This is a genomic window from Glycomyces luteolus (assembly GCF_027622875.1).
In the GTDB taxonomy this organism is placed as follows: Bacteria; Actinomycetota; Actinomycetes; order Mycobacteriales; family Micromonosporaceae; genus Glycomyces; species Glycomyces luteolus.
Window position 1 is genome coordinate 1 of record NZ_JAPZVP010000013.1, and the last position, 175,254, is coordinate 175,254.

At 70.0% G+C, this 175,254-nt stretch carries 154 protein-coding genes, 5 tRNA genes and 3 pseudogenes; 79 read left to right on the top strand and 83 right to left on the bottom strand.

The annotated features are described in order from the left end of the window. Nucleotides 1-146: 146 nt before the first annotated feature. From O1R50_RS16340 to O1R50_RS16355, 4 genes are all read right to left on the bottom strand, one after another. Nucleotides 147-635 carry a GNAT family N-acetyltransferase gene (locus tag O1R50_RS16340; protein WP_270111179.1) on the bottom strand — a complete coding sequence of 163 codons (489 nt, stop codon included), beginning with the start codon at nucleotides 633-635 and terminating at the stop codon, nucleotides 147-149. A 95-nt stretch (nucleotides 636-730) separates the two neighbouring features. Further along, nucleotides 731-907, bottom strand: coding sequence for a hypothetical protein (locus tag O1R50_RS16345; RefSeq protein WP_270111180.1), 177 nt, complete (start codon nucleotides 905-907; stop codon nucleotides 731-733). A 143-nt stretch (nucleotides 908-1,050) separates the two neighbouring features. Then, entirely contained in the window at nucleotides 1,051-1,533 is a 483-nt protein-coding gene (locus O1R50_RS16350) for an NUDIX domain-containing protein (protein WP_270111181.1), read from the bottom strand. Nucleotides 1,534-1,580: 47 nt separating this feature from the next. After that, complete coding sequence (locus O1R50_RS16355; RefSeq protein ID WP_270111183.1) at nucleotides 1,581-2,282, bottom strand: transposase family protein; 702 nt, start codon at nucleotides 2,280-2,282, stop codon at nucleotides 1,581-1,583. 624 nt (nucleotides 2,283-2,906) lie between these two features. Here O1R50_RS16355 and O1R50_RS16360 point away from each other — a divergent pair. Next, nucleotides 2,907-4,157, top strand: a complete 1,251-nt coding sequence (locus O1R50_RS16360) for a chromosomal replication initiator protein DnaA (protein WP_270111184.1) — start codon at nucleotides 2,907-2,909, stop codon at nucleotides 4,155-4,157. Continuing rightward, the gene (locus tag O1R50_RS16365; RefSeq protein WP_270111185.1) at nucleotides 4,157-4,531 is read left to right on the top strand and encodes a hypothetical protein; all 375 of its coding nucleotides are present in this window, start codon (nucleotides 4,157-4,159) and stop codon (nucleotides 4,529-4,531) included. The genes O1R50_RS16360 and O1R50_RS16365 overlap by 1 nt, the downstream gene beginning before the upstream one ends. 5 nt (nucleotides 4,532-4,536) lie before the next feature. Here O1R50_RS16365 and O1R50_RS16370 read toward each other — a convergent pair whose 3' ends face one another. After that, entirely contained in the window at nucleotides 4,537-5,097 is a 561-nt protein-coding gene (locus O1R50_RS16370; RefSeq protein WP_270111186.1) for a hypothetical protein, read from the bottom strand. A 9-nt stretch (nucleotides 5,098-5,106) separates the two neighbouring features. Beyond that, on the bottom strand, nucleotides 5,107-5,553 hold the full coding sequence (locus O1R50_RS16375; protein ID WP_270111187.1) for a GNAT family N-acetyltransferase: 447 nt from the start codon (nucleotides 5,551-5,553) through the stop codon (nucleotides 5,107-5,109). Between the two features lie 239 nt (nucleotides 5,554-5,792). On the opposite strand from O1R50_RS16375, the gene O1R50_RS16380 reads away from it, so the two are divergent. Beyond that, entirely contained in the window at nucleotides 5,793-6,794 is a 1,002-nt protein-coding gene (locus tag O1R50_RS16380) for a heavy-metal-associated domain-containing protein (RefSeq protein WP_270111188.1), read from the top strand. Between the two features lie 27 nt (nucleotides 6,795-6,821). Continuing rightward, a complete protein-coding gene (locus O1R50_RS16385) occupies nucleotides 6,822-9,089 on the top strand; it encodes a heavy metal translocating P-type ATPase (RefSeq protein WP_270111189.1) in 2,268 nt (755 codons plus the stop codon). Nucleotides 9,090-9,287: 198 nt separating this feature from the next. Here O1R50_RS16385 and O1R50_RS16390 read toward each other — a convergent pair whose 3' ends face one another. Both O1R50_RS16390 and O1R50_RS16395 read right to left on the bottom strand, forming a co-directional pair. Next, a complete protein-coding gene (locus tag O1R50_RS16390) occupies nucleotides 9,288-10,892 on the bottom strand; it encodes an MMPL family transporter (protein ID WP_333490269.1) in 1,605 nt (534 codons plus the stop codon). A gap of 16 nt (nucleotides 10,893-10,908) precedes the next feature. Further along, the gene (locus O1R50_RS16395) at nucleotides 10,909-11,601 is read right to left on the bottom strand and encodes a haloacid dehalogenase type II (RefSeq protein ID WP_270111190.1); all 693 of its coding nucleotides are present in this window, start codon (nucleotides 11,599-11,601) and stop codon (nucleotides 10,909-10,911) included. 167 nt (nucleotides 11,602-11,768) lie between these two features. Between O1R50_RS16395 and O1R50_RS16400 the strand changes: the two genes are divergently transcribed. Further along, nucleotides 11,769-12,167 (top strand): nuclear transport factor 2 family protein, encoded by a 399-nt coding sequence (locus O1R50_RS16400; protein WP_270111192.1) that lies wholly within the window; start codon nucleotides 11,769-11,771, stop codon nucleotides 12,165-12,167. Nucleotides 12,168-12,203: 36 nt separating this feature from the next. Here O1R50_RS16400 and cutA read toward each other — a convergent pair whose 3' ends face one another. After that, on the bottom strand, nucleotides 12,204-12,539 hold the full coding sequence (cutA, locus tag O1R50_RS16405) for a divalent-cation tolerance protein CutA (protein WP_270111194.1): 336 nt from the start codon (nucleotides 12,537-12,539) through the stop codon (nucleotides 12,204-12,206). Between the two features lie 74 nt (nucleotides 12,540-12,613). Between cutA and O1R50_RS16410 the strand changes: the two are divergent. Continuing rightward, a pseudogene (locus O1R50_RS16410) lies at nucleotides 12,614-13,915 on the top strand (replication-associated recombination protein A); the annotation flags it as partial. Between the two features lie 3 nt (nucleotides 13,916-13,918). Here O1R50_RS16410 and O1R50_RS26390 read toward each other — a convergent pair. Next, on the bottom strand, nucleotides 13,919-14,311 hold the full coding sequence (locus O1R50_RS26390) for a GNAT family N-acetyltransferase (protein WP_408612723.1): 393 nt from the start codon (nucleotides 14,309-14,311) through the stop codon (nucleotides 13,919-13,921). A gap of 17 nt (nucleotides 14,312-14,328) precedes the next feature. After that, on the bottom strand, nucleotides 14,329-15,591 hold the full coding sequence (locus O1R50_RS16415) for a glycoside hydrolase (protein ID WP_270111196.1): 1,263 nt from the start codon (nucleotides 15,589-15,591) through the stop codon (nucleotides 14,329-14,331). Between the two features lie 207 nt (nucleotides 15,592-15,798). On the opposite strand from O1R50_RS16415, the gene O1R50_RS16420 reads away from it, so the two are divergent. Both O1R50_RS16420 and O1R50_RS16425 read left to right on the top strand, forming a co-directional pair. Beyond that, entirely contained in the window at nucleotides 15,799-16,572 is a 774-nt protein-coding gene (locus O1R50_RS16420; protein WP_270111197.1) for an NAD(P)-binding domain-containing protein, read from the top strand. Nucleotides 16,573-16,701: 129 nt separating this feature from the next. Further along, on the top strand, nucleotides 16,702-17,541 hold the full coding sequence (locus O1R50_RS16425; protein ID WP_270111198.1) for a DUF4097 family beta strand repeat-containing protein: 840 nt from the start codon (nucleotides 16,702-16,704) through the stop codon (nucleotides 17,539-17,541). Nucleotides 17,542-17,556: 15 nt separating this feature from the next. Here O1R50_RS16425 and O1R50_RS16430 read toward each other — a convergent pair whose 3' ends face one another. Beyond that, nucleotides 17,557-20,670 carry a BTAD domain-containing putative transcriptional regulator gene (locus O1R50_RS16430; RefSeq protein ID WP_270111200.1) on the bottom strand — a complete coding sequence of 1,038 codons (3,114 nt, stop codon included), beginning with the start codon at nucleotides 20,668-20,670 and terminating at the stop codon, nucleotides 17,557-17,559. 237 nt (nucleotides 20,671-20,907) lie between these two features. On the opposite strand from O1R50_RS16430, the gene O1R50_RS16435 reads away from it, so the two are divergent. Both O1R50_RS16435 and O1R50_RS16440 read left to right on the top strand, forming a co-directional pair. Further along, nucleotides 20,908-21,459 carry an RNA polymerase sigma factor gene (locus O1R50_RS16435; protein WP_270111201.1) on the top strand — a complete coding sequence of 184 codons (552 nt, stop codon included), beginning with the start codon at nucleotides 20,908-20,910 and terminating at the stop codon, nucleotides 21,457-21,459. Continuing rightward, on the top strand, nucleotides 21,449-21,700 hold the full coding sequence (locus tag O1R50_RS16440; protein ID WP_270111202.1) for a hypothetical protein: 252 nt from the start codon (nucleotides 21,449-21,451) through the stop codon (nucleotides 21,698-21,700). The genes O1R50_RS16435 and O1R50_RS16440 overlap by 11 nt, the downstream gene beginning before the upstream one ends. Nucleotides 21,701-21,750: 50 nt before the next feature. Here the strand turns inward: O1R50_RS16440 and O1R50_RS16445 are convergent. The 14 genes from O1R50_RS16445 to dnaA all read right to left on the bottom strand — a co-directional run bounded on the left by O1R50_RS16445 (nucleotide 21,751) and on the right by dnaA (nucleotide 36,519). After that, nucleotides 21,751-21,823: transfer RNA gene (locus O1R50_RS16445), tRNA-Ala, on the bottom strand. A gap of 114 nt (nucleotides 21,824-21,937) precedes the next feature. Further along, a complete protein-coding gene (locus tag O1R50_RS16450) occupies nucleotides 21,938-22,069 on the bottom strand; it encodes a DLW-39 family protein (RefSeq protein ID WP_218125197.1) in 132 nt (43 codons plus the stop codon). A 114-nt stretch (nucleotides 22,070-22,183) separates the two neighbouring features. After that, nucleotides 22,184-22,774 carry a flavodoxin family protein gene (locus O1R50_RS16455; RefSeq protein WP_270111204.1) on the bottom strand — a complete coding sequence of 197 codons (591 nt, stop codon included), beginning with the start codon at nucleotides 22,772-22,774 and terminating at the stop codon, nucleotides 22,184-22,186. 403 nt (nucleotides 22,775-23,177) lie between these two features. Continuing rightward, complete coding sequence (locus O1R50_RS16460; RefSeq protein ID WP_270111205.1) at nucleotides 23,178-24,065, bottom strand: S66 peptidase family protein; 888 nt, start codon at nucleotides 24,063-24,065, stop codon at nucleotides 23,178-23,180. Nucleotides 24,066-24,079: 14 nt separating this feature from the next. Continuing rightward, complete coding sequence (locus O1R50_RS16465; RefSeq protein WP_270111206.1) at nucleotides 24,080-24,487, bottom strand: hypothetical protein; 408 nt, start codon at nucleotides 24,485-24,487, stop codon at nucleotides 24,080-24,082. A gap of 346 nt (nucleotides 24,488-24,833) precedes the next feature. Continuing rightward, nucleotides 24,834-24,910: transfer RNA gene (locus O1R50_RS16470), tRNA-Ile, on the bottom strand. A 160-nt stretch (nucleotides 24,911-25,070) separates the two neighbouring features. Beyond that, entirely contained in the window at nucleotides 25,071-25,775 is a 705-nt protein-coding gene (locus tag O1R50_RS16475) for a DUF3566 domain-containing protein (protein WP_270111208.1), read from the bottom strand. Beyond that, nucleotides 25,776-28,202: a DNA gyrase subunit A gene (gyrA, locus tag O1R50_RS16480; RefSeq protein WP_408612724.1), complete on the bottom strand. Its 2,427-nt coding sequence runs from the start codon at nucleotides 28,200-28,202 to the stop codon at nucleotides 25,776-25,778. A gap of 120 nt (nucleotides 28,203-28,322) precedes the next feature. Continuing rightward, nucleotides 28,323-30,281: a DNA topoisomerase (ATP-hydrolyzing) subunit B gene (gene gyrB, locus O1R50_RS16485; protein WP_408612718.1), complete on the bottom strand. Its 1,959-nt coding sequence runs from the start codon at nucleotides 30,279-30,281 to the stop codon at nucleotides 28,323-28,325. A 286-nt stretch (nucleotides 30,282-30,567) separates the two neighbouring features. Further along, on the bottom strand, nucleotides 30,568-31,038 hold the full coding sequence (locus O1R50_RS16490) for a DciA family protein (protein WP_270111211.1): 471 nt from the start codon (nucleotides 31,036-31,038) through the stop codon (nucleotides 30,568-30,570). Continuing rightward, nucleotides 31,028-32,164: a DNA replication/repair protein RecF gene (gene recF, locus O1R50_RS16495; RefSeq protein WP_270111212.1), complete on the bottom strand. Its 1,137-nt coding sequence runs from the start codon at nucleotides 32,162-32,164 to the stop codon at nucleotides 31,028-31,030. The genes O1R50_RS16490 and recF overlap by 11 nt, the downstream gene beginning before the upstream one ends. 22 nt (nucleotides 32,165-32,186) lie before the next feature. Continuing rightward, nucleotides 32,187-33,062 (bottom strand): phosphogluconate dehydrogenase (NAD(+)-dependent, decarboxylating), encoded by an 876-nt coding sequence (gene gnd, locus O1R50_RS16500; RefSeq protein WP_270111213.1) that lies wholly within the window; start codon nucleotides 33,060-33,062, stop codon nucleotides 32,187-32,189. A gap of 83 nt (nucleotides 33,063-33,145) precedes the next feature. After that, nucleotides 33,146-34,294 carry a DNA polymerase III subunit beta gene (gene dnaN / locus O1R50_RS16505; RefSeq protein ID WP_270111214.1) on the bottom strand — a complete coding sequence of 383 codons (1,149 nt, stop codon included), beginning with the start codon at nucleotides 34,292-34,294 and terminating at the stop codon, nucleotides 33,146-33,148. A gap of 392 nt (nucleotides 34,295-34,686) precedes the next feature. Further along, complete coding sequence (dnaA, locus tag O1R50_RS16510; RefSeq protein WP_408612719.1) at nucleotides 34,687-36,519, bottom strand: chromosomal replication initiator protein DnaA; 1,833 nt, start codon at nucleotides 36,517-36,519, stop codon at nucleotides 34,687-34,689. A gap of 609 nt (nucleotides 36,520-37,128) precedes the next feature. Between dnaA and rpmH the strand changes: the two genes are divergently transcribed. The 8 genes from rpmH to O1R50_RS16550 all read left to right on the top strand — a co-directional run bounded on the left by rpmH (nucleotide 37,129) and on the right by O1R50_RS16550 (nucleotide 43,055). Then, the gene (rpmH, locus tag O1R50_RS16515; RefSeq protein WP_091053947.1) at nucleotides 37,129-37,266 is read left to right on the top strand and encodes a 50S ribosomal protein L34; all 138 of its coding nucleotides are present in this window, start codon (nucleotides 37,129-37,131) and stop codon (nucleotides 37,264-37,266) included. Between the two features lie 57 nt (nucleotides 37,267-37,323). Then, nucleotides 37,324-37,749, top strand: a complete 426-nt coding sequence (rnpA, locus tag O1R50_RS16520) for a ribonuclease P protein component (protein WP_408612725.1) — start codon at nucleotides 37,324-37,326, stop codon at nucleotides 37,747-37,749. Further along, nucleotides 37,746-38,084, top strand: a complete 339-nt coding sequence (yidD, locus tag O1R50_RS16525; protein ID WP_270111219.1) for a membrane protein insertion efficiency factor YidD — start codon at nucleotides 37,746-37,748, stop codon at nucleotides 38,082-38,084. The genes rnpA and yidD overlap by 4 nt, the downstream gene beginning before the upstream one ends. Next, nucleotides 38,081-39,184 carry a membrane protein insertase YidC gene (gene yidC, locus O1R50_RS16530; protein ID WP_408612720.1) on the top strand — a complete coding sequence of 368 codons (1,104 nt, stop codon included), beginning with the start codon at nucleotides 38,081-38,083 and terminating at the stop codon, nucleotides 39,182-39,184. Before yidD ends, yidC begins: the two co-directional genes overlap by 4 nt. Nucleotides 39,185-39,276: 92 nt before the next feature. Next, entirely contained in the window at nucleotides 39,277-39,771 is a 495-nt protein-coding gene (locus tag O1R50_RS16535) for a Jag family protein (RefSeq protein WP_408612721.1), read from the top strand. A 6-nt stretch (nucleotides 39,772-39,777) separates the two neighbouring features. Further along, on the top strand, nucleotides 39,778-40,479 hold the full coding sequence (gene rsmG / locus O1R50_RS16540) for a 16S rRNA (guanine(527)-N(7))-methyltransferase RsmG (RefSeq protein ID WP_270111221.1): 702 nt from the start codon (nucleotides 39,778-39,780) through the stop codon (nucleotides 40,477-40,479). 494 nt (nucleotides 40,480-40,973) lie between these two features. Then, complete coding sequence (locus O1R50_RS16545; protein WP_408612722.1) at nucleotides 40,974-41,984, top strand: ParA family protein; 1,011 nt, start codon at nucleotides 40,974-40,976, stop codon at nucleotides 41,982-41,984. A 3-nt stretch (nucleotides 41,985-41,987) separates the two neighbouring features. Then, a complete protein-coding gene (locus tag O1R50_RS16550) occupies nucleotides 41,988-43,055 on the top strand; it encodes a ParB/RepB/Spo0J family partition protein (protein WP_270111223.1) in 1,068 nt (355 codons plus the stop codon). A 200-nt stretch (nucleotides 43,056-43,255) separates the two neighbouring features. On the opposite strand, the gene O1R50_RS16555 is transcribed toward O1R50_RS16550, so the two are convergent. Beyond that, nucleotides 43,256-43,804, bottom strand: a complete 549-nt coding sequence (locus O1R50_RS16555) for a GNAT family N-acetyltransferase (protein ID WP_270111224.1) — start codon at nucleotides 43,802-43,804, stop codon at nucleotides 43,256-43,258. A gap of 263 nt (nucleotides 43,805-44,067) precedes the next feature. Here O1R50_RS16555 and O1R50_RS16560 point away from each other — a divergent pair, with 263 nt between their 5' ends. Beyond that, nucleotides 44,068-44,682 (top strand): hypothetical protein, encoded by a 615-nt coding sequence (locus O1R50_RS16560; RefSeq protein ID WP_270111225.1) that lies wholly within the window; start codon nucleotides 44,068-44,070, stop codon nucleotides 44,680-44,682. Between the two features lie 76 nt (nucleotides 44,683-44,758). Here the strand turns inward: O1R50_RS16560 and O1R50_RS16565 are convergent, their stop codons facing one another. Further along, on the bottom strand, nucleotides 44,759-45,670 hold the full coding sequence (locus O1R50_RS16565) for a D-alanine--D-alanine ligase family protein (RefSeq protein ID WP_408612726.1): 912 nt from the start codon (nucleotides 45,668-45,670) through the stop codon (nucleotides 44,759-44,761). Nucleotides 45,671-45,720: 50 nt separating this feature from the next. Beyond that, entirely contained in the window at nucleotides 45,721-46,968 is a 1,248-nt protein-coding gene (locus tag O1R50_RS16570; protein ID WP_270111227.1) for an aminotransferase-like domain-containing protein, read from the bottom strand. Between the two features lie 324 nt (nucleotides 46,969-47,292). On the opposite strand from O1R50_RS16570, the gene O1R50_RS16575 reads away from it, so the two are divergent. After that, nucleotides 47,293-47,994 (top strand): GNAT family N-acetyltransferase, encoded by a 702-nt coding sequence (locus O1R50_RS16575; RefSeq protein WP_408612727.1) that lies wholly within the window; start codon nucleotides 47,293-47,295, stop codon nucleotides 47,992-47,994. A 142-nt stretch (nucleotides 47,995-48,136) separates the two neighbouring features. Here O1R50_RS16575 and trxA read toward each other — a convergent pair whose 3' ends face one another. From trxA to murJ, 6 genes are all read right to left on the bottom strand, one after another. Then, nucleotides 48,137-48,454, bottom strand: coding sequence for a thioredoxin (trxA, locus tag O1R50_RS16580; RefSeq protein ID WP_270111229.1), 318 nt, complete (start codon nucleotides 48,452-48,454; stop codon nucleotides 48,137-48,139). 35 nt (nucleotides 48,455-48,489) lie between these two features. Beyond that, complete coding sequence (gene trxB / locus O1R50_RS16585; RefSeq protein WP_270111230.1) at nucleotides 48,490-49,440, bottom strand: thioredoxin-disulfide reductase; 951 nt, start codon at nucleotides 49,438-49,440, stop codon at nucleotides 48,490-48,492. A gap of 188 nt (nucleotides 49,441-49,628) precedes the next feature. Further along, complete coding sequence (locus O1R50_RS16590; protein ID WP_270111231.1) at nucleotides 49,629-50,417, bottom strand: hypothetical protein; 789 nt, start codon at nucleotides 50,415-50,417, stop codon at nucleotides 49,629-49,631. Further along, on the bottom strand, nucleotides 50,414-51,205 hold the full coding sequence (gene sigM / locus O1R50_RS16595) for an RNA polymerase sigma factor SigM (RefSeq protein ID WP_270111233.1): 792 nt from the start codon (nucleotides 51,203-51,205) through the stop codon (nucleotides 50,414-50,416). Before sigM ends, O1R50_RS16590 begins: the two co-directional genes overlap by 4 nt. Nucleotides 51,206-51,215: 10 nt before the next feature. Further along, entirely contained in the window at nucleotides 51,216-52,733 is a 1,518-nt protein-coding gene (locus O1R50_RS16600) for a protein kinase family protein (protein ID WP_270111234.1), read from the bottom strand. Nucleotides 52,734-52,869: 136 nt separating this feature from the next. Continuing rightward, complete coding sequence (murJ, locus tag O1R50_RS16605) at nucleotides 52,870-54,672, bottom strand: murein biosynthesis integral membrane protein MurJ (protein WP_270111235.1); 1,803 nt, start codon at nucleotides 54,670-54,672, stop codon at nucleotides 52,870-52,872. Nucleotides 54,673-54,702: 30 nt separating this feature from the next. Between murJ and O1R50_RS16610 the strand changes: the two genes are divergently transcribed. Next, on the top strand, nucleotides 54,703-56,127 hold the full coding sequence (locus O1R50_RS16610) for a CCA tRNA nucleotidyltransferase (protein ID WP_270111236.1): 1,425 nt from the start codon (nucleotides 54,703-54,705) through the stop codon (nucleotides 56,125-56,127). On the opposite strand, the gene O1R50_RS16615 is transcribed toward O1R50_RS16610, so the two are convergent. Further along, nucleotides 56,018-57,550 (bottom strand): glycosyltransferase family 87 protein, encoded by a 1,533-nt coding sequence (locus tag O1R50_RS16615; RefSeq protein ID WP_270111237.1) that lies wholly within the window; start codon nucleotides 57,548-57,550, stop codon nucleotides 56,018-56,020. The two genes, O1R50_RS16610 and O1R50_RS16615, sit on opposite strands and share 110 nt — an antisense overlap. A 64-nt stretch (nucleotides 57,551-57,614) precedes the next feature. Then, nucleotides 57,615-60,890: a transglycosylase domain-containing protein gene (locus tag O1R50_RS16620; protein ID WP_270111238.1), complete on the bottom strand. Its 3,276-nt coding sequence runs from the start codon at nucleotides 60,888-60,890 to the stop codon at nucleotides 57,615-57,617. A 341-nt stretch (nucleotides 60,891-61,231) separates the two neighbouring features. Here O1R50_RS16620 and O1R50_RS16625 point away from each other — a divergent pair, with 341 nt between their 5' ends. The 4 genes from O1R50_RS16625 (at nucleotide 61,232) to O1R50_RS16640 (ending at nucleotide 65,337) form a co-directional block, all read left to right on the top strand. Next, nucleotides 61,232-61,915 carry a PadR family transcriptional regulator gene (locus O1R50_RS16625; protein ID WP_270111239.1) on the top strand — a complete coding sequence of 228 codons (684 nt, stop codon included), beginning with the start codon at nucleotides 61,232-61,234 and terminating at the stop codon, nucleotides 61,913-61,915. Further along, the gene (locus O1R50_RS16630; RefSeq protein WP_270111240.1) at nucleotides 61,908-62,978 is read left to right on the top strand and encodes an inositol-3-phosphate synthase; all 1,071 of its coding nucleotides are present in this window, start codon (nucleotides 61,908-61,910) and stop codon (nucleotides 62,976-62,978) included. The genes O1R50_RS16625 and O1R50_RS16630 overlap by 8 nt, the downstream gene beginning before the upstream one ends. Before the next feature lie 77 nt (nucleotides 62,979-63,055). Further along, nucleotides 63,056-64,405: an MFS transporter gene (locus tag O1R50_RS16635; protein WP_270111241.1), complete on the top strand. Its 1,350-nt coding sequence runs from the start codon at nucleotides 63,056-63,058 to the stop codon at nucleotides 64,403-64,405. After that, nucleotides 64,360-65,337, top strand: coding sequence for a peptidylprolyl isomerase (locus O1R50_RS16640; protein ID WP_270111242.1), 978 nt, complete (start codon nucleotides 64,360-64,362; stop codon nucleotides 65,335-65,337). The genes O1R50_RS16635 and O1R50_RS16640 overlap by 46 nt, the downstream gene beginning before the upstream one ends. A gap of 10 nt (nucleotides 65,338-65,347) precedes the next feature. Here the strand turns inward: O1R50_RS16640 and O1R50_RS16645 are convergent, their stop codons facing one another. From O1R50_RS16645 to O1R50_RS16670, 6 genes are all read right to left on the bottom strand, one after another. Beyond that, a complete protein-coding gene (locus O1R50_RS16645) occupies nucleotides 65,348-66,088 on the bottom strand; it encodes a lysophospholipid acyltransferase family protein (protein WP_270111243.1) in 741 nt (246 codons plus the stop codon). Between the two features lie 145 nt (nucleotides 66,089-66,233). Then, nucleotides 66,234-66,851 carry a bacterial proteasome activator family protein gene (locus O1R50_RS16650; RefSeq protein WP_270111244.1) on the bottom strand — a complete coding sequence of 206 codons (618 nt, stop codon included), beginning with the start codon at nucleotides 66,849-66,851 and terminating at the stop codon, nucleotides 66,234-66,236. 143 nt (nucleotides 66,852-66,994) lie between these two features. Further along, nucleotides 66,995-67,077: transfer RNA gene (locus O1R50_RS16655), tRNA-Leu, on the bottom strand. Between the two features lie 87 nt (nucleotides 67,078-67,164). After that, a complete protein-coding gene (locus tag O1R50_RS16660; protein ID WP_270111245.1) occupies nucleotides 67,165-68,142 on the bottom strand; it encodes an asparaginase in 978 nt (325 codons plus the stop codon). Nucleotides 68,143-68,163: 21 nt separating this feature from the next. Continuing rightward, the gene (ygfZ, locus tag O1R50_RS16665) at nucleotides 68,164-69,234 is read right to left on the bottom strand and encodes a CAF17-like 4Fe-4S cluster assembly/insertion protein YgfZ (protein ID WP_270111246.1); all 1,071 of its coding nucleotides are present in this window, start codon (nucleotides 69,232-69,234) and stop codon (nucleotides 68,164-68,166) included. Continuing rightward, nucleotides 69,231-69,671: a Fur family transcriptional regulator gene (locus tag O1R50_RS16670; RefSeq protein ID WP_270111248.1), complete on the bottom strand. Its 441-nt coding sequence runs from the start codon at nucleotides 69,669-69,671 to the stop codon at nucleotides 69,231-69,233. Before O1R50_RS16670 ends, ygfZ begins: the two co-directional genes overlap by 4 nt. Nucleotides 69,672-69,909: 238 nt before the next feature. Here O1R50_RS16670 and O1R50_RS16675 point away from each other — a divergent pair, with 238 nt between their 5' ends. Then, on the top strand, nucleotides 69,910-70,764 hold the full coding sequence (locus O1R50_RS16675) for an aminotransferase class IV (RefSeq protein WP_270111249.1): 855 nt from the start codon (nucleotides 69,910-69,912) through the stop codon (nucleotides 70,762-70,764). 320 nt (nucleotides 70,765-71,084) lie between these two features. Here the strand turns inward: O1R50_RS16675 and O1R50_RS16680 are convergent, their stop codons facing one another. From O1R50_RS16680 to O1R50_RS16690, 3 genes are all read right to left on the bottom strand, one after another. After that, nucleotides 71,085-72,446, bottom strand: a complete 1,362-nt coding sequence (locus tag O1R50_RS16680; RefSeq protein WP_270111250.1) for an FAD-binding oxidoreductase — start codon at nucleotides 72,444-72,446, stop codon at nucleotides 71,085-71,087. 337 nt (nucleotides 72,447-72,783) lie between these two features. Then, nucleotides 72,784-73,755, bottom strand: a complete 972-nt coding sequence (locus tag O1R50_RS16685) for a serine hydrolase (protein WP_270111251.1) — start codon at nucleotides 73,753-73,755, stop codon at nucleotides 72,784-72,786. A gap of 537 nt (nucleotides 73,756-74,292) precedes the next feature. Beyond that, the gene (locus O1R50_RS16690; protein ID WP_270111252.1) at nucleotides 74,293-75,219 is read right to left on the bottom strand and encodes an ICP22 family protein; all 927 of its coding nucleotides are present in this window, start codon (nucleotides 75,217-75,219) and stop codon (nucleotides 74,293-74,295) included. A 219-nt stretch (nucleotides 75,220-75,438) separates the two neighbouring features. On the opposite strand from O1R50_RS16690, the gene O1R50_RS16695 reads away from it, so the two are divergent. Further along, nucleotides 75,439-77,343 (top strand): hypothetical protein, encoded by a 1,905-nt coding sequence (locus O1R50_RS16695; RefSeq protein WP_270111253.1) that lies wholly within the window; start codon nucleotides 75,439-75,441, stop codon nucleotides 77,341-77,343. A gap of 4 nt (nucleotides 77,344-77,347) precedes the next feature. Here the strand turns inward: O1R50_RS16695 and O1R50_RS16700 are convergent, their stop codons facing one another. After that, complete coding sequence (locus O1R50_RS16700; protein WP_270111254.1) at nucleotides 77,348-77,809, bottom strand: hypothetical protein; 462 nt, start codon at nucleotides 77,807-77,809, stop codon at nucleotides 77,348-77,350. Between the two features lie 92 nt (nucleotides 77,810-77,901). On the opposite strand from O1R50_RS16700, the gene O1R50_RS16705 reads away from it, so the two are divergent. After that, nucleotides 77,902-79,125: an arginine deiminase gene (locus O1R50_RS16705; RefSeq protein WP_270111255.1), complete on the top strand. Its 1,224-nt coding sequence runs from the start codon at nucleotides 77,902-77,904 to the stop codon at nucleotides 79,123-79,125. 92 nt (nucleotides 79,126-79,217) lie between these two features. Here the strand turns inward: O1R50_RS16705 and purD are convergent, their stop codons facing one another. Beyond that, complete coding sequence (purD, locus tag O1R50_RS16710; RefSeq protein ID WP_270111256.1) at nucleotides 79,218-80,438, bottom strand: phosphoribosylamine--glycine ligase; 1,221 nt, start codon at nucleotides 80,436-80,438, stop codon at nucleotides 79,218-79,220. A gap of 340 nt (nucleotides 80,439-80,778) precedes the next feature. On the opposite strand from purD, the gene purB reads away from it, so the two are divergent. The 4 genes from purB to purL all read left to right on the top strand — a co-directional run bounded on the left by purB (nucleotide 80,779) and on the right by purL (nucleotide 85,518). Next, nucleotides 80,779-82,197 (top strand): adenylosuccinate lyase, encoded by a 1,419-nt coding sequence (gene purB / locus O1R50_RS16715; RefSeq protein ID WP_270111257.1) that lies wholly within the window; start codon nucleotides 80,779-80,781, stop codon nucleotides 82,195-82,197. Between the two features lie 107 nt (nucleotides 82,198-82,304). Then, nucleotides 82,305-82,550, top strand: a complete 246-nt coding sequence (purS, locus tag O1R50_RS16720; protein WP_205324642.1) for a phosphoribosylformylglycinamidine synthase subunit PurS — start codon at nucleotides 82,305-82,307, stop codon at nucleotides 82,548-82,550. Continuing rightward, nucleotides 82,547-83,245, top strand: coding sequence for a phosphoribosylformylglycinamidine synthase subunit PurQ (gene purQ / locus O1R50_RS16725; RefSeq protein WP_270111258.1), 699 nt, complete (start codon nucleotides 82,547-82,549; stop codon nucleotides 83,243-83,245). The genes purS and purQ overlap by 4 nt, the downstream gene beginning before the upstream one ends. Continuing rightward, the gene (gene purL, locus O1R50_RS16730; protein ID WP_270111259.1) at nucleotides 83,242-85,518 is read left to right on the top strand and encodes a phosphoribosylformylglycinamidine synthase subunit PurL; all 2,277 of its coding nucleotides are present in this window, start codon (nucleotides 83,242-83,244) and stop codon (nucleotides 85,516-85,518) included. The genes purQ and purL overlap by 4 nt, the downstream gene beginning before the upstream one ends. Before the next feature lie 200 nt (nucleotides 85,519-85,718). Here the strand turns inward: purL and O1R50_RS16735 are convergent, their stop codons facing one another. Next, a complete protein-coding gene (locus O1R50_RS16735; RefSeq protein WP_270111260.1) occupies nucleotides 85,719-86,060 on the bottom strand; it encodes a sterol carrier family protein in 342 nt (113 codons plus the stop codon). 286 nt (nucleotides 86,061-86,346) lie between these two features. Between O1R50_RS16735 and O1R50_RS16740 the strand changes: the two genes are divergently transcribed. From O1R50_RS16740 to purM, 3 genes are all read left to right on the top strand, one after another. Beyond that, nucleotides 86,347-88,386, top strand: coding sequence for a carboxypeptidase regulatory-like domain-containing protein (locus tag O1R50_RS16740; protein ID WP_270111261.1), 2,040 nt, complete (start codon nucleotides 86,347-86,349; stop codon nucleotides 88,384-88,386). Nucleotides 88,387-89,066: 680 nt separating this feature from the next. Beyond that, nucleotides 89,067-90,584, top strand: coding sequence for an amidophosphoribosyltransferase (gene purF, locus O1R50_RS16745; protein ID WP_270111262.1), 1,518 nt, complete (start codon nucleotides 89,067-89,069; stop codon nucleotides 90,582-90,584). Beyond that, nucleotides 90,539-91,660, top strand: a complete 1,122-nt coding sequence (purM, locus tag O1R50_RS16750; RefSeq protein WP_408612729.1) for a phosphoribosylformylglycinamidine cyclo-ligase — start codon at nucleotides 90,539-90,541, stop codon at nucleotides 91,658-91,660. The genes purF and purM overlap by 46 nt, the downstream gene beginning before the upstream one ends. Here the strand turns inward: purM and O1R50_RS16755 are convergent. Next, nucleotides 91,626-92,681 carry a phosphatase PAP2 family protein gene (locus O1R50_RS16755; protein ID WP_270111264.1) on the bottom strand — a complete coding sequence of 352 codons (1,056 nt, stop codon included), beginning with the start codon at nucleotides 92,679-92,681 and terminating at the stop codon, nucleotides 91,626-91,628. The two genes, purM and O1R50_RS16755, sit on opposite strands and share 35 nt — an antisense overlap. Before the next feature lie 474 nt (nucleotides 92,682-93,155). On the opposite strand from O1R50_RS16755, the gene O1R50_RS16760 reads away from it, so the two are divergent. Further along, a complete protein-coding gene (locus O1R50_RS16760; RefSeq protein ID WP_270111265.1) occupies nucleotides 93,156-93,335 on the top strand; it encodes a hypothetical protein in 180 nt (59 codons plus the stop codon). Between the two features lie 78 nt (nucleotides 93,336-93,413). Here the strand turns inward: O1R50_RS16760 and O1R50_RS16765 are convergent, their stop codons facing one another. After that, entirely contained in the window at nucleotides 93,414-94,550 is a 1,137-nt protein-coding gene (locus tag O1R50_RS16765; RefSeq protein WP_270111267.1) for an alkene reductase, read from the bottom strand. A gap of 56 nt (nucleotides 94,551-94,606) precedes the next feature. On the opposite strand from O1R50_RS16765, the gene O1R50_RS16770 reads away from it, so the two are divergent. After that, nucleotides 94,607-94,972, top strand: coding sequence for a MerR family transcriptional regulator (locus tag O1R50_RS16770; RefSeq protein ID WP_270111268.1), 366 nt, complete (start codon nucleotides 94,607-94,609; stop codon nucleotides 94,970-94,972). Nucleotides 94,973-95,220: 248 nt separating this feature from the next. On the opposite strand, the gene O1R50_RS16775 is transcribed toward O1R50_RS16770, so the two are convergent. Then, nucleotides 95,221-95,931 carry a maleylpyruvate isomerase family mycothiol-dependent enzyme gene (locus O1R50_RS16775; RefSeq protein WP_270111269.1) on the bottom strand — a complete coding sequence of 237 codons (711 nt, stop codon included), beginning with the start codon at nucleotides 95,929-95,931 and terminating at the stop codon, nucleotides 95,221-95,223. Between the two features lie 200 nt (nucleotides 95,932-96,131). Beyond that, complete coding sequence (locus O1R50_RS16780) at nucleotides 96,132-96,593, bottom strand: nuclear transport factor 2 family protein (RefSeq protein ID WP_270111271.1); 462 nt, start codon at nucleotides 96,591-96,593, stop codon at nucleotides 96,132-96,134. 103 nt (nucleotides 96,594-96,696) lie between these two features. On the opposite strand from O1R50_RS16780, the pseudogene O1R50_RS26395 reads away from it, so the two are divergent. Next, nucleotides 96,697-97,194: pseudogene (locus tag O1R50_RS26395) on the top strand (hypothetical protein); the annotation flags it as partial. A gap of 1 nt (nucleotide 97,195) precedes the next feature. Continuing rightward, nucleotides 97,196-97,333 (top strand): annotated as a pseudogene (locus O1R50_RS26400) (AraC family transcriptional regulator); the annotation flags it as partial. Between the two features lie 65 nt (nucleotides 97,334-97,398). On the opposite strand, the gene O1R50_RS16785 reads toward O1R50_RS26400, so the two are convergent. The 6 genes from O1R50_RS16785 to O1R50_RS16810 all read right to left on the bottom strand — a co-directional run bounded on the left by O1R50_RS16785 (nucleotide 97,399) and on the right by O1R50_RS16810 (nucleotide 102,792). After that, a complete protein-coding gene (locus O1R50_RS16785; RefSeq protein ID WP_270111272.1) occupies nucleotides 97,399-97,848 on the bottom strand; it encodes a peptidase inhibitor family I36 protein in 450 nt (149 codons plus the stop codon). A 232-nt stretch (nucleotides 97,849-98,080) separates the two neighbouring features. After that, entirely contained in the window at nucleotides 98,081-98,827 is a 747-nt protein-coding gene (locus O1R50_RS16790; protein ID WP_270111273.1) for an SDR family NAD(P)-dependent oxidoreductase, read from the bottom strand. Beyond that, nucleotides 98,827-100,116, bottom strand: coding sequence for an enolase C-terminal domain-like protein (locus O1R50_RS16795; RefSeq protein WP_270111274.1), 1,290 nt, complete (start codon nucleotides 100,114-100,116; stop codon nucleotides 98,827-98,829). The genes O1R50_RS16790 and O1R50_RS16795 overlap by 1 nt, the downstream gene beginning before the upstream one ends. After that, the gene (locus O1R50_RS16800; protein WP_270111275.1) at nucleotides 100,113-100,958 is read right to left on the bottom strand and encodes a fumarylacetoacetate hydrolase family protein; all 846 of its coding nucleotides are present in this window, start codon (nucleotides 100,956-100,958) and stop codon (nucleotides 100,113-100,115) included. The genes O1R50_RS16795 and O1R50_RS16800 overlap by 4 nt, the downstream gene beginning before the upstream one ends. Beyond that, complete coding sequence (locus O1R50_RS16805; RefSeq protein WP_270111276.1) at nucleotides 100,955-101,806, bottom strand: amidohydrolase family protein; 852 nt, start codon at nucleotides 101,804-101,806, stop codon at nucleotides 100,955-100,957. The genes O1R50_RS16800 and O1R50_RS16805 overlap by 4 nt, the downstream gene beginning before the upstream one ends. Further along, nucleotides 101,803-102,792 carry an aldo/keto reductase gene (locus O1R50_RS16810; protein WP_270111277.1) on the bottom strand — a complete coding sequence of 330 codons (990 nt, stop codon included), beginning with the start codon at nucleotides 102,790-102,792 and terminating at the stop codon, nucleotides 101,803-101,805. The genes O1R50_RS16805 and O1R50_RS16810 overlap by 4 nt, the downstream gene beginning before the upstream one ends. 90 nt (nucleotides 102,793-102,882) lie before the next feature. Here O1R50_RS16810 and O1R50_RS16815 point away from each other — a divergent pair, with 90 nt between their 5' ends. From O1R50_RS16815 to O1R50_RS16835, 5 genes are all read left to right on the top strand, one after another. Continuing rightward, nucleotides 102,883-103,596: a GntR family transcriptional regulator gene (locus O1R50_RS16815; RefSeq protein ID WP_270111278.1), complete on the top strand. Its 714-nt coding sequence runs from the start codon at nucleotides 102,883-102,885 to the stop codon at nucleotides 103,594-103,596. A gap of 109 nt (nucleotides 103,597-103,705) precedes the next feature. Further along, nucleotides 103,706-104,401: a (Fe-S)-binding protein gene (locus O1R50_RS16820; RefSeq protein ID WP_270111279.1), complete on the top strand. Its 696-nt coding sequence runs from the start codon at nucleotides 103,706-103,708 to the stop codon at nucleotides 104,399-104,401. Next, nucleotides 104,398-105,819: a LutB/LldF family L-lactate oxidation iron-sulfur protein gene (locus tag O1R50_RS16825; protein ID WP_270111280.1), complete on the top strand. Its 1,422-nt coding sequence runs from the start codon at nucleotides 104,398-104,400 to the stop codon at nucleotides 105,817-105,819. The genes O1R50_RS16820 and O1R50_RS16825 overlap by 4 nt, the downstream gene beginning before the upstream one ends. After that, nucleotides 105,816-106,421, top strand: a complete 606-nt coding sequence (locus O1R50_RS16830; protein ID WP_270111281.1) for a LutC/YkgG family protein — start codon at nucleotides 105,816-105,818, stop codon at nucleotides 106,419-106,421. Before O1R50_RS16825 ends, O1R50_RS16830 begins: the two co-directional genes overlap by 4 nt. A gap of 1,481 nt (nucleotides 106,422-107,902) precedes the next feature. Next, nucleotides 107,903-109,474, top strand: a complete 1,572-nt coding sequence (locus tag O1R50_RS16835) for a serine/threonine-protein kinase (RefSeq protein WP_270111282.1) — start codon at nucleotides 107,903-107,905, stop codon at nucleotides 109,472-109,474. 12 nt (nucleotides 109,475-109,486) lie between these two features. Here the strand turns inward: O1R50_RS16835 and O1R50_RS16840 are convergent, their stop codons facing one another. Continuing rightward, nucleotides 109,487-110,182 (bottom strand): glycosyltransferase family 2 protein, encoded by a 696-nt coding sequence (locus O1R50_RS16840; protein WP_270111283.1) that lies wholly within the window; start codon nucleotides 110,180-110,182, stop codon nucleotides 109,487-109,489. 96 nt (nucleotides 110,183-110,278) lie between these two features. On the opposite strand from O1R50_RS16840, the gene O1R50_RS16845 reads away from it, so the two are divergent. The 5 genes from O1R50_RS16845 (at nucleotide 110,279) to O1R50_RS16865 (ending at nucleotide 116,048) form a co-directional block, all read left to right on the top strand. Beyond that, nucleotides 110,279-112,432: a hypothetical protein gene (locus tag O1R50_RS16845; RefSeq protein ID WP_270111284.1), complete on the top strand. Its 2,154-nt coding sequence runs from the start codon at nucleotides 110,279-110,281 to the stop codon at nucleotides 112,430-112,432. A gap of 62 nt (nucleotides 112,433-112,494) precedes the next feature. Continuing rightward, nucleotides 112,495-113,070, top strand: a complete 576-nt coding sequence (gene dcd, locus O1R50_RS16850) for a dCTP deaminase (protein WP_270111285.1) — start codon at nucleotides 112,495-112,497, stop codon at nucleotides 113,068-113,070. Nucleotides 113,071-113,169: 99 nt separating this feature from the next. Next, the gene (locus O1R50_RS16855) at nucleotides 113,170-114,015 is read left to right on the top strand and encodes a mechanosensitive ion channel family protein (RefSeq protein ID WP_270111286.1); all 846 of its coding nucleotides are present in this window, start codon (nucleotides 113,170-113,172) and stop codon (nucleotides 114,013-114,015) included. 281 nt (nucleotides 114,016-114,296) lie between these two features. Then, complete coding sequence (locus O1R50_RS16860) at nucleotides 114,297-114,884, top strand: TetR/AcrR family transcriptional regulator (protein WP_270111349.1); 588 nt, start codon at nucleotides 114,297-114,299, stop codon at nucleotides 114,882-114,884. A gap of 258 nt (nucleotides 114,885-115,142) precedes the next feature. After that, on the top strand, nucleotides 115,143-116,048 hold the full coding sequence (locus O1R50_RS16865; protein ID WP_270111287.1) for a hydroxymethylglutaryl-CoA lyase: 906 nt from the start codon (nucleotides 115,143-115,145) through the stop codon (nucleotides 116,046-116,048). A 249-nt stretch (nucleotides 116,049-116,297) separates the two neighbouring features. Here the strand turns inward: O1R50_RS16865 and O1R50_RS16870 are convergent, their stop codons facing one another. Then, a complete protein-coding gene (locus O1R50_RS16870) occupies nucleotides 116,298-116,906 on the bottom strand; it encodes a hypothetical protein (RefSeq protein ID WP_270111288.1) in 609 nt (202 codons plus the stop codon). Nucleotides 116,907-117,107: 201 nt separating this feature from the next. On the opposite strand from O1R50_RS16870, the gene O1R50_RS16875 reads away from it, so the two are divergent. After that, nucleotides 117,108-119,909, top strand: a complete 2,802-nt coding sequence (locus tag O1R50_RS16875) for a helix-turn-helix transcriptional regulator (RefSeq protein WP_270111289.1) — start codon at nucleotides 117,108-117,110, stop codon at nucleotides 119,907-119,909. A gap of 207 nt (nucleotides 119,910-120,116) precedes the next feature. Here O1R50_RS16875 and O1R50_RS16880 read toward each other — a convergent pair whose 3' ends face one another. Next, nucleotides 120,117-121,499 (bottom strand): MFS transporter, encoded by a 1,383-nt coding sequence (locus O1R50_RS16880; RefSeq protein ID WP_270111290.1) that lies wholly within the window; start codon nucleotides 121,497-121,499, stop codon nucleotides 120,117-120,119. A gap of 209 nt (nucleotides 121,500-121,708) precedes the next feature. Here O1R50_RS16880 and O1R50_RS16885 point away from each other — a divergent pair, with 209 nt between their 5' ends. Beyond that, nucleotides 121,709-122,311, top strand: coding sequence for an NADPH-dependent FMN reductase (locus O1R50_RS16885; protein WP_270111291.1), 603 nt, complete (start codon nucleotides 121,709-121,711; stop codon nucleotides 122,309-122,311). Nucleotides 122,312-122,579: 268 nt separating this feature from the next. Then, nucleotides 122,580-125,309 carry a helix-turn-helix transcriptional regulator gene (locus O1R50_RS16890; RefSeq protein ID WP_270111292.1) on the top strand — a complete coding sequence of 910 codons (2,730 nt, stop codon included), beginning with the start codon at nucleotides 122,580-122,582 and terminating at the stop codon, nucleotides 125,307-125,309. Between the two features lie 251 nt (nucleotides 125,310-125,560). Here O1R50_RS16890 and O1R50_RS16895 read toward each other — a convergent pair whose 3' ends face one another. Next, nucleotides 125,561-126,328, bottom strand: a complete 768-nt coding sequence (locus tag O1R50_RS16895) for an alpha/beta fold hydrolase (RefSeq protein ID WP_270111293.1) — start codon at nucleotides 126,326-126,328, stop codon at nucleotides 125,561-125,563. A 60-nt stretch (nucleotides 126,329-126,388) separates the two neighbouring features. Between O1R50_RS16895 and O1R50_RS16900 the strand changes: the two genes are divergently transcribed. Beyond that, the gene (locus tag O1R50_RS16900) at nucleotides 126,389-126,766 is read left to right on the top strand and encodes a MerR family transcriptional regulator (protein ID WP_270111294.1); all 378 of its coding nucleotides are present in this window, start codon (nucleotides 126,389-126,391) and stop codon (nucleotides 126,764-126,766) included. Between the two features lie 24 nt (nucleotides 126,767-126,790). On the opposite strand, the gene O1R50_RS16905 is transcribed toward O1R50_RS16900, so the two are convergent. Next, complete coding sequence (locus O1R50_RS16905; protein WP_408612730.1) at nucleotides 126,791-127,252, bottom strand: GNAT family N-acetyltransferase; 462 nt, start codon at nucleotides 127,250-127,252, stop codon at nucleotides 126,791-126,793. A 213-nt stretch (nucleotides 127,253-127,465) separates the two neighbouring features. Beyond that, a complete protein-coding gene (radA, locus tag O1R50_RS16910) occupies nucleotides 127,466-128,875 on the bottom strand; it encodes a DNA repair protein RadA (protein ID WP_270111296.1) in 1,410 nt (469 codons plus the stop codon). Between the two features lie 340 nt (nucleotides 128,876-129,215). Here radA and O1R50_RS16915 point away from each other — a divergent pair, with 340 nt between their 5' ends. The 4 genes from O1R50_RS16915 (at nucleotide 129,216) to O1R50_RS16930 (ending at nucleotide 133,017) form a co-directional block, all read left to right on the top strand. Further along, the gene (locus O1R50_RS16915; protein ID WP_270111298.1) at nucleotides 129,216-130,082 is read left to right on the top strand and encodes an HAD family hydrolase; all 867 of its coding nucleotides are present in this window, start codon (nucleotides 129,216-129,218) and stop codon (nucleotides 130,080-130,082) included. Between the two features lie 34 nt (nucleotides 130,083-130,116). Next, the gene (locus O1R50_RS16920; RefSeq protein ID WP_270111299.1) at nucleotides 130,117-131,136 is read left to right on the top strand and encodes a LacI family DNA-binding transcriptional regulator; all 1,020 of its coding nucleotides are present in this window, start codon (nucleotides 130,117-130,119) and stop codon (nucleotides 131,134-131,136) included. Between the two features lie 529 nt (nucleotides 131,137-131,665). Beyond that, nucleotides 131,666-132,025 (top strand): ArsR/SmtB family transcription factor, encoded by a 360-nt coding sequence (locus tag O1R50_RS16925; RefSeq protein ID WP_208497819.1) that lies wholly within the window; start codon nucleotides 131,666-131,668, stop codon nucleotides 132,023-132,025. A 149-nt stretch (nucleotides 132,026-132,174) separates the two neighbouring features. Further along, complete coding sequence (locus tag O1R50_RS16930) at nucleotides 132,175-133,017, top strand: hypothetical protein (protein ID WP_270111301.1); 843 nt, start codon at nucleotides 132,175-132,177, stop codon at nucleotides 133,015-133,017. A gap of 4 nt (nucleotides 133,018-133,021) precedes the next feature. Here O1R50_RS16930 and O1R50_RS16935 read toward each other — a convergent pair whose 3' ends face one another. Then, the gene (locus O1R50_RS16935; protein WP_270111304.1) at nucleotides 133,022-134,179 is read right to left on the bottom strand and encodes a hypothetical protein; all 1,158 of its coding nucleotides are present in this window, start codon (nucleotides 134,177-134,179) and stop codon (nucleotides 133,022-133,024) included. A gap of 216 nt (nucleotides 134,180-134,395) precedes the next feature. On the opposite strand from O1R50_RS16935, the gene O1R50_RS16940 reads away from it, so the two are divergent. The 3 genes from O1R50_RS16940 (at nucleotide 134,396) to O1R50_RS16950 (ending at nucleotide 137,358) form a co-directional block, all read left to right on the top strand. Next, entirely contained in the window at nucleotides 134,396-135,145 is a 750-nt protein-coding gene (locus O1R50_RS16940) for a DedA family protein (RefSeq protein ID WP_270111305.1), read from the top strand. Between the two features lie 476 nt (nucleotides 135,146-135,621). Next, nucleotides 135,622-136,032, top strand: coding sequence for a hypothetical protein (locus tag O1R50_RS16945; RefSeq protein WP_270111306.1), 411 nt, complete (start codon nucleotides 135,622-135,624; stop codon nucleotides 136,030-136,032). A 351-nt stretch (nucleotides 136,033-136,383) separates the two neighbouring features. Then, nucleotides 136,384-137,358 carry a chaplin family protein gene (locus O1R50_RS16950; RefSeq protein ID WP_270111308.1) on the top strand — a complete coding sequence of 325 codons (975 nt, stop codon included), beginning with the start codon at nucleotides 136,384-136,386 and terminating at the stop codon, nucleotides 137,356-137,358. Nucleotides 137,359-137,555: 197 nt separating this feature from the next. Here O1R50_RS16950 and O1R50_RS16955 read toward each other — a convergent pair whose 3' ends face one another. Together O1R50_RS16955 and O1R50_RS16960 are read right to left on the bottom strand one after the other, a co-directional pair. Beyond that, on the bottom strand, nucleotides 137,556-138,065 hold the full coding sequence (locus O1R50_RS16955) for an SRPBCC domain-containing protein (protein ID WP_270111309.1): 510 nt from the start codon (nucleotides 138,063-138,065) through the stop codon (nucleotides 137,556-137,558). Further along, nucleotides 138,062-140,617 (bottom strand): Hsp70 family protein, encoded by a 2,556-nt coding sequence (locus O1R50_RS16960; protein ID WP_270111311.1) that lies wholly within the window; start codon nucleotides 140,615-140,617, stop codon nucleotides 138,062-138,064. The genes O1R50_RS16955 and O1R50_RS16960 overlap by 4 nt, the downstream gene beginning before the upstream one ends. A gap of 132 nt (nucleotides 140,618-140,749) precedes the next feature. Between O1R50_RS16960 and O1R50_RS16965 the strand changes: the two genes are divergently transcribed. After that, the gene (locus O1R50_RS16965; protein ID WP_270111313.1) at nucleotides 140,750-143,842 is read left to right on the top strand and encodes a glycoside hydrolase family 3 C-terminal domain-containing protein; all 3,093 of its coding nucleotides are present in this window, start codon (nucleotides 140,750-140,752) and stop codon (nucleotides 143,840-143,842) included. Nucleotides 143,843-144,052: 210 nt separating this feature from the next. On the opposite strand, the gene O1R50_RS16970 is transcribed toward O1R50_RS16965, so the two are convergent. Next, complete coding sequence (locus O1R50_RS16970) at nucleotides 144,053-144,406, bottom strand: hypothetical protein (protein ID WP_270111314.1); 354 nt, start codon at nucleotides 144,404-144,406, stop codon at nucleotides 144,053-144,055. Between the two features lie 377 nt (nucleotides 144,407-144,783). Between O1R50_RS16970 and O1R50_RS16975 the strand changes: the two genes are divergently transcribed. Both O1R50_RS16975 and O1R50_RS16980 read left to right on the top strand, forming a co-directional pair. After that, nucleotides 144,784-146,184, top strand: coding sequence for a hypothetical protein (locus tag O1R50_RS16975; protein WP_270111315.1), 1,401 nt, complete (start codon nucleotides 144,784-144,786; stop codon nucleotides 146,182-146,184). Further along, on the top strand, nucleotides 146,181-146,564 hold the full coding sequence (locus O1R50_RS16980; RefSeq protein ID WP_270111316.1) for a hypothetical protein: 384 nt from the start codon (nucleotides 146,181-146,183) through the stop codon (nucleotides 146,562-146,564). The genes O1R50_RS16975 and O1R50_RS16980 overlap by 4 nt, the downstream gene beginning before the upstream one ends. 1,296 nt (nucleotides 146,565-147,860) lie before the next feature. On the opposite strand, the gene O1R50_RS16985 is transcribed toward O1R50_RS16980, so the two are convergent. Continuing rightward, complete coding sequence (locus tag O1R50_RS16985) at nucleotides 147,861-148,742, bottom strand: NUDIX hydrolase (RefSeq protein WP_270111317.1); 882 nt, start codon at nucleotides 148,740-148,742, stop codon at nucleotides 147,861-147,863. Then, nucleotides 148,739-150,787 (bottom strand): RNA degradosome polyphosphate kinase, encoded by a 2,049-nt coding sequence (locus O1R50_RS16990; RefSeq protein ID WP_270111318.1) that lies wholly within the window; start codon nucleotides 150,785-150,787, stop codon nucleotides 148,739-148,741. Before O1R50_RS16990 ends, O1R50_RS16985 begins: the two co-directional genes overlap by 4 nt. 304 nt (nucleotides 150,788-151,091) lie before the next feature. On the opposite strand from O1R50_RS16990, the gene O1R50_RS16995 reads away from it, so the two are divergent. Then, nucleotides 151,092-151,418, top strand: coding sequence for a hypothetical protein (locus tag O1R50_RS16995; protein WP_270111320.1), 327 nt, complete (start codon nucleotides 151,092-151,094; stop codon nucleotides 151,416-151,418). A gap of 63 nt (nucleotides 151,419-151,481) precedes the next feature. Here the strand turns inward: O1R50_RS16995 and O1R50_RS17000 are convergent. Beyond that, a tRNA-Asp gene (locus tag O1R50_RS17000) sits at nucleotides 151,482-151,556 on the bottom strand. Between the two features lie 90 nt (nucleotides 151,557-151,646). Continuing rightward, nucleotides 151,647-151,719 (bottom strand) — tRNA-Glu (locus O1R50_RS17005). A 217-nt stretch (nucleotides 151,720-151,936) separates the two neighbouring features. Here O1R50_RS17005 and pheA point away from each other — a divergent pair. From pheA to O1R50_RS17040, 7 genes are all read left to right on the top strand, one after another. Beyond that, the gene (pheA, locus tag O1R50_RS17010) at nucleotides 151,937-152,854 is read left to right on the top strand and encodes a prephenate dehydratase (protein WP_270111321.1); all 918 of its coding nucleotides are present in this window, start codon (nucleotides 151,937-151,939) and stop codon (nucleotides 152,852-152,854) included. 36 nt (nucleotides 152,855-152,890) lie between these two features. After that, nucleotides 152,891-153,514, top strand: a complete 624-nt coding sequence (locus O1R50_RS17015) for a GOLPH3/VPS74 family protein (RefSeq protein WP_270111322.1) — start codon at nucleotides 152,891-152,893, stop codon at nucleotides 153,512-153,514. Between the two features lie 51 nt (nucleotides 153,515-153,565). Further along, nucleotides 153,566-154,261 carry an ArsR/SmtB family transcription factor gene (locus O1R50_RS17020; RefSeq protein WP_270111323.1) on the top strand — a complete coding sequence of 232 codons (696 nt, stop codon included), beginning with the start codon at nucleotides 153,566-153,568 and terminating at the stop codon, nucleotides 154,259-154,261. A gap of 119 nt (nucleotides 154,262-154,380) precedes the next feature. After that, on the top strand, nucleotides 154,381-155,646 hold the full coding sequence (locus O1R50_RS17025; protein ID WP_270111324.1) for an MFS transporter: 1,266 nt from the start codon (nucleotides 154,381-154,383) through the stop codon (nucleotides 155,644-155,646). Between the two features lie 194 nt (nucleotides 155,647-155,840). Continuing rightward, nucleotides 155,841-156,887, top strand: coding sequence for an ABC transporter substrate-binding protein (locus O1R50_RS17030; RefSeq protein WP_270111325.1), 1,047 nt, complete (start codon nucleotides 155,841-155,843; stop codon nucleotides 156,885-156,887). Next, nucleotides 156,884-157,939, top strand: a complete 1,056-nt coding sequence (locus O1R50_RS17035; protein ID WP_270111326.1) for a FecCD family ABC transporter permease — start codon at nucleotides 156,884-156,886, stop codon at nucleotides 157,937-157,939. The genes O1R50_RS17030 and O1R50_RS17035 overlap by 4 nt, the downstream gene beginning before the upstream one ends. Continuing rightward, nucleotides 157,936-158,697 carry an ABC transporter ATP-binding protein gene (locus O1R50_RS17040; RefSeq protein WP_270111328.1) on the top strand — a complete coding sequence of 254 codons (762 nt, stop codon included), beginning with the start codon at nucleotides 157,936-157,938 and terminating at the stop codon, nucleotides 158,695-158,697. Before O1R50_RS17035 ends, O1R50_RS17040 begins: the two co-directional genes overlap by 4 nt. Before the next feature lie 86 nt (nucleotides 158,698-158,783). Here the strand turns inward: O1R50_RS17040 and O1R50_RS17045 are convergent, their stop codons facing one another. The 5 genes from O1R50_RS17045 to O1R50_RS17065 all read right to left on the bottom strand — a co-directional run bounded on the left by O1R50_RS17045 (nucleotide 158,784) and on the right by O1R50_RS17065 (nucleotide 162,561). Next, nucleotides 158,784-160,121, bottom strand: a complete 1,338-nt coding sequence (locus O1R50_RS17045) for an ABC transporter ATP-binding protein (RefSeq protein WP_408612731.1) — start codon at nucleotides 160,119-160,121, stop codon at nucleotides 158,784-158,786. Beyond that, nucleotides 160,103-160,921 carry an ABC transporter permease gene (locus tag O1R50_RS17050; protein WP_270111329.1) on the bottom strand — a complete coding sequence of 273 codons (819 nt, stop codon included), beginning with the start codon at nucleotides 160,919-160,921 and terminating at the stop codon, nucleotides 160,103-160,105. The genes O1R50_RS17045 and O1R50_RS17050 overlap by 19 nt, the downstream gene beginning before the upstream one ends. Further along, nucleotides 160,918-161,664, bottom strand: coding sequence for a molybdate ABC transporter substrate-binding protein (gene modA, locus O1R50_RS17055; protein ID WP_270111330.1), 747 nt, complete (start codon nucleotides 161,662-161,664; stop codon nucleotides 160,918-160,920). The genes O1R50_RS17050 and modA overlap by 4 nt, the downstream gene beginning before the upstream one ends. Nucleotides 161,665-161,722: 58 nt before the next feature. Further along, complete coding sequence (locus O1R50_RS17060; RefSeq protein ID WP_270111332.1) at nucleotides 161,723-162,124, bottom strand: TOBE domain-containing protein; 402 nt, start codon at nucleotides 162,122-162,124, stop codon at nucleotides 161,723-161,725. Between the two features lie 95 nt (nucleotides 162,125-162,219). Further along, nucleotides 162,220-162,561, bottom strand: a complete 342-nt coding sequence (locus tag O1R50_RS17065; RefSeq protein WP_408612732.1) for a metallopeptidase family protein — start codon at nucleotides 162,559-162,561, stop codon at nucleotides 162,220-162,222. 65 nt (nucleotides 162,562-162,626) lie between these two features. On the opposite strand from O1R50_RS17065, the gene serS reads away from it, so the two are divergent. Then, nucleotides 162,627-163,886 carry a serine--tRNA ligase gene (serS, locus tag O1R50_RS17070; RefSeq protein ID WP_270111334.1) on the top strand — a complete coding sequence of 420 codons (1,260 nt, stop codon included), beginning with the start codon at nucleotides 162,627-162,629 and terminating at the stop codon, nucleotides 163,884-163,886. 249 nt (nucleotides 163,887-164,135) lie between these two features. Here the strand turns inward: serS and O1R50_RS17075 are convergent, their stop codons facing one another. Continuing rightward, nucleotides 164,136-164,501, bottom strand: a complete 366-nt coding sequence (locus O1R50_RS17075; RefSeq protein ID WP_270111335.1) for a DUF488 domain-containing protein — start codon at nucleotides 164,499-164,501, stop codon at nucleotides 164,136-164,138. 130 nt (nucleotides 164,502-164,631) lie between these two features. Here O1R50_RS17075 and O1R50_RS17080 point away from each other — a divergent pair, with 130 nt between their 5' ends. Both O1R50_RS17080 and O1R50_RS17085 read left to right on the top strand, forming a co-directional pair. After that, a complete protein-coding gene (locus O1R50_RS17080; protein WP_270111336.1) occupies nucleotides 164,632-165,516 on the top strand; it encodes an HAD family hydrolase in 885 nt (294 codons plus the stop codon). A 127-nt stretch (nucleotides 165,517-165,643) separates the two neighbouring features. Then, on the top strand, nucleotides 165,644-166,471 hold the full coding sequence (locus tag O1R50_RS17085) for an HAD family hydrolase (protein WP_270111337.1): 828 nt from the start codon (nucleotides 165,644-165,646) through the stop codon (nucleotides 166,469-166,471). A 530-nt stretch (nucleotides 166,472-167,001) separates the two neighbouring features. Here the strand turns inward: O1R50_RS17085 and O1R50_RS17090 are convergent. Beyond that, nucleotides 167,002-168,651 carry an ABC-F family ATP-binding cassette domain-containing protein gene (locus O1R50_RS17090; RefSeq protein WP_270111338.1) on the bottom strand — a complete coding sequence of 550 codons (1,650 nt, stop codon included), beginning with the start codon at nucleotides 168,649-168,651 and terminating at the stop codon, nucleotides 167,002-167,004. Nucleotides 168,652-168,736: 85 nt separating this feature from the next. Between O1R50_RS17090 and O1R50_RS17095 the strand changes: the two genes are divergently transcribed. Continuing rightward, nucleotides 168,737-168,892 carry a hypothetical protein gene (locus tag O1R50_RS17095; RefSeq protein WP_270111339.1) on the top strand — a complete coding sequence of 52 codons (156 nt, stop codon included), beginning with the start codon at nucleotides 168,737-168,739 and terminating at the stop codon, nucleotides 168,890-168,892. A gap of 12 nt (nucleotides 168,893-168,904) precedes the next feature. Here O1R50_RS17095 and O1R50_RS17100 read toward each other — a convergent pair whose 3' ends face one another. Next, complete coding sequence (locus tag O1R50_RS17100) at nucleotides 168,905-169,786, bottom strand: AraC family transcriptional regulator (RefSeq protein ID WP_270111340.1); 882 nt, start codon at nucleotides 169,784-169,786, stop codon at nucleotides 168,905-168,907. Between the two features lie 119 nt (nucleotides 169,787-169,905). On the opposite strand from O1R50_RS17100, the gene O1R50_RS17105 reads away from it, so the two are divergent. Together O1R50_RS17105 and O1R50_RS17110 are read left to right on the top strand one after the other, a co-directional pair. Continuing rightward, entirely contained in the window at nucleotides 169,906-170,517 is a 612-nt protein-coding gene (locus O1R50_RS17105; protein WP_270111341.1) for an NAD(P)H oxidoreductase, read from the top strand. An 89-nt stretch (nucleotides 170,518-170,606) separates the two neighbouring features. Then, complete coding sequence (locus O1R50_RS17110; RefSeq protein ID WP_270111342.1) at nucleotides 170,607-172,043, top strand: cytochrome P450; 1,437 nt, start codon at nucleotides 170,607-170,609, stop codon at nucleotides 172,041-172,043. Between the two features lie 47 nt (nucleotides 172,044-172,090). Here O1R50_RS17110 and O1R50_RS17115 read toward each other — a convergent pair whose 3' ends face one another. After that, the gene (locus O1R50_RS17115; protein WP_270111343.1) at nucleotides 172,091-172,738 is read right to left on the bottom strand and encodes an NAD(P)H oxidoreductase; all 648 of its coding nucleotides are present in this window, start codon (nucleotides 172,736-172,738) and stop codon (nucleotides 172,091-172,093) included. Nucleotides 172,739-172,845: 107 nt separating this feature from the next. On the opposite strand from O1R50_RS17115, the gene O1R50_RS17120 reads away from it, so the two are divergent. Then, the gene (locus tag O1R50_RS17120; RefSeq protein WP_270111344.1) at nucleotides 172,846-173,790 is read left to right on the top strand and encodes an AraC family transcriptional regulator; all 945 of its coding nucleotides are present in this window, start codon (nucleotides 172,846-172,848) and stop codon (nucleotides 173,788-173,790) included. A 12-nt stretch (nucleotides 173,791-173,802) separates the two neighbouring features. Here O1R50_RS17120 and O1R50_RS17125 read toward each other — a convergent pair whose 3' ends face one another. Continuing rightward, nucleotides 173,803-174,486 carry a serine hydrolase domain-containing protein gene (locus O1R50_RS17125; RefSeq protein WP_333490270.1) on the bottom strand — a complete coding sequence of 228 codons (684 nt, stop codon included), beginning with the start codon at nucleotides 174,484-174,486 and terminating at the stop codon, nucleotides 173,803-173,805. 224 nt (nucleotides 174,487-174,710) lie between these two features. On the opposite strand from O1R50_RS17125, the gene O1R50_RS17130 reads away from it, so the two are divergent. Continuing rightward, nucleotides 174,711-175,254 (top strand): PAS domain-containing protein (locus tag O1R50_RS17130; protein ID WP_270111345.1); only part of this gene is annotated, 544 nt, incomplete at its 3' end.

The following is a 175,254-nucleotide window of genomic DNA, read 5'->3' on the forward strand; positions in this document are numbered from 1 at the left end:
GGCTTGCCCCGGCTCAGCAGCGGAAGTAGTCGCAAACTCCTGTGGCACAACCAAGATGATGAACCATCCACCTCACGCTGCCTCCAAACACCCTGCAGCGCATACCAAGAAGGTTAAAACGCAAGCTAAGAACGTATTTCAAGTTGTCAGTCGTGGATGAGGTGTTGTTCCAGTAGCTCGTCGCTGACCGCATACCCGTGGCGCCGGTAGAGGGGATCGCTGCGTTCCGATGGCCAGACGATCATGGCGCATAGCGGTACTTTCCTGGCGTGGTCGTTGACCGCTTCCAGCAGACTGGCGCCAACGCCTCGACCGCGATGCTGTTGTACGACAAAGAAGTTGGTGACGTATCCGATCGGTGCATCGATACCGGTGGGTGACGGCATCCGTTCAACGACCGAAACGAAGACATGACCGATGATTTGGTCGGCCGTCTCGGCGACCCACGCCATCCAGGTATCGGCGAGCCGGGTGCGCAGCCATGCCTCGCAGTTGGAGAGGAACGCCTGCTGCGCTCCGGCCTCCGGTGCCACCGGCTCCTCTTCGAGTTTGAATTCCCACCGCAGCCGAGCCAGTTCGACCGCATCAGCGCCGGTAGCCGGGCGAATCGTGATCACGGGTGTCGTGTCCTCCATCGCCTGAATGTAGCAATCGGGAGGTGGGTCGGGCCAGGGAATTCCCGCTTGGAATCGTGTTAGCAGGTCCGAATGACGTTGTGCGCCAAGCGCCTTCAGCAGATCAGCGATGCCGCGCGCTTGGGGAAGCCCTCAAGCAGGTCCAGACAACGTTCCCATCGGACAGCGAGGCGCTTGAACTGGTGGAGGTGGGCAATGGCTTGTTCGACCACCCACCGGATGGTCAGGGCTTTCTCAAGTTCCTGAAGGGTGTGGTTGGTGGTGGATGTCAAGGATCGGGAGGGTTCGGAACGCGGTCATGGCCCGCATGGTTCAGACAACGCCCATCGCCCTCGCCTGCGAGGGCGGCTTCGCGGGCGAAGAAGGCGCGAGCCGAGCCTGGGTTCGAGGGCTCGCTGCAACTGTGCGATGCGGTCTAGCCTGACGTTGTGGCCCATGCTGCGATCACGTCGTCGAGCGCGGCGATCGCGAGTGCCGACTCGCTCAGCGGCTTCCTCCAGACGAATGCCTGTAGCTCCTCGCTGGCTTGTGCCTGCGGGTCGGCGACGCGCGTGAAGTAGACCGCCCCAAGCTCCTCACGTTGCGGTTTGGTCAGGGTGAACCTCGCATAGCCGACCAGATCGAGAGTCTCGACCCTGATTGCTGTTTCCTCTTCGAGTTCACGTTTCGCGGCTGCAAGGAACGATTCGCCGTCCTCGACAATGCCGCCGGGGAGTTCGTATTCTCGCCGCCAGCGATTCAGACCGAACAGTACTTCGTCGGTCGACATGTCGGTGAGGACGACGAGCGCGAGCGGGCAAGGCGTGTGCCTGGCGGCATCTTCGAGTTGTTCCCTGGTCGCGGAGGTCAAATCGATCAGTGCGTTGCCGTGAGAGTCAGTCGCCAGGGGAGAGGTCATGAGCAAACGCTATCAGGACTTGGTCAAGCCCCGCCCGAGCAGGGCAACTAGGGGAAGTTGCGCTCGATAAGCGCGATTTCCGTCGCACTGAGCTGCGTATTCTTTCGTAGCGCCCCCGCAATGTAGCTGATGCCCAGGATCGGTAGGGCTCGCTCGGGTTCCTCACCGATTGCCCTGGTGGTCTTGGCGATGTTGGTCGCGCCGAGGATCTTGAGGGCGCCGGTGGCGAGGTTGCGGAAAGCGGCCATGGCGCGCGGAGCCGTTCCGGCGTGGACGGTGGAGCTGTCCTCACCGAATGTGACATCGCGGATGTGGTGCGAGGAGTTTTCGATACCCCACTGGCCGCGGACGAAAGCGGCGAGGTGCTCGGGCGTGGCCTGGTGGGCGTCGCCCGGCGGCGGATCGGCGGTGTTGGTCGGCCAGGTAGGCGCCGATCGCGGTGTCGAGCGCGTCGCCGTCGAGGCGTTCGAGGACGCGGCCGATGGACGCGGTCGAGGCGAGCGGCGCCAGCGGAGCAGGTGACGTCGGATGCCGATCGCTTCGAGCAGGTCGGTCCGGGCGCGCTGTCCCCATTCGGCGAGTTCGTCGATGCTCTTGGCGCCCGAGACGACCGCGCAGGCGCAGATGAGCAGGATCGCGGTCAGGGAGTACCACTGGCCCCGCCGCGACCTGGGGTCGGGCACCGAGTCGAGGTAAGGGCGCAGGTCTGCGATCCGGTCGGCGTCGAGCGGACCCAGCCTGGTGAGCACGGCAGGGACCTGTGAGGATGTATCGGCAGGCACGGGATGCTTTCGAGATCATCGGGCGTAAGACACCACAATGATCGCCAGTTCCGTGCCTGTACTGCTATGCAGCCCAACCTGTCTCAACCCGACAGCTCACCCCAACCCCGGGACTTGAAACCACCCTGCCGGATGGCGCCAAGACCGATGATCTTCTTGCGACTCCGTTGCGGGATGATCGGCTCGATCCGAGGTCCGTGGCCTGGCGGTCCTGCCGCAGTCTCCCGTGCATGTTGGCTTTCGCGAGTTCATCGATCAATCGGGTTGAGCCTGCCACAGGCTGCCGCGCACTCTAAGGGCGACGACCGTCACAGTCCGGATCGTGTTGCGGGGCAAGCAAAGCGAAAAAATGAGGGCTCGCGTCTAGACGGTGTTGTTGACAATGCGCGCAGTCATCGCTCATCATGCAGTAACCGCAATTGGCGATCTGCCCAGTGCGACAAGGGTTTACGTCGTCACCCGAATGGGTTACGTCGCAGGCCGCATGCAACGCAACAAATCCATAGTGCAAGATTTCCATCAGTCGCCCGGTGGCTTCGTAGCTACCAACTCCTGACCACCGGGCGACCTAACACAGGAAAGAGAACTTTCGTGTCGTGGACGACGATACGCCATTCCGGCGTACCTGAAAACACCGAAACGGCTACCTGGCGGATCGGCGAGAAGCCGTACGACCCGCTCGACCCGGGCCCGTACGGCACGCCCGGCTGGCAGCCCGACCCGCGCCGGGGCCGCAGGCGCCGAGGCGAACTGCCGGACCCGCAGCCCGAAGAGCGGTGGAACGAGCGCGTGCCGTCCGAGTGGCGCAGCGATCCCTTCGATTCCCCACCCGTTGAGCGGCACAGTGCGCTCCTCAATTTCCCGCCCACGGAGCGGCGGAGCGAGCCGCCAGGACGCGGCTGGTTCGAGTCGCCGGATCGCGGCCGAACCCCTGCGCACGAGGGCGACCGAGCGCAGCCGCCGGGCGGCTCTTGGTTCCAGCCGCCTCGATCGCACCCTCAATCCGAAGAACCGCATGATTTCTCGCCTCTGCGCGAAGCCGCGTACCGCGACTTCCTCCGCGACTCCGAGGAGCTGCACCGCGCGCACCTCGAACCGCCGGAACCGAACCAGATCCTCGTCTACCTGCGCTGGTACCTCCAGATCGTGGTGGCGATCCTGTACTGGCGCGTCGTTCCGTTCCCGGAACCCCCGTCGCGCTGCCGACGCTCCCGCGCCGCTTGCGAACTGCGCCAATCAACTCGATACGTCGGTCGAGCGGCCGTGGTCACTCGACCGGTGGTCGATCCGATCGGGATGGCCCCGTTCACGGCCGATCCGAACCCGGTCGCGGAGACCGCAACGCAGCATCTGATCCTGGCGCAACCGGTCGAGCCGCCGATCCAGATCGAATGGCGCACCGCTGCACGCCCGCAAGTCCGACCCGCCCAGGAACGACGTGCTGATCCGCCACGTTCGCGACCACCGGTCCGCTCGCGTCAGGCGATCCGGCCGCATTCGGTCATGGCCCCGCGCAACGCCGCCCACAGCCGCCGCCGCGCCGACACGCGCCGGATCTTCCTCCACACCTACGGCATGACCCGCGACCAGAACCTCCGAAACCTCACGTGGCCAAGGGGAAGCTGGGAGGACTTCACTCCCTCCGACGCCTACACCAACCCGCGCCGAGGCGCGATCCAGCGACGCCGCAACCACCGGCCTCGCAGCCTCGCCCTCGCCCGCTCGTTCCCGAGCACGATCCCGGTCGTCCCGGTCGGCGCGACGAGCCGTCCGGCCCCGGTCGGTCCGACCACTCGTCTGGTCCCGGCCAGCGCGACCCCGTTCCCGGGCGGAGACCTCTGATGAGCCGGCTCCGCAACGCGCCCTTGGAAGTCCGCCGCGCCTACCAGCGCGCTCTTGCCGCACTCCCCGCGAAGTCCACAGTGGTGTTTCCGCCCAGGCTCGACGCGCTCACCACTGTGGGTGGGGTGATGATCGACGACCGAGCCCTCGTCTTCGGCGTACACGGCGGGCATCCGCGCCTGTGGATCACCACCGACTCGCCTGAAGGGCCCAACCTCCTCGGGCACTTCAGCGGACTCGTCAACGAAGCGCCCGACCTCTGGATCTGCGATCACGAGGCCTGGCCGTGGGTCCTGAGCGGCGACATCGCGGCGCAGATCGAAGTGGCGGCCGAGCGCGCCTGGCGCGACTGCATCCGCAACTGCGACGGCTGAAACGGCTAGACCTGAGCCTGCGCGGTCATTGCAAGATGACCGGCTAGAGGCGCGTCGTCCCAGATCTGCGCTTCGATGTAGCGCTCGGGGCCGCCGGCCCCGTCGGCGTTCCACTCCTGTGGCAGGCCGTGTTCCTCGATGACCGCACGGATCTCATCGAGGGTGTAGACCTGCCCCCAGTACGGCCGCTGACCGGCCAGGCGCATGGCGGGGAACAGGTCGCCGTAGGTGAAGCTGATCGCCGCCGGATCGAACCTGTCGAGGCCGATGGTCAGCTCCTGCCCTCGGCGGTACCAGTCCAAGAGCCACGGGCAGGCCCCGAGGGTCATGTAGTGCGGCCGCTCCCTGACCGGGCGGCCGCCCTTGTCGGCGAACAACGCTCGCGCGCGTTGCTCGAGTCCTCGCCGAATGCTCAGGTAATCGGGCGAACGCTGACTTGCGAAGACGTCGCCGCGTTCACGAAGTCGCTGCTGGACCGCCTCGGCCTCCGCTGCGGGCAGGTCGGACAGGTTCCGGAAGGGGCCCAGGTCACGCTCGTAGTAGTGATGCAGATCCAGCCGTCCCACCGCTTCTCCTCACGCCAGCCGCGACGGGATCGTAGCGGCGGGGACGGCCGGTTCGACCAGGCGGAACATCCCGGTCATGTCGCCCTGCGCGAATCCGTGCCGCCGGTACAGCGGGATGGCGCCGTCGGTCGCGAAGAGGCCGACGAAGGCCGTAGACGGCGCGGTGCTCGCCACATGGTCCAGCAGGCGTTGCACCAGCGCCGTCCCAATGCCCGCTCCCTGGTATTCGGGCAGGACGGCGAGGTCCTGGACATAGAAATACTTGACGCCGTCCCCGACCAGGCGGCCCATGCCCACGGCATGCCCGCCCTGCAGAGCGACCGCGCCCGCGAGGGACCGATCCAGGGATGCGGGCAGCGTGTCCCAGTCGAACGCCTCGGCCCATCCGACCGCTTCGGCGATTCGGCGGTGTTCTGCCGCGGTCGGCAGCCGGTCGAGGAGGAGCGCGTCGGTCACGCAACCGATTGTGGGACCTGAGTGGCAGATGGGTCAAGCGGGTTGCCCGCGTGAGCACGATGCGGCCTGGAAGGCGGCGTTTGCCGTGCACCGCAACCGGCGCACCGGTCGATGTCCTTCTGGGAGCCCTGTCTCGTATCTCACGTCTCGGTCACCGGCTTGACTCATATACCCCTAGGGGGTATAAATTCTAGTCATGCGGATACCCTAAGGGGGTATCATCTGATCGGGAGGGTCTTATGAACACCGGTACACGCCTCGGCCTCTACGGCGGCGGCCTCGCGGTGCTGTTCGCAGCCGCGTTCGGCACGGCCGCCGCCGTCATGCCCGACGACGCCGCCGACGACTGGAACGACCGGTCCGCAGACGGCGGCCACGACGGCGGCCACGACGGCGGTCACGGCAGCGGCGACGGCGAAGCCGTCCCCGTGCGAGGCCTCTCCATCGAGCAGGACGGCTACCTCCTCAGCGAGGTCAGCGCCCCGACCGCGATCGGCGCGGCGGGCGAGCTCGCATTCCAGATCACCGGCGCGGACGGCAAGCCGCTCACCGACTACACCGTCTCCCACGAGAAGGAACTCCACCTCATCGTGGTCCGCGCCGACGGCACCCACTTCCGCCACGTGCACCCCGAACTCGGCGCCGACGGCACCTGGTCGCTGCCCTGGACCTGGGACGCGGCCGGTTCGTACCGCGTCTACGCCGACTTCGTCCCCGAGGACGGCGAGGACCTCACCCTGACCCGCACGGTCGAGGTCGCGGGCGAATACGGTCCCGAGATCGCCACCGAGCCCTCGCTGGTCTCCGAGGTCGACGGGTTCACCGTGACGCTCGAGGGCGACCTGAGCGCCGGTGCCTCGTCCGAGGTCACGGCCTCAGTGACCCGCGACGGGCAGCCCGTCCACGAGCTGGAGCCCTACCTCGGCGCGTTCGGTCACCTTGTGGCCCTTCGCGAAGGCGACCTCGCCTACCTCCACGTCCACCCCGAGGGCGAAGAGCCGCAGGCGGGCGACCTGAGCGGACCCGACGTCACCTTCGCGATCGAGGTGCCGACCGATGGCCGGTACTTCCTGTACTTCGACTTCCAGGTCGCGGGCCAGGTGCACAGCGCCGCGTTCGTGGTCGACACCGCTGAAGGCACGACCGCCGACGAATCCGACCCCAGCGCCGGAACGACCGAAGCGCCGACCGAGGAACCGTCCGAATCCGCCGAGCACGGCACCGACGGCCACGGCCACTGATCCCGAACGAGAGAGGAAGGACGACCAATGAGCACTGCACTGCCCCCCGGGCCGGTCGACCGCATTGAACTCGAGATCGGCGGGATGACCTGCGCGTCTTGCGCGATGCGGATCGAGAAGAAGCTCAACAAGGTCGAAGGCGTCAGCGCCTCCGTCAACTACGCCACCGAGAAGGCCCGCATCGAAGCCCCCGCGGGCATCGACCCGGCCGAGCTCATCGCGGTCGTCGAGAAGACCGGCTACACCGCCGCGCTCCCGGCCCCGCCCGAGCCCGAGACCTCGGACGCCGACGAAGACGACAAGCCCGACCCCGAACTGACCGGCCTGCGCCAGCGGCTCATCGGATCGGTCGTGCTCTCGGTGCCCGTCATCGCGATGGCGATGGCCCCGGCGCTCCAGTTCGAGTACTGGCAGTGGGCGTCGCTCGCGCTCGCCTCCCCCGTGGTCCTGTGGGCGGCCTGGCCGTTCCACAAGGCGGCCTGGACGAACCTCCGCCACGGATCAGCCACTATGGACACGCTCGTGTCGGTCGGCACCCTCGCCGCCTACGTCTGGTCGCTGTACGCCCTGTTCCTCGGCACCGCCGGAACGCCGGGCATGACCCACCCGTTCACGTTCAGCGTCGCCCCCAGCGACGGCGCCGGGAACATCTACCTCGAGGTGGCCGCCGGCGTCACCATGTTCATCCTGGCCGGACGCTACTTCGAGAAGCGCTCGAAGCGGCAGGCGGGCGCGGCGCTGCGGGCGCTGCTCCACATGGGCGCCAAGGAAGTCGCGGTCTTGCGCGGCGGCGTCGAAACGCGGATTCCGATCGCGCAGCTGGCCGTGGGCGACGAGTTCGTGGTGCGACCCGGCGAGAAGATCGCGACCGACGGCGAGATCGTCACCGGCACTTCGGCCGTCGACGCCTCGATGCTCACGGGCGAATCCGTGCCCGTCGAAGTCGGTGTCGGCGACTCGGTCACGGGTGCCACGGTCAACGCCGGCGGGCGACTCGTCGTTCGGGCCACCGCGATCGGCAGCGACACGCAGCTCGCGCAGATGGCGAGACTGGTCGAGGACGCGCAGTCCGGCAAGGCCGAGGTGCAGCGGCTGGCCGACCGGGTGGCCGGGATCTTCGTCCCGATCGTCATCGCGATCGCGGTTGCGACCCTTGGGTTCTGGCTCGGTGCCGGGTTCCCGACCGCCGCCGCGTTCACGGCCGCCGTGGCGGTGCTCATCATCGCCTGCCCCTGCGCCCTCGGGCTCGCGACGCCGACCGCGCTGCTGGTCGGGACCGGGCGCGGCGCGCAGATGGGCGTGCTCATCAAGGGGCCGGAGATCCTGGAGTCCACCCGGCGCGTCGACACGATCGTGCTCGACAAGACCGGGACCGTGACCAGCGGCAAGATGACCCTCGTCGAGGTCGTGCCCGCGGACGGAGTGGAGCGCGAGGAGCTCCTGCGCCTCGCCGGCGCTCTGGAGCACGCATCGGAACACCCTGTGGCGCAGGCGATCGCGAAGGCCGCCGCCGCTGAAGGCGCGCTTCCTGAGGTCGAGGACTTCAAGAGCATCGAAGGCAAGGGCGTGCAAGGCGTCGTGGACGGCCACCTCGCGGTGGTCGGGCGCGAAACGCTCCTCGCGGACTGGACCCTCGAACTGAGTGCCGCACTGGCCGAAGCGAAAGCGGCCGCCGAGTCCGAAGGCAAGACCGCCGTCGCGGTCGGCTGGGACGGCGAGGCGCGCGGCGTGCTCATCGTGGCCGACACGGTGAAGCCCACCAGCGCCGAAGCCGTGGCGCAGTTCAAGGCCCTGGGCCTCACCCCGGTGCTGCTCACGGGCGACAACAAGGTCGTGGCCGAGCGGATCGCCGCCGAGGTCGGCATCGACGAGGTGATCGCCGAAGTCATGCCGCAGGACAAGGTCGAGCAGGTCGCTCGGCTGCAGGCCGAAGGCCGGGTCGTGGCGATGGTCGGCGACGGCGTGAACGACGCGGCCGCGCTCGCCAAGGCCGACCTCGGTCTCGCGATGGGTACGGGTACGGACGTGGCGATCGAAGCCGCCGATCTGACACTGGTGCGCGGCGACCTGCGGGCCGCTGCGGACGCGATCCGCTTGTCGCGCAGGACGCTCGGCACGATCAAGGGCAACCTGTTCTGGGCGTTCGCCTACAACGTGGCGGCGATCCCGCTCGCGGCGCTCGGGCTGCTGAACCCGATGCTGGCGGGCGCGGCGATGGCGTTCTCGAGCGTGTTCGTGGTCGGCAACAGCCTCCGGCTGCGCTCCTTCAAGAGCACCGCGAAGACGCCTGGGTAGCAGTAGGAACCGCGCGGGGCCCCCCCGCCCGGGGGGGGGGGGGGGGCCCGGGGGGGGCCGGGGGGGGGGGCCCCCCCCCGCGGCGGGGGGGGGGGGGGCCCCGGGGGGGGCCCCCCCCGGCGCGCCCCCGCCCCCGCCCCCCCCGCCCCCCCCCGCGGGCCCCCCCCCCCCCCCGCCCCGCGTTCTCCGATGGGCGGGCTACCGCCGCGCCGAGTCCAGGAGTTCGGCACCGGCGGGCGCCACCGCCGGGCCGTTCGCCTGCCAGCGCATCGGCCACCAGCCGCGGCGTTCGACCAGGCTCATGAGGGCGGGTAGGAGCATGATCCGCACGACCACGGCGTCCAGGAGCACGCCGAGAGCGAGGGCGAAGCCGAGCTGCTTCATCTCGATCCGGTCGGTGAAGATGAAGGCCACGAACACGGACATCATGATCACGGCTGCGCTGGTCACCACGCTCGCCGAGGAGATGATGCCCTCCCGGATCGCTGCTCGCGGCGTGAGGCCGCGCTTCGCCGCCTCCTTGATGCGGCTCATCACGAACAGCTGGTAGTCGAGCGAGAGTCCGTAGAGGATCGCGAAGACCATCAGCGGGGTGCGGGAGCCGAGGAACCCGGGCGATTCGAAGGCGAGCAGGCCTTCGGCCCAGGTGCCCTGGAAGACCAGGACCAGTGCGCCCCAGGCGGTGAGGCTCGAGAGCAGGTTCAGGATCGTGCTCAAGGCCGCCATGATCCAGGACTTGAAGGTGAGGAACATGATGAGCAAGGTCGCCAGGAGCACGAAACCGAGGACGACGAGCAGCCGCGAGGACTGCAGGTCCGAGAAGTCGGCGGCGTAGGCGGGCTCGCCGGAGACGGCGTAGGTGGCGCCGTCGATCTGTCCGACGGTGTCCGGGAGCAGTTCGTCGCGCAGCAGGTTCAGGGACTCCGCGGCGCGGGGGTCGCTGGTGGGGTAGTGGATCGGGAGTTCGAGCGCCACTGCCGAGCCGTCTGGCGACGCGCGGATCCGGGGGTGGTCGGTCTCGGCGAACAGGTCGCTGTCCCGGGTGCGCGCTTCCAGTTCGGTGACGGCGGCGGCGAGTTCGTCCGCTTGGGAGGGTTCGACCTCGGCGACCGCCATGTGGAAGACGCCTTCGGCGGGGAACGCCTCGGTCATCGCCTCGTAGGCGGCGATGGTCTGGAGCGAGTCGGGGAAGGTCTCCTTGCCTTCGACGCTGAGTTTCATGCCCAGGGCGGGCGCGGAGAGACCGATGAGGACTGTCAGGCCGATGATGGAGGTCGCGACCGGGTGTTTCATGGACGGGCGCAGCATCGCCGACCACACTCGGCTCTCGCTCCGAGGCTGCTTGCGGCGCATGAGCTTGCCGCCGTCGATGCGGCGGCCGATCTTCGCGAGCAGGGCAGGAAGCACCGTGAGGGAGCTGATCATGGCGATGGCGACCACGACGATGCAGGCGGTGGCGATGGAGGAGAAGACCACGTCGCCGACCAGGTAGAGCCCGGCGAGTGAGGCGATCACCGCGATGCCGGCGGTCAGGACGGTGCGCCCGGCGGTCGCGGCGGCGGCCTCGATGGAGGCGGCGACGCTCAGGGTTCCGCCGGTGCGCAGGCGTTCTTCGCGGATCCGCTTGAGGTAGAACAGCGAGTAGTCGACGCCGACGGCCATGCCGATCATCGTCAGGACGCTGACGACCGCGCCGCCGGCGTTGGGGAAGAAGTACGAGCTCAAGGCGTACACGCCCATCGAGGCGATGATCGAGGTGATCGCCAGCAGCAGCGGGTGCAGGCCCCACCAGGCGAGTGCGATCTCGCCGGTTCCCGGGTTACTGCGGGACGATCGCGGCGGTCAAGGCAGCTAGGCCGTCGAAGTGGCCGTCGAATGTATCCGTGTCCTTCGGCGGGTCGCCGACGGAGCGGCCGATGTAGGCCGTTCGCATCCCGACCGCTTGGGCCCCGCGGAGATCCCAAGCGTGGGCGGCCACCATCAGCACCCGTTCGGGCTCGCAAGCGGCCGCGTCGAGTGCCAGCCGGTAGACCTCCGGGGCGGGCTTGTAGGCCCCGGCCCACTCGGTCGACAGCGCCTGATGGAACCGCAGTCCCGCGAAGGCGTTGAGCCGCAAGAGGGCAGCGCGGCTCGCGTTCGACAGTCCGATCGTCGGGAAGTGCCACGAGAGCCGTTCGATACCGGCGACCGAGTCCTCCCAAGGCGCGAGGCGCTGACCGGCCGTCGCCAGTCTCGCGATGTCCGCCGGGTCGTCGATCCCCGCCCGTTCGGCCACGGCCCACGCCGCCTCGGCGTCGATGACCTCGGTGTTCGCGTACTCGCGCTCGCCCCGTGCGATGCGCGCCTGCTCGTCCTCGACGTGCCGCTGCCACAAGGCGACCAGCTCGTCGACCGCGATCGGCTCGGCCTCCGGCAGCGCCTCGCGGATCGCCGCGGCGATCCCGTCCGGTTCGTCGACCAACGTGCCGAGCACGTCGAAGACGACCACTTCGATATCGCGAATCTCGGTCATGACTCCCCCATCAGCGTCCGAGCTGCCGATCCTGCCATCGACCCCGCCGCCGGTCAATACCGCGCGCGGCCGCGGAAACGAGTTACAAATACCGGATTCGCCGGTGTCCCCGCGGGGGCGCCGGTGAGGATGGACGACTCGGCACCGCACATTCGAGGGAGCACACGATGACCGAATCCACCGCAGCCGTCGCCCAGCTGTACATCGACGCCATGGCCTCCGGCGAGCCCAGTGCGCTCGCCGCCCTGTTCGCCGACGACCTCGTCTGGCACCAGCCGGGCCGCAACCGGTTCTCCGGCGACAAGCACGGCGGCGGCGCCGTCGGCGAGATGATCGGGGCCATGATGGGCGTCAGCGGCGGCACCTTCGCGCTCGCGCCGAACGGCGCGCCGATGATCAACGGCGACCTCGCGGCACTCCCGATCCGCTTCTCCGGCAAGCGGGACGGCGCGGAAATGTCGATGGACGGCGTCGATCTGCTGCGGGTCGCGAACGGGAAGGTCGCCGAGGTGTGGCTGTTCTCGGCCGACCAGATCGCCGAGGACGTCTTCTGGGGCCAGGGCTAGCGAACTCGAAGGGTGCGGCCGATCGCGGTCGCGCCCTTACGCGTCCTCGTCCGGGTCCTTCGTCGATTCGACGACCCAGGCCCGGTAGTCCGGGTTGGCCTGCGTGATCAGGGTCGCGAGCACGCACGGCACGTCGTACGGGTGCTCCCTGCGCACGATCCGGATGATCTCGGGGACCAGCGACTGGCGCGTGTGCAGCATGACCCGGGCCTCCGGCTCATCGTGCATCCGCCCCTCCCACCGGTAGATCGAGCGGATCTCAGCGAGGTTCTGCCCGCAGGCGGCCAGCCGCTCCTCCACCAGCTTCCGTGTGAACTCGCGGAGCCAGCCCGCGTCGGGGCCGGTGATCACTACCTCGCAGATCGCGTGCACGCTGCGCCTCCTTCAAGCCCGTGCATCCTCTCACGTTCACCCGCGAAGTCGTACCCCGGCGATACGGTGGGGGCATGAACGAACCGGCGCCAGCGCTGCCACTGTTCGGCGACGAACCGCCCCGGCCGCTCGCCGACCGGTTGCGTCCGCGCACGCTCGCCGAGGTCGTCGGCCAGGACCACCTGCTGGCCCCCGGCGCGCCGCTCGGCCGCATGGTCGGGCGCGGCAAACCGGTCTCCACGATCCTGTGGGGCCCGCCCGGGTGCGGCAAGACCACGATCGCGCGGCTGCTCGCCGAGGAGACCGACCTCGCGTTCGAACCGCTCTCGGCCGTGTTCTCCGGCGTCGCCGATCTGCGGAAGGTCTTCGCGGCCGCCCGCCAGCGGCGCGAGATGGGGCAGGGCACGCTCCTGTTCGTCGACGAGATCCACCGGTTCAACCGCGCCCAGCAGGACGGCTTCCTGCCGTACGTCGAGGACGGCACGGTCATCCTCGTCGGCGCGACCACCGAGAACCCCAGTTTCGAGCTCAACGGCGCGCTGCTCTCGCGATGCCAGGTGTTCGTGCTCCACCGGCTCGACACCGCCGCGCTCGAGACGCTCCTCGTCCGCGCCGAGAAGGAAGTGCGGCCCGTGCCGCTCGACGACCAGGCGCGGGGCTCGCTCATCGCGATGGCCGACGGCGACGGCCGGTACCTGCTCAACATGGTCGAGCAGCTGCAGGACCTCCCCGAGGGCACACCGCCGCTCGACACCGCCCAGCTCGCCGAGCGGATCCAGAAGCGGGCGCCGCTCTACGACAAAACCCAGGAGAGCCACTACAACCTCATCTCGGCCCTGCACAAGTCGATGCGCGGCTCCGACCCGGACGCGGCCCTGTACTGGCTCGCGCGGATGCTCGACGGCGGCGAGGACCCGCTGTTCATCGCGCGCCGCATCGTGCGGTTCGCGAACGAGGACATAGGGATCGCCGATCCGCAGGCCGTGCAGCAGGCGCTCGCCGCGTGGGACGTGTACGAGCGGCTCGGTTCGCCCGAAGGGGAGCTGGCGATCGCCCAGGCCGTCGTCTACCTGGCGACCGCGCCGAAGTCGATCGCGGTGTACCGGGGTTTCGGGGAGGCGGTGCGCAGCGCGAAGCAGACCGGTTCGCTCGCTCCCCCGGCGCACATCCTCAACGCGCCCACCAGGTTGATGAAGGACATCGGCTACGGCAAGGGCTACCAGTACGACCCGGACACGGCCGAGGGCTTCTCCGGCGCGGACTACTTCCCGGAGGACATGGACCGCGAGCGCTTCTACCGGCCCACCAGGAACGGCTACGAAGCGCGCGTCGGCGAACGGCTCGAGCGCTGGGCCGAGCTGCGCGCCGAGCGGCAGGGGTTAGGTCTCCTCGCCCAGGTGGATCGCCTTCTCGTGCAGCATGTCGGCGTGCTCGGGGTGGCGCTCGATGAATCCGGCGATGAACGGGTCCGCGGGCTCGATCCGTTTGCCGGCCCGGCGTGCCGCCTCGAACGCGAACTTCGCCAGCTGCGTGCCGATGCCGTGGTTCTGGAGCTCGTCGGGGACCACGGTGCGGGCGAGCAGGGTCGTATCGTCGTGGTGGCGGTACTCGGTGTAGCCGACGAGTTCGCCGTCGATCCGCGCCTCGTAGCGGCTCCGTTCGGGCGCGTCGGTCACATGGACGGTGAGGCGCTGCTTGACGGCCATGGGTCCTCCTTCGGGTGGGCGGGCGCCCGCGGGGGCGCCCGCTTCGAGAAGGTGGAGTACCCGCATCGGCCGGGTTCTCAACGTCAGTTGATGACGAACGTCCGGATGCTGCGGGCGGGGAGTTGCGCGCCGAACGAGCCGTTCGTCATGGTGGGGGAGGAGTAGGCGGCGAGGGTGTTGCTCGCGTCGGTGAGCCAGGTCGAGACGGTGGCGTTGCCGCCGCCCTGCACGGTGAACGGGAAGTAGGCGGCGGCGGTGTTCTTGTTGATGGCGACGATGACGATGCGGGCGCCGCTCTTGAACGCGGTGATGTAGACGTTCGCCTGTGGGTTCGCGGTCGCGGTGATGCGCTGGTAGCCGGGTCGCACCCACTTGGAGAAGTGCGCCATGTTCGCGCCGCGCTTGGAGATCTGGCCGTCTTCGCGCATGGGGCCGTAGCTGCGGCGGATGTACCACCACACGTAGGTCTGGAAGCGGCCGTAGACGAGTGCGCGGTGGATGTGCTCGCCGGTGTCGAGGGCGCCGGGCCAGAGGTCGGCCGAGTCGGAGCTGTTGGGGTGGTAGACCTCGGTCATCCAGAGTTCCTTGCCGCCGCCCTTCTGCTGGAACAGCGGGTAGGGGAAGTCGGCGTTCTGGGTGCCGTAGAGGTGGGCGCCGATGATGTCGACGTTGCCGAGGGCCTGGGGGTCGTTGAGGATCGGGTCGGACATGTTCTTGCGGTACTGGAACGATTCGGGCGCGATGACGCGGGTGCCGATCGATCCGGCGTTCTCGCGGCAGAACCTGAGCATCTCCTGCGGGGTCCAGGCGGTCCAGTCGTGCGCGTAGTCGGGTTCGTTCTGGACGGAGATGCCGTAGAGGTCGACGCCGTTGCTCGCCATGAACTGGTCGAAGTCGTTGAGGTGCTGGACGTAGTCGTCGTACATGTCGTAGCGGAGGCGCTTGCCGCCCGAGAAGGTCTCGGTCATGTGCGCGGGCGGGTTCCAGGGGGAGGCGAAGACCTTGGCGCCCAGGGCGACAGCGCGCTGGGCGGTGGCGACTTCGCGGCTCCAGTTGGCGCGGTCCTCGTGGACGGGGATGCGGAGGATGGAGAAGCCGAGCTGGCCGCTGCCGTTGCCGAACGCGGTGTCGCGCTGGGCGGCGGTGAGGTCGGCGATCCAGACGCTGTGGTTCATGCCGCCGAACCCTTGGATGGTCTGCTGCACGGTCCCGGGTTCGACGGTGATGGTCGTCTGGGCGGCGGCCGGGGTGGCGGCGGCGAGTACCGGGAGCGCCGCGCCCGCGGTGATGAGGGACCGCCGTTTCAGCTTGGCCTTCGCGGTCGCGGGTTCGTTCGGATGACGCATCGTTGCTCCTCCTGATTGCGAGAATCTCCGAAACTTTCGGAGATACCGTTTGCCAATATCAGGATAATTTTGACAAGTCGTAGTGTCAATCCCTGCTCAAGCACTAATTTTCATTGACATACTTCAATGATGAGTGCCGAAAATTTCGGACCCTCGTCGTTCGCGCCCCGGTGCACTAGCCTCAAACCCGACGACAAGGAGCACCCAGTGGAACGCATCGGATTCATCGGCACAGGCGAGATCAGCAAGGCCATGGTGGAAGGACTCTGCGACGGCGCCGAGACCCCGCCGGGCATCGACCTCTCCCCGCGAGGAGCCGCCACCGCCGCCGAACTGGCCGCCGCATACCCGAACGTCACGGTCCGGACCGGCAACCAGGAGGTCGCCGACCACGCCGACATCGTGGTCCTCGCCGTCCGCCGCGCCGACCGCCGCGAAGCCCTCACCGGACTCCGCATCGGCGCCGACAAGACCGTCATCAACGTGATCCCCGGTGTGCCGCACGAGGAACTGCGCGAACTCCTCGACACCGACGCCGACCTCGTCTCGGCCATCCCCCTGCCCACCGTGCGCGAACGCAAATCCGTCACCGTCACCTACCCGGCCCACCCGGTGGCCGACGCGCTCTTCGACCGGCTCGGCGGCGCCCAGCCCGTCGCCGACCTCACCGCCTACAACGTGTGCTCCTCGCTCTCGAGCACCATCAGCACCCACTACGCCTACCTCGCCGCCCTCACCGACTGGGCCGCCCGCCACGGCCTCCCCACCGAAGCCGCCGACCGCTACCTCCGCAGCCTCTACCAGGGCGTCGGCCGATCCCTCGCCGACGAGACCCGCACCCTCCACCGCCTCGCCGCCGAACACGAGACCCCCGGCGGCAGCAACGAGCGCGTCCGCACCACCTGGTTCGACGAGACGAACACCGACGCCCTCGGCGCGACCCTCGACGGACTCCTCGCCGACCTCGAGAAACCGGAGTGAAAAAGGCGCAGCAACCAGGCGACTGACACGCGTCAGGGGCGACGACAGGCACAAGCAAGCCCGGTGACAGCACGGCGGCCCATTGTTACGGCATCAAGCCAGCAAGGCCACACCGAAAGAGGCACCGACATGCACACCTTCAACACCCCCGCGCCGATCACCGCCGCCGTCGACATCATCCTCGGCGACATCCGCTTCACCGCCGCCGACCGCACCGACACCGCCGTCCAGGTCGAACCGATCGACCCGACCCGCGAACTCGACATCGAAGCCGCCGACAAGGTCAACGTCGAATTCGAAGCCGGCAAACTCCGCGTCTGGCACCCCAAGCTCCGCACCGCCTTCACCCGCAAATTCGGCTCCGTCCGCATCACCGTGGCACTCCCCGCCGGATCCGACGTGCAAGGCGACACCGCCGACGGCGAATACGTCGTGCGCGGCCGGATCGGCTCCTGCAACCTCAAGAACGCCATCGGCGACATCAAGGTCGCCGACACCGCCGAGGTGAAGCTCAAGACCACCGGCGGCCGCGTCCACGTCGAACAGGTCCGCGGCAACGCCGAGGTCAGCGGCAGCGGCGACATCCGACTCCACCGCATCGGCGGCGACGCCGCCGTCAAGAACATCGGCGGCAACACCTGGATCGGCGAAGCCGAAGGCGACCTGCGCGTCAACGCCGCCAACGGCCCCATCACCATCGACACCGCCCGCGCCGCCGTCGAAGCCAAGACCTCCATCGGCGACATCACCATCGGCATGATCGGCACCGGCCCCGTCGAACTCACCACCGCCATCGGCAGACTGCAGGTCGGCGTCCCCCAGGACACCGCCGTCGAACTCGACGCCCGCAGCGCCACCGGCCGCGTCATCGACCACGTCGCCGTCCCCGGCACCCCCAAGGCCACCGTCAAAGTGCGCGTCCGCACCAGCGGCGGCGACATCACCGTCAAGGAGGCGCAGGCGAGCTAACGGCCTTGCGACCCTTCACGAACCGAGAACGGCCTCCACCAACTCATTCCAGTCCTGTTCCCTGCCGACGCCAGCCGCCTCGCCGAACGCCGCTTCGCCGAGGCGGTTCCGCGTGTCCTCCGCGATCCGCACCGCGTCGAACAGCGTCAGATCCACCGCCCCGCGCACCACGTCCGCCGCCGCCAGCAGCCGCACGGCCTCCACGTCCTTCCCCTGCCGCACCGCCAGATCCGCGATCCCGATCAGCGCCTGCGCGATCATCGGCGGATACGACAGGCCCACACCCGCCGCGAGCGCCTCCCGCCGCAGACCCCTCGCCCGGTCCAGGTCATCGGTGAGATAACCGCTGAAGTCCAGCACCGCGAACTGGATCCCGACCCCGTCATCGGCCGGGCGGGCCGCCACCGTCGACACCAGGTCGCGAGCCTCGTCCAGGTCCCCGCGCCAGCGCGCCAAGTGCGCCTTCGCGAACGTCAGCTCCGCGATCGTGCCCGGCCAGGAGATCCCGGCCGCGAGCGCTTCCGCCTGAGCGAGCGCCGATGCGCTGGCGCGCTCGTCGCCGTGCAGCCAGTACAGCTGGGCCTGGCGTGCCCGCGCGCTGATCACCTCTTCGGTGGAGCCGAGTTCGGCGAGCGCCGCGGCCGCTTCGTCGATCTGCTTGCAGGCCTTGGCGAACTCGCCGCGCGCGGCCGTCCGCTCGGCCAGGAAGCTGATGGCCGAGGAGACGCCCCAGCGGTCGCCGATGGCGCGGAACTCGGTGAGGGCCAGCTCCACATCACTGTCCACATCGGTCTCGTCGCTGCCGAGGACGAGCCGCAGGCGGCCGCGGGCGAGCCGCGCTTGCGCGCGCACCCAGGGGTCGGTGCCGGCCACGAGCGGGTCGAACGCGGCGAGGAAGTCCTTGGGGGCCTCCAGCATCCGCGCGAGCGGGGCGATGAAGGCGAGCATCTGGTGGCGGGAGCTGCTGCGCTCGGCCGCCGCGTTCGCGGTCTGGATCCACTCCTGCGCCTGGTACTGGTCGCCGCCGTACCCGGAGGTGAGGAACATGGCGACGATGGTGCCGCTCACGGCCCGGATGTCGTCAGGCACTTCGCCTTCGAGGGACCCGGCGGCGATGGCAAGCTCGGTGCCCTCGGCGCGGTGCCCGCTGAGGTACCAGTACCAGCCCGCGGCGCCGACGAGCCGCATCGCCTCGGCGGCCCAGCCGTCGCCGATCGCGGTGCGCAGCGCCGCGTTGATGTTGTCGTGCTCGGTTTCGAGCGCGGAGAGCCAGGTCAGCTGGTCGCTGCCGCGCAGGTGCGCGTCGGCGGCCTCGGTGAGTTCGGTGACGTAGGCGAGGTGCGCGCGGCGGGCGGCGGCCGGGTCGCCGTCCTCGGTGAGGCGCTGGGCCGCGTACTCGCGGATGGTGTTGAGCATCCGGTAGCGCGGCTCGCCATCGCCGTCGGCGCGCAGGAGCGATTTCTCGGTGAGGGCGGTCAGCAGGTCGAGGGCGTATTCGCCATCGGGGCAGACCCGTTCGGCCGCTTCAAGGCTCACACCGCCGGTGAAGACGGAGAGGCGGCGCAGGAGTTCGCGTTCGGTCTCGCTGAGGAGGTCCCAGCTCCAGTCGACGACCGCGCGGAGGGTGCGGTGATGGGCCATCGCGGTGCGGCTGCCGCCGGTGAGGAGCTGGAAGCGGTCGTCGATGCGGTCGGCAAGCTGGGCGACGGACATGGTGCGCAGGCGGGCCGCGGCGAGTTCGATCGCGAGCGGCATCCCGTCGAGCGCCCGGCAGATGCGAGCCATAGTGGACAATGTGGCCTCGTCGCCGCCGATGTTGCGGCGCACGGCCTCGGCACGGTCGCGGAGCAGCCGCACGGCGGGGGAGGCGGCGGCCTCCTGCGCGCTCGCGCCCTCGGCGGGCAGCGCGAGCGGCTCGACCTGCCACAGCGCCTCGCCGGTGATGCCGAGCGGCTCACGGCTGGTCGCGATGATGCGCAGGCTCCGGGATTCGCCGAGGAGCCGGTCGGTGAACGCCGAGACCTCCTCGATCACGTGCTCGCAGTTGTCGAGGACGAGCAGCATCACGCGGTCGCGGATCGCGGCCACGAGCCGCTCCGTCGCGTCCCCGCCCGCCGCGCCCTGCTGGTCGCGCAGGCCGATCGCGGTCAGGACCGCTTGCGCCAGTTCGCTTTCGGCGTCGAGCGTTGCCAGCTCGACGAGCCACGCCCCGTCCGGCAGGTCGCCGAGCATCGACCGCGCGGTCTCGACCGCGAGCCGGGTCTTGCCCGCGCCGCCTTCGCCGTGGAGCGTGACGAGGCGGTGCCGGGACGCCAGGTCGGCGACGGCGGCGACGTCGTCCTCCTTGCCCACGAACGCGGTCAGCTCCGCGCGCAGGTTGGTGCGGCGGTTCTCGGTGCGGCCGCCGATCTCGCCGCGCAGCAGCGCGATGTTCAGGGCCGAGAGCTCCGCCGAGGGGTCCACGCCGAGTTCCTCGCCCAGCCGCTCAGCGAGCTGCTGGTAGGCGGTCAGGGCCTCTGCGCCGCGCCCGGCCTCGGCGAGCGCCCGCATCAGGGCCGCCACGAAGCCCTCCCGCATCGGGTACTTCGCGACCAGGTCGGTCAGCTCGGTGACGAGGTCCGCGCCGCGCCCCAGGCGCACCTCCGCGTCCACCCGGTCGCCCAGCACCGAGACGTACCGCTCGTTCAGACCCACGACCACGGCGTCGAACGCCTTGCTGCCCAACAGGGAGATGCCCTCCATGGCGGTGCCGCGCCACAGGCCCAAGGCCTCGCGCAGCAGCTCGGCCTTCTCGGCGTCCTCCGCGTTGCGGGCCTTCGCGACCATGGCCTCGAAGCGGCTCACGTCCACCGCATCGGGCTCCACGGCGAGCAGGTACCCGCCGGCTTTCGACTCGACCGCGCCCTTCGGCAGGGCCTTGCGCAGGCGGGACACCAAGACCTGCAAGGCGTTCGCCTCATCGGAGGGCGGCTCCTCGCCCCAGATCCAGTCGACCAGCCGCGTCCGCGGCACGATCCGGCCCGGCTCCAGCGCCAGCGCCGCGAGCAGCGCCCGCGAGCGCGCACCGGGGACCTCGAGGGTCTCGTCGCCTACGTGCACATGGAACGCGCCGAGCAATCCGATTCTCACCGCCTCATCTTGCCGCACCCGCGCCCATTGATACAACGTCGCTACATTCGAACCGATCGCGAGAAAGACCGGCCCGGAGCGAATCCTTTGCGCCGATGCCCGCCTCTCTTATCCGTCCGGTCAGATGGGCCGGTCCAGAGATGGAGGTCGACATGGTCATCGGTATCGCAATCGGGGTCCTGGTGCTGCTCATGGGCATGTGCAGCATCGTGGTGCTGCGGAGGAGGGCGAGAGCGCGTGGCTGAGACGAGTTGGCCGGGCGAGGCGCTGATCGCCGCCGCGCAGGACGGGGACAGCCGGGCGATCACCGCGCTCGTCTCGGGCTCGCACCCGCACGTGCGGCGGTTCGCGCATTCGCTCTGCACCACACCGCAGGACGCGGAGGACGCGGCGCAGGAGGCGCTCATCATCCTGTACCGCAAGATCGGGATGCTGCGCGCCACCGGGGCGCTCGCGGCGTGGATGTTCCGCATCGTGCGCAACGAATGCGTGCGCCGCGCCCGGCTCGCCCTGCGCCACCGCGGCCCGCTCCCCGAGCGGGCCGCACCGTCGGCCGAGGAGGAGGCGCTGCAGCTCCTGGAGGCCGGGATCGTCGCCGACGTGATCGCCTCCCTGCCCTCCGAGCAGCGCCGGGTGCTCATCATGCGCGACGTCCAGGGCTGCAGCGGCCGCATGACCGCCGACGCCCTCGGTATCAGCACGGCCGCCATGAAGTCGCGGCTGCACCGCGCCCGCGCTGCGGTCCAGGAAGGCCTGCACCGCACCGAGGGGGACTGCCATGGCGGGTAGCGGGAGCTTCGCGAGCGAGTCCGTGCCGCGCCACCTCATCCGCGGCGTGCTCGGCTTCGGCGCCATGATCGCCGCGGTAGCGCTGCTGCCGGTGTTCGGCTGGCCGGCCCTGGCCCTCATCGCGGTCGGCATGCTCGCCCTGCGCGGCTGCCCGGTCTGCTGGATCCTCGGCCTGATCGAGACGGTCTCCCGGGGCCGCCTCCAACGCGAATGCGCCGACGGCGCCTGCCGACTGCGCTAGCCCCCGGGCACGAGAAAGGCGGCCATCGCATGATGGCCGCCTTCTTCATGTGGAGCCTAGGAGAATCGAACTCCTAACCCCCTGCTTGCAAAGCAGGTGCTCTGCCAATTGAGCTAAGGCCCCTCGGTCAGTCGCGCGGACTGAACCCTACGAGACTGGACCTCTCCAAGTATCGCCGTAGCGCTTACTGCCACAGCGAGGATACCCGGATCGCAGTGAACTGGCTAACGCGATTCGCTAGCGCACGTCTTCCGCGGAGGTGGTGGCCTCGTGCCACAGGGTGCGGTCGTCGTTGATCGACTTGACCTTCTTGGCCACGACGAACGCGACCGTTGCCACGCCGGCGACGATCAGGATCTTCTTCCACATGGACCCAGGCCCCCATATCAGAGATTGCCGCGTACAGCAACACCGTGATCGGTATTGCGCGATGCGCCTCAGCATAGCGAACCGCGCCCCGCCCGGCCGCCGGGCCGGTGCCTGTCAGTAGAGGATGTCCGGGGTCTCGGCGCGGGCGCCGTCGAAGAAGGTCTTGGCGGCCGCACGGGCGCTCTCGTCGCGGTCGACGTCGCCGGGGCGGGAGCCGTAGCCGAGGAGCACGCCCCGCCAGTCCATCTTCAGGTACTCGGCGGTCAGGCGCAGCGTACCGGCGAGCGGCACGGCCGCGGCCGGGTCGTGGTCGCCGCGGACGGTGACGCCCCACAGGCGCCGACCCGCCATGCGGGCCTTGAAGTCGAGGCCGGGGACGCGCAGCCAGCCCGACCAGTGGTCGAGGTAGTTCTTCACCGGCCCGCTCACCGAGTACCAGTACAGGGGCGAGGCGATCACGATGTCCGTGGCGGCGAGGGTCGCGTCCTGCACGATCTGCTCGGCGCCCTCGGCGAAGGGCGTGATGCCGTCCCCGGTGTGGCGGCGGTCCGTGAACGGCGGCAGGCCCAGCTCGCCCAGGTGGATCCAGCGCTGCGAGGTCCCCGGAGCGAGGTGCTCGGCGGCGGCGCGGGCGAGGGCCTCGGTGTTGCCGCCGGTGCGGGCGGAGCCGAGGAGGAACAGGAACGAGCGGGGCGCGGCGGTCATGGCGGGCTGCTTTCTCAGGGGGAACGCTGACAGGTCCAAGGCCGAGGGGCGGCCCGCCTATTCCGCGCCGCGATGCGGGCCACAGGCATGAAAAAACCCGCCGGTGAACGGCGGGTTGTTGGTGGGCGTGCCAAGACTCGAACTTGGGACCTTCGAGTTATCAGAACTCACTTCTTATACTCGTCTACCTGGCTATATGCCTCTTGAACTGGGCAACTACTTCGCAGGGCCGCTCATCACCGATCATCCGAAGACATGCGAGCACAGGCCAGTGCCTCAAATCTGCCCCAACAAATATCCACAAAGGATATAAATCCTGAGGCCGGATTCTTGAACGCCGTTCCGGGCGTACCAGGACGGCGAAGACCAGCGGGCCACCAGAACGGCGTCTGCTGGTCGGTGGTCAGCAGACTGCCGGTTCGACGGTGAGAGTTCCCGCGGCCGTGTCGAGGGTGGCCTGGGTGCCGAGCGGCATCGACGGGTAACGGCCGTGCCCGATCGGCAAACCGCCGAGGACGGGGACACCCAGGCGGGCCAGATGGTCACGCAGGACATCCGTGATCTCCCAACCACCCTGGGTCGGGTCACTTGCGATGTCCTCGAAGCCGAGGAACTGGCCCAGCGCGACCCAGCGCAGACCATCGAGCGATCCCGAACGCGCCAGTTGGGTGAGCGCCCGGTCGACTTCGCCCAGGCCGGTGCCCTTCTGGTGTTCGAGGAAGAGGATCGCCCCTTCAAGGCTCGGCAGGCCGGCCCCCGCTTCGGTGCGAACCGCGTCGAGATTGCCGCCGATCAGCACGCCAGTCGCGGTGCCCTCGACCGTGACTTCCGCCGTAGCCTCATCAGCGTCCTGGTGGAGGACGATCGGATCAGTGGTCATCAGCGCGCGTCGCAGCGACTCGGCCCAGACCGCCCCTTCGTCACTCGGGTTGGGGTATGGCCCGTGCAGGCCAGCCAGCCGGCATTGGTTCCAGAGCGCGAGGTGGAGGTGGGTGATGTCGCTGAATCCGACCACCGGCTTGGGGTCGTGCCGCGCCGCCTCGACGTCGAGACCGGCGACGATCCGGTAGGTGCCCTTACCGCCCATGGCGGCGAAGACGGCGCGCACACCGGGGTCGCGAAGCGCGGAGTTCAGATCGGCGGCACGGTCCGCGTCGCGTCCGGCCATGTAGCCCCACTGGTCGAAGACATGCTCGCCGAGCTCGACCTGAAGACCCCAGGAAGTGAGCACCTCAACGCCACGGGCGACGTGCTCACGGTCTGGTGTACAGGCCGGAGCGACGATCCGCACGCGGTCCCCGCTGTTCAGCCGCGGCGATCGGAGAGTCGCGCGTCGGCGGGGTCGGCGTCGGGGTACTGCTGCTCGACCAGATCCCAGTCTTTGCGGCGAAGCCGCCATCTGGCGATCTCGGTCTTCTCGATGGTTCCGTCAGGCAGCTGGATGCAGAGGCAGTTCTTAGCGATCACGAACCGTTGGCCCTGCCTCAGCCGCTTGAGCTCGTGGAAACGCCCGTTGCTCTGGCGACGCGCCAGACCGCGGGAGTCGATACGGGTGACCGAATGTGCAACGCCGAACGCGCCGATGGCAGCGCCGACCCCGAACGTGACCGCAGTCAAGCCGAGCATCCAGAAGTTGACCAGGCTTCCCTCGCCGAGGCGGATCACCGAGACCGCGGGGATGGCTCCGAAGATCGAGCCGACGATGAGGATCATGCGGTTGGAGTATTTGACTATCAACACTGAGGGCCTTTCATCTTTTGAACCCCATCTTGCCGCAAGCCTCGTGCCGGTGGAGGCCAGGCGTGAGCAGAGCTCAACGATGTCGGCGCGTGGGACGGAACCTCCGGGGCGGGCGTAGCCCCCGCCCGAAACCTCCCGCAATATGGGAGACATCGATGAATGTTGTGACCTTGGAGTTATTTTCCCTTGGGGCGCAAGAACACTCGTGACCTGCGGGTTTCCTCTAGGAGATGCCTCAAATCTGCCTCAAATCCAGGCCCACAAGATCCTGAATAGACAGAAATCCCAGCTCGGCACATGGCCTGAGCTGGGATTTTACTGGTGGGCGTACCAAGACTCGAACTTGGGACCTTCGAGTTATCAGCTCGACGCTCTAACCACCTGAGCTATACGCCCTTATAGGTTGCGGCCTTATCGGCAGCGCTGAGAAAGATTACCTCATCCCTGAACGATCCGCCGAACAGGCCCCCTGTCGTAAGGGACGGCCGTCACTAGGCGGAATCGGGACGGCGAATGCCCGCGACCGGGAGGCCGCGGGCATTCGCTTCGCTTGTCGCTAGTCGCGTTCGGCGAGCGTCACCTCGACGCCGCCGACGAGGTCGGCGCACACGTTGTAGATGAACGAGCCGAGCGTCGCCAGCGCCGTGAACAGGACCATGTTCACCACGCCGAGCAGGGCCGCTGCCCCGATGACGCCCTTCGCGGTGATCCGGAAGGGCGCCGTGCCGGCGGCCGTTTCTTCGGCGCTGGTGCCCATGAGCATCTGCAGCATGTCGTTGACGGTGTCGAAGACGCCCATCGCGTCGAGCGCGATGTACAGGACCGTGGTCGCCACGACCATCACGATGAACAGCACGATCGAGACGGCGAACGAGAACTTCATCACCGACCACGGGTCGATCCGCTTGAGCCGCAGGCGGGCCCGGCGCGGGCCGCGCGCGGCCGCCTGGCTCACCGCGGCGCGCGCGGCGCGGACGGCGTCCGCGACGCGGGCCGAGGAGGCCACGCCCGCGGCCTGGTTGGCCGCGGTGTTCCCCGTGGTCGACGGGATCGAATCCGGCGTGACCGGCGGCGGCGTCATGCCCGGCGGGCGGCGCAGCGTCAACGTCTGGTCCTGGGCCGGAGCTGAGGGCGGAGCGGAGACGGATGACACCGAGTCACCGGATGTCGTCTGCTCGGCCTGCTCGGACGCCTCGGAGCTGAACTCCGGGACGTCGTCTTCGCGCTCGGTCTCCGCAGCGGTGGCCTTCGCTTCGGTCATCTACTCGTCCTGCCCCTCATCGGGTTCCGGTTCCTCGGCGCTCTGGGTGATCGCGAGCAGCGAGACCTCTTCGGGCAGGTCGATCAGCTTGACGCCCATAGTGTTGCGGTCCGAAGTCTGACGGACCGGCTGCACCGGAGTCCTGATGACGCCTCCCTCCGAGGTGATCGCGAACAGCTCGTCGTCCGGCGTCACCGACAGCGCCCCCACCAGGTCGCCGCGCCGTTCCGTGATCTTCGCGGTCAGGACGCCCTTGCCACCGCGGCCCTGCTGCGGGTACGCGTCGACGGGAGTCCGCTTCGCGTAGCCGCGGCTGGTGGCCACGAGGATGTCCATATTATCGCGCAGAACGATCATGGTGAGCAGTTCGTCGTCCCCGACGAACCGCATCCCGATGACACCGCTGGTGGCGCGGCCCATGGGCCGCAGCGCCTCGTCGGTCGCCTGGAAGCGGATCGACTGGGCCTTGCGCGAGACCAGCAGCAGGTCGTCCTCCTGCTGGATGAGCGCCGCGCCGACGAGCTCGTCGCCGTCGCGCAGGTTGATGCCGACGATGCCGCCGGTGCGGGGCGAGTCGAAATCGGTGAGCTTCGACTTCTTGACCAGGCCGTTGCGGGTCGCGAGCACCAGGTACGGCGTGACCTCGTAGTGGGCCAGCTGGATGACCTGCGCGATGTGCTCGTCGGGCCCGAACGCCAGGATGTTCGCCACATGCTGCCCGCGGGCCGTGCGGCTCGCCTCCGGCAGCTCGTAGGCCTTCGCCCGGTAGACGCGGCCCTTATTGGTGAAGAACAGGATCCAGTCGTGCGTGGTGCACACGAAGAAGTGGCTGACGATGTCGTCCTGCTTGAGCTGCGCGCCCTGGACGCCCTTCCCGCCGCGCTTCTGCGAGCGGAACGAGTCGGTCTTGGTGCGCTTGACGTAGCCGCCGCGGGTGATCGTGACCACGATGTCCTCGCGGGCGATGAGGTCCTCCATGGACACTTCGCCGGCGTCGGGCATGATCACCGTGCGCCGCTCGTCGCCCCAGCGGGCCACGACCGCGCCGAGCTCCTCGCGGAGGATCAGGCGCTGCCGCTCGGGCTTGGCGAGGATGTCGGCCAGGTCGGCGATCTTGGTCTCGATGTCGGTGAGCTCGTCGACGATCCGCTGCCGCTCCAACGCCGCCAGGCGCCGCAGCTGCATGTCGAGGATCGCGACGGCCTGGATCTCGTCCACGTCGAGCAGGCTCATCAGGCCCTGCTTCGACTCCTCCGCCGAAGGCGAGCGGCGGATGAGCGCGATCGTCTCGTCGAGCAGGTCGAGGGCCTTGGCCAGACCGCGCAGGATGTGGGCGCGCTCCTCGGCCTTGCGCATCCGGTACTGGGTGCGCCGCACGATCACTTCGATCTGGTGCGCCACGTAGTAGCGGACCATCTGCGCGATGTTCAGCGTGCGCGGGACGCCGTCGACCAGCGAGAGCATGTTCGCGCCGAACGTGTCCTGCAGCTGCGTGTGCTTGTAGAGGTTGTTGAGCACCACCTTCGGGACCGCGTCGCGCTTGAGCACGATCACGATCCGCATGCCGGTGCGGCCCGAGGACTCGTCGCGGATGTCGGCGATGCCGCCGAGCTTGCCCTCCTTGACGAGGTCGGCGATGCGCTCGGCCAGGTTGTCGGGGTTCACCTGGTAGGGGAGCTCGGTGACGACCAGGCAGGCGCGGCCCTTCGAGTCCTCTTCGACCTCGATCACGGCGCGCATCTTGATCGAGCCGCGGCCCGTGCGGTACGCGTCCTCGATCGCCGCGCGGCCCAGGATCGTGGCGCCCGTGGGGAAGTCGGGCCCGGTGATGATCCCGAGGATCGCCTCGAGGGCCTCCTCCTCGGTGGCCTCCGGGTTGTCAAGGCACCAGTCGACCGCCGCCGCGACCTCGCGGAGGTTGTGCGGCGGGATCTTCGTGGCCATGCCGACCGCGATGCCCTCGGAGCCGTTCACCAGCAGGTTCGGGATCCGCGAGGGCAGGATCGTGGGCTCGGTGGTCTTGCCGTCGTAGTTCGGCTCGAAGTCCACCGACTCCTCGTCGATGTCCCGCAGCATCTCCATCGCGAGCGGCTCGAGGCGCGACTCGGTGTACCGGTGGGCGGCCGCCGGGTCGTTGCCGGGGGAGCCGAAGTTCCCCTGGCCGTCGATGAGCGGGTACCGCAGGCTCCACGGCTGCGCCATGCGCACCAGCGAGTCGTAGATCGCGGAGTCGCCGTGGGGGTGGAACTGGCCCATCACGTCGCCGATGACGCGCGAGCACTTCACGTACCCGCGGTCGGGGCGGTAGCCGCCGTCGTACATCGCGTACAGGATCTTGCGGTGGACGGGCTTGAGTCCGTCGCGCACGTCGGGCAGCGCGCGCCCGACGATCACGCTCATGGCGTAGTCGAGGTAGGAGCGCGACATCTCCACCTCGATGCCGACCGGCTCGATGCGGCCGTGGCCCTCCGGGATCTCAAGCTGGTCTTGGTTGTTCTCAGGCACCAGTGCTTCCTTGCTTGTCGTCGGAACGTGGTCGGCGGGCCGTTAGATATCCAGGAACCGGACGTCCTTGGCGTTCTCCTGGATGAAGCGGCGGCGGCTCTCCACGTCCTCACCCATCAGGACGCTGAAGAGCTCGTCGGCGGTTGCCGCGTCGTCGAGCTGAACCTGGAGCAGGTTGCGCTGCGCGGGGTCCATGGTCGTCTCCCACAGCTCGGTGTAGTTCATCTCACCGAGACCCTTGTAGCGCTGGACGCCGTCGGAGCGCCGCGGGTCGGCCTTGCCCGAGGCGACGCCCGCCTCGATGATCCGGTCGCGCTCGGCGTCCGAATAGGCGTAGTCGACCAGGTCGCCCTTCTTGTTCCACTTGATCTTGTACAGCGGCGGCTGGCTCATGTACACGTGGCCGAGCTCGATGAGCGGGCGCATGAAACGGAACAGCAGCGTCAGCAGCAGCGTGTTGATGTGGTGGCCGTCGACGTCGGCGTCCGACATCAGGATGACCTTGTGGTAGCGGAGCTTCTCGGCCTCGAACTCCTCGTGGATGCCGGTGCCGAGGGCGGTGATCATGCCCTGGACCTCGTTGTTCTTGAGGATCTTGTCGAGGCGGGCCTTCTCCACGTTCAGGATCTTGCCGCGGATGGGCATGATCGCCTGCGTGCGCGGGTTGCGGCCCTGCTTCGCCGAGCCGCCGGCCGAGTCGCCCTCGACCACGAAGATCTCGCACTCCTCCGGGTTCGTCGACTGGCAGTCGGCCAGCTTGCCCGGCATCGACGAGGTCTCGAGGAGGCTCTTGCGGCGGGCCAGCTTGCGGGCCTGCGCGGCGGCCTTGCGGGCGTTCGCCGCGCTCGAGGCCTTCTGGACGATGATCCGCGCTTCCTTCGGGTGGCGGTCGAGCCAGTCGGGGAGGTGCTCGTTGCAGACGCGCTGCACGAAGCCCTTGACCTCGGTGTTGCCGAGCTTGGTCTTCGTCTGGCCCTCGAACTGCGGCTCGCGCAGCTTCACCGAGATGATCGCGGCCAGGCCCTCGCGGATGTCGTCGCCGGAGAGGCGGTCCTTCTCGGACTTGATGATCTTCTTCTCGAGGCCGTACTTGTTGACCGCGTTGGTGAGCGCCGAGCGGAAGCCCTCTTCGTGGGAGCCGCCCTCGTGGGTGTTGATGCCGTTCGCGAACGTGTAGACCGACTCGCCGTACGACTCGTTCCACTGCATCGAGACCTCGAGGGACTGGCCGTCCTCTTCGGCGCCGAACGCGACCACCGTCGGGTGGATGGCGTTCTTGGAGGCGTTGAGGTGGCGCACGAAGTCGGCGATGCCCTCCTCGTACTTGAAGGTCACCTCCTTGACGCCGGTCTCCTCGTCGATGTGGTCCGGCCGCTCGTCGCGGAGGGTGATCGCGAGGCCGCCGTTGAGGAACGCCATCTCCTGGAGGCGGCGGTAGATCGTCTTGTAGTCGAAATCGAGGGTGACGAAGATGTCGCCGTCGGGCCAGAAGGTGAGCACCGTACCGGTCTTGTCGGTCGTCTCGCCCTTCTCCAGCGGGCCCGGCTGGGCGTGCTTGTAGTCCTGGCGCCACACGTAGCCGTCACGGCAGATCTCGATCGAGATCCGGGTCGACAGGGCGTTGACCACCGAGACGCCGACGCCGTGCAGACCACCGGAGACCGCATAGGACTCCGAGTCGAACTTGCCGCCCGCGTGGAGGACCGTGAGGGCCACCTCGACACCGGGCTTCTTCAGCTTCGGGTGGAGGTCGACCGGGAAACCGCGCCCGTTGTCCTCGACCCGGACGCCGCCGTCGTCCGTGAGCGTCACGAGGATGTCGGTGCAGTAGCCGGCCAGCGCCTCGTCCACCGAGTTGTCGACGACTTCCCAGATGAGGTGGTGCAGGCCGCGCTCGCCGGTCGAGCCGATGTACATGCCCGGCCGCTTCCTGACGGCCTCGAGGCCTTCGAGGACTGTAAGCGAACTGGCGCTGTACTCGTCCTGCTGCTTCGCCGCCACCGGCAACTCCTTCTGTCGTCGTTCACAGTCAGTAGTGAAAAGTTAGTCCATGGCTGTGACACTTTTCAGTCATCTGACCTCGGACCTGCCTGAATGTCTGGTCCTGAGGCGCCCGAGGGCGGGCCGACCATGGAGACGGCCGGGCGCTGCGAGCGCCGGCCGGACCGCATCCGTCAAGTCTACTTGGCCCGGACTTCTGTAACCGCTTCCGTGCGCCTCGTTGTCGTCACAGTCGCATCGAGGGGCGGGGACATGAACCCCCCTACGGACTTAGGGGTGCGCGGCTTCAGAACGTGTCACGGGAGCCATTAAACCGTACTCGCCTCGGGCCGAAGGAGCGAGTCGGCTGCTGCGGCCCGACGATCCGCAGGCGCTTCACGACGCTGGGCCCGAGCGCCGCGGCGAGCTTGCCATGGATCTGGCGGGAGAACAACCGCAGCTGGGTGGCCCAGGCGGTGGACTCGGCGACGACGAGGAGTTCGCCGTGCTCCAGGCTCTGGGGCCGGCAGTGGCTCGCGATGTCGGGTCCCACGATGGCCTCCCAGCGGCCGAACACCGAGGCGTCGGCCACTTTGCGGGTCCAGCCGTTCTTGCGTACGACCTGGGGGAGGAGGCTCCCGAGCGTCTCGGGGTCGCGCTTGTCGGGCCCGGGGCCGGACCACTCCTTGCGGAAGCGCGGGTCGTCGGACTTGCCGCGTCTGCGCGGACGCGGGCGGTAGTCGTAGCCGCCGTTCGAGGCCGAGCCGTTAAAGGACACGCTTGACTTCCCCTTCCCACACGTCGTAGCGGGCGCCGGTCAGCCGCTCGGGGACGTCCCCGGCGACGGCGCAGGTGATGAGCGTCTGCGGTGCGGCTTCAGCGTATTCCGCCAAGCGCTCGCGCCGCGTGGCGTCCAGCTCGGCGAACACGTCGTCGAGGATGAGGATCGGGGCGGTGCCGTCCGATCGCAGGAGTTCGAAGGCGCCCAAGCGGAGCGCGAGGGCCACCGACCAGGTCTCGCCGTGCGAGGCGTAGCCCTTCACGGGAAGCGAGCCGAGCCGCAGGTCGAGGTCGTCGCGGTGCGGGCCGACAAGGGTCGTCCCCCGCTCGACCTCCTTGGCGCGGGCCCCGGCGAGGGCGGCGCCGAGGCGGGCGGCGAGGACGTCCTGGTCGGCGTTGAGGTCGCCGCCGAGTTCCGATTCGTAGGCCAGGTGCACTTCGGCGCGGCCGTCCGCGATCTTGCTGTGGGCCTTGCCGATCGGCTCGGTCAGGTCTTCGAGGAGCGCGAGGCGCCCGGCCATGAGCTCGGCGCCGTGCCGCGCGAGGTGCGCGTCCCAGGCGTCGAGGGTGGCCATCTCGGCGCCGCCGGGGCCGCGGCCGCCGGTCTTCTTCGCCAGGTAGGCCGTGCGCAGGAGGGTGTTGCGCTGCTTGAGGACCCGCTCGTAGTCGGCGCGGACCCCGGCGTAGCGCGGGAAGCGCGCGCACAGCAGCTCGTCGAGGTAGCGGCGCCGCGCGGAGGGCTCGCCGCGCACGAGCGCCAGGTCCTCGGGGGCGAACGCGATGGCCTTGAGCGCCCCGATGAGCTCGCGCGGGCGCTTGAGGTCGGTGCGGTTGAGGCGCGCTTTGTTCGACTTGCCGGGGACGATCGCCAGCTCGGCGAGGAGGCGGCGGGACTCGTGGAGGATCTCGGCCCGGATGACGGCCTGCTCGCAGCCCTGCCGGACCAGGGGGGCGTCGGAGGAGACGCGGTGGGAGCGGAGGTTCGCCAGGTAGACCAGGGCCTCGACCAGGTTGGTCTTGCCGTGTCCGTTGGGGCCCACCAGGATCGAGGGCCCCTCGTCGAACAGGACTTGGGCGTGCGCGTAGGACCTGAAGTCCGTCAATTGCAGCTGTCGTACACGCACGCCTCTATGATGCCCGCTTGCTTTACTCGGTCTTCACCGCATGGCCGCCGAACTGGTTCCTGAGCGCTGCGACGGCCTTCATCGCCGGGGAGTCCTCTTGGCGGGAGGTGAAGCGCGCGAACAGCGACTCGGTGATCGCCGGGAGCGGGACGCGCAGGCGGATGCCCTCGTCAACGGTCCAGCGGCCCTCGCCGGAGTCCTCGACGTAGCCCTTGACGCGGTCGAGCTCGGGGTCGTCGGTGAGCGCCCGGTCCATGAGGTCGAGGAGCCAGGAGCGGATCACGGTGCCCGATCGCCAGGACTTGAAGATCTCGGGCACGTTGTCGACGTACTCGGAGGCCTCGAGCAGCTCGTAGCCCTCGGCGTAGGCCTGCATCATGGCGTACTCGATGCCGTTGTGCACCATCTTGGCGTAGTGGCCCGCGCCGACGCCGCCGGCGTGCACGAAGCCGAATTCGCCTTCGGGCTTGAGCGCCTTGAAGATCGGCATGAGGCGCTCCACGTCGCCCTCGGCGCCGCCGACCATGAGCGCGTAGCCCTCCGTGATGCCCCAGACGCCGCCGGAGACGCCCGCGTCGACGTAGCCGATGCCGCGCTCGGCCAGGAGCGCGGCGTTCACGGCGTCGTCGGTGAAGCGCGAGTTGCCGCCGTCGATGACGATGTCGCCCTCGGACAGCAGCGCGCCCAGTTCGGCCACGGTGGACCTGGTGGGCTCCCCGGCGGGGACCATGACCCAGACGGCCCGGGGGCCTTCGAGGGCGGCGACGAGGTCTGCCAAGGAGCCGACGTCGGCGACGTCGGGGTTGCGGTCGTAGCCGACGACCTGGTGTCCAGCCTTCTCGAGGCGCAACTTCATGTTGCCGCCCATCTTGCCGAGCCCGATCATGCCGAGTTGCATGTCGCGCCCCCCTTCAAAACTGAGTGCAGAAAAGTCCGCTCTTGAGCGAAGTTCGCGCCAGGGTCACTCACGTCGTTGTGCGGTCAGGCGTCCCATCGCAATGGTTGCAGCATGTACAGGTACACGTCGTGGTTTGTGTCGGAGTCCTCATCTTCGGGCGCGGGCTGCCCGGTCATCACGACGGGCTTGCCGAGTTCGTTCATCTTGAACGCCGTGTAGGGGGCGTCCACAGCCGAGAGGCCGTCGAGCAGGTAGGTCGGGTTGAACGCGATCTTGCCCGGCTCGCCGTCGAGCGTGCAGTCCATCGCCTCGGAGGCCTTCGCGTCCTCGGCGCCGCCGGCCTCGACCACGAGGCCGTCCTCGTCGAACGAGAGGCGGATGGGCGAGTTGCGGTCCCCCACGAGCGCGACGCGGCGGGCGACCTCGATGAGCTCGGAGGTCTTGACGCGCAAGGTGGTCGCGTACGAGGTGGCGAGGAGGCTGCGCAGCGGCGGCAGCTGGCCGTCGAGCACGCGGGAGGTGGTCTGGCGACCGCCCGCGATGAAGCCGATCATCCCGGGGGCGCCGTCGGTGCCGGTGGGCACGGCGATCGTCACGGGGCCGGAGAAGGACCCGAAGGTGCGGGCGGTGTCCGCCAGGGCCTTGGCGGGCACCAGGACGGTGACGGCCACGTCAGAGGCCCCGGGCTCCCAGGAGGAGTCGCGGATGGCCATGCGGTAGCGGTCGGTGGCGAGCATGCCGATGCCGCCGCCGGTCATCTCCACCTGGACGCCGGTCATCGTCGGCAGGGTCTCGTCCTTGCCGGCGGCGACGGCGGTCTGCGCGACGGCCTTCGCGAACTCGTCGGCGTCGATCGTGCCGATGGCCTCGGGCATCTGCGGCAGGCTGGGGTAGTCCTCCAGCGGCATCGTCGGCAGGGTGAAGCGCGCCGAGCCGCAGGTGAGTTCCGCGTGGGGGCCGTCGACGACGAAGTCGACGGGCTTGTTCGGGAGGGCCTTCACGATCTCCGACAAGAGCTTGCCCGAGACCAGGGCGGTCCCGGCGGACTCGCCGGTGACGTCGACGGTGACACGGGTGGAGATCTCGTAGTCGAAACCGGAGATCGTCAGCTTGCCCTCGTCAACGGAGAGGCGGGCGCCCGCGAGGACGGGAACCGACGGGCGGGCCGGGAGGCTCTTGGCGGTCCACGAGACAGCGTCGGCGAAGGTGTCTCGGTCAACTTGGAACTTCATGGTTCGCTCCTTCTAGCTGAAGCTCGGTTGTTCACAGCGCTATTACTAATGAACTCTCTATAGATATAACTGTCGTCGTAGTCGTCGGTGCTGTGGAAACTGTGGAAAACCCGCCTTTTCGCAGGTCCCTCCAGGTTCAGGGCTGTGGACGGACTGTGCATAACCTGTGGATGAATCAGGAGCTTATCCACAGCCCCCGACAATCGCCGAGTTTTCCACATCTCATCCACAGGTCTGTCCACAGCTTTTCCACAGGTTATGCACAGGGTTACCCACAGGAAAATCGCGAACCAGAATCGCACTCCCGCTTGTTTTCCACACTCTGTCCACAGGCTTTCCACAGAAATTCGCGGTTATCCACAGCTTTTCCACAGAGTTGTCCACAGGCCCGCTCATTCGCCGGTGTGTTTCAAACGGTTCGTCAATTCGGCGATCTGAGTGTAGAGCGCCCGCCGCTCGGCCATCTGCTTGCGGATCTTCTTGTTCGCGTGCATGACGGTGGTGTGGTCGCGCCCCCCGAACGCCTGCCCGATCCGCGGCAGCGACATGTCCGTGAGCTCCCGGCACAGGTACATCGCGACCTGGCGGGCGTTCACGAGCACCCGCGAGCGCGAGTTCCCCTTGAGGTCCGCCGCCTGCACCCCGAAGTAGTCGGCCGTGGCCTGCATGATCTGGTCGACCGTGACCTCGGTGTTCTTGCCGCTCTCCGGGATGATGTCGTGCAGGACCTCTTCGGCCAGGCCCAGGTCCACCGGCTTGCGGTTGAGGCTCGCGTACGCGGTGACGCGGATGAGCGCGCCCTCGAGCTCGCGGATCGAGTGGTGGATCTGAGTGGCGATGAACTCCACCGCGTCCGTGGGGATGTTGAGGTCGTCCTGCACCGCCTTCTTGCGCAGGATCGCGATCCTCGTCTCCAGGTCCGGCGGCTGGATGTCGGCCAGCAGGCCCCATTCGAAGCGGGTGCGCAGCCGGTCCTCGAGGGTTTGGAGCTGCTTCGGCGAGCGGTCCGAGGAGATCACCAGCTGCTTGTTCGCGTTGTGCAGCGCGTTGAAGGTGTGGAAGAACTCCTCCTGCGTGCGCTCGCGGTCCATGAGGAACTGGATGTCGTCGATGAGGAGGATGTCGACGTCCCGGTAGCGGCGCTGGAAGGCCTGCTGCCGCCTGTCGGAGAGCGAGTTGATGAAGTCGTTCGTGAACTCCTCCGTCGTCACGTACCGCACCGACTGGGCCGTGCCCAGGTCGTGGGCGTAGTGGCCGACCGCGTGGAGCAGGTGCGTCTTGCCCAGCCCCGAGCCGCCGTAGAGGAACAGCGGGTTGTACGCCTTCGCGGGCGCCTCGGCCACGGCGAACGCCGCCGCGTGCGCGAAGCGGTTGGAGGAGCCGATGACGAACGTGTCGAAGTTGTACCGCGGGTTGAGCCGCCCCACCCCGTCGATGGCCTTGACCGGCGCGGTGTCCTTGTGCGACTTGGTGATCCCGCCCCGGCGGGCCGGGTCCGGGTCGTCGGATGGCGGGGGCGCGACCGGCGGCATCGCACCGTGATCCTTGCCGCCCTGGCGCGCGGCCGACTCCGAGAGGACCCGTTCGAGCTCCTCACCGGGAGGCTCGGGGGTTCGCTCCTCCCATCGGTCGGCCTCGGCCGGGCGGACCGGCTGGTGCGGGATCGCGGCGGGCCGCTCGACCGGCTCCGCGGGGGACTCGACGGGCTCAGGCGCGCGCGTCGCCTCGGCGTCGCCGGGACGGAAAGCCGCGGTGTCGAAAAGGCTCGGCGGGTTCTGCGCCGAAAGCGGCTTGCGCGGCGCCGGCGGCTCGACCGGCTCCTCTACTACCGGTGCCGCAGGCGGCTCGTCGAAGGAGGGCCGCTCGAAGACGATCGTGGCGTCGGCGAACGAAGCACCGTTGACCGGCGGCTCGGGGGCCGCGGGCGGCTCCTCGCTCACCGGCGCGGGCTCGGCCTGCTTCTCCTGCAAGGTGACCGCGATCTGCGTCGGCTGGCCCAGATGCCGGGAGAGGGCCTCGCTGATCGGCACGCGCAGCTTCGACTCGAAGGCCGAGCGCGCGAACTTGTCGGGGGCGGCGACGATGAACGTGCCGGGCATCGACAGCACCGGCTGCGAGAGCCGCATCCACGCGGACTGCTGACGGGTGAGCGCCGACGCGTCAGCCAGCTCGGCGGACACCGCCGACCACACTGCCGACAGATCTTGGTCGGTCACCTTCGCCATCCCTCGCTTCTTCTGTCCATGTACGGGCTGTTTCACGAAGTTCAGAGGCCGCACCAGGTAGGCTCCGATACAGGCGATCCGCACCGCCGCACCCGGTCGTCCCCAGTGCGCTCCAGCAAGTTTTCCACAGGTTATCCACAGGCCTTCAGCTGCCCTGTGCACATGCGCCCCTTGTGACAATGTTTCCTGAATCACGGTCATGACCAGCGATTTCTTGTGGGCCTGCCGACGAAGCCGTTCGGGTGGCACCGAAGTCGTCCACGATCCGCGAAAAGTTATCCACAGGCAGCTCGCAAGCCTCGCGACGCTCCTGCACAGGCGCGGACCCGGCGCGTGCGGCGCCGCTTGAATGGACGGTCCGGAACGGGGACCGCGCCGCCGTGATCCGCCTCCGGAGCACCACCCCGCCGTGGCGACGGCCCGGACGCGGCGAGTAACATGAGCGAGTTGCCCTCTCGAACCAGAGGGGCATGCCACACCCGCCGTCCGCGGCGGGGGCCGCGCGTGAATGCCCTGCTAGGCTGTTCTCCGCGTCCCCGTAGCCCCGATCCGGGGCTGGGCCCGAGGCCCGGCGCAGCAGCAACTTATTCGTAATGGGAGACATCCGTCGTGAGCAAGCGCACCTACCAGCCGAACAACCGCCGTCGCAAGCGCACCCACGGCTTCCGGCTGCGCATGCGGACCCGTGCCGGCCGCGCCATCGTCAACGCGCGCCGCAACAAGGGTCGCAAGCAGCTGACCGTCTGAGCGCTTGCCTCCCGGTCCCTTGCAGGCTCTAGGGGCCTCGATGAGGACGTGATCCAAGTGCTTCCAGCCGACGCGCGCATTCGCAGCAGTCAGGACTTCGGTTCGGCGCTCAAGCGAGGCCGCCGCGCCGCCCGCGGCGGCGTCGTCGTGCACTGGGCACCTGCGACCGCATCGACCGAAGACCAAGCGGCACAGCCGCCGACACCGCCCGCCGCCGTTGCGAACCGCACGGCGCGGGCGGGTTTCGTCGTATCCAAGGCCGTCGGCAACGCCGTGGCCCGGAACAAGGTCAAGCGCCGCCTCCGGCACGCCGTCGCCGCCGAACTGCCGCACTGGCCGCCCGGGACCGACGTCGTCGTCCGCGCCACCCCTCGCGCCGCCGAACGCGACTTCGCCGAGCTGCAGCGGGACCTCGTCGAGGCCGTGCAGGCCGCCCGCGCCCGCAAGGGGCACCGCGCTCCCGATCGCCGGAGCACGCCATGACGCACGCCGCGGCCGAGCCGAACCCCACCCCGGTCCTGGCTGAAACCCCTTCTCGCGGCGGCGAAAGCCTCGCGGTGCGAGTGGTCGCGGCCCCGGTGATCGCGTACCGTCGGTGGATCAGCCCCGCGCTACCCGCCCGCTGCCGCTTCTACCCCAGTTGCAGCGCATATACCCTTGAGGCGCTGTCCCGGCACGGTGCCGCACGTGGCATATGGTTGAGCCTGCGACGGCTGGGACGGTGCCACCCCTTTCATCCTGGGGGTCATGACCCCGTACCCCCACGGCATGACCGCGATTTGATTTCGAAGACTGAGCAGACTGGAGTCCGCAAGTGATGGAGTGGGCCTACGACGGCGTGTCCTGGGTGCTGCTGAGATGGCATGACCTCTGGACGAATGTCTTCGGTAACAGCGGCAGCGGCGTTCTCGACACCGACTGGGCCTGGGTCCTCGCCATCGTCGGCGTCGTGATCACGCTGCGCGTCATCCTCTTCCCGCTCTTCGTGAAGCAGATCCAGTCGCAGCGCGCGATGCAGAAGCTCGCCCCCGAGATCAAAGCGCTCCAGGAGCGCTACAAGGGTGACCGCGAGACGCTCCAGAAAGAGATGATGGAGCTGTACCGCAAGGAGAAGGCCAACCCGCTCATGGGCTGCCTTCCCATTCTCATCCAGATGCCGGTGTTCCTGGCGCTGTTCCACATCCTGCGCCGCCCCGACCCGGACCAGACGGCGAACCACACGCTGTACGGGTGGACCGAGCAGGACTGGCAGTCCTACATCCACGCGGATCTCTTCGGCGCGCCGTTCTGGAGCACCTTCCTGACCGGGGGCGACCAGCTGGCGGCGGTCGACGCCGCTTCGCTCAACGTCAAGCTCGTCGCCGGCGTCCTCGGCGCGGCCATGATCCTCACGACCTTCCTGACCACGCGTCAGATGATCCTGAAGACCGGCTGGAACGAGGACCCGAACCAGCGGATGATCCAGAAGGTGATGCTCTACGGCATCCCCGTGATCATGATCTTCTCGGCCGGCGCCTTCCCGATCGGCGTGGTCATCTACTGGACCGTGAACAACCTGTTCTCGCTGGGGCAGCAGCAGTACGTGCTGCACAAGTACCCGCCGCCCGCGCAGAACGCCGCGACGAAGCCGCCGAAGCCCGGCTCGAAGGCCCACGAGAAGATGCTCGAGGAGCAGCGCGAGGCCGAGCAGCGCCGCAAGGAGCTCGCCCCGAAGCCGGGGTCGAAGCCGAAGCCGGGCGCGAAGGCCAAGCCGGGCGGGCAGAGCAAGACCGTCGCAGACGCTAACGGTTCGGAAGCGCCGCAGGCGGAAGTCAAGGGCGGCCCCGGTTCGGGCAAGAACCTCTCACGGGCGGAACGCATCGCACGGGCCAAGAAGGTCAGCGGCGCGCAGCAGGCCTCCAAGAAGAAAAAAGGCTAGGGGGACGGTCCCGCGGCTGCGCAGGCGCCGCAGGATCAGCCACAATGGTGCAAACTAGGCTTATAACGAGCGATAGAGACGAGTTGGCAAATATGGGAGCAACGGTGCGGGAGGACGAGGTGGCCTCCGAAGACGACCTGTTTGAGCAGAGTGAAGTGGCGGCCGACTATCTGGAAGGCCTGCTCGACATCCTCGACCTCGACGGGGACATCGACGAACTGGTGGTCGGCGACCGTCCTCAGGTCGAGATCGTCGGCGAAGACCTCGGCGGTCTCGTCGGCCCCAAGGGCCAGACCCTGGAGGCGCTGCAGGAGCTCGCCCGCCTCGCGGTGTACCGCAAGACCGGCGACCACTCGCGCCTGATGCTCGACATCGGGGGCTACCGCGCCGGGCGTCGCAAGAAGCTCGCGGAGCTGGCCGAGAAGACCGCCAAGAAGGTCATCGAGTCCGGCGAAGTGGTCAAGCTCGACCCGATGAGCGCCTTCGAACGCAAGTGCGTCCACGACGTCATCAACGCCACCGACGGCGTCCAGAGCGAGTCGGAGGGCGCCGAGCCGCGCCGCCGGGTCGTCGTGAAGCCCGAGTAGGACAACATGACTGAGGAGCCGACGGGCTCCGAATCCGCCGAGGCCAATGTTTCACGTGAAACATTGGCCTCTGTGTTCGGAGCCGGAGATCCTGAAAGTGCCGGCGAGCGGATCGCCCTGGCCGAGGCCTACGTGGGTCTGCTCTCGACCATCGGGATCGAGCGCGGCCTGATCGGCCCACGCGAGGTACCGCGGTTGTGGGGACGGCACGTGCTGAGCAGCGCCGTGGTCGAGGAGCTGATCCCCGAGAAGTCCGACGTGCTCGACGTCGGCTCCGGCGGCGGACTGCCGGGCATCCCGCTCGCTATCGCGCGGCCGGACCTGTGGGTCACGCTCGTGGAGCCGATGCAGCGCCGCGTGGACTTCCTGACCGAGGTCATCGAGGCTCTCGGCATCTCGAACGTGGAAGTGCTGCGCGCCCGCGCCGCCGAGGTGGACCCGAAGGGCCAGGCGGACATCGTGGTGTCCCGAGCGGTGGCCCCGCTGGCGAAGCTCGTCGGCTGGTGCCTGCCGCTGGCCCGTGTCGGCGGCGCGATGCTGGCCATCAAGGGACAGGGCGCCTCGCTCGAGGTGACCGAGAGCGGCGGGCTCATCAAGCGAGCCGGCGGTGGCAAGGCCTCGATTCTCACCTGCGGCGAGTCCAAGCTATCTGAGCAGGATGAGTTCACCATCCCCGCAACGGTAGTGAAGATCGAGCGGATCCGCTGAACCGCGCCCGCAACGACTCACCTCGAGGATAGTTTCGAATAGCGTTGTACTGCAACGGATGCCGCGATGAGACCATCATCGCGGCATCCGTTCTTGTGGTTTCCACGCTTTGCGCTCGGCGGACTGCGCAGCGTTCGGATAGTGTATGGCACGTAAGCTTCTCCGAGCAGGGTCATGTTTCACGTGAAACATCCGGCCCGTAGTCTGTGGCGGTGAACGTGCGCGACCCCCTTCCTTCTGAAGATCGTGAACTCCAGAACTCCCTTGGCGGCGATACCCCGGCCGAACGGCGCATCCGAAACCTCCTCGATGCGGCCGTGAGCGAAGAGGCGCCTCCGACTCGGCGGCACCGCTATCGAGAAACTTCACCGGCGCCGGGTGGCGCAGCCCCGGCCTTCGGCCAAGGTGGGCCAGAATCGGTGACGATGGAGTCCGGTGCGGACGGCGGCACATCGTCGGAGGCCCGGGCTGACAACGGGGGAGAGCGGGACGGGATGCCCAGAGGCACATCGCAGCGAGGTCGTTCGGGTCGGCATGTGGCACCGGACGAGGCAGCCAAGAACGGCAGAGTGAAGACTGAGGCGCCGGTGCCCGCGCAGCCCGACCCTCTTGATGACGACTTGCCGCTGGCGCGGGAAGCGCAGCGGGCCGTGCGGGTGCTCAATCCTTCAGGGAGCGTGACGATGCCGCGGCCGCCGCGCCGCCGAGTCATCGCGATCGCCAACCAGAAGGGCGGGGTCGGTAAGACCACCAGCACGGTGAACCTCGCGGTCGCCTTGGCGCTGCACGGGAACCGCGTGATGGTCATCGACCTCGACCCGCAGGGGAACGCCTCGACGGGCCTCGGCGTCGAGCACGGCGCGGGCACGCCGAGCGTGTACGAAGCCGTCGTGGAGGGCCAGTCGCTCGACGAGATCGCCACTCCGGTCGACGGCATTCCTTCACTGGTGTGCGTTCCGGCGACGATCGACCTGGCCGGTGCCGAGGTCGAACTCGTCAACGTCGTGGCCCGTGAAGGCCGCCTTGAGAAGAGCATCGCGACCTACAGCGGGGAACTCGACTACATCTTCATCGACTGCCCGCCCTCCCTCGGCCTGCTCACGGTCAACGCGCTCGTGGCCGCCGAGGAGGTGCTGATCCCGATCCAGTGCGAGTACTACGCGCTCGAAGGACTGGGCCAGCTCCTGCGGAACATCGAACTCATCAAGGCGCACCTGAACGCGCGGCTGCGGGTCTCCACGATCCTGCTCACCATGTACGACAAGCGGACCAAGCTCGCCGATCAGGTGGAGCAGGAAGTGCGCGGGCACTTCAGCGAGATCGTGCTCGACGCGGTCGTGCCGCGGAGTGTGCGCGTCTCCGAGGCACCCGGATACGGGCAGTCGATCATGACGTACGACCCCGGCTCCCGGGGTGCGACGAGCTATTTCGAAGCGGCCGAGGAGATCGCGCGCCGCGGCGCGAAGCTCTCCCGGCGGAGTAAGAACCAGAAGGGCGGGAACTAGTCGATGGCTGCGGCGAAACGCGGAGGGCTCGGTCGCGGACTGGGGGCGCTCATCCCCACCGGTCTGGCCGAGACCACGACGACCGAGGAGGAGCCGGAAGCGGCTCCCGCTCCGGTCGCGGCGCCCCGGCAGGCGGCCCCGAAGAAGCGCGATGTTTCACGTGAAACATCGACGCCGGCTCAGGCCGATGTTTCACGTGAAACATCGGAGGGACCGGAACTCGTGCCGGTCCCCGGGGCGAGCTTCCAGCTGATCCCGATCGGGGACATCGGCACGAACCCGAAGCAGCCGCGCCAGATCTTCGATGACGACCACCTCGCCGAACTTCAGACCTCCCTCACCGAGGTCGGGATGCTCCAGCCGATCGCGGTGCGCGAACGCACCCCCGAGGAGCCTCGCGAGGACGGTGCCCGCTTCGAGCTCGTCATGGGTGAGCGGCGACTCCGCGCCGCAACGGCGCTCGGCTGGGACGCGGTCCCGGCGATCGTGCGCCGCACCGCCGATGAGGAACTGCTCCGCGAAGCACTCCTCGAGAATATCCACCGTGTGCAGCTGAACCCGCTCGAAGAGGGCGCGGCCTATCAGCAACTGCTCGAAGAGTTCAACGTGACGCAGGAGGAGCTGTCGAAGAAGATCGGCCGCAGCCGCCCGCAGATCTCGAACATGATCCGACTCTTGGGCCTGCCGCCGACGGTGCAGACGAAGGTCGCCGCCGGTGTCCTCACCGCAGGCCACGCGCGGGCGCTGCTCGGCCTCGACAGCGCGGACTCGCAGGAGCACATCGCGGAGCGGATCATCAGCGAGGGGTTGTCGGTGCGGAGCACCGAGGAACTCGTGACGGCGAACCGCTTGGAGGAGAAGCCCGAGCTCGACGAGCCGCGCAGTGCCTCCGCGCGGAGCGCGAAAGACCGCATCAAGGCGCCCGGACTCGAGGAGTTGAAGGAGCGCCTCTCGGATCACTTCGAGACGCAGGTGGCGATCTCCTGGGGCCGCAAGAAGGGCAAGATCACCATCGAATTCGGCTCGCTCGCCGACCTCGACCGCATCGTCGAACAGATCGGCATCAAATAAGCGCCGAACCCCAAGGGCGAGAACATGAAACCGGATATTCCCGATTTATCCCTCCTAAGGGACCCCTGGAATCAAAAATACTCGGGGGGCCCGACAAGAATCGGGCGTGTCGCTTCACTCGTTCGAGTGACTACGAAAAGCGGCCGGGGCGATGTTTCACGTGAAACATCGCCCCGGCCTTCGTCGTTCGGGTGTCTCCGTCAGGAGAGCTCCCGCCACATGATGATGTCGTCCCGGTAGTCGTCGTCGGCCATGCGCACGGCGCGCGGCAGACGTCCGACCTCGGTGAAGCCGTGCCGCCTATAGAAGGCGTCGGCACCAGTGCCCGAGCGGACCTTGAGGCTGAGCGCATCGAGCTTCAGCTCTTCGCGCGCGACTTGATCGACTGCCGCCAGGAGTTTGCCACCGAGACCGCCACCCTGTCGGGAGGGATCGACCTGGACGTGGCGGATGGTCCGCCAGCCCTGTCGCGGCGGGCTGTCGTTTGATGTGAGAACACACCAAGCGACAATGGCGGCTCCTTCCTTTAGAGCGACCAGCGTGTCAGTCTGGTCGATCACTCGCGCGAGAATGGAAACGGTGTGAGGGCGAACCTCTTCGATGTTGACCGGCGGGACGAACCCGACGGAACCGCCGGCGTTCGTCACTCTCACCCAGAGATGGCTGAGTTCGTCAACGAGCGCGGCAGTCACCGGGGGGTCCACGAGCACGGCGATGTCGCCGCCCGAAACGGGCGACGCCTCCGGCATGGAGCTATCAGTAACTGTTGCTTGCACGCCCTCCAGCTTGCCCTACCGACCCGCCCGTCCGACAGTCCCTTCCCGCCATATGGGCGCACGTCACTATCGGCCCCGAAAACCGTATTCTGACGACGATTGCCCTGCTTCACGCACTAAATGTCAGTCCACTATCGGGTGTCGATCCTGCGACGCGCCGCGTAACCTCGTGGAAATCTGCCAAAAGGTCGATTCCGGCTGTTTCCAGTCTCGCATTCATGCGGTATTTTTCGATGGTGGCATCTGCGAGCACCCCCGGCCCGAATTCCAAGCCCGACCTGACGAACCAGAGCCGACACCCGAATCCGCCCGCGAACGGCGTGCGCCCGACCCTGCCCCCATTCGTCGACTGGCCCGCCTTTCCGTTCGAAGGCGAGCTTCGCATCAAACCCCTGCAGGAACCGGTGGACGCCGAGCCGCCGCGCCGCGGCGACCGCCAAGAGCAGTGCGCCGCCTGCCACACCCCCGACTCCGCCTACCTCTGGTCCAACGAGCGGTGGCGCCTCAAGAGCCCGCCAGCGCCCAGCGGCCTGCCCGTGGTGGTGATCCTGGAGCCGCGCGCCCACCTCGACCTAGGGGACCTCTCGACCATGCACGCGGCCGAGCTCGGTGTGCTGACGGTGCGGCTGGAGCGGGCGATCCGCTCGCTCGAGTCGGTCGCGCAGGTTCACGTGAACCGCTGGGGCGACGGCACCGCGCATCTCCAGCAGTGGTTCCTGGCCCGCCCGCACGGCTATCTCCAACTGCGGGGCCCGTTCATGACGATGTGGGATGAGATCCTGCCGCCGGTGGAAGAGCACGAGTGGCAGATGAACCTGGAGTACATCGCTGCTTGGCTCTCGGACGACTGACGCCCGAACGACTGAGGGTGTCGATGTTTCACGTGAAACATCGACACCCTCAGTCGTTCGGTAGGTGTGCGTTGCCCTATGAGCGGGCGATGGCCCGGCGGACCATGGTCGCGAGGGCCTCGCCGAAGTCGAGGCCCGCGGCCTTGATCGCCATGGGCAGCAGGGAAGTCTCGGTGGTGCCGGGGGCGACGTTCGCCTCCAGCACTTGGATGCCGCCAGCGTCGTCGACGATCATGTCGATGCGGGACATGTCGCCGAGGCCGAGCGTGCGGTGGACCTGGACGGCCAGTTCGGCGACGCGGGTCGCGACCGGCTCGCTCATGGCCGCCGGGACGGTCCAGCGCGTCGCGCCCGGGTTGTACCGGGCGGCGTAGTCGTAGTCGCCGTGCAGCGGTGCGATCTCCACCGGCGGGAGGGCCGTGGGGCCGTCGCCGAGGTCGACCACGCCGACCGCGATATCCCGGCCTTCGACGAAGGATTCGATGAGCGCTTCGTCGCTGTAGGAGAAGCAGCCCATCATCGCCGAGGGGAAGTCGTCCTCCTTGTGCACCGCGTGCACGCCGAGGCCCGAGCCGCCGGAGTTGGGCTTGACGACCAGCGGCAGGCCCATCTTCGCGGCGATCCGGTCCAGGAGCTTACGGGCCCCGAAGTCCGAGAACGCCTGGCGCGGCATCACGGTCCAGTCCGGCGTGGGGATCCCGGCCGTGCGGAGCAGGTCCTTGGCGGTGATCTTGTTCCACGCGCGGCGCGCGCCGACCGAGCCGGTGCCCACGATCGGGATGTCGGAGAGTTCGAGCACCGCTTGCAGGGAGCCGTCCTCGCCGGGGGAGCCGTGCACGAGCGGCAGCACCACGTCGGGCGGGAACTCCTGGAGGGCGGGCAGCAGCTCGCCGTCCAGGTCCCGGACGTCGCAGACCATGCCCTGGCGCTGCAGGGCGTCGGCGGCCCGGCGGCCGGACTTCAGCGAGACCTCGTGCTCGTAGGACATGCCTCCGGCGAGGATGAGGACGCGGATGTCCGAGGCTGCGGGACCCGCCTTCACGCTGCGCCTCCGGCGAAGGTGTCGCGCAGGTCGATGTCGCCGGCGACCACGCCCGCCAGGCGGCGCACGCCTTCGCGGATGGTCTCGGAGGTCTGGGTAGAGAAGTTCAAGCGCATCTCCCTGCGGCCATTGCCGTCAGCGTAGAAACCGGTGCCCGGGACGTAGGCCACGCGCTCTTGGAGCGCGCGCGGCAGCATCGCCTTCGAGTCGAGCCCTTCGGGAAGCGTGGCCCAGATGAACAGGCCGCCGCCCGGCATGGTCCAGGTCATGCCCTCGGGCATGTAGTCGCCGAGGGCGCCGAGCAGGGCGTCGCGCCGGTCCCGGTAGAGCGTGTTGAAGACCTTCACCTGCTGGCGCCACTCCATCTCGGTGAGGAAGCGGAGCGTGGCCTCCTGGGTGAGCCCGGACGGGCACAGGATCGAGGCCTCGATGGCCAGCAGCAGCTTGTCGCGCACGGCGGGCGGCGCGAGGACCCATCCGAGGCGCAGGCCCGCGGCGAAGATCTTGGAGACGGTGCCGAGGTAGATGACGCCGCGTTCGGCGCGGGCGCGCAGCGGGGCGGGCGGGGCGCCGTCGAAGTTGATCATCGAGTACGGGTCGTCCTCGATGATGAGGAGGCCGTGCCGTTCGGCGATCGCCAGGATCTCCTCGCGGCGCCCCTCGGTGAGGGTGACGCCGGCCGGGTTCTGGTACGTGGGAATCGTGTAGAGGAACTTCGCTTGGCGCCCTTCGCGTTCGAGCGCGGCGAGGCCCTCTTCGAGCCCGGCGGGGATGAGCCCGTCGTCGTCCATCGGCAGGTGCCGGACGTCGGCCTGCGCGGCCTGGAAGGCCCCGAGCGCGCCGACGTAGGTCGGGCCCTCGGCGAGCACGATGTCGCCGGGGTCGAGGAAGGTGCGGGCGAGCAGGTCGAGTCCCTGCTGCGCGCCGGTGGTGAGGACGAGGTCGTCGGCTGAGGCGCGGATGCCCGAGAGCTCCAGGACGCCGCACAGCGCTTCGCGGAGCGCGACGCTGCCCTGGCCGGGGCAGTAGCCGAGCGCTTCGGCGCCCACTTGGGAGAGGAGGCGGGTGAACATCTCGCCGAGCTCGTCCATGGGCAGTGCGGCGGTGTAGGGGTTCCCTCCGGCGAGGGAGACGACCTCGGGTCGCGATGCGACCGAGAACAGTGCGCGGATCTCCGACTGTGCCATCCCGTGAACCCGGGATGCGTAGCGACCGGTGTAATCGTCGAGTGTTGTACCGGACACGCGGAGACCTCCTCTGATGGTCCTCGTCGCCCGCGATCCGTGGTCGCGGGTCGGTGCGGCGGTGTCGCTCGACGCTTCGCTCGGGAGCTCGGGTCGTATACGGCGCCGCTCGCGCGGGATCTCGTATGGACACGTCCGGCCGCGGTCCGCGGTTGACCCGCGAGGGCCGAAACGGTGTTCCGACCAGCCTACGCGCTGAGGCGTTGCCGCCGCTCGAAAGATTCGCGGCGCGTGACGTGCGATCGGACAACTCTACTAGCACGAGGAGCGAAGGGGCCGCGTGTTTTCCGTCATGTGGACGCCGGATGGACGTACTCTGTACGGGTGCATCGGCGCATGGTCAACCTCACACTCGACTCCTTGGAAGACCTTCCGGGGCGTTGTCGGGCCTGCGTGTTCTGGGAGCTCTCACCCCTGTGCGCGGAGGCCGCCCGCGACGTTGGCGAGCCCGCCCTCGAGAAGGAGGCGTGGCTGTCGCACACCTTGCTCGAATGGGGAGGGTGCGGCCGGATCGCCTTTGAGGGCGATGAGGTCGCCGGGTACGTCACCTACGCTTCGCCGAAGTTCGTGCCGCGCTCGATGGAGTTCCCGTCGGGTCCGGTCTCGCCGGATGCGGCGCTGTTGATGACCGCCTACGTGAACCCGACCTACGCGGGTACGGGGCTGGGCCGCCAACTGGTGCAGACCGTGGCGGCCGATGTGGCGCGGCGGGGGATCTACGCGATCGAGACGTTCGGCGACGCCCGCGGCGAAGCGCGCGCGTGCCTGGTCCCGGCGGACTTCTACCGTTCGGTGGGTTTCAAGACGGTGCGGCAGGATCGGCGCTATCCGCGGTTGCGCCTGGAGCTGCGCTCTGCGCTCGACCGGAGCGTGGAGGCGGAGGAGCCGTCGGTGTTCAGCGACCCGGTGGAGTGGTTCAAACTCGACGACTTCGAACTGGAGCAGTTCCTCGGCGAGCCGACGACCGGCGGCCACGCCCGGATCGACCGCCCCGGCACGCAGCGCGGCGGCGAGCTCTTCGACTGAAGTCCGCGAAGGTGAAAGCGGATTTTCCGGAAATGTCCGCCCGGGGGACCCCTGAAGTTAACGCTATCGCGGGTGTATGACATGAATCGGAGGACGGAACCGCGGTTCCGTCCTCCGATCGATGAAAAGTCGCTCGCGTTGGTTACTGGCCCAGGAATTTGCGGATGGCGGCCTTGGGCTGGGCGCCGATGAGCTGCTGGGCGGGCTTGCCGTCCTTGAACAGGATCATCGTGGGGACGCTCATGACCTGGTACTCGCGGGTGATCTCGGGGTTCGCGTCCGTGTCGAGCTTGCGGATCACGAAGTCGTCGGTCTCCGCGGCGAGCTCCTCGAGCACCGGGGCGACCTTCTTGCAAGGCCCGCACCATTCGGCCCAGAAGTCGACGAGCACCGGCTTGTCGGACTCCAGCACCTCGGCCGTGAACTCGGCCTGGCCGTTAACTGCTTTGATGGCGCCCATGGGCATCCTCCTGTGTGTCGATGAGAGCGGGTGGGTCAGCTGATCTGCGCGGTGCGGTGTTCGAGGGCGGCGATGTAGCGCTCGGCGTCGAGCGCGGCCGTGCAGCCGGTGCCGGCGGCGGTGACCGCCTGCTGGTAGGTGTGGTCGACGAGGTCGCCGGCGGCGAACACGCCTTCGAGGTTCGTGCGGGTCGAGGGCGCGGCCACCTTCACATAGCCGGACTCGTCGAGCTCCACCTGCCCCTTGAACAGCTCCGAGCGCGGGTCGTGGCCGATCGCGATGAACAGGCCCGTGGCGGGCAGCTCGCGCTCCTCGCCGGTGACGGTGTCGACGAGCTCGACGCTCGAGACCTTGCCGTCGGTGCCCTTGATCTCCTTGACCGCGGAGTTCCAGGCGACCTCGATCTTCGGGTTCGCCAGGGCGCGCTCGGCCATGACCTTGGAGGCGCGGAACTCGTCGCGGCGGTGGACGATGGTGACCTTGGAGGCGAACTTGGTGAGGAACGTGGCCTCCTCCATCGCCGTGTCGCCGCCGCCGACCACCGCGATGTGCTGGTCGCGGAAGAAGAAGCCGTCGCAGGTGGCGCACGCGGAGACGCCGCGTCCCATGAGTTCGTTCTCGCCGGGCACGTTGAGCGGGCGGAACGCCGAGCCGGTCGCGAGGATCACGGTCTTGGCCTGGTATTCGCGGTCCTCGACCCAGACCTTCTTGATCGCTCCGGTGAGGTCGACGCGGGTGACGTCGTCCGAGACGAGCTCGGCGCCGAAGCGCTCGGCCTGCTTGCGCCACTGGTCCATGAGCTCGGGGCCCATGATGCCCTCGGGGAAGCCGGGGTAGTTCTCGACCTCGGTGGTCTGCATGAGCGCGCCGCCGAACTGGAAGCCCTCGAACACGAGCGGGCGCAGGTCGGCGCGGGCGGTGTACAGCGCGGCGGTGTAGCCGGCCGGGCCCGAGCCGATGATGATGACGTCGCGGATTTCGCTCACCGGGTTCGCTCCTGAGATGGTTCGGCGCTCCAGGGACGGCTCCCTGAACTGACTGCTTCAACGTCATCTTATTGACCCGAAATTCCGGGCCCTGCCGCTGTGGCGGGCTTGTGACAGGCGAATATCCCGATCGTGGGGAAGCTCACCCGTCCGCCGGCCGCGAACAGGCCGGATTCGGCGCTTCGGCGTCAGGCCTGCTCGGCGAGCGGTTCGATGACGCCGTCGGCGCAGGCGGGGGTGAGCGCCACGGCGATGTCGCCGTCGTCGCCGACCATGAGCGCCATGATCGCGGGCCGCGTCTCGAAGCGGGCGAAGTCGACCGCGACGAGCAGGCCTTCGTACCGCTCGGCGATGGCCTCCTCGCAGCGCTGCCAGAAGTCGCCGCCAGCGGCCAGGTCGGCCAGTTCGGGCGGGACCTCGCCGGAGGCGCTGTCCGCGCCGAGCTCGCGCAGGACCGCGACGAGGTCGGTGCCCTCGCCGTAGTCGCTGCCGGTGGCGAAGGTCTCGATCCCCGCGAGGCCGTCGACACCCGCCTCGTCCTCGCCGGATTCGTTCTGCGGCCCTTCGGACTCGGCGGGGCCCGGGTCCCCGGTCGCGCCCTCCGCCTCGCCTTCGCGGTCGGTCTGGTCCTCGGCGAGGACCTCGGAGGAGCTCGCGCCGCTGTCCGATTGGGACGCGCCGGTGGTCAGCTGGATCGCGGTCGCGACGCCGCCGACGGTGACCAGCACGGCCGCCGCGGCACTGGCGATCGCGTACCGGACCCGCTTGGGCCGCAGGCGCTCCGCGAACCGCTCGGCCCAGCTTTCGAACGCGTTCCCGCGGCCGCGCGCGTGCAACGTGTCCGCCGGCGGGAGGGTGTCGAGGACGCGGTCGAGGCGGTCCCCGACCTGCTCGGGAAGGTCGCCGTAGTCGCTGGAGGCCTGCCGCAGCATGCGGCTGACCTCGGCTTCGGCGTCATCCGGGCGTTGCGGGCTCATCGGTTCCCCTCCCCTCTGCCGTTGCCGTCTTCGAGCGTGCCGGTCTGGAACGTCGCTCCTGGTTCGACGCCCGGCTGCCGCGGCGGGTTCCCCGCCTCGGCGTCCGCGCCGCCTCTCAGCGGCGTGTCGCCGCCCACGCCGCCCAAGGGCAGGCCGACGGCCGGATCGCGGAACGCGCGGTCCTGCAAGGCCGGGTCGAATTCGGGCAGCCGCTCCGCGAGGCGCTTGCGCGCCCGCGAAGCCCGCGACTTCACCGTGCCGGGACGCACCTTCAGGATCGCGGCGACCTCCTCGACCGGGTAGCCGAGCATGTCGACGTAGACGAGCACCGCCCGCTGGTCGAACGGCAGCTCCGCGAGCGCCCGGTGCACGCTCAACCGGAGCGCGGCCTGCTGCGGGTCGAGCGCCGCGTCCACCGCGGGCAGCGACAGCGCGTCGTCGTCGGCGAGCGGCACGGTCGGTCGCCGCCCCGACGCGCGGATGCGGTCGAGGCAGGCGTTCACGACGATGCGGTGCAGCCAGGTGGTCACGGCGGAGCCGCCGCGGAATCCCCCGGCGCCCTGATAGGCCTTGATCATCGCGTCCTGCACCGCCTCGGCGGCGTCCTCCGGGTCGCCGAGCGTGCGCACCGCGACGGCCCACAGCCGCCCGCGGTGGCGCCGGAACAGCTCGCCGAAGGCCTCCCGCTCGCCGCCCACATGACGGCGCAGCAGCTCGGCGTCGGTGGCGCCGCTCAAGTCGGGACCAGGGCCGACGGGGCCCCGGCCGTGCGGGAGAGGGGCGGGCATGCGCGTCTCGCTACCGGGCGAAGACGTTGATATCGCTGATGGTGAGCTTGTAGCCGTCGGAGACCGTCGGCAGCTCGGTCACCCACACGACGATGTAGCGGACCGCCGCACCGTCGGACTTCAGCTCGATGTTGGTGTCCGCGTCCGGGACCTGGTCGGCCAGCACGGTGAACCCGTCCACGATCGCCTGGTCGCCCTCGCTGGAGTCCCCGGGGTCCTCGTCGCCGCCCAGCAGACCCACCGTGGCGCCGGCGCTGGTCATCTGGACCCGCACCGACGAGACCTCCCTGGCCTCGCCGAGGTCGATGAGGATGCCCATGCCCGGCTTCAGGTTCCCGAAGTTCGCGTCGCCGCGGTACGTGTTGGTGGTCCAGCCGGTGGAGGCGTTGTCGTCGATGACGTTCTCGACGCCCTCGCTCTGGTTGCGGTCCCCGGTCGGCGGGTCGACCACGCGGATCGAGTCGGCGGTGAGCGCCACCTCGGTCGGCGCGGTCGATTCGGTGGTCTCGCCGTCGCCGTCGCCTTCGGCGTCGGACGTGCCGGCCCCGGTGTCCTCGCCGGTGACCTGGTCCTCGGCTCCGGCGGGGTCGTCGCCGCCGCCGAAGACGACGGCGCTGGTGACCACGCCCGCGAAGATGACCGCGGCGACGATCGCGGCGACCACCGCGAGGCGCTTCATCCCGACGGGCGGCGCGTCGGCCGCGGTGCCGCCGCGGCGGCCCAGGCTGATCGCACCGAGCACGCTCGTGGGCGCTGCGATCGCGGCGGTCGGCTCGGCCCCGCCGGTCTCGGCGAGGCGGCGCAGGTCGACCGCGAGCTCGGCCGCGGAAGGCGGCGTCTGCGAATGGTCGAGCAGGTCGGCGGTGAGCTTGGCGAGGGCGGCGGGAAGGCCGGGGACGACCTTGTCCGCGTCGAGGACGCGGCCCCACTCGTCGGTGGCGGCGTCGGCGAGGCCGGTGTTCTCGGCGGGCACCACGCGCGGCCACGTGCTGGTCAGGCAGGCGTAGAGCGTCGCGCCGAGCGCGCGGACGTCCTCGACCTGGGTGTTGCCCGGCTCGTTGCGTGGCTCGGTGACCATGACCCGGTCGTCTTCGGAGAGGAGGATCGTGCCCGGGTGCAGGTCGGCGTGGGTGACGCCGCCTTCGTGGAGGGCGGCGACCGCGTCGGCGACAGAGGCGACCAGCTCGAGCGCGTGCGCGCTCTCGAGCCGCTGCCGCTCCAGCACGCCGCGCAGGGAGGAGCCGTTGACCCATTCGCGCACGACGTAGGCGAAGCGTCCTTCGTCGACCGCGTCGTACACGTCGACCATCGAGTCGACGTGCGCGCGGGAGGCGGCGACGGCGGCGGTCATGGTGGGGGCGGCGTCCTCGCCGCCGGGGGAGCGGAGCACGACCGCTACGGAGCGGTGCAGCAGGACGTCGACGCCCCGCCACAGCTGGCGGTAGCCGTTCGCGCCCCCGACGTGCTCTTCGAGGCGGTACCGCTCGGCGAGCAGGTCGCCCACGGACGGCACTTCGGCGGTGGTCATGATGCGGGGTCCTCCCCTCTCAACGCGACCCCGCGAGGGGGTCCCGGCCGGGGCCTTTGAGGGCCGGTTCGGTCATGGTGCGGTCCAAGTGGCTCTGCGGGATCCGGCCAGAGTGCACGTATGGATCGTACTTGCCTCATCGTCGCAGCTTTGCGCGCACCGTTGCCTGGAGCGACGCTGTTTCAGTGACGCGGAATACCAGGCAGGCCGCGAAGTACACGCCGAGCAGCACCAGACCCAGGACGATCGACGAGGCGAATTGCCCCAGTTTCGCCATGGCCCCGTCGACCGGGAGCTCGGGCCAGAGCACCCATCCCCCGTAGGCCGCCGCGCCCGCGATCACGGCCGCCGAGGTCGTCCTGATCAGGCCGTTCGCGGTCTTCTTCATGTCGAGCAGGCCGATCCGCTTGCGCAGCAAGCTCATCGAGAGCAGCAGGCTCACGAGGTAGGAGACGCCGTTGGAGGCGAACAGCCCCACCACGACCCACTGGGCCGGCAGGAACGCGAACGCGAGCAGGTACCCGCCGATGCGGAACGCGATCACCGGCAGGTTGAACATCGCCACAGTGCGCGTGTCCGTCTGCGCGTAGAACGCGTAGATCTGCAGCTGGCTGATCGAGAACGGCAGCAGCACGAGACCGGCCATGAGCAGCACCTGCCCGGTGGCGACGGCCTGCTCGGGCTCGTAGGCGCCCCACTGGAAGATCATCAGAGCGATCGGCTCGTGCAGCGCCACGAACGCCGCCGCGATCGGCACCAGCAGGAACGACGCCAGCCGGATGCCGGAAGAGAGGTGGTCGGCCAGTTCGGGCCAGCGCCGGTCGTCGGCGGCGCGGGTCATGCGCGGCATGAGCGCGGTGATGACGGAGACCGCGACGATGCCGTGCGCCATCATCATCATCAGATAGGCGTTGTTGTAGACCGTGACACCGGGGACGAACACGTCGCTGTCGGTGTCGGTGGCGAGGTTGGCGACCTTGATCACGGCCATGACCGCGATCTGGTTGGCGGCCACGAACAAGAGCGTCCAGGCGGCGAGGTGGCCGATGGTGCGCAGCGGGAGGCTGCGGAAGTCGAAGCGCAGCCGCCAGTGGAACCCGGCCCTGCGCAGGGCCGGGGCGAGGCACACCACTTGGATGACGACGCCCGCGGTGGTGCCCGCGCCGAGGAGCACGATCATGCCGTTCGTCACCTGGTCGGCGCTGTTGAAGATGTCGCCGTTGGCGTCGGGCACGGCGTCGCGCGTGAAGACCGTGTAGAAGACCGCGCCGACGGTGATGACGACGAGGTTGTTGATGATCGGCACCCACATGGGGGCGCCGAAGTGCTCGCGGGAGTTGAGGACGCCGGAGAGGATCGCGAAGAGCCCGTAGAGGAGCAGGGCCGGGAGCATGTAGTAGGAGAACTGGGTGACCAGGTCGCGCTGCGCCGGGTTCGCCATGAGCACGGAGATGAGCGGGGCGCACAGGGTGACGAGGATCGCGGCGGCGCCGAGGACGAGGGTGGCGAGGGTGAGGAGGCGCTGGGCGAAGGCGTCGCCGCCGTCGGGGTCGTTCTTGTGGGCCTTGACGAACAGCGGCATGATGATGCTCGCGAACACGCCGCCGAGGACGAGCTCGTAGATCATCTGCGGGAAGTACTGCGCGGTCGTGTACGAGTTGCCGAGGAGTCCGGCGCCGATGGCGGCGGAGATGACGACGGTGCGGCCGAAGCCGGTGACGCGGGAGACGAGGGAGCCCGCGCCCATGAGGAGGCTGGAGCGGACCACGTTCTTGCCCTGGGGCGGCGGCGTCGGGGGGACCGGGGCGCCGATGGGGGCGTAGCCGTTGCCGGTCTGGGGGTAGGAGGTCGGAGGGGTTCCGTAGGGGTTGCCCTGGGGGCCTCGGACGGGCCCAGACGGCGAGTGCCCGGAGCCCGGTCTCGCGCTAGGTTCGGCCATTCTCGCACTCTCCGCTAAGCTTGCCCGGCGATGTCTGACAACAGTAGCGGTAAGGAAATCACGGTCCCGCCCATAGCCGATGAACTGGGTCGGGTGTTCGCGGACGGCGGCTACGAGCTGCACCTGGTCGGCGGCCCGGTCCGGGACGCGGTCCTGCGCCGCACCGTGAGCGACCTCGATTTCACGACGGACGCGCGTCCGGAGTCGACGGAGGCGATCCTGCGGGCGCACTGTTCGACGGTGTGGACGACGGGTGCGGATTTCGGGACGATCGGGGGGCTGTTCCGGGGCGAGCAGGTCGAGGTGACCACGTTCCGGGCCGACGCGTACGACCGGGTGAGCCGCAATCCGATCGTCCAGTACGGGGACAACCTCGTCGACGACCTGGAGCGCCGCGACTTCACCGTGAACGCGATGGCGGTCTCGCTGCCGGGGCACGAGTTCGCGGACCCGTTCGGCGGTCTGGCGGACCTCGCGCGGCGGACGATCCGCACGCCGGCGTCGCCGGAGTCGTCGTTCGCCGACGACCCGCTGCGGATGCTGCGGGCGGCGCGGTTCGCGGCGCAGCTGGGGTTCGGCATCGACCCCGAGACGCTGGACGCGATGCGGCGCATGGCACCCGAGCTCGGCCGGATCACCGCCGAGCGGATCCGCGACGAGTTCACGAAGCTCATCATGGCGCCCGATCCGGTGGTGGGCCTGCGCATCCTGGTCGACACCGGCCTGGCGGAGCGGTTCCTGCCCGAGCTCCCGGCGCTGCGCATGGAGATCGACGAGCACGCCGAGCACAAGGACGTGTACGAGCATTCGCTGCAGGTGCTGCGCAACGCGATCGCGTTGGAGCAGGAGGGGCCGGACCTGCAGCTGCGGCTCGCGGCCCTGCTCCACGACATCGGCAAACCTGAGACGAAGGACGTGGTTGCCGGAGGCGGCGTCACGTTCCACCACCACGATGTGGCCGGGGCCCGCCTGGCGCGCAGGCGGATGCGCGAGCTCCGCTTCCCCAAGTCCGACGTGCAGGCCGTCTCGCTGCTCATCAGCCTCCACCTGCGCTTCTACGGCTACGGCGAGGCCGGCTGGACCGACTCGGCCGTGCGCCGCTACGTGACCGACGCGGGCGCGCAGCTCGAGCGGCTGCACCTGCTGGTGCGCTCGGACTGCACGACTCGCAACCGCCGCAAGGCCGAGCGCCTGCGCCGCGACTACGACGCGTTCGAGGACCGGATCGCGCGCATCCGCGCCGAGGAGGACCTCCGCGCGGTGCGCCCCGACCTCGACGGCAACGCGATCATGGAGCTGCTGGGCCTCCCGCCCGGCCCCGAGGTGGGCCGGGCGTGGGCGTTCCTCAAGGAGCTGCGGCTGGAGCGGGGCCCGATGCCCCGCGAGGAAGCGGAGTCGGAGCTGCGGGCTTGGGCCGCAAGGGAAGGCGTCGCACCGCGTCGAGACGCGGAATGAGGATCTCCTGCACCACGAGGGCGCACATCACGGCGACCATGATCCAGCGTGACGCGGCGGCTGTGAGGAACAGGAACTCGGGGATGCCCCGGCCCTCCTCCTCGGCGGAGACCTGCAGCATCTTGCCGTAGAACGAGAAGAAGTAGAACAGCTCGGCGGCCTGCCAGAGCAGGAACGCACCCCACTTCGGGCGGGCGAGGACGGCGAGCGGCAGGAGCCAAAGCACGTACTGCTGCGACCAGACCTTGCCGAAGAGCAAGAAAGCGGCCACGACGAGGAAGCACAGCTGCGCGAGGCGCGGCATGAGGTCGTCGGCGGTCGCGATGCCGCGCAGCCCGGGGACGCCGGACCGTCGGCCCGCGAAGCAGCCGAGCAGCGCGATCCCGATGCAGGACAAGGCGAACAGGACCAGGTAGAGGTCGTTGACGAACTCGGAGTCCCAGAGCCTCTCCCAACCGGTGACGCCGCGCAGGACGTACCACCCGGTGCCCCAGTCGACGGGGCGTTCGGAGTTGAGCTCGAAGAACCGCATCCACGAGTCGCGCCAGAAGTAGGCCACGGGCGCGTTGATCAAGGCCCACACGACGGCGGCGGCCGCGGTCGTCTGGAGCGCGGGCAGGAGTTTGCGCTGGCGGAGTGCGAGGACCAGGAGCGGGCCGATGAACAGGAGCGCGTAGAACTTCGCGGCCACGGCGAGGCCCAGGAACAGCCCGGCCATGATCGGGCGGCTGCGCTGCCAGTACAGGAAGAACGGCATCGACAGGGCGATGGCGAACAGGTCCCAGTTCACGGTGGCGGTGACGAGGACGACCGGCGCGGCGGCGAGCATCATCGCGTCCCACGGCCGCGAGGGCCGGGAGTGGACGAGCGCCGGGTCGGGGTTGGGGCCGGGGAGGTCGGTGCGGCGGTTGTCCTCGCGGATCTTGTGGAGGATCGCGATGGCGGCCGCGCCGCAGATGAAGAGCACGATCGCGTTGAGGTGGTAGAAGATCGGGCCGCCGTCGGTGCCGAAGACGTTGCCGGCGCGGAAGGCGATCTGCCCGAGGATCCCCATGAACCATCCGGTCAGTACCGGGTATTCGACCGGGTGGTCACGGTAGGGGACGGCGCCTTCGTTGAGCCGTTCGGCGCCCCAGAGCGCGCGGATGTCGGTGTAGCAGGCGTTCGTGTACTGGGACCAGTCGGTCCATCCGCCTGCCGCGCAGGGGTACTTCTGCAGCCAGTTGACCGCGAAGGCGATGAGTCCGGTGAGGAGGATGACTCGGACCGGGGTCCAGTAGCGGCGCCGCGGTGGATCGACGGCGTGGTCGCCGAGGGGTCCGCCGATGAGGCCGGAGGCGATGCGGGCGATGCGGTCGGTGAGGGTGGGAGCGACCGGGGGGCGCTCAGTCGAACGCGGCTGCTCAGTGAAAGACGGCGGCATGGGCCCTATTGTGGCCCATGCCGCCGTCCCGGCGCTATCGGCGGTTCGCCGCGTTAACCGCGGGTCAACCGTTGCCGTTGCCGTTGTCGCCTTCTTCCGGAGTGGTGGAAGCCCCCTCCTCCGGGGTGGTGGTCTCCTCGTCTTGGCAGTTCTGGAAGGGGAGGCAGGTTTCACCGGACTCGCTGTTCTCGTCGGTGGGATCGGTGGTCGTCGTCTCACCTTCGCCAGGCGTGGTCTCGCATTCCTGGTTGTTCCCGCCGCCGTTGTCGCCGTCCTCGCAGGCTTCCTCGTCCTCTTCTTCCTCCGGCGTACCGCAGGCGGTGTCCTCGGGGTTCGCGGCGCAGTACTCGCCCGCCGGGTTGATGCCGGCGTTCTCGATGTCCCAGGTCTGCGCGGAGCCGTTGAGCGCCTTGCCCTCCCAGTCGACCGGCTCCCAGGCTTCATCGCCGTCCTTGGCGTCGATGATGCGGTTCATCGCGTCCAGCCACACCGGATAGGCGGTGTTGCCGCCGAACACGCCGTCGAAGCTGCCGTCGGGACCGGCGATCGGGTCCGACTCCGAGGTGAGGTTGCCGACCCAGGAGGCGATCGCCAGCTGCTTGATCGCACCGACGTACCAGGCGTGGGCGTTCCAGCCGGATTCGTATTTGTTGCCGTCCTCGTCCTCGCCCGTGGCTTCCCAGGTACCGGTCTTGCCGAAGTAGTCGCGTTCGAGGTCCTCGCCGACCGTGCTCTCGCCCTTGATCTCCGAGCCGACCCACTGCAGGTCCTGGGCGGTCTTGGCGTCGATGGCCTGGCCCTCGTTGAGCTCCCGCTTCGGTTCGATCTTCTGGCCGTCGTTGTTGTAGACCGCCTCGACGTAGTGGGTTTCGTGGTAGTAGCCGTCGTTCGCGATGGTGGCGTACATGGCCGCCATGTCGCGGACGCTGGTCGGGTACTGGCCGAACGAGAGGTGGTAGTAGAACGGGTCGGTCTCGCCGTTCTGGCCGACCTCGCACGCGACCGGCTCCTCGGAGGTGCTCTCGATGAACTCGCCCTTGAGGTTGATCTCCGGGTTGCAGTTCTCGTCGACCTGGATGTCCGCCCAGTCGTTCCAGTTGCCCGAGGCGTTGACGACGGGGTTGCCCTCGGCGTCGACGGCCTTGCCGTGCAGCGAGTACATCGGCGTGTCGCCGCCGGTGATCGAGTAGTTGATCACGACGTCGTGGTATTCGCCGTTGTCGTCCGGGAGCGACCGGGTCTGGCTCATCTGGGTGAGCCCCATCTTGGCGGCGTACTGCAGGATCGAGTCGGCCCCGTACTCCTCGGCGATGGCGTACATCGGCGTGTTCTTGGAGTCGCGGACCGCGTCGGTGAGCTCGAGCTCGAGATCCGGGTCGGCCTGGCTGCCGTTGCGCAGCGTGCACTCCGGGTAGTCGCCGCCGCCGATGCACTCTTCGCTGTCGTCGAGCTTCAGCGACTCGAACTCCCGGGGCGAGCCGGCGTTGAACCACGACTCGATGGAGGTGCCGTTCTCGATGGCCGTCGCCGCGGTGATCATCTTCATGGTCGAGGACGGCGGGTGCGGGGACTCGGCGCCGGCCTTGTCGACGCCGAAGCCGTCGTCGCCGCCGTAGTAGCCGCGGACCGCGCCGGTCTCAGGATCGATGGCGACCATGGCCGACATCATGTACTCCTTGTATTCCTTCAGCGCGGCTTCATCGTTGGAGTTCTCGAACTGGGCGTAGCCGTCCTCGGTCAGTTCGGGCGCCGCCTGGTCGGCGGACTCGACGGGTTTGTCGTCGGCGTCGAGGTAGGTGCCGTCCTCGGCCTGCTTCAGCACGACGTCACCGCGTGAGCCGGTCGTCACGAGCGCGTCCTGGATCTGATTGTCGATGGTGAGCTCGACCTTGTAGCCGCCGTTCTCGCCGTCCTTGCCGCCCAGCTCGTCCTTGGTGATCCCGTAGCGCTCGTAGAGTTCGTCGAAGACGTACCCGTCCTGCTCGTTGATGAGGAAGCCGAGGGGGGTGTCGCCGCCCCACGAACCCGCCTTGAACTCGGGGGCGGGAGTCGGGTACTCGTAGCCGTCGCGCTTTTCCTGCGAGATCTGGCCGGTCTCCACGAGGGCGTCCATCGTGTAGCTCCAGCGGGCCTTGGAGGCCTCTTCGTCGAAGTACTCGGTGAAGTACGGGTCGTAGTAGCCGTTGGGGGACTTGACCTGCATGACGATGAAAGCGGCCTGGTCGTAGTCGAGTTCCTTGAGCGGGACGTTGAAGTAGTTCTTCGCCGCCGCCTCGATGCCGTACGCGCCGCGGCCGAAGTAAGCCGCGTTGAGGTAGGCGGTGATGATCTGCTTCTTGCTGTACTCGCTCTCCATCTTCATCGCCAGGGCCGCTTCGCGGGCCTTGCGGTCGTAGGAGATCTCGTCGCGCGCGTCGAGGTAGATGCCCGCGTACTGCTGGGTGATCGTCGAGGCGCCCTGCATGTCGCCGCCGGTGAGGTTGTTGACGAGCGCGCCCGCGGTGCGGACGTAGTCGACGCCGCCGTGCTCCCAGAACTTGCGGTCCTCCAGCGCCACCAGCGCGTCGGTGACCGTCACGGGGATGTCGCCCTCCTTGGCCTGCATGCGGAGGGTGTCGCCGTACGCGCCGACCTGGGTCTCACCGTCGACGAGATAGAAGGAGGAGGACTCGCCGTCGCGGGCGAGGCCGGTCAGCGTCGGCGTCGTCTGGAAGAAGTAGGCGCCCACGATGGTGATGGAGGCGACGCCGAGGATGCCGAGGGCGATCACCACGGCGAGCATCTTGCGGCCGAGGCGCTTGCGCTTCTTCTTGCCGCCTTCGAGGTCGCTCTTGCTCCCCGGGCCGGCGCGGCGGGTGCCGGTGACGCTGGCGCGGCCGGTGCGCTCGCCGGGACCCGCGGGGCTGACGGGCCGGACCGAGGCGGAACCGACCGATGCCGATCCCACTGAAGCGGAACCGACTGAAGCGGAGCCCACGGACGCGGAGCCGACGCTCGCGCGTCCCGTGCGGCCGGGGCCGCCGACCGAGGCGCTGCCGGTGGCGCCGCCGCCGACGGAGGCCGAACCGGTGGGGCGGCCGCCCACGGAAGCGGAGCCGCGCCCGGGCGGGACCGAGCCGCGGCCGACCGAGGCGCTGCCCGAGGCGGGCGTGCCGTACGGCTGCTGGCGCGGACGCGGGGCCTGGCCGTGGCCGCCCTGCTGCGAACCGCCCCAGCCGTAGTCGCCCTGGCGGTCCCCGGAACCGCCGCTGCCGTAGGCGCGGCCGTCCGGTCGTCCGCCTTGGCCCTGGGGCCTGCCGTCCTCGGGGGGCGGGGCGGGACGATAACCGTAGTCGCTCATGCTCAACCATCCACGTGCTGTGTAACCCAGCCATATTCCGGGTTCTGCCGGTCGGCCCGGTGCACCTGGCGCGCGGCGTCCCGAGGGGAACGCGCCCGGCGGACCGGCGGTCGCAAAGGTCTACTCCCGGCATGGGGTGGCCGGTCGTCTCGCAGTTTCGCACATCGAAATTGAGAGAACTCTGCTAGATCGCTTGGTGGGCCAGCCTATCGGATGACAAGCCCTCTGAACAGGGCGCGGACACGTGCCTTGACGTGATTTGCGCCTGCCGCTATGGTTAACGCTGATGTATCGGAGCGATACATCAACGCGTTAGATCGCCGTGTGAGAGGAGGGACGCGATGCTCGAGCTGGCCATCCTGGGACTCCTGCACGAGACCCCCATGCACGGCTACGAACTGCGCAAACGGCTGCTCGCCCTGCTCGGGGCGATCCGGGCCGCGTTCAGCTACGGCTCCCTCTACCCCACCCTCAAGCGCATGCGCATGCGCGGGCTCATCGCCGAAGAGGCCCCAGGAGAGGGTGCGCCAGAGACCCCGCTGCTCACCGGCCGCCGGGCCCGCAAGGTCTACCGGCTCACACCCGAAGGCAAGGAGCACTTCGCTCAGCTCATGGCCGAGGCCGGTCCCGAATCGGCCGACGAGGCGCTGTTCGGGGTCCACTTCGCGTTCTTCTCCCGCACCGACCCGGCCACGCGCCTGCGGATCCTCGAGGCCCGCCGCCGCCGCGTCGAGGAGCGCCGCGAGCGCATCCGCGAGGCCCTCGCCCGCACCGCCGAGCGGCTCGACGCCTACGGGCTCGAACTCCAGCGGCACGGGCTGGAGACCGCCGAGCGGGAGGTGCGGTGGCTCAACGAGCTCATCGCCTCCGAGGAGAGCCGCCGCCCCGAGCGGCACGACGACTTCGGCGAGCCCTTCGCCGAACCGGGACGGCCCCAGGCCGCCACGGAACAGGGAACACCCGATCCGGCTGCGAGCGCCGGAGACCCAAATAAACAAGGCAAAGGAGGCATGCGCGATGGGTAAGCTGCGCGTAGCCATTGTCGGCGTGGGCAACTGCGCCAATTCGCTGGTCCAAGGCGTCGAGTACTACCGCGACGCCAAGCCCGAGGACCGGGTGCCGGGCCTCATGCACGTCCAGTTCGGCGACTACCACGTGAACGACATCGAGTTCGTCGCCGCATTCGACGTCGACGCCAAGAAGGTCGGCCAGGACCTGGCAAGCGCGATCTTCGCGTCGGAGAACAACACCATCAAGTTCGCCGACGTGCCTCCGACCGGCGTCCCGGTGCTGCGGGGCCCGACCCACGACGGCTTGGGCGAGTACTACACCGAGATGGTCACCGAGTCCACCGACGAGCCGGTCGACGTCGTCGCCGCGCTCAAAGCGGCGAAGACGGACGTCGTGGTCTGCTACCTGCCCGTGGGCAGCGAGAAGGCCGCGAAGTTCTACGCGCAGGCCGCGATCGACGCGGGCGCCGCGTTCGTGAACGCCCTCCCCGTGTTCATCGCCTCCGACCCCGAATGGGCCCAGAAGTTCACCGACGCGGGCATCCCGATCGTCGGCGACGACATCAAGTCGCAGGTCGGCGCCACCATCGTGCACCGCGTGCTGGCGAAGCTGTTCGAAGACCGCGGCGTGCGCCTCGACCGCACGTACCAGCTGAACTTCGGCGGCAACATGGACTTCATGAACATGCTCGAGCGCAGCCGCCTCAAGAGCAAGAAGATCTCCAAGACCCAGGCCGTGACCTCGCAGATCCCGCACGAGATGCTCGGCGCCGACGTGCACATCGGCCCGTCGGACCACGTCCCGTGGCTGACCGACCGCAAGTGGGCGTACATCCGCCTGGAGGGCACCACCTTCGGCGACGTGCCCCTCAACGCGGAGCTCAAGCTCGAAGTGTGGGACTCGCCGAACTCCGCGGGCGTCATCATCGACGCCGTCCGCGCGGCGAAGATCGCCCTCGACCGCGGCCACGGCGGCCCGGTCGAATCGGCCTCCAGCTACTTCATGAAGTCGCCGGCCAAGCAGTTCTCCGACGAAGAAGCTCGCATCTCCGTCGAGAACTTCATCGCGGGCCTGTAAGCCCTACACACTCCCAAGGGGGACTCCGTATGCAAATCGGGGTCCCCCTTGGCATTCACCGGAGTTATCCTCGGACAATGCGCACCGACGGCCACGTTCGGAACCTCGCGAGCAACCGCCGATTCAGGCACCTGCTGGCGGTGCGGCTGACGTCCCAAGCGGCCGACGGCATGTTCCAGGCCTCCCTCGCGCTCTCCGTCTTCTTCAACCCCGCCCTCGGCGAAGCGAGCGACCCGTTCCGGTACGCCGCCGCCGTCGCGATCCTCCTCGGCCCGTACTCCCTGCTCGGACCCTACGTCGGCACCGTCCTCGACCGGTTCAGCCGCCGCAACCTCATCGGCGGCGCGAACCTCGCCCGGGCCGCGCTCATGATCGTCATCTGCCTGACCCTCCCCGGCGGCTTCAACTGGTCCTGGGTGCTGTGCGCCATGATCGTGCTCGCCGCCAACCGGTTCGTGCTCGCCGGACTCGGCGCCGCCCACCCCCAGGTCGTCCCCGCCAAAGACCTCGTCACCGCCAACTCCCTCGCCTCCACCCTCGGCGCGCTCGCCTACGGCCTCGGCCTGGCCACCACCGGCATCGCGAAACTCCTCGACTCCGGGGTGTCCTACTCGATGCTCGCGCTGGCCGCCGGGGTCGGGTACCTCGCCTCGGCGTGCATCGTGGGGGCCTCGTTCCGCCGCCCCGACCTCGGCCCGCCCGTGGACGAGGACGCGCCGACGGGCCTGTGGCGCGGTATCGCCCAGACCAGCTCGGGCATGTGGGAGGGGTTCAAGCACCTCGGCCGCCGCAGAGGACCCGCCCTCGCCATGGCCGTGCAGGGCCTGCACCGGTTCCTGTACGGGATCGTGTTCATCATCGCGATCGCCCTGTTCATGGGCTTCTTCTGGGACGTGGAGTCGGACCCGACCCGCACCACCACGATCTCGTGGCTGCTGGTCCTCGCCGTCCTCGGCAACGTCGGCGTCCTCGCGGCGGCGATCGCCACCCCGCGCGCGACCCGCGTCTGGGGGCCCAAGAACTGGATCGTCGTGCTCATGGCGCTGTGCGCGGTCGTCGCCGCCTCGCTCTCGGGCACGATGAAGCCGGTCATGTTCGCCGTCGCGGTCCTCCTGGTGAACGTCGCCTCCCAGGGCCTGAAGATCACTGTGGACACGAGCATCCAGCGCGGCGTCGAGGACGCCTACCGCGGGCGCGTCTTCAGCGTCAACGACACCGTCTACAACGTCGGCTATCTCGCCGGCCTCTTCGCGGCCGCGTTCGTCGTCCCCGAGAACGGCTACGCGCCCGGCACCCTCGTCGGCGTAGCGCTTTCCTACGGTCTGATCTGCGTCGGATACGCCTACCTCGCTCGAGACGAGGCACCGTACGATTCACAGACATGGACCCCCGCCGCGACCGAAGCGAGACCGAGCACGAACCCGTAGCGTCGAATCCCTACCGCGGTACGGCCCCGTGGCAGCGCGAGGGCACCGGCAGCTGGAAGCGCGGACTCGCCGGACTCGGCGCGGTCGTCCTCACCGCCGGCTCGATCGCCGCGGTCGCCTGGCTCGCCTTCCGCGACGGCGGCGGCGAGGCCGGGGAGACCGGCGAGGTCATCGCCGAGCAGTGCAGCGTCACCCAAGCCGACGACGCCGGGCAGGGCGCCGACCCGATGGAACCGGGCACCCCCGCCGAACGCTCCCTCGCCACCGTCCAGACCAACTACGGCGAGATCGTCGTGCTCCTCTGGGGCGACCTCGCCCCCTGCGGCGTCCAGGCCTTCACGCACCTCTCGCAGACCGCGTTCTACGCCTCGCACGAATGCGACCGGATCACCACGCAGACCGTCGCCCCGACCGCGATCCTCCGCTGCGGCAGCCCCGGCACCGATCCCGAGACCGAGGAGTCGCACGGACCGGGCTGGCGCTTCCAGGCCGAGACCGGCATGGCCGGCAACGACGTCTCCGACGTCCTCGCCCTCATCACCGACGAGCAGGGCCGGGCGGGCAGCTCCTTCGCGCTCATCCGCGGCGCGGCCGTCCCCACCCCCGGCGTCAGCGTCATCGGCGGCATCGTCGACGGCTACGAAGTGCTCGACCAGATCGCGGCCCTCACCGAGACCGTGGAATACGACGGCACGCCGCCCGTTCCCGTCGAGATCTGGGGCGTCACCATCAGCGACGTCGAAGGCCTCCCGACCGCTCCCGCGCCGACCGGCGAAACCCCCGGGCTCCCAACGGGAACCGCGACCCCGCCCCTCGGCGCGACCACCCCGCCCGGCGGCACCCCGAGCGGCACCCCCACGGGCACCGCGACACCAACAGGGTCCGCCACCGGCACCGCGACGCCCACCGGCACCGCCACCACCGGCGGCTGAGCCGCGGCCGTCAGTCCGAGGACTCGGCGCCCGAACCGTTCCGCTTGGCGTACTTGTCGACGTACTCCTGGCCCGTCAACCGGCGGATCGCGTCCATCACCTCGTCGGTGACGGCCCGGATCACCACCCGGTCGTTCTCCATGCCCTTGTACCGCGTGAAATCGAGCGGCTTGCCCACACGCACGCCCACCGGCGCCACCCGCGGCCGCGACTCGCCGATCGGCAGCACCTTCTCCGTCCCGATCAACCCCACCGGGATCACCGGCGCCCCCGACGTGAGCGCCAACCGCGCCACCCCCGGCTTGCCCCGGTACAGCCGCCCGTCAGGGGAGCGCGTGCCCTCAGGGAAGATCGCGAACACCCGGCCCTCCTCGAGCACCTCGAGCGACGGCTCCAGGGAAGCGGCGCTCTTGCGACCGCCCGAGCGGTCCACGGCCACCTGGCCCAGCGCCTTCACCGTCGACGAGATCAGCTTGCCCTTCAGGCCCGCACCCGTGAAGTACTCGATCTTCGCCATCGTCGCGATGTGCCGCTTGGTGGTCAGACCCAGGAAATAGTGGTCGGCCACGGAGAGGTGGTTGGACGCCAGGATGACCGGACCGTCCTCCGGGATGTTCTCTTTCCCGTCGATCCAAGGCCTGTAGATGAGCTTGATGGTCGGCGCGGCCGTCCATTGCAACGTCTTGTACAGCACCGTGTTCAGCTCTCCAGTGGTCTCACCCCGACCGCGGGAAACGTCGGGGCCGCGCAAATTAACGGCTCGCGGGCTTCGCCGTGGCTACCAATTATGGCTCGCGGAACGCACGGGGCGAAACCCTCGAACCACACTGGCCCCCGCCGCGGGCGCGGCCGGACCCGCCGGGAAGGCAGGCCCGAGTCTAAGGCATGAGGCAGCCCTACAGGTACTGACCAGGGTGGTGGTCGCGATCGTCACCGCGCGCCGCCCGCTCCGCCATCACGGCCCGGAGCTGCGGCGGAAGGTCCTCACCCGCGGGCAGGGCCTTCAACTCGCCCGAACGCATCTGGTCCAGCTGCAGGCGCGCCGCCATCTGCTGCGCCACCAGCGCGGCCTGGATGCCGTGGAACAGGCCCTCCAGCCAGCCCACGAGCTGGGCCTGCGCGATCCGCAGCTCGGCCTCGGTCGGGATCTCGTCGGCGCTGAACGGCAGCGACAGCCGCTCCAGCTCGTCGCGCAGCTCCGGCGCCAGCCCGGACTCGAGCTCGGCGATCGAGCGGGCGTGGATGTCGCGCAGGCGCTGGCGTCCCTTGGCGTCGAGGTCGGCGGCGCGGACCTCTTCGAGGAGCTGCTTGATCATCGAGCCGACGCGCATGACCTTGGCGGGTTCGGGAACGAGCTTGGTCGGGTCGGACTCGTAGCGGTCCTCGCCGTCCACGTCCGGGGCGTCGGCATCGGTCTTCACCGGGTTGCCGTCGGCGTCGACGATGAACGGCTGGTCCTCCGAATCGCGCTCCTCGTAGCCGCCCTGCTCCGGCTTGCTGTTCGCTTCACTCATGGTTCGGTGTGGCCCCAAACGTCTCGATGCTGATCCGGTACCTCTTCCCGAGCCTAACGCGGAAGGTTCGCGGGGTGTTCCCGCTCGCGCCGGCCTTGAAGGAAGCGAAAGGCCCGGAGGTCGAAACCTCCGGGCCCTGTCGGTGCGCGAGGGGGGACTTGAACCCCCACGTCCTTACGGACACTGGCACCTGAAGCCAGCGCGTCTGCCATTCCGCCACTCGCGCGAGTGTTGGTACTTGCAACGCGACGATACTACCGTGCCCGGACCTGGGTGTTCAACGGGGTATTGCCCCGGTTGAGTTGCAGGCCACTCACAGGAGGGTGCGCAGGCGCCCGACCGGTTGGTCGCCGCCGAACACTTCCGGCCACATGAGCGCGTCCACCTCGGGCTTGGCCTCTCGGGGGATCTCGAGCCCGGCGATGGCGGTGAGGGCGCGGAGGGCGACGGGCGTGGAGGCCCGGCCCGCGCCGTCGTCGATCTTGACGGCGACCGCGCCGACGCCGGGGGCGGCGAGCACGTGGACGCCTTCGGCGCCGCCCTTGGCGAGCAGGCCGGGGAGGGCGGTCATCATGCGGTGGTCGGGGCCGCGGGTGCCGTCGATGAGCTTCGGGTTGGCGCGCATGGCATCCGCGACGCGGCGTTCGTCGGTGCCGGCGGGGGCTCCGACGAGGCGGGAGAAGGCGCGCGCGATCCCGGCGAGGGAGACGGCGAGGACGGGCGCGCCGCAGCCGTCGACGCCGATCGACTCGACCGTGTCGCCGGTGAGCTCTTGGACGGTGGCGATCACGAGCCGCTGGAGCGGGTGCTCGGGGTCGCGGTAGGTGGCGAGGTCCCATTCGTTCGCGGCGCAGGCCGCGAGCATCCCGGCGTGCTTGCCGGAGCAGTTCATGTAGACGCGGCGGGTTTCCCCGCCTTCGGTGATGACCGCGTTGCGGGCGGTCGGGTCGCTCGGCAGGTCGGCCGGGCATTGGAGGTGGTCCTCGCCGAGTCCGGCGCCGCCGAGCACGGAGGCGACCTGGGCGAGGTGGAACGGCTCGCCGCGGTGGCTGGCGGAGGCGATGGCGAGGTCGGCCTCGGTGCCGGGGGCCCAGCCGGCGCGGAGCATGGCGAGGGCCTGCATCGGCTTGTTGGAGGAGCGGGGGAAGACCGCGGAACCGGTGTCGCCGATCGAGGCGAGGAGGTTCCCGGACGGGTCGGTGACGGCGACGCTGCCTCGGTGGAGGCTCTCGGCGAATCCGGACCGGACGATCTCGGCGACGGGTTCGCCGCCGCGGTAGGAAGCACTCATACCGCGAGGTTAACCGCAGTGTCACTGGCGCGCTGCCTGATCGCCCACGATGAGACGCGCGTCAGTGTCGTCGGCGACGTTCCGCTTGAGCATGGCGAGCGCGATCTGGCCGAGTTCGTAGTGCTGCACGGCGGTGCCGATGGTGCCGACCTGCTTGTCGCCCATGGTGATCGGGGTGCCGTGGGCGGGCGGGTGCTCGTCGGTGCCGTCGAGGTGGAGCATGACGAGGCGGCGGGGCGGCTGGCCGAGGTGGTGGACCTTGGCGACGGTCTCCTGGCCGCGGTAGCAGCCCTTGTCGAGGTGCACGGCGGCGGCGAGCCAGTGGTGCACCTCGTGCGGGACGGTCTTCTCGTCGGTGTCGATTCCGAAGGCGGGCAAGCCGGCCGCGACTCGGAGGGCGTCCCAGGCCCAGGTGCCGGCGTACTTGCCGGGATCGGCGTCCTTCGATTCGGCTTCGAACTGCTCGCGGCTGACGAGCACGTCGACGGTGTAGACGCCGAGGGCGTCGGTGCGGCGGCTCCATCCTGCGGTGTCGCCGTGCGCGCGGCCCGGGTAGACGGAGGTGGGGACCTTGAGAATGTCCTTCGACACGAACTTGGCGACCGGGATCGGCTGCACCACCGGGGTGTCGCCGTCCACGCTGTGGTCGGGGCCGGGGTGGGTGTAGGTGAACATGGCCCACTCGCCGGAGGCGTCCGCGACGTCGACCTCGGTGCGGAACTTCATGAGCTGCAGGTACTTCAGGAGCGCTTCGCCGCGGCCGGGCTCGGTGTCGAGCCAGGTGGTCTGGCCGTCGTCGTAGAGGTTCGCGTGGTGTTCGACGCGTCCTGTCGGCGAGAGGATGAGCGCCTCGGTGCCCTCGTGGGGATTGAGGTTGGTGAGCTGCTGGGTGCTGAGCGAATGGAGCCATTCGAGGCGCGCCGACCCGGTGACCGTGATGATGTCGCGGTCGGAGCGGTCGAAGATCGCGGCGGTCTCCATCGCCTTGCGCTGCTCGGTGAGCGGGCCGCCGTAGTGCCAGGCGGTGCGACCGCCGGCGTTGGCGACGGCGCCGGGAAGGCTGAGCAGCGGGGACGGGGTCGTCTCGGTCATCGTTCCTTCTCCAGGCATTCGGCGCAGGTCCCGAACACGGCGACGTGGCCGATGTCCATGACGAACCCGCTGGCGTCGGCGACTTCCTCGCGCGCGTTCGCGAACAGGGCAGGGTCGACTTCGGTGATCCGGCCGCAGCGGTGGCACACGAGGTGGGCGTGGCCGCGGTCGCCTGACAGATGGTACGTCGGGGCGCCGTGGGAGAGGTGGGTGTGCGAGACGAGCTGGAGCTCTTCGAGCAGGTCGAGGGTGCGGTAGACGGTGGTGATGTTCACACCTTCGACCTGGCCGCGGATGCGCTCGTGGATCTGCTCGGGGGTCGCGTGCCCGAGCGCGCGGACGGCTTCCAGGACGAGCTGGCGCTGAGCGGTCATGCGCAGCCCCTTGGCGCGCAGCACCGCGGCCAGTTCGGTCTCCGCCTCGGCTTCGGTGGGCATAAGTGCATCGTACTGCGCCCGCGCGGAAACACGTTCGGGTGACAAGGGCGCCGCGGGGGCCGGTTTTTGTCGGACCCGGGCGGGATGTTTGCGGCGGACCCTTCGTTCCCCTCCAGTGGTGGGTGGGGGTTTGTGGACGGGGATCCACCGACGGCCGAAGCGGCTGCGGAGTGGCGTCGCCGGGACCGACACGGCCTCGCGGCGGCGGCCCCGCCCCGCCGAGGAGCAGAATGAGCTCATGGCACTAGTGACCGCAGTACTGCACCGCGGCGTCGTCGACTCCGACGCGCCGCTCCTGTGCGCCGACGACCTCGGAGTCCTCCGGGGCGACGGCGTCTTCGAGACCATCAACGTCCGCGCCGGTCAGGCGTTCCTGCTTTCGGAGCACCTCGACCGGATGGCGAACTCGGCGCGCCGCATGGAGTTCGAGCTGCCCGCGAAGGCGGAGATGGCCGAGCTCGCCGAGCAGGCCCTGGAGGCCTGGCGCGAGCGGGCCGACGGCGAGGGCGCGCTGCGCCTGGTCGCCACCCGCGGCCGCGAGCACGGCGGCCCGCCCACTGTCTACGCGACGGTGGACCCCGTTCCGCGCGAGCGCATCCTGCCGCGCCGGGACGGCCTGAAGATCGCCACGGCGACCTTGGGGGTGAATGCCGATGCGCGGGGTGAAGCCCCGTGGCTTCTAGGCGGCGTCAAAGCCCTGTCGTACGCGTCGATGATGGCGGTGACCCGCTGGGCGAAGACCCAGGGAGCCGATGACGCCCTGTGGGTCTCGGCCGACGGCTTCGCCCTGGAGGGCCCGACCTCGTCGCTGCTGTGGCTCGAGGGCGACACGCTCTGCACGACGCCGACCTCGACGGGGATCCTGCCGGGCACGACGAGCGCGTATCTGCTGGAGCAGGCTCCGAAGGCGGGGCTGAAGACGGTCGAGAAGCTGATCTCGGTGGGGGACTTGAAGAATGCCGAGGCGGCGTGGCTGAGCTCCTCCGTACGAGGTGTGGCCTTCATCACCCAGATCGATGGCGAAGCTGTGGCTCAGCGCCCTGACATCACGGCTGAGCTGGACAAACTCGCGGGTTTCGAGGTCCCCGAGTAACGGTTTGACATCGTTTCCCAGGTTCTTCTCAGGCTCAACACAGGCCACGCCCAGAGACGGTCCTCATAGTAATGAGTGTTCCGGTCACGCCGACAAGCCAAACGGACGGACATGGGCAGTCTTCCGGGAGGCACGGAACAATCCGGGGGCACAAAACCAGTAAGGGCAATCGGGCACAGCCCTACTGGTGCCAATGAAAAGTGGAGCTCCTCCACTTTATCGGGGCCGCAGCGAATGGGCAAGCGCTGCGGCCCCATTAACGTGTAACAGGAACGACACGAAACCGTATCGGCTGCACGGGAAACGTGAGTCCGAGCCGCTCAACCTGCTAGGACTTTACCGGGGTTGAGGATGCCGAGCGGGTCGAGCGCGTTTTTGATCCGCCGCTGCACGGCGAGATTCACCGGGTCGAGTTCCTTTGCGAGCCAATCGCGTTTGAGCATTCCCACGCCGTGTTCACCGGTGATGGTGCCGCCCATGGCGAGTGCCATCTCGAGGATCTCGTCGAACGCGGCCCGCCCGGCTTCGAGCGAGGCTGGATCCTCGGGGTGGACGATGATGTTGGGGTGCAGGTTCCCGTCTCCCGCATGGGCGATGACGCCGATGACCACGCCGTGCCGTGACGCGGCGGCCTGCACGCCGTCGAGCGCTTCGGCCAGGCGCGAGCGCGGCACCGCGATGTCGTCGACCAGGACCGTGCCCAGCCGCTCCATCGCGTGATACGCGCTGCGCCGCGATTCGAGCAGGGCGTCCGCCTCTTCGGCATCGGTGGCCCGGTACACCTCGGAGGCACCGGATGCACTGCAGAGCAGCTCGATCGCGGCGAGCTCCTCGGTCGGGTTCGCGTCGGCGGCCACGAGCAGCATCGCCGCGGCATCGGTCGGCAAACCCATGGGGCGCAGGTCTTCCAGGGCCCGCAGGTGCACGTTGTCGATGAGTTCGAGCAGACTCGGCTGATGACCGGAGGCCATGATCGCGGTGACGGCGCGGCCGGCGTCGGCGGTGGTCGCGAAGACCGCCGCGAGGGTGAGCCGCCCGGCCGGGACGGGTGAGAGCTTCACCGTGGCCTCGGTGATGATCCCAAGGGTCCCTTCGGAACCGCAGAAGAGCCGCACCAGGTCGTACCCGGCGACGCCCTTGGCGGTCTCGCGGCCGCAGCGCATGACCTCGCCGGAGGCGAGTACGACTTCGAGGCCGAGCACGTACTCCGGGGTGGTCCCGTACTTGACGCAGCACATGCCGCCGGCGGCGGTGGCGATGTTCCCTCCGATCGTGGAGATCTGCCACGAGCCCGGGTCGGGGCTGTAGCGGAGACCGAATTCGCTTGCGGCGCCGGTGATCGCGGCGTTGAGGACGCCGGGCTGGCAGACCGCGAGGCGGTTCACGGGGTCGATCGAGAGGATGCGGTCCATCGGTGAGACGTCGAGGAGGATCGCGCCGTCGACGGCGGTGGCGGCGCCGGCGAGTCCGGTGCGGGCCCCCTGCGGCACCACGGGGGTGCCGAACTCGGCGGCGACGCGCAGCGCGGCGCTGACCTCCTCGGTCGACCGCGCCCGGATGAGCGCGACCGCCCGGCCGGGCGGCACGAGCGCCGCGTGGTCCACCGAATGCGAGGCGAGGACGTCGGCATCCGTGACGGGCTCGAGCCCGGCTCCGGTCAACGCGGAGATCAGATCGCTCATCCCGCGAGGGTAAGGCCCGCAGCACCCCGTCCACAAACCCCCACCCACCACTGGAGGGGAACGAAGGGTCCACCGCAAACATCCCGCCCGGGTCCGACAAGAACCGGGGCCCGCGGCGATGGTGTCACCCGAAAGCGTGAGTACCGGCCCGCGAACCGGCTTGCGGGCGATGGCGCCCTCTGGGCGCCGCGCCCGAGGTCGGGCTCGCTGCGAACCTCGCCTCCCGAGCGGCGGCCCCCGCAGGCCTGCATGCCAAGCCGGTGAGTCCGCCGGCGGGCCTGCGTGCCGAGCCTGTGAGCCCGCCCGCAGGCCTACGTGCGGAGGAGCCCGCGGGGGCCTACGCGCTCGGGTCGGTGTCGACGATCTCGCGGATGATCTTCGCGAGCTCCTCGACCCGCTCGATGCCCTCGCCGTCCGAGGCCGAGCCGCCGGTGAGGATCGCGATCTTGATGGGCTCCTCGGTCTCGCCGTTGATCACGCCGATCGAGTTCACCACCCACTCGCCGCCCATCGCGTCGCGCGTGTCCCAGCCGTTCTTCATCCACACCGTCTCGCCCTCGGCCGCCGCGGCCGAGACGCCCCACTGCTGCGACTCCGCCAGGTCGCCCATGAGCGAGCGCGCGTACTCGACCTGCTCGGCGTCGAGCACGTCCTCGTACAGCGCGAGCTCCAGCATCCGCAGCTGGTCGACGGCGGTGGTCTGGGTCTTGCCCCACTGCTCGGTCTCGTTCGGGTTCGTATTCTCGAGCCCGTAGTCGATGTGCGCCTGCCGGATCGCGTCGTGCCCGTCGCCGAACGTGCCGCCGTACAGCATGTCGTTCGTCGCGTCGTTGGACGAGTCCTTGATCATCGCCTCGGCGCTGTCGAGCAGCCAGTCCGGGACCTCGTCGAGCGTCCCGTACTCCTCCAGCACCATCGTGAGGATCTCGACCTTCACGATCGAGGCCGTGTCGTGCTGCACCTCGCCCTCGTACGCGAGCTGGAACTCGGCGTCGTCGACGGCGACCGAGGCGTAGAAGTTCTCGTCCTCGAGGCCCGCCACGTACTCGCTGACGGCGGCGTCGAGGTCGGACTGGAGCCGCGCCTGCGCGGCCGCATGGAGCTCCTCGTCCGAAAGCTGCATCGAGGAGTCGTCCTCGACGGACTCCTGGGAGCCGGGCAGGGTCCCATCGGCGGAACCGCCGGAGCCGTCGTCGTCACCGGAGAGGTCGACGACGTAGATGACGGCCGCGATGAGCACGGCGATCGCCGGCACGGCGAGGAAAGGCCAGAGCCGTCGCGAAGGGGCGTGCTTGGGCTGGGAGGTCACAGCGGAAACCTGACTTCAGTACGGGGGCGCGAACGAAATGCTGCGGCCCACGCTAAAGCAGTCGTCGAAGCGATCACAAGCAGGGTTGATTGAGAGTTCCGTAACGGTTGCACAACACCGCCTGGACCATCCCGGTGATACTGCTCTCTCTGTGTCGCTCGCGGGTCCTCGCCGGCAACGGCGAAGCGCCCGCCGACCGGCGGGCGCTGCCTTGAACCTGTGGAATTCGGCGGGCCGTGAGGCACTGGGACTGGCGTTCGCAGTGGGACCTGGGGAGGAAATGACCATCAACGAGCGCCCGAACCTCAGTGCCTCACGGAGACTCCACCGCACCGCGCCTCGGCCGTCCGGACCGCGAAACGCGGGCCTGGTCGGGGCCGGTGAGGCACCGGGCCGCTCGCAGCCGGTCGCGCCGGTTCCGCACGCGGCCGCTCGGCACCCACTGCGACGCTTGCGCGCCGTGGAGGTGCCGGGCCGAACCGTGCACGGGAGCGCTCGCGGCCGCCTGCGGCGCCGGGCCCGGGACGGGCACCGGCGTCATGCCGCCGCCCGCTGCTTGAGGAGGGTGCGCATCACCGCGGCGGCCATGCCGACCAGGCAGATGATCGCGACCAGGGCCAGCAGGCCGTTCGCGCCGTCGGCCACGGCCTTCGGGTCGACCGCCACGACCTCGTCCTCGACGGCGGGGGCGTCGTCGCCCGCGCCGGAGTCCTGCGCCGAAGGCGGCGGGCCGAACGCGTTCACCTCGTCCTCCTGGAGGACCTCCTCCGCGGGAGCGGAGGGCGCTTCGGCGTCAGGGGCCTGCTGGGCCTCACCGGCGCCGTCCGAGGCGCTGGCGTCCCCGTCCTGCGAGTCGTACTGGGGCGCTTCGGCATCGTCGTTCTCAGCGGCGGGCAGCCCGACGTCCTCGCCCGCTTCGTCCTCGCCCGCCGGCGCATCATCAGACTGCGCTTCGACGACCCGCACCTGCGCCGACTCGTACTCGGCGAACAGCCCGTGGCAGTCCGGGACCATCGCGATCTCAGCCGAGCGGTTCATCTCGAACACCTGGCTCGAACCCGAGCCGATGTCGTAGACCTCGTCGCCCACGTGCAGCTTCGCGTCAGTGCCCAGGTCATTGCTGTACCGCACCTTCGAACCCTGCTCCACGGTGAGTTCGGACGCGTCAGGAGCGGACGTGGCCGAGACCAGCCCCAGGGTGCCGCAGTCGCCGCTGAACACGACCTCGCTGCCGCTGCCCGACTCCGACTCGTCCGCCGTCGCGATGCTCACCCCGGCAGCGCCGCCGACCGCGAGCATCGAGGCCGCCGAGATCGCCGCCAGGCGCGACTTCCTCCGATGCGCACGCCGGTCCATGGACTCCCGGACCGCGGGCGCGACCCGGCCGTCGTTCACCGGGTACGGCAGCGGAGGACGCGTCTGGGCCCGGGACTGCTCGCCGGGCTTCGTGGTGTGACTTCCCATGCCTGCGTCTCTCCAACTGCGTCTTCGACCGGATACCGACCTGATCGCCAGTGGGGATCAGGTCTCAACAGCGTTCAACGAGCGGGCGCGGGAAAGGTGACGGCCCGGCCGCGCAGGATCCGGTCCCACGCCCGGATCCGTCCTCATGCGCCCGTAGCGAGCGGCGCACCCGTCCGTAGGATGTGCGGGACAGCACCGAGCGAGGACCGCGAGAACCCCATGGCGACGACCAAGCCCGACACCGAGCCCGCAGAGCCGCGCGAGCCCGAGACCCCCGCGCCCGCGCGCGCGGACGAAGCCCCCCGGACCGGCACCGGCGACAGCAGCATCAGCGAACACGAACGCTGGCAGCGCTTCGCGGGCGGCGAAGACCCGCCCGAGACCCTCCCGCCCGGCCGCCTGCGCGCACTCGGCCGCGGCCTCCGCCGCGCCGCCACCAGCGAATGGACCCTCGCCGGACTCGTCAGCATCGCCCTCGCCGCGGCCATGACCTGGCCCCTCGCGCGCCACCTCACCGACCGCATCCCCCACGACACCGGCGACCCGCTCCTCCTCACCTACATCCTCGGCTGGGTCGGCCACGCCCTCCGCGAAAACCCCGCCGGGATCTGGGACACCAACAGCTTCTGGCCCCTCGACGACGCCTACCTCTTCACCGACACCCTCATGGGCTACGCCCCCGCCGCGCTCCTCGCCACCAGCCCCACCAGCGCGCTCGTCGTCTACAACGTCCTCTACATCGGCACGTTCGCCCTCGCGTTCCTCGGCGCCTACGCCCTGCTGCGCCAGCTCGGCGCCCGCGTCGCCGGATCGGCCGTCGCCGCCGCGGCCTTCGCCTACGCCCCCTGGAAACTCGGCCAGGCCGGGCACCTGCAGGTGCTCTCCAGCGGCGGCATCGTCCTCGCCCTCGCGATGCTCGCGCGCGGCCACGGCTACTCGCTCCGCGGCGGGTTCAAGCCCGAGCGGCAGCGGCCCGGCTGGATCCTCGCCGGATGGCTCACCGCCCTGTGGCAGTTCTCGATCGGCGCGGGGCTCGGCATCCCGTTCGTATACCTGCTGCTGGGCATCGGCGTGGTCGTGGGCATCCACTGGCTCGCCAAACGCCCCCGGCTGCGCTGGCAGACCCTGGCCGCCAACGGGATCGGCGGCTCGGTCTTCAGCCTCGGCGTGCTCTGGATCGCCGACAAGCACGCGGTCGTCGCCAAGGCCTACCCCGAGGCGGTGCGCGACGCCGAGTACATCAGCTGGTTCAGCCCGACCTGGCAGAGTTTCATCATCGCCCCGCAGGAGTCGCGCGTGTGGGGCGCGGCGCACGAGGCCGCGCGCGCGGAGCTGACGTGGGCGCCCGAGCAGGCGTTGCTCGTCGGCTTCACACTGGTCGCTTTGGCGGCCGCGGGGCTCGTCTGGTCCTGCTGGACGGGTTGGCAGCGGGTGTGGCTCGCGCTCGGCGGCGCCGTCGTGTTCGCGGTCGCCATGGGCCCCAACTTCCTCGACGACGGCTCGTGGGCGTGGGCGCTGCTGTACGAGTACGCGCCGGGCTGGGACGCGATCCGCACGCCGGGGCGCCTGGCGATCTACCTGACGCTGATCCTGGCGGTGCTCGCCGCGGGGACGCTCACGCGCATCGCCGACGAGGCCGACGACCTGGCGCACCGCGCGCGCGTCGACAAGCGCTTGAAGGTGAAGGCGCCCAAGCGGGTGCATGCGCTGCTGTTCCTGCCGATCGGCCTGGTCCTGTGGGAGGGGCTCACCGTGGCCCCGTATGTCGAGGTGCCGGAGGCGCCGGTCGACATGTCCGCACTGGAGGGGCCGGTGCTGTTCCTGCCCGCGGGGGGCGGCGACACGAAGGTCCAGTACTGGAGCATCGACGGCTTCCCCGAGGTCGCCAACGGCGTCGCGGCGTTCACGCCCGACGAGCAGGCGGGCATCCGCTCGATGTCGATGGGCTTCCCGAGCGACGAGGCGATCGCGTCGCTGCGCGATGCGGGAATCGAGACCGTCGTGGTCGTGCCCGGTTCGCTGCCGGGCAGCGACTGGGCGGGGATGGACACCGAAGCCGACCCGTTCGGCGTCGATGTGGAACGCACGAGCACGGCCGCGGTCTACGACCTGAACCCGGACTAGCCGCTCAGGCGGGGCCCATCGGCGTCAGGAACGTCAAGGACCCCACCGCGTCCAGGCGCGGCGGCGCGTGCAGCGGCGAGGCCGTCACGTCGAACGTGCGGTGCACGCCGCGGTGCTCGATCCGCATGAGGCTGCGCTCGAGCGCGTCCGTCTGCAGCGTCTGGACGGGGGCGAGCCGGGCGAGCTCGGAGTCGACGAGCGGGTGCGCTCCCGCAGTGAAGTCAAGGAAGCGGATGCCCGCGTCGAGGAAGCGCGGCATCGCGGTCTCGACGTCCGCGCCGAACCCCAGCACGTGCCGGGCGGCACGGGAGACGGCGACGATCCGCGTGTCGGCGGCGAGGAGCAGGCAGGCGTCGGCGGAAGCGGTCACGGCGGTGCGCCAGGTGGCCAGCGCCGGATCCAGCCTTCTGCCATCGGGTCCGGGCGCGGTGGCCCGCAGCGGGATGACGAGTTCGAGTTGTGTCAATTTGGGCGTCCCGGGGGTAGTCGTAACGCTCAGTCTGTCCACGTTAACAGAGATAAGTTGATCTTCGTCCCCCGCGCGTCTACCCTCAGATCATGAGTGCCAACGACGCGCCTGCCTTCGGTGTCGATTCCGAGGTGGGGCGCCTGCGCAGTGTCATGCTCCACCGCCCCGGGGGCGAACTGCGCCGCTTGACCCCGCGCAACAACGGGGCGCTGCTGTTCGACGGGATCCCCTGGGTGGAGCGGGCGCAGGCCGAGCACGACCGGTTCGCCGGGACGCTGCTCGAACACGGCGTCGAGGTCCTGTACGTGGGCGCGCTGCTCGCGGAGTGCCTGGAGCTGCCGGAAGCCCGCGCGGCGGTCAGCGTCTCGGTGACCGCCGACCCGCGGCTGGGGCAGACGCTGGGGCGCGAGCTCGCGGCCTACCTGGCGGACCTCGAACCGGAACGCCTCGCGTCAGTCCTCGTGGAGGGCTTGACGAAAGAGGAGTTCGGCTCCTCGCTGTCGCTGCGGCACAAGATGATGCGGCCCACCGAGTTCGTGATCGACCCGCTGCCGAACATGATGTTCACCCGGGACTCCTCGGTGTGGATCGGCGACGCGGTGGCCGTGACCAGCCTGGCGATGCCCGCGCGGCGCCGCGAGACCACGTTGACCGGCCTGATCTACCACCACCACCCGCGCTTCAGCGAGGTGCCGAAGCTGTACGACCCCTCGCTCGAGCACCTGGAGGGCGGCGACGTGCTGGCGCTGGCGCCGGGCGTCCTGGCCGTCGGAGTGGGGGAGCGGACCACGCCTGCCGGCGCGGAGCGCTTGGCGCGCAGGGCTTTCGAGCGGGGCCGGATCCACACGGTGCTGGTCGTGCCGATCGCGCAGCGGCGGGCGACGATGCACCTGGACACGGTGTGCACGATGGTCGACCGGGACCGGATGGTCATGTACGCCCCGGCGGAGCAGCGCCTGGAGGCGTTCACGCTCACCAGCGCCGACGGCGGCGCGAGCCTGTCCATCAAGGGCCCCAGGCGGTTCCTCGACGCGGCGGCCGAGGCAATCGGCGTCGACCGGATCGAGATCATCCACACCGGTGAGCGGGATGTGGTGACGGCCGAACGCGAGCAGTGGGACGACGGCAACAACACGCTGGCCCTCTCGCCGGGTGTGGCGGTCGCCTACGAGCGCAACACGGTCACCAACGCGCGCCTCGAGCGCGCCGGGATCAAGGTCATGACGATCCCGGGTTCCGAACTCGGCTCGGGCCGGGGCGGCCCCAGGTGCATGTCCTGCCCGATCGCCCGCGAGGAGCCGACCGCCGAGTGAGGCGCTGCTGCCTGCGCTGACGCGTCGGAGGATGAACGCGAGTGAGGGCCGCTCCCGGTAGGGAGCGGCCCTCACTGCTCTGCTGGTGTCGCTCAGATGTTGGCGGCGATGTCCTTGCGGTAGTAGCCGCCTTCGAGCTTGACGCCTTCGGCGAGGGCGTAGGCCTCTTGGCGCGCTTGGGCGACCGAGGCGCCGGTGCCGACGCAGTTGAGGACGCGGCCGCCGGTGGCGATGAGCTGGCCCGAGGCGTCGAGCGCGGTGCCGGCGTGGAAGACCCCGGCCTCGTCGGCGCCGTAGAGCGGGCGCCCGGTCACGGTGTCGCCCGGGTAGCCCTCGTTGGAGACGACGACGCACACGGCCGCGCCTTCGCGCCACCACAAGGATTTGATCGTGTCGAGCTTGCCGGTCGCGGCGGCGTGCAGGAGCCCGCCGAGCGGGGTCTCCAGGAGCGCGAGCACGGCCTGGATCTCCGGGTCGCCGAAGCGGGCGTTGAATTCGACGACCTTGAGGCCCTTGGAGGTCAGGGCCAGGCCGCAGTAGAGGGTGCCGACGAACGGGGTGCCGCGCCCGGCGAGCTCGGCAAGGGTCGGTTCGGCGACGCGCTCCATGATCTCGGCGACGAGGTCGTCCGGGGCCCACGGCAGCGGCGTGTACGCGCCCATGCCGCCGGTGTTGGGGCCGGTGCCGCCGTCGCCGATGCGCTTGAAGTCCTGGGCGGGCAGCAGCGCCTTCGCGTGCGTGCCGTCGCTCACGACGAAGAGGGAGACCTCGGGGCCGTCGAGGTATTCCTCGATGACGACGCGCTCGCATTCGAGCGCGTGGGCGAGGGCCTGCTCGCGGTCCTCGGTGACGACGACGCCCTTGCCGGCGGCGAGGCCGTCGTCCTTGACGACGTACGGCGCGCCGAACTCGTCGAGCGCGGCCTCGGCCTCCTCGCGGGTCTTGCAGACGCGCGCGGCGGCGGTCGGGACGCCCGCGGCGGCCATGACCTCTTTCGCGAAGGCCTTCGAGCCCTCGATGAGGGCGGCTTCGCCGCTCGGACCGTAGACCGGGATGCCCTTGGCGCGCACCGCGTCGGCGACGCCCGCGACGAGCGGGGCCTCGGGGCCGATGATCACGAGGTCGGCCGCGGAGGTCACCGCCAGGGACGCCACGGCGGCCGGGTCGGTCTGGTTCACCGGCACGCAGTCGCCGAGGGCGGCCATGCCGGGGTTGCCCGGCGCGCAGATGAGCTTGGTGACGGATTCGTCTGCGGCCAGCGACGCCGCGAGGGCGTGCTCGCGGCCGCCGGTGCCGATCAGGAGTACTCGCACACCGCCAGTTTACGTGGCGGATACGTGCAGGTTAACCGCCACGCCGAGTGGTTCCCGGCACTCGGGACCGCGAGCGGGCCCTGAACGGGGGCCGCGCTCGCGTCTTGTCCTCTTTCGGGTGACAACGGCGATTCGGGCGCCGGTTCTTGTCGTACCCGGCGGGGATCGTGGGCGCTACGGTCCCCTGGGTGGGTGGGGGCTTGGGATGGTCTAACAGTGACCCACCCTTACTAGGGCGGGTACGCGCACAGCGCCAGCATCGAGGCTCGACCGCGCCGACCGGGTCACGGTCGGACGCCGACCCTGCGCAGGCGTGCACGAGCAGTGCCATGATGGGCGCGTGACTGCGAATGTGCTCGCCGAGCGTTATGCCTCCGCCTCGATGCGCGACATCTGGGACCCCGTCGGCAAGATCAAGGCCGAGCGGCGCCTGTGGCTGGCCGTCCTCCAGGCCCAGCACGACCTGGGCGTCCACGTCCAGGACGGCGTGATCGCCGACTACGAGCGCGTGCTCGACCAGGTCGACCTCGCCTCGATCGCCGAGCGCGAGCGCGTCACCAAGCACGACGTGAAGGCCCGCATCGAGGAGTTCTCCGACCTTGCCGGGCACCAGCACATCCACAAGGGCATGACCAGCCGCGACCTCACCGAGAACGTCGAGCAGATGCAGGTCCGCCAGTCCCTCGAGCTGGTGCGCGACCGCCTCGTCGCCGCCCTCGTGCGCCTCGCCGCCCGCGCCGCCCAGCACCGCGACCTCGTCATGGCCGGACGCAGCCACAACGTGCCCGCCCAGGCCACCACCCTCGGGAAGCGCTTCGCGACCTGGGCCGAGGAGCTCCTCGCCGCCCTCGACCGCATCGAGGACCTGCTCAAGCGCTACCCGCTGCGCGGCATCAAGGGCCCCGTCGGCACCGCCCAGGACATGCTCGACCTCTTCGACGGCGACACCGCGAAGCTCGCCGAGCTCGAGACCCGCGTCGCCGGGCACCTCGGCTTCGACCGCGTCATGGACTCGGTCGGCCAGGTCTACCCGCGCTCCCTCGACTACGAGGTCGGCTCCGCGCTCGTCCAGGCCGTCGCCGGGCCCTCCTCCGCCGCGATCACGATCCGCCTCATGGCCGGGGCCGAGCTCGCCACCGAGGGCTTCATGCCGGGCCAGGTCGGCTCCTCCGCCATGCCGCACAAGATGAACACCCGCTCCTCCGAGCGGGTGAACGGCCTCGCCGTGGTCGTGCGCGGGTACGCCGCGATGCTCGGCGAGCTCGCCGGCGACCAGTGGAACGAAGGGGACGTCTCCTGCTCGGTGGTCCGCCGCGTCGCCCTCCCCGACCTGTTCTACGCCGTCGACGGTCTGTATGAGACATTCCTCACGATCCTCGACAACTTCGGGGCCTACCCGGCCGTCATCGGCGCCGAACTCGACCGGTACCTCCCCTTCCTGACGTCCACAAAGGTCCTCATGGCGGCCGTCAAGCAGGGAGGCGGCCGCGAGGACGCCCACGAGGCCATCAAAGAGCACGCCGTCGCCGTCGCCCGGGCCATGCGCGAGAACGGCCAGCGCGAGAACGACCTCTTCGACCGCCTCGCCGCCGACCCGCGCCTGCCCCTCGACCGGGACGGCCTCGACGCCCTCGTTGCGAATCCGGGTGAATTCATCGGCGCCGCAGGCGATCAGGTGGACCGTGTAGCCGAAAGAGTGGCTTTGGCGGCCAAATCGCACCCCGAGGCCGCGTCCTACCGGCCGGGAAACATCCTATGACTCGCTGTGACCTGGCACCGTCCTCGTAGCTCGGCACTGGCCCTGGTCAGGGCCGGTGAATATGCTTGGCCTGTTGTCCCGTCCATGTGACCGACAGGAGTGCGCCCGTGGCCCGTGTAGTGGTCGACGTGATGCTGAAGTCCGAAATCCTCGACCCCCAGGGTGAGGCCGTCCTCGGGGCGCTGCCCCGCCTCGGCGTCAACGACGTGTCGTCGGTGCGGATCGGCAAGCGCGTCGAGATCGAGTTCGACGAGAACGCCCAGAACGTCGAGGAGCAGTCGCGAGTGATCGCCGACCAGCTCCTGGCCAACCCGGTCATCGAGAGCTTCTCGCTGTCGATCGAGGGCGCATGAGCGCGCGCGTCGGGGTCGTGACCTTCCCCGGCTCGCTCGACGACCGGGACGCCGCCCGCGCGGTGCGCCTCGCCGGCGGCGAGCCGGTGGGGCTGTGGCACGACGACGCCGCGCTCGGACGCGTCGACGCCGTGTTCCTGCCCGGCGGGTTCTCCTACGGAGACGCGCTGCGCTGCGGGGCCATCGCCCGCTTCTCGCAGGTGATGGACACCGTGAAAGCCGCCGCGGCCCAGGGGATGCCCGTCCTCGGGGTGTGCAACGGCTTCCAGGTGCTGTGCGAATCGCACCTGCTGCCGGGGGCCCTGGTGCGCAACGCCCACCTGCGCTACCGCAACCGTCCCGCGCGCCTGCGCGTCGAGACCTCCCGCACCGCGTGGACGCGTCTCTACCAGCCGGGCAGCGAAGTGGTCTTCCCCGCCAAGCACGGCGAGGGCCGCTACGTCGCCGACGAAGCCGTCCTGGACGAGCTCGAAGCGAACGGCCGCGTGGTCTTCCGGTACCTCGACAACCCGAACGGTTCGATGCGCGACATCGCCGGGGTGACCAACGAGGCCGGGAACGTCGTGGGCCTCATGCCCCACCCCGAGCACGCCGTCGACGAGCTGACCGGCCCGTCGACCGACGGGCTCGGCATTGTCGCCTCCGTCCTGGCCCACCTCACCGGGGCCGTCGACACCAGTGGAGTCAGCCGATGAGCCAGCTCAACGTCGCGATAGACACGGTCGGGGTCGCCGACGCGACCCCCGACGAGAAGCAGCCGTGGCTTGAACTGGGCCTGAAAGAGGACGAGTACCAGCGGATCCGCGAGATCCTCGGGCGCCGCCCCACCCAGTCCGAGCTCGCCATGTACTCGATCATGTGGTCCGAGCATTGCTCGTACAAGTCGAGCCGCGTGCACCTGCGCCAGTTCGGCGAGAAGAACCCGAAGACCCCGCGCCTGCTGGCCGGGATCGGGGAGAACGCGGGCGTCGTCGCCATCGACGAGAACCTCGCGGTCACCTTCAAGGTCGAATCCCACAACCACCCGTCGTACGTCGAACCGAAGCAGGGAGCGGCCACCGGCGTCGGCGGCATCATCCGCGACATCATCGCCATGGGCGCCCGCCCGATCGCCGTCATGGACTCCCTCCGCTTCGGCGCCATCGACCACCCCGACACCGCCCGGGTCCTCCCGGGCGTCGTCGACGGCATCGGCCACTACGGCAACTGCGTGGGCCTGCCCAACATCGGCGGCGAGACCTACTTCGACCCGTGCTACCAGGGCAACCCGCTCGTCAACGCGCTCAGCGTCGGCGTCCTGCCCCGCTCGCGCCTCCAGTCGATGCAGGCCAGCGGCGTCGGCAACACCGTGATCCTCATGGGCGCCAAGACCGGCCGCGACGGCATCGGCGGCGTCTCCGTGCTCGCAAGCGCCACCTTCTCCGAAACCGGTGAAGGCGACGCCCGCCCGAGCGTCCAGGTCGGCGACCCGTTCACCGAGAAGCTGCTCATCGAGGTCTGCCTCGAGCTCTTCGACGCCGGACTCGTCGTGGGCGTCCAGGACCTCGGCGGCGCCGGGCTCACCTGCGCGCTCTCCGAGACCGCGGCCGCCGGCGACGGCGGCATGCACGTCGACCTCGAACGGGTCCCGCTGCGCGCCAAGGGCATGGAGCCGCACGACATCCTCGCCTCGGAGTCGCAGGAGCGGATGCTCCTCATCGTCGACCCCGCCAAGGCCGAGGAAGTGCTCGCGCGCTCGCGTCGCTGGGGCCTGCTCGCCACCGAGATCGGCACCGTCACCGACTCCGGTCGCCTGGTGATCGACTTCCACGGCCAGACCGTCGTGGACGTTCCGCCGAAGTCGCTCGCCGACGAGGGCCCGGTCTACCACCGGCCCATCGCCGAACCGAACGACCTGGCGCTCATCGCCGTCGACCGCGCCGAGACGCTGCCGCGTCCGACCACCGACGAGGAGATCCGCCAGACCGTCCTCGACATGGCCGCCAGCCCGAACCTGTGCGACAAGTCCTGGATCACCGAGCAGTACGACTCCTCGGTGTTCGGCAACACCGTGCTGGGAACGCCGCACGACGCGGGCGTGGTCCGCTTGGACGAGACCACGGGCGTCGGCATCGCGATCTCCCTGGACGGCAACGGCCGCTTCGCGCGGCTCGACCCGTACACGGGCGCGCAGCTGGCGCTCGCCGAGGCCTACCGGAACGTCGCCGTCACCGGTGCGACCCCGATCGCCATCAGCGACTGCCTCAACTTCGGCTCGCCGGAGGACCCGCACGTGATGTGGCAGTTCGAGCGTGCCGTCACCGGCATCGCCGACGGCGCGCAGAAACTCGGCATCCCGGTCACCGGCGGCAACGTCTCGTTCTACAACCAGACCGGCCGCGACGCGATCCACCCGACGCCCGTCATCGGCGTGCTCGGCGTGATCGACGACGTGCACCGCCGCATCCCGCTGGGGCTGGGCAAGACCGGCGACACGATCGCGCTCATCGGCGAGACCCGCGAGGAGCTCTCGGGCTCCGAATGGGCCTCGGTGAAGCACGGCCACCTCGGCGGCGTCCCGCCGGTCGTCGACCTCGACCACGAGATGAAGCTCGCCGAGCTCCTCTCGCGCATGGCCGAGACCGAGCAGCTCGCCGGCGCGCACGACCTCTCCGAGGGCGGGCTGGCGCAGGCGCTCGTCGAGGCGATCTGCCACTCCGGGCTCGGCGCGCAGGTCCTCCTGCCCGAGGGCGCGGACCCGTTCACGTACCTGTTCTCGGAGTCGTCCGGGCGGGTGCTCGTGGTGATCCCGCGCGGCCAGGAGCTGGCCGTGCGCACCGCCTGCGAGCAGCGCGCCCTGCCGATCACGCCGCTGGGCGTGGCCGACGCGAACACCGACGGCCTGCACCTGCGGGACCACTTCGACATCGGCCGCGATGAGCTCGAGGCGTCCTGGAAGGGCCGCATCGGCGCCCTGCTGGGCGAGTAGCGCATCGACACGAGAACCGCCCCGGGGCTTCGGCTCCGGGGCGGTTCGTTTTCGGGGCACGCCGAAAGCCGCCGTGCCTCTGGGTTAAGGGTCCCCGGTTTTCCAAGCTAGCGGGGTGGACCTGAAGCGGACCTGAAGCGACCTGAAGCCGAGCTGAAGGCAAGGAGACGCGAGTCGCCATATAAGAGAGGTATCGGCGGCTACTCGCCGATGAGTTCGCCCTCGGGGGTCGCGAGCGGGAGCAGTCGGCTGAGGTCGGCGCGCTGACCCGAGGCCGTGACCTTGCCGGTCGCGACCGCTTCCTGCCATGCGGTGCGGCCGGTGGCGAGGAGGAGGAACACGAGCGGTTGACATTCCACGACGTTCGGGGGAGTGCCGCGGCGGTGCCGCGGGCCTTCGACGCACTGCACCGCCCCGTACGGCGGGACCCGCACTTCCACGGTGTGACCAGGGGCTTTAGCCGCCAGCGCCTGGAGGAGTCCCCGCACGGCGCCCTTGAGCGTCTCCCGATCGGGGGCCTCATCGTTGTCGATTGCGGCCATGGCATCGACCACAGCATCCACGAGGAGACCTCCGACCCACGTTAGACTGCCCGTTACGGCACGTCACCGAACCGGCGTGCCCCAGAAAATTGTGTGCTCTCAGACCACTGCGCGCTCGGTCGCCCGGGCGCCATATGGTTGCCGCAGTGCCTGCACCCCGGTCCCGTGACCGAAATGAGACCAGGCATAGTGGCGACGATGGCCCGCTTCCGTGGGTTCGTCGTGCCTGCCCGTGGCAGATCGCCGCGAGTAGCGCCGGATGGCACATGCCCAGGAGGGGATGTAGATGACCGTAGCGTCCGAACCGAGCGGGACCCAGACTAACGTCCCGCGGTCCCGGCGCGGCGGACGGGGTGGCCTGCGGTCACGCCTGGCCGGCCTCGCCGCGGCGGGCGGCGTCCTTCTCGGCATCCTCGCGTTCCCGCAGGCCGCGTCCGCGCAGGACGTCGCAGGCTGGTTCAACGGCTCGTTCAATCCGAACCCGGTGTCCATCGGCGGTCAGGCCACGGTCATCAGCTTCACGGTGATGAACAACAACCCCGTGCAGCCCAAGGACATCACGGTCAAGGCGAAGGTCGACGGGCTCAACGACGTCGTCGGCGGCATCGACAACGACGGCGGCGCCGGCCTCTGCACCCGCGAGGACGCGGACAAGGTGAAGTGCGCCCAGGTCGAGCCGGGCGGGCAGCGGACCATCTCGTTCACCGTCTCCACCGTGACCGAGTCCGAGCTGCCGAGCGGCGAGCAGGTCTCGGGGAACTTCACGGTCGACTTCGAGGGCCAGACCCAGTCCAGCGGACTCAGCGTGGTCGGCACTGCCACCGTCTCGACGGTCTCCTCGATCAGCGGCGAGGTGACCTCGAACGCCGAACCGGTGCCGGACGCGAAGCTCGAACTCACCGACGGCGAGGGCGGCGAGCACGAGGCCACCACCGACAGCGACGGCAAGTACGAGTTCACCGGCGACAACTCCAACCCGATCGCGCCGGGCGACATGACGCTGAAGATCACCGCGGAGGGCTTCGAGGAGAAGACCGAGGAGTTCAACGTCCGCGAAGGCAGCCAGACGTACCAGATGAACATCACGCTCGCCCAGGTCCAGGAGGCCGAGCCGAGCACGGCGGCGACCACCGAGGCCGCGCCGACCTCCTCCGCGGAGCCGAGCGAGCCCCCTGCCGACGACGGCGGGATGTCCGCAACGCTGATCTTCCTCATCATCATCGGCGCGCTTCTGGTGATCGGCGGCATCGTCGGCATCTTCTTCCTGCTGCGCGGCGGCAAGGACAAGGACGATGACGACGCGGAGAGCTTCGCCCCCGACACGCCGCCGGACCACACGCCGACCGCGGCCCAGGTCGGCACGCCCGGCGTCTACCAGGCCGCGCCCGGCCCCGAAGCCGACGCGCCGACGATGATCCACCCCGGCGGCCTCGTCGGCGGGAGCCCGGCCGCGCCGACCCAGTTCGGGCCCGCGTACGGCGGTTCGGATTCGACGCAGGTCATGCCGCAGGGCGGCTTCGGCGCCGCACCGGGGATGCCGGGCGGCCAGGTCGGCCCCGACGGCACCACGATCCTCCCGGTCGTCAAGCAGCCGGGCGGGCCCGGCGCCTCCGACGCCACGCAGATCATGCCGCAGGCGAACCTCGGCTCGCAGCCGCCGGCCGCGCCGCCGAGTCCTTACGGCGACATGGGTTCCAGGCACGCGGCCCCGTCGGCGCCGGCGAGCCCGGTCGCGCCTTCGAACCCGTACGACCCGGCCGCGACCCGGCCGCATCCGGGGCCGTCCCCGGCTGGCGCACCGAGCCCGTACGGCGACGCCGGTTCGACGCGCCCGCACCCGGCGCCCACGCCGCCGCCGTCCGCCGGTTCCATGTTCGATCCGCAGCAGCCGGGGCACGCGCCGCAGGACCAGGGCTACGGGGCGCCGAGCGCGCCGCGCGACCAGGGCTACGGCCCGCAGGGCTCGCCGAGCGCGCCGCAGTACGGTCCGGGCTCGCAGAGCTACGGGCCGCAGGGCGGCCAGCCGGGCTATGGCGCGCACGGTGCGCCGAGCGCTCCGCCGAGTGCGCCGCGCAGTGCCCCGCCGAGCAATGACGCGTACCCGAGCCAGTCGCTGCGCCGCGACCCGTACGCGCCGCAGGAGCAGCCTCCGCAGCCGACGGGCGAGTACGGGGCGACCCGTGCGATGCCGCAGTACGGCGACCAGCCCCAGCCGCCGGCCGCGCCGTACGGCGGCGAGCCGGACCGCGAGGGCGAGGACCCGGACGCCAAGCGCACCGACCGCCGCAACTGGGGCGAGTGGGACGACCGTCCCCGGTCCTGGTGACGGGAACGGTCTGAAAGCAACGGAACGCCGTGGGGGGGGGGGGCCGGGCCCGGGGGGGGGGGGGGCGGGGGCGGCGGGGGGGGGGGGGGGGGGGGGGGGGGGGGGGGTGGCGGGCTGTGTCCGTTACGTAACTCAACCCCCCCCCCGGGGGGGCGGTGTGCGCCCCCCCCCGGCGTTCCGCTTCGAGGGCTCAGGCGGCGAGGTCGGCGACGGCGCGGTGAGGCGTGAATGCGGTGCGGCGAGGGCCGGGCCCGCGGCGCGGGCCGGGCATAGGGCATGCCCCTTCCCACCCGCATCCGCCTCCGACCAACCGAAGAAATGCGATGACTCTCCCACACGGGTCCGACATTCGCGGTCAACGCGAGTCGGGCTCCGGTAGGGCCGAGGCACGGGGCGGTGGGCGGTTCAGCGTCCAGACGCTTTCGCGCGGGGCGCTTCGCCTTGACCGTGATCGCTTTCACCCGGGCGAAAGCGGCCTCCCTAGGCCGGTATGCGGCGAGTTCCACCTCTTCGGCGAGGGGTCCGGCCCACACCCGCCGTTGTTGGACGGTGGCGACTTCCCGCAGGTCCGATAGACTGTGATTGGCGGTTCCGCCAGATGGCGAGCTGGCAGGCCATCGGTGTATTCGGTGCCGCAGCTCGTGCGCCATCGAATCAGCCCAGCAAACTGAGGAGTTGCAGTGGCCCGAGGTGACGGTCGACTCACCACGGAACTCGATCCCGACAATCCCGGCCCCCGCGACGCCTGCGGCGTCGTCGGCATCTGGGCCCCAGGGGAAGAGGTCTCGAAACTCACCTACTTCGGGCTCTACGCGCTGCAGCACCGCGGGCAGGAAGCCGCGGGCATCGCCGTCTCCGACGGGGCGCGCACCGTCGTCTACAAGGACCTCGGCCTCGTCGCCCAGGTCTTCGACGAGTCCACCCTCGCCCCCCTCCAGGGCCACCTGGCCATCGGCCACGCCCGCTACTCCACGACCGGCGCCCCCACCTGGGAGAACTCCCAGCCGACCATCCGGTCGACCTCGACGGGCACCGCGATCGCCTTGGCGCACAACGGCAACCTGGTGAACACCGCCGACCTCCTCAAGGAGGTCGACCGGCTGGGCATCGACATGGGCACCACCACCTCCGACACGCACCTGATCACCGCGCTCCTCGCGGCGCACCCGGACGAGTCCGTCGCCGCTGCCGCCGAGCGGGTCCTCCCGCAGCTGCGCGGCGCGTTCTGCCTGGTCTTCATGGACGAGAACACGCTGTACGCGGCCCGCGACCCGCAGGGCGTGCATCCGCTCGTCCTCGGCCGCCTCGCCTCCGGCTGGGCCGTCGCCTCCGAGACCGCCGCGCTCGACACCATCGGCGCCCACTTCGTGCGCGAGGTCGAACCCGGCGAGCTGCTCACCATCGACGAGCACGGCCTGCGCTCGACCCGCTTCGCGAACCCCGAGCCCAAGGGCTGCCTGTTCGAGTACGTCTACCTCGCCCGCCCCGACACGAAGCTGGCCGGACGCAACGTCTACGCCACCCGCGTCGAGGTCGGCCGCACCCTCGCCCGCGAGTACCCGGCCGACGCCGACCTCGTTATCGGCGTCCCCGAGTCCGGCATCCCGGCCGCGATCGGGTTCGCCGAGGAGTCCGGGATCCCCTACGGCCAGGGCTTCACCAAGAACCAGTACGTGGGCCGCACCTTCATCCAGCCCTCGCAGTCTTTGCGCCAGTTGGGCATCCGCCTGAAGCTCAACCCGCTCGTCGACCAGATCAAGGGCAAGCGCCTGGTCATCGTCGACGACACGATCGTGCGCGGCAACACCCAGCGCGCCCTCGTCCGGATGCTCCGCGAAGCGGGCGCGGTCGAGGTACACATCCGCATCTCCGCGCCGCCGGTCAAATGGCCGTGCTTCTACGGCATCGACTTCGCCACGCGCGCCGAGCTCATCGCCGGATCGCTCGACACCGACGGCATCCGCGCCCAGATCGGCGCGGACTCCCTCGGCTACGTCTCGATGGAGGGCCTCGTCCGCGCCACCGAGCAGCCCGCGTCCCGGCTCTGCATGGCCTGCTTCGACGGCCAGTACCCCATCGAACTGCCCGCTTCCGACCTCATCGGCAAGCACCTCATGGAAACGCCGCAGGCAGCGAAGCCGGGCGCCCAGCGATCGACCGAAGCGAGCACGCAAGTGCGGGAAGGGACCACAGCGTGAGCAGCGGCACCACCACTCCGAGGACCATCTCCTACCAGTCCGCGGGCGTCGACATCGACGCCGGAGACCGGGCGGTCGACGCCCTCAAGCCCTTGATCAAGAAGACCGTCCGGCCCGAGGTGGTCGGCGGCATCGGCGGGTTCGCCGGGCTCTTCGCGCTCGACACCGAGAAGTACAAGAAGCCGCTGCTCGCCTCCTCGACCGACGGCGTCGGCACGAAGCTCGTGATCGCCCAGAAGCTCGACATCCACGACACGGTCGGCATCGACCTCGTCGCGATGGTCGTCGACGACCTCGTCGTGTGCGGCGCCGAGCCGCTGTTCCTCCTCGACTACATCGCCACCGGCCAGGTCGTGCCGGAGAAGATCGCCGACATCGGCGCGGGCATCGCCGACGGCTGCCGGTACGCCGGCTGCGCGCTCATCGGCGGCGAGATCGCCGAGCACCCGGGCGTCATGAAGCCCGACGACTACGACATCTCCGCCACCGGCGTCGGCGTCGTCGAGGCCGACCAGCTGCTCGGCCCCGAGCGCGTCAAGCCCGGCGACGTCGCGATCGCCATGCGCGCCTCCGGCGTCCACTCCAACGGCTTCTCGCTCGTGCGCGAGGCCCTGTTCGGCGTCGGCAAGATGGACCTCGGCACCGTGGTGCCGGAGTTCGGCAACCAGCGGACCCTCGGCGAGGAGCTGCTGACCCCGACCCACATCTACGCCAAGGACTGCCTCGAGCTCGCCAAGGAGTGCGACGTGCACGCCTTCGCGCACATCACCGGCGGCGGCATCGCCGGGAACCTCGTGCGGTCCGTCCCCGAGGGCCTCCAGATCGAGGTCGACCGCGGCACCTGGGCGCCGAACCCCGTGTTCGACGTCGTGCAGCGCATCGGCGGCATCGGCGGCGAGGAGATGGAGCGGACCTTCAACATGGGCATCGGCATGGTCGCCATCGTCGCCCCCGACCAGGTGGACCGCTCGCTGGCGGTGCTCACCGCCCGCCACGTCGAGGCCTGGACCATCGGCGAGGTGACCGAGGGCGACGCCGGCGTCAAGCTTTCGGGTGACTATCTGACGGCTGGCTAGGGATCTCAGGGTCCCCTTCGGGACCCTGGCCCGCGGCCTCCCCGTTGGCGGCGGCCTCGAGTTCGGCCGCTTCGATCGCGTCCCGGTGCTGCTTCGCCTTCGTGCTGAGCCACAGCCAGATCAGGCCGAGCGTCGGCAGGACCGCGGCCGCGATGAGCGCCGGGATCAGGTGCAGGGTCGGCGTGAGCATGACGCCGAGGATGAGCAGCACCGAGATCAGGATCGTGCGGCGCGTCGCCGGGTCGAACACCGACAGCGGGCCGAGCGGGATCGTGTGCCACGGCACCCGCTTGGCGCTGCGGATGATGATGAGGCCCAGCAGGAATCCGGCGGGCTCGTCCGTGAGCCAGTGCTGGCCCAGGTACACCTGCGAGCTGAAGACGATGACCGGCGGGGCGATGAGCAGCGTCCAGCGCGCCCACGCGGGGATGACGTGGCCGATGAGCATCACGATGAGGCCGAACAGCAGGATCGAGTTGACGGCGTGCCCTGAGGGGAACGCCGTCGCGTCGACGATGGCGCCGCCGCCCTCGGCGTGGTAGGTGAAGAGCATCGGCCCCTCGGGGGAGACCTCGAGGAGCTTGAACGGGTGCTGCGAGAGCGGGCGGCCCAGCAGATGCTTCAGGCCGAGGATGCTCGCCAGGGTGATGAACGAGATGACGTACATCAGCAGCGGCCGGATCGACCTCGAGCGGAGCGCGCACCAGATCGCGATCAGCAGCGTCACCGTCGCCACCGTGCGGGCCTGGCCGAACTCGGCCCCGCCCCTGGCGAGGGCGGTGAGCCATTCGAGGTCGTTGGCGTCCACGGCCCATAGGCGCACCTCCACGTCGAGGCGCACGAGCCACGACGGGTAGCTCACGGCGAACGAGAGCGCGAGGAACCCCAGGAACATGAAGACGTCGGGCCACCAGCTCTTGGGCCGCTTCCCGTACGGCTCCCAGTCGAACCAGCCCACGGGGATGTAGCGGCGCAGCGGCGTGATGATCTGTCCGACGAACGCGTCGTCACGGACAGTCACACCTCGGTCCGTGATCCCCGCACTCCTGCGCGCGGTCGCAGGCCGGTTCGATTCAGAAGGCATAGATGGATGTTCGCCTGCCAAAGTGAATTTTGATGCCGCCACACCCGAACTGGACCGAATTTGTTATCAGGTCGGTATATATGGTGTGGTTTGGGACGCACACAGATTGAGCTGCACCGATAGTCCGCGATTCCGGTCACGTTCTGACGTAGCGATAGTCGCGGGGCTTCGTCACGCTCTGAAGTCGCCGGTGCGGGTCGACTCGGCCGAGTCGTCGCTTCGGTTCGCGTGCGGTAGAGAGTGATCGACAGCATAGGTCGCGGGCGGACGATCAATCCCGATCCGGCGCGGGTCCGGGGAGTGACGGTCGGAGCGGCTGGAGGGCCGCCTGATTGCCCGCTCCGCCGGCCGCGGCTCGCCAATTGGCCCATCGGAATCCATAGAGGACTAGCGCGCGGGGTGCTCGCGGCGGTGAAGAGCTCGGGAGGGGCCTCGGTGCTGCCGGCGTACCGGTGCACCGAGGACCTGGCCTCGGGGGAGATCGTCGCGCTGCTCGAACCGGAGATCCCGCCGATCAACACCCTGTCTCTGGCGGCGCGTTCGGGCGGGCCGAAGCCGAGCTGGCGTCCTCCCACGGCTACCTGCTGGTGAAGGCCCGCTCGTGGACGTGAGCCGTTCCGGCGCAAGCCGGTTCGGGTCCTCGCAGCTGGACGGCGAGGACCCGACGCTTCATGCTTCGGCCGACTCGAGCGAGAGCAGGGTCGGATAGTCGGTGTAGCCCTCGGCCCCGCCGCCGTAGAGCGGCAGGTCGGTGCGGAGCGGGTTGACGGGCGCGCCGGTCCGCAGGCGCTCGACCAGGTCGGGGTTGGCGATGAACGGGCGGCCGATGGCCACCAGGTCCGCGCCCGCGTCCATGATGCGCGCCGCCGCGGCCAGGCCGCCGTCGGCCGGGATCGGATCCGCCTCGGGCGCTTCGGGATTCGACGGGTTCGCGATCAATATGCCCTGCCAGCTCCGGCGAAGCGCCGCGAACAGCGGGGTGGGGGAGGCGTAGGCGAGGTGGAGGTAGGCGAGGCCGAGCGGTGCGAGCGCGTCGAGCAGGGCCGGGAAGAGCTGGTCGGCGTCGTCCATGTCGATCCCGTTGTGGGGGTTGCCGGGTGAGAGGCGCAGGCCGGTGCGTTCGGGGCCGATGGCGGCGGCCACGGCTTCGACGGCTTCGACGACGAACCTGATGCGGTTCGCGATGGAGCCGCCGTACTCGTCGGTGCGGTGGTTGGTGCTGGTGGCGAGGAACTGGTTGAGCAGGTAGCCGTTGGCGGAGTGGACTTCGACGCCGTCGGCTCCGGCGCGGAGGGCATTGCGGGCGGCGGCGGTGAAGTCGTCGATGGTGGCGCGAATCTGGGCGGTGGTCATGGGGTGCGGGACGGGCGGTTCGCCGTGGCCGTTCGGGGTGTGGATGTACCCGGGGAGGGCGATCGCGGAGGGCGCCATTGGGATCAGACCGCTGGTGTCGGGGTGGCCGATGCGGCCGCCGTGCTCGATCTGGAGGAAGATGCGGCCGCCGTTCGCGTGGACCGCGCCGGTGACGCCGCGCCAGCCGTCCACTTGGGAGTCGGTGAAGAGGCCGGGGATGTTCGGGTAGGTGTAGCCGACCTGGCTGGGGGAGCTGGCTTCGGCGATGATGAGTCCCGCGGAGGCGCGCTGCGCGTAGTACTCGGCCATGAGGGGTGTGGGGACGCCCCTGGGCGCGCGGTTGCGGCTCATCGGTGGCATGACCAGGCGGTTGGGCAGGTCGAGTGCGCCGACGCGGGCGGGCTGGAAGAGGTGCTGGGCCGTGGGTTCGACAGGTGCGGTTTCGTTCGTCATGGCGGTACCGTAGAACCTGACGCCAATGTCAGGTTCAAGGGATTGTGAGGCACGCCATGCGCATCGGGGAACTGGCCCGCCGGACCGGCGTGAGTGTGCGGTCGCTGCGCTACTACGAGGAGCAGGGCCTCTTGGAGTCCGACCGTACCCCGGGCGGGCACCGCGAGTACCCGGAGCGGGCGGTCGACCGGGTCATCAGGATCCAGGTGCTCTACGCGGCGGGGTTGAACAGCCGCGTCATCGACAGCATCCTGCCCTGCATGCGCGACCACGACGGCGGTCCGAACGAGGCGGCTACGGCCTCCCTCGCGGCGGACCTCACGGCCGAACGCGAACGCATCGACCGCGCCATCGCCGACCTCCAGCGCTCCCGCGAAATCCTCAACGAGGTCATCGAAGCCGCAGCGCCGAGCGAGGTGTAAGCCGAGGCGCCGAGCGCCGCAAGGCGATCCCCCGACCGCCTCTGCGCCCTCACCAACGCCTGCTTGCGAATCGCGTGCTCCGGCATAGCCGGCAGCCGCGCTCGCCGGTCGCGGCTCATCGCGGTGCCGCGCCTTCCCGACCGCGCGCTCCGCGGCCCGCCCTCCCGCCGCGCGATCCTGCGCGTCGCTGCTGATCCTGTTCGGCTCGCGCATTCGGCGGTGGCGCAGGCGGCGTGCGCTCTCGGCTCTTAGGCCAAGGGGCCCTTTAGCACTGCGAGTGCCGCGTTGCGGTCGCCCGTCCAGCGGAACACGTCGTCGGCCGGGGTTCGCCTGCCGCGCAGCAGGAGCAGGAGATCGCCCGCGGTGCCCGCGATGTCGGCCACCGGCTCGCCCGGGCCGAAGACCCACCAGTCGTCGGTGTCGGTGGCGTCCAAGCGGATGCACACGTCCGGCGGCCAGGCCTTGCCGCGCCCGATCTGCCTGGGGGCCAGCACGTCGAAGACCTCCGAGATCCCCTCGCACGCCAGCTCGGCGTCGAGCGGGCCCGCGTCGCCGATGGCACGTTCGGCGTCCCACCGGTGCAGCATCATCGAGACCGCGCGCGAACGCTGCCAGTACCCGGCGGTCGGCGGCGTGTAGTAGCCCCAGGCCGGGGCCGAAGGGTCGATGTCGAGCGACATGAGCAGCACCTCGCCGGTGCCGTCGACCCAGCGCGTCAGCTCGTACCGGTCCTCGGGGACCTTCGGCGGGTCGGCGTCGGGCGGCTCGGGCCTGCCGTCCCAGTCGGTGACGGCCGCGGCGGCGAACAGGTTCGCGGTGCCCACGTGCGCGGCGAGTTCGGCGAGGGTCCGGGCCTCGTCCACGTGCTCGATCGGCGCGTCCAGGTCGCCGCCGGCCAGGCAGGCACCGAACGCGTCGAGCTCGCGCCGGAAATGGCGGAGAAACGACGCAGCATCCATGCTCCCCAGCCTATCCACGACTGTGACCCGGCGCTCCCTCAAGGTCCCTCGGCTGCAGTGCGTAACCACCTCCTTCCGATGCGGTCGCCGGTCGCGGCCGCGATGACCTCGGTTCAAAGCTCCGGTCATTGCTGCCCGCAGCCGCCGACTCCTCGGCTCGATCCACCCGCGCCGTCGGTTCCCTCCGCCGCGCTTCTTGATCAATCGCCGTGCGGCGGAACGGGAACGATGGTGCCCGTTCCCGTGAGCGGAGCGGAGTCGACGTAGCGGACCTCGTACACGCGCTCGCTGAACCTCCATCCGTCCGCGGTGCGCGCGTACCGGTCGTGGTAGACCGCGATGTTCTGATGCCCGCCGTGGTCGTTGAGTTCCAGGAGCTCTTGGATGTAGGCGCGGCCGGTCGCGGTGTCGCCTTCGAGCACGATCACGCCCGGATGCGAGGTCTGGATGAAATAGCGCCAGAAGGTGGGTGCGCGCCGGCCCCACGCCTGGATCTGCTCGCGGCCCTCCAGCTCGACGGGGATGTTCGGCATCCGCAGTGCGCCGTCCTCGGCGAACAGCGAGGCGAGCCGGTCGTAGTCGCGCATCATGGCCGCGTCGGAGTACTCGGCTCGCAGCGCCTCGATCTCCACGCGGTCGGCGATGGCCTGGAAGTCGGTCATGTCGGGGTTCCTTCCTCTCGGGCGTACACACAGAGGACGGAACAGCGCCGCGAAGTGTGACGGCCGGGAGGAAGATGTCGCACCTGTCACGGAGGATGGGCCCATGACCGAGACACCCGCCGCTCCAGACCAGGTCATGGAAGCCGTCGGCCGAGCCGTCATGCAAGGCCAGAACGGCGACATCGTTTCTGCCCGAACGGCACTGCTCGACCTCTGGGAACAGATCGGCGTCACCGGCGACCCGCTGCACCGCTGCACGCTCGCCCACTCCATGGCCGACCTCTACGACGACGCCGCCAGCGCCCTCGCCTGGGACGTTCGCGCCCTCGACGCCGCCGACGCCGCGACCGACGAACGCGTGCAAGCCCATCACGCCGGCCTGCGGATCACGGGCTTCTACCCGTCCCTCCATCTCAACCTCGCCGACGACTACCGCCGCCTCGGCTCCTTCGAGACCGCCGAGACTCACATCGGCGCGGCCGAACAGGCCGCCCCGGCACTTCCCGAAGGCCCCTACGGCGACCTGATTCGCAGCGCCATCAAGGAAGTCGCCGCGGCCATCGCCGAGAAGGACACCGTGCCAAGGCCTTCGTCCCCGGGCGGAGGCCGACACGCTCGACCCGGTCGCGACGACCTGCGGCTTCGGCACCACGGACACCCTGGTCCGGGCCTTCCGCCGCGTCCTCGACACGACCCCCACGGACTACCGCAACCGTTTCCGCATCACGACCGGGTCCTGACGCGCGGCACGGAAGAAGCCGGGCCGCGGCGGCAAGGCACCGCCGCGGCCCGGCTCATGCGCCGCTCAGCAGGACGCGACGACCTTGATGCTTTCCATCCAGTCGTTGTACGCGCCGCCGCCGGCGCCTTCGTCGTTCAGGTTCCGGACGTCGTCGCCCGGGCCGATGCAGATCGAGAAGCCCGAGGCGTTGTCGCCGTTGTAGAGCCGGAGCTTCCTGCCCGACTCGTTCGAGAACGAGGAGATCTCGTTGTCGCCGTCCCAGCCGTCGATCTCGTACACGGTTCCGACGCCGCCGACGCGCCAGTTGACCCACTTGTCGCCGCTGTAGCCGCTGTCCTCCCAGCCGCAGAAGTAGCCTGAGGCGCACCCGCCGGCCATGATCTCGGCGTCGGTGTTGGTCTCGGCCTGCGCCGAGCCGGCGGTCAGGGCCAGGCCCGCGACCACCGCTACACCGGCCATCGCCGCTCCGGACTTCAACCGGCGCTTCATCGATTCGATCTTCTCGCCGCTCATATGAGCACCTTTCGCCGTGCAGCGCCTGTTTGCGCCGCGTTCTCCCGAGTTCGACACGGTTGCAGCTGGTTTGCTGTATTCCGTGCACCGAGGAGACGCGTGGCGGCGCGGCGAAGGATGCCCTCGGTGACCCTCCTCCCATTTGAGGGGGAGCAGGCAACCGAATGTGGTGCGAGGGGACATGCATTACCCTTGCGCTGCAATGAAACTGGAGAGATTCTTTAGGGAAGGGCTAGCGGACGATCCGCAAGCCGGCGAGGCCGCCGTCGACGGCGAGGCTGGTGCCGGTGAGGGATTTGTTGTGAGGGTCGGCGAGGTAGACGATCGCGGCCGCGACCTCTTCGGGGCTCACGAGGCGGCCGGTCGGCTGGCGGGCCTCGAGCCGGGCGCGCTCGGCGGCCGGATCCTCGGCCTGCTCGAGGAGGCGCTGCACCCACGGCGTGTCGGCCGTGCCGGGGCTGACGCAGTTGACGCGGATCCCTTCGGCCACATGGTCGGCGGCCATCGCCAGGGTGAGCGAGTGGACCGCGCCCTTCGACGCCGAGTACAGGGCGCGATTGACGAGCCCGGTCAGGGCGGCGATCGAGGTGGTGTTCACGATCGCCGGGGCCGCGGACTCGCGCAGGTGCGGGAGGCACGCGCGCGAGAGGCGGACCATGCCGAGGAGGTTCACGTCGAGCACGCGGAACCACTGCTTGTCGGAGTTCTCCTCGACGGTGCCGACCGCGCCGATCCCGGCGTTGTTCACCACGATGTCGACGCCCCCGAAGTGCTCCTTGACGGCGGCGACGGCCAGGCGGACCTGGTTGTCGTCGGACACGTCGCACTTGTGGGACCAGTGCTTCGGGCTCTCGTTGAGGTCGAGCACCGCGACGTTGGCGCCTCGTTCGGCGAAGGCGTCGGCCGCGGCCGCGCCGATGCCCGAGGCGCCTCCGGAGATCACGGCGGTGAGGCCCGCGAAGCCGTTGGTGCCGCTCATCAGTTGCTCCTCCATTCAGGACCGTGCGGATAGGAGAACCGAATCAGGCTGTCGCGCTTCATCTCGGCGGAGAAGCCCGGTTCGGTCGGCGCCTGGTAGCGGCCGTCCTTGATCACGGTGGGTGCGGTGAAGTGCTCGTGCAGGTGGTCCACGTATTCGATCACGCGGTCTTCCATGGTCGCACTCACCGAGGTGTAGTCGAACATGGAGAGGTGGCAGACCAGCTCGCACAGGCCCACTCCGCCCGCGTGCGGGCACACCGGGACACCGAACTTCTTGGCCAGCAGCAGGATCGCGAGGTTCTCGTTCACTCCGGCGACGCGCGCGGCGTCGAGCTGCAGGAAGTCGATCGCGCCCGCCTGGAGCAGCTGCTTGAACATCACCCGGTTGTGGACGTGCTCGCCGGTCGCCACCTTGATCGGGGCGACCCGCCGCCGGATCGCGGCGTGCCCGAGCACGTCGTCCGGGCTCGTGGGCTCCTCGATCCACCACGGGTCGAACTCGGCGAGCGCCTCCATCCACGCCACGGCCTGCCCGACGTCCCAGCGCTGGTTCGCGTCGACCGCGATCCGGATGTCCGGGCCGACAGCCGAGCGGGCGGCGGCGAAGCGGCGGCGGTCGTCCTCGAGATCGGCGCCGACCTTGAGCTTGATCTGCGTGTACCCCTCGGCGACGGCCTCGCGGGCGAGCCGCACGACCTTCTCGTCGTCGTACCCGAGCCAGCCGGGGGAGGTGGTGTACGCCGGGTAGCCGTCCCGCTCGATCTCCTCGATCCGCTCGGCCTTCCCCGGTTCGGCCTCGCGCAGCATCGCCAGGGCCTCATCGGGAGTGAGGGCGTCGGAGAGGTAGCGCCAGTCGATGGACTGGACGATCTCCTCCGGAGTGAGGAGCGTGAGGAACTTCCACAGTGGATATCCGGAGCGGCGCGCGGCGAGGTCCCAGGCGGCGTTCACGAGCGCGGCGGCCGCGAGGTGCATGACGCCCTTCTCAGGGCCGAGCCAGCGGATCTGCGAGTCATGGGTGAGGCGCTTGTACAGGTCGGCGAGATCCGCCGCGCTGTAGACGTCGGCGCCGATGACGTACTCGCTGAGCGTCTCGATGGCGGCGCAGCAGATGTCGTTGCCGCGTCCGATCGTGAAGGTGAACCCGTGGCCCTCGTGCCCGCTGTCGGTGTGCAGCACCACGTAGGCGGCCGAGTAGTCGGGATCGGGGTTCATCGCGTCGGAGCCGTCGAGGCTCCGCGAGGTGGGAAAGCGGACGTCGAGGACGTCCACTGCCGTGATCGTCATGCCTGCACCGTCGGGTTCTCGGTGCTGCCCAGGCCTTCGATGCCGACGGACACGACGTCCCCGGCCTTGAGGTAGGGGAAGCGGCCGGAGAGCGCGACGCCCTCGGGGGTGCCGGTGAGCAGCAGGTCGCCCGCGTCGAAGGCCATGAACTGCGACATGTGGTGGATGATGCGGGCCACCGAGAAGATCATGTCCTTCGAGTTCGAGTCCTGGCGGATCTCGCCGTTCACTTTGGACCACATGCGCAGTGCCTGCACGTCAGTGATCTCGTCGGGGGTGACCAGGTACGGGCCGAGCGGCGTGAACGTGGGGCAGGCCTTGCCCTTCGAGAACTGGCCGCCGGAGCGCTCGATCTGGAACTCGCGCTCGGAGAGGTCGTTCGCGACGACGAACCCGGCGATGCACTCCAGCGCCTCCTCTTCGGACTCCAGATAGGACGCCCGCTTCTTGAAGACGACGCCGAGCTCGACCTCCCAGTCCGTGCGCGTGGACCCCCGGGGGATCTCCACATCGTCGTTCGGGCCGACGATCGTGTTGGGGTGCTTGTAGAACACGACGGGCTCGGCGGGCGGCTCGGCGCCGGACTCGGCGCAGTGCGCGGCGTAGTTCATGCCGATGCAGACGATCGCGGAGGGCTTGGCGATCGGCGGGGCGATGCGCTCGCCCGCGATGTCGATCTCCGGGAAGCCCTCGAGCGTGCCGATACCGCCGCGCCCCAGGCTGTGCTCGGAGAAGAAGGCGCCGTCGATGTCGCCGACGGGACCCGAGAGGTCGTAGTACTTGCCGTCCGAGAACGCCACGGGGGTCTCGAAACCGGGCCGGCCGATGCGCAGGTACTTCATTGCTCTCCTAGCTGGTAGGTCCGGGCGGCGGTGCCGCCGAACACGTCGGGGTCGATGCGCCCGAGCACCTCGGTGAGGGCGTCCTTGACGCGGGTGTAAGTGGCGGCCAGTTCGCAGACGGGCCAGTCGGAGCCGAACATGAGGCGGTCGGGTCCGAACAGTTCGAGGGCGGTCTGCGCGAAGGGGCGCAGGTCGGCGGGGGTCCAGTGCCGCCAGTCGGCTTCGGTGACGAGGCCGGAGAGCTTCGCGGTCACGTTGGGCTGCTTCGCGAGCGGCGCCACGGCCTCGCGCCAGGCCTTGAGCCCGGCGTCGCCCTCGCGCACCTGGGGCTTGCCGAGGTGGTCGAGCACGAACCCCAGTTCAGGAACGGCGGCGGCGGCCTTGGCGGCGGCCGGGAGCTGGTCGACTCGCACGATGAGATCGAAGGTGGGGACGGTGCCCGCGATGGTCTTCAGCGCGGTGATGACCTCGGGCCGGGCGAGGAAGTCCGGGTCGGGGCGGCCCTGGACCTGGTCGCGGAGACCCACGAGGTAGCGCGCGCGGGGGTGGTTCGCGTAGCGCGCCAAGGTGCTCGGCAGGCGCGGGTCGAGCAGGTCGATGAAGCCGACGACCCCGGCGATCTCGTCCACGGCCCCGGCGAGGTGCAGGAACTCGATGGTCTCGGAGGGGTGGCCCCAGTCGGCCTCGACGAGCACCGTGCGGTCGACCCCGGCGGCCTTGAGGTTGGCGCGGAGGTCGGCGACGCCGTAGTCGCGGCGGATCGGCTCGAGCTCGGGTTTGCTTGCGAGCCACGGATAGTCGGCGGTCCAGACGTGGTGGTGCGCGTCGATCACAGGTGAGCTGCTCATGCGGGAACCGGTGCCTCCTCGGCCAGCAGACCGGCTCGCTTGAGGTCGTGCCAGAGCGTGCCGGGAATGGGGTGGGCGTACATGGCGAGGGCGTCGTCGACCTCTCCGGGGTTGCGGGCGCCGACGAGGATCGACGCGACGGCGGGATGGGCCGCGGGGAACTGGAGCGCGGCCGCGCGCAGGGGAGTGTCGTACCTGGCGCATACCGTGGCGATGGCCTGGGCGCGGGCCAGCAGCCGCTGGTCGGCCTCCGCGTAGTTGAAGTGCGCCCCGGGCTTGGGGTCGGCGAGGATCCCGGAGTTGAAGACGCCGGCGGCGATCACCGAGACCCCGCGATCGACGCAGAGGGGGTAGAGCCGGTCCAAGGCGGACTGGTCGAGCAGCGTATAGCGCCCGGCGATGAGCGCCACGTCGAAATCGGCCTGCGAGAGCAGGTCGGCCGCGGCATCGGTCGAGTTCATGCCGATGCCGACGGCGCCGATGCGCCCGGCGGCCTTGAGCTCGGTGAGCGCCTTGTGCGTCCCGGCGAGGGCCTCGGACGCGTGGTCGTCGGGGTCGTGGATGAGGCCGATCTCGACGCGGTCGGTGCCGAGGCTCTCGAGGCTGCCGAGGTGGGCGTCGTGCGCACCGCGGTAGGAGAAGTCGAAGACCGAGGCCTTGCCGTTCGGCTCGCCCCAGATGTCCCAAGGGCCTTCGTGGTCGACGAGGACGCGGCCCATCTTGGTGGACAAGGTGAACGCGTCGCGCGGCCGCGAGGCGAGAGCGCTCCCGAGCCGCTCCTCGGAGAGCCCGGCGCCGTAATGCGGGGCGGTGTCGAAGTGCCGGATGCCGCCGTTCCAGGCGGCGTCGACCGTGGCGGCGGCGACCGCCGGGTCGACGGGCGAGAAGAGCCCGGCGAGCGGGGCGCAGCCGAGTCCGACGGCGGTCACGGACACGTCGGTGTCGCCGAGGGTGCGGGTGGGGAGTGCGTGCCGGTCTCCGACCACGGGGGCCTCCTATGGGAGCAAAAGGTGCGTCGAGGCGGCTCGAGCAGTGCTCAGCCGCGCCGTCGCGTCATATCCTATAGGATTGCGCGCATGACGGCTACACCAGCGACCCCCGAGAAGCGCACGCTCGCGGACGAGGCCTACGCGAAGCTGAAGGCCCGGGTCATGCGCTCCGAGCTGGTCCCCGGGGCGAAGCTGAGCATCGACGGGCTCGCCAAGCAGCTCGCGTTCTCGCACACCCCGATCCGGGAAGCACTGGCGCGCTTGGAGTCCGAAGGGCTGCTCGCGCGGCGGCCGCTGAGCGGATACACCGTGGAGCCGCTGCTGTCCGCCGCCGAGTTCGACGACCTCTTCGAGATCCGCATGATGCTCGAGCCGCGCGCGGCGAAGCGGGCCGCCGAGGGCCGCGCCTCCGGCCTCGTTGCGGCCGAGGCGAAAGCGCTGACGGACGCCGCGCGCGCGCCCGGCGAGGGCGCCGACAAGCTGGAGTTCACCGAGGCGGACGCCCGCTTCCACAACGCCGTCGCCGAGCTGAGCGGCAGCGCCCAGCTCGCGAAGGCGATCCGCCGCCTGGACGCGCACCTGCACCTCCACCGCGCCTACATCGAGCCCGAGTCGATCGGGGAGACCGAGGTGGAGCACCTGGCGGTCGCGGACGCTATCATTGCCAAGCAACCGCTTGCCGCCGAGGAGGCGATGCGCCGCCACCTCGAACGCTCCCGGATCCGGCACCGCGCCGCCTTCGAAGCGGCCCGCACCACCGAACCGGCCCCGAAACCCAAGCGCGCCAAGGCGACCCGATGAACGAAACCGACCAGCGACACCACCGCGCAGCGGCAAGCGCCCGGCCGCCGCAGTCCGCACCGCGACCCCCCGACGGCCGCCCGACCCCGGAAGCCGAGGTGCGATAGCCATGCCCCGCGTAGGCCTGTTCATCACCTGCGTCAACGACGCGCTCTTCCCCGCGACCCCCAAAGCCGTCGTCCAGATCCTCGAACGCCTCGGCTACGACGTCGACTTCCCCGCCGCCCAGACCTGCTGCGGCCAGATGCACGCCAACTCCGGCTACAAGAAGGACGCCGCGACACTCGCCGGCGCGTTCGAAGACGTCTTCGGCGCATACGACGCGATCGTCACCCCCTCCGGGTCCTGCGCCGCCATGGCCCGCGACCAGTACCCGCACCTCATCGGCTCCGACATCGGCGATCACGTGTACGAGCTCTCCGAATTCCTCATCGACGTCGCCGGCGTCGAAGACGTCGGCGCCCGCTTCCCCCACACCGTCACCTACCACCCCACCTGCCACGGCACCCGCGCACTCGGCCTGGGCGACAAGCCCCTCCGCCTCCTGCGCGCCGTCCAGGGCATCGAACTCGTCGACCTGCCCGCCGCCGACCAGTGCTGCGGCTTCGGCGGCACCTTCGCCCTGAAGAACAGCGAGGTCTCCTCCGCGATGCTCGCCGACAAATGCCGCCACGCCGCCGACACCGGCGCGGAGTACCTCGCCGCCGCCGACAACTCGTGCCTCACCCACATCGGCGGTGGCATCTTCCGGGCGGGCGGACCCCGCCCCATCCACTACGCCGAGATCCTCGCGAGCACCGCATGAGCACCCGCATCGTCCCGGCCGCCTCGCTCATCCCCGCCGACGCGCCCTTCCCCAAGGCCGCCAAGGTCGCCCTCGGCATGCCGCAGCTCCGCAAGAACCTCGCCCACGCCACCGGCACCATCCGCGCCAAACGCGCCAACGTCGCCGGTGAACTCGACGACTGGGAGTCTCTGCGCGATACCGCATCCGCGATCAAAGCCGACGTCCAGCACCGCCTCCCCGAACTCGCCGTCGAGTTCGAACGCAACGCCACCGCCGCCGGAGCCCGCGTCCACTGGGCCCGGGACGCCCAGGAGGCCAACGAGATCGCCGCCCGGATCGTGCGCGAGGCCGGAGCCGACGAGGTCGTCAAGGTCAAGTCCATGGCCACCCAGGAGATCGAGCTCAACGAGCACTTCGAGGCCGTGGGCCTCAAGGCCTTCGAGACCGACCTGGCCGAACTCATCGTCCAGCTCGCCGAGGACAAGCCCAGCCACATCCTCGTGCCCGCGATCCACTACAACCGCACCGAGATCCGCGACATCTTCGATCAGAAGATGGGTGACGCCCCGAAGGGCCTGACGGACGAGCCGGCCGCGCTGGCCGAGGCCGCGCGGCAGCACCTGCGGCGGCGGTTCCTGTCGGCGAAGGTGGCCGTATCGGGCGCGAACTTCGCTGTAGCCGAGACGGGTTCACTGGTCGTGGTCGAATCGGAGGGCAACGGCCGCATGTGCCTGACGATGCCCCGAACGCTGATCAGCATCGTGGGCATCGAGAAGCTGCTGCCGCGCTTCGCGGACCTCGAGGTGTTCATGCAGCTGCTTCCGCGATCCTCCACAGGGGAGCGGATGAACCCGTACACCTCGGTGTGGACGGGTGCGCGCGAAGGCGACGGGCCGGAGGACGTGCACGTCATCCTCCTCGACAACGGCCGCACCGGCGTGCTCGCCGACGAGGTCGGCCGCCAGGCGCTTTCGTGCATCCGCTGCTCCGCGTGCCTCAACGTGTGCCCGGTGTACGAGCGCACGGGCGGCCACGCCTACGGGCACGTCTATCCGGGTCCGATCGGCGCGATCCTCGCGCCGCAGCTCGAACCGGGCAGGCATGACGACCTGCCTTACGCCTCAAGCCTGTGCGGGGCCTGCTACGAGGTCTGCCCGGTCAAGATCAACATCCCCGAGGTGCTGGTCCACCTGCGCCAGCAGGGTCCGCACCAGGCGGGAGAGCGGGCCGCGATGCGCGCCGCGAAAGCGGTGATGGCGCGGCCGAGGCTGTGGCGGGCGGCGCTCAAGGCCGCGAGGATCGGGTCGATGCCGTGGCGCCGCAAGGGCTTCCTGCGCAGGCTCCCGTGGCCCGGATCGAAGTGGACGGTGAGCCGGGACCTGCCCGTGCCGCCGAAGGAGGACTTCCGGGACTGGTGGAAGGAGCGGCAGCGATGAGCGCGAGACCGACTGCGCGCGAGGAGATCCTGGCGCGGATGCGCCGGGCCCTCGACGGCGCGGGCGAGGCCCCGGTGCCGCCGCGCGAGTACCGGCGTTCGCTGGACGCGGATGCGGACATCACCGCGATGCTCATCGACCGGCTGGTGGACTACAAGGCGAACGTCCACCACGGCCTCGCCTCGATCGCTGCCGCGCTCGGTGATGCGAAGCGCGTCGTAGTGCCCGCCGACCTCCCCGAGGACTGGCGGCTCGGCGGGGCCGAGTTCGTCCCCGACACTGGTCTGTCCACTGCGGACCTCGATGGGACGGACGCGGTCCTGACCGGCTGCGCCGCCGCCGTCGCGGTTTCCGGCACGATCATGCTCGATACCGGTGCCGCCCAAGGCAGAAGGGCGATCACGCTGGTGCCGGACCACCATGTGGTGGTGGTCCGGCGCGAGCAGATCGTGGGCCACCTGGCTGAGGCGCTGCCGATGCTCGACCCAGTCGCCCCGCAGACCTGGATCTCGGGGCCCTCGGCGACGAGCGACATCGAACTCCAACGCGTCGAAGGCGTGCACGGCCCCCGCCGCCTTGACGTGGTGCTCCTCGAGGACTGACCTCGTCCGCCCGCTTCAACATCGCGATGGGACTGCGAATCGCGTGCCGATGGTGCGCTGGAGACGAATGAAAGGCGAGGCGATGACCTGCCCCAATCGTCGATCGTGGCAGCAGGCCAAGGAGGACTGCGAGGTCTGGGGCCGGTCTTCGGTCGCGGTTCAAGCAGTCAGCGACAGAGCGGCGAGGACCAATCCTGGGATGTGACGCTGCGGCGAGGACTGGTTGCCGGTCGCGGTCAGAGCGATCAGCGACGGCGACGGCGGAACTCGGGTGGATTGCCGTGGCCGGGGCACCCGGGACCCCGGCCGGGATCCCGGGCCATTGCCGTTGTCGCTGCGGCGGCCGATGTGGCCGGGGTGATGGCCGATGGGCACTGCAACCGCGGAAATGGCGAAGGCCGGTCGGGTGTGGTCCCGGGGATCGGTCCGCGGTCGCCGTGGCTTTCGCCGCTGGATCGGTGTGCCGGTGCCGTGGCTTTCGCTGCGTCGATTCGATGGCATGGCCGCATTCCGCATGGTCGATTCACCTCCTTCCGAGTTGCCGTGGCTGCTCATGGAAAGCGCCGCCGCGCCGAGCTCCTCGGCGCGGGCCTCTGCCTGTCCACGTCCTGCCTGAGGGGGGAGGGCGTTCTTGCCCTCCACGCCTGCCTGACCGATGTGGCCGCCCCGGTGTCTGCCTGGCGGCGGTATCGCCTCCCGCTGCTTGCCGTGCCTTGCTTGGGGTTCCGTCCTGAAGGCACGGCCTCTCTCGCGCATGGGGGCGCGCGGACGGAACGAGTGCTCGCCATGGACGTGCTGGTGCTGCGGAACCGAGTCCTCTCATTGCTCGGCATGGCACTACCGGTCACGCTGGCGGGTCTTGCTCTGGTCGCATATGCCACCGTGTGCGGCACTGCCTTCTGGTTGGGGTGATCCCAACTAGGAAACCGTCCACCCAGTCACGGCCCATCGGGGGCGCGGACAGCTGCGGGCGATAGCACGGGGATGAGGTCTGGAACCCCCGGTGGGGGCTGAGTGCCTCGAAACAAGTCGGTTTGTCGATTCAGCCAGAGGCTTGTCGTAGTCTGCGTACACCTACTCGACACCTGTACGAATTCCCTGTCCCTGTACGTATCTCAAGTATCCTCAATACGCCCCCCACCGTCATCACCCACACGATGCGAAAACCTTCACGTCCCGCGCCCGCCGCGCACCCTGACCGACTGCGCCCCAACCCCAACCGAGCCGACCGCCGCCTCCCGACCCCGCCCCGTCACTCGCCTCTTCGTCGCTGACCGCCTGAACCCCGACCCAGAACCAACCTCGCTGGGAACACGGCGGAGTACCACCGCTTGCCCCTGGAAAGCGGCGGGTGCGGCGAAGTGCCAAGCAGGCCGCCCCGACCTGGCCTGTCACGCATTGCCGATTCACCATGAACGTCCAGTAGTGGTCGGACGCGGCCATAATCGGCGCCATGCTCCTCACGAGACCCGGTGTGCTGCTTGGCAGCCGCTACCTCCTTCGGCAACGGATCGGCGCGGGGGGGGATGGGCGAGGTCTGGCGGGCCGAGGACACCATCCTGCGCAGGCCGGTCGCCCTCAAGGTCCTGCATCCGGCGCTCTCCGACGACGAGGGCTTCCAGCGCCGCTTCGTCGAGGAGGCGCGCACGGTGGCGGCGCTGCGGGCGAGGGGCGTGGTCGAGATCTTCGACATCCGCGCCGAACGCGACGAGCACGGCGAAGCGATGACCTACCTGGTCATGCAGTTCCTGGAAGGCCAGTCGCTCCACACCGTGATCGAGCGGCACGCGCCGATGCCCGCCCAGCGGGTGCTGCCGCTGCTCGCCCAGATCGCGGACGCGCTGGAGGTGGCGCACCAGGCCGGGATCGTGCACCGGGACATCAAGCCCGCCAACATCATCGTCGACGCCAAGCGCGTACCGACCATTCTGGACTTCGGGATCGCGCTGCGCCGCGACCAGACCGCGCTGACGGCCACCGGGACCGTCCTTGGCACGGTCGGGTACGCCTCGCCCGAGCAGCTGCGCGGGGAGGACCTGACCGGGGCGTCGGACCTGTACTCGCTCGGGGTCATCGCCTACGAATGCCTCAGCGGCGCCATCCCGTTCGATCGGAACTCGCCCGCCGCGGTGATCACCGGGCACCTGCACGAGGCGCCGCCGCCGCTGCCTCCGGGCGTGCCGCCGGTCGCGGCCGAGCTGGTCGACTGGGCGATGGCGAAGGACCCGGCGGACCGCCCGGCCTCAGCCGGGATGTTCGCGCAGGAATGCAGAGTGGCCGTGCAGCAGACGAAACCGGCCCCCGCCGAATCCAACCGCACCACAGTGGACCTACTGGTGTCGTCGTCCCCGCCGGTGCGGCCGACCGCGCCGATGCCGGCCGCCCCGGAACCGGAGCGGCCGCGCCGCCGCCGCGGCAGGGGCGTGCTGTGGGGCCTCGCCGCCGTGATCGCCGCCGTCGCGTTGACGATCGGCACCATGCGGCTCTTCGACGAGGACGAGCCCGGAGGCCAAGGCGCGAGCGAGGACCCGACGGCCGAGGGAGGCGCACCGGAGGCGACCGAGCCCGCGACCGCCGACGAGGCGACGAGCGAGGCGGTGAGCGAGGAGGAGGCGCCGCCGCTCCCGGGCACGTCGGTCCTGGTGAGCGCGGCGACGGGCGATTGCCTGGTCGGCTACCACGACACGCCGCCGCCGAGCGCGCAAATGGGGCTGTGCGATGACAACGGCATCGACGAGTTCGCGTTCGTCACCGAAGGCGACGAGGTGAGCATCGCCCACTCGTACGAATACGACAACTGGCCCAACGGCAGCGAGACCATCACCGAATGCATCTGGTGGGACGAGGAGCACCTCAATCTCGCCGAACGATGCGGGGAAACGACCTGGCAGTTCACGTACCTGCGCACCGACGAGGCCGAAGACGCCGACTTCTGGCAGGTGCGCGCCTCCGGCGACGGCAACTACTGCCTCACGGTCGCCGACCCGGCGCCGACGCTCAGTCCGTGCACGGCCGACGATGTGAACCAGCAGTGGCGGACCACCGCGGGCTGACCCGAGGGGCGGCTAGCGCTTCGTGCGGCGCACGCGTTCGCGGCCGAGGAGCCAGAGGGCCTGCACGCCGTCGGTCCAGGTGATCTTCTTGCCCTCCTCGCGGCTGCGCGCCGTGTAGGAGATCGGCACCTCGTACGGCCGGATGCCCTGCTTGAGCAGCTTCGCGGTCAGCTCGGCCTCCATGCCGAAGCCGCCCGAGCGGATGTTCAAGTCCAGGTACATCTGGCGCGGCAGGAGCTTGTAGCAGGTCTCCAGGTCCGAGATGTACGAGTTGAAGAGGATGTTCGCCGCGAGCGTGATGCCCTTGTTGCCCATCACGTACCAGAACGAGTAGGCCGAGTGCGAGCCGAACGAGCGCGACCCGTAGACCACCTCGGCCTTGCCGTCGAGCACCGGCGTGAGGAGCCGGGGCAGGTCGGCGGCGTCGTACTCGCCGTCGGCGTCGAACACGACGACGTAGTCGCCTTGGGCGGCCTTGGCCGCCGTGCGGATCGCCGCGCCCTTTCCTTTGTTGCGGTCGTGGCGGATCAACCGCACCCGCGGATTGTCCTCAAAGGTCTGCAAGACCTCCCAGGAGCGATCGCGGGAGCCGTCGTCGACGGCAACGATCTCGGTCTCGCAGGGGAACTCCACTGCGAGCAGCTCTTTCAACGTTCCGGCAGCGAGGCGTTCCTCATTGAAGACCGGAACGAGAATCGACAACAGCATTGCTGCTCCATCCCCGCGGATCGAACAAGATTGCACAACCATAACGCGCTCATGCCAGGACGGCATCGGCCGGACGGCTCGTGTTGAATCCTGGTCGTGTTGAATGAACGGGTGCTGCTCGTTCTGTGGCTCCTGATACTGCTTCCGGCGCTCGCCTACGCCCTCCGCCCCCGCGACGGAGCCGTCCTGGCCCCCGCGAGGCTCGCCGTCGTGCGGGCATCGATCCTGCTGGGGGCGTACGCGATCGGCGTCGTCGAGGTCGCCTCCGCCTTCACCGCGCTCACCGCGCCGACGGTCCTCATCGCGTGGATCGCCGCGACCATCGCCGTGATCGCTGCCGTGCTCGCCCGCTGCGTTCGGGACGTAACCCCAGATGAGGGCTCCGGGCCGTTCGCGCGCCGCGGCCAGCCGCTCGACGCCCTCCGCGAGGAACTGCGGTCCCGCCGCGGCGCCACCCGCCGCACCTGGCGGCGCACCAAGTCCGCCGCCGCCGCGGCCCCCGCCTGGCAGTGGGCGCTCGGATGCGTCATCGCGATCCTCGCCATCAGCGTCGCCGTACTCGCGATCGGCTCGTCCCCCAACAACTTCGACTCCCAGACCTACCACCTGCCGCGCATCGAGCACTGGATCCAGAACGCCAGCGTCGCCGTCTACCCCACGGACATCCACCGGCAGGTCGACATCGGGCCCGGCTCCGAATACCTCCTCACCCACGTGCGGCTCCTCTCCGGCGGCGACGGCGCCTACAACCTCTTGCAGTACCTCGCCGCGATCGGCGCGGCCCTCGCCGCCTCCCGGATCGCCGCGCAGCTCGGCGGCGGCCCCGTCGCCCAGCTCGCCACCGTCTTCATCCTCGCCACCACCCCCGAAGTGCTCCTCCAGGCCTCCAGCACCCAGGTCGACCTCGTCGCCGCCGCCTGGGTCGCGTGCCTCGCCACGATCGTGCTCGACGAATTCACCCGACCCGGGGACGCGAGCGGGATCCTCCATGTCGCCGCCCCCCGCTCCGACGCCCTCTACCTCGGGCTCGCGCTGGGCCTCATCGCAGTCACCAAGAGCACCGGGCTGCTCGCCGCCGCCCCGCTGCTGCTCGTGTGGGGCATCGGACGGCTCGTGCGCGACGGCCACCGCCGCCGCCCCTGCCTCTGCGGGCGCAACCCCCAGCAGTGCTCCCGCTCCGACGCCTCGCGCGCCGCCATAGCCCGCGCCGCCACGGTGGCCGCTTCCCTCGCCGTCCTCGCCATCGCCCTGATCCTGGTGGGGCCGTTCCTCGTCCGCATGCAGCAGACCTTCGGGCACCCGCTCGGCCCCGACGTGCTGCGCGACTCGATCGGCGTCCAGACCGCCGACCCGCGCCTGCTCCTCATCAACGGCCTGCGCATCGCCCAGACCAACCTCGACACGCCCCTGTTCTTCCTCTCCGACGCGTTCGCCGCCGCGATCAGCGGCCTCGCCGGCCTCATGGGCGTCGACCCCAACGACCCCCGGATCACCTTCGGCTCCACCCAATTCCCCGTACCCGCCTGGTACCCCGACGAAGACCGCGCCGCGTTCCCCGTCACCGGCCTCGCCGCCGTCGCCGGACTCGCCTGGTTCGCGGTCAAAGGCCCCCGGCTGCGCCGCGCCTACGCCGCCGCGCTCGTCATCGCCTTCATCGGCGTCGTCTGCACCGTCTCCTGGCAGCCCTGGATCAACCGGCTCGTCATGTTCCTCGTCGTCCTCGGCGCCCCCGCCGCCGGACTGCTCGCCGCCGGCCTCGTGAAGGGCTTCGCCGCCACCGCCCGCGACCGGAGCCGCCGCCGCGCCGCCTGCGTCCTCGTCACCGTGATCGCCGTCGCCGCCTCCCTCGCCGGCGTCCTCACCGTCGCCTACGGCTACCCCCGGCGCCTCGCCGGAACCTGGTCCGTCTTCAGCCTCACCGACATCGAGGAGCGCTTCGTCCGCCGCCGCGAATGGCTGCCCCAGTACGAGGAGGCCGCCGCCGCCGTCGCGGCCGCCGAACCCGAACGCGTGGGCCTCGTGCAGGGCAACGACTCCTGGGAGTACCCGTGGTGGATCCTCCTCCCCGAGGACACCGAGATCGTCGCTCTGCAATCGATCGTCCCCGGCGAGGAGCCCGCCGACCCCTCCACCGTCGACGCCATCGTCTGCGCCGAAGACCTCGAGGAATGCGAGGACCTCACTCCCGACGGCTGGGAGTTCCACGACCTCGGCACCGTCGCCTACGCCCTCCCGCCCGCCGGATCGTGAGCCGCGCACGCACCCCAGGGCCCGTTGAGCTGCGCCTACAGGCTTGGCACTAACCTGAGGCCATGCTGCTTAGCGACCGCGACATCCTCGATGCCGTCAAGAACGACCGCCTCGGCATCCAGCCGTTCGAAGACGAGCTCGTGCAGCCCTCCAGCATCGACGTCCGGCTCGACCGGCGCTTCCGGGTCTTCAACAACCAGAAGTACACCCACATCGACCCCTCCAAGCAGCAGGACGACCTCACCGCCGAAGTCGAGGTCGGCGACGACGAGCCGTTCGTGCTCCACCCCGGCGAGTTCGTGCTCGCCTCCACCCTCGAGGTCTTCACCCTCCCGAACGACCTCGCCGCGCGCCTCGAAGGCAAATCCAGCCTCGGCCGCCTCGGCCTGCTCACCCACTCCACCGCCGGGTTCATCGACCCGGGCTTCTCCGGGCACGTCACCCTCGAGCTCTCCAACGTCGCGAACCTCCCCATCACGCTCTGGCCCGGCATGAAGATCGGGCAGCTCTGCGTCTTCCGGCTCTCCAGCCCCGCCGAGAACCCGTACGGCGCCGGCGCCAACTTCTCCCGCTACCAGGACCAGCGCGGCCCTACCCCGTCGAAATCGTGGATGCACTGGCGCACTTGGCCCACCTAGGCTGCATTTGTCCGTAATCACCGTTTCTACTTGCACAACCGTCAAGCGTTTCTCACGCGAATCGCTGAACACGGGTGTCATTCGGCCTAACCTGCGGTTATGGACATCTCGCAGAGCTTCCAGAACATGTGGGACAGCGTCATCGCCTTCTTGCCGCGTGCGCTGGCCTTCCTGGCGATCCTCCTCATCGGCTGGATCGTCAGCAAATTCATAGGCAAGATGGTCGGTAAGCTGCTCCACCGTGTCGGGCTTGACCGCGCCGGCGACAAATCCGGGCTGCGGCGCTTCACCGGCAAGTTCGAGCTGAGCGACCTGCTCGGCAAACTCGTGTATTACGCGTTGCTGCTGTTCACGCTGCAGCTGGCTTTCGGAGCATTCGGGAACAACCCGGTGTCGAGCCTGCTGAACCAGCTCGTCGGCTGGCTGCCGCAGCTGTTCATCGCGCTGGTCATCATCGTGGTGGCCTTCGCGGTCGCCAACGCGGTGTACGAGCTCGTCAGCGGCATGCTCGCCGACACCAGCTACGGCAACACCGTGGCCCGGATCAGCCAGTTCGGGATCATCTTCTTCGGCGTCGTCGCGGCGTTCGGCCAGGTCGGGATCGCCACGACGGTGACCACGCCGATCTTGTGGACGGTGCTGGCGATGATCGCGGGCGTCGTGATCGTCGGCGTGGGCGGCGGGCTCGTCGGCCCGATGCGCCAGCGCTGGGAACGGATGCTCGACACCGCCGAGACCGAGGCCACCCGGAGGAAGACGACCGGTGGCATGCGCCGCGGCGACACCACCTCGCCGATGTCCAAGACGTACCGTTCCGGCCGGTACGGGGCCGAGACCGACGCGCAGGCGCCTTCGGGGTCGATGCGCGAGGACACCACGCAAGGGATGCCGGGCGCCGGCGCCGGGGTCGAGTCCGAGCGTCCCATGCCGCCGAACGAGCCGTAGCCACCGCGCCGGGAGACGATGTGTCCGGTCTCCCGTGGTGGTGACACGCGGCGCCGACCGGCGGGCGGCGCCGCGAATAGGGAAGCACTGCTCGGCACACGGCCGCGCTCCGTTCTCGGAGTGCGGCCGGCCCGCGTTCGGGGTCGACTTCGGGCGCTCCTACCTCGCGGCGCTGCGCCGGCGGCGGTCCGGCGCTCGATTCACCGCCTGCACACCCGGGGAAAGTGGGCTTTTGCTCCCTGCTTGCGCGAGTACGCGCGAGTAGCCTCATCGAGGTGGACATGAATGGCGATAACAGGGGCGGTTCCAAACGCCGCCGCGAGATCCTCGATGTGGCCGTCAGACTGCTCGCCAAGCACGGGTACCACGGAGTGTCGATGGACGACATCGGCGCGGCCGCCTCCATCACCGGGCCGGCGCTGTACCACCACTTCAAGGGCGGCAAGGAGCAGATGCTCGCCGATGCGCTCATTCCCGTCTCGGAGCGGCTGCTGGCCGGCGGGCGGCACTGGGCGTCGCTGCACTCGGAGGACCCGCAGGCCGCGCTTGAGGCGCTGGTCGACTTTCATCTCGAGGTCGTGATCGATTCGCCGGAGATCGTCATCCTCCATCTGCACGAACTCGACCGGCTCCCGGAGGAGCCGCGGCGGCAGGTGCGCAAGCTCCAGCGCGTGTACGTCGAGGAGTGGGTGGGCGTGCTGTGCCGCCTGCGGCCGGGCCTCCAGCCCGAGCAGGCCCGCGTGCTCGCTCACGGCGCCTTCGGCCTCATGAACTCGACCCCGTACCTCTCCCTGGGGGACGAGGTCAGCGCCGACGAGACGGCGGCCCTGCTGCGAGCGGCGGCCCTGCGAGCCCTCGACCCGGGCTAGCCTGCTCGGGCTTTCCGGCCCCGCCCGCTCACCACCGCTGTCCGCGATCGCCGTTTCTCCTGCCGATCGTGTCTTTTGCGCGCCTCGCTGCCGTCGGGCGCTCGTTGGATGTCGGTCGACGCGAGGTGTTGACCTTGTCGGGCCCGGTCGCGCCTTTGCGGCACCTCCTTTCCTGTGGGCGTCCGTCCCGTATTTCGGGATCGGGGGTTAGCATGGGCTGATGGGCCGCAACGGTTCGCGGCCCGGGGAGGCGGAGCGATGCACCAGCCCGATCGGGTCTCATTGCGCGAGGTCGCCCCGCGCGACGGCCTGCAGAACGAACCTCCCGTCCCGACCGCGGACAAGATCCGGCTGATCGATGCGCTCTCGCGCACCGGCCTGGAGCGGATCGAGGCCGTGAGTTTCGTGAGCCCGAAGGCCGTGCCGCAGATGGCCGACGCCGCCGAGGTATGGGCGGCCGTCGAGAAGCACTCGGGCATCCGCTACAGCGCACTCGCCCCCAATCTCCGCGGCGTGCAGCGGGCCCTCGACGCCGGGTTCACCGCCGTCGAAGTGGTCGTCTCGGCCTCCGAGACCCACAACCGCGCGAACATCGGTCGCAGCGTCGACCAGTCCCTCGCCGAACTGCCCGACATCTGCGGCCTGGCGCGCGAGCAGTTGGCCTCGATCGAGGTCATCATCGCCACGAGCTTCGGCTGCCCCTTCGAAGGCGACATCGCACCCGCGCAGGTCGCCCGGATCGTGGAGGCGGCCGAGGCTGCAGGGGCCGGTCGGGTCGCGTTCGGCGACACCACCGGTATGGGCACCCCTCGCCGCGTCACGGAACTGCTCGATGCCGTCGACACCGCTCTGCCGATGCTCATGCACTTCCACGACACCCGGGGGACCGCCCTCGCCAACCTCCTCACTGCGCTCGATCGCGGCGTCGTGGAGTTCGACGCCAGTGTCGGTGGGATCGGCGGCTGCCCGTTCGCTCCAGGCGCCTCCGGCAATGTGGCGACCGAGGAAGTGGTCCACATGCTCCACGACATGGGTGTGGAGACCGGTGTGGACCTCGAAGCCCTCATCCGCACTGCCGAACTCGCCCAAGAGATCGTGGGCCGTCCGCTCGAATCCGGCGTCCTTCGCGCCGGACCAAGGACGAGTCTGACGCCGAAACCTTAAGCCAGGCTAAAGCCGCCTGAAGGCGGCTTCAGGAACCTACAGCGCAGTCCCGCGGCCCGGATGCGATTGGCGGACATGGGGAAGGCCCCGGGGTCTCGAACCTCCCCGGGGCCTTCTTCCGGACACCGCCACAGGACGGCCGGTGCCCGCGCGCCGGGTAAAACCTCCGAATACCCGGACGGATCTCGTCGTGACATTCAAGCCTCAGAGCGCCCGTGGAGCTCAGGCGAATCTCACGTCACATTTCTCTCACACGGCGTTGTCATCCGGGACATATTCCGCGAACTTCCATGCCGCGAGCACCGCCGCGACCACCACGAGACCGAACACGCCCCGCCAGCCGTACAGCGGCACCGCGAACAGCGCGCCCACGCCCGCCGCGATCCCGGCGAGGAGCGCCGCGGCTGACAGCACCACCGAAGCCGAGCCGTCCCCGACCTCCGCGGCCGCCACCACCCGCCCCGCCAGCGCGATCGCGAACCCCGCGGCGATCCCGAACGCCCCGGCCGCGCCCACCGCGAACCCGAAGCCCGGGGCCAGCGCGAGGGCGACGGCGCTGAGCGCCAAGGCCCCCAACGCGATCGACCCCGTGTAACGGGCACGTCCGAGTGCTCCGGTGCGTCGAGTGGCGTTGGCGGCCACCACCAGGCCGATCGCCAGGGCGCCGAGGGGCCACAGCCGCGTGCCCGGTGAGGCGTCGAAGGCGGCGGCGATGTCGGTGATCAGGAACGCGGTCACCGCGGCGGCCGCGTAGGCCACGGCCTGCGCGTAAGCCGCCCACAGCGCCGGCGCCCAGCGGAGCGTGCCCCGCGAAGGCGCTGCGTCCCTTGGCGTCTGGGTCTCTGTCGGTGCGGTCATGCCGTCGACGCTAAGGCCGCGCGCGCCCGCGCGCCCCGGTCGGGCGACTGGGCCCGGCGACTGGTCCCCGAACCCGGTCGGTGCGGGCGTTCGACCTGGTGGCGGGCGTCCCAGTCGACCCCAGTCGAATGACAGATGCGGGCCGTCGGTACTCGTGGCTACCCTGGAGGAGTCCCCGGTCGTCCTGAGGATGGAGCCGCCGTGAAACCCATCGCCGACAGCACGCGCGCGCGCCAGGACGCCGCCGGTGCCCCATCGCTCCTCGACGAGCCCGACCTCGATCGCCCGGTCCTGTACGGCCGCGACGCCGAGCTCGATTCGATCCAGGCCCTCCTCGACGGCGCCCGCGTCGGCCACGGCGGCGCGCTCGTCGTGCGCGGCGAGCCCGGGATCGGCAAGTCCGCGATCGTCGACGCCGTCATCCCGCGCGCCGAGGGCTTCACCGTCCTGCGCACCCTCGGCGTCGAGGCCGAGCACACGTGGTCCTATGCGGGCCTGCAGATGCTGCTCCACCCGCTGCTCGACCGCGTCGACCGTCTCCCGGCCGCCCAGTCCGAGGCGCTGCGCACCGCGCTCGGCATGGGCGACGGCACCGGCCGCGCCCACTCGCTCCAGGTCGGCCTCGCCCTCTTGAACCTCCTCGTGGACGCCTCCGCGAAGCAGCCCGTGTACGTGGTCATCGACGACGCCCACTGGCTCGACCGGGACTCCACGAACGCGCTCCTGTTCGCCGCCAGGCGCCTCTCGACCGAGTCGATCACGATGGTCCTGGTCGTACGCGACGGCTTCGCCCCCGACTTCCCCGCCCCCGGCATCCCCGAGATGACCCTCGGCCCGCTCGACCTCGACGCCTCGCAGGCGATCCTCGACATGCGCACCGACGAGATCCCCTTCACCGGCCGCGACTGGATCCTCCGCATGGCGGAAGGGAACCCGCTGGCGCTCTTGGAGCTTCCGGCCGCCGACAACGAGGAGTCGCTGCTGCGCGCCGACACCTCCAACAGCCGCTACTCCACGACCTCGCGCATCAAGCAGGCGTTCACGGAACGCATCATCGCCCTCCCCGAGAGCACGCGCACGATCATGCTGCTCGCGGCCGCCGAGGAGACCGGTGAGACCGCCGTGATCGCCGAGGCCGCCGCGAAGCTCGACGCCAGCCTCGCCGACCTCGAACCGGCCGAAGTGGACGATCTGCTGCGCTACCACCGCGGCCGCATCGAGTTCGTGCACCCCCTGATCCGCTCCACCGCCTACCACTCGGCGCCCCGCGCCCGCCGCATCGAAGCCCACCGCGCGCTCTCCGAAGCGTTCGGCGACGGCGACATCCGCGCCGCCCGCCACCTCGCCGCCGCCACCACGGGCCTGGACGAGAAGGCCGCCGCGGCCCTCGAATCCATTGCGTCCTATGAGGCCGAACGCGGCGGCTGCGTCGCCGAGATGGCCGCCCTCGAACGCGCCGCGAGCTTCACCCCCGACCCCTGCCGCCGGGCCCGCCGCCTCACCGAGGCCGCCCAATGCGCCTATGTCGCAGGCATGACCGGCAAGGCGGTCGAACTCGCCGAGGCCGCCGAGCGCCTCACCGACGACCACGTGCTCCTCGCCCGCACCGCCCTCATCCGCGCCACGATCCTCTCCTGGGCCGGGAACTCCAAGGGTTTCGACGTGTGGATGGACTCGGCCGAGCACTACGCCGCCACCGGCCACGAGAACACCGGCTACCCGCTCCTGCGCGGCGTCTGGAACGCCTGGGAGACCGGCGATTTCACGAAGGTGAAGTACGCGTCCGGGCTCGCCTCCAAGTACGGCGGCTCCAACAACGCCTGGGTGCGCCGACTCGCCCGTGCCGCCGCCGGGCTCAACCGCCAGCCCGACGACACCGCCGGGGAAGCGGTCGACGCGCTGCGCTCCCTCTACGACTACTACCAGCCGCTCCACGAGGACTTCCAGGCGTTCGACCAGGTTCTGGCCGCGCGCTGGCGGTTCCTCGCCGGTGACGTGCCGGCCGCGCACCAGGCCGCGGCCGAGCAGGTGCGGGCCTGCCGTGAGCGCGGCGCGCTGAGCCCGCTCGTGCAGGCGCTGCTGGTGCAGGCGCAAACGCAATTCCACTATGGACGATATGCGGACGCGCAGGCGTCCGCTTCCAGCGCGATCGAGCTGGCGCACGAGCAGAACGACCGCCGGGCGCTCATGCAGGGCCGCATCTGGGTGCTGCTGCCGATCGCCGCGATCAGGGGCGAGGAGCGGCGCTGCCGCGAGCTCGTGGCCGCCGCGATCCAGGACGCGCCCGAGGACTCGGTGATCCCTGCCGACACCGCGCTGGGGCTCTTGGAGCTCGGGCTCGGGCGGTACGAGGCCGCGTTCGAGCGGCTGCTGCGGATCGCCGAGGGCGTCACGCCCATGGAGGTCCTGATGCAGGTCCCGACCCTCGTGGAGGCCGCGTTCCGGTCAGGGCGGCTCGCCGAGGTCAAGGAGGCGTTCGACTGGTTCGCCGACTGGGCCGACGCCACCGGGCGGTCCTACTGGGAGGCGCTCGTGGAGCGCTGCCGCGCGCTGTTCGCGACCGAGGCCGAGGCCGGGACGCACTTCGCGCGGGCCGTGGAGCTGCACCGCGCCGACGACATCGACCCGTTCGAGCGGGCCCGCACCGAGCTGCTGTACGGCGAATGGCTGCGGCGGGTGCGGCGCATCAACGAGGCGCGGGCGCACCTGCGCGAGGCCACCGAGGTGTTCGAGCGGCTCGGCACGGTGCCGTGGACGCAACGGGCCCAAGGGGAACTGCGCGCCGCGGGCGACTCGACGGCCGTCGAGTCGAAGCCCGACCTCGCCGAACTCCTGACGCCGCAAGAGCTTCAGGTGGTGCGGCTGGCCGCCGACGGGCTCACCAACCGCCAGATCGGCGAGCAGCTGTTCGTCAGCCCCCGCACAGTGGGCTACCACCTGTACAACGCTTACCCGAAGCTCGGCGTCTCCTCGAGGACGGAACTGGCGAAGCTCGACCTGTAGGCCGCGGCGGGGCATTCGGGGCGGGTCCATCCGGCTCCCGTCCACAAGCCCCACTCACCGCCCGTCCACAAGCCCCCACCCACCACGAGAGGGGAAGCGGCTGTAGCGCCGATCCTCCCGGCCGGGTACGACAAGACCCGGGCCCGATCCGGGCCCGGGGCGTCGTTTTTCACTCGAACAGAGTAGTGAACCCGAGGAGGCCCCGAATCACGGCGCCGCCGGCACCGGTGTCCGCCACGGTTTCGTCGTCGCCTGGAGCGCCGCGCCCAGGACGAGCATCGCCGCCACGGCCCAGGCCGAGAACCGGTACCCCTCCACGCCCGTCGAGCCCAGGCCCCAGGCCAGCGCCGCCAAGACCGGGCCCACGGACGTGCCGATCGTGCGGGTCGTCGCCATGAACGCGCCCGCGGTGCCCGACTGCTCCGCCGGGGCCGAGTCCAGCAGGTACGCGTTCATGGGGCTGTTGAAGAGCCCGAACGCCAAGCCCAGCAGGGCGATCCGCACCCCCAGGTCGACCAGGCCGGTGTCCGCCTCCACGAACAGGAGCGGCACCACCGCCGCGATCACCAGCCCCGCGCCCGCCAGCGAGACCCGGCCGGGCCCGAACCGGTCGGCGAGCCACCCGGCCACCGGCGTCATCGCGGCCACGCCGCCGATGAACGTCAGCAGCACCGTCGACACCAGCTCCGGGCGCACCCCCTGCACGTCCGTGAGCAGGAACGGCAGGCTGAAGTTCAGCAGGCCCGTCACCGCCGACAGCAGCGTCAGGCTCAGCAGCGCCCCGCTCACCTGCGGCGACCGGAGCAGCGCCACCGTCGGCGCCGACGTCTTCTGCCGCACCCACACCGTCGCCAGGGCCACGCTCGACGCCAGGGCCGCCAACGAGATCCAGGGCGCCGAGTCGACGTACTCGAACGCGAGCAGGAACGCCGCGATCGCGCCGCCCGAGGTCGCCGTGTCCATCAGCAGCGCCCGGTCCGGCCGCGGCAGGCCTGTCCCGTTGCTCGGCACCGACACCGCCACCGCCACGAGCGCCGCCGCGGACATGGCCGCGTGCACCCAGAACAGGCCCGGCCAGTCGAAGGCCGCCATGATGAACCCGCCCGCACCGATCATGCCCATGCCGCCCACCGTCATGAGCAGCGCGATCACGGACATCGCCCGGCCCCGCTGCTCCGGCGAGGCCGAGGTGACGATGATCCGCCCGGTCATGCCGAACAGCAGCCCGCCGAGGAGACCGCCGGCCGCGCGGGCCGCCAGCAGCAGCCCGAACGTCGGCGCGAACGCGGCGGCGACCGAGCCGACCGTCAACGCCCCCATCGCGAATACCGCGACCGCCCGCAGGTCGGCGCGGTCGGCGAGCCGCCCGGCGGCGATCGCCACCGCGCCCATCGGCAGCGCGTAGGAGAGCAGCACCCAGGCCGTCGCGGCCTCGGTCACGTTGAAGTCGGTGCGGATCGCCGGGAGGGCGACGGCGAGGGTGGACATGCCGCCGGCGACGACGAGCTGCGCGAAGCCGACGGCGAGGATCGCTCCCCATCGGGTGGTGGTCGCGGCCTCCGGGGCCGCCGTGGTTTCCGTGGAAGTCATGGCGGCCACGCTAAGCGGCGGCCGACCGGGCCCGCATCCGTCGCTCGACGGGCACACCCGACCGGTCACTGCGCCGCGGGCCGCCGCGCCGGGCCGGCGGCGGCGTGGCCGACCGGTCCAGTCGCGCCCCAGTCGGCCGACAGATGTCCCGCCGGTCGAACCGTTCGTAGCGTCGGATCCGAACCAATCAGGCAAAGGAACGGAACATCATGAGCGACAGACTCAACCTCGGCGTCATCATCGGCTCGACCCGCGAGGGCCGCTGGGCCCCCGCCCCCGCCAAGTGGATCGCGGGCGTCGCCGAGCAGCACGGCGGCTTCGACGTCGACCTCATCGACCTCCTCGACGCCGACCTGCCACAGCACCTGGTCGAGGACGACATGTGGTCCACCGAGGCCGACCCGTCCGCGCCCGTCGCGGCCCTCTCCGAGCGGCTCCACCGCGCGGACGCGTTCGTCGTCGTCTCCGGCGAGTACAACATGTCGATCCCCGCGTCCCTCAAGCACGCGATCGACTACTACATGAACGAGTGGGCCGCCAAGCCCGTCGCCATGGTCACCTACGGCGGCAAGATCACCGGCGGCCAGAACGCGGCCCAGCACCTGCGCCAGATCTTCCCCGAGCTGCGCACCATGACCATCCGCAACTCGATCGCGTTCCCGCGCTTCTACCAGCACTTCGACGACCGCGGCGAGTTCACCAAGTTCGGCGAGACCGAACCGGCCGCCAAGACCCTCCTCGACGAACTCCACTGGTGGGCGCTGGCACTCGCCAACGCCCGCAACGCGACCCCGCTCCCCAGCCCCTTCTAGTCCCCGCCGGACCGGGTTGAGGGGCTGCCCTGCGGATCAGGTCATCCGGCCCGTTGGTCCGCGCCGCGTTGTCGGCCCCCCCGATGCAACACCGGTATCGGGGGGCCTTCCGCGGCGATGCTTGCGAGCCGTCAATCAGTAGAGCGAGAGCGAACGAACGGACTCGGATACCGCCGCTCCCCGATCCGCAAGGGAGTCCCTAGGCAATACGTCCTAGGACCCGGTCCGGGGCCCTGGCGCCGCGCGAATGCGCCGGTACCGTTGAACCGTGCTGTACGGACGCGACACCGAGACCGCCGCCCTCGCCGACCGCTTGGCCGCCGCCCGCGAGGGCCGAGGTTCGGCCCTCGTCGTGCGCGGTGAAGCCGGCATCGGCAAATCGAGCCTGGTCGCCGCCACCGCCGAGAACGCCGCCGACGTCACCGTGCTGCGCTGCACCGGCGTCGAATCCGAGCACGCCTGGTCCTTCGCCGGCCTCCAAGCGCTCCTCCTGCCCCTGGCCGGGCACCTCGAGGCCATCCCCGAGCACCACGCGTGCGTCCTCTCCCGCACCCTCGGCCTCGACCCCGCCCCCGAGAAGGAAGCGCCGCCCGGGGACCTGCGCTTCACCGTCGGCCTCGCCGCCCTCAGCCTCCTCACCGAAGCCGCCGGGCACCGGCCTGTGCTCTGCATCGTCGAAGACGCCCACTGGCTCGACCCCGACTCCGCCGACGTCCTGCTCTTCATCGCCAAACGCCTTGCAGCCGAGGCGGCCCTGATGATCTTCACCGTCCGCGAAGGCTACGCTCCCGACTTCCCCACCCCCGGTCTCGACGAACTCCGCCTCGGCCCGCTCGACGACGCCGCCGCCGCGTCGCTCCTCGCCGAGCGCCTCGGCGGCCACACCCACGCCGACAGGGGCCGGATCCTGCACTCAGCCGAAGGCAACCCCCTCGCGCTCCTGGAACTGCCGCTTGTGGAATCCGACACGCGCCTCGCCGCCGACTGGACCGGGCGGCGCTCCACCACCAGCCGCCTCAAGCAGGTCTTCGGCGACCGCATCGACCGCCTCCCCGAACCCACCCGCACCCTCCTCCTCGTCATCGCCGCCGACGACACCGCCGACACCGGTCTCGTCCTCGACGTCGCCGCGAAGCTCGGCGCCCAGCTCACCGACCTCGCCCCCGCCGAAGCCGACGACCTCGTGCGCTTCCACGGCGACCGCTTCACCTTCGGCCACCCCCTCATCCGCACCGCCGCCTACCAGGGCGCGCCGGTCTTCCGGCGCCTCGAGGCCCACCGCGTGTACACCGAGATCATGGGCGCCGACGACCACCGCCGCGTCCTCCACCTCGCCGCCGCCGCGACCGGACCGGACGAAGCCGTCGCCGCCGCCCTCGAAGCCGCCGCCGACTGCGGCTCCACCTGCGGCGGGCACGGCTACGAGTACACGGTGTTCGAACGCGCCGCCGCGTTCACCCCGGACCCGCGCGAACGGGGCCGCAGGCTCCTGCGCGCCGCCGAAGCCGCCGTCGCGGCGGGCAACGGCCCCAAGGCCCGCGCCCTGTCCATCCAGATCGGACGGATCACCGAGGACCGCGCGATCCTCGCCCGCGCCACCCTCATGGCCGCGATGGTCGCCGCCTGGGACAACGACATCCGCGAGTCCTACCGGCTCTACATGGAGGCCGCCGACCACTACGTCGCCGCCGACATCACCTCCACGGGCTATCCGCTGTTCCGCGCGGTCGAACTCGCCTGGCAGGCAGGGGACTTCTCCCGCGCGGAGGTCGCCGCCGAATACGCCGAGCGCCTCGGCATCGACCACTCCCCGTGGGTGCGGGACCTCGCGAAGGCCACTGCCGGGCTCAACCGCTCCTGCACCGTCACCGTCGCGGAGGCGGTCGCCGCACTCCGGAACCTGATCGACATCCACCTCGGCTTCGGCGAATCCGTCTCCCCCGAGAACCGCGCGATGGTCGCCTGGTGGCAGACCCTCATCGGCGACATCGACGCCGCCGAGCAGACCGCTTCCGGCACGGTGCACGCGGCCCGCACCACCGGGGCGGCCGGAGCCCTCCCGAGAGCGCTCACGCTCAACGCGATCACCGAGTTCCACAGGGGCCGTTGGAAGGACGCCGAAGCGCTCGCCTGGAACGCCGTCGAGTTCTCGATCGAGCTCGGGCAGCGGATCGGGCCCGTCAAGGCCCGCGCCCACGTGCTCGCCCCGATCGCGGCCCTGCGCGGCGAGGAGGAACGCGTGCGCGAACTCGTGGAGGACGCGCATGCCGGTTCACCGGGCGACACGGTCGTCGCCATCGACAACGCGCTCGCCCTCCTCGACATCGCGCTGGGGCGCAACGAGGAAGCGCTCGACCGCTTCATGATGCAACTCGAGTCCAGCGCGCCCGGCGAAGCGCTCGACTGGGTGCCGTTCGCCGTCGAGGCGGCGGTGCGCGCGGGCGAACCGGAGCGGGTCGCGGGCGCGTTCGACTGGTTCACGCAGTGGGCCGAGGCGAGCGGGCAGCCGCATCTGATGGCTCAGGTCGAACGCTGCCGGGGCCTGCTCGCGGACGAGCAGGAGGCCGGGGCGCACTACCAGCGCGCCGCCGAACTGCACAAGGAGACCGACGCGCTGTTCCCGTTCGAGTCCGCGCGCACCGACCTCGTCTTCGGCGAATGGCTGCGCCGGGCCCGGCGCGTCAACGAGGCGAAGACCCGGTTGCGTTCGGCCGCAGCGGTGTTCGAGCGGCTCGGGGCCGAGCCGTGGAGCGAGCGTGTGCGCAGGGAGCTGCGCGCCGCCGGCGACGCGGGCCCTATCGAGGCCGCTCCCGACCTCGCCGGCAAGCTCACTCCGCAAGAGCTGCAAGTGGTCCGGCTCGCCGCGGCCGGTCTCAGCAACCGCGAGATCGGCGAGCAGCTCTACCTGAGCCCGCGGACGGCCGGATACCACCTGTACAAGGCCTATCCGAAGCTCGGCGTGGCCTCACGGAACGACCTGGCCAAGCTCGGCCTGTAGTCGAGCGCCGCCGGTCAGACGGTCGGAGTCCTGTCCGGGATCGCGACAGGCAGGGTCCGCCGGGCCGGCCCTGCGCGGCGCGCCGAGTACCGGCCCCCTCCGGCTACGACTACGGCGGCGCTTCCGGGCGCGGTACCGGGGGCAGGATCCGACGCTTCACGGGGCCTCTTGGCTGGAGATCTCCGCCCAGATCGTCGGCATCCTCGGTCTCGTCGCCGCTGTGATCGCCCTGGTCATGAATTGAACGGGCGTCAGAGGCCGTGGCGCTCAAGGAAGTCCAGGACCAGCCCGTGCCAGGCGTCCGGCTGCTCGGCCATGAACACGTGCCCGGCCTTGACCTCCGCGTACTCGGCGCCCGCGATGCGCTCGGCCAGGAACCGGTGGTTGGCCGGATCGACCAGGAGATCCTCGCTCGCGCTGATCGCCAGGGTCGGGACGGCGATGCCGGGCAGGTCGGCGGTCGTGTCGACCGTCCCGATCAGGGCCGCCTGCGCGGCCGTGCCGCCGGGAATCGACGCCGCGATCTGCTCGACCGTAGCGGCGACGTCGGCGGCGGGCATGCCGTTCACGAAGTCCGCGCTGAACGCCGATCCGAGCACGAAGCGCGCGAACGACTCCCGGTCGCCCGCGGCGAGCAGCGAGCGCCACAGGTCGAGGGCGAGCCGCAGCCGGTTGTCGGCGCGGGCGATCCCGGCCGCGAGGATGAGCCCGCTGACGCGTTCGGGGTGGCGGGCGGCCGCTCGCACCGCGACGGCGGTGCCGAGTGAGAACCCGATGATCGTGAACCGCTCGGTCGCGGCCGCTTCGACCAGCGCGTCGGCGAGCGAGTCGAGCTCGAGCACGGTGTCGTCGGCCGGGTAGGAGGACGCGGTGACCGTGTGGCCTTGGGCGAGCAGCGGAATGAGCGGCCCGAAGTTGGAGTCGATGCGGCCGCCTCCGCCGTGGGCGAGGACGATGCCGGGGCCGGAGCCGTGGATCTCGGTGGTGAGCGCGGGGCGCTGCGAGGAAATGTTCGTCATGGCTGCGACGTTATGGCTTCACATCAGTGTGAAGGCCACACGCTTGTGCCGGAGGTCACGATGTTGATCGGAGAGCTGTCGCGCCGCACCGGAGTCAGCACCCGCCTGCTGCGCTACTACGAGGAGCAGCAGCTGCTCCTGCCCGGACGGGACTCGCACGGCTACCGCAGCTATCCCGAGGACGCTCCCGCGCGGGTCGAGCAGATCAGGGAACTGCTCGAAGCGGGCGTGTCGACCCGCGAGATCCGCCATCTCATCCCGTGCCACACCAAGGACGGCATGCGCCACTGCGACCACTCGGCGACGGTCATGCGCGGCGCCCTCGAACGCCTCAACGACCAGATCGCCGACCTCAACCGCAAACGCGGCCTGCTCGCGAACCAGGCTGAAGCCGTGGTCGAACGCCCCTACGACCCGGTCGGCCCGCGCCCTGCGTGAACGCACCGACGGCGGACGGCGAGCTCAGCCCTGCGGCGGCGGCGCGTCGTAGCGGACGGTGCCTTCCTCCGCGCCGGGACCGGCCGGTGTGAATCCGGCCTTCTCCAGCACCCGGACCGAGGCGGGGTTCGACGGCTCCACATGCGCGAAGACCGCCCTGACCTCCGGTGCGGTGAACGCGTGAGCCGTCAGCGCCAGCACCGCTTCCGAGGCGTAGCCGCGGCCGCGCCGCGAAGGCGCGACGCCGTACCCGAGCTCCACCGCGCCGTCGGAAGGCGGCCAGAACAGGCCGAGTGAACCGACGACCAGGCCGCTCTCGCGCTCCACGATCAGACGGTGCCCGAAGGGCCCCAGCCATTCCGGCTCCGCCGCGATCAGCGGGGCGATCACCTTGTCGCCCTCGTCGGGGAAGCCCTCGGCCCAATCGTCCAAGCGCCCGCCCTCGGTCACGACGGCCGCCTCGGCGGCCGTCCACACGCGAAGCATGAGGCGTTCGGTGCGCAGATCGGGCACGGCCGCAGCAGAATCAGAAGCTGTCACAAGTCTCACCGTAGGCTGGTGCGACCGCGGCGGGCAACCGCATTGAAGGCACCCCGGAAACGCGCGGAATCCTTCATCATGGGCCCCCGAAACATCAAGGGTGACCGGAGGGTCCGACAAAACGAGCCCGAATCGGTCACCCCGGAGGCGAGCCTCGCATCAGCCGCGGCGCGCCCAGGTGCGCGCCGCCGCCTGCTTCGCGTCGTTGATCGTCTCGACCTCCACGACCTCGATGCCGCGGTGGCGCTCCGCGACCGATCCCTTCGGGACGATCGCCGTTTTGAACCCCAGCCGGGCCGCCTCGCTGATGCGCCGGTCGGCGTTCACCGTGCGCCGCACCTGGCCGGTCAGGCTCACCTCGCCGATCGCCACCAGGTCCGCGCTCACCGCGATCTCCTGCTCCGCGCTCACCAGCGCCAGCGCGAGCGCGAGATCCGAGGCGGGCTCGCGCACCCTGATGCCGCCGATCGTCGTCGCGTACACCTCGCGGTCGAGCAGCCGCATCCCGCTGCGGCGGGTGAGTACCGCGAGCACCATGTTCAGCCGGGCCTGGTCGAGCCCCGACACGGTGTGCCGGGGGATCGCGCCGTCCTTCACCGACTTCCCCAGGAGCGCTTGCACTTCGACGGGCACGGCCCGGCGGCCCTCCATCGTCACGGTCACGCAGGTGCCCGGCGTGGGCTCGGTCGGCGCGTCGTCGAGGAACAGCCCCGAGGGGTCGGCGAGGGAGACGATGCCGTCCTCGGTCATCTCGAAGCACCCCACTTCGTCGGCCGGTCCGAAGCGGTTCTTGACGCCGCGCAGCAGCCGCAGCATCGAGTGCCGGTCGCCTTCGAAGTGGACGACGGTGTCGACCAGGTGCTCCAGGGCGCGCGGCCCGGCGATGCCGCCGTCCTTCGTCACGTGCCCGACGAGGATCACGGCCATGTTGCGCGACTTGGCCTCCGCGGTGATGGCGCTCGCGACGGCCTTGACCTGGGTGACGCCGCCGGGGACGCCGTCGGTGTCGGGGGCGATGACGGTCTGCACCGAGTCGAGGATGAGCAGCGAGGGCTTGACGTCCTCGACGTGGCCGAGGACGGCGCCGAGGTCGGTCTCGGCGGCGAGGTAGAGCTCCTCGGAGAGGCAGCCGGTGCGGTCGGCGCGGCGGCGGACCTGCGCGGCCGACTCCTCGCCGGTGGCGACGAGCGCCTTGCCGTACCCGGCTTCACCGAACCGGTGGGCCACTTCGAGCAGCAGCGTCGACTTGCCGACGCCGGGTTCGCCGGAGATGAGGGTCACGCCGCCGGGGACGAGGCCGCCGCCCATGACGCGGTCGAATTCGCCGATGCCGGTGGGGAGGCTCGCCGCCTGGGCGGCCGAGACGGTGCCGATGCGCATCGCGGGCTTGGCGGGCCGCCGCGCCGAGGGGACGGCCGAGCCGATGCCGGCGCCGCCGCTCTGGCGGGGCGGGGCCGCGGTCTCCTCCATCGACCCCCATTCGCCGCAGTCGGGGCACTGCCCGACCCACTTGGGGACCCGGACACCGCATGCGCCGCACGCGTAGGCGATTCGCTGGCTCTTCGACATGGCGCCAGCCTACGTTCCAGGCCCGACACGGCCGTGTCCGAACCTGCCGTCGTGCCTTGCGATCACGGCCTTTCACCGGTCTGACCTGCCTCGACACCCGTGTTCGAACATGCCCGGCCGGGATTGTCGTACCCGTGTGTGGGAGGGTGTTCTCATTTCACTGGTTGTGGTGAAGGTGGGAATGGGCGGGTATCCCGGGGCGCCCGGTGCGGCGGCGGCCCGCCGCCCTCGGCCCCGCGACCCCGCCGCGAAACCACCCCTCCGAGTGGCCTAGGCGACAGCTTCTGCGGCGCGGGACAAGTGGTCGAAACGGGGTTGTCCGGCTGTTTAGACTTGCGGCATGAACGCAGCGGAGCCGATCAACGGCTCATCGGCACTCTCGCTCGAACCGGTCGCGGCACCGGGCCGCTCGCGCCCTGGCGCGGCCTTCTTCGACCTCGACAAGACGGTGATCGCCAAGGCCAGCAGCCTCGCCTTCTCCCGGCCGCTCTACCAGGGCGGGCTCCTCGCCCGCCGCGACGTCCTCAAAGTCGCCTACTCGCACCTCCTCTTCCGCCTCGGCGGCTCGGCCGACGAAGCGCAGATGGCGCGCACCCGCGACCAGATCGCGGCGCTCTCGCGCGGCTGGCCCGCCGAGGAGGTCCGGTCGATCGTCAACGAGACCCTCGAAGAGCTCATCGCCCCGTCCGTCTACGCCGAGGCGGCCGCCCTCATCGAAGCGCACCGCTCGGCGGGCAGAGCGGTCGTTCTCGTGAGCGCCTCCGGCGAGGAGATGGTCGCCCCCATCGGCCGGATGCTCGGCGCCACCGACGTCATCGCCTCCCGCATGAAGATCGGCGACGACGGCCGCTACACCGGGGAGATCGACTTCTACGCGGCCGGGCCCGCGAAGGCCGAGGCCGTCAGGGCGTTCGCCTCCGCGCGCGGCATCGACCTCGAGGCGTCCTTCGCCTACTCCGACTCGATCACCGACGAGCCGATGCTCCGCACGGTCGGCTACCCGCGCGCGGTCAACCCCGACCGCGGTCTGCGCCGCCTCGCCCAGGAGGAGGGCTGGCCGCAGCTGACGTTCAGGCGCCCCGTGGCCCTGCGCCAGCCCCTGTCGGGGCCGAATCCGCTCAAGGCCGCGGCCGTCGGCGTAGGCGTTGCGGCTGTTGCGTATGTGGTCTGGCGAGTGTGGAGGGAACGCCGTCTCAGGACCGCTTGAGCAGCGCTTTCCGCAGATGGGTAGCCTCAGCGAGATGGAACGCAAACAACCGGCCCGACTGGCCGATGTCGCCCGAGCCGCCGGCGTCTCGGTGGCCACCGCCTCTCGCGTGCTCAACGGCTCCCCCCACCGGGTGAGCGATCAGCTGAGCGAGCGGGTGCGCGAGGCGGCACGCCGGTTGCGATACGCCCCCAACGTCGGCGCGCAGGTCCTCGCCCGCGCGACCTCCCAGACCGTGGCCCTGCTCCTGCACGACGTGACCGACCCGTACTTCGCGCAGCTCGCCGGCGGCGTCCTCGCCGAGGCCGCCCGGCGCAACGTGCGCGTGCTCATCGCCGACACCGGCATCGACCCCGATTCGGAAGTGCAGCACCTGGATTCGCTGCGCGGCTACCGTCCGCGCGCGGTGATCGTCGCCGGTTCGCGGACCACCGACGAGGCCGCTGAGCAGCGCCTCTCCGAGCATCTTGCGGATCTGCTGGAACTGGGCGCCACTGTGGTCAGCGTAGGCCAGCCGGGCCTGCCCGGGCGGGTGGTGCGCCCGGCGAACCGCGAGGGCGCGGCCGCCCTGGCGCGGTTCCTCACCCAGCTGGGCCACCGCCGCTTCGCAGTGGTCGCCGGGCCCGAGCAGCTGCAGGTGGTGCGCGAGCGGCGCGAGGGCTTCCTCTCGGCGCTCCCCGAAGACGCCGAGGTGGCGCACGTGTCGGCCGAGTTCAGCCGCGACGGCGGCCACAAGGCCGGTCGGGCGCTCCTCGACGGTGCCGAGCTGCCGACCGCCGTGTTCGTGACGAGCGACGTGCAGGCCACGGGCCTGTGCACGGCACTGCGCGAAGGCGGCGTGAGCATCCCCGAGCAGGTCTCGGTGGCCGGATTCGACGACATCCCGATCGTGCGCGACCTCACCCCCTCGCTCACGACGGTGGCGCTCCCGCTGCACGACATGGGTGTGAAGGCCCTGGAAGCGGCCTTGGTCGAGGACGCCGACTATCCCGACGAGCTCATGGTCGACGCCGAGCTCATCGAGCGCTCCTCGACGGCCCGTCCGCGTTCCTGAGCCCCCGGAGCGAATGCGGGGTGGGGCCGATCGGCCCCGCCCTTCGCTTTGCCCCCGGATGTGTGCTTTCTCAAGCCCATGTAACGGTCTTGAAACACAAGATGCCCGCATGAGCGGCGGCTTCGCGCTACGCTCGGAATCAAGATGTTCTATATATTGGGACGTCGATCCGAAATAATCAGGTGAACCCGATCTCAATCTCGAGACGGCAACCGCTTAAATATTGGTAGATTTAGATATAACTCCAGGTAGTGCGACATTAACTGAATAGCCGCCGCTGTGGCCTGCAAACTGATCTTGTGTCAACGGTAGATCCGCTGGCGAGGCAGGCGTAATCTCGGCGGTGGATCCGTTCAGGGACTTGGTGCAGCCCGAGCGGGATCCGTAGGAACCGAAACCCTTTGCGAGCCGGAAGCGTCGTCGTTACCGCCCGGCCACACCGCGAGGGCATATTCAGGGTTGGAACTGGATTAATGGCAGTGCGGCCGAATCCGGTACCGACTGGAACCAATCCGGAAGGAACACGATCATGGTGCGAGTCACCGTCGAGGCCGAGACGCCCGTCTCGCCGGTCAGCGGCGAAACGCTTTCCAAATCCGACGCCGAACGAATCGCGGGTGTCCTCAAAGCACTCGCCGATCCGAACCGGCTCCAGCTCATCAGCCTCATCCAGGCCGCTCCCGAGCAAGAGGCCTGCGTGGCCGAGCTGACCGAGCCCCTCGGGCTCTCCCAGCCGACCGTCAGCCACCACCTGCGCATCCTGGCCGAGGCCGGGGTCGTCGAGCGCGACAAGCGCGGTGTGTGGGCGTACTTCCGCCTCGTCCCCGAGACGATGCGGATCGTCGCCGACCTGCTGACCCCGCCGAAGCGCCGCCCGCGGCGCCGCTGAAGGGGCACCGGGCCGTACGCGAGCACCCCGGCCGCAGGCCGGGATGCGGTGCGCGCCTGCGCTACTGGCGCGCGACAACCGACTGTCCGGAAGCGATAACTGAAAAACGCGATCTCGACTGCGTTTGCTTCACGTCATACACTCGTCACATGACCGGTGTGCATCGCAGACGAGGGCGCCTCTCGAAAGAGGGCCGCCGCCTCCTCGGCGGGCTCGCGCTGCTCGCCGTCTTCACCCCGGTCACCGCCTACACCCTCAACGCCGCCATCGCCCACGTCCAGTCCTGCGGGACGGAAGTGGAGCTCCACGTCGCCGCCGCCCCCGAGATGGCCGCGGCGCTCGAGGACTTCGTCGCCGCCGGCGGCGGGGCGCCCTCCCGCGGCTCGGACGTGTGCGCCGACATCACCGTCGAAGCCGTCAGCGGCAACGCCGTCGCCGAGACCGGCGCGGACGTGTGGGTCCCCGAGACCGCCCTCTGGCGCAACCTTCCCGACGCCGGCTTGGCGGAGCAGTGGGAGGTCCTCCAGGAGTCGACCGCCAGCGCCGCAGTCGGCCTGGCCCTGCCCGCGGGCGAGAGCACCGACCAGGTGCTCCCCGACGAGGCCGACGTCGCGCTCCAGGATCCGCGGCAGCACGCCCCGAGTCTGATGTGGATCATCATGTTCGGGGTCGACGAGCACACCGTCGAAGGCGGGGACGGCCCGGCCGTGATGTCCGCCCCGGAGGTCCTGGCCGCCGGGAACCCCGACCTGCAAGCTCCCGCGGGCGCGGCGCAGGTCGGGCAGTTCGAGTACCCGATGCTGGCTCGCGCCGACCTGGGCGAGGACGAGCGCGAGGCGGCGCAGAACCTGCTGCGCTCCTACAAGGGCGCGTCCTACGGTGAGGTGCTGGCCGAGCACGCGCTCGGCTCGGCGACGTCGCAGTCCGCGCCGACGTCGACGGAGGTCATCGCGGCGGCGCTCCAGAGCTGGGACGTCCGCGAGGACGCCTGAGCCGTTATTCGGCGGCTTTCGCCAGGGCCTGGCTGAGCACGTCGTTGAAGACGTTCCAGCCTTCTTCTTCGCGCTCGGAGGCGATGTCGGCGGTGGCCCAGGCCTGGAAGGTGCCGTGGGCGTCGGTCACGAAGACGCTCAGCGAGCCGCGCCAGCGCCCGTAGACCTGGTTGCGCTCGGCGAAGGCGATGTCGCCGTCCATCTCCTCGAGCGGCTGGTAGGGGAGGGCTTCGCGCATGATCTTGCGGGCGGCGCGGGGGCAGTCGCCGTCGCAGGGGAGCCAGCCGACGGTGATCTCGGATTCGCCGTCGTCGGCGGTGCAGACCGCGGTCGCGCCGTCTTCGGCGCAGTCGAATTCGCTGGGTACTTGGAAGGCGAAGGGCCAGTTGGCGGCCGCGAACGTCTCGGTGGCGGCGTCTTCGGGGAAGGCGCTGCCGCCGACGCGTTCGGCGGGGGCCTCCTCGTCCCATTGGGGCACTTCGTTGCCGGCGTCGCCTTCGGTGGGCTCGGCGGCGGGGGCCTGGGAGACGCCGTCGACGGCGGCGGTGTCCTGCGGTTCGGCCGAGCCGCCGGTGTCGCCGCCGCCGGGGCTCGAGAGGACGGCCCAGACGCCGACGACGAGGGCGAGGATGACCACGACGGAGCCGATCCCGATGAGGATCGGCTTCAGTTGCGAGGGTTTCTTGGGCGCGGCGATGATGACCACGGGCGGGGACATCGGCGGCGGGGAGGGCGGCCCGGAGACGCCCGCGGGCGAGGCGGGGGCGGCGGAGCGCTGGGCGGCGGCCATCTGGTGGGCGGCGCGCTGGGCCGCGGCGGCGGGTCCGACGGGGAGCGGGCCGGTGGCGGGGCCGAGGGCGAGGAGCCGGTCCATGATGCGGTCGGCGCCGCGGAGGCGGGCGTCGCGCAGGACGACGACGTAGGGCTGCTCGGCTTCGAGGTCGGCGACGAGGATCGGGGCGTCTTCGGGTCCGGCGGTGGCGTAGGCCCAGGCGACGGTGTCGGAGAGGAGGCCGCGGCGGGCGGGGTCCTTGGAGGAGGTGGTGCCGAGGGTGAGGATCTGCACGGGCCGGCCGTTCCCGTCGAGGCCTTCGCAGAGCTCGTAGGCGCCTTCGACGCGCGCGGTCGTGACATCGGTGTACGGCCCGACCGTGCGACTCATCGAAGCCCCCTCAAGCTGCGGATCCGCGTTGCGCTGATCTGGCCGTCACGGGATGTGCGAGCCGTAGGAAGCGCGGAATTATCACTAAGTATGGCCCGGCTCCGCACGCCTTGCGACACCTGGCCGAGGGCAGTCCGCCGAATGGCCGCGCGGGGCCGGCCGATCTCGGTCAGACGACCGAGGCGGGCGTGAATGCGAGCCGGTTACGCTGGCGGCGTGACCAACTTCCTCAGCCAAGGCCTGGCACTGGCCACCGCGTCGACTGAGATCCCCGAGGCGGAAGGGCAGGGCGACCTGATCCAGTGGGTCCTCGGCCTCATCGAGAATCTCGGCGAGGTCGGTGTGGGCCTGGCCCTCGCGATCGAGTCGGTGTTCCCTCCGATCCCGTCCGAGCTGATCCTGCCGGTGGCCGGATACCTCGCCTACGACAACAAGATGAACTTCTGGCTGGCGATGTTCTTCGCCGCGCTCGGCTCGATGGCGGGCGCGTACATCCTCTACTACGTCGGCTACGCGTTCGGGCGCGAGCGGACGCGGTGGATCTTCGAGAAGTTCCCGCTGCTGGAGCTCAAGGACTTCGAGCGCTCGGAGAAGGTGTTCGCCCGGTGGGGCGGCATTGCGGTGATGGCGGGGCGCTGCCTGCCGCTGGTGCGCAGCGCGATCTCGGTGCCGGCGGGGATCGAGAAGATGCCGTTCTGGAAGTTCACGGGCTACACCCTGGTCGGTTCGGTTATCTGGAACGGGATCTGGATCGGGCTGGGATTCTGGTTCGGTCCGACGATCAAGCCGGTGATCGAGGAGTACTCGGGGCTGCTGAGCAAGATCGTGGTCGCGGTCATCGGTCTGCTGTTCCTGTGGTTCATCGTCGCCCGCACGATCAAGATCATCCGCAACAAGCGCGGCGGCGGTGACGAGAACGGGAACGCGGGCCACTCGGACACGATGATCCTGCGCCGCGTGCAGTAGTCGCTTTTCACCCTTTCAGGTTGCGGCCCTTCGCTCTTGGCGATGCTTGCGAGCCAAGCGTCTGCTCAGTCGAGTGGAGGGCCGTCTCGCGTGCCACGCGGACATATGAGTCATCCGCGCATCTCGGGGATGCAATGTCGCAATGTTTTCGAATTTCTTCGCGTCTGGGCGTAACCGCTCCGAGGCCTCTCCAGTTAGTCAGTGTGGCCGCGTCACAGCGGCCGGGCCGCAGTGTCACCGGCCCAATGGACAGCGAGCGCGGTCCTCGACCCGCCGGCGATCCAGCCGGCAAGGTCGCGGCTGAGGTCCGCATTCGGCAGGAGCGAACGTCCCCGCGGCGACCGCGCTGCCTCGAGCCGCTGGTCAATCACTGACAATTCAGCGATCTTGCACCGCCCGGCGGTCGATCCGCGCTGCTTTCCCAGCCGTCGACCAGTGTCCGTGCGGTACGGAGAAAGGCAACGAAGCAGATGAAAATGCGCACTGTGCGTACGGCGGGCCTCGTCGGAGGACTCGCTACGGGGGCTCTGCTGCTCGCCGGAACGGCGGCCCAGGCCGCCGACACCGAGGTCCCGGAATCGACCGGCGACCTCGTGATGGCGACTCCGGAAGCCCTCGGGGGGCTCCCGGTCTCGCCCGACGCCGTGACCGGCCTGGCCGGTGGCGTCACGGACCAGGCCCCCGGCCTGAGCGCCGTGGACTCGATCCCCGGTGCGAACGCCCTGGTGCCGTCCGGTCCCGACGTGGAGGCCAAGGGCGACATCGTCACCGACAGGGCCGCCGACGAGGTCAAGGACCAGACCGACCAGGTGGCACCCGCGGGCAGCCAGGTCGACGACCTGCTCTCGGGCCTCGGCGGCGGCCTTCCGGTGCCGCTGCCCTTCTAAGGCTGCAACACCCCCGCGGCGCGCGCTTCCGCCAGGCGCGCCGTGGACCACGGTCGAGCAGTGGGGCCCGTCAGGGTCCGAACGCGAGCGGCAGCGCGAGTCCGCGGCGGTGCACAGCCGCGGCTCGCGAGCCGTCCGCGAGGCGTCTGGCAAGGCGCCGACCGGCCCGGACGGCCCCACCGACCGGGCAAGGAAAGAAAACCGCAAGGCACAACTCTCCCGGTTTCAAAGCACCTCGTCCGACCGCAGGACCCAGCCTGCCCGGACGCGAACAAGCTTTCGGAACCACGGAGCTTCACGGGGGATACGTGATGGAACAGCAAGAACCATTTCCCTGAAAGGTGAAACTTCGTGAATAACTCATGGGCACGCAAGACCGCGCAGACCGGCCTGGTCGCGACGGGGGTCGTCCTCGTCGCCGGTGCCGGCACCGCCCAGGCCTACGGCCCTGACGTCACCACGCAGGACCAGGTCGGCGCGGTGTCGGGCAACCAGGTCGTCGCGCCGGTCCAAGCGCCCGTCAACATCTGCGGCGTTGCCGCGGCCGTCCACGGGACCGCCTCCGCCGGCTGCGAGGGCGGCGCTGACGCCGACTACGACGGCGCGGGCGACCTGACCACCCAGGACAACACCGGTCTCGGCAACGGCAACCAGACGTTCGCCCCGGTGCAGGCCCCCACCGACATCAGCGGCATCGCCTCTGCCGTCGGCGGCGCGGCCGACAGCTGGTCCACCGGCGGCTCGCACGCCGACGTCGAGTCCGGCACCGCCGGGTCAAGCAGGGCCGAATCCGACACGCTCACCCAGAGCAACCACGGCGCGCTGTCCGGCAACCAGCTGCTCGCGCCGGTCCAGGCCCCGATCAACACCTGCGGCAACGCGATCGCCGTCGGCGGTTCGTCCACCGCCGGGTGCGAGGGGGGCGCCGACGCCGACTACTCGGGCGCGGGCGACCTGACCACCCAGGACAACGTGGGCCTCGGCAACGGCAACCAGGTGTTCGCCCCGATTCAGACTCCGGTCAACGTGTGCGGCAACTCCGTCGCGATCCTCGGCTCCGCCAGCGCCTCGTGCGACGGCGGCTCCGACGCCGAGGTCCCCGGCGGGCACGACCACCACGACAGCCACAAGGAGCTCTCGACCACCGAGGCCTCCAACGTGGACGTCAACGAGGAAGGGCTCCCGGCCGTTCCCGGTCTCGACTCCGTGAGCGGCGCGACCGGCGGTCTGCCGCTCGTCGGCGGCCTCGTCGGCAACACCACCTCCGAAGGTGTTGCGGACTCGGTCGCGGGCGTCGGCGAGCTCGCGGGCGCGGGCGTTCTCTAACGCGCGAACGGCCCGCGTCGTCGCAGCGCGGGCCGCTCTTTCCACATCAAGGGATACCTGAACGGGGGGGCCCGGCGCGGGGGGCGGCCGGGGCGGGGGGGGGGGGGGGGGGGGGGGGCGGGGGCGGCGCGGGGGGGCCCTCTACACCACCCACCCGGCACCCGCGCGGGGGGCCCCCCGCCCCCCGCCCCCCCGTCTCAGTCGTCGAGGGTCTTGAGGCGCGCTTCGAGCGCCGAGTTCATCGAGTTGAAGCCCTGCTCGGTGTCGGCCAGGAGCGACTTCATGAGCGGCACCAGGACGCCGGTGAACCGCTCGCCGTGGGTGAGGACCGTGGTGCCGTCGGCCTGCGGTTCGAGCACGAGGTAGTGCTCGCCGTCGAGGAGTCCGCCCGGGCCGAGCCTCCCGAGCCAGCGGATCTGCCGGGCCGGGGAGACGCGCAGCACACGCGGCCTGAACCGGTTGGTCTTGCCGTTCGGCTGCAGGATGGCCGCTTCGAGTCGTTCGTCCTCGGCGAGGAGCCCGGAGATCTCGGTGATGAACGGGTTCCACTCGCCGTAGGCCGGGAAGTCGGTGAGGACCGCCCACACCCGGTTGGCGCGCGCGTCGAGGTGCACCGCGGTCTCGATCCGCTGCTCCTGGCCGATCGCCCACAGGCCGTACGCGGTGGCGGCGGCGATGATCGCGGCCGCGATGACGAAGAAGATCAATTCCCCAGACTCCAGAATCGGATGTTGCCTCGGTCGTCGCCGGTCACCGCGAACTGGCGGTCCTCGACCGTGACCTGCACCAATTCGGTGGGCAGCTCGTCCTCGGCTTCGAAGTAAACGGTATCCGATCCTTCGAGGCTCTGCGCCTGGGCGGAGCCCTCCGAGTCGATCAGGAGCAGCGACGCCCCGGAGGCGGTGTCCACGACCTCGAAGTGGTACTCGTCGTTGGGGTCGCTGTAGGCGATGGGAGCGAACGAGGGCACCCAGTCGTCGAGGTCCCAGAAGTGCAGCATCCCGTCGCCGCCGTACGCCATCGCGTGCGGCGTGCCCGAGTAGTAGACGACGCCGAACCCCTCGACGGAGTTCCCCTCCCAGTCATCGGAGCTGACAGCCATGCCGTCGGCGGCGCCGCTGTACATGTCGATCGAATCCAGGTGCCGCTCCGAGTCGAAGGCGACCAGGGCCGTGTAGTCCCAGGTGACCGAGGTGAAGAACCGCATATAGGCGTAGCCGTCGGGGACCGGGTAACGGGCGATCGTGCTCTGGTCCTCGAGGTCGTAGACCTCGAACTCCGTATCGCTCACCAGGGTCAGCACGGGCGTGCCGCCGTCGGTGCCGGTGCGGAAGTAGGCGACCTCCATGCCCTCGTCGACCATCTCGGGGACGCCCGCGGGGTCGAAGACCATGCTCGAAGGGCTCCACACGTAAGGCTCGAAGTCGGCGCCGATGGCGACCATGATCGGCTCGCCGGACGAGTTCCTGGCCGCCCACAGCTCCCTGACGTTCGATTCGAGCCAGTACTCCTCCTGCAGCTCGCCCGATGACAGGTCCCACAGCTCGATGGAGCCGTCCGCGCCGTTCGAGAACAGCAGCGGCTGGCCGCCGTTGTCGAGGAACGCCAGCGATTCGACCGTGCCGTCGTGCGTGCCCTCGATGCTGGCGAGCAGCGTGCCCGCGTCGGCCTCGGACCAGTTCGGTTCGAAGGCACTGACCGCGGGCATCTGGTCGCCGCCGCTGTCGTAGAACGAGTCCTCGTCCTCGCCGCGGTTCGGATTGAAGTACCAGACCAGGCCCGCGATGATGAGGATGTCGACGAGGACGAACGCGATGATCCCGCGGCGGCCGATCTTCTTGGCGCGCTGGCGCTCCTCCTCGGTGCGCGGCGGTTCGGCGTCGGCGTCGTCGGCTTCGACCGAGTGCGGCGGCGTGTACTGCGCGGCGCGCGTCTGCGGCGGCAGGTCGTGCTGGGTCGGGCTCGGTTCCGGCTGCGGCGCGGCGGGTGTGGTCCAGTCCTCCTGAGGGGACGGTGTGTACGGCGACACGGGCTGGTAGGTCGGCGCGGTCTGCGGCGGGGCCTGCATCGCGGGCGCGGTCTGCGGCGAGGGCGGCGCGAGGTTCGCGATCGCAGGGGTGAGCGGCGCGGCCGGGCTGTAGCCCTGCTGCGGCGTCCGGTGGATCGGGAACGTGGTGGTGTGCTGCCCGGCCTGCGTCCACAGGACGCTGCCCTCGGCGACGACCACCTCGGGCTGGTCGAGCACGGTGGGCGCCAAGCCGAGCGAGCGGTGGAGCATGGTGCCCACCAGCGGCATCCGGCTCGCGCCGCCCACGAGGAACACGCCCGCGCTGGCGGCCACGTCGAGCCCCGCGGCGCGGATGACGGCCTGGGTGACGCGGATGGTCTGCTCGAGGTGCGGGTAGGCGATCTGCTCGAGTTCGGTGCGCGTCAGGTGGGCTTCGACATCGAGGAGCGGGATCGAGATGTCCGACTGCTGGTGGCGCGAGAGGCGCTCCTTGGCGCCGCGCACCTCCTCCTGGAACTCGCGGAAGTACCGCCGTTCCTCCACCGTGGTGGGGTTGACGAGGCGCTTCCAGCCCTCGCGGTCGCCGTAGGTCGTGCCGAGGTGCTCGATGAGGGCGGCGTCGATGTCCAAGCCGCCCAAGTCGTTCCGGCCGTCGAGAGCGACCGTGGTGAACCCGTGCTCGGTGCGGCGCACGACGCTCGCGTCGAACGTGCCCGCGCCGAGGTCGTAGACCACGATGGAGGCGCCGACGGCCATCCGGTGCTTGAGCGCCTCCGCGTAGTACGTGGCGGCGGCGACCGGTTCGGGCACGAGCCGCACCTGGCCGAGGCCGGAGCGAGCGGCGGCGTCCTCGATCACCTGGCGGCGGGCGGGCCCCCATTCGGCGGGCACGGTCAGCGTGACCTGGGAGGGCTGGCCGACGACGCGGCGGCATTCCGCGGCGACGGCGTCCAGGACCGCCGCGATGAGGTCGGGGATCGCGTATTCGCGCGCGCCCAGCAGGGTCGAGGGCCGGTCGATGAGGCGCTTGGGGTTCGGTTCGAAGCGCTCGGGGTGGCGGCGGCCCGCGTGGACGGCGTCGCGGCCCACGAGGAGCCCGCCGTCGGCGTCGGCGCATACCGCCGAGGGCATCAGCGGCGCCCCGTCGAACAGCAGGGGACGCAGGCTCCCGTCAGCGCGGCGGACGACCGCGATGGTGTGCGAGGTGCCGAAATCGACGCCGAGTGAAGTTCCTTGGGGGCCGGGGCTCATGAGAGGAATCGTAACGAACGGGCGGGGGAGCGGTCGCCCAGCGCGGACGCGGGCGATCCGGGATACCGACTTGAATTTGTCTGGTCGTCCGTCGTAATGTCTTGGGTACAGACTCCGACCGATAGGACGAGCATGACCGCTCCCGTGTACCTCGACCCGACCAGGCCAGTCGCCGAACGCGTGGAGGCGATCCTCGCACTCATGACGGACGAGCAGAAGCTCGCGTGCCTCAACGGCGTGCCCGAGACCGTCCTCGCCGACGGCAACACCCTCCCCGGGCTCACCAACGAGTTCAACGAGGTCCTGCACAGCTCCGGCAAGAAGCCCGACGCCACGTTCTTCCCGCAGGCCATCGGCCTCGGCGCGACCTGGGACACCGAGCTCATGGAGGCCATCGGCGCCGCGGTCGCCCACGAGGTGCGCGCCCGCGACACCGACGTGTACGCCTCGTTCGGCCCGGTCGCCGACATCCGCTCCAACCCGCTCGCCGGGCGCTTCGAGGAGGGCTTCGGCGAGGACCCCCTCCACGTCGGCGCCATGACCACCGCGTACGCCTGGGGCCTGCGCGGGCGCCACCCCGAGTACGTCAAGACCTTCACGCAGAAGAAGCACTTCCTCGGGTACAACCACGAGTGGCACCGCTCGCAGAGCTCCGCGTCCATGAGCGTGCGCGCCTACCACGAGTACCAGGTCGTGCCCTACCGGATGCCGGTCGAAGCGGGCGCGGTGCTGGGCGCGATGACCGCCTACAACCTCGTCAACGGCGTGCCCTCGATCATCTCGCCGATCATGGAGACCCTGCGCTCCGAATGGGCCGAGGACGGCGTGTTCTTCTTCCTGCCCGACGGCTGGGACGGCGTCAACCTGCACACCACCAAGGGCGAGCCGTGGGACACCTGGGAGGTCGACCCGCGCGGCGACGTGCCCTACCCGACCGCCCTCGCCGCGGAGGAGGGCCGCGCGATCGACGCCGACGAGAACGGCGTCTACGCCTCGGCGCTGATGCTCCTCGCCGGCGTCAGCCACTTCCACGACGGCTCCGAGCTGCCGTTCGTCCCGAACGCCGGCGAAGCCGTGCGCCGCGGACTCCTCGGCGTCAATATGTCCCATGTGGACCGATCGGTGCGCGACTGGCTGCACTTCCTCGTCCGCACCGGCAAACTCGACGGCGACGCCTGCGAGTACAACCTGATCCCGGCCGACCCGCACCCGCAGGACCGGCCCGAGCACATCGCCCTCGCCCACCGCGCCGCCCGCGAACAGCTCGTGCTGCTCAAGAACGACCAGGCTGCCCTGCCGATCCCGGAGACCGCGAGCATCGCCGTCGTCGGCCCGCTCGCCGACCTCAACCTCCGCGACTTCTACAGCCCCACCGTCCCCGCCGATCGCCGCCCCAGCCCGCTCCAGGCCCTGCGCGAGCGCTTCGCGAACGTCACCCACCACAGCGGCAACGACACCCTCGCCTGGCGCGCCGACGGACGCTACGTCACTGTCGCCGACGACGGGTCGCTCGTCGCCCGCGCCGAGGGCATCGGCGCGACCGAGACGTTCGAGGCCTGGGACTGGGCGCACGAGCAGCACATGTTCCGCCACACCGCCACCGGCAGGTTCGTGCAGGCGAACCTGTTGCAGCAGAACGACGGCCCGGCCACGTTCGAGAACCAGGCCGGCGCCACCGGCGGCGGCGGACCGCTCCTCGTCGCCGTCGAGACCGAGATGGAGGACGGCGACGCCTGGTTCACCCACCAGAACCTCCACTACCGCCCCGCCGCGGGAGACGCCGCCGACGGCGACGTCGAGCTGTTCGGCGTCAACCACGTTCCCGCCGAAGCGGACGGCCCGTACCACGTGCGCCTTGCCGCCGACGGCACGCTGCCGCTCACCAAGGGCGACGCCGACCCGATCCTCACCGAAACGCTCTGGGAGAACGGCCCCGAAGCCGCCGCAGCGGTCGCGGCCGAAGCGGACTGGGCCGTCGTCCTGGTCGGCAACCACCCGATGGTCAACGCCCGCGAATGCTTCGACCGCCCCGGACTCGACCTCGCCCCGCGCCAGGCCGACCTCGTCCGCGAAGTCGCCGCCGCCAAGCCCGGCCGCACCGTCGTCGTCGTGGTCTCCGCCTACCCCTTGGCCATCGGCGACCTTGCCGCCGACCCCAACGTCGCCGCGATCCTCTACACCTCCCACGCCGGGCAGGCCGTCGGCGCCGCGCTCGCCGAGGCCCTGGCGGGCGACTTCTCGCCGGCCGGGCGGCTCACCTCGACCTGGCTCGCGGACACGTCCTCGCTCCCGAAGGCGGGCCCCAGGTCCGAGGCGTTCCGGGTCAGCGACGTCGACATGCTCGAATACGACGTCATCAGCGCCGGCCTCACCTACCAGTACTCGAAGGCCGAGCCGGTCTTCGGCTTCGGACACGGCCTGAGCTACACCGAGTTCGAATACGGCGCCCTCGAAGTGCCCGCCGCGGTGGACGCCGACGCGCCGTTCACCGCCGCCGTCGACGTCACCAACAAGGGCGAGCGGACCTCCGACGATGTCGTGCTCCTCTTCGCGAGGATCGCTGAATCGGCCTACGGCGACCGGATCGCCGGGACCCGCCTCGCGGGCTTCGTCCGCGCCAAGGACATCGCGCCCGGCGAGACCCGCCGCGTCGAGATCGAGGTCGACCCGCAGCACCTCTTCGTCTGGGACGTGGTGAGCGGCAAGCGGATCGTCGAGACCGGCGACTACCTCTTCGGCGTCGGCACCGACAGCGAGGGCCCCGAGGCCCAGGTGCGCATCCAGGGCGAGACCATCGCCCCGCTCGACCTCTCCCAGACCGCCAACGTCTGGGAGAAGGCCACCATCGCCGAGGGCCTCACCTACTGGGAGGTCTCGAAGCTCCACACCCTCAAGCGCGAGGGCGGCTACCACTCCACCGGCTCACGCCGGGCCGGGAGCCACGTGGGCTTCACCAACGCGATCCTCGACGGCGCCAAGGCCATCGAACTGCGCACCGCCACCACTACCGCGGACTGGACCGACCTCGCCGACCCCGTCATCGAGGTCCGCGCCGGCTCGGCCGACGGCCGTCTCCTCGCCGAAGTCGAGGTCCCCAAGACCGCCGGCTTCCAGTCCTTCACCAACGTCACCGCCCCGCTCGACGGCGCGACCGGCACGCAAGACCTCTACCTGGTCTTCCGCACCGGAGGCATCTACATCGACACCATCCGCCTGGCCCGCTAGGCGACAGAAAAGGAGGTGCCGGGGCCGACAGGCCCGGCACCTCCTTCAGCTTTTTCGGTTACTCCTCGAGCGACACAGTCGCGTCGCTGTCGCTGCGACCTTGCGCAAAGAATCTCTGCAACCCCTGATGGACCCAGAGGCTGAGCTGATGCGGGTCGTTGCAGAGCTCGATTTCATCTTCCGATGCATCTAGGAAGCCCTCATACGCCATCAGAGCAAATGCGCGGGTGAAGTCCAACTGCCCCTGCGCCCGCTGTCGCCGTATTCGGAGTGGTACGGGCGGGCTTGCGTGCGCATGAGTTCCTCCAGCATTCGGGCGGGCTCGTCTTCCAGGTCGTCGGGGCAGACGAGCACCAGCTCGGTTGGCAGCCGGCGGTCCTCGAAAGCCCGGGTCATATAGCCCGGCAACCGGAAGTGCTTCTCGACCTTCCATTTGTTCTGGGTTTCGGCACCTATGCAGACGGTGAACCGGCTGTCGTTGTCAGCGAGGTCCATCAGCCAAGCCGCCGTCAGCGGCTCGTCTTGTAGGACCTGCACGATGAGTTCGTGCGCATCTCCTGGCATCGGGGGGAGTCCCTTCGTTTCGTGGTTCTCCTGTGAAACGAGTGGGTGAAAACCGGAGACGTGCAGGTGTCGGAAAACCGACAGTATGCCGTTCGAATAGGCGTGGTTGTTCGAAGACTTCTAGACGCTTTCGTATGTGACGGCGTGTCGCGCTTGCACTTTGCGAAAATCCTGTGCCAGCCTGAACTCACGTGCGAATCGCGCGTCGAACAACCAACTGAATATGGCCGGTGGGCCGCCCTTCCAGTCGCTAAACAGATCGGCGGCCCACCTTTCATCCAACGGAAGGAAGCCCTCCGATGGCAGAGTCCACCCTACGCGAAAACAGGCGTGGCGCAACTCATCAACTCACGGCACACCGGAACCAGGCGCGGGCGATGGTCCTGGTCCAGGACCCGTTCTACCGGCACGACTCCCTCGGCCCCGGTGCGCCGCTGCGCGAGATCACTGGTCTGAGTGACCAGGCCGGGTACTACGACTGGGCCGGTCGACGGCTCTTCCTCGCGGACGGCGAGCCGGACCCGATGTGCCCTGGCGCGTACCGGTACCAGCACAACCCGGCGTGCTGCGACCTCGAAGCACCCGACTCCGACCCGCGCAGCCCGCGCTATGAGCCGATGCACCTGCGCCACAAGCCAGGCGACACGTGGATCATCGATGCGAACCGGCCCTACGACCCGTTCGACCCGGGCCCGTACGGCTCCCGGGGGTGGTACAAGGACGAGCGGACCGGCCGCCACCGCAGGGACGAAACTCCGGACCCGCTCCCCGCCGAAGGCTGGACGCCACCCCGGGGCGCGTGGTTCCCCGGCACCCCGGAATGGCCTGAGCCCGAAGCGCCGCAAGCGGAGTCGGCACGGCCGGTCGAACGGTCCGAGGGCGACCAAGGCGACGAGCCGCCGCGTGACACCGATCAGCGGGGCGGTTCGGATCGGCAGCCGCCGTGGGGCCGGCGCGGACGTCCGGTCCCGTCCGAACCCGAGGAGGAGCCCGAAGGGGCGCCGCGGCCTTGGGGTGTCCGGACCGGCCGCCCGGACCCGGGCCCAGATGCGCCGCCGCGTACTGCGCGGCAGTTCTGGAACCACGCTGGGCACGACTCCGGCCCGGGGGATGCGGGTTGGATCAGCGGCCACGGCGGCACCCGAAACGACCGCCATGATCCCGAGCGAAGTGACGGCCAAGGCAGCGCGGATACCGGCGAGTACCAGTTCTCCAAGCTTCGTGAAGACGCCTTCGACCGCTTCATCGCCAACTCCGCCCAACTGCGGGCCGCGCACTTCGCCCCGCAAGAGCCCTACTTGCGCGAGCGCGCGGTGTGGGTCCTGCGCTGGCTGACATGGGTCCTCGCCCTCGGCCTGGTTCCCATGCCCGCACCACTGGTCATCCGCCAGTGTGAGGCTGAACCGGTTGCGCGGCAGCCGATCCCGACTCAACCCGGCCCCGTGACCCGTCTCAGGGAAGACGAGTCAACGGACAGCAGCCCAGCGCACGGACCCTGGCCTGGGGCGGCGCTCGCCGCTGCCGTCGCCGGTGCTCGCATCGCACGCAGGGTCATCGCTGAACGGGAGACGCGTTCCAGTGTCGATCTTGCTGCGGCCGTTCGGGACAGCGCCAGCCGCGCGAACGCAGTCCACTGGCGGACCGCGCCCCAGCAGAATCGGCCCCGCCCCGTCCCCCGCCCGAACCCCGGCGCCTACATGACCGTATGGGAACACGCCTTCGACTCCGGCCAGACGTTCATCCTCGGCACCGGCCCCGGGTTGGGGGCGACCGCATGATCCCCGACCGATACACCACCCGCCGCATTCGCGCCCGCTACATCCAAGCGCTGCAAGCGATCCCGCTCCCGGTCCGCCGCACCGACCCTCCGGATGCAATCCTGCCGATCGACCTCTCCGGACTCCCGATCCTCGCCACCGAAGCCATCGGTGAACGCCTCGTGCAGTACTCACTCGTCGTCGGCCAGACGCGCTTCCGTCTGACCTTCACCGACACCCACCCGGCCCTGATCGGCCACGTCATCAACCTCGAGGCACCGAGGCCGCGACTCGTCATCTCCGAGCCCCTCCACACCGAATGGGCCCTCGCCAACGAACTCGCACTCACCGCGCACGCGACCCGAATCTGGAAGGACCGCACCAGAGCCTGCAATCGCTGACCGCCGAGACGAAGGCAGGTGCCGACGGGTGAACGCGTTCAGGTCGGCACAAGTCGACCGACTTGCCGCCTCGATCGGGTTGAGGTTCAAGCAATCAGCGACGAAGAGGCGGGTGGAGGGGCGGGCTCGAGTGCTGGGCGGCGGGTGTGATGGGGGTGGGCGACACACCCGACCGCGGGGTCCGGAAGTTGTTTTTTGCATTGGGGCGCAGGTGGGTTGGGGCGGAACATGAAGGTCTTCTCGTCTTGTGGGTGATGACAACCCGATGCTGCGTGAGGGATGATTGATGTACGCACAGGGATACGGAAAACGTACAGGTGGCAAGTAGGTGCAAGCAGACTACGCCAAGCCTCTGGCCGAAACCCAAACCGGATGATTTTCCGAGCCTCGTCAGCTCAGTCTCTTCGTGCTATCGGGTTCCACAGCGGACCACGGCCCTTTGGGGGCGTGCTGGGTGGGAGATCGTTGGTCGGGATCACCTCGGCCGCGGCAGTGTCCGGAACGAGGCACATCAGTAAGACCGCCAGCATGAGCGGTGATGACGGCCGGGCGATTGAAGGACCCGGGCTACCCATCACCCACCATGCCGGGCAACGCAACATCCTCGCACCCATCATGTTGGCGTGCAAGGGAACCATCATCACACCCGGGCGCTGCAATGCGGTCGACGGGGCGGGTTCGCTCCAGGACGACACCCCGGAAGAGAAGGAACGGAGAAGCGCGACAGGCGATCGGCCGCATCGGCGGGCCGGTTCGCAAGACGCATAAGCCCGCCAGGGAACGGTGCCTCGCGCCCGGCAGGCGAGCCGCACGATCACGCCCGGCGTGGCCGTGCCCCGAGGATGGACTCCAGTGAGAGGGAAAGGAGGTGAAAGGACCATGACGGCCCCCATCATGCCCGTGCGGCGACCGTGCAAGAGCGTGCGCGACTGCGCGCCGACCGCGACAGTTCCCCCTACCCGCCCAGCGGCAATGACCCACCGGCCGCCGATCGCCCTCCGACGAGTGAGCACCCTTCGACCGTTGATCGCGCTGCCAGGCCACATCTGCCCGGGCTCGCCAACGAGGAGGGACCAGGCCCCGGCTGCCACCTCGGGGACGGCATCGCACCGGGAGTTCAGCCTTCGCCGCGCCGTCGCCGATCGCTCGAACCGCGGCTGAAGCCAGCGGGCGGGATCAAGGCACGCCCCGGTCCCACCCTCTCGTCGCGGATCGCTCGAACCGCGACTGAAGCCCGCCGACAGGAGAAAAAGGCACGGCCTGGCCCCACCCCTGCATCGTGGGCTCGCGCGGCGGTCAGTCGTGGTGTTCGGTCGCCACTACTTCGCCGTTGGCGGCGTGGAAGACGACGAAGGAGCCTTTGTCCAAGGCGCCCACGGGGATCGTGGTGCCGAGGCGGCCGCTGGCGTAGGCGATCATCTCGTCGATGTGCTCGCCGTGGCCGCAGATCACGGCCGGTTCGCCGGCCTCCAGGATCTCGTCGAGGCGCGCGCTGGCCTCGGCGGGCTTGCTGGTGCCCAGGGTGAACTCGGGCAGGCCGTGGACCGGGACGCCCTCGGCGGCGCAGTACGGCAGCAGCGTCTCCATGCAGCGCGCGCTCGAAGCGCTGTAGGCCGCGCCCGGCGGGTAGGCGGCGAGCAGGACCTCGAGCTGCTGGGCGCGTTCACGGCCGCGCTGGTTCAAGGGCCGCAGCTCGTCCTGGTCGAACCAGTCCGCTTTGGACATGGCGACGGCGTGCCGGACGAAGATCAGCGGCACGGTCTCGCGTGCCAGGGCGCGGGAGAAGTCCGCCAGCACCGGTTGGTCGCGTTCGTAGGTGAGCCGGTCGGCGACGTCGGCGAGCGGCACCCATTCGAGGTCGTCGACCTCGCGCGGGTCCACCGCCTCGTCGACGGTGTCGTCCGATGCCGGTGTGGCGCACCAGTAGTCGACCCGCTTGAGCTTGCCCTCCTTGTCGTAGAAGGAGGGCGCGAGCGGGCGGCCGAGCACCGGGCGGATGCCGGTCTCCTCGAAGACCTCCCGCTGCGCGGCCGCGAGCAGGTGCTCGCCGCGCTTCAGCTTGCCCTTCGGGAAGGTCCAGTCGCCGTACTTGGGCCGGTGGATGAGGGCGAGTTCGGGGCCGTCCTCGCCTTCGCGCCACAGGACGGCGCCGGCGGCGAAGATCTCGGGTTGCGTCAACGGTGCTCCTGCATGAGTTGTTCCTGGAGGTCGCCCCCGCTCCGCTGCCGGGTCCACAGTCCCAGCGGGCCGAGCCTCCAGGTCCGGATGTCGTCGTCCATACCGCGGTCGAGCAGCGAGGTCAGCTGCGCGCGGTGGGCGTCACCCTCGACTCGCACGAGCACCTCGACCCGGCGGTCGAGATTGCGGTGCATGAGGTCCGCGCTGCCCAACCATACTTCCGGGTCGCCGCCGTTCTCGAACACGTACACCCGAGAGTGTTCCAGGAAGCGCCCGAGGACGCTCCTGACCCGGATGGTCTCCGACAAGCCGGGCACGCCGGGGCGCAGGGCGCAGATGCCGCGGAGGAACAGGTCGATGGGCACACCGGCCCGGGAGGCCCGGTACAGGGCGTCGATGATGCCCTCGTCGGTGAGCGAGTTGCACTTGAACCGGATCCGCGCGGGCAGGCCCTTGCGGTGGTTCTCGATCTCGCGCTCGATCCGCTCGATGAGGCCGGGCCGCAGGGTGTGCGGGGCGACGAGCAGCCGGTGGAAGTCCTCGTCGCGGGAGAAGCCGGTGAGGTGGTTGAAGATGGCGTTGACGTCCTCGCCGACCTCGGGGTCGGTGGTGAGGAGCCCGACGTCCTCGTACAGCCGCGCGGTGGTCGGGTGGTAGTTGCCGGTGCCGACATGGCTGTAGCGCAGCAGCGTCCCGTCGGTCTCCTGGCGCACGACCAGCGCGAGCTTGCAGTGGGTCTTGAGGCCCACGATGCCGTACATGACGTGGCAGCCGGCCTGCTCGAGCTTCTGCGCCCAGTCGATGTTGGCCTGTTCGTCGAAGCGGGCCTTGATCTCGACGACGACGACGACCTGCTTGCCGGCGTCGGCGGCGCTGATGAGCGCGTCGACGATGGGGGACTTGCCGCTGGTGCGGTACAGGGTCTGCTTGATGGCGAGGACCTTCGGGTCCGCGGCGGCCTCCTCGATGAGCCGCTCGACCGAGGCGGTGAACGAGTCGTAGGGGTGGTGCACGAGGACGTCGCGGTCGCGCATGACTGCGAACAGGTCGGCGTCGGGCGGCAGCACCTTCTCCGAGGGACGGAACCGCGGGTACTTCATCTCGGTGCGGTCGAGGTCGGCGATGGCGTCGAGCCCGGCGAGGTCGAGCGGGCCGGGCAGCTTGTAGACGACCTGCTCGTCGACGCCGAGCTCGGCGATGAGCCGGTCGAGGACCTTGGGGTCGATCGTGTCCTCGACCTCGAGGCGCACGACGGGTCCGAAGCGGCGGCGCAGCAGTTCGCGCTCGAGGGTCTGGAGGAGGTTCTCGGTGATGTCCTCGTCGATCTCGAGGTCCTGGTTGCGGGTGACGCGGAAGGTGTGGTGCCCGAGGACGTCCATGCCGGGGAACAGCTGCGCGAGGTGGGCGGCGATGACGTCCTCGAGCGGCGTGAACCGGCCGGGCGCGACGGCCATGAAGCGCGAGAGCAGCGGCGGGACCTTGACGCGGGCGAAGCGGGTGGTGCCGTTGCGGGGGTCGTGGACCTGGACGGCGAGGTTGAGGGACTTGCCGGAGATGTAGGGGAAGGGGTGGGCGGGGTCGACGACGAGCGGGGTGAGCACGGGGTAGATGCGGGTGCGGAACAGCTCGTGCATGCGGGCCTGCTCGGCGTCCTCGAGGTCGGCCCAGCGGACGATCGCGATGTCCTCCTTGGCGAGGAGCGGGGCGATCTCGTCGCGGAAGTACTCGGCGTGCTCGATGCTCAGCTGGTGAGCGAGGCCGGCGATGCGGGTGAGGACGGCGTGGGGCGAGCGGCCCGAGGAGGTGCGCACCGGCAGGCCGGTGGCGAGGCGGCGGATGAGCCCGGCGACGCGGACCATGAAGAACTCGTCGAGGTTGTTGGAGAAGATCGAGAGGAACCTGACCCGTTCGAGGAGGGGCAGCTCGGGGGACTGGGCCAGGCGCAGCACCCGGCCGTTGAACCGCAGCCAGCTCTCCTCGCGGTCGAGGAACCGGTCGGGCGGCAAACCGGTGTCAACGAGGGGAACAGGGTCACTATTCGTCATACATCACAAGGTTAACGAAGAAAGTGAACCCACGGTGAACGCGCTTTGAAATTCACTCGCGATCATCGAATCACCGTACGTGACCAAAGTGGATCCGGTACGTGCCGGGACCCTTCCGCCAGCCCCTGGCCGGTCTTGACCAGGCGTGAATCGGACGCGGCGGGGCGCTTCGCGGCAGCCCCGCCAGCCGGAGGCCGAAAGTGTCCTCCAGGTTGCGCGCTCGGGGCGCCGCGGCCCGCGGTACCGCCGATTACCCGGCGCCGGGGCGGGGTAAACCGCGATCATGGCCGGAGAGGAGGTCGCGATGTCCGACGAGAACGCGGCGTACACGCAGGGCGAGGACGAGCCGTTCGGCTTCATCGACGACGATGAGGAGGAGGGTGAGGAAGTGGAAGAGGACATCCTCGACGCCGACGACTACGCGGAGGCGGACCGGTTCGGCATGACGCCTCAGGAGGAGGGCCGCGGCACGCCGCTGGGCTTGGAGCTGTCGGCCGAAGAGGCGGAAGTCTGGGCCGCCGAGGGCGACGGTCCGGGCCCGGGCGATCCGATCTCGGACGAACCGGCCGTACCCGAGGGCCCCGACGGCGAGGAGCCGCCTCCCGACGAACCCGCCCCGCCTCGGCCGTGACCGAGGCGGCCTCAGTGAGGCGACGAAAAAGCCCGCCGACGAATCGGCGGGCTTTTCTCTATGCGGTCCCGACGGGATTTGAACCCGCGACCTCCACCTTGACAGGGTGGCGAGCACTCCTAGCTGCTCTACGGGACCTTGGTCGAACACTTGCGTGTCCTACAAGGCCGTAAGACCTCTTTATTTATACCAGCCGCCCGCCGTGTGACCGGCGCCGCGTCTGGGCTGTACCCCCAACGGGATTCGAACCCGTGTTACCGCCTTGAAAGGGCGGCGTCCTAGGCCCCTAGACGATGGGGGCGCTCAGTGATCCTGGCACACGACTGCGAGAGTCGCATTCCGATTTCTCTGGGCTTACCACCGCGGAATTCCGCTTGGGCTCGACAAGCATACGGGACAGAGCGGAGTCCGTCCACGGCGGGTCGCCTATGAGACCGCCGTCTCATCCGTATCGAACGGCGCCAGGACGGAAGCGCTGCTCGCGGGCCCTGCCGGGCCGCTCTTGCTAGCGTTGGCCCATGGAGTTCGCCTATCTGGGACCGCGCGGGACCTTCACCGAGGCCGCCCTGCGCCGGCTGCCCGCCGCCAAGACCGCCACCGCCACACCGATGTCCTCGATCCCCGAGGTCCTCGACGCCGTGCGCCGCGGCGAGGTCGACGCGGGCTTCGTGCCGATCGAGAACTCCCAGGAGGGCACGGTCACCGTCACGGTGGACGAGCTCGTCGGCGGCGACCCGCTCGTCATCGCCGGAGAGATCGTCCTCCCGGTCACCATGGTGCTCGCCTCACACAAGGCTCCCGACGCGATCGCCACCGTCGCCTCCCACCCGCACGCCCTCGCCCAGACCCGCGGCTACCTGCGCCGGGAGCTGCCGAACGCCGTGGTCCACCAGGCGCTCTCGACCGCCCAGGCCGCCCAGCGGGTCGCCGACGGCGAGTTCGACGCGGCCGTCTGCGCCCCGTTCACCGCCGAAGCGGTCGGACTTCCAGTGCAGGCCTTCAACATCGGTGACAACCCCAGCGCCGTGACCCGGTTCGTGCACGTCGTGCGCCCCGCCGCGCCGCCCGAGCCGACCGGGAACGACATCACCTCCCTCGTCGTCTACATCGAGCACGACCAGGTCGGCGCGCTGCTCAACGTGCTCACCGAACTGGCGATCCGGGGCATCAACCTCACCCGGATCGAGTCGCGCCCGACCGGCGAGGCGCTGGGCCGGTACGCGTTCTTCCTCGACTGCACCGGGCACCTCGCCGACGCCCGCATGGGCGAAGCGCTCATGGGTCTGCGCCGCATCTGCGCCGACGTCCGCTACCTCGGCTCTTACCCGCGCGACAACGCCGACCGGCCCGTCCAGCCCCCGCAGGGGCTGAGCGACGCCGCCTTCTCCGACGCCGCGGCCTGGCTCGACAGCCTGCGCGGCACCGGGAACGCGTGACCCGCGCCGCGAGCGGGACCCGCCTACGCTGAAGGCATGTCCACACTGCGCGAAGAGCTGGCGCTGCTCTCGTACGAAAGCGCGAACGGCCGCGCCAGCACGTACCTCGACTTGGGCCTCGGCGGCGCGGTGCTCTACGAGCTCGCGCTCGCCGGGCGCATCGGCCTGGACGGCAAGAAGGTCCGCGTCCTCGACCCGACCTCCACGGGCGATCCCGTCCTCGACGCCCGCCTCGCCGCGATCGCCGCGGACAAGCCGCGTTCGCCCCATGCGGTGGTCGAGCGGACCGCGAAGGGCCTCTTGCCGACCGTGCGCGACGGCCTCGTCGCCTCCGGCGCACTGCGCCACGAACGCACGAAGTCGCTGCGGATCTTCACCGTCAACCGATACCGGTCGAGCGATCGAAACGCGACGGCCGACGCCCGCACCCGCCTCGCCTCCGCCGCCCGGAACGGCCGCGCCTTCGACGAGCGCACGCAGGCGCTCCTGTCGCTCGTCGCCGCCGTCCGACTCGAGAAGTCGCTCTTCCCCGACCGCCAGACCCGGCCGTCCCGCAAGGAGATCAAGGCGTTCGCGGAGGCCCACTGGGTCGGCACGGCGACACGCCGGGCGGTCGCCAACCGCGACGGCGCCAACGCCGCGGCCACCTCCAGCGGCTAGTTCCGAGCGGTCGTCGCCGCGGCCCGCGCCGGGCCGTGGTTAGCTTGACCCATGTCTGAAACACCTGCTTCGGGTCCCGACGCGGCCCTCTCGGGGCCCGCCGTGCCGACCCCGCCGGCACCGCCCGAGCCGCCGACCCCGTCGCGGTTCACGGGCAAGGAGCACGAGAAGATCACCGACCCCGAGCGGATGAAGGCGCTCGCGCACCCCGCCCGCATGGCCGTCTTCGACTTCCTCGCCGGGCAGCGGGTCGCGGGCTTCGAAGGGGCCACGGCGACCGAGATCGCCGAGGTCGCGGGCATGACGCCGAGCGCGATGAGCTACCACCTGCGGACCCTCGCGAAAGCCGGGTTCATCGAAGAGGCCCCGAGCCGGGGCGACGCGCGGGAGCGCCTGTGGCGCATGAAGATCCAGAGCTTCTCGATCAGGGCCGAGGACGACGCGTCGGAGAGCGACAAGGTCATCGAGCGCACCATGGGCGCGGTGTTCGTCGAGCAGCACGACCGCAACTTCCTGCGTTGGCTCGACCAGCGGTTCGACGTGGACCCCGCGCTGCGGGACGCGTCGCTGACGCAGCAGGCGCACCTGCGGCTCACCGTGGAGGAGGCGGCGGAGTTCAGCCGCCGCTACCAGGAGCTGGAGCAGGAGTACGCGGAACGCACCCGGAAGCGGGCGGACCAGGGCCCGGATCCCGAGGACGGCACGGTGGTCTTCAACGTCCTGTTCCGGTTCTTCCCGAGGATCTGAGTCTTCCTGGAACCGCCTGGGCGGCTTGCGGATCGGGCCGTCCGAAGTTCTGAAAGAAAAACTTCGAAATTTCTGAAAAACCTCTTTCGCATCTCGATGTGAAAGAGTAATTTCGAAGCATGTCTTTCACATCCTTCCTCGACGGGACCCGATGGTCCGACGTCCAGACCGCCGCGCTCTGCGCGTTCCTCGCCGGAACCGCCATGTTCACGGCCGACTTCGCCCTCACCCTCCAACTCCAGTCCGAGGGCTACGGCGGCTTCGCCATCGCCGCGCTCATCATCTGCGCGACCCTGCCCCTGGTCCTCCTCGCACCGCTCACCGGGCGCATGGCCGACCGCTTCGACAGCCGCGCGCTGATGGCCCTCTCCGGCCTCGTCCAGACCGCCGCGATCGTCGCCATGGCGTTCACCGGCAACCTCTACGGCCTCTACGGACTCGTCATCGTGAACGCCGCGGGGACGGCGGTCCTGCAACCGGTCGTGAGCGCGCTCGTCCCGGCAATGGTCCGCAACGAGGATCTGCCCCGCGCGGTCGCCCTGGTCCAGACCGGCAGCCTCGTCGGCCTCGCCGCAGGGCCCGCCGTCGCCGGATTCCTCATCGGCGCGAACGGCGTCGGCGCGGCGCTCATGCTCGCCGCGGCGTGCGCGCTGGCGCGAGTGCTCCTGTGCTGCGACATCCGCACCCGCCGCGGCGGGGTCCGCCGGGAGGCCGCAGTCTCGGGTGGGAAGGCCGCCGCCCCTTGGAAACTGGGCGGCGACCGGCTCCTCGCGGTGGTGGTCACGGCCTTCTGCGCGGTGATCGGGGCGCTGTGCGCGGTGAACGTCCTGAGCGTGTTCCTGATCCGGGAGGTCTACGACGCGACCGAGAGCATGTACGGGCTCATCAAGGCGTGCTGGACCGCGGGAATGGTCGTCGGCGCGTGGATCGCGGCCGCCGTCATCCGGCGCCTGGACCGCGACGTGCAGCTCGCCTGGATGGTCATGGCCTGCCTGGCCGGGGTCGGGCTGGTGTGCTTCGGGCAGGGTGTGCCGCTGTTCACGGTGCTGCTCATGGTGCCGCTCAACCTGCTCGGCGGGATCTTCAACGCCGGGGAGAACGCGGCTCTCGGCATCGCGGTGGCCCGCCGGGTCCCGGAGGCGTTCCGGGGCCGGGCGAACGCGGCGGTCAGCGGCCGTCTGAGCGCCGCCCAGCTGATCGGGTTCCTGCTCGGCGGGGCGATGTCCACGGTGATGGACGTGCAGGTCGCCTTTATCGCGGTCGGCCTGGTCTCGATCGCGATCGTGCTCGCCTGCCTCCCGGCGATCCGCCGCGCGGGCCGGGACGAGGAGGCCGGACTCCCGGCGCCCGCGCCTGAGCCCGAACTCGCCGCCGCCTCGGCATGAGCGCCGGGCGCCATGCGGCGGTGAGCGAGCGAGGTCCGAGCTGCGGTGATGCCATCAGGCATCCGCAGCCGCCGGGTGTGGCGCAAACCGCAAGTCTGCGAACGTTCCTCGCAAGTTAGTGGAGCCTAACCTAAGCTATCGCGCGCTAGGCGGTTCGAAAGGCCGCATTCACCGCACCCAGAAGGAACGCAACGATGAATGTCGGCCTGCGCGCGACCACTGCCGTCGCGACCGCCTCCCTGATGCTCGCGGCCCTCGCCGCCTGCGGCGCCTCCGAACCCGTGCCCGAGACGACCGCATCCGCCGGCGAAGGCGCGACGAGCTACCCGCTCACCGTCGGCAACTGCGGCCAGGAGACCACCTTCGACGCCGCCCCGCAGCGCGTCGTCTCCCTCGACCAGGGCTCGACCGAGATCCTCCTCTCCCTCGGCCTCGAAGACCGCATGGTCGGCACCGCCTCCTGGACCGACCCGGTCCGCGAGAACCTCGCCGACGCCAACGCCACGGTCACGAGACTCGCCGACGAGGCCCCCACCTACGAAGTCGTCCTCGGCGCCGACCCCGACTTCGTCACCGCCTCCTTCGGCCGCCACTTCGCCCAAGGCGGCGTCGCCGACCGCGACCGCTTCGCCGAGACCGGCATCGAGTCCTACCTCTCGCCCACCGACTGCGACGGCGACGTCAGCATCAACGGCGGCGGCACCCGCACCCAGCCCCTCACCTTCGACGCGCTCTACCAGGAGATCCGCGAACTCGCCCAGATCTTCGACGTCCCCAGCCGCGGCGAAGCCCTCGTCGCCGACCTCGAAGCCCGCCGCCAGGCCGCGCTCGAAGGCATCGAGGCCTCGGGCCTGACCGTCGCGTTCTGGTTCTCCGACCTGAAGACCCCCTACATCGCCGGCGGCCTCGGCGCGCCCGCCCTGCTCGCGGGTGAAGTCGGCGCCGAGAACGTGTTCGCCGACCTCGCCGACGACTGGCCCGCCACCACCTGGGAGGACTTCGTCGACCGCGACCCCGACGTCATCGTCATGGCCGACCTCAGCCGCGAGCGCTGGCCCGGGGACCAGGCCGCCGAGAAGATCGAGTTCCTCACCACCGACCCGGTCACCAAGGGCCTCACCGCGGTCGCCGAGGAGCGGTTCATCTCGCTGCACGGCGCCGAGATGAACCCGTCGATCCGGCTGGTGGACGGCCTCGAAGCCCTCGCCGAGGAGCTGCGGCCCGCCCAGGCCGCCGCGTGACGACCGAAACGGCGACGGCCGCGCCGACCGGGGGCGGGACGCGGCTGCGCTTCGCCGGGGTCGGCCTCGCGGCACTCGCGCTGCTGCTCGTCTCGATCGGCGCGGCCATCACGCTCGGACCCGCGGACGTGTCGCTGGTGAACGTACGCGACATCCTCCTCAACCACCTCGGCGGCGCCGACATCCCGGTGCGGGTCTCGAAAGAGGCGATCGTGTGGGAGGACCGCCTGCCGCGCGCCCTCGTCGCCGCCGCGTGCGGCGCCGGGCTCGGCCTGTGCGGCCTGATACTCCAATCGCTGCTGCGCAACCCGCTCGCCGACCCGTACGTCCTGGGCATCTCCTCCGGCGCCTCCTCGGGGGCGGTCGTCGTCGCGATCCTGGGCGTCGGCGCCGCCGGGCTCGGCATTCCCGGCGGTGCGTTCATCGGCTCGCTCGTCTCCTTCGCCGCGGTCCTGGCGATCGCGCGCCTCGCGGGCGGCGGCGACGACAAGCTCATCCTCGCCGGCATCGCGGTGACCCAGCTGTTCTCGGCCATCACCTCGTTCGTGATCTTCGCGTTCGCCGACTCCGACGCGACCCGCGGCGTCATGTTCTGGCTCCTCGGCTCGCTCGAAGGGGTCCGCTGGAACGGCGCCGCCCTGTGCGGCATCGCGGCGCTCGCCGGGACGCTGCTGTGCCTCGCACGCGCGCATGTCCTCGACGCCTTCGCGTTCGGCGACGACGTGGCCGCCTCGCTCGGCGTCCACGTCAAACGCGAACGCGCCGTACTCATCACCGCCGCCGCGCTCCTGACCGCGACGATGGTCAGCGTCGCCGGAGCGGTCGGGTTCGTCGGCCTCGTCCTCCCGCACGCCGCCCGGTTCCTCGCCGGCCCGCTCCACCTCCGGCTGGTGCCGGTCACCGCGCTCATCGGGGCGATCTTCATGGTGTGGGTCGACGCGGTCTCGCGGATCGCCTTCTCGCCCTCGCCGCTGCCGATCGGCGTCAGCACCGCGCTCGTCGGCGTGCCCGTGTTCATCGCGATCATGTACCGCCGCAGGAGGACCCTGTGACACTCCAGACCCGCGAGGTCGCCTGGAACCGGGGCGGCCGCCTCGTCGTCGACGGCATCACGCTCGACCCGCGCCCCGGCTCCACGGTCGGTCTCCTCGGCCCCAACGGCTCCGGCAAGTCCTCCCTCATCCGGCTGCTCTCCGGCGTCGCCAGGCCCTCCGCGGGGGTCGTCATGCTCGACGAGCGGTCGCTGACCGAGGTCCCGCGACGCGATGCCGCCCGCGCGATCGCCACCGTCACTCAGCACGCCGACACCACTGTGGATGTCACGGTGCGCGACATCGTCTGCCTGGGCCGCATTCCGCACCGCGGCGTGTTCGGCGGCGACCGGCAGGCCGACGCCGAGGCGGTGTCGGAAGCGTTGGAGCGCACCGGACTCACCGCGAAGGCGACGGAGTCCTGGCACCGCCTCTCCGGCGGCGAGCGCCAGCGTGTCCACATCGCCAGAGCGCTCGCCCAGCGGCCCCGGGAGCTGCTGCTCGACGAGCCGACCAACCACCTCGACATCCGGCACCAGCTCGACCTGCTGCGGCTCATCACCGAACTTCCGGTCACCACGGTGGTGGCGCTGCACGACCTCAACCTCGCGGCGATGTTCTGCGATGCGCTCCTGGTGCTGAAGGACGGTCGCGCCGTGGCTGCCGGACCGCCTGCGGAGGTGCTTTCGCCGGAGCTGATCACGGAAGTCTACGAGGTTGATGCGGCGGTGACCGTGGACCCGGGCACAGGTCGGCCGCAGATCGCGTTCACGATCTAGGGGCCGTGGCCCACGGCCCACCCTCGGCCCGGCTTGCGTGCAAGCTGAAGGCGCGCAAGGGCTTAGTGCTCGCGGGACAGGTCGGCTCAGGCCGGGTAGACGCGGATCTCGGAGGCCTTCACCGTCGCCCACACCCGTCGGCCGGGTTCGAGGCGGAGTTGCGCCGCGGCCGCAGGCGTGACGTCGGCGGCGGCCTTGAGCGGGCCGTCGAGTTGGACGCGGAGGTTGTCGCCGTGGCGGTGGACGCCCGAAACCATCGCCTGCCAGGTGTTTCGCGGACTGCCGTCCGGGCGTTCGGGGTAGAGCGCCACCGAGCTCGGCGGGAACGCGGCGAACGCGGGGCCTTCGAGCGGATCGGAGGCGACGAGCACGACCGGGCCTTCCGGTACGTCGGTTTCCTCGTACCCGTCGGCCGTGGTCGCGCTGGCAGAGGCGTCGCCGTAGGTTGCAGTACCCGTTGGGGTTGCCCCGCGGATACTGCTGTCGAGAACGACCTGGTGGCCTTCCGCCTTGCCGCGGTAAAGGTTCAGGCCGACGAGGCGCGCGATGTAGTCCGTGCGCGGGCGGGCGGTGACCGACTCGGCGTCGCCTTCCTGGACCGCGCGGCCGTCTTCGATAACGACGAGCCGGTCGGCGAGCATGAGCGCGTCCACCGGGTCGTGGGTGACCACGATTGCCGGGCCTGAGTGGCCTGTCAGGTGCCGGTGGAGCTCCGCGCGGGTGTCGAGCCGGGTGCGGGCGTCGAGGGCCGCGAGGGGCTCGTCGAGGAGCAGCAGCGCCGGATCCGTGGCGAGCGCCCGGGCGAGGGCCACGCGCTGGGCCTGGCCGCCGGAGAGCTGCTTGGGGCGGCGCTTTCCGAACGCCCCCAAGCCGACCCGGTCGAGCCATGCGGCCGCGAGCGCACGGGCCTCGGTCCGGCCGAGCCCGCGCCGCCGCGGCCCGAACGCCACGTTGTCGATCGCGGTCAAGTGCGGAAACAGCAGGTAGTCCTGAAAGACCACCCCGATCCGACGCTCCTCCGGCGGCACCCACCGGGACCCGCGCCGGTCGCCAGCGCCTTGTTCGAAGCCGCTCGCGGAGGACTGTCGTACCCCTATGTCAGGGTAATTGTTCGGGGGCCCATCGATTTGCGACTCGCCTCGCGCTGCCCTCATCCGGCGCACCCGCGAACCCGGACGGTCCAGAGTCTCCCCGTCCAGGACGATATGCCCGCCCGACAGCGCCTCCAGCCCGGCCAGCGCCCGCAGCGCTGTGGTCTTTCCCGCACCATTGGGCCCGAGCAAGGCCACGGTCTCGCCCGGTGCGACGTGCAGCCTCAGGTCGAGCCGGAACCCGCCGCGGTCCACGACCAGGTGCGCGTCCAAGCCCGCTGCCGACCCGCTCGTCTCGGGTTCCGTCGCGGCGCTCACGGGGCCGCCGTCCAGCGCTCGCGCAGCGACGCCAGCACGATCACCGACACCGCCAGCAGGATCAGGCTGAGCACGATCGCGGCCTCCGGATCCGATTGCAGCGCAAGGTAGACCGCGAGCGGCATCGTCTGCGTGCGGCCGGGGAAGTTCCCCGCGAACGTGATCGTCGCGCCGAACTCACCGAGCGCCCGCGCCCAGCACAGCACCGCCCCGGCGAGCACGCCGGGCGCGACCATCGGCAGCGTCACGCGCGTGAACACCGTCCAGCGGCCCGCCCCGAGCGTCGCTGCGGCTTCCTCGAAACGGATGTCGGCCCCGCGCAGCGCGCCCTCGACCGACACGACCAGGAACGGCATCGACACGAACGTCATCGCCAGCACGACCGCCGCGGTGCTGAACGGGATCGTGAGGTCGAACCGCTCGTAGAGCCATGCCCCGATGATCCCGCTGCGGCCGAACACGAGCAGCAGCGCCACGCCGCCCACAACCGGCGGGAGCACGAGCGGCACGGTCACCAGGGCGCGCAGCACGCTTCGGCCGGGGAACTCACCGCGGGCGAGCAGCCACGCGATGGGCACGCCGAAGAGCAGTGAAAGCACGGTGGCGGCGGTCGCGGTGAACAGCGAGAGCCGCAGTGCCGCAAGCATTTCCGGTTCGGCGAGTCGCGCGGGCAGTTCGGTCCACGGGGCGCGGGCGAGCAGTCCTGCGAGCGGCAGGATGAGGAACGCCAGGCCGATCAGGGCGGGGGCCAGCAGCGCGGCCGGGACTCGGCGTCGGCGGATCCGCTTGGCGGGCATGGCGTTCCGCGTGCTCATGAGCGCTGGAATCCCGCGGCTTCGAGCACGGCTTGGGCGTCGTCGGCGAGCGTGTACGCGGCGAACTCGGCGGCCAGGTCCGGGTTCGGGGCGTCCTCGAGCGCGGCGATCGGGTAGGCGTTCACGGCTCCGGCGGATTCGGGGAACTCGACGGCGTCGACCTCGTCCTCGGCGGCGATGGCGTCGGTGCGGTAGACGAGGGCGGCATCGACCTCGCCGAGGGTGAGTTTCTGGAGGGTGGACTTGACGTCGGCCTCGTAGGTGACGGGGGCGAGGCCGGTGCCGTCGAGCGCGCTCTGCGCGGCGGCCCCGCACGGGACCTCCTCGGCGCAGGCGGCGAAGTCGAGCCCGGCGAGGTCTGCGATCCCGGCGACGCCGTCCGGGTTGCCTTCGGGGACGGCGATGACGAGTCGGTTGAGCGCGAACGTGTCAGGATCGGTGGCCGCCCCGGCCTCGACCACCTTGTCCATGTTGGACTCATCGGCGGAGGCGAAGACGTCCGCGGGCGCGCCCTCGGTGATCTGCGCGGCGAGGTCGGAGGACCCCGCGAAGTTGAACTCGACCTGCACGCCCTCGTGCTCGGCCTCGAACCGCTCGCCGATCTCGGTGAACGCCTCGGTGAGCGAGGCTGCCGCGAACACGGTCAACGTGCCGTCGGCCCCGGCTTCGGCTCCGCCGCCCGTGCACGCGGCGAGCGGGGCGAGGGCGAGCGCGGCGGCTGCGAGGGTTGCTTTGGCGCGCATGGGACTCCAGTCCTTCTCAAGGCGTCCGATCCCGGGATTCGCGGACCGGCGCCGCGGTCTACCGGTCAGAGCGTTCGACGACCACGTTCGTGGACTTGACCACCGCGGTCCCCAGCGAGCCGACCTCGAGCCCGAGCTCGTCCACCGCCTCGCGGCTCATGAGGGAGACGACCCGGAACGGCCCGACCTGCAGGTCCACCTGGGCCATCACCTGGTCCTTGGTGATCGCGGTGACGATGCCGCGCAAGCGGTTCCGGGCCGAGGACGATCCGGCCCCCGCGTCCGGTGCGCTGGCCCGCTCCCGCGCGAACGCCGCGAGGTCGGCGCCCGAGATCGACCGCTGACCCTGGCCCTGCTCGTCGCGTGAGGCGGCGAGGCGCCCGGAGTCGATCCAGCGCCTGACCGTGTCGGCCGAGACCCCCAGCAGCTCGGCGGCCTCCCCGATGCGAAACGTCGTCATATCAGCATCTTAACCTCGCGGATGCGAGCCTCGAAAGCCGATGAAGCTCGAATTCACCAGACTGTTACGCTGAAATCCGGCGCATATGCGGGAGCTCAGCCCCAGCCGAGCTCATGGAGGCGCGCCTCTTCGATCCCGAAATGGTGGGCGATCTCGTGCACCACCGTCACCGCGACCTCCTCGACCACTTCCTCCGGCGTCGCGCACATCCGCAGCGTCGGCCCCCGGTAGATCGTGATCGTGTCCGGCAGGACGCCGCCGTACTCCCAGCCCCGGTCCGTCAGCGCCGTCCCCTGGTAGAGCCCCAGCAGTTCCCTCTCGGGCCCCTCGGGCTCCGCCTCGACCAGGATCACCACGTTGTCGAGCATCGCCATCAGCTCCTGCGGCACCGCGTCCAGCGCGTCCGACACCGCAGCCTCGAATTCCGCCTCGCCCATATCGACCGCCACACGCCCACAATATGCGCTCGGAGCCGACGTGAGCTGGCCGGTAATCTGGTCACGTGATTGATCTGCGTGCACTGCGAGACAACCCGGACGCCTACCGCGACAGCCAGCGCAAGAGGGGTGCCTCCGTCGAGGCCGTCGACGCCCTCCTCTCCGCCGACGCCGACCACCGCAGTGCCCTCCAGTCCTTCGAGACGCTCCGCGCCGAGCAGAAGAGCCTGGGCAAGAAGATCGCCGGCGCCGACCCCGACGAGAAGAAGACGCTCCTCGAGCGCACCAAGACCCTCGCCGAAGAGGTCAAAGCCGCCGAACTCAAGGTGACCGCCACCGCCTCCGCGTTCGACTCGGCCGGGAAGGCCATCCCCAACCTCGTCGCCGAAGGCGCTCCCGCCGGGGGCGAGGACGACTACATCGTGCTCCGCGAGGTCGGCGAGAAGCCCGCCATCGAGGAGCCGAAGGACCACCTCGAGATCGGCACGGCCCTCGGCCTGCTCGACACCGAGCGCGGCGCGAAGACCTCCGGCGCCCGCTTCTACTACCTGACGGGCGACGGCGCGCTGCTCCAGCTCGCCATGCTCAACCTCGCCATCCAGCAGGCCGTCGAGACCGGCTTCACGCCGATGATCCCGCCGGTGCTCGTGCGCCCGGAGGCCATGGAGGGCACCGGTTTCCTCGGCGAGCACGCCGACGAGATCTACTACCTCGAACGCGACGAGATGTACCTCGTGGGCACCTCGGAAGTGCCGCTCGCGGCCTACCACTCGGGGGAGAACCTCGGCGAGCTCACCGCGCCGCGCCGCTACGCGGGCTGGTCCTCGTGCTTCCGGCGCGAGGCCGGGTCGTACGGCAAGGACACGCGGGGCATCATCCGCGTCCACCAGTTCGACAAGGTCGAGATGTTCTCGTTCTGCAAGCCCGAGGACGCCGAGGCCGAGCACGAGAAGCTCCTCTCGTACGAGGAGCAGATGCTCCAGAAGATGGAGCTGCCCTACCGGGTCATCGACGTCGCCGCCGGCGACCTCGGCACTTCGGCTTCGCGCAAGTTCGACTGCGAGGCGTGGGTGCCGACCCAGGGGCGGTACCGGGAGCTGACCTCGACCTCGAACTGCACCACCTTCCAGGCCCGGCGGCTCAATGTGAAGTACCGCGACGAGCAGGGCAAGAACGCGGTGGCCGCGACCCTGAACGGGACGCTCGCGACCACGCGCTGGCTGGTGGCGATCCTCGAGAACCACCAGCGGGCGGACGGCTCGGTGGCGGTGCCGAAAGCGCTGCAGCCGTTCCTGGGCAAGGATGTGCTCGAGCCGAAGAAGTAGCCCGGAATGTGAGCGGCCCGCCGATCCGATGATCGGCGGGCCGTGGGTTTTTCGGGCGGTTCCGGTTGTTTTGGCGACCCGACCAATCTGCGGACCCCCGGTCGATAACCCTGACATACGGGTACGACAGCCTCGGCGTGTCGATTTTCGCCGGGAGGGCCTACCAACGGCGGGCCCGGTCTCGGCGAAGCTTGCGAGCCGTCAATCTGCACGGTCAACAAACCTGACGGGGGTCCGACAGATTGAGGATCACTCGGAGAGTTGCTCTTCGAGCCAGGCCTTGAGGACCAGCGCGTGGTTCACTTCCGGGTCCTTGGCGGCGTAGAGGAGGGTCACCGGGCCCGATCTCGCCGCCTCCAGGAGGGGTTCGGCGCGTTCGGGGTGGCCGTCGAGTTCGCTGCGGTAGCGGCCGGTGAACTCCGTGAAGCGGTCGGCCATGTGGCCGAACCAGATCCGCAGGTTCGGCGACGGCGCGGCGTCCTGCGCCCAGGTGACCCCTGCGAGGTCCTCCTTGCTGACGCCGCGCGGCCAGAGCCGGTCGACCAGGAAGACCTTCCCGGGCCGCTGCGGGTCCGCGCGGTAGTCGTAGACGCGTTCGATCATGATCTCGCCCATAGACGAACCGTATGCCGCAAGCCGCCACGATGGGTGGGTTTGGTGTGATTGCAGGTTGTCATGAGCGCGGCGGCGTGAGTTCAAACGCCCGGTACCCCTGTGTTCACTCGACCGGGGCTACGGTTGAACCGTGCCAGACTCCGCCTCCCCGGCCGCCCCGGCCTCGCCCCGACAGACGCCTCCCAAGCTCGTCGCCGTCGACCTCGACGGCACTGTCGTGGACTACCACGAGACCAAGGGCGTCAAGCCCGGCGGCGTGCCGGACTCCAAGCCGAGCCGCGCGGTGATCGACGCCCTCCAGGCCGTCCGGGACGCCGGAGTCCCCGTCGCCGTCGTCACCGGCCGCGCCATCTGGGGCGCCGTGCGCACCGCCGACGACCTGGGGCTCGACGAGGGCTTCGCCTCCGCCTCGCACGGCGCGGGCGAATACGACCTCGGCAGCCGAGCGATCTCGCACCAGGCCACCGTCGACGCCGCCACCGCGGTCGAAGCGCTCGTCGCCTCGAACCCGGCCGTCGAATTCGCCGTCGAATGGGACCTCGAAGGCTGGTGGCACACCAAGGGCTTCCGCCGCGACTTCCCCGCCCGCTGGGCCGGGGAGATCACGCTCGAGGAGCTGGTCTCGCGCCCCGCCCCGCGCCTGGTCGCCCGCGTCGACTCGACCAACCGCTACGGCGGGCCCGAGCGCTGCCCGCAGGCCATGCGCCTCGCCGCGGGCGCATCGCTGGACGCCGCCGACTACCACGTCGAGGTCGGGTACAACGGCTGGGTCGACATCGGACCGCCCGGTATCAGCAAGGCCACCGGCATCGCCCGTATTGCGGCCCGCTACGGCGTATCATCGTCCGACACCGTCGTCTTCGGCGACGCCCACAACGACCTCACCATGTTCGCGTGGGCGGGATGGGCCGTGGCGATGGGCCAGGCGCCGCCCGACGTGCGGGCGGCAGCGGACGAGGTCGCCCCCTCGGTGTGGGAGGACGGGGTGGCGAAAGTGCTGGCCCGGTGGTTCTGACGACACCGGCCCGGCAGGAGCTCAAGCGGGCCAACGGCTCCGCGTCGAGCGGTGTGGCAGTGTCAGCGCGACAAGCGGTGATCGTCGGCACGGCGGCGGATCGCAGCGAGACCACCAAGGAGGACGCATGATCCAACTGGACCGGGCACCCCGGCTCGTGGCGACGGACCTGGACGGCACCGTCGTCCGCTCCGACGAGACCGTCTCGCCTCGCACGATGGCCGCGCTCAAGCGACTGGCGGCAGCGGGAGTCATCCTCGTCGGCGCCTCCGGGCGCGGACCGCGCCTGCTCGAGCTGTGCCGCAACGACATCCCCTCAGCCGATTTCCTCGTGCTCGGCCAGGGCGCGTTCGTCTACGAATGCCGCTACGACGACAGCGTCGTCCAGCTCGCCGACCGCTCCGTCGAAGGCGAGGTGCTCCACCAGGCGCTGCGCCTGATCGAAGCCGAAGTCGGCCCCGTGCGCGCGCTCGCCGAACCGGCCGACCCGTCGCGGCACATCACCGGCGATCCCATGCCCGACTGGCCCTGGACGGCCGTCACCCTCGAGACCGCGCCGCGCGACATCGCCTTCACGGGCCCGATGGTCAAGGGCTACTTCGTGTCCGACGAGTACACGGGCCCCGAGCTGCTGGTCGCCGCGAAGGATGTGATCGATCCCGAGCTCGTCTCCGTCACCGAGTCCGGCGTCGGCATGCTCGAGGTCTGCCCGGTCGGGGTCACGAAGGCCGCCGGCATCCAGGTCGTGCTCGACAAGTTCGGCATCGACTGGTCCGACGTGCTCGTCTTCGGCGACGCCACCAACGACCTCAGCATGATGGAGGCCGCCGGGCACTCCGTCGCGATGCCCAACGGCCACCCGTGGGTCCAGGCCGCCGCCACCGAGATCGCCCCCGCGGGCAACAACGACGACGGCGTCGCCCAGTACATCGAGGCGCTCCTCGAACTCCTGTAGGCAACGGCCGCAGCGGTAAGGCACGATCCGTGTCGGGTTCCTGACACGGAAGCATGGAGCCATTGCGCGCCAGTGCGTTCCGCCATAGGCTCCGATGTGGTGGGGACCACGAAGCAGTGACCGACTGCGGTGAGCGTGAACGGCGCTGCGCCGCAACCAATCGCGCTGCCTCGTCCGTGCTGCCACGCCTCCTGGAGCTTCCATGTCTACTGAAGACACCGCCACCGAAGCCGCCGCAGAAGAAGCGCTCCCCTACGGCATGCCGTACCGGCGGGAGACCCGCTACGACCCGCCTACCGGGCTCATGGCGATGCAGGGCGTTCCCCGAGCTGCGGCTGGCCGTGCCCTCCGAGGCGATCCCGATGCGCAGCGACATGGCCGTGTACGGGGTCCACACGCTGCCCGTCGCCTGGTGAACCGAGCCCACTGAACCGCCCTGGCGCCCAAAGCCACCGCCGTTTGCGGGCACCGACGCGCGGCCGGGACACCGCTCCACCATCGGCGTCCCGGCCGCGTCCTAATCGCATGTCCTAGCGGACGTCCCAGACGGGCTCGTCCGACTCGACCACTTCGCCGTCGCGCTGGAACACCACGAAGCGGTCGAAGCCGCGCGTGAACCAGCGGTCGTGTGTGACGGCGAGGACGGTGCCGTCGAAGGCCTTCAGGCCCTGCTCGAGCGCTTCGGCCGAGGCCAGGTCGAGGTTGTCGGTGGGCTCGTCCAGGAGCAGGCAGGTCGCTCCCGAGAGCTCCAGCAGCAGCACCATGAAGCGCGCCTGCTGGCCGCCCGAGAGCGTCTTGAAGTCCTGTTCGGACTGGCCGGTGAGCTCGTACCGGTTGAGGGCGCTCATCGCCTTCGAGCGGTCGAGCGAGGGCCGGTCCTCGTCACCCTCCCAAAGGATCTCGCGGAGCGTGCGGCCGTCGAACTCCGGATGCTCGTGCGTCTGCGAGAAGTGCCCGGGGTAGACGCGGGCGCCGAGCCGCGCGATGCCGCTGTGCCGCACCGGGTCCAGTGTGCGCTTCCCCGCGACCCCGGCCTCCGGGTCCGATCCGCCCTGCGCCAGCAGGCGCAGGAAATGGCTCTTGCCGGTGCCGTTGGCGCCCAGGACCGCCACCCGGTCCCCGTACCAGACCTCCAGGTCGAACGGGAACGTCAGGTCCTCCAGCTCCAGCTGCTCGCAGATGACGGCCCGCTTGCCGGTGCGCCCGCCCTCGAGCTTGACGCGGATGTCCTGCTCGCGCGGCGGTGCGGGCGGCGGCCCGGCCTCCTCGAACTTCTGCAGCCGCGTCTGCGCGGCCCGGTACCGGGAGGCCATGTCGGAGTTGTACGCGGCCTTGTTCTTGTACATGAGCATGAGCTCGCGCAGCTTCTTGTGCTCCTCGTCCCAGCGGCGCCGCAGCTCCTCGAACCGCTCGTGGCGGCCCTCGCGCGCCTCGTGCCAGGTCGCGAACCCGCCGCCGTGCGTCCAGGTCGTGCCGGCCTCGAGCGTGACGATCGAACTCGCGGCGTTCGCGAGCACCTCGCGGTCGTGCGAGACGAACAGGATCGACTTGTCGGAGTCCCGGATCGCCTGCTCCAGTTCGCGTTTCGCCGGCACGTCGAGGAAGTTGTCCGGCTCGTCGAGCACCAGCACCTCGTCGCGGCCTTGCAGGAGCAGCTGGAGCGCGAACCGCTTCTGCTCGCCGCCCGAGAGCGTCCTGAGGGGACGATCCTTGACCGCTTCCCAAGGCTGCCCGAGGATCGCGACCGCGACGGTGTCGCAGAGGACGTCGAACTCGTAGCCGCCCGCCTCGCCCCAGTCGGCGAGCGCCTGCGCGTACGCGAGCTGGTCCTTCTCCGTGCCGTCAGCGATGGCCATGCGGCCCTCCGCGATCGCCAGCCGCGCCGCTACGGCCTTCACCGGCGGCGGCGCGAGGTCCACGGCGAGGCGTCGCAGCGGACGCTCCCCTTCGCGCATGCCGACGAGCTGGCGCATGACGCCCAGCCCGCCCGAGTGCGAGACGGTGCCCGCGTCCGGCACGAGGGCGCCGGTGACGATGTTGAGCAGGGTGGTCTTCCCGGCCCCGTTCGCTCCGATGAGCGCCACTTTCGCCCCTTCGCCGACACGGAACGACACCTCGTCGAACAATGTGGTGCCGTCGCTGAGGCCGTAACGAACGCCGGAGAGGTCCACGAATCCCATGTGTCGATTCTCTGCGGCTAACGGCATGGCGTCAAAGTCATTTGCCGTGTTGGATTCAGTGGGGTCCACTGCCTACGCTGGACGCATGAACGACACCCCTGACCGGAACGAACCCGGGCGGCAGCGCAGGCGCTTCTGGCGCCCGAGCTCGGCGAGCGAATGGGTCGAGCTGGCGATCTACGTCTTCTTCGGCCTCATCGCCCTGCTGGCCGCCGTCGGCTGGCTCGTGGCGCGAACGTGACGGGCATCGATGTCACACACGGCTTCGTGACCGGTAGGCCCGGGGGCTCAGTCCCCGGTGGCGTTTGAACGCGGTGGAGAACGCGAACGGATCCCGGTAGCCGACCGCGGCGGCGGCCGCGGCGACCGGGATCTGAGGGTCGGCCAAGAGGTCGGCGGCGAGCTCCATGCGGCGTTCGGTGACGTACCGCAGCGGCGGCTGCGCCATGACCTCGGTGAAGCGCTTGGCGAAATGGGCGCGCGAGACGTTCGCCTGGGCGGCAAGCGCCTCCACGGTCCAGGCCCGGTCGGGGCGGCGGTGGACGGCCTCGAGCGCGGGGCCCGTGACGGGGTCGAGCGCGCCCCGATACCAGCCGGGGGCCTCGGCCTCCTGGCGTGCGAACCAGCAGCCGAGGGTGCACACGAGCCCCCAGTCGAGGATGCGGTCGAGCATGGCCTGGCCGCCCGGGGCGTGCGCGCGGTCGAGGGCGTCGCGCATGGAGTGCAGCCAGAGCACGTCGTCGACCTCCTCGTCGAGGACGAGCGCTTCGGGGAGCGCGCGCAGGAGCCGCTGGTGCCGTGCGCTCGCGGGACGGTAGGTCCCGGCGATGAGGACGGTGGACGCGGACCGGTCCGCCTGCGGCGCTTCGCTCATCGCGATCGCCGGGATCGGCCGGTCGAGTGTGGAGTGCGCGTCGACGAGGTCGAAGGGGACGCGGGCGATCGCGGTGGATCCGGCGGTGAGGCGGTGGCCGGTGCCGCCGCCCAGGACGAGTTCGGCATTCCCGGCGACGGCGGTGACCATGGTCAGCGGAGCGCTGTCGAAGCGGAGCCGCCACGGCGGGTCGAGCGCGGCCCGGTGCACCGAGGCGCCGTCGGCGCGGATGTCGGCGAGCATGTCGCTGAGCGGGTCCATGCCGCAACCGTAGACGATCACGAAGGTTTTCCCGTTCCTCGACCATGGGCCGTCCACGAGATCAGGGCTGTACTCAAGGGGCGCTGCCGCAGTGGCGGCGCCACCGGAAGGAGACCCGCATGGACAAGCAGCCCACGGCGCTCGTCGTCATGGCCCATCACCGCGCCGATTCCCTCACGGCGGCCCTGGCGCGCCGCACCGCCGACCGCCTCGACGCCGCCGGATACCGCGTCGACTTCCTCGACCTGCAACGGGAGGGCTTCGACCCCAGGAACCGGGTCGAGGACGAACCCGACTACGGCAACCGCGACAAGCGCTACTCGGACGAGGTGCACGCCCACGCCGAGCGGCTGCTGGCCGCCGATGTCGTGGCGGCCGTGTTCCCGGTGTGGTGGTTCGGCTTGCCGGCCTTGCTGAAAGGCTGGATCGACCGGGTCTGGAACTACGGGCTGGCGTATGGGCGGCGCGAGAAGCCCATGGCGGGCAAGCGGATCCTGTGGCTCGGGCTGGCCGGGCTCGCCGAGGACGACCCGGATTCGGACCTCACCCGCGCGCTGCTCGACGGGGCGCTGCGGCGCGGGATCGCCGAGTTCTGCGACGTCACGGACGTGCACACCCGGGCACTGTTCGACAGCGAGGCCAAGGGCCTCGAAGGCGGGGAGCGCGAGCGCCACTACGCGGCGCTGTTCGCCGGCGCCGACGACGCGGTCGGCAGGCTTCTGGCCGGTTGAGGGCGGGCTTGCACCGTTCATGTTATACGTATAGCCTATATATACGTAGATCGTGTGAGTCGCGATCGGACACCACCGAGGAGACCTCGATGTCAACACCCGACACCGCCGAAACCGAAGTGCCCTACGGCATCCCGCTCGAACGCGACCATCCGTTCGACCCGCCCGCCGCCGTCATGGCCCTGCACCGCGGGTCCGAGATGCGGCGGATGCGGTACCACCCCGAGGGCCGCCTGGGCTGGCTCGTCACCAGCCACCGCCTCGCCCGCAAGGTCCTGGCCGACACCCGGTTCAGCTCCACGCTCGGCAGCCCGGCGCAGGTTCCGACCCCCATGCCCGGACTGGAGGACTACCTCGACTTCGAGGGCGACTTCCCGCTCACCCCCGGCATGTTCATCGAGATGGACCCGCCGGACCACACCCGCTTGCGCCGCAGGCTCACCGGCGTGTTCACCGTCAAGCGCATGAAGCAGCTCGAGCCGCGCATCGCCGAGCACGTGCAGACCCGGCTCGACGCCCTCGCGGCCGGGCCCCGGCCCGCCGACCTGGTCGCCGACTTCGCAGTGCCCGTGCCCTCGATGATGATCTGCGAACTGCTCGGCGTCCCGTACGACCAGCGCGAACGCTTCGAGGCGGATTCGCGGGCGATCTTCACCATGGACGAGACCGGGGAGGGCAAGCAGGCCGCCGTGGTGAACCTCTTCGGATTCATCGGCGAGCTGGTCGCGGCCAAGCGGGCGAATCCGACGGACGACCTGCTCTCCGACCTCGCCGCCGACCCGGAGCTGGCCGATGAGGAGGTCGCGGGCATGGCGACCCTGCTGCTCGTGGCGGGGCACGAGACGACCGCGAAGATGCTCGCGCTGGGCACCATGGCGCTCTTGGAGAACCGCGACCAGTGGGAGCTGCTGCGCGCGCGTCCCGAGCTGATGGCCGGGGGTGTGGAAGAGCTGCTGCGCTACCTCACGATCATCCACACCGGACTGATCCGGCAGGTGAAGGAGGACATCGAGTTCGAGGGGCACCTGATCAGGGCGCGCGAGTACGTCACGGTGTCGGTGCAGACCGCGAACCGCGACGAAGCGCACTTCATCGAGCCCGACAAGCTGGACGTGACAGGTGACGCCAAGGGACACTTGACGTTCGGGCACGGCGTGCACCAGTGCCTCGGCCAGCAGCTGGCGCGCATGGAGATGCGCATCGCGTTCGCCGGGCTCATCGAGCGCTTCCCGGACCTGAAGCTGGCCGTGCCCGCCGCGGAGGTGCCGCTGGTGACCGGGCAGAGCTTCTACGGCGTCGCCGAACTGCCGGTGACCTGGTTAGGAGGAGCCATGGTGAGGATCATCGCCGACACGGAGGCGTGCGCGAGTTCGGGGATGTGCGCGCTGACCGCGCCCGTCTACTTCGATCAGGACGATGAGGACGGCCGGGTCGTGCTCCTCGCCGATGAAGCGGAGGACTGCGACGGCGAGGTGGCCGACGCGGTGCGGCTCTGCCCCGCGGGCGCCCTTCGGCTCGAGTCCTGAACGCGTCTCGGCACCCGCTGCGGCGCAACGGGTGCCGAGCGCATTTCTCAGCCCAGGAACTTCTCGACGTGCTCGACGGCGAGGCGGTCGATGGCCGCGTAGTGGGCGGTGCGCTGCTCGCCGGTGAGGGCCTCGCCCTTGGTGAAGTTGCCTTCGGCGTCGACGATCTGGGGCTCGCCTTCGGCGTCGGGGAGGACTTCGACGGCGGCGTCGGTGATCCCGGTGTAGAACGAGATCCCGTCGCGCAGCACGCGGTCGAGGTTCTCCTTCATCCACGCCCAGTACTCGTCGCCTTCGGCGGCTCCGGCCAGGCCGAGCCACAGCATCCGCTTCCCGGCGAGCTTGGGCTTGCTGCGCCCGTAGGCGAAGCCGTAGTTCCAGACTCGGTCGATCCATCCCTTGAGGAGGGCGGGCGGGCTGTTCCAGTAGACGGGGAACACCGGGAGGATCACGTCGGCGGCGAGGAGGCGCTCCATGTGCGCCCGCGTCTCGGGGGAGTAGGCCTTGTCGCGGTCGTCCCAGTCCGGCTGGTCCTCCACGGTCATGCGCGGGTCGAAGCCTTCGGCGTGCAGGTTGAGCAGGTCGATGGCGTAGCCGGCCTCTTTGAGGCGGGCGGCGACGACGTCGCCGATGTGGGCGGTGAGGGAGTCGGCGCGGTGGTGCGAGACGACGACGAGTGCGGTCTTTGCGGTCATGTTCTGCTCCAGGTGATTCGGTGCCTGGTGTCCAGTACAGCCGCGATCTCGTGGACGAGCGATGGCCGTGACGCTCCGATCCATGCGAGTCCGTCTACGATTGGCGGATGGACCCGCTCAGTGAACTCCTCGGTGGCATCCGTGCGGAAGGCGCGATCCTCAGCGACGCGCTGCTGAAGGCCCCCTGGGTGGTCAGCTTCGACGACCGGGCCCCGCTGACGATGGTCACGGTGGCGCGCGGGGGCGGGGTGATCATGCTGGCCGACGGCACGGAGGTCGCGGTCAACGCCGGGCAGACGGCGGTCGTGCGCAGCGGCGAGCCCTTCCGGATGGCCGACGAGGCGGCGTCGGTGCACCGGCCCCACCTCGACTACTGGCTGACCTGCTTCGACCCCGAGGCCTGCGCCGAGATGGAGCCTCCGGTTCCCGTTGCGGTGGAAGGCGAAGCGACGGCCCTGTTCGTCGGCGCCTACCGCGCTTCGGGGCGCCGCCACGAGCGCCTCATGCGAGCCCTCCCGCCGGTCCTGGTGATCGACGACGGCTCCGACGTGTGCGCATGGCTCGACGCCTGCGCCATGGACCTCGAAGGGCGCAAGCCCGGGACGCAGGCGTTCATCGACCGCCTCTTCGACTGGGGGCTCGTGTGCACCCTGCGCACGTGGTTCGACCAGCAGGGTCGGCAGGCCCCGGTCTGGTACCGGGGGTTCGCCGATCCCATTGCGGGGCCCGCGCTCGAGGCGATCCACACTCGGCCCGCGAACCCGTGGACCGTGGCCGACCTCGCGGGTGAGGCGGGCGTCTCCCGTGCGCTGCTCGCGAAGCGCTTCAACGAGATCATGGGCGAACCGCCGCTCACGTACCTCACCGAATGGCGGATGCAGCTCGCCGAGGAACTCCTCGCCGACCCCGATCTCACCGTCGCGCAAGTGGCCCGGAAGATCGGCTACGCCGACCAGTTCGGTTTCAGCAACGCCTTCAAGCGAAGGAAGGGCCTGAGCCCCACCGCTTTCCGGGCGGCCGCGCAGCCCGCCGCCGCGACCGCGATGGCGTGACCGCCCCGGCGGTCAGCCGCACAGCCCCGCGCTCAGGAGGCCTGAGAGCGCCTCGCCGAAGGCGGCCGGGTCGGCGTAGCCGTGCTTGTCGTCGATGCTCCACGACAGCGTGATCTGGCGTTCGCCGTCGTAGGAGTGGAACGTCTGCGTCTGGTGGCCCATGCCGTCGCCGACATGCCCGAGGAAGACCTCCTCAGGGTCGTCGGGGCATCCCATCTGGACGCCGCCGAGGGTGAGGTCGCCCGCCTCCAGTCCCGGGTAGGCGACGGCGACCCAGTCGGGCACTCCCGACGTGTGCTGGAGGAGCTGGCGGACCGTCGGGTCCTCCTCGTACGGCAGGAGCCCGGGGAGGTACGCGCCGATCGGTTCGTCGATGTCGATGGCGCCCTCCCCGTCGAGCTGGAGGACGACCGCGGCCACCATCGACTTGGTGACGCTGCCGATGCGCACCCGGTCTCCCGGCCGCGCGCCCCGCGCGTCATCGAGGCCGCGGTCGCCGGCCGCATCGCTCCAGACCTCGCGGCCGTCGCGGACCTCCACGAGGGCGGATCCTCCCGTGATCTCGGCGATGGCCGCGAGCCGGTCCTCCAGCGCGGCGGTGCCGATGCGGCGCTCGGGCCGGGTGTCGGCGGCGGCGAACTGCGTGGCCGTCAGCGCGCCGACGAGCCCGAGCGCGGCCGCGCCCGCGGCGGCGATCCTGAGTTATCTCATCCTCACAACGTATGGGCCGCACCGTGGTCGAACGATCCTGCGAGCCCCCCGGACGCCGGTACCGCCCGCCCTACCGCGAAACCGCCCGCAGCGGTCGGCCCGGAACGGACGGATTTCCGGGATCGCCCTTCGCCTCCCCACCGGCGTATACAGTGACGTGAGGGGCTGAAGGGCCAGGCGGCATCGCCCGGGACGTAGGGGTTCTGAAAATGGCGGATCTGGACTACGTCGCATTGTTCGCGGCGATACCGACTCCCTGTGTGGTCATCACGCGGGACTTCGCGATCGTCGCCGCCAATCCCGCCTACACGGAGGCCACCGGCAAGACCCTCGACGAACTGGTCGGACGCCCCCTCTTCGACGTCTTCCCCGATCCCGACGTCAGCGGCGAACGGAACGTCAAGGCCTCGCTGAACTGGGTCATCGAGACCGGGCGGCAGCACACCATGGCCCTGCAGAAGTACGACGTCCCCATCGAGGGCACTTCCGCGTTCGAGGAACGCTGGTGGTCGATCATCAACTCGCCGATCGCCGGGCGCAACAGCCCCGTCGAATGGATCCTCATCCGAGCCGAAGACGTGACGGCGTTCGTCCGATCCCACGACTTCAACCGCCACCTGCCGACCGAGGCGCCGTCCGAGGCGATGGCGCGGGAGGCCGAGCTCTTCGAACGGGCCCGCGAGCTCCAGCACCTCAACGTGGAGCTGAGCGAGGCCAACATACGCGACCACCAGGTCGCCGTCACCCTCCAGA

What these genes read in the sequence shown, in the direction of transcription:
- O1R50_RS16340 (WP_270111179.1), bottom strand. Translation starts at nt 635, where the DNA reads ATGGAGGACACGACACCCGTGATCACGATTCGCCCGGCTACCGGCGCT.
- O1R50_RS16350 (WP_270111181.1), bottom strand. Translation starts at nt 1,533, where the DNA reads ATGACCTCTCCCCTGGCGACTGACTCTCACGGCAACGCACTGATCGAT.
- O1R50_RS16365 (WP_270111185.1), top strand. Translation starts at nt 4,157, where the DNA reads ATGAGCCGGCTCCGCAACGCGCCCTTGGAAGTCCGCCGCGCCTACCAG.
- O1R50_RS16380 (WP_270111188.1), top strand. Translation starts at nt 5,793, where the DNA reads ATGAACACCGGTACACGCCTCGGCCTCTACGGCGGCGGCCTCGCGGTG.
- O1R50_RS16385 (WP_270111189.1), top strand. Translation starts at nt 6,822, where the DNA reads ATGAGCACTGCACTGCCCCCCGGGCCGGTCGACCGCATTGAACTCGAG.
- O1R50_RS16395 (WP_270111190.1), bottom strand. Translation starts at nt 11,601, where the DNA reads ATGACCGAGATTCGCGATATCGAAGTGGTCGTCTTCGACGTGCTCGGC.
- O1R50_RS16400 (WP_270111192.1), top strand. Translation starts at nt 11,769, where the DNA reads ATGACCGAATCCACCGCAGCCGTCGCCCAGCTGTACATCGACGCCATG.
- O1R50_RS26390 (WP_408612723.1), bottom strand. Translation starts at nt 14,311, where the DNA reads ATGCGGGTACTCCACCTTCTCGAAGCGGGCGCCCCCGCGGGCGCCCGC.
- O1R50_RS16415 (WP_270111196.1), bottom strand. Translation starts at nt 15,591, where the DNA reads ATGCGTCATCCGAACGAACCCGCGACCGCGAAGGCCAAGCTGAAACGG.
- O1R50_RS16425 (WP_270111198.1), top strand. Translation starts at nt 16,702, where the DNA reads ATGCACACCTTCAACACCCCCGCGCCGATCACCGCCGCCGTCGACATC.
- O1R50_RS16440 (WP_270111202.1), top strand. Translation starts at nt 21,449, where the DNA reads ATGGCGGGTAGCGGGAGCTTCGCGAGCGAGTCCGTGCCGCGCCACCTC.
- O1R50_RS16450 (WP_218125197.1), bottom strand. Translation starts at nt 22,069, where the DNA reads ATGTGGAAGAAGATCCTGATCGTCGCCGGCGTGGCAACGGTCGCGTTC.
- O1R50_RS16455 (WP_270111204.1), bottom strand. Translation starts at nt 22,774, where the DNA reads ATGACCGCCGCGCCCCGCTCGTTCCTGTTCCTCCTCGGCTCCGCCCGC.
- O1R50_RS16465 (WP_270111206.1), bottom strand. Translation starts at nt 24,487, where the DNA reads ATGATCCTCATCGTCGGCTCGATCTTCGGAGCCATCCCCGCGGTCTCG.
- O1R50_RS16475 (WP_270111208.1), bottom strand. Translation starts at nt 25,775, where the DNA reads ATGACCGAAGCGAAGGCCACCGCTGCGGAGACCGAGCGCGAAGACGAC.
- gyrA (WP_408612724.1), bottom strand. Translation starts at nt 28,202, where the DNA reads ATGTCGCGCTCCTACCTCGACTACGCCATGAGCGTGATCGTCGGGCGC.
- gnd (WP_270111213.1), bottom strand. Translation starts at nt 33,062, where the DNA reads ATGCAACTCGGCATGATCGGGCTCGGCAAGATGGGCGGCAACATGAAG.
- dnaN (WP_270111214.1), bottom strand. Translation starts at nt 34,294, where the DNA reads ATGAAGTTCCAAGTTGACCGAGACACCTTCGCCGACGCTGTCTCGTGG.
- dnaA (WP_408612719.1), bottom strand. Translation starts at nt 36,519, where the DNA reads ATGGCGAAGGTGACCGACCAAGATCTGTCGGCAGTGTGGTCGGCGGTG.
- yidD (WP_270111219.1), top strand. Translation starts at nt 37,746, where the DNA reads ATGACGCACGCCGCGGCCGAGCCGAACCCCACCCCGGTCCTGGCTGAA.
- O1R50_RS16535 (WP_408612721.1), top strand. Translation starts at nt 39,277, where the DNA reads ATGGGAGCAACGGTGCGGGAGGACGAGGTGGCCTCCGAAGACGACCTG.
- rsmG (WP_270111221.1), top strand. Translation starts at nt 39,778, where the DNA reads ATGACTGAGGAGCCGACGGGCTCCGAATCCGCCGAGGCCAATGTTTCA.
- O1R50_RS16545 (WP_408612722.1), top strand. Translation starts at nt 40,974, where the DNA reads ATGCCCAGAGGCACATCGCAGCGAGGTCGTTCGGGTCGGCATGTGGCA.
- O1R50_RS16550 (WP_270111223.1), top strand. Translation starts at nt 41,988, where the DNA reads ATGGCTGCGGCGAAACGCGGAGGGCTCGGTCGCGGACTGGGGGCGCTC.
- O1R50_RS16555 (WP_270111224.1), bottom strand. Translation starts at nt 43,804, where the DNA reads ATGCCGGAGGCGTCGCCCGTTTCGGGCGGCGACATCGCCGTGCTCGTG.
- O1R50_RS16565 (WP_408612726.1), bottom strand. Translation starts at nt 45,670, where the DNA reads ATGTCCTACGAGCACGAGGTCTCGCTGAAGTCCGGCCGCCGGGCCGCC.
- trxA (WP_270111229.1), bottom strand. Translation starts at nt 48,454, where the DNA reads ATGGGCGCCATCAAAGCAGTTAACGGCCAGGCCGAGTTCACGGCCGAG.
- O1R50_RS16590 (WP_270111231.1), bottom strand. Translation starts at nt 50,417, where the DNA reads ATGAGCCCGCAACGCCCGGATGACGCCGAAGCCGAGGTCAGCCGCATG.
- sigM (WP_270111233.1), bottom strand. Translation starts at nt 51,205, where the DNA reads ATGCCCGCCCCTCTCCCGCACGGCCGGGGCCCCGTCGGCCCTGGTCCC.
- O1R50_RS16600 (WP_270111234.1), bottom strand. Translation starts at nt 52,733, where the DNA reads ATGACCACCGCCGAAGTGCCGTCCGTGGGCGACCTGCTCGCCGAGCGG.
- murJ (WP_270111235.1), bottom strand. Translation starts at nt 54,672, where the DNA reads ATGGCCGAACCTAGCGCGAGACCGGGCTCCGGGCACTCGCCGTCTGGG.
- O1R50_RS16610 (WP_270111236.1), top strand. Translation starts at nt 54,703, where the DNA reads ATGTCTGACAACAGTAGCGGTAAGGAAATCACGGTCCCGCCCATAGCC.
- O1R50_RS16615 (WP_270111237.1), bottom strand. Translation starts at nt 57,550, where the DNA reads ATGCCGCCGTCTTTCACTGAGCAGCCGCGTTCGACTGAGCGCCCCCCG.
- O1R50_RS16620 (WP_270111238.1), bottom strand. Translation starts at nt 60,890, where the DNA reads ATGAGCGACTACGGTTATCGTCCCGCCCCGCCCCCCGAGGACGGCAGG.
- O1R50_RS16625 (WP_270111239.1), top strand. Translation starts at nt 61,232, where the DNA reads ATGCTCGAGCTGGCCATCCTGGGACTCCTGCACGAGACCCCCATGCAC.
- O1R50_RS16630 (WP_270111240.1), top strand. Translation starts at nt 61,908, where the DNA reads ATGGGTAAGCTGCGCGTAGCCATTGTCGGCGTGGGCAACTGCGCCAAT.
- O1R50_RS16635 (WP_270111241.1), top strand. Translation starts at nt 63,056, where the DNA reads ATGCGCACCGACGGCCACGTTCGGAACCTCGCGAGCAACCGCCGATTC.
- O1R50_RS16640 (WP_270111242.1), top strand. Translation starts at nt 64,360, where the DNA reads ATGGACCCCCGCCGCGACCGAAGCGAGACCGAGCACGAACCCGTAGCG.
- O1R50_RS16650 (WP_270111244.1), bottom strand. Translation starts at nt 66,851, where the DNA reads ATGAGTGAAGCGAACAGCAAGCCGGAGCAGGGCGGCTACGAGGAGCGC.
- O1R50_RS16660 (WP_270111245.1), bottom strand. Translation starts at nt 68,142, where the DNA reads ATGAGTGCTTCCTACCGCGGCGGCGAACCCGTCGCCGAGATCGTCCGG.
- ygfZ (WP_270111246.1), bottom strand. Translation starts at nt 69,234, where the DNA reads ATGACCGAGACGACCCCGTCCCCGCTGCTCAGCCTTCCCGGCGCCGTC.
- O1R50_RS16670 (WP_270111248.1), bottom strand. Translation starts at nt 69,671, where the DNA reads ATGCCCACCGAAGCCGAGGCGGAGACCGAACTGGCCGCGGTGCTGCGC.
- O1R50_RS16675 (WP_270111249.1), top strand. Translation starts at nt 69,910, where the DNA reads ATGGCACTAGTGACCGCAGTACTGCACCGCGGCGTCGTCGACTCCGAC.
- O1R50_RS16680 (WP_270111250.1), bottom strand. Translation starts at nt 72,446, where the DNA reads ATGAGCGATCTGATCTCCGCGTTGACCGGAGCCGGGCTCGAGCCCGTC.
- O1R50_RS16690 (WP_270111252.1), bottom strand. Translation starts at nt 75,219, where the DNA reads ATGGGAAGTCACACCACGAAGCCCGGCGAGCAGTCCCGGGCCCAGACG.
- O1R50_RS16695 (WP_270111253.1), top strand. Translation starts at nt 75,439, where the DNA reads ATGGCGACGACCAAGCCCGACACCGAGCCCGCAGAGCCGCGCGAGCCC.
- O1R50_RS16705 (WP_270111255.1), top strand. Translation starts at nt 77,902, where the DNA reads ATGAGTGCCAACGACGCGCCTGCCTTCGGTGTCGATTCCGAGGTGGGG.
- purQ (WP_270111258.1), top strand. Translation starts at nt 82,547, where the DNA reads ATGAGCGCGCGCGTCGGGGTCGTGACCTTCCCCGGCTCGCTCGACGAC.
- purL (WP_270111259.1), top strand. Translation starts at nt 83,242, where the DNA reads ATGAGCCAGCTCAACGTCGCGATAGACACGGTCGGGGTCGCCGACGCG.
- O1R50_RS16735 (WP_270111260.1), bottom strand. Translation starts at nt 86,060, where the DNA reads ATGGCCGCAATCGACAACGATGAGGCCCCCGATCGGGAGACGCTCAAG.
- O1R50_RS16740 (WP_270111261.1), top strand. Translation starts at nt 86,347, where the DNA reads ATGACCGTAGCGTCCGAACCGAGCGGGACCCAGACTAACGTCCCGCGG.
- O1R50_RS16765 (WP_270111267.1), bottom strand. Translation starts at nt 94,550, where the DNA reads ATGACGAACGAAACCGCACCTGTCGAACCCACGGCCCAGCACCTCTTC.
- O1R50_RS16770 (WP_270111268.1), top strand. Translation starts at nt 94,607, where the DNA reads ATGCGCATCGGGGAACTGGCCCGCCGGACCGGCGTGAGTGTGCGGTCG.
- O1R50_RS16775 (WP_270111269.1), bottom strand. Translation starts at nt 95,931, where the DNA reads ATGGATGCTGCGTCGTTTCTCCGCCATTTCCGGCGCGAGCTCGACGCG.
- O1R50_RS16780 (WP_270111271.1), bottom strand. Translation starts at nt 96,593, where the DNA reads ATGACCGACTTCCAGGCCATCGCCGACCGCGTGGAGATCGAGGCGCTG.
- O1R50_RS16785 (WP_270111272.1), bottom strand. Translation starts at nt 97,848, where the DNA reads ATGAGCGGCGAGAAGATCGAATCGATGAAGCGCCGGTTGAAGTCCGGA.
- O1R50_RS16790 (WP_270111273.1), bottom strand. Translation starts at nt 98,827, where the DNA reads ATGAGCGGCACCAACGGCTTCGCGGGCCTCACCGCCGTGATCTCCGGA.
- O1R50_RS16795 (WP_270111274.1), bottom strand. Translation starts at nt 100,116, where the DNA reads ATGACGATCACGGCAGTGGACGTCCTCGACGTCCGCTTTCCCACCTCG.
- O1R50_RS16800 (WP_270111275.1), bottom strand. Translation starts at nt 100,958, where the DNA reads ATGAAGTACCTGCGCATCGGCCGGCCCGGTTTCGAGACCCCCGTGGCG.
- O1R50_RS16805 (WP_270111276.1), bottom strand. Translation starts at nt 101,806, where the DNA reads ATGAGCAGCTCACCTGTGATCGACGCGCACCACCACGTCTGGACCGCC.
- O1R50_RS16815 (WP_270111278.1), top strand. Translation starts at nt 102,883, where the DNA reads ATGACGGCTACACCAGCGACCCCCGAGAAGCGCACGCTCGCGGACGAG.
- O1R50_RS16820 (WP_270111279.1), top strand. Translation starts at nt 103,706, where the DNA reads ATGCCCCGCGTAGGCCTGTTCATCACCTGCGTCAACGACGCGCTCTTC.
- O1R50_RS16825 (WP_270111280.1), top strand. Translation starts at nt 104,398, where the DNA reads ATGAGCACCCGCATCGTCCCGGCCGCCTCGCTCATCCCCGCCGACGCG.
- O1R50_RS16830 (WP_270111281.1), top strand. Translation starts at nt 105,816, where the DNA reads ATGAGCGCGAGACCGACTGCGCGCGAGGAGATCCTGGCGCGGATGCGC.
- O1R50_RS16840 (WP_270111283.1), bottom strand. Translation starts at nt 110,182, where the DNA reads ATGCTGTTGTCGATTCTCGTTCCGGTCTTCAATGAGGAACGCCTCGCT.
- dcd (WP_270111285.1), top strand. Translation starts at nt 112,495, where the DNA reads ATGCTGCTTAGCGACCGCGACATCCTCGATGCCGTCAAGAACGACCGC.
- O1R50_RS16855 (WP_270111286.1), top strand. Translation starts at nt 113,170, where the DNA reads ATGGACATCTCGCAGAGCTTCCAGAACATGTGGGACAGCGTCATCGCC.
- O1R50_RS16860 (WP_270111349.1), top strand. Translation starts at nt 114,297, where the DNA reads ATGAATGGCGATAACAGGGGCGGTTCCAAACGCCGCCGCGAGATCCTC.
- O1R50_RS16865 (WP_270111287.1), top strand. Translation starts at nt 115,143, where the DNA reads ATGCACCAGCCCGATCGGGTCTCATTGCGCGAGGTCGCCCCGCGCGAC.
- O1R50_RS16870 (WP_270111288.1), bottom strand. Translation starts at nt 116,906, where the DNA reads ATGACCGCACCGACAGAGACCCAGACGCCAAGGGACGCAGCGCCTTCG.
- O1R50_RS16880 (WP_270111290.1), bottom strand. Translation starts at nt 121,499, where the DNA reads ATGACTTCCACGGAAACCACGGCGGCCCCGGAGGCCGCGACCACCACC.
- O1R50_RS16885 (WP_270111291.1), top strand. Translation starts at nt 121,709, where the DNA reads ATGAGCGACAGACTCAACCTCGGCGTCATCATCGGCTCGACCCGCGAG.
- O1R50_RS16895 (WP_270111293.1), bottom strand. Translation starts at nt 126,328, where the DNA reads ATGACGAACATTTCCTCGCAGCGCCCCGCGCTCACCACCGAGATCCAC.
- O1R50_RS16900 (WP_270111294.1), top strand. Translation starts at nt 126,389, where the DNA reads ATGTTGATCGGAGAGCTGTCGCGCCGCACCGGAGTCAGCACCCGCCTG.
- O1R50_RS16905 (WP_408612730.1), bottom strand. Translation starts at nt 127,252, where the DNA reads ATGCTTCGCGTGTGGACGGCCGCCGAGGCGGCCGTCGTGACCGAGGGC.
- radA (WP_270111296.1), bottom strand. Translation starts at nt 128,875, where the DNA reads ATGTCGAAGAGCCAGCGAATCGCCTACGCGTGCGGCGCATGCGGTGTC.
- O1R50_RS16915 (WP_270111298.1), top strand. Translation starts at nt 129,216, where the DNA reads ATGAACGCAGCGGAGCCGATCAACGGCTCATCGGCACTCTCGCTCGAA.
- O1R50_RS16920 (WP_270111299.1), top strand. Translation starts at nt 130,117, where the DNA reads ATGGAACGCAAACAACCGGCCCGACTGGCCGATGTCGCCCGAGCCGCC.
- O1R50_RS16925 (WP_208497819.1), top strand. Translation starts at nt 131,666, where the DNA reads ATGGTGCGAGTCACCGTCGAGGCCGAGACGCCCGTCTCGCCGGTCAGC.
- O1R50_RS16930 (WP_270111301.1), top strand. Translation starts at nt 132,175, where the DNA reads ATGACCGGTGTGCATCGCAGACGAGGGCGCCTCTCGAAAGAGGGCCGC.
- O1R50_RS16935 (WP_270111304.1), bottom strand. Translation starts at nt 134,179, where the DNA reads ATGAGTCGCACGGTCGGGCCGTACACCGATGTCACGACCGCGCGCGTC.
- O1R50_RS16945 (WP_270111306.1), top strand. Translation starts at nt 135,622, where the DNA reads ATGCGCACTGTGCGTACGGCGGGCCTCGTCGGAGGACTCGCTACGGGG.
- O1R50_RS16960 (WP_270111311.1), bottom strand. Translation starts at nt 140,617, where the DNA reads ATGAGCCCCGGCCCCCAAGGAACTTCACTCGGCGTCGATTTCGGCACC.
- O1R50_RS16965 (WP_270111313.1), top strand. Translation starts at nt 140,750, where the DNA reads ATGACCGCTCCCGTGTACCTCGACCCGACCAGGCCAGTCGCCGAACGC.
- O1R50_RS16970 (WP_270111314.1), bottom strand. Translation starts at nt 144,406, where the DNA reads ATGCCAGGAGATGCGCACGAACTCATCGTGCAGGTCCTACAAGACGAG.
- O1R50_RS16975 (WP_270111315.1), top strand. Translation starts at nt 144,784, where the DNA reads ATGGTCCTGGTCCAGGACCCGTTCTACCGGCACGACTCCCTCGGCCCC.
- O1R50_RS16980 (WP_270111316.1), top strand. Translation starts at nt 146,181, where the DNA reads ATGATCCCCGACCGATACACCACCCGCCGCATTCGCGCCCGCTACATC.
- O1R50_RS16990 (WP_270111318.1), bottom strand. Translation starts at nt 150,787, where the DNA reads ATGACGAATAGTGACCCTGTTCCCCTCGTTGACACCGGTTTGCCGCCC.
- O1R50_RS16995 (WP_270111320.1), top strand. Translation starts at nt 151,092, where the DNA reads ATGTCCGACGAGAACGCGGCGTACACGCAGGGCGAGGACGAGCCGTTC.
- pheA (WP_270111321.1), top strand. Translation starts at nt 151,937, where the DNA reads ATGGAGTTCGCCTATCTGGGACCGCGCGGGACCTTCACCGAGGCCGCC.
- O1R50_RS17015 (WP_270111322.1), top strand. Translation starts at nt 152,891, where the DNA reads ATGTCCACACTGCGCGAAGAGCTGGCGCTGCTCTCGTACGAAAGCGCG.
- O1R50_RS17020 (WP_270111323.1), top strand. Translation starts at nt 153,566, where the DNA reads ATGTCTGAAACACCTGCTTCGGGTCCCGACGCGGCCCTCTCGGGGCCC.
- O1R50_RS17025 (WP_270111324.1), top strand. Translation starts at nt 154,381, where the DNA reads ATGTCTTTCACATCCTTCCTCGACGGGACCCGATGGTCCGACGTCCAG.
- O1R50_RS17030 (WP_270111325.1), top strand. Translation starts at nt 155,841, where the DNA reads ATGAATGTCGGCCTGCGCGCGACCACTGCCGTCGCGACCGCCTCCCTG.
- O1R50_RS17050 (WP_270111329.1), bottom strand. Translation starts at nt 160,921, where the DNA reads ATGAGCACGCGGAACGCCATGCCCGCCAAGCGGATCCGCCGACGCCGA.
- modA (WP_270111330.1), bottom strand. Translation starts at nt 161,664, where the DNA reads ATGCGCGCCAAAGCAACCCTCGCAGCCGCCGCGCTCGCCCTCGCCCCG.
- O1R50_RS17060 (WP_270111332.1), bottom strand. Translation starts at nt 162,124, where the DNA reads ATGACGACGTTTCGCATCGGGGAGGCCGCCGAGCTGCTGGGGGTCTCG.
- O1R50_RS17065 (WP_408612732.1), bottom strand. Translation starts at nt 162,561, where the DNA reads ATGGGCGAGGCGGAATTCGAGGCTGCGGTGTCGGACGCGCTGGACGCG.
- O1R50_RS17075 (WP_270111335.1), bottom strand. Translation starts at nt 164,501, where the DNA reads ATGGGCGAGATCATGATCGAACGCGTCTACGACTACCGCGCGGACCCG.
- O1R50_RS17085 (WP_270111337.1), top strand. Translation starts at nt 165,644, where the DNA reads ATGATCCAACTGGACCGGGCACCCCGGCTCGTGGCGACGGACCTGGAC.
- O1R50_RS17090 (WP_270111338.1), bottom strand. Translation starts at nt 168,651, where the DNA reads ATGGGATTCGTGGACCTCTCCGGCGTTCGTTACGGCCTCAGCGACGGC.
- O1R50_RS17095 (WP_270111339.1), top strand. Translation starts at nt 168,737, where the DNA reads ATGAACGACACCCCTGACCGGAACGAACCCGGGCGGCAGCGCAGGCGC.
- O1R50_RS17100 (WP_270111340.1), bottom strand. Translation starts at nt 169,786, where the DNA reads ATGGACCCGCTCAGCGACATGCTCGCCGACATCCGCGCCGACGGCGCC.
- O1R50_RS17105 (WP_270111341.1), top strand. Translation starts at nt 169,906, where the DNA reads ATGGACAAGCAGCCCACGGCGCTCGTCGTCATGGCCCATCACCGCGCC.
- O1R50_RS17110 (WP_270111342.1), top strand. Translation starts at nt 170,607, where the DNA reads ATGTCAACACCCGACACCGCCGAAACCGAAGTGCCCTACGGCATCCCG.
- O1R50_RS17115 (WP_270111343.1), bottom strand. Translation starts at nt 172,738, where the DNA reads ATGACCGCAAAGACCGCACTCGTCGTCGTCTCGCACCACCGCGCCGAC.
- O1R50_RS17120 (WP_270111344.1), top strand. Translation starts at nt 172,846, where the DNA reads ATGGACCCGCTCAGTGAACTCCTCGGTGGCATCCGTGCGGAAGGCGCG.